Source organism: Idiomarina aminovorans (assembly GCF_023155095.1).
In the GTDB taxonomy this organism is placed as follows: Bacteria; Pseudomonadota; Gammaproteobacteria; order Enterobacterales; family Alteromonadaceae; genus Idiomarina; species Idiomarina aminovorans.
This window is the reverse complement of the sequence record NZ_JAKNDA010000005.1, coordinates 1-230,686: the sequence shown is the minus strand read 5'-3', so window position 1 is coordinate 230,686 and position 230,686 is coordinate 1. Positions and strand designations below refer to the sequence as shown.

Below are 230,686 nucleotides of genomic sequence, written 5' to 3'. Positions count from 1 at the left end.
ACACCAAGACCAAACATCAGCCATAACACCGCTACGGCTAACACGAAGTTGGCCACCGGGCCAGCTGACACTGTCGCAAAACGTTTATAAACAGATTGTGCATTAAAGCTAACATCACGCTCAGCTTCACTGACATCATCAATACGTTCATCCAGCATCCTTACGTAGCCGCCCAGAGGAATAACACCCAGTTGATAAACCGTGCCGTCTTTACCTCTTCGCTTCCATATTGCCCGACCAAAACCAACTGAAAAAGTTAACACTTTTACGCCGCAACGACGTGCAACCCAGAAATGTCCGAACTCGTGAAAAGCGACTAAAATACCCAGAGTTACAACGAAGGAAAAGAAATACCAAATTGCCTCTATCACTTTGCGTACTCCTGCAGCCATTTACTGGCCGTTAAACGCGCTTGTTTGTCTATGGCGATTAGCGTTTCAATGCTATCAGCCTCATTTGCTTGTATTGACTGCAATACCGAATCACACACTTTTGCGATATCAGTAAAACCAACTTGTTCTTTTAAAAATGCAGCAACAGCCACCTCGTTCGCTGCGTTTAATGAGGTTGTTGCCCACTGCCCTTCCCAACAGGCATCTATCGCCAACTGCAAACAGGGGTAACGTGGTGCCTCCGGCTGTTTGAAAGTCAATGGCGCTATTTGCGTGAAATCTAAACCCGCAACACCACTGTCCAGACGCTCCGGATAGCCCAATGTATGCGCAATAGGTGTGCGCATATCCGGTTCTCCCATCTGCGCCAGCACTGAACCATCGGTGTATTGCACCATTGAATGAATAACACTTTGTGGATGAATCACGACTTTCAGTTGGTCGCGTGAACAATTAAATAACCAGCGAGCTTCGATGTATTCCAGCCCTTTATTTAACATGGTTGCTGAATCCACGGAGATTTTTCGACCCATGGACCAGTTTGGATGCTTACATGCAGCGTTCGGTGTTTGTTCAACTAACTGATTAATGGGCAAGTCCCGGAACGGTCCACCCGAGCCCGTTAACAATAAATACTGGATGCCATGTTCACTTAACGCCATAGTGCCTACCTGCTGCTGCGCAGCCTGAGGCAAACACTGGAAAATCGCATTGTGTTCACTGTCTACCGGTATAATTTTGGCACCGGAGCGTTGGGCATGGTCGATAAACAACTGTCCACTCATAACCAGAGCTTCTTTATTTGCCAACAATACGTCTTTACCGGCATTAATAGCGGCGAGTGTTGGTGCTAATCCGGCAGCACCAACTATAGCCGCCATCACCACATTTACCTCGCTTGCGGAACTCACTTCGGCTAACGCCTGCTCCCCATAAATAACCTGAGTTGAAATACGTTGACCGACAAGTTCTTTAAGCTCTGCTGCGGCACTTTGTGACCCCATAACCGCGTATTGCGGGTTATGCTTCAAACAAAGTTGCGCCATGGCATTAACCTGGCTATGGGCAGTTAAAGCAAAAACCTGAAAGTCATCCGGGTGCCGTGAAACAACATCCAGGGTGTTTTGACCAATGGAGCCCGTTGCTCCCAAAACCGTAATTCGACGCATAGGTTTAATGCAAAAACTCCAGGTAAGCTAAAGTAAAAATAGGTATTGCCGCTGTCAAACTGTCAATACGGTCAAGAATTCCGCCGTGCCCCGGTAAAATGGAACCACTGTCCTTAACACCGGCGCTACGCTTAAACATGCTTTCGTTTAAATCACCAAATACAGACGCGACAACCGTAAATAACCCGGTTAAATAATAACCCGTGAACTGGTCAGCCGGCACTTTTGTCCAATGTGCAACTACCATCATCACCACAAAGGCTAAAGTCACACCACCACACAAGCCTTCCATGGTTTTCCCCGGGCTTACCGCCGGCATCATTTTATTGCGTCCATAACGCACACCGGCAAAATAAGCACCGACGTCAGCCGCCCACACCAGCAGTAAAATAAAAAGAACGACCCAGCCACCGAAAAAGCGCGATTCATCAATATCAATAGAGCGCACGGTGACTAACGCCGCCCAGGTGGGAATGAAAATCAACAAACCGAATACCCCGACAATAGCCCGGGTGCGGGACCACATACGCCGGCTGGAGGGATAATTGACTATCATTGCCAGCGCTATAACCCACCAGACACCGCCAGCAAGTATGGTGTAATAAATCAGTTTAGACAGTTCACCATCCTGCCATAAGTGCTCGTAAGGAGCCAACCACGACAGCACGCCAATAATGGCACCAACGAACAAGGTGTAAGCGATACGAGCCGCCTTACGACGTACGCCCATCAGAGGTGACCATTCCCAGGCCCCCAGCATTAATACGCCCTGGATAAAAAGAGCAAAGCCCCACAAAGGCAGCATAAAAACACCGTACAGTGCCACCGGAACCAGCAATAGTGCTGTAATAATACGTTGTTTTAGCAAGTGTTATTCCTCTATCCGAGTTTCAATGTCTTGCATTAGCACGGTTAATTGTTCGCTTGTTAAACCAAAACGGCGTTCCCGTTGCGCAAAATCAGTAATCGCCCGGGCAAAAACTGTGTCGTCAAAGTTGGGCCATAATACCGACGTGAAATACAGCTCTGCATACGCCAGCTGCCATAAAAGAAAGTTACTGATGCGATGTTCACCTCCGGTACGGATGAGCAAATCCGGCAATGGCTGATCCGCCATCATTAATTCGCCGGCTATTGCCTGTTCAGTAATTTCTGCTGGATCTATTTCATTCGCTTTCACTTTTTCAGCTAACTTACGACTGGCTTGCGTGATATCCCACTGTCCGCCGTAATTCGCAGCAATATTCAGATTGAGGCCACTGTTACTTCGCGTTTGCTGTTCTGCTTCATTCATTTGCCTTTGCAAACGCTTTGAGAAAGCGCCTTTATCACCAATAATGCGCAAACAAATATGGTTATCGTCTAATTTTTTTATTTCGCTTTTCAGTACCGACATAAATAATTCCATCAATACTGATATTTCTTTGGCAGGACGCTTCCAGTTCTCACTACTGAACGCGAACAAAGTCAGCGATTCTATACCGTTACGACGAGCAAACGCCACAGCTTTACGTACAGCTTCAGCGCCCGCTTTATGCCCGGAGGTTCTTATTTTACCGCGCTGTTTCGCCCAACGCCCGTTGCCATCCATTATAATGGCAACATGTTTGGGGACTAACTGCTCAATTGACGGTAATTCTTTCATTCAATCTGCCGTAAACATTAAAAAACGCCGTGCGAGTATACCTGACACGGCGTCATAGACCAACGTAGGTAAAGTTTGATGGTTAAATCTCCATCAAATCTTCTTCTTTTGCTTTCAATGCTTCGTCAATTTTCTTAACGAATATATCGGTCAGCTTTTGAATCTCATCTTCAGCGTTATGCTCTTCATCTTCAGTAATTTCTTTTTCTTTGAGCAAATCTTTGATATCACCATTGGCGTCACGACGAATATTACGCACCGCAATTCGTCCATTTTCAGCTTCTGCGCGCACAATTTTAACTAAATCGCGACGACGCTCTTCGGTCAGCGCAGGCAACGGGATACGGATAACGGCACCCGCTGACGTCGGATTTAATCCTAAGTCCGAATTCATAATGGCTTTTTCTACAGCCGTTGAAGCTGACTTATCAAATACAGTCAGAGCCAGAGTTCTTGAATCTTCGGTGGTAATATTGGCCAACTGATTCAGTGGCGTATCTGCACCGTAATAGTTCACCATAACACTATCCAGTATACTGGGATGAGCACGACCTGTGCGTACTTTTGACATTTGGCTCTGTAAAGATTCAACACTTTTTTTCATGCGATCTTTAGCGTCTTCTATAATTTCTCTTATCACTGTCTTATACCCTTTTATTCAGTAACGGCAATTACTCAGCATCTTTGCTAATGAGTGTACCCTCTTCTTCGCCCATAATCACGGCTCGTAACGCACCGGGTTTATTCATATTGAACACCCGAATTGGCAGAGCATGGTCGCGCGCCAGAGTAAATGCCGCTAAATCCATAACTTTTAGCTGTTTTTCCAGTATATCATCGTAGCTAATGTGCCTATATAAAGTCGCATCCGGATGATTATCGGGATCATCAGAATAGACACCGTCAACCTTCGTTCCCTTAAGTACAATCTCCGCTTCAATTTCAATACCACGCAAGCATGCCGCAGAATCTGTCGTAAAAAACGGGTTACCGGTACCGGCTGAAAATATCACAACCCGCCCTGATTTTAACAAACTGATGGCCTCTGCCCAGTTATAACTGTCACAGACACCGGTCAATTCAATGGCTGACATTAAACGTGCGTTAACAAAAGCACGGTGCAGAGCATCGCGCATAGCCAGTCCGTTCATTACGGTAGCTAACATGCCCATGTGGTCGCCCACAACGCGATTCATGCCGGCTTTTGCTAAGCCTTCTCCGCGAAATAAATTACCACCACCAATGACTAAGCCTACCTGAACCCCAAGTTCAACCAACTCTTTAATTTCCTGCGCCATACGGTCTAGTACTTTGGCGTCAATACCAAATGGCTCGTCCCCCATTAGGGCTTCACCACTGAGCTTTAACAATATGCGTCGATAACTGGGTTTCGGATGAGTGCTCATCATTGCCTCTACTCTTTTCTTTGGTTAAAAAAAACCGCGTCCTGAACGTTCAAGACACGGTTTATCGTTTTCTATTTCATGGGGCTGGTCTGAACCACGCTATTAGCCTTTGCTCGCCGCCGCCACTTGTGCCTGAACTTCAGAAGCAAAATCCTCTTCTTTACGCTCAATACCTTCACCCACTTCGAAGCGAACGAAAGTAACAACATCGGCACCCGCTTTTTTCAGCAACTCACCGACAGTCATTGATGGGTCTTTAACGAAAGGCTGACCCGTCAGGCTGATTTCGCCGGTAAACTTACGCATACGGCCTTCAACCATTTTCTCAGCGATCTCTTTTGGCTTACCGCTCTGCATTGCGATATCAACTTGGATTGCACGTTCTTTTTCTACAACTTCAGCTTCCACATCTTCAGGTTTAAGGAATTGTGGGTTGCTTGCTGCAACATGCATACACAAGTCACGCGCCAGATCTTCATCGCCGCCAGTAATTGCAACGGCAACACCGATGCGAGCACCGTGCGTGTAAGTTGCAACAACATCGCCGGCTTCAAGAGTTTGAACACGACGTACGTTCATGTTCTCACCAATTTTAGCGACTAAGTCTTCACGAGTTTTCTCAACCGTCTGACCATCGATTTCAGTTGCTTTTAACGCTTCACTGTCATTTTCTTTATTAGCAAACGCGGTGTTAATCACTTTATCGCCAAAAGCCAAAAAGCTATCATCACGAGCAACGAAGTCTGTTTCACAGTTCAGTTCAACCAAGGTTGCCTGGTTGCCTTGAGACTTAACCAGAATAACCCCTTCAGCCGCCACACGACCGGCCTTCTTAGCGGCTTTTGCCTGACCGCTTTTGCGCATCAGGTCAATTGCTGCTTCCATATCACCGTCAACTTCCTGCAATGCTTTTTTGCAGTCCATCATGCCAGCGCCTGTGCGCTCGCGCAGTTCTTTTACCAGAGCTGCTGTAATTGCCATGATTCTATTCCTCGATTATTCAGTTGCTTCGACGAAATCGTCAGAGTCTTTCGCTTCAACTTGCGCTGTGCGTGCTTCTTTTACCGCTTCAGCAGCAGTGTTTAAATACAATTGAACGGCACGGATTGCGTCATCGTTACCTGGGACAATGTAATCAACACCGTCAGGATCAGAGTTACTATCCACAACAGAAACAACTGGAATGCCCAGGTTATTTGCTTCCTTAATAGAGATGTGTTCGTGATCAGCGTCGATAACAAACAGAATATCCGGTAAGCCGCCCATGTTTTTAATACCGCCCAGGCCTTTTTCCAGTTTTTCCATTTCACGAGTGTTAACTAAGGCTTCTTTCTTAGTCAGTTTCTCGAAAGTACCGTCCTGGCTCATGGTTTCAAGGTCTTTCAAACGCTTGATTGATTGACGAACGGTTTTCCAGTTAGTCAACATACCACCTAACCAACGGTGATTCACGTAGTACTGGTCACAGTTGATAGCAGCTTCTTTAACCGCTTCAGCCGCTGCACGCTTAGTACCAACAAACAAAATTTTACCTTTGTTTGAAGCAATGTGCTGCATGTAGCTCAACGCGTCGTTGAACATAGGTACTGTTTTTTCGAGATTAATGATATGAATTTTGTTACGTGCTCCAAAAATGTAAGGTTTCATTTTTGGATTCCAGAAGCGAGTTTGGTGACCGAAATGGGCACCAGCTTTGAGCATGTCACGCATTGACACGTTAGCCATAATATTTTCCTTTTTAGGGGGTTAAGCCTCCATACATCCCATAAGCCGACTTGTTCTTAGACAAGCACCCCGCCCTATGTGTCGATGTATGTGTGGATTATAATTTACATATATAGTGTACTTAATTAGCCGTTTTGCTTCTCAGTATAGAATAGCAGTAAGGCCAAAAAAGCGTGCGTTTTATACCATAAAGCCAAGCCATATACAACAAAAAGCATCATTTAACTTGTCTCTTAGACACGGATAGCGCATTTTAATCCCAGAGCCCAAGAAGGCTAAACGATAGTCGTCATCCATAGCAGCCATTTTCTTCTTACGGTTAATGCTGCCCGACTTACCCATGTCTTGCTGGGAAAAGTTCGACAGTAACCCCCTTATCTGTGGGAATTATTCAGAGGAAGTATGCGGTAACATCAGCTCGACTCATGGACTGACTTTATGAATTTTATCCTGAATCCGGATGAGCTAATTAGAGGGGGGGTAGCGATATTGGCCGAAAATCACTCTAAATAGCCTTTAATGCTTAATTTAGAACATAAAAAAATCCATAGTGAGAGGGTCTGACTATGGATTTTCAAGGCTCTGCCGGATCGGTCAACCGAACGCTAAAAACTTTTTACTGAACGGCACTAGACAAAAAAAGTCGCAGTTAATTATGTAAATTTATCCACCTAGAATCAGAATACTCCATTACGCACCTTTTTGGATTATTTATCAGAATTGATAGTGCAGGCTGAGTTTAACGTTGCGCCCAACCTCTGCCGGATCACTGGCTTCGCTGGCAGGTGCGCGCAGGTAGCGCTCATCAGTGAGGTTATCCAACCCGGCCACCAAGGTCAGGCCTTCAATCAATAATGGCGTATAACTCATGTTGAGGTTGACCACTTGGTAATCCTCAGTGCCGTAGCCCGAGTTAAGGTATAGTTCCGGCAAACGCTTTTGGCTGGCGTACGAGAGCAGTTGAGCACCGAGGTTTAACTCATCGTGCACCTGATAGTTGAGGTTAACGGTGAGCTTGTCTGCCGGTGCTTCTGTATAGGGCTGCCACTGCTGTTCAACTTTGCCGAGGAAGAAGTTGGGTACGCCGAAAACATCCATATTAATGGCGGAATAGCCTATATAAGCATGAAGGTCGCCAAAACGGTAGTCGATCTCTGCTTCAAAGCCTTTGCTTTGCAGTATGCTGATATTCTTAGCACTGTAATCACGATGGGTTGCAACAGGAACACCATTTGCCGGAGCAGGCCCCGGAGAACCCGGTTGTTTAACACCATCGTTATCGATGTAATACATAAAAGGCACGTTATCGATATAATTTTCTATCTCGTTATCAAAGTAGATGACTTTGGTACTGAAATAATCCGCATAACTAAGATTTTCCCAATGGAGGCCGAAACCCAGCTCAATATTGTCCGAGGTTTCCGGTTTCAGATCGGGTTGTGGCTCCTGGTAACAGATTTTTCCGCCGATATGGCAGCGCCACTCGTCTTTTTTATAAAGTTCCTGAACCGATGGTGCACGAAAAGCTTCGGCTAGCTTTATATAGGTATTTAAGTAGTCAGTTAGTCTGAAAGTCAGCCCTAATTCACTTGAAAATTCACCGTCGTCGTTACCGCTGTAGTCAGCGAAATAATTGTTATTGCGTTTGTAGTTGTCATAACGACCGCCAAGGGTTACCAATAAACGATCATTGAACAGTTCAGCCTGGTCAATGACTGAAACCGACAGGTTGGTGGCATCGCTGTCGCCATAAAAGGTGCCCGCTTGAGGAGTATCACCGCTCAACTCTATCTTGTTCTGGATGAAATCTTCCCGCTCGTAATCAAACTCAATGGCCAGTTTATGGTCAATAACACCGGTAAAATAAGACAAATTGCCAATTCTAATGCCCTTACGTCGACTGTCCCAGTTGCTGTCTTCATCGAAACTCTTTCGGCCATCTCCTATGGGGATATAACCTCGGGTTTTCTTTTGGTTGGTTTTTTTTGCGTACATCGACTGTACATCCAGATCAATCCAGTTGTTGTCTGGCCGGAAACTATAATTTACGGATGCTTCCAGATAATCATTTTGATAATTCTCGCTCAGCGTAGGGTAAGCGAGCGCCAGATCCTGGCGTTGCCCGTAGGGCTGATCATTAGAGCGGGTATCGCTCCAGTCAATTTTACCTTTAACACGGTGATCCGTTGCAGCTTGCCAAGTGGACTTCAATGATAGGTTCTTGCGCGTTGAATCATTTTTCAGTTTGTTAATCCCCGCGACTGCATCAGAATCGGCATCGCGATCACCAACGATATCAACATCGGAGAACGAAACCTGACTGGCATGGAAAACGCTGTCCAGCGAATCGCTGAGCTGAAATGCGGAAATCCCCAGAACCAAGGCATCGGTAGCGGATTGGTAAGAGGATGAAAGTCTTGCGCCTGTGCCGGGTTGTTTGGAAAGATAATCTGCGGCATCTTTGGTGACTAGACGAATACTGCCACCCACTGCCCCGGAACCAACGGTAAGTGAATCAGCGCCTCGCAATACCTGAACAAATTTTAATTGGCCGGGGTCAATGCCAAGACTGTTGATGGTAGCAATGTTGTTGGTACCGTCGGATTCAGTTTTACGTTTTACGTTGTCGACTGATACATGGATCCTCTCACCATAAAGGCCTCTGATGGCGGGCTGTCCGGAAAGCGGACTCACGCTGCCATTCATTTCCACGCCCGGTAGCTCTTTAAGCAGGTTAGTTAACTCGGCTTCCTGATTGCGTTCGATTTCGGTGGCGCTAAGAACAGAAACAGAAGCGGCAATATCCTGATTAACCAGACTGAGTTTGTGCCCGATAACTTCGATTTTTTCCATTTCATCGGGTACTGGTTTGTGCTCTTGTGCGTGGCCGGAGAATGCGGTAATGATTGCAATACAAAGGGCAGAGGGCCGGGTTCCTGATGGCATAACTTATCCTTATTTATAGTAATGAGAATGATTTTTATTAACATTGAAAAAGAGACTAGCAATTTAAGAGGTGAAATGCAAAAATTTGTTATGCATTATTTTCTATGACAAAACCATGAAAATCATAAGGTTACGATTTTAACTTTTTTAAGGTAGATAATATGACACAGAAATTAACGGTTATTCTATTCATTGCACTGACATTGTTAAGCCTGTTTCTGACAGCAAGATCGGCTGTCGCTGCGCAGATGGTTTTTGGCTCAGGGGCAAAACAGCAAAATGTGATTGATGTCACTACACTGATGGAAAATCCACAACAGTATTTGAGCCAGAAGATAACGATTAGAGGAAAGATAGAAAAAGTGTGTAAAAAGCGGGGTTGCTGGATGGAACTGGTTACCGAGCCAACCAGCACGCCCTTAACGATAAAGGTTAAGGATGGCGAGATGGTCTTCCCAATGAGTAAACTTGGTCATGTAGCGCTGGCAACAGGAACGCTAAGTATTGTTAAGCTGGATATTGGGCAAAGCCGGGATTACCTCGCGCATCGGGCAGAAGAACAAGAGCATGATTTTAACCCCGAAGCGGTCACAGAAGCCTTACAGCTATACCGTTTCAGCCCCGAGGGAGTCACTATCTTAGACTGATGGCCGCTGTAGGCCAGCCGTATGAATGCTTGTTAATTAACCATTATTCAGAGCCCTACTGTTGGTCTGCCTCAAAGATAGCGAATTTTACGAGTCGCTGTTAAACTGTTGGCTTTCCCAGCAGTCATAGACAGGAAAAGAATGACTATCTCAATAAAGACACCCGAAGAAATCGAAAAAATGCGCGCGGCGGGTAAGCTTGCTGCCAGTGTGCTTGAAATGATCGGCGAACACGTAAAGCCAGGAGTAACGACTGAAGAACTGGACGACATTTGTTACAAATACATCACCGATCATAACGCTTACCCCGCACCGTTAAATTACCATGGTTTTCCAAAGTCAATTTGCACTTCAGTTAATCATTGTGTTTGTCACGGCATTCCTGGTCCAAAACCACTTAAAGATGGCGACATTATGAACATTGATGTCACCGTAAAACTGGACGGTTACCATGGTGACACCTCCAAAATGTTTGTGGTCGGTAAACCTTCAATTATGGCGGAGCGTTTAATCAAAGTGACTCAGGAATCACTTTATAAAGCGATTGAAATGGTCAAGCCGGGTATCAAACTGGGCGATTTTGCCGAAGTTATTCAAAAGCACGCCGAAGGCCATGGTTATTCCATTGTTCGCGAATATTGCGGTCACGGCATTGGTTCTGTATTCCATGAAGACCCTCAAATTGTTCATTATGGCGAGGCCGGCACCGGGGAAGAGCTTAAGGCTGGCATGTGCTTTACGATAGAACCTATGGTTAACGCGGGTAAACGTCATACCAAGTTAATGAAAGACGGTTGGACCGTATTAACCAAAGATCGTAGCTTAAGTGCTCAATGGGAACATACTCTGTTAGTGACTGATAATGGTGTTGAAGTAATGACACTGCGCAATGACGAGCCCGATTTAGCGCGAGTTATCGAGCACAATTAAAATACAGGTGGCGACACTATGGCTAACGTTCACAAAGATAAAGACTTTCACGGGCGTTGGCCTGATAGGAACCATGCCCCCTGCATAAAAGACTATAAAACGCTTTTAGAAAGCTATCAAAATTGGTCTGCTGCGCGTTTTGTTACAGCCGATATTGATGAGTTAGTTCACCATCGGTCTACATTTTTTGACCAACTTATCTGTCAGCTTTGGCTGCAATTCCAACTCGATATTGAACCCGCCGGCCTATTAGCTGTAGGCGGTTATGGCCGCGAAACATTGCACCCGGGTTCGGATATTGATTTGCTCATTTTGATAAGCCCCGGGAATGAGGGAGCTGAAGCGAAGTTATCAGATAAACTGAGTCAGTTCCTTACCTTTTTATGGGATCTTCATCTGGATATTGGTCACTCTGTGCGCACCATTACGGAATGCTTTAGTCAGTCTGAAAACGATATCACCATAGCCACAAATCTTATTGAAAGTCGCTATTTATCGGGTTCTGAAAGCCTTTATAATGAATTCCATCAGCAACTTTTAAATGACTTCCCCTGGTCGAGCCGCGACTTTTATCAGGCTAAGCTTGATGAGCAAACACAACGCCATCAGCAATACCACAGTACCTCCTACAATCTTGAGCCAAATATCAAGTCCAGCCCCGGTGGGCTACGCGATATTCAAACGATTGGCTGGATTGCTAAACGTCATTTCCGTACCCATTCTGATGAAAGCTTAGTAGAATACGGCTATATGACAGCCGATGAATTCGTTGAACTTCGTGACTGCATGAACTGGCTATGGCGTATTCGCTTTGCACTTCACCTGGAAGCTGGCAAACGAGAAGACCGTCTACTTTTTGATTTCCAGCCAGGCGTTGCGGTTCGACTGGGATACGGTAACGATGGTAAAGCTTCGGTCGAAACCATGATGAAGGATTACTTCAAAGTGGTTTTGCGGGTCAGTGAACTCAACCAGATGTTACTGCAGTTTTTTCACCAGGCCATACTGGGCACTCAGGACTTACAGCACGCCGAACACATCAGTAATGATTTTGCCGTTGCCAACAAACTATTGACAGCTCGTCACGACGAGGTATTCGACGATAACTGCAATATTATTCGCGCTTTTGTCTGCATTGCTGAGCACCCACAAATTATCGGGATTCACTCAAATACGATACGTTTGTTGAGAAATGCACGGTCGCAGTTAACCGAACCACTTAGCCATGATCCGGTATGTCGCGATTTATTTAATCAACTCATTCAACACTCCAGAGGTTGTGGATTAGCCTTTGCGCTTATGCACCACCACAGTGTGTTAGCCAGTTACTTGTCTCAATGGCAGCAAATTGTCGGACAAATGCAGTTCGATCTTTTTCATGCCTATACGGTAGATGAACATACCTTTCGCTTAGTCAGAAACTTATACCGCTTTAGCGATGAGGAATTTCAAGACCAATTTCCGTTATGCGAGAAACTGGTCGCACAAATGGAACGTCGCTATTGTCTGTATCTGGCGGGTATTTTCCACGACATAGCCAAAGGCCGTGGCGGTGACCATTCTGAACTGGGTGAAATGGATGCGCGCAACTTTTGCCATCAACATGGTTATGACAACGACGATGCGGAGCTTGTGGCCTGGCTGGTCAGGCACCATTTAACCATGTCTGTTACCGCACAAAAGCGCGACATCCACGACCCTGAAGTGATACAACATTTTGCCAATCAAGTCTCAACAATAGAACGGCTGGATTACCTTTACTGCCTGACTGTTGCTGATATTCGCGCAACCAATCAGTCGTTATGGAACAACTGGAAAGCCACTTTATTGGAAGAGTTGTACAACGCGACTTTATATCTCCTACAACAGGACAGTAATAAACCGACTCTGGATATCCGTCAAAAAATTCAAGAAAATAAAGCCAATGCCACCGCGTTATTACTCAGTGCAGGCTTTGAAAAAGCCGAGATTATGGCGTTGTGGGGGCGTTTTACCGCTGATTATTTCTTTCGACATACCGCGGAACAAATAAGCTGGCACTCCCAGCACATTTTAAATTTACCAACGGATCAGCTGCCTCTTATTCTCATCGGCGATGAAAACAACTATGGCACCACCGAGTTGTTTATTTATCACCACGAAGAGGGTCACTTATTTGCATCTGTTGCCGGTGTGCTGGATAGCCAGCAGTTGAACATTCTGGATGCACAAATTCTTGCAACCCGCGATGGCTTCGTCATGGATACCTTCGTGGTATTACAGCGAGACGGCAAGCCGTTAACAGAACCTCATCGTATTGAAGAAGTAAAACAGCAACTGCTGGATGTTCTGCATAAACGCATTCCGGTTCCCAGTACAAAACGTCCGTTGTCACGCCGCATGAAGAACTTTTCGGTAGCGACAGAAGTCACCTTTATACCCAGCAAACATCATGGCCGCACAACCTTTGAGCTAGTAACACTGGACAGACCCGGGCTTATTGCTAAACTTGCGGCTATTTTGCAACAACAAAACGTCACCTTACTTGCCGCAAAAATTACCACCATAGGCGAGCAGGCAGAAGACTTATTTATCGTTACAACCGAGCAACAAACCGCTCTTAACGACAAACAGAAAAAAACATTAAAAGCGCAAATTATCAAAGACCTGGAGTTTTAAATTCTTATCATGGATAACATTAAACAGCGCATCATCGATGCATTTGAACAACGTGATCAAATCAATGCCCGCACGGAAAACGATGATCTTCGGGAAGCGGTCCGATATGTCATCGACGGAATTGACCGTGGTGAATTACGCGTGGCTGAAAAAGTTTCCGGTGAATGGGTTGTTCATCAATGGTTGAAGAAAGCCGTTCTGCTGTCATTTCGTTTAAACGACAATGATCTTATCGAAGGCGGAGAAACTCGCTTCTGGGACAAAGTACCGGCCAAATTTGCCGACTACGATAGCGCCCGTTTTCGTGCAGAAGGCATGCGAGTTGTTCCACCAGCCATGGTACGTAAAGGCGCATTCATCGGCCGCAACGTGGTGGTTATGCCGTCATACGTTAATATCGGCGCTTACGTTGGCGAAGGCACTATGGTTGATACCTGGGCGACCGTTGGTTCCTGTGCGCAAATTGGCAAGAACGTGCACTTATCCGGCGGCGTTGGAATTGGTGGTGTATTAGAACCACTGCAGGCCAACCCAACTATTATAGAGGATGACTGCTTTATTGGAGCTCGCTCTGAAATTGTTGAAGGCGTAATCATTGAGGAAGGCGCCGTTATTTCAATGGGCGTTTATATTGGCCAGAGCACCCGTATTTATGATCGCGAGAATGATCGCATTCTTTACGGCCGCGTTCCTTCAGGCTCGGTTGTTGTTCCGGGGTCATTGCCTGCAGCAAATGGCACACATAGCCTGTACGCGGCTATTATTGTTAAACGGGTGGATGCAAAAACACGGGCCAAAGTTGGTATCAACGCCCTGCTGCGCAGCGCAGAGTAATCCTTATTCAATAAATACCCGGTGAAACTCATCCGGCAGTGGCACTTCCAGATTAATCAGCTCGCCACTGACCGGATGACTAAAGCTCAATCCGGTAGCCGCTAATAATAAACGATGAATGTCGAAGTGAGAGCGAAAGAAGTTGTTATGGCGACCATCGCCGTGGTTGGTATCACCAACAATCGGGTGTCGAATATGTGCCATGTGACGGCGTAACTGATGTTTTCGCCCAGTTTCAGGCTGCAACTGCACCAATGAGTATCGCGTGGTATCGTGCTTTTTACTCACTTGATAAGGCAACTCAACCTGCTTTAGGCACTTATAGTGGGTTAAAGCTGGCTGTTTATCTTTGTTGGTATCGGCATCCGCATCTGCCAGTTTATCCAATTCTTCTTTTAACGCATAATCGATAGTGCCGCTCTCTGACACATAGCCTCTTACTACCGAATGATAGGTTTTACGAACCTGACGTGCGCTCAGTTGCTCAGTCAGAGTGCGCGCAATATTGCTGTTAAGAGCAAAGATGAGTAACCCCGATGTTGGCCTATCCAGCCGATGTACCGGATAGACATGACGACCCATTTGATTACGCAGCATTTGCATCGCAAATTCGCGAGCGCCGCTAGCTATCCGGCTTCTGTGGACTAGTAAGCCGCTGGGCTTATTAATAACCGCAACAAACTCGTCCTGATAAACAATTTCTAACTCGTTCACCGTTAAACATCTTCCTGCAAAGGGTCGGTTCCGCTTAACAGGACATCAAACTCACGTATCAAGCTAATTAACTGCTCGTACTGCTCAAGCTCGTTGCGGTATGTGTGTGCTGCCATTGGGCTTACTGCAATACCTTCAGGTAAAGGCCGCTGACTATCCACTAAAGCCCACATTCGCGGCAACATTATAAACTGCAACCACTGGTGAAATTCCAACGTATCAACAGCAAAAGGCTGTTCGCTTTCCAGCGCCTGCACGGGCGGCTGGTGAGCCTGCCATAAGCCAAGACTGTTCAGTTCACGCTCTATTCTATCCAGCAATCGAGCGGCTTTCTGATACTGCTCCATATCAGACTCCGTTACCACATCATTGTATAAACCGATATAATGGCATCATACTGATTTAATACGCCTTAAAATTCAAGCAAAAAGGAAGCGCCTGTGTCAGCACCGACCATCACCACCTTGGGTGAATTTTTACAAGCCGGCCAAGCAGAATACAAAATTTTTGATATTGGCCGACGACTGACTGAACTGTCCCGGGAAGAGTTTTCAGCCATCGAGGAACAGCAACGCCCTTACCCCTATCCAATAGCTCGTCAGGCTCAACTGGCTATATTGTTTCAGCATAAACAACATGACCAACAACCTTTCATTTGGTTTTTGCAGTTTCCTCTGGACGAACGTGGTCTGTTAAATTCTGCTGCACGTAATCAATACCTGGAATACGTGGTCAGCGCTTTAGGGCATGAGATAACCGGAGAAATGACCGAGGAACAGGAAAAGCAACTGCAACAAAACCCTTATTTACTGACCCCGAATGAGCAACAGCGTGCCGCGTTACATGCTCGCGTTCAGCGCCAGCAAAAACTGTCACCCTCCATTCATTTTGAAACCGCAGAAGCTTATTTACGCCAACCCGAAAGTGGCATCGACTGGCAACAAGTTGGCTTACAGGGTCTACATGACTGTGCTGCCAGATTAGAACAATTACCAGAGCTGAGCAAAGCAATAGCAAAGCAGTTTGCCAATTACCCTACTGCAGTTCGGCAACCGCTGGCAATTGCGCTTGAACAGCAAAATATTACGCCGCCAGTTAGGGATGCTCTGCTTAAAAACCTTGAAAATGAGGATACGCTTTTATGCACTGACAGCCTCAGAGCGCTGGCATCAGCAACCAGCCATCCGCGCGTAAAAAAATCGATAAATGCTCTTGTACCAAAGGCTACAACTGATCAACTGGTTGTTATAGCCGCCCGGCTATGGCCGATACTTGACGAGGAACAAAGCCTACTGCAGTACTTAGACGCCATTGCAAAGCTCGATAATGTTCTTTTTGACGCACTGTTTCAGGATATTATTGCAATGCCGACAATTCGCCCGCTGCTTTTATCCATATTGGCGCAACAGAAACAATCCGAAGCCGTTGGCGAAGCTCTCAATCGATTAAAACAACAAACTCAGAGCTCCTGATGAACTTACTTGATGTAATCATTTTTCTGGTACTGGCAACCGCAATATGGGTTTTCTGGCAACATCGGCAACAATCAGAGAGCGCACAAAAACATGCGTTGTTTTATTGCAAACAGCAAGGCTTACAATTTTTAGATATTCGTCGTGAGGATACGCGGTGGTCTTTTAAAGGAAGCCAACCCGGCTGGCGAAGTACTTTTAAAATGGGCTTTAGCAGCGATGGGCAAACTCGATACGAAGGGGACTTAACCCTTCATAACCAGCGCTTAGTTGGTGTTGAGTTACCGCCATTTCGAATGCCCGGTGAGTAACTTGATCCGGGCATCTTTATAAAACTCTTTAAAACTGGAGTAACTCATTGTGCCTCGTCTTTTTCACGCGGATAGAAAAGCACTTCACCCGGCAGTTTTTCAACCTCAATCTGAGCCTGCAAACGATAGCCACGTTTCTTGAAGAAAGCCTGATAATCAGAACGCGTAACGTATACAGCAATTCCTTGTGACTCGGGATCTTCTTCAAAAACGGTTTTAGCAGCTTGCACTAATAAGTCCCCTACTCCCTGAGATTGATACTGCGGCGCAACCGCAATAAAAGCTAACATATGATAAGGCACATCCGGCATCGCCTGTTGAATGAGACGCTCTTTCTCAAGTACTTGCCGGGTACTCAAGAAACCCGCTGTTAACAACATACTTATCCGCCAGTGCCAAAAACGCCCGGGCCCGAAGCTTTTACCCGGACGGGTAAGACAGGCGACACCTAAGAGTGTGCCGCCGTCCCGCATACCAATAATGGGTTGCCCGCTTTCCCAGAACGCATTCAGATCTTCGCGGATGGCTGCACGTAAACGCTTTTCGTAATCCGGTTTATCGGCACGAAAAATCTTTTGCAGCAACTCATCATCATAGTATGTCTGAAACAAAAGCGAAGCCGCTAACCTAAGATCTTCCGCAACGAGGTAGACCAGTTCACCCTGAACATTCTCGCTACTGGTACTGCTTGCTTCAACAATTTCGCTTTCTGTTTTTTCTGTTAAGCCTTGCATAGCAACCACTGATTCGTTTTTTATAACACCAACTTAACCATTTTTCGGGATTCTGTCGAGAGCCATGTTCCTCGTTCCTGCAATAGCTTTATCAATTAATCGCTATTTTCACTAATTTTGGGTTCACATTGCCCGAGCCAGGTTGCCAGTGAGTCAGCCAGAACTTCATGTTGCTCCTTACCAACCCACTCAAGCCCTACTGCACCACTTTGGTTATCGATACTCAGCAGTAAATCGTCATTTTCGACCCCTAACCCAATGAACACCGTTTCGGGTTGCTTTAAACGTCGCTTCATTAAAATGTGGCCCGCAATATTAGCCAGTAAGCGCTCTCCGTCTTCTGCACTTTGAATTTGCAGTAAGGTAATTGGATGACCTTGATAATCAAGCACTAAGTCTCCTGCATACCAGCGTCCGAAAAAGGTTTTAATACTGTCATGAAAGGTGAGTTCAAGAGCGCCTTCTAAATCCTCAAACGTTAAAGGTTCTGGTTGCCGGCAAGGTGTCCACTCAACCGTGTCTTCATCAATAGCAGCACCATATATAGGACTAGCCCACTCTTCTACATACTCGGTATGACGCACGGGGATATTTTCTTCATAACTCGCCATCAATGTATCTATCGACTCTTCTAACGTCTTCATCTGGTACTTACACCTAAGAAAATTTACAATAAGCCCATTGTACTTACGGAGCGACATAAATGCCAAAGAAGGACGCACTAGACCATTTATCACTGGGTCAGCACACCAATTACCCAAGCAAATACGACCCTGAGCAATTGCAACCTGTGCCTCGCTCATTGAATCGTGAACCTATAGGCCTGGTCAGCAGGCTGCCGTTTGCTGGTGTCGATTTATGGACCGGCTATGAAATTTCCTGGCTTAATTTAAACGGATTGCCGCAGGTTGCCATTGGCTATTTTGAGGTACCGGCAGAGAGCCCTAACCTAATAGAATCAAAATCGTTTAAGCTTTACCTGAACAGCTTCAATGATTCTCGCTTTGATTCGTGGGAAAAAGTCAAGAATCTAATGGAAGACGATTTATCGTCATGTGCCGGAGCGGCAGTTAAAGTCACCCTGAAAACACTAACTGATTTAACCGGTGAATCCATTGCCAGCCTGCCGGGCGTTTGTATTGACAACCAGGATATCAAGATATCGCATTACGATTATCAGCCAGGGTTGTTAGCAACAGAAAACGGTGACACCGAAGAGCAGCTCCACAGTCACCTGCTAAAATCCAACTGCCTGATCACCAATCAGCCCGACTGGGGCTCAGTGTATATTCATTACCAGGGGCCTAAACTCGATCGTGCTGCGCTATTAGCCTATCTCGTATCATTCAGACGACATAATGAATTCCATGAGCAATGTGTTGAACGCATCTATCAAGATTTGAAAGCTTTAGGAATGCAGAAGCTGACTGTTTATGCTCGTTACACACGCCGTGGCGGCCTCGACATAAACCCTTTTCGTTCAGACTTTGAATCAGCGCTGCAAATGCAGCGCATGGCCCGACAATAAAACCTTAAGCGTTAGGATGAGGAATTTGTAGCCATTGCAAAAAGCGAGCCTGCTGCTTAGCCGTAGGCTCCTCCAAAGGTTCAATGGTTGCATCCGTTGCTGGTGTTGGTTGCACCGTTAAGGTTTTCTCGTGTAATTGATCGCGGCGAAAGAACGTCACTGTTATTGAATCGCCAGCCTCGTATTCTTCAAAGGCTTCACCAAAGCGACCGTCAACAGCTCGATGTCCGTCGTAGGCAACAATAACATCTCCGGGAGTAAAACCGGCTTCCCATGCAGGGCTGCCTTTACTGACACGAGTCAACTTCATGCCGCCGCTGGCCTCTTTAGCTTTCCATCCAGCCCAGGCTTTTGGCTCATCTTGCTTTTCATAAACTAACTCTAAACCAACTTGGCCAAGCATATTTTCAAAAGGTATGTCAGCCGGGCTCTCAACGTTATTTTGCCACCAGTCTTGCCACGAATGCCCTGTCAACTCTTTCAATATGGTCAATACATTGGCCGCGGTAAAACCTTGTTCATCCGCGTCAAAACGTTGGTACAACTCGTCATGAACATCACGATAACTGATTTCACCATCGGTGGTTTCCAGTAATTCACTATCCAGCATCCAGGAAACCAGCGCTCCTTCCGAATAGATATTGACTGAGTCGTTATGAGCCCGGTCGCCATACTGATCTATCCAAGCCTCAAATGAGGCTTCAGCCACCGACATAACATCTTTACCCGGTTTCGCTTTATGGCGATCAATACTTGTTGCAACGCGCTCAAAATACTCTGACGGTTCCATAATACCGGCCTGCACCAAGAGGTGATTTTGAAAATAACTGGTTGACCCTTCGGCTATCCAGAATAAGTCCGTATAGTTTTCTTTCTGATAGTCATAGGGTACTAAGCCATCAGGACGATAAGCTTTCACGTTCCAGGTGTGAACAAACTCGTGTGATGCGGTTGACATAAACGACAAATAATCCTCCCGGCTGGCAAATCTGTAACGCGGGCGTTGAATAATCGTTGAGTTTTTATGCTCAGTTGCACCGCCGGCACCGGTTGTTGCGTGAATCATAAACACATAATGTTCAAACGGATAATGACTCCATATTGAATGCCCCGTGCCCACAAGCTTTTTCAGGTCGGCAACCGTTTTTTCTGCGTCGTAGTTGCCTTCGCCCCAAAAAACCACCTCATAGCCCCGGCCATCCTGAGTAAATTCATAGTGTTTATTAATGCCGGTCTCTATTGGTGAATCAACCAATACATCCCAGTTTTCTGCCGAAAACTGATGTTCACCCCGGCGCGTCATTCCAGAGTAACTTTCCCACTTATTCGGCACCTTCAAGGAAACGGAAATAGGTTCATTACGCCAGGCATCTGCGTACATAAATACCGCTGACGCATCTAAATACGCATGGCTGTCATCAATATGACGACTGCGACGCCCAAGCTGGTTAGCGTAAATTTCATAATCAACGGTGACTTCACCACTGTTTTCCGGTAAATAGACACGCCAGGTGCTTTTATCGACTTTTTCCCAACGTAACATGTCGCCGTTGCTGGTAACTTCAAAGTCACGCACACCGTTTGCCAAATCTAAAATGCGATAATACCCGGTTCGCCAGGCTGGCATTTTAATATCCAGAAACTTAGCATCACTGGCAGGAAAAGTAATAGATACCTCCCCTTTGTGGTGCTCAGGTTGAGTCAAATCTATTTTATACTCGGTATTAGCTAGTGCAATTGACGGCGCTAACATAATCCCAATGGCTAATAAGCTTTTACGCACAGTTTATCTCCGTTACTTTCGATTTTTTTGTTAGTAAACTTGTGTGAAGACTACCACAATCTACCCATAGTAATTAAATCCAAATAGGTTAGACTTTATGCCGATAACTTACGTATTATTTATATTGCATTCAATACTGGGTAGGTGAGCATTGGCGATACCTGAAACACCACAAGAAAAAATTCAGCACCTTAGTAAAAAATTGCAGCAAAGCATTCAGTCACGCAAGCAGTTAGAAGACCATTACCTGCGTGATTCGCAACGCTACTCAGAATTTATGAACGAGCTTTGTCTGGCATTAAGCGGTGTCGATACGGAATTAGACAGATCGCTGCATAAATTGCGGGGGCACCTCCAGCAAAATGCATCGACAGCTGTGCTCGAACCTATTATGCAGCGTCTTAGCGATACCATTTCTCAGCACACTATTCGCTTACAGACTCAACTTAAACGAACCAATGAAAGCATTCGTCAGGCTCTGGTATCAATTAAGCCACAGCACAATGACAGCAAAAATAAATTAGAACAAATAGCCAACGAGTTTGAGCAACCTGCGATGACGGTTTCTCATTATCTCCCTTTAGTTAATCAATTATTGGCACTGTCTTATCAGCAACCGGCCGTTCAAACTGAAACCGACGTCAACCAGTATCAGGCCCAGTTACTTGATTTACTAAGCGAGGTTGAGTTTTCCGGCAGTGCTGCTGACATTCTTCAGCAAGTCAAGATGGCTTTGCAAAAACCTCAGACCAGTGACACTTTATTAGCTATTATTTTAAAAGTTATGCGGCTGGTTTTTAGTAATATTAACGACGAGCGTCGGTCAGCACAGACTTTTTTGCAGCAATTAAACGCATCGCTTGAGTCGGTGCACCACGCCCTGGGTAGAACCATAAACCATTCGGCCGACTTCGCTGACCAGCGCTTTAACCTGAACCAGCAGTTAAAAAATGATGTCTCAGAAATCAACGTATGTGTAACTGAAGCTTGTGAGTTGCATGATATAAAGGAATCGGTTGGTTTGCAGTTGCAAAAACTGAATGAAACTCTGAATCAACATCTCAAATTACACGAACAAGAACGCGAGAACTTTAACAGCAACATTCAAGCCATGGAGCAAAAGCTTCAGGAAACGGAAGCTCAGGTTACCCACTACCGACAAGAACTCGCTAAACAAAAATTCCGTAGCTTACAGGATAGCTTAACCAAACTGCCCAATCGTTCGGCTTTTGAAGAACGCCTCAACCTTGAGTTTCAACGTTGGACAGAAAATGAAACTGAGCTCACTATCGCTATCATTGACGTCGACCATTTTAAAAACATCAACGATAGCTTTGGTCATATCGCAGGTGATAAAACCTTACAGGTAATTTCCGGAACTCTCAGTAAAACACTGAAAGATCCCGCCTTTGTTTGTCGCTATGGTGGCGAAGAGTTTGCTATTATTTTTTGTTCAGATGAACAAACGGCTTATCAACACATCGACAACACAAGAGATAAAGTTGCAAGTATCCCGTTTAAATTTAAAAATGAAGACATCCGTATTACGGTTTCTGCAGGTATAGCAGAATTCAAATACAACGAAGATACGACATTTGCTGTTTTCGAAAGGGCTGACGAGGCTCTTTATGAGGCAAAAAATAGCGGGCGGAACCGGGTCATAACAGCGAAATAAGAGCAGAAAATTATAACCACCGCCGGCAAAGGATGACGCCGAGTCATCATTATTACAGGGGTATGAGAAAATAATGAGAGCAAGCATTTCTCCAAGAGGCACAATGTCTCTTTTGTCACAATTAGAAATAGAACGTTTAAAGCAATCGTCAAATAGCCAGCTTTATAAATTATTCCGTAATTGCTGCCTTGCCGTATTAAACGCCGGAAGTAATACCGATAGCAGTGCTGAAATCTACGACAAGTACACAGACTTCGCGGTTAACATTATTCGCAAAGAGCGCGGCATTAAAATTGAATTAATTGAACCACCGGCCGAGGCCTTTGTTGATGGCGAGCTAATTATCGGTATTCGTGAGCTGCTTGAATCTGTGTTACGCGATATTCTGTTTACCGGAGAGCGGTATTCTGAAGAAGAATTGAAAGATGCCAACAGTGCCACCCTGACCCACGTTGTTTTTGATATTTTACGAAACGCACGCACTATTCAGGCAATGCAAGAACCTGACATGGTCGTTTGCTGGGGCGGTCATTCCATCAATGAAAGCGAATACAAGTACACCAAAGAAGTTGGCTATCAACTCGGCTTACGTGGCCTTAACATTTGCACCGGATGCGGTCCGGGGGCAATGAAAGGCCCCATGAAAGGCGCCACTATCGGACACGCAAAACAGCGCATTAGTAGCGGCCGCTATTTAGGTCTGACCGAGCCGGGCATTATTGCTGCCGAGCCACCTAACCCTATCGTTAACGAGTTGGTTATTCTGCCGGATATTGAAAAACGCCTGGAAGCGTTTGTACGCTGCGCGCATGGTATTGTTATTTTCCCCGGAGGGGCAGGCACTGCAGAGGAATTTTTGTATCTTCTCGGTATTTTAATGCATCCAAAAAACCAACAACAAAGCGTGCCGGTTATCTTAACCGGACCTGAAGGTTCTAAAGATTACTTTGATGCGTTGGATACCTTTATTGTTGAAACTCTGGGTAATGATGCACGAAGCTTTTACCGCATTATTATTGGTAACCCGGCAGAGGTAGCCCAGCACATGCATGCCGGAATGGCGACAGTAAAACAGTATCGGCGGGACTCCGGTGACGCCTATTATTTTAACTGGACGTTGTTTATTGATGAAAACTTCCAACGCCCTTTTTATCCAACTCATGAGAATGTTGCGTCACTTAATTTGCACCCGGAACAACCCAAACAAGAGCTGGCAGCGGACTTGCGCCGGGCTTTTTCAGCCATAGTAGCCGGTAACGTAAAAGATGATGGTATCCGCCAGATTCGGGAAAAAGGTGTTTTCACCATTCACGGTGAACAGGGATTAATGAAACGGCTTGACGTATTGTTAAGAGCATTCGTCGAGCAAGGGCGTATGAAACTGCCAGGTTCGGTGTATCATCCTTGTTATAAGGTTGTCACCGACTGAAGGATTTATGAAGAATAAAGTCTTTGTCATACTTGCCATTGGTATTATTAGTTATCTGGCAATTGTCGGGGCAGTGTTGATGTTGTATCAGGCTGACCCGGCCGATTTACAGTGGCAGGAACGAGAAACTTACAACGCCAGACAAATTGGCCAGTTAGATCTCGGTATGTCCAAAGACAGCGTCATTCGTATTTTGGGTTCTCCGGATATCAACGAAGCAAAAGCATCACCGAACGGTGATATGCAAGTGTTGTTTTACCGCACCCACCACGTAACTTCTGACGGAATTACAACAAAGGACGAATGTACGCCTTTAGTTTTCCGGGACAATGAACTCATAGCCTGGGGCAATGATTCTTATCGCGACTATCAGGATAAGCAGAGGCGAGAATGAGAAAGCTAACTGAGTGTTGTGAAAAAACCGCAAGTTTACTGAAACAACACAACGTTCGTCAGCTTTATCGTTTGGTTCAGTTTATCGATGAAGAATACCAGCAAAACCGATGGCCTGAACTGCTTCCGGTTTATGCGCAGCAATACGCCCCTTCAGATAACGAATTAGTTAGTGAGCTGCTCGCCCTTTGTGTTAATGCTCTGAGTTGTGGCTATCAGTGGTCGTTGCATATTCATTATCGCCGTATTTTGGCCGCTGCCTGCGTCAGTGAAAAATTGAACCCGAGTCTCAGTTACTGGAAACAACATCAGTTAAGACAACCGTTATGGATTTCAGCTTTACAGACGTTGAAGTTAAACTCGCCGGATATTGTTATTTTCCGTTACTGGGTCAAAGCACTAACTCAGGTTCAACTGGAACGTAGTGAGCCCACACAGGCTTTTTTCCCGTTATTGAATAGTCACTTCAGATACCGCTTTTGGGGGCTATTAAATCAGCAGGATACATTGCCGGTTAGACTCACCGGTCAAAAGTTCTGCCACAAAAAAAATTCGCAGACTGCGGTGCTTTTAGGCTTTGAAGGAAAACATCAAATTCTGGCATTAACGCACAAATTAGACAGTCCGTTTTACCTGACCCTTGAAGAATCTTACAACTGGGAGCTTGCTGACAAACCTTTGACTGCGCAGCAGGTTAGCGCATTAGCACAACATCGATTATTAAAACATGAGCAAAAAAGTACAGCGCAACAAACTCCGCGACAGTTATTAAAAGCCATTAACCGTTACGCCAATGCCAACGGTTCTTTAAATGCAGTTATTCAACAAGTTAGCCAATTGCCGTTTTTAGCGAATAGCTTACATGCTGCGGTTCAACAAAGTGAACGTATTGGTTACAGTGAAGCTTCACGTATGGACTTAAAACAAGCGTATTTATGGCTCGGATCAAAGCGGGCATCAGTTATTCTCGCCACGGCTTTTCTTCAACACCAGTTTTCATTAAACACCATTCCGTTGCATACCAGCTTGATGCAGAAACTAGGCCTGCTGACGACTCTGATGCAGTATCTGTCGGACTCGACTGACACAAGCTTACCGACACCGGCCCCGTTACTTGCTTTGCTTGCAGGCTCCGATCTTTTTCGCCACCCCGAGTTGTTAAAATCAGCCAAATGGCCAAACCCGAGGCAGATAGAACATTGTTACAGTACCAGTTGGGTAGGCTCAGCTTTAGATGTTACTGATTTTCGTCGCAGCCGGCAGCTGGCTAAGCGTTGGCAGCTCCCTGCTGCCACTGAAAATTTATTAGATCCCGATAAAGCCGAAATCAATCCGTTAAGCGCGCTTTTCTTTCTGGCTCATTACTTGACGTTGAGCACCTATTACCCTGAAATATCATTAAGCAGTTCCGTTAAATCACTGCTAAAATCATCTTGTCAGCAATTACACATTGACGGTGAACAACTGACTAAAATCAAAAAAAATGCTGTTTTTGACAGCCACTGTTATTCACCGCTATAACACCTATTCACTAAGTGAATAATGCTTTTCTGGTCAGTATTAGCGCAGCAATGGTACAATTACTGCTGCTGTTTTTTTGTTGTAACACGGTTTAAAGGAATCAATTCATGAGCAGAACTATCACAGTTATTCCAGGTGACGGTATCGGTCCGGATATCGTCAAGTCGGCAACCGCAATTCTGGATAAAGCCGGTTGTGACTTTGAATATGAATACGTTGAAGCCGGTTTAACTGCTTTGGAAAAAACCGGAGAATTGTTACCCCAAAACACTCTTGATGCGATTGAACGTAACGGTGTTACTTTAAAAGGGCCTTTAACAACCCCGGTGGGCGAAGGCTTCACCTCGATTAACGTCAGTCTGCGTAAGCATTTTTCGTTGTATGCCAACGTACGCCCGGTTTTGTCTTTTACCGGCACTCAGGCGCGCTACGACGACATTGATATCATTACCATTCGTGAAAATACCGAAGGTATGTATTCCGGGTTAGGTCAAAAAGTGTCAGAAGACGGCAATGAGGCCGAAGCGGTAAGCAAAATTACCCGTGAAGGTGCTGAGCGTATCGTTCGCTTTGCTTATGAAACCGCACGTCGCGAGGGCCGTAAAAAAGTCACAGCGGTACATAAAGCCAATATCCTGAAATCTACTTCCGGTTTATTCCTGAAAGTTGCCCGCGAAATTGCTGAAGAGTACCCGGATATTGAATCGACTGAAATGATTGTTGATGCAGCCTGCATGCGTCTGGTTATGAATCCTGAAGAGTTCGACGTGATTGTTACCACGAACTTATTCGGCGATATTTTATCAGATCTTTGCGCTGGCTTAGTCGGTGGTTTGGGTATGGCACCCGGCGCTAACATTGGTAAAGACTGCGCTATTTTCGAAGCGGTACACGGCTCAGCCCCGGATATTGCTGGCAAGAACCTGGCAAACCCAACCTCAGTTATCTTAGCTTCGATTCAAATGCTTGAATACTTAGGCATGCAAGAGCAGGCCAATAACATAACTAAAGCATTAGAAGATGTGATTTCCAGCGGCGACCGTACCACCCGTGATTTAGGGGGGTCGCACGGCACAACAGACTTTACTCAGTCGATTATTGAGCGACTTTAAATCTTTCGGCATAGCCATGAGTTATGTGGCTATGCCGAAAAACGCTTATCCCGAAGCAACCAGCGCAAATGTACGGTGATTTCTTCGCGATCGTGGTAAAGGTGTTTAGCCTGAATTTCAAACGGTTTAGTGCCTTCCGTCTGCAACTGTTCTTTAATCTGCTCAAGGTATTCTTTTACCGCCGCATAACGCTGACGCATAGGCAGCTTTAAGTTAAAAATAGCCTCTTCACAATCACCATCCAGCAACCAGCTGGCCATGAGCTCACCGACACGCGCTGGCTTTTCAACCATGTCGCACACCAGCCAGTTAATGTTCTTCTTTTTTGGCCGAAACTTAAAGCCGTCTTCCTGTATGTGTTTAACCTGGCCGGTGTCCATTAATGACTCAGCCATGGGGCCGTTATCAACCGTCTGCACCATCATCCCCCTACGCACCAGTTGATAGGTCCAGCCGCCGGGCGCAGCACCCAGATCAACCGCTTTCATGCCCGAGTGAATCCGTTCTTCTTGTTCATTTTCCGGCACAAATACCTGAAACGCTTCATCCAGTTTCAGCGTTGAGCGGCTGGGAGCCTCTTTCGGCATGCGCAAGCGCAAAATTCCGCCATCGTATGGCGTTTGGTTATAACTGTAGGAGTAGCCAACTAAAGCATGCGCGGCGTTAACAAAAAGCACATGCAACAAGGGGCGTTTTGCCAAAGGTTTATTGCTCAACAGATCTTCTTTACGCAACGCCCGACGCAGCGGAACGCTGAACTTACGACAGAATTTTGATAACTGGTTGGCTTCGTTAGTATCCGGTGTTTCAACTCGTAAGTCCCCCGCCAGACCAAAAGTTTCCTGATGGGGTTTCAGTACGTTAATCACTTCGCTGGCACGGTCTTCAACGCCGGCTAATTTAACCGCAGACAGTACCGCAAACATTTCCCGGGCAAACACTAACTCTTTCAACACCAGTTTGCGGGCAATGTGCTCAGCTTCCTCGTGCTGACAATGATACGTCACATAAGCCTGCTCGGGCTGTGTCTGGCAATAGCCATAAACCCCCAGCTGTGCGGTTTTATCCTGAATTTCTGCCGCGCAGTCACTTTCAAAACCGGCCCGGCACAGCAATATAATGCCGCTACCTTTGCCGTTCACTATCTCATTCATCAACTACCCGCTCCTAACTTCACGGCGCCAACCAGCAAACTGATCCAGCCGGCAATAAATAACAAGCCACCCAGTGGGGTTATCGGCCCAAACCATTTAACCCCAGTCAGCGCTAATGCGTATAAACTGCCCGAGAACAACGCCACACCTGCCAGCCATAAATAGCCACTGGCAACAAACCAGACAGAATGTGACTGTTTTAACCAAAGCGCTAAGACTAATAAAGCGATAGCGTGATAAAACTGGTAGGTCACTCCGGTTTCAAACGCACTTAGCAGGTTTTCGCCCAACTTCGATTTAAGCCCATGAGCGGCAAACGCACCGAGCATTACACCTGTACCGCCTAAAATCGCTGCAATAATCAAAAACAGCTGACTCATTGAATAAACTCCTTGATAGCATTTGCCGCCTGTTGCCAAAATTTGCGGGTATCGGCTGCTTTAGCCTTTGTTGCCGCCAGGCCATGGTCCGCGCCTTCCAGCCACTTTAACTGCCAGTTAGCCTTCAATTGAAGGTTCTGACCCGTTTCCTGTTTTTTCCGTATCGGCTTACTGAACGGGTCCCGGGTGCCCTGCAAAATCAAGCCCGAAGCCTTGGTCAGTTGCAGTTCTTCAACACGCGATTTTTCCGGCTTTTGCGGTGGATGAAACGGAAACCCCAAAGCAATTATCGCTTTCGCCATATGCTTATCAGCCAACCGCAACATAACCCGGCTTCCTAGCGACTTGCCCATTAAAACTAAGGGCTTATCATCCTGTTGCAAGTCTGTCAGCAACGCATCAACCGCCTCGACCAATACCGGCATCTTATTCGGTGGCCTTGGTTTTCTGGTTTCACGTACTTTCTCCCAGTAAGGAAAGTCGGGGCGGACAACTTCTGCACCAAGCGCAATGCCCTGCTCAGCGAAAAAGTCCATAAAATCGGTATCGGGGCCACCGCCGGAACCGTGTAAGAAAACAATACGTAGCAGTCCTTGCGGGTTCTGTTGTTGATAGCGCATTATTGATTAAACTCTTGTTCTTCTTTCTGAACTAAATTTAACAGCCACCGGCGAAAGGTCGAGATTTTACCGATCTCGGCCTGATTGTCACGACAAACCAGATAAAACGCCTTATTCCGTTGTAGTGTCTGCGGAAAAATACGCACCAGATGACCACTGTCAATTTCAGACTTAACCAGCACATTGTTGGCTAAGGCAATGCCCTGCCCGTGAACCGCTGCCTGTAAGGCTAAACTGGAATGACTGAATACCGGGCCATTATCGCCTTTGTAATTTGGCAAACCAACTAATTGAAACCAATCTTTCCAGGCATTCCGAGTTTCATCATGCAACAGTGTTTGCTTAAATAAATCTGCGGGCACTTTGATATTGGCTTTATCGACTAACAGGGGCGAACACACCGGCCATAAGTATTCTTTGTGCAGCTGATAAGCTTTAACACCCGGCCAGCGCCCATCCCCATAGTAAATAGCAACGTCTACGTCGTCAGTCAAAGAACCAGTAATTTCATCCACAGCTTTGATGCGAATATCCATATCCGGGTGTTCTTCACGAAAACTACTGAGCCGTGGAACAAACCACAAAATGGCAAAACTGGGCGGAACCGATACCGTCAAAGCACCGCGTTCTGACACTAACCGAAGTTTATCGGTCGCCTGTGCCAGCTGCTCAAAAACATCTCGTAACTCTAAATAGTATTGCTGACCTTCTTCGGTCAGCAATAGCGAGCGATTACGACGTATAAAAAGCTTAAGCTGAAGAAAGTCTTCTAACGCTTTTACCTGATGACTAACAGCCGCTTGTGTGACGAATAGCTCTTCGGACGCTTTAGTAAAACTTAAGTGCCGCGCCGCCACTTCAAAAGATTTTAATGCATTTAAGGGGGGTAATTTCCGCATGCCATTAACTAAAAAGCGTCTCTGTATAGTAGATTATTACCACTATAACAGAGACGCCCTTCGTTCGGCTATTTACATGACTTTATCTAATGTGACTTACAGCCGAACGCCGCCATCAATTTCCACTACGCGGCCACTGAAAAAGTCGTTCTCAATGATATAACGAGCACTGTGAGCAATTTCGTTAGGTTGTCCCCAGCGCTTCAGTGGCACCATAGACAAAGCACGGTCAACCGCTTCTGGTTTCATCTGCGCGGTCATTGGTGTTTCGATAAAGCCCGGTGCAATAGCGCCACAACGAATACCGTAACGACCCAATTCACGTGCCCAGGTCACGGTCATTGCAACAACGCCGGCTTTGGTGGCTGAATAGTTGGTCTGACCCATATTCCCTGCACGGGCAACGCTGGAAATGTTAATAATAACGCCTTTTTTACCCGCTTTTACCATTTGCGCTGCCGCTTCACGGCCACATAAGAAAGTACCGCTCAGGTTCACATCCAGCACCGACTGGAACTGTTGCAAGGGCATTTTGCTCTTCAGCTCGCCGTCTTTGAACTTGATCAACAAACCGTCGCGCAACAAGCCAGCATTGTTGACCAACACATCAATACCATCAAACTCTTGCTGTATTTGCTCAAAAACGGTTTCTACTGACTCTTCGTCGGTAATATCCAACTCATAACCAACAACTTTCGCAGCACCCAGTTTTTGGCATTGCTCCTGAGCGTCGCCTAATACGTCGCCGTTAATATCGATAAGTGCCAGTTTTGCGCCCTGTTGAGCAAAGTCTTCAGCCATAGCTAAGCCCAGACCCTGAGCACCCCCGGTAATAACAATCACACTGTCTTTAATTTGCATGTGTTTCCTCAATTCTTAGGTTACTTTTGTGACTTTGGTGCCACATAGTTAAAAATACTGGAAAAGTCCTGACGGCCGTGGCCCTGCTCTGACCAGCTATGATAAAGATTGCGTGTCAGTGACCCCATAGGGGTTGCGGCCCCGCTCTCTAGTGCGGTTTGCTGTGCCAAAACCAAGTCTTTAGCCATCAAATCAACTAAGAAGCCACCCTGGTAATCATTGCTTGAAGGTACATTTTCCATCACCCCCGGGCACGGGTTATAAACCTGCAAGGTCCAGTTACTGCCTGAGCTGGCCGCCATAATTTCTGACAAAACTCGCGGGTCTAGCCCGTTGGCTTTACCCAGCTGCAGCGCCTCAGAAGTTCCTACCATAAGCACAGACAACAACATGTTATTACAGATTTTAGCAATCTGCCCCGCACCGACATCGCCTGCGCGCAAAACATTTTTACCCATATCGTTGAGCACCGTGCGAGCACGCTCAACATTGGTTTCAGTACCGCCACAAATGAAGGTGAGCGTGCCGGCTTTCGCGCCGCCAACACCACCGGAAACGGGAGCGTCGATAAAAGCAATACCGGCTTTTTCAAGCTGCTCGCCGACATACATCGCAGTTTCTGATGAAATTGTACTAGAATCAATGACTAACTGGTCTTTGGTCAGTTTATTGATTAATCCATTGTCACCCAGATAAACCTCTTTAACATGACGGTCAGCCGGTAGCATCGATACCACAAACTCAACGCCGTCGATAGCCTCTTCAGCAGTTTTTGCCGCTTGCGCGCCTTCAGCAACAACAGCTTTCAAAGCGTCTTCAGATAAATCAAAAGCCTTAACAGTATGGCCGGCTTTTGCCAGGTTGCTGGCCATCGGCCCGCCCATATTACCCAGTCCAATAAATCCTACGGTTGCCATAGTGGCACTCCTTCTCATTCATTTGTTTTATTTATCAAGATCGGCTAGTGGATGCGTTCGCTCGCCCCAGGGCGGTAAAAAGAATGCATCAATCTCTTCCGCTGGTACTTCTGCTACCGAACTGTGCTGCCATTGTGGATTCTTATCTTTATCAATCAACAACGCGCGAATACCTTCGGCAAAGTCTCCGCGAACCGCACAATTGCAGGACAAAGTCAGTTCCAGCCTGAAGCAGTCCGCCAAAGATAAATCAGAGCCTTGCTGCAGCTGATTCCAGACCAGGTGCGACGTAAAAGGACACCCATTTGCCAGGTTTTTACGCGCGCGCGCCAGCCATTTGTCATCGGTTTGGTCATTTACGATACGCTCAACGATATCGCCAATGTCATTGCCGGCTGTCAGCTCGGTAATTAGCGACTGGTGCGGTTCAACCTGTGGTGCCGGTAAAACGGTTGCGTCACTGCTGGCAACCGAACTCAGTAGGTCTGTCACTTTCTGTTTGTTCAGCGCTTCAGTATTGCCCCATTCCATCTCTTTTAGTTGAGTCAAAATGGTGTCTTTACTCTCATGGCCAACGAAGTGATCGGCCAACTTCAGATAAAGCGCATCGTTAGCGTTCATGGTCGCACCGGTAATGCCCAGGAATAAACCACAACCTTCCGGCATACGATTAAGGAAGTAAGTGGCTCCGACATCCGGGTACAAGCCAATGGTCACTTCCGGCATAGCCAGCAACGAACGCTCAGTTACAATGCGGTGACTGGCACCGTTCATTAAGCCCATACCGCCGCCCATAACAATACCGTCCCCCCAACAAATAAGAGGTTTCGGAAACGTCTGGATACAGTAGTCCAGTTGATATTCCTGGGTAAAGAAGTTTTCAACTTCGCTCACCAGCTTGCCGGGTTCTGCCTGCATGGCTTTATACATTGCGACAATGTCGCCACCGGCACAAAAAGCTTTTTCACCCGCACCCTGCAACCAGACACAGGCGACGTTCTCGTCTTCGGCCCACTGTTTTAGTTGTGGCAACAGTTTTTCAGCCATAGCCAGGCTTAAAGCATTTAAAGATTTTTCGGCATTTAATGTAGCAACGCCGATGACTTTGTCACCGGCGTTCAGTTCTTCAAAAAGTACAACGTCTTGCATGGAGTCTCCTTACAAGATTTCGCGATCGTTATCGGCTAATATGCGCCGACCAATAATCATACGCATCACTTCATTCGTGCCTTCCAGAATTTGGTGAACACGAACATCGCGCACATGGCGCTCTAACGGATACTCTTTAATGTAACCATAACCACCGTGTAGCTGCAGCGCATCGTTACACACTTTAAAACCGACATCGGTTGCAAACTGTTTGGCCATAGCGCAATACGTGGTTTTATCGGCGTCGTTGTTATCGACTTTGCTGGCGGCTAAGCGCACCATTTGCCGGGCTGCAACCAGTTCGGTTGCCATATCAGCCAGCTTAAACTGCAGTGCCTGAAAGGCCGCCAATGGTTTGCCAAACTGAGTACGCTCCTGCATATAAGCTTTGGCGGTATTTAAAGCCGCCTGAGCGGTACCCACAGAACAAACCGCAATATTAATACGCCCGCCGTCTAAGCCCATCATAGCAAACTTAAAGCCTTCACCTTCTTTGCCCAGCAAGTTTTCAGCGGGAATACGAACATCCTCAAAAGTCACCAGGCGAGTGGGTTGAGCGTTCCAGCCCATTTTCTGTTCGGCTTTACCATAAATAACCCCTTTGGCGTCAGCCGGTACCGCAAAGGCTGAAATGCCTTTAGGGCCGTCTTCACCAGTACGGGCCATTACTACCAGAACGTCGGTTTCACCTGCGCCGGAGATAAACATTTTAGAGCCGTTCAGAACGTACTCCTCGCCGTCTTTCTTAGCGCTGGTGCGCAAGCTGGCAGCATCAGAGCCGGACCCCGGTTCAGTCAAACAATAAGAGCCCAGCTTCTCACCAGTCACTAACTCTGGCACCCATTGGTCAATCACCGACTGCTGACCGAACGAGCCAATCATCCAGGTCACCATATTGTGAATGGTCATCATAGCCGTTGTAGTAGTACAACCTCCGGCCAGCTGCTCAAAAATTAGCGCCGAATCTAAGCGGTTCATTCCGAAACCACCCGCTTCTTCCGGTGTATACATGCCCATAAAGCCCATTTCACCGGCTTTGCGAAACACTTCAATGGGAAAATGATGTTCTTCATCCCACTTAGCCGCGTGAGGTGCTAACTCTTTATCGGCAAATGCCTTCGCTGTATCAACAAAGGCTTGCTGGTCTTCTGTCAATTCAAAATTCATTGTTAGTCCTTACTACCTTAGGTTAATTGACATGTTCGGACCCGAAGCTTCTTCCAGGTCGCTGTCAAACCAACGCGCTGTGACTGTCTTAGTCTCACTGTAAAAGCGCACACCCTGCTTACCATAAGCATGAAGGTCACCAAAGAATGACCGTTTCCAGCCTGTAAAGGAGAAGAACGGCAGTGGTACCGGAATTGGAATGTTAATTCCCACCTGACCCACTTCAACTTCATGCTGGTATTTACGAGCAGCGGCACCACTGGCGGTAAAGATAGAAGTACCATTACCGTATGGGTTGTTGTTCACCAGCTCTAATGCATCTTCTAAGCTGTCCACTTCGGTGGCGCACAATACCGGGCCAAAAATTTCGGTTTTATAAATTTCCATATCCGGCGTAACCTTAGAGAACACCGTTGGGCCTACCCAGTTGCCATTTGGCAGACCGTCAACTTTGCAGCCGCGACCATCAACCAGGAGTTTGGCGCCTTCTTTCTCGCCTTGAGTAATCAGGGCTTCGACGCGTTCTTTCGCCTGCGGGCTAATAACAGGGCCATAAGCGGCGCCCTCGTCATTCCATGCGCCCGGACGAACCTTTGCAATGGCTTCGGCTATTTCAGGGATCCACTCTTTTGCTGCCCCCACAAATACTGCGACAGAAATGGCCATACAGCGTTGCCCTGCAGCACCCACAGAAGAACCGACCATGTTATTGATCACTTGCTGTTTATTCGCATCCGGCATAATAACGCAATGGTTTTTCGCACCGGCAAACGCCTGTACGCGCTTACCATTTTCAGTACCGCGACGGTAGATGTATTCAGCAACCGGTACTGAACCGACAAACGACAAGGCACGAACCTCAGGATGGTCTAACAAGAAGTCGACCTGTTCTTTGTTACCGTGCAAAACCTGCAACACACCTTTTGGCGCGCCAGCTTCTTCAAACAGTTCGGTCAGACGCGTCGGCGTTAATGGATCCTGCTCAGAAGGTTTAAGGATAAAGGTGTTACCACAAGCAATGGCCAGCGGGAACATCCACAGTGGAATCATTGCCGGGAAATTGAACGGTGTAATACCGGCACAAACACCCAATGGCTGGGTATAGCTGTACGAATCAATTTTACGTGCCACGTTTTCAACGGTCTCACCCATTAATAGCGATGGAATATTGGCGGCGTGTTCAACCACTTCAATACCGCGCCAGACATCGCCTTTAGCATCTTCAAAGGTTTTCCCGGTTTCCTGCGCCAGAGTTTCAGCAATTTCTTCCTGATGTTCTTTCAACAACGCCTGGTAACGCATCATCACCCGAGCGCGCTCAGAAACAGGCACTTCTTTCCAGGTTTTAAAGGCTTCACGTGCACTGTTAACTGCGGCTTCCATTTCACTTTGCGTGGCAACCGGAGCTTCAGCGATAACTTCCTGGGTGGCCGGGTTGGTCACAGGGATCCACTGTTCTGACTTCGAGGCGACAAATTCACCATCTATATACAGAGGCACTTTCTTAGACATAATTCACCTTCTTATTGTGTTATTTTGTCATCTATTGATGAGCTAAATTTAGTTAAGTGAGCCTTTAACGTGACCCTCTTAATTCTGATTACTTTACTCTGGGCTGCCAGTTTTTCGCTTATTGGCGTATATCTGGCCGGCCAAGTTGACGGTTATCTGGTTGTCTTTATTCGCATGATTTTAGCATTGATAACGGTTTTACCATTATTTCGCTGGCGTCATCTGTCGCCGCATAATGGGCAGTTACCTCAACTGGTTAAGCTTGCCGTTATTGGCGCCGTGCAAATTGGTGCCATGTATCTGTTCCTTTACCATGCGTTTTTGTATTTGAGCGTTGCCGAAGTGCTTTTGTTCACTATTTTTACACCGCTCTACATAACCCTGATTGACGAGCTGATACTCAACCGCAAGCATTTACCACTTTTATGGTGGGTTGCTGCTGCGGTATCCGTCTGCGGTGCAGCCATAATTCGCTATCAACCACTTTCCGATGACTTTATCATTGGCTTCTTTTTAATTCAGGCTGCCAATGCCTGTTTTGCCACAGGTCAGGTTGCTTACAAACGCTTACCTACCGGAAAAGCCCTGGCACAAACTCAACAGTTTGCCGCCTTTTTCTTCGGCGCCAGCGTCATTGCAGGCTTAGGTGTTATTCTGTTTGCTGATTTAAGCATGATACCAACCACTAACCTGCAGTGGGGTATTTTAGTATGGCTCGGTATTGTTGCCTCAGGGCTTGGTTACCTCGGCTGGAACCTTGCCAGTAAATGGGTCAATACCGGACAACTCGCCACTATGAACAACGCGCTAATTCCCGCCGGAATTTTGGTTAATGTCTTATTCTGGCAACAGTCTTTCGACTATACCCGTTTAAGCATCGGTGCTGTTATCATTATCCTTGCCGTGTGGCTGGCAGGACGGGCTCAAAAATTAAAACCCGTCCGTTAAGCTCGGCGGCTACAGCATTTCAACTGCCAGAGCCACGGCTTCACCACCGCCAATACACAACGAGGTAATACCGCGCTTCTGGCCTTTTTGCTTCAATGCATGCAGCAAAGTTACCAATAAGCGAGCGCCACTGGCGCCAATAGGATGTCCTAAAGCACAAGCACCACCATGCACATTTACCTTAGCCGGGTCTAACTTCATTTGTTGAATAGCTAACATAGTCACCATGGCAAAGGCTTCATTAATTTCCCATAAATCAACGTCGTCTTTGCTCCAGTCCAGTTTACTCAACAATGAGTTCATCGCACCAATTGGCGCCACAGTAAATTCAGACGGCGCCTGAGAATGGGTTGTATGGCCCGCAACCCGAGCCAGTGGCTGCAAGCCTTTAGCTTTTGCTTCGCTCTCGCGCATTAAAATAAGCGCCGCCGCACCATCAGATATAGAGCTGGAGTTTGCCGCCGTAATAGTGCCGTCTTTTTTAAACGCGGCACGTAACTGTGGAATTTTATCCATCCGCGCTTTACCCGGTTGCTCGTCCGTATCAACGGTGACATCACCTTTGCGAGTTGAGTAGGTTACCGGAACAATTTCACCTTCAAACAGGCCGTCTTTAATAGCAGTTTGAGCCTTAGTCAGTGAATGAATAGCAAAGTCATCCATAGCTGCACGATCCAAACCATACTCGTCTGCGGTATCCTGCGCATAGCAACCCATAGCTTTTTGCTCGTAAGCATCTTCAAGGCCGTCCAGCATCATGTGATCCAGTACTTGCCCATGCCCCATACGGTAGCCACTGCGACCTTTAGGAAGCATGTAAGGCGCGTTAGACATACTTTCCATGCCCCCCGCAAATACCACGTCAGCAGAGCCTGCTTTAATCAGATCATGCGCCAGCATCGCCGCTTTTAAACCCGAACCACACACTTTATTAATGGTGGTTGCTTCGGTTGATTTGGGCAGGCCCGCATAAAGCATAGCTTGACGCGCCGGTGCCTGACCTAAGCCTGCCGGCAACACATTACCCATAATAATTTCCGAAATATCATCGGCTTTCAAACCGCTATTATTCAGCGCGGCCTTAATAGCTGTTGCGCCCAAATTCGGCGCAGACACTTCACTCAAACTCCCCTGAAAACCACCCATTGGCGTACGGTTGGCCGCCACAATCACGATCGAATCGCTTGACATCTTTCCTCCAAATGCACTTTACGTTAACGTAAACTTCCTCTAAGCTTAGATCCCAGAGCAACCAAAAAGCAAGTACCGATGGGCAATAAAATAACTTACAGTATTGGTGAACTGGCAAAACAATTTGACATTACCACCCGCAGCATTCGTTTTTACGAAGACGAAGGCTTGCTCTCTCCCAGACGCCAGGGTCAACAGCGCATTTACACCAATAAAGACAGCGTGCGCTTAAAACTTATTTTGCGCGGCAAACGACTGGGCTTTTCTCTTGCAGAAACGCGTCGTTTGTTCGAACTGTACGATGCTGACAACAGTAGTGCTGCACAGCTACAAAAGGTACTTGAGCTCATTAGTGAGAAGAAGCTCTCGCTCAAACAACAGATGGAAGATATTAATGTGTTACTGACCGAGTTAAGTGGTCTCGAGCAACGTTGTCAGGACGAACTCGAAATCATCAACTCGTCAGTTTCAGAAGTTCATTCTCAGGAGTCGTTATGATCAGTCAATACACCACTTTTAATTTTGGGCTCGGCGAAACCGCCGACATGATGCGTGAGCAAGTTAATGCCTTTGCCCGCGATGAAATTGCGCCGCGTGCCGCTGAAATTGATGAAAAAAATGAGTTTCCAAGTGATTTATGGCGCAAGCTTGGCGACATGGGTCTGCTCGGTCTAACCGTTGCCGAAGAGTATGGTGGTTCTGGCATGGGCTATCTTGAACACGTTATCGCCATGGAAGAAATTTCACGGGCATCTGCCTCTGTTGGTTTAAGCTTCGGTGCGCACTCCAACTTATGTGTTAACCAAATTCATCGCAACGGTAACGAAGAACAAAAGAAAAAATATTTGCCCAAGTTATGCAGCGGTGAACACGTCGGCGCCCTGGCAATGAGTGAACCCAATGCCGGCTCTGATGTTGTCAGTATGAAACTCCGCGCTGAGAAGAAGGGTGATAAATACGTCCTGAACGGCAATAAAATGTGGATCACTAATGGTCCTGAAGCCAATGTCTACGTTATTTACGCAAAAACCGAACCCCAGAAAAACTCACGTGGTATTACCGCCTTTATCGTCGAAAAAGACACGCCGGGATTCAGTCAGGCGCAAAAGCTCGACAAACTCGGTATGCGCGGCTCAAATACTTGTGAGTTAGTCTTTGAAGATGCCGAGGTTCCCGCCGAAAATATTCTGGGTGAACTGAACGAGGGCGTAGCCGTACTGATGAGCGGTCTGGATTACGAACGCGCAGTACTTGCCGCGGGTCCACTGGGTATTATGCAAACCTGTCTTGATACTTGCGTACCCTATATTCACGATCGTAAACAGTTCGGTAAAGAGATTGGAGAGTTTCAGCTAATTCAGGGTAAAATCGCGGATATGTACACTCGCACTAATGCTGCGCGTGCTTATGTTTACGCCGTAGCACAGTCTTGCGACCGCGGTGAAACCACTCGTAAAGACGCCGCTGGTGCAATTCTTTATGCTGCCGAACTGGCAACGCAGCTTGCGCTCGATGCTATTCAGTTACTGGGTGGTAATGGTTATATTAACGAATATCCGACCGGTCGCCTATTACGTGATGCCAAGCTGTATGAAATTGGCGCGGGTACGTCGGAAATCCGCCGTATGCTAATTGGCCGCGAGCTGTTTACTGAATCAAAATAATAAGGAGCCAACGCCGTGGCGATTTTATCCAGTAAAATCAACACCCGCGATGCACAATTTGCGGCAAATAGTGAATCGATGCAGGCCGTAATTGACGACCTGCACGAAAAAGCCGCAAAGATTCATCAAGGCGGCGGTCCTAAATATCAGGAGCGCCATTTATCCCGTGGTAAGTTATTGCCTCGCGACCGTATTAACAAGTTGCTCGACGCAGGCTCTCCCTTTTTAGAAGTGGGTCAGTTTGCAGCCTGGGAATGCTACGAAGATTACGTTCCAGCAGCCGGTGTGGTTGCTGGCATTGGTCAGGTAGAAGGCACCGAGTGCATGATCGTCGCTAACGACGCGACGGTTAAAGGGGGTACCTATTACCCGCTGACGGTGAAAAAGCACCTGCGCGCTCAGGAAATTGCCGAGCGTTGTCACTTACCCTGCATTTACCTGGTCGATTCTGGTGGCGCCAACCTGCCCCGTCAGGACGAAGTTTTTCCCGACAAAGACCACTTTGGTCGCATCTTCTTTAATCAGGCGAATATGTCGGCCAAGGGCATTCCACAAATTGCCGTGGTTATGGGGCTGTGTACCGCAGGTGGTGCGTATGTACCGGCCATGGCCGATGAAAGCGTCATTGTCAAAGAGCAAGGCACTATTTTCCTCGCTGGCCCACCGTTGGTGAAAGCTGCAACCGGTGAAGAAGTTTCCGCCGAAGAGCTGGGTGGTGCCGATGTGCACACCCGTATTTCAGGTGTCGCCGACCATTTTGCGCACAACGATGAACACGCCTTAGCACTGGCTCGTCGTTCAGTTGCCCGTCTTAATCGCGGTGAACCGACCAAGCTAGACCGGCAACCGGCTAAGCCACCGCGTTTTGACGCAAAAGAACTCTACGGCATTGTCGGTACCGACCTGCGTAAACCGTACGACGTACACGAAGTCATTGCGCGTATTGTCGATGACTCTGACTTTGACGAGTTTAAAGCCAACTACGGCAACACGCTGGTTACCGGCTTTGCGCGCATTGATGGTTACCCGGTGGGCATTGTCGCAAACAACGGTATTTTATTTTCGGAGTCTGCGCAAAAAGGCGCTCACTTTATTGAGCTTTGTGCGCAACGCAAAATTCCATTGGTATTCTTGCAAAACATTACCGGCTTTATGGTCGGTAAAAAGTATGAGGCCGAGGGTATTGCCAAGCACGGAGCGAAAATGGTGATGGCCGTTTCCTGTGCCAAAGTCCCTAAGTTTACCGTATTAATTGGTGGCAGCTACGGTGCTGGTAACTACGGCATGTGCGGCCGCGCGTACGACCCTACCATGATGTTCATGTGGCCCAATGCCCGCATCTCAGTTATGGGTGGTGAACAGGCCGCGGGTGTAATGGCTCAGGTGACTAAAGACAACCTGGAACGCAAAGGTGAAAGCTTAAGCGAAGAAAAAGAACAAGAGCTGAAAAAGCCCATTGTTGAACAATATGATAAACAAGGTCACCCCTATTATGCATCAGCCCGCCTATGGGATGACGGTATTATTGACCCGGCGCAAACCCGCGAAGTTCTTGCACTAAGCCTTGCCGCTTCATTAAATGCACCGATTGAAGACAGCCGTTTCGGCGTCTTCCGTATGTAATCGGAGGTTATTGACCATGGCAAAATACACGGAACTGACTATTGATGACCAGGGCGTTGCAACCCTGATGTTAAACCGTCCGGATGTACATAACGCATTTGACGACGTGATGATTGCAGAGCTGCTGCAGGCTTTGAAAGACGTTGAGCAAAGCAAAACAGCCAAAGTATTGGTGCTTCGTTCCGAAGGCAAAAACTTCTCAGCGGGCGCTGACCTTAACTGGATGCGCTCCATGGCTGACAAAAATTATCAGCAGAATGTGGATGATGCCGGTGAACTTGGTCTATTAATGGAACGGCTGGACTTGCTCAGCAAGCCTAGTATTGCCTTAGTGCAAGGCGCCGCTTTTGGCGGTGCCGTCGGTCTTGCCGCCTGCTGTGACATCGTATTAGCACAACCACGCAGCAGCTTTTGCTTAAGTGAAGTGAAAATTGGCCTTATTCCTGCAGTGATCAGCCCTTATGTGGTGCGTACTATCGGCGAACGCCAGTCACGTCGCTATATGCTGACAGCAGAACGTTTCTTTGCCGACAAAGCACAAGAGTTGGGCTTGGTGAACGACGTTGTGGAAGATTTCGAAGAACCTTTGAATAAACTATTAGACGCGCTTTTAGCCAATAGCCCACAGGCGGTTAATGCCTGCAAGCAACTTATTCGCAATGTCGGTTCACGCCCTGTCGATACAGACGTACGTGAGCATACCATTGAGGCTATTGCGAAAATTCGCGTGTCGGACGAAGGCCAGGAAGGACTCAGTGCGTTTCTTGAAAAACGCCCCGCCGCCTGGCTTCAACAGAATTAACAACAGGTCTCATTATGATCAACACATTATTGATTGCGAACCGTGGTGAAATTGCCTGTCGTATCATTGCCACAGCCCAGAAAATGGGCATTCGCACCGTGGCGGTATTTTCTGATGCGGACCGCGACTCACGCCACGTTAAACTGGCGGATCAAGCGGTTCACATTGGCCCGGCAGCCAGTACTGAAAGTTACCTGCGCAGCGATAAAATTATTGCGGCCGCCAAACAAACCGGTGCTGAAGCCATTCACCCCGGCTATGGCTTCCTTTCGGAAAACGAAGACTTTGCCGACCAATGCCAGTTGAATGGCATTATCTTTGTTGGTCCGCCGGTTTCGTCTATTGCCGCTATGGGCTCAAAAAGTGCGGCTAAGTCTATTATGCAAGACGCCGGTGTACCGCTGGTTCCCGGCTACCACGGCAGCGAACAAGATATTGAAACGTTAAAAGCCGAAGCCGAAAAAGTGGGTTTCCCGTTACTGCTTAAAGCTGCATACGGTGGCGGTGGTAAAGGCATGCGCGTGGTTGAAAACATGGGCGAGTTCGATGAAGCTCTAAATTCAGCTAAACGCGAGGCCAACTCCTCTTTCGGCAACGATAAAATGCTAATGGAGCGTTTTATTCGCAACCCTCGCCACGTTGAAATTCAGGTGTTTACTGACGAGCATGGCAACGCGGTGTATCTGGCGGAGCGCGATTGTTCCGTTCAACGTCGTCACCAGAAAGTGCTTGAAGAGGCACCAGCACCGGCATTAACTGAAAAAACCCGAACTGAAATGGGCGATGCGGCCATTCGTGCTGCACAGGCTATTGACTACGTCGGCGCTGGTACCGTTGAGTTTCTGTTTGACCAAAGTGGCGAGTTTTATTTCATGGAAATGAACACCCGCTTACAGGTTGAGCATCCGGTCACTGAAATGATCACCGGGCAGGACTTAGTCGAATGGCAATTACTGGTCGCTTCCGGTCAGCCACTTCCGCTAGCGCAAAATGACATTCAGGTTAACGGCCATGCGTTTGAAGCGCGAATTTATGCTGAAGACCCGGACAACGATTTCTTACCCTGTACCGGCACCATCAAGCATTTACGCACACCAGTCGAAGAAAATGGCGTGCGCATTGATACCGGGATTGAACAAGGCGATGAGATTTCAGCTTTCTACGACCCCATGATAGCAAAGCTGATAGTCTGGGATACCGACCGTACCCGTGCCCTGCTACGCCTGCAAAGAGCCCTGCGGGAATACCGTTTAACCGGTCTCACCACCAATGTCGACTTTTTGCACCGTCTGGCATCACACCCCGAGTTTGTGAAGACTAACCTGACCACGGAATTTATTCAGCAGCATGAAGCTAATTTAGCACCAGATGACTCCGTCAGTTATCAGCAAATTGCTACTGAAGCCGCTTTATTTGATATTTGTCAGCGCCAGCAGCAGCGCGGCAGTTCACCCTGGCAAAGCGGTAATGCGTTTAGAATGAACTCTGCAGCTACGCATACGGTTCCCCTGCAATTTGACGAAGAGACCTACGCCATTTCATTAGCCGAAACTGGCACCGGTGAATTTCTGCAGGAAGTTGATAATGAAAGCATCCGTTGGCAGGCGTCTTTAACCGATGACAAACTGACATTAACGGCGGGCAGTATGCGTTATCACCGCTATGTCAGCGCCGATGACCAGCAAATTACCGTTTTTACTGACAATGGCCCTATGACTTTCCATCGTCACCGCGTGACTGATACGCTGTCAGACGAAACCGCCCACGGTGGCCACGTTGCTCCCATGAACGGTACCATCATGGAAGTACTGGTCGAAAAAGGCGATACGATCGAGAAGGATCAGCCATTAGTCATTATGGAAGCGATGAAGATGGAGTACACCATTCGTGCAGGCCACGAAGGTGAAGTAACAGACGTCTTCTTTATCGCCGGTGACCTGGTCAGTGACGGTAATGAGCTTATTGCAGTGAGTGAAGCGGAGTAGTTATGGCAATAGCGGAAAAGATCAAAATTGTTGAAGTTGGCCCCCGCGACGGCCTGCAAAATGAAACCGCCGTTTCTGTTGACGCAAAAGTTGCGTTAATTGAAGCGCTGGCAGATGCCGGCGTTTCCTACATTGAAAGTGCCAGCTTTGTCAGCCCTAAGTGGGTGCCACAAATGGCCGACAGCACGGCGGTTATGGAGCAGATAACGCGTCTTACCGGTGTCACCTACGCAGGCTTAACACCTAACCTAAAAGGCTTTGAAACTGCAGTTGCCGCCAATATGGACGAGGTTGCCGTATTTGGCGCTGCGTCAGAAGCGTTTACGCAAAAAAACATTAACTGCAGTATTAATGAATCACTGGAGCGTTTTCAGCCAGTTATTGCCGCCGCTAAAGAGAAAAACATTCCGGTCAGAGGCTATGTTTCCTGTGTTTTAGGTTGCCCTTACCAGGGAGACGTGCCTTTAGAAAATGTTGTTAAAGTTGCGAAAGCGCTTTATGACATGGGCTGCTATGAAGTCTCACTGGGCGATACCATCGGTGTTGGAACACCATTAAAAGCACAGGAAATGTTGGCCGCCGTTGCTGAAGAAGTGCCAATGGACAAGCTGGCATTGCATTTTCATAATACCTACGGGCAAGCGTTGGCGAATATAATGGCCTGCCTGCCACTGGGCATTGCCACTATTGATACGGCAGTTGCCGGTTTGGGCGGATGCCCATACGCGAAAGGTGCCAGTGGCAACGTTGCCACTGAAGATGTGGTTTATATGCTCAACGGCATGGGCATTAAAACCGGTATCGACCTGAATAAGTTAATCACAACCGGGGCCAGTATTTGTCAGCATTTAGCGCATGGGCCCCGTTCGCAAGTCGCTATAGCAGAATTGGCAAAAGCTGAATTAGCAAAATAAGGGGATTAAACATGACTTCAGAAGCTTTGTGGCAACCGTCAGCAGAGACCATTGCCAATGCCCGTATGACGGATTTCCTGCAACAAGTAAATACCGAAAAAGGTGTCGCACTGGCCAACTATCATGACCTTTACCAGTGGTCGGTGGATAACGACGAAAGCTTCTGGTCTATGGTATGGGATTACTTTGATGTTATTGGCGAAAAAGGTAAAACCGTTGTTGCCGATAAAGAAAAAATGCCGGGCGCCAAATGGTTTCCTGACGCCCGACTAAACTTTGCCGAAAATCTGCTACGTCATAAAGATGATCATATCGCTCTTATTTTTCGGGGTGAAAATGGCGCCAGACAACAGCTGACTTACGCGGAGTTAAACCACGAAGTTGCCGCGTTTGCAGCGGGTTTACGCCAACGCGGTATCGAAGCTGGCGACCGCGTAGCGGCAATGATGCCCAACTGCATCGAAACCATTATTGGAATGCTCGCCACCACCAGTATTGGAGCCATCTGGTCGTCCTGCTCGCCGGACTTTGGCGTGCAAGGCGTGCTTGACCGTTTCGGTCAAATTGAACCCAAAATACTGATTACCGTTGACGGTTATTTTTATAACGGCAAAAACCTCAATATTAAAAACAAAACAGCCGATATCATCAAACAGATACCCAGCATTGAAGCCACTGTGGTGGTTAATTTCAGTGAGCAAAAAGATTGCCTTCAAGGCGACAAGGTTTTTGCCTGGAATGACTTTGGCGATGCTGAACAAACACACATAGACTTTGTTCCGCGAAACTTTAATGATCCCCTTTATATTATGTTTTCGTCGGGCACCACCGGCGTTCCTAAGTGTATAGTTCATGGTACGGGCGGTACGCTATTACAGCATTTAAAAGAGCACGGCCTGCACACAGACCTGGATCGTGACGATAACCTGTTTTATTTCACTACCTGCGGCTGGATGATGTGGAACTGGTTAGTCAGTGGCCTGGCTGTTGGTGCTACTTTGACTTTATTCGACGGTTCGCCTTTTGCACCAAAGCCCGAATTTTTATGGGATGTTGCCGACCAGGAAGGCATTACCGTTTTTGGCACCAGTGCTAAATACTTAGCGGCCCTCGAGAAGGCGGACGTGAAGCCCAAACAAAGCCACAAACTGGACAAGTTACGCAGTATCTTAACCACCGGGTCGGTGTTACCGCCTGAAAGCTTTGACTACGTTTACCGCGATATTAAAAAGGACTTGTGTTTGTCGTCCATTTCAGGTGGCACCGACATTGTCTCCTGTTTTGCCCTTGGCTGTTCTATTTTGCCGGTCTACCGAGGTGAGTTACAGTGCCGAGGTCTGGGTTTAGCCGTCAATGTGTATGACGATAACGGACAGCCAGTTCGTGGTGAAAAAGGTGAGTTAGTCTGCGAAAGTTCATTCCCTTGCATGCCGGTTGGCTTTTGGGGCGATGATAACAATGAGCGCTACCACAATGCCTATTTTACCCGCTTTGAAAATACCTGGGCACACGGAGACTTTGCCGAATTGACCGAACACGAGGGTGTGATTATTTATGGCCGTTCTGACGCTGTCCTTAACCCCGGTGGCGTGCGTATTGGCACCGCTGAAATTTATCGTCAGGTTGAAAAAGTGGACGAAGTGCTGGAAAGCATCGCCATAGGCCAGCAATACCAGGATGACGAACGCGTTGTTCTTTTCGTAAAACTAAGAGATAGCATTCAACTTAATGACGAACTCAGACAAACCATTGCTAAGACCATTCGCGCGAACGCCACTCCGCGCCACGTTCCAGCAGTTATTTTGCAGGTTGACGACATACCCCGTACTATAAGCGGTAAGATAGTCGAATTAGCGGTACGTAATGTTGTTCACGGTGAGCCCGTGAAAAACACGGATGCTCTGGCAAACCCAGAAACCTTAGATTACTTCCGTGATAGAGAGGAGTTGCGTTAATCCATGATGTTCCTGCACGGGTCACGGCAGGCGGTCGTAGCAGCCATTGTTGGCTTACTTATTACGGTTACCGCCTTTAGTTATTTGCGTTATCAAGAAAATCAAGTTGTCCATGATGCGCTGGAAGCGGAAACGTACAACTTGCAACGTGATATTCGGCAAAGCTTAGTGTCACATTTGTTTGTCGCTGAGTTATTAGCTCGTGAATGGGAGCGCAGTGACCTGACAATAAAGGAACGCTGGAAGGAGAATACAGATATCGTTACCTTGTACTACCAGAATGTGCAAGGTATTACCTGGCTAAATGAAGATCTCAATATAGAGTTAATCTATCCCCAAACTGGCCAGCCTGAGCTTTTAGGCACTCCTTTTGCCAAAACACCTTTGGTGAATAAACTCGAAATCTCCGAAGGTAACCGTCATGCCATGATGGGACCGGCCGGAAATTTAGGCCGTATTAGCAGCGACATTGCTATTTTTGTTCGCGTAGAGCGGGAACAGAACCCTGGCTTTTTAGGGTTTGTGATAAGCCTGCAAAGCCTCTTCACTAATGTTGTTCGCAGCAATATCAGTGAGGGCTTTCAGCTCAGTGTGCACAACAATAATAATCTCCTCTATCAATTTGCCGGCGACGCCTCATTACGCGATGAATGGTCTCATTTCCATAATTTGCAGTTAGTCGGAAACAGTTGGGAGCTCTCAGTCTGGCCAACCAGCGATCATTTAGAACAGTTACGAGGCGGTATCTCACTCGCCGCTTTAATTGCCGGTCTGCTGGTTACCAGTATGTTAACTTTTGTGCTATATGTTTTGGCGCAAAGCCGTTTTAAAGCGCAGCAGTTAGCCGATTCAAATATTGAACTTTACAGTGAAATTGATGAGCGTGAATGTATAGAAAAGCAAATGGCTTATCTTGCCGAACACGATTCCCTTACAGGCCTGGTCAACCGTAACGCTTTAAAACGTATTCTTAGTGAGTGGATGGAAACCGAGTCTCCGCGGAAAAAAGCCGCACTGTTATTTATAGACCTGGACCGGTTTAAGGAAGTTAACGACGCACTCGGTCATACCGTTGGTGATGAACTCTTACGCAGAGTGGCACGCCGCATTATGAAATTAACACCTAAGTCGAGCGTATTGGCACGCGCCGGTGGTGATGAATTCTTGCTGGCTATTGCAGAAGCAGACAACCGGGAGAGCGTTATTAAGCTGTCCGAGCAGTTGCTTAAGGCTCTTGATACCCATTTCTTTGTTGACGTTTATGAGCTCTTTATCAGCGCTTCTATTGGCATCACTTATGCCGATGATTCAGATTTCAACGCTGAATACTTTATTCGCAATGCCGACACGGCACTTTATCAAGCTAAAGAGCATGGCCGTAACACCTACAAAGTTTACGATAAGGCCATTCATTACGACCTGACCAAAAAACTGGAATTAGTAAAACGACTCCGTCACGCTATTTCTAAGCAACAGCTAACGGTTTATTATCAACCCAAGGTTGAGCTCCGTAGTCGTCGAATAAGCGGTTTAGAGGCTTTAGTACGCTGGGTTGATGACGACGGCACCATTATTCCTCCTGACGAGTTTATTCCGTTGGCTGAAGACACCGGTCTGATTATTCCGATCTCGGAATATGTTATGGAAGAAGCCTTCTTACAATTGAAGCAATGGCATGACATTGGTTTTGAAGAACTGAGTATTGCCATCAATATTTCAGGAAAACAACTACACTTGGCCGACTTGGTTGAAGATATTATGGAACAGGTCAACGAAGCCCGAATACCTTCAAATAAAGTAGAGCTTGAGCTTACCGAGCAAGTCTTCATAGAGAACATTCAGTCGCATACTCGGTTTATGCATTCGGTGCGTAAGCACGGAATGTCACTGGCTATTGACGACTTTGGTGTGGGCTACTCGTCGCTGTCTTATTTGAAGAACTTCCCGGTTACATCATTAAAGATAGATCGCTCTTTTGTTAAAGACTTACCACACGATGAAGATGACGCAACCATTACTCAGGCCATTATCAGTCTGGCACGTAACTTAAATATCCAACTGGTTGCTGAAGGTATTGAAACAGAAAAACAAGTCGAATTTTTATTACAACGTGAATGCAGTACCGGGCAAGGTTTTCTTTTCAGCAAACCCGTACCGGCACGGCAAATTACAGAGTTATTACAGCAGTATAAAGGGCTTATCCCTATCCAGATTGCCTGAATATAGTGGAGGTTAACGTGGAACGCGAAAGTATGGAGTTTGATGTCGTAATTGTTGGTGCTGGCCCATCGGGGCTTGCAACGGCCTGTCGACTCGGCCAGCTCGCACAAGAAAATGAGCAAGAGCTCATGATATGCGTGGTTGAAAAAGGCGCTGATATTGGTGCTCATATTTTGTCCGGCGCGGTTTTTGAAACACGCGCCCTGAACGAGCTGTTCCCCGACTGGCAAGAACGCGGAGCGCCACTCAATACTGAAGTGACCGGCGATGATGTTCTGCTGTTAAAAGACGAGAATAATCATACTCGTCTGCCGGATTTTACCGTGCCAAAAACTTTCCATAATAAAGGTAATTATATTGCCAGTATGGGTAACCTTTGCCGCTGGATGGCAGAACAGGCAGAGCAACTGGGCATTGAAATTTTCCCGGGCTTTGCCGCCTCAGAAATACTCTATAACGAAGATGGCAGCGTAGCCGGCATTCAAACCGGTGACATGGGCGTGGCAAAAGACGGTAGTGAAAAAGACGGCTATATGCCCGGCATGGAACTCCGCGCCAAGTACACCTTCTTTGCGGAAGGCTGTCGTGGACACTTAGGCAAAGAGCTTATTAGAAAGTTTGAACTCGATAAAGACAGCACACCGCAGCACTACGGTTTAGGCTTTAAAGAAATCTGGGATATTCCTGAGGAACTGCACGAACCGGGTAAAGTTGTTCACACCGCAGGCTGGCCCCTGACTGATAGTAACGCCAGTGGTGGCGGCTACCTTTATCATGCGGAAGACGGACAAGTGTATTTAGGTCTGATCGTTGATCTTAACTACGCTAACCCTTATTTGAACCCGTTTCAGGAATTTCAGCGTTTTAAAACACACCCGGCTATAAAGCAGATAATAGAGAACGGTAAACGCGTATCTTATGGTGCCCGTGCCATTGCTAAAGGTGGTTATTATTCTCTACCGAAGATGACATTCCCCGGCGGACTGCTGGTTGGTTGTAATGCCGGTACCTTAAACTTTGCTAAAATAAAAGGTAATCATACCGCAATGAAGTCTGGCATGGTGGCTGCTGAGTGCGTATTTGAGCAACTGAAAAACGGTAAAGCCAACGATGATATGACTCAATTTAAAGACGCCTTTGAAAAATCATGGGTATTTGATGAATTGTATCGTTCGCGTAACTTTGGCGGTGCCGTTCATAAGTTGGGTACAGTACTTGGTGGCGCTTATAACATGGTCGACCAAAATTGGTTTGGTGGTAAATTGCCGTTTAAGTTTAAAGAGTGGACACCAGATCACAAAGCCACCGGCAAAGCAGAAGACTTTCAATCAATTAATTACCCGAAAGCGGACAATAAACTCAGTTTTGACCGTTTGTCTTCCGTCTTTTTATCGAATACTAACCATGCAGAAGATCAACCCTGTCACTTAAAGCTGAGTGACGCGGATATTCCGCTAGAGGTTAATCTACCTAAATACGCTGAGCCAGCACAAAGATACTGCCCGGCAGGCGTTTATGAAGTAGTAGAAGAGGACGGTAAACAAGTTTTTCAAATTAATGCTCAGAACTGCATACATTGTAAAACTTGTGATATTAAAGACCCCAGCCAAAATATTACCTGGGTTGTTCCTGAAGGTGGCGGGGGACCTACCTACCCTAATATGTAAGCACTCTGTAAAATTCATAACAATAAACACCAAGGCATGCTAAATGTCTTGGTGTTTTTCTTTTTAAAATAGGTAAACTTTTAAAAATAGAAACACCCGCAATACTAAAAGTTTAATTTCAGCTATTATTTTATCTACAATAAATATCGGTATCAGTCTCAATAAACGAAACAAGGTAAGCAACAATGAGTGACTTTATTAAAATTCTTCGTCATGAGCGTCGTTTAAAAGCAGCGTTTAAAGAACTGGATTTAAGTGAACTGGAAACGATTAAAGAAAAATTTGATTCAGTTATTGCTCAACGTCGTCAAGAAGAAGTTGAAAAGCAGCGTCAGCAAGAAGCCAAACAGAAAAAAATTGACAAATTCAAAAGCGCAATGGCAGAAGCCGGTATTGAGCTTTCAGATATTCTGGAGCAAGAACTGGGTGGTGAACCTATTGTTAAAACGACTCGTAAAAAGAGAGCCCCTAAGCCACCTAAATATCAATACACAGACGAAAACGGTGAAGAGCAGACCTGGACGGGTCAGGGCCGCATGCCAAAAGCCATCAAAACAGCCATTGATAATGGTAAATCTTTAGAAGCTTTTTTAATTAAATAACACCAATAATGCGTAGTCGAACACCAATAAATGATTGAGACTACGCTTTTTGTTGAACAATAGCCTCAGCTTGATTAGGCTATAGAAAATTCAAGTTGGCAAGGATCGACATTGCGCTATCGCTTAATTGCACTCGTATTAACGCCATTACTCGGCCTTTCTGCCTGTAGTATTTTACCTCAGATGGCGGGACAGTCGTATCAAATTGATTCTGGTGATATCAGCGTTTATCGTACTGATAACCCTCCCGGCCAGGCATACGAGCTTATTAGTGTTGTAAATGGTGAAAGCTGCCAAAGACAATTTAATGGCTCTAAAGCTTCAAATGAAGATGCTATTCGGGCATTGCGCGCAGATGCGGTGCAGTTTAAAGCTCATGCCGTTATTGACACTCAATGCTTTTCATTAAAGCCAGCAGCTGACTCCATCTGTTACAGTGAAGTCAGCTGTGTGGGTCGTGCTATCCAATGGCGTGATTAATTGTTTTGACTCAATGTTACGTCACCAACGCCGACTTCAACCTGAACACTCACTGATCCATTACCCCGGTAACTTGACTCCGATGTAACAATCATTCTGTTTTCCTGCGTATTTCCAAAGTTCCGCAAGCTTGTGTCACCAACACCAACCGACGCTTCAACCCGTCCGTAGTCACCGTTGGCTAAGTTGAGTGAAATATCCCCCACACCCAGGTCAATGCTCAAATCATTAAATGGAACGTCTCCGGAAACTTCGCCAACGCCTAAATCAACTTCTAACCGTTGTGTTTTAGGCACTGAAATTTTCCAGTGTTGCGACATATCATCGTCTGGCGTTGCTGAAATTTTCAATTGATTGCCATTTCGTTCGCCTTTTATCAACACTTTATCCAAGTCACCACCGTCAGCAAACCAGCCATCATCATCCGACTCAACCCGCAACTCTATTTCTACAGCATCACTGTCCGATACACTTAACTCAACGGCACCGACGCTTGCATCGATATGAATTTCGCTATCGCTGCTCACCATATAGCTGCTGTTTAAAGTGCGCTCATTTCCTGCTGAGAAAGCGGCACTACTAACGGTGACCAGAGCAATAAAACCTAAAGTTAACGGCCAAATTTTGTGTTTCATCATTTTTCTTTTCCTGTTGTTATTAAAACGATTCATGCCAAACCCTAAAGCTCGCCCAATAATTTCAGAATAACTTTTGCAACGCTTATGCCAAATATAAAATTCATATTTATCAATAATTTAAATTTATAGTGGTTTATAGAGTTAGCGAATTAACAAACTATATGGTCAAATTGGCTATCATAATTTCAGATATGCGCTAAAGGAGATCGAATGAAAAGCCAGCAGCAACTGACACCTATTGCTTTCATTCGTACGCCTTTTCCTGAAAAATTTAGTGTTCCCCGGCAACCCGGCCTGGTTCCGGCGGCAATTGCCACCATAGAACTGGTTGGCGACTATGAACACGCTCAGGCTATTCAGGGCATTGAGCAGTTCTCGCATCTCTGGTTAACCTTTGAGTTCCATCAGCACAACTCATGGCAAGAGCGCGTGCGGCCTCCCCGACTTGGCGGAAATGAACAGCTGGGAGTATTTGCCACTCGTTCACCGTTTAGGCCAAACCAACTGGGGTTATCAGTCGTTGAATTACTTTCGGTACAAACCGAACCTAAAGTTGTATTAACGGTTCGCGGGGCAGATTTAGTGGATAACACGCCTGTGGTCGATATAAAGCCGTATATTCCTTATGTTGATGCCATTCCTGACGCTTATGCGGGGTTTGCTCAGGAAAAGCCAGAGCAGAACCTCGATGTCAAGTTTTCACAGGCCGCAGCGACCACTCTTAATTCGGAAATTTCACAATATCCTGAACTTAAAACATTGATTACTGAAGTTCTGCGTCAGGACCCAAGACCCGCCTATCACAAGGCGCAACCAGAGCCGAGACGTTACGGTACTGCGCTCTTAAGCTATAATATTCGCTGGTATGTAAGACAAAACACCGTTTTTGTTGAAGAAATCTCATTAAAACAACCGTAAAAGGCTTTTGGGCTGAGTCAGACACTGCTAAACTTCGCTCTAGTTTTTGACCACTATAATTTGCAGAGATGCCGGACTATGCGCAGCAGCCAATATTTATTATCAACGCTTAAAGAAATACCGTCTGACGCTGAGATCGTGAGTCATCAGTTAATGCTGCGGGCAGGCATGGTCCGTAAGGTCGCTGCCGGCCTTTATACCTGGACTCCCACCGGCTTACGTGTACTGCGTAAAGTTGAAAACATTGTCCGTGAGGAAATGGAAGCCATTAATGCATTGGAAATTGTAATGCCTATGGTGCAGCCGGCTGATCTTTGGCAGGAATCCGGACGCTGGGATGACTACGGTCCTGAATTATTGCGCATAAAAGATCGCAATCAACGTGACTTTTTACTGGGTCCGACCCATGAAGAAATTATCAGTCAGTTGGTACGCAAAGAAGTCAGTAGCTATAAGCAATTGCCGTTAACCTTGTTCCAAATTCAGACCAAGTTCCGTGATGAAATCCGCCCTCGTTTCGGCGTTATGCGTGCGCGTGAATTTATGATGAAAGACGCCTACTCGTTTCATCTGACGGATGAATCTCTGCAAAAAACATACGATGATATGTATAAAGCGTATAGCCGTATTTTTGAACGACTGGGCTTAGACTACCGGCCGGTTATTGCTGATACAGGCTCTATTGGCGGAAGTCATTCGCACGAGTTTCATGTACTGGCGAGTTCTGGTGAGGACGCTATCGCGTTTTCCGACTCCTCCGATTATGCCGCCAACGTTGAGATGGCCGAAGCACTGGCTCCTCCCGGCGAGCGCGCTGGAGCCAGTCAAAAGATCGAACAGCATCAGGTTCATGGCGACGAGTTAGCCGCCGTATTGCAACCTTTGTCAGTTGAAAGCCAACAGGCAATCAAATCGATTATTGTGAAAGCATCCAACGAAATTGAAGCGGAATATGTTCAGCTTGTTCTTCGAGCTGACCACGAATTGAATACGGTCAAAGCTGAAAAGCTTACTCAAGTTGCAGCGCCGCTGGAAGTACTGACACAGACTGAGAAAGCGACTGGTATTGAAGCCCCCTACCTTGGCGTAGTAAAAGCTAAATTGCCGTTGTTGGTTGATCACAGCGCCGCTCACCTTGCCGACTTTGCCTGTGGGGCCAATGAAAACGGTCAGTGGTTAACAGGCGTAAACTGGCAACGCGATACCAATGCCTTTAGCGCCGTCGACATTCGCAATGTCGTCGAGGGTGATCCAAGCCCTTGCGGCCAGGGCAAAGTGAAAATTGCCCGGGGCATTGAAGTCGGCCACATTTTCCAGTTGGGTAAAAAATACAGTGAAGCCATGAAGGTTGGCGTGCTGTCTGAAACCGGTAAACACGAAACCTTAACCATGGGTTGCTACGGTATTGGCGTTTCGCGAATTGTCGCAGCGGCTATTGAGCAGAATAACGACGAACGCGGTATTTGCTGGCCAGAAGCCCTGGCGCCTTTCCAGGTAGCCATTGTGCCTATGAATATGCACAAGTCAGCGCGCGTTCAGGAAGCCGCTGAAAAGCTTTATAACAATTTAAAAGCTGAAGGTATTGATGTGCTTTTTGATGACCGTAAAGAGCGTCCGGGAGTCATGTTTACCGACATGGAGTTAATCGGCATTCCACATCAGGTGGTTATTGGGGAACGCAACTTAGACCAAAACCAGGTTGAATATCAAAGTCGAAGAGGCGGAGCAAAGCAAAAAATTGGTCTCGATGAGTGTGTCAGCTTTGTGCAACAACAACTTTGATCAGTCACAAGTAAAAAAGGGCCTGATAGACTTTCTATCAGGCCCTTTTTTTATCGCCTCAGCTTATCGCCTTAATAACAGTTTAAGATTCCTGTCCCGCTAAAGGCTCAATGTAATGTAAATGCATATCCCAGGGGAAATGAATCCAGGTATCCTGAGCTAAATCAGCCACAAAATCATCAACCAATTCCATTCCGGCGGGTTTTGCATAAACCGTAACGAATTTCGCTTTTGGCAGGCGGTCACGTAGAAACTTCAAGGTGTTGCCCGTATCAACCAAGTCATCTACCACCAAAAAGCCGTCGCCATCGGTTGTTGCAGACACATCTTTCATTACCTGCAAGTCGTCACGCTGCTCCGTATGATCATATGAACTCACGGCAATACAGTCGACAACACGAACATTCAGTTCGCGAGCTATAATAGCGGCCGGTACCAACCCCCCGCGGCTAACAGCAATAATGCCTTTATACTGCTCAGCGGGTAATTGTCGGCGTGCTAATTCGCGTGTCGCGCGGTGCAACTCTTCCCATGATACAAAAAACTCGCGGTTTGAATGCCATCCCATAATTTCTTTACCCTAACCAAATAAATTTTGCGACAAAAAGTGCGCCTAAAAAAATCACGCTGGGTGTTAAATCCTGATAGCGCCCGCCAAGGAACTTCACCACAACGTAACTAATAAAACCTAACGCGATACCATCTGCGATTGAGAATGTCAGTGGTGTCATCAGTAAAACAACGGCAACCGGTGCTGCTTCGGTAATATCGTCCCACTTCACGTCTTTCAGCGTAAACAACATTAGCACCGCAACATAGATAATCGCCCCAGCTGTTGCGTAAGCCGGGATCATACCAGCCAACGGCGCAAAGAACATCGCCAATAAAAATAAAAGACCAACAACCACCGCTGCCAGCCCAGTTTTACCTCCCGACGCCACACCTGCCGCAGACTCAATGTAACTGGTTGTCGTCGAAGTGCCCAGCATAGAGCCAGCAACTGTTGCCGTGCTGTCCGCCATTAACGCTCTATTCAGACGCGGCATTTCGCCATTAGCTTTTGCCAGGCCAGCCTTTTGCGCAACGGCCAGCAAAGTACCCGAAGTATCAAACAAATCGACAAACAAAAACGCAAAAATAACCGATAACATGCCAACATCGAATGCCGCGGACAAGTCCATCTGCATAAAGGTCGGTGCCAGACTTGGCGGTGCTGACACAATACCCTTGTATTCCACTAAGCCGGTCGCCCAGGCAATTAGCGTTACCAGCAAAATACTGATTAGCGCCGCGCCCTGAACCTGACGGGCAACCAAACCAATAATCAGAAAAAAGCCTGCTGCCGCAAGCAACACTGAAGGCTCTGAAAGCGAACCTAAGGTCACCATGGTGGCGTCATTGGCAACAATAATATTGGCGTTTTGCAAACCAATAAGAGCTAGAAAGGCACCAATACCAGCAGCAATAGCCAAGCGCAATGTGGTCGGAATAGACTTTATTATCCACTCACGAATACGAAACGCTGACAATAAAAAGAATAAGCAGCCGGAGAAAAACACAGCGCCTAAAGCGGTCTGCCAAGTGTAGCCCATGCTAAAAACGACGGTGTAAGTGAAAAACGCGTTCAATCCCATTCCCGGCGCCAGCGCCACCGGGTAGTTCGCCCACAGCCCCATAATCAAGCAGCCAATAGCCGCTGCCAAGCAGGTAGCGACGAATACGGCGCCATAATCCATACCTGTCTCACTTAAAATAGACGGGTTAACGAAGATAATATAAGCCATGGTGAGAAAGGTTGTTAGCCCTCCGATAACCTCAGACTTAACCGAACTACCGTTTGCTTTAATCGAAAACAGCTTTTCCAGCATGAGAAACCTTTAAAGTTTGGCATTGTGGTTACGAGGCAGGTATTTTATCCTAATTACTTTAAAATTTATTGCTCACTTTTTATTTTTTAACAGGATACAGAATTTATCATGCCAACCGTTAACTTCATCGATGCCGATGGCAACCAGTTTGAAGCCACCGTCGACTCAGGAACCAACGTTATGGAAGCCGCTGTTGAGAATTTTATAGACGGTATTATTGGAGAGTGTGGTGGGGTCATGTCATGTGCCACCTGTCATTGTTACATTCCTAAGGAATGGCAGGAAAAGCTTCCTGCTCCGTCAGAGCAAGAAGAAGACATGATAGACATGGTATTAGAGCCGCAGGACAACAGCCGTTTAAGCTGTCAGATAGAAGTAACTGACGAGCTCGATGGATTGGTTGTGCATATGCCGAAAACTCAGTTTTAAGCGACACTTTAGTTATTTTACGGCTGCCACCGGCATAAGAACTTCGTCGTGGTAGCCGGTAATGACACGAATAGTACCTGACAGTTCACTGTCCAGCTCAGAATCTCCCGTATCGACCCTCAGCGGCTTATGATTCAATGACTGCAGCTTGGTTTTTGTCGCAACCACCCAAATATTATCTTTACCAATATGTCGAATTATTCGTGGGCTTAACTGCTGGTTACCGCGACCCAATAAATGCCCCTGGCCGCCAATGAGCGTTATTACCAGTTTTACGCTTCCGGTTTCATGCTGACTAACGGCTTTGTAGAGATCGTTCTCGGTTAGATCACTGGCTAATAAGTTGTATTGTTGAACTAAGTCAACACCCAGCAAGGTATTGTCATGCCCCATGGCCTGCATAACGGCCTCTGCTGTAGAACCGGACCCCATTACCAGTAGTTCACTATCGCTTCGCTCAATCACTTCCGCGGCTATGTCATCCAGAACCATTTCATCGCTTTCTTTACCGCCCATTTTAACCGCCTGAACATATTCCAGTTCGGCCGGCACTGACATTTCACCGAAGCGTCTGGCTTTCACCGTTCCTTTCCTAAAAGCTTTTTCATCAATATCCATCACGTCAGCATTACGGATACTGGACAGTTCGCCCTGAAGAATTTTCTCAATCACTCTTCCGGCGGCAGTTGGACTAATAGCGTACACACCCGAATGAATTTTCACCCCGGCCGGTATACCCAATACCAATTGCTGTTCAGGTACAACCTGATAAATATCACGAGCAGTACCGTCACCACCGGCAAATAACAGAATATCCACTTTATGAGTGACAATTGCGGCGACTGCTTTTTTAGTGTCTTCCGGTGAAGATGGCTGTTTTGGGGCGGTATACACCGAATCGAATGAGAACCCCATGAGGTTTAGGCTATCGGCTCCCATTTCATCGGCAGCAGTAATAAAGTGCAATTGGTCTTTATACGATTCAAGCAGCTTTAACGTGGTTTCTGCCCTTTTACCCGCTTTCTTCTCAGCTCCGGCAGATAATGCTTTTTCACGAATATCGGCACCATCGCTTCCTTTTAACGCTAAGGCGCCGCCAATACCCGCATACGGGTTAATAACAAAACCAACGGTCAGTTTACTGCTTACATCCATTATTCGTCGTTACCCTCATGCTGAATAGCTTACAAATTTATGGCTTGGCGGTCAGGCCAGCTGCAATTAAACTCGTGACAAAGCGCTTTGGCAAACCTTACTGCACGCGTTGGTAACGAATTATTTTCCAATAGTTGAAATAACTGCTCTGCGACCTTAGCCGCAAAAGCATGGCGATCAACTTCTACCCCATTCAAATTATCCACGCTAACCTGAAACGGAAATCCACAACACAATGAGAACAGCCACTCCAATGCCTGAGGTTTTCGCTCTACTTGCTCAAAGAATTTTTGCTGCTCATGGTTCCGCCCATCGGGTTCGTACCAATAACCATAGTCAAATTGTTCTCGGCGGGCTTCTCCGGCGATGCACCAATGCGCCGTTTCGTGCAATGCCGAGGCAAAAAATCCATGAGCAAAAACTATCTGATTCAGCTCATTCAGCTGGTTCGCCGGCTGATAATACGGTTCATCCTCGCCCGGAACCAGCACCGTGTTGTAATCTTCTTTAAAGCAGCGCTCAAACACCTCAATTAAACGCTGATAATGGTGTTCTGACGTCTGATGCATACCCGTTAACGACTGATATCCGGTGTTTCAGTTTGGGCTGATACATTGTGTGCCCGCTGACGTAACCAGTGGTCCGCTAAAACTAAACGGGTCATGGCTTCCACTATAGGAACCGCCCTAATACCAACACAGGGGTCATGGCGCCCTTTTGTAACAATGGCCTGCTCTTTGCCCCACCGGTCAATAGTGCGTCCAGTGGTGGCTATGCTGGAGGTTGGCTTTAAGGCTATATCCGCAACAACAGGCTGACCACTACTAATGCCGCCTAACACACCACCAGCATGGTTCGATAAAAAACCCTCGGGTGTCATTTCATCACGGTGCTCACTGCCCCGCTGGCTAACCACGTCAAAACCATCACCAATACTGACCGCTTTTACCGCATTAATGCTCATTAACGCTTTGGCTAAATCAGCATCCAGCCGGTCAAATACCGGTTCACCCCAGCCCGGCGGTACGCCTGTGGCCTGCACCCGAATTTTAGCGCCAACCGAGTCGCCTTCTTTTTTCAACTGACGAATGAGGTTCTGCATAGCTTCCACCGCATTAGCATCGCCACAGAAAAGTTCGTTTTCGCGTACCTGCTGCCAATCAATGTTATTAGCGAGAACCGAGCCCATTTGTGTCAACGCAGCCTGAACGACGATGCCCTGTTGTTGTAGTAATTTATTTGCGATGGCACCGGCAGCTACTCGCATAGCAGTCTCCCGCGCCGACGAACGACCACCACCACGATAATCACGCACGCCATACTTGTGCTGGTAGGTGTAATCGGCGTGGCCCGGTCGGAAAGTGTCTTTGATAGACGAGTAGTCCTGGCTGCGTTGATCGGTATTTTCAATCAACAAACCAATGGGGGTTCCGGTTGTCACGCCTTCAAAAACACCTGAAAGGATCTTAACCTGATCAGCCTCACGGCGCGCCGTGGTATAACGGTTTTGCCCAGGTTTGCGGCGGTCCAGCGCTTCTTGCAAATCGGTTTCGCTAAGTTCCAGCCCTGCCGGGCAGCCATCCACAACAGCGCCCAGTGACGGCCCGTGACTTTCACCAAAAGTGGTTACCTTAAATAACTGCCCAAAACTGTTTCCCGGCATTAGCCCGCCTTAGTTTCACGTTGTTTATGTTCAATAAGCTGTTCTTGTGTCAGCAGGAAGACCCCGTCACCACCGTTTGCAAATTCAAGCCAGGTGAACGGCGTACGCGGGTATTTTTCAGCGAGTGCCGGCATGGAATTACCGACTTCACACACCAATAAACCGCCTTCATTTAACAAGTCAGCGGCCTGCAGCAACATTTTATCCACTAAAATCAGGCCATCCTCGCCGGCGGCTAAACCCAATTCTGGTTCATGGTGATATTCCGACGGTAAATCGATCATATCTTCCGCGTCAACATAAGGCGGATTGCTGACAATTAAGTCGTACTTCTGTGCTTTTACCGCATCGAATAAATCAGACTGAATTGGCGTTACCTGATGCGTTAACCCATGTTGCTCAATATTAAACTCAGCGACTTCCAGTGCTTCGGTCGAAATATCCAGCGCATCCACTTCGGCCTCAGGGAACGCGTAAGCACAAGCAATAGCAATACAGCCGCCGCCGGTGCATAAGTCCAGCACACGATGAGGTTGCTGCGTCAACCACGGCTGAAAACCGTTTTCAACCAACTCAGCAATTGGCGAACGCGGCACCAGCACTCGTCCATCAACATAAAATGGCAGGCCGGCAAACCAAGCCTGGTGGGTCAGGTAAGCAGCGGGTATCCGCTGCTCGACACGTTGCTTTAATAACTCAATAAACTCATGCTTTTCAGTACTCAGCAATCGGCAATGTCCCATATCAGCTAATTGTGCGGTACTAAGCTGCAAAACGTAACTTAACAACGCCCGCGCTTCATCAATCGGATTATCGGTGCCATGGCCGTAGTAGACATCGGACTGGTTCAGCTGAGTCACGCTCCAGCGGATAATATCGTCAATGTTCACGAGTTCCTGAATAGCTTGTTCATGATTACGCATTTGCAAAGGCTGTCTCCCGACCACTGAATGTTCTATACTGCATAAACTTAATGCCTTAAAGATACCTTAATTCAGCGCGGTTTTCATCAATCATGGTTGTAAAGAAACATCAGTCCTGCTCACTTTCTGAAGACGATATCGAGCTTTTCCGTGAAGCTGCGAAAGGCGCTGCGCGTATTAAACAGGATAAACGACCGCCAGAGCCACCGAAAATTGCTGAACTGCGCAAACGCCGGCAACTGTCGCAACACCCCAGCGCGCAGCAAATAGCCGATGCCAGCCGTTCGGCCAGTCATTATTTTTCCGATGATTTTGAAGCGCATTTTGGTGAAGGCCCGGTACGTTTTGCTGCCGACGGTGAGTCTGCTTACGTAGTGAAGCAACTGCGTCGCGGGGACTACACCCCTGAACTGCTACTGGATTTGCACGGCATGACCTTAGCCACGGCACGTCAGGAACTGGCCGCCTTATTACTGGCGTGTGAACGCGAACACATTGACTGCTGTTGCATTATGCACGGGCATGGCAGTGGTAAGCTAAAGCGGCAATTACCGCACTGGCTGGTGCAACACCCGCATATTCGGGCGTTTCATCAGGCGCCGCTGGAATGGGGTGGCGGCGCCTCGCTACTGGTTCTGCTGAAAGTGGCAAGCTAATTGGTTAACCCGCACAAAGCTCGGCTATCAGTAACTGCTTAAACTTTCCACTCAAGGTGTCCGGCGAAAAATCAATAACCGCAATACCGGCAGTGGGGAAAATCGGTGGTTGTACACTGGCATCCAGCTCGTGCACTAAGTAACTGACCAGCGGCATGTGCGACACTAACACCACACTTTCAAAATTATGTTCCTGAATTTCTGCGGCAAGCCAGCTGACAACCGAAGCCGCATGACCGTCGGGCGTAATATCATCACAGTCCTGACGTTTCTTGGTTTTCAGGTGCGATAACAAAATAGATGCTGTTTGTTGAGCGCGCAAATACGGGCTCACGTAAACGCAATCAACCTTCGGCTGTTTGTCTGTCAGCCAATTCGCTGTGGTCATTATTTCACGCTCACCATTGGTCGTTAAACGGCGCTCGCGATCAGAATAACTGCCCTGTGGGTAGCTTGCTTCACCATGACGCATAATGTACAACTTCATTCTGGCTTAGACTCCTCAGCCTGCGGTCTGCTATTTGCGCCCGGCCGGCCACCGGTTACCCGATTTGCCCGACCCGACTGCTTAGCTGCCTCCGCACGGCGTTTACGTACGGCTTTAGGATCAGCAATTAACGGACGATAAATTTCAATACGGTCGCCGTCTCTTGGTTGCGCATTTAATTTCACCGTCTTATTCCAGATACCCACTTTTTGCTGCTCAAGATCAATTTCCGGAAAGAGCTCGAACACAGCCGATAGTTTGATGCATTCTTCTACTGTTGCGCCCTCTTGCGGATGCACTGATAACAACACTTGTTTTTCGGGCGTAGCATAGGCTATCTCAACCGTTAACTTATTACCCATGCTGGTCGCCATATACCTGCTCAGCCCGTTTAACAAAGGCATCGACCATACGCGAAGTGACTTCGCTAAATATTTTGCCAAATGCCATGCCTAAAAAACGGCTCGAAAATTCAAAGTCCAGCTTGAGTTCTACTTTACAGGCATCTTCCCCCAATGGGGTAAATACCCAGCCTCCGGTTAACTTTTTAAAGGGGCCGTCGACTAAATCCATATCAATACGTTCGGGTTCATGCAGCGTATTGCGAGTCGTAAATGTTTTGCTGATACCGGCCTTACTAATATCTAATGCCGCTACTTTTTGCTGACCGGATGACTCCAGCACGCGCGACGCTGCGCATCCGGGGACAAAATCCGGGTAAGTTTCAACATGGTTAACGAGATCAAACATTTGTTTGGCGCTGTACGAAACTAAGGCACTTTTTTGGATACTGGGCATTTTTTTCCCTACAACTAAAATCAACCGCGCAATAATAACGCAACCAGAAACGCTTTGAAGCCCTTAAAGCAATTTTCTTTTCAGTGCGCATAGGTATAATGGCAGCTATGAGTAAAAAGAAACCACAACAATCGTCCAATACCATCGCTCGTAATAAAAAAGCGCGGCATGAATACTTCCTTGAAGACAAGTTTGAGGCAGGTGTCAGTTTGCAGGGCTGGGAAATTAAGAGCATACGCGCTGGCAAGGTCAACCTGAGCGACAGCTACGTCATTATTAAAAACGGCGAAGCTTACCTGCTGGGTGCCGAAATTCAGTCACTGAACCAGGCCTCTTCCCACGTTTATTGCGAGCCAGACCGCAGCCGTAAGCTGCTGCTGAAGCGCCGCGAGCTGGATAAGCTCATTGGCGCCTCAGAGCGTGAAGGTTATTCCATTGTCGCCACCGCCATGTACTGGAAAGGCCCGTGGGCAAAACTGGAAATTTATTTGGCCCGGGGTAAAAAGTCACACGATAAACGCGACACCATTAAAGAGCGCGACTGGCAACGCCAGAAGGCTCGGATAATGAAGCATTCGGTGCGTTAACAGGCCTCGCCAGAGGCCGTTGGCACTTCACTTGCGCTTCTGGTTAACACACCAGTCAAAGCAATGTGGCCACCTATGGTAACTGCGTTTATCCACTAAGGAACTATTCTCTGTTAATCGTGATAACCGCTGTCGGTGTCAACTTTTCCGCGGAACACCCAGTAGGTGTAACCGGTGTAAGCGAAGATCATCGGTAGCAGGAACACTGCGCCAACCAGCAGGAATTTCAGGCTGTTGTCCGGAGCGGCCGCTTCCCACAAGGTAATGCTGCGCGGAACCAGGTACGGGAAAATACTGACCGAAAAGCCGGTGTACGCCAGCAGGAACATTCCCAGCCCCCACAGGTAGGGGCGTCCTTCCTGTTTTTTGTGCAGTGAGCGCAACAGGCCAATGGTCATCACCACCAGCAGTACCGGCAGCACCCACAGGCCGACGGAAGCCGGATACGTAAACCAGCGCTCGGCAATAAATTTATCCACATAAGGCAAATACAGGCTCACAAAGGCAATGCAGGCCACCAGCAGGATGGTGGTGTACCAGCCCGCCCGGTAGCTTTGCCGTTGTAAGTCCCCATTGGTTTTCATCACCAGCCAGGTGGCGCCCAGCATCATGTAACCGATAACCACCGCCACGCCGCAGAAAATGGTGAAAGGTGTCAGCCAGTCGAACCAACCGCCGGAGTATGCCCGCTCAGTCACCTGAATGCCCTGCAGCATGGCACCCAGCATAATGCCCTGACTCATGGCCGCTATCAGCGAGCCGGTAATAAAAGACACGTCCCAGATGCCTTTGGCGCGTTTGGTTTTAAAGCGGTATTCAAAGGCGACACCGCGAAAGATGAGCCCCAGCAGCATGGCAATAACCGGCATATACAACGCCGGTAATAAGACTGAGTACGCCAGCGGAAAGACCGCCAGCAAACCACCGCCGCCCAGCACTAACCAGGTTTCGTTACCGTCCCAGACCGGTGCCACGGTATTCATCATCACATCGCGGTCTTCTTCTTTTTTAAACCAGGGAAACAGCAGTGCGATGCCTAAGTCAAAGCCATCCAGTGCAACGTAAGCAAAAACCGCAACGGAAATCAGTATCGCCCAAATCAGTGCGTAATCCATAGCTTAGGCCTCCTCGTCGTAGATGCGCTCAGCGGCCATGGTCGGCTGATGCTTCGCGTGCTCCGGAATGTGAACCTGCTCCGGGTTTCCTGCCATTTTGCGCAGAATGTAGAAGGTACCAGCACCGAATACTAAGAAATACACCACAATAAAGGCAATTAAGCTGCCGGCCACACCGGCCCGGTCTATGGGCGATGCCGCATCGGCGGTGCGCAGCAGGCCATACACCACCCACGGCTGCCGCCCAACTTCGGTCACTATCCAGCCGGCGATAACCGCCACAAAGCCCATCGGCCCCATGAACAGGCTGAAGCGCAATAACAAGCTGTTGTCGTACAGTTTACCGCGCAGGCGCTGGAGTCCGGACCACAGCCCGGCCAGTACCATTAAAAAGCCAACTCCAACCATGATGCGGAAGGACCAGAATACCGTTGCCACCGGCGGCCAGTCCTCTTTAGGGAACTGGTCAAGCCCGGTTACCTCGGCGTTGATGTCATGCTTCAGAATAATACTGGCAAGACCGGGAACCTTCAGCGCGTAATCCACTTCAGCGGTTTCCTGATTGGGCAGGCCGAATAAATACAGCGGTGCCCGTGACTCTGTATGGAAATGCCCTTCCATGGCAGCCACTTTGGTGGGCTGGTGCTCCTGCGTATTCAGGCCGTGAAAATCCCCCACCAACACCTGCAGCGGCGCAACAATGAGCGCCATCCACATAGCCATGGAGAACATTTTACGGGCTGCTGCATTGGTTTTATCTTTCAGCAAATGCCAGGCGCCCACGGCACCGACCACAAAGGCCACCGTTAAATAAGCCGCCAGCAGCATGTGCGCCAGCCGATACGGGAAGGAAGGGTTAAACACCACTTCAAACCAGTCAGTCACCACAAATTGACCCACGTCGTTCATAGCGTAACCCGCGGGGGTCTGCATCCAGCTGTTGACTGACAATATCCAGAAAGCAGAAATGGCAGTACCCACAGCCACCATTAAGGTGGCGAAAAAGTGCAGTTTTTCGCCTACTTTGTTCATCCCAAACAGCATCACGCCAAGGAACCCGGCCTCCAGGAAGAACGCGGTTAATACTTCGTAACCCATTAAAGGCCCAATAACCGGGCCGGCTTTGTCTGAAAACACCGACCAGTTGGTGCCAAACTGATAGCTCATAACAATGCCGGAGACCACGCCCATACCAAAGGCTACCGCGAAAATCTTAACCCAGTAACGGAACAGCTTTTGATAAACGGGATTTCGAGTCTTTAAGTAGAGACCTTCCAGAACCGCCAAATAACTGGCCACACCGATAGTAAAGGCAGGAAAAATAATGTGAAACGCAATAGTAAATGCGAACTGAAAGCGCGCCAGAAACAATGCGTCAAAACTTTCGAACATGGTGACCTCTCTTAACTACTGTTTGTTCTAACTTTTGTATTTAAAAACAAAAATAAGAGGAAAAGCGAATAGTTATTACCCTGAATAGAACATCGTTTCGTGGACCTCTGTTTCTTCAGACTCCCGGGACTCAATGACGAAATCGAAGTGTGAAATGGTGGCCTCAGGCTCGTCTTCTGTGGTTAATGTCAGTACAAAACTTCTTTTCTCGCCGGGACCGACAGTAAAAGGACCGTTTTCTGAGAGTTGCGCGCTTTTCAGCCCGGAAGCGGTTACATCAAAGTTTTTTACATAGCTGGATTTATTCAGCAGTGTTACTGTGTAAGTGTTTTCAAGCAGCCCCTGGTTATTAATACGATACAGAGCCTGTCGGTCCCTTATCACACCCACCTCAAAACTTTGCCATGTCAGCATCCAGACAATAATTCCGGTAATGATAAATGCAGACACCACTCCGTATATCCACTGCCCACCGCCATTGCCGGCAGTTTCCTTTTCACTGCGAAAACTAATGAGTTCGCGGGCGTAGCCAAAGTTATCCATCACTTTATTGCAAGCATCCACACACAAGCCGCAGTTAATACACTCGTACTGCAGGCCATTTCGAATATCGATACCCGCCGGGCAAACTTGTACACAGAGTTTACAATCCACACAATCGCCAAGTTCAGAAGGCGAGCTGCCCCGTTTTCTGGGTCCACGATCTTCTCCCCGGGCGGCGTCATAGGTCACAAGCTTTGTACCGGAATCAAACATTGCCGACTGAAAGCGCGCGTAAGGGCACATATGCTGACACATTTTTTCACGCAGCCAGCCCGCGTTTCCGTAGGTGCAAGCCGCCAGAACAAGCACCCAGCCGTAAATCACACCTGTTGTTGAGAGGGTGAAAAAACCAGAATAAAGTTCTTTGACAGGAGTAAAATAGGACATAAACGTTAGCGCAGTCAGTAAAGCAACCGCCGCCCAGATGAAGTGCTTGAATCCTTTTTTAGCGACTTTTTCAACGCCCAGAGGCGCTTTATCTAGTGCTCTACTCTGGTTCGCTGTACCTTCAATGCGGCGCTCAATCCAGTTGAACATCAGCATCCATACTGTTTGCGGGCAAGTAAAACCACACCAGACCCGACCATAACGAACTGTTACAAAGAACAACGCAAACGCTGAGAGAATAAATATCAGGCTGAATATGATCAGATCTTGCGGAAACAGTTTAATGGAGAAGAAACGAAGCGTTTGCTGTGCAACATCGAACAAAATAGCCTGTTGTCCGTTGTATTGAATAAAGGGAATACAAACAAAAAGAAGCATTAAGAACACGTTCAGGTACCGGCGATTACGCTGATACTTGCCTTTTTCTTCTTTTACGTAGATTTTCCCATCTGGCACACCCGTCTGAAAAATCACATCCTTTTTTGAAACCTGCTTAACAGTCACCGTTATCACTCCGCACAAAACAACACAGCGCGATTCTAATGACTCTCGTTTTGTGAGGTAGATACAGAACGGTATTAAAAAGCTAGATCAGTCTGCAAAGGTTTGCATCACCCGCTCTCGCAGCTGCTGGCAGAAACTTTTTAATAGCAGCTGGTTAGCATCCGTTAATTCAAACGAGGCATTGATGCGTAAACAGTGATTAAACTCGTCACTTAAGGCAAACAGTTTTCCCGGAGCTAAGGTAATATTTTGTTCTAACGCCTGCCGATATAAGCTGGTTGTATCAACGTTGCCAGGGAATTCCAGCCATAAAAAATAGCCTCCGCTGTGATGATAAATTCTGGCAACATCCTGCAATTGTTGCTGCAAAAATTCATGCATTTTACGTTTACGGACAGCCAGTATTTTGCGTAATTCTTTCAGGTGTTTTTCGTAATTTTTCGTCGATAAATATTCAGCTAAAGACAACTGAACAGGAGCACTGGTTGCCAAAGTACTCATTAGCTGAATTTTCTGTACCTCAAGCGCTCGCTTGCCAGCGGCTACCCAACCAATGCGAAACCCCGCCACCAAAGACTTTGAAAAAGACGAACACAGCATAACCTTGTCGTCGTTATCAAATTGTTTAACCGCCAGCGGTGCCGCATCACCTTCATACAATTCGCTGTAGACATCATCCTCTATTAAAGCAACGTCATACTGTGTCAATAATTGAGACAACTGATACTTTTTACTGTCACTCAGCGAATAACCGACCGGATTTTGAAAATTCGACATCAGCCAGCAGGCTTTAACATCATAACTTTGAAACGCACGCTCAACAGATAACAAGTCCAGGCCATGCTCAGGATCAACCTCAACAGAAATAGCCTTCAGACCCAGCCTTTCTAAAGTCTGCATGGCACCATAAAACGCAGGCGCTTCAATGACGACCCAATCACCGGGTTTTGTCGTTACCTGTAAACTCAAACTCAGTGCTTCTAATGCCCCTGCGGTTATGACAATTTCATCGGGGGAAACGTTTATACCTCTGGCAGCATAACGCTTTGCAATAAGGTGACGTAACTCTGCATTTCCCGGTGGCAAATTATCCAGAGCTGTCATTAATGCGTTCTTTTTTGCGGCAGAGGCAACCGATTTATTGAGCTGATATCGAGGAGATAATGCCGGATCAGGATACGCAAACCCCAGACTTAACGTATGAACATCACGCGAAGCCTGAAGTACTTCAAAAACAAAGTCGTTCACACTAACGGCTTCAGTTGAACGAATAGAATTTAATTGCCTGCCGGACGGTTTTACTGATGCGGAAACGCTGTATCCCGAGCGCTCGCGCCCCACCAGAACCCCTTGAGACTCAAGCATTTGATAGGCGTGCAGCACTGTCATCAAGCTATAACCGGACTGTTCTGCTTGCTTTCTTAGTGAAGGCAGTTTTTCACCGGGTAACCAGATCCCTTTCTCAATTTGAGACCTGAGTTGCTCCGCTAACAATTCATACTTTCTCATGAAAAGCACCTTGATTTGTCACAGCTTACAATCATAACAGATTGCTTTTTTAACTGTTATGTAAAAGCAGCAAAAAAGCTCCTGACTTTAATTAAGCGATGTGACCGGCAATAGCAACCGCATTGATAGACTGAGGCCAAATGCCGGGAGTTGAGCGAACTGGCAAAAGGTCAGCCAAAACACGATTGAGGAGGCAAGGGCTTTGAATAGTGGCAATCCCTTTATGGTCAAACGTCTGTTACACTAACTGTTACTCGCAGTTATCGAAAGCCATATTCAAAGAGTTGGCAACGGAATCTGATCGTAACGCCGAGTACCTAAACCGGTTTACGATATTAAAACGAGCGTGAGTTAGCTCAGCTTAATTTTAATACAAGGGTTGAACTTTAAGCATGCAGCAAAACGGCTATATTCATTTTAATAAGGCTGAAGGTCGCGACTACTTAACCTTGGGCGGAGACTGGACAGTTGCCCATTACATGGACCTAAAAGAACAGCTGGCTAACCTGGGTGACATACCGGAGTCAGTAACTTGCAATGTTGAGTTAATGAAAAAACTCGATACTGCGGGCGTGCAGTTATTGTATCGCGCCTTAGGGGAGCAAAGATTAAGCCAATTGCCCTTAACTGAGCAACAGCGCAATCTGGTTGATACAGTTATCAATGCCTGCAGTAATCACGAGCCGCCGTTGCCACCCAAAAGTAACGGCTTTGTGCAAATACTCGAACGGATAGGTATATTCAGCTCAGACCTTTATCTCAAGCAGCGCGACTTACTCGGATTTATGGGCGCCACCCTGCAAAGTGCCGCTCACGTGATAGGTCGTCCATCACGTTGGCGCGTAACAGCTTTTGTGGCGCAGCTAGAAGAAACAGGCTTAAACGCGTTGCCTATCGTAGCGCTATTAACCTTTTTGGTCGGTGCGGTAGTTGCCTTTTTAGGCGCAACGATACTCAGCAACTTTGGCGCCAGTATATATACCATCAACCTCGTTGGTTTTTCCTTTTTACGCGAGTTTGCTGTACTGCTTACCGCAATTATGCTTGCCGGGAGGACAGCCAGTGCTTTTACCGCTCAGCTTGGTTCAATGAAGGCCAACGAGGAAATTGATGCCCTGCGCGCACAGGGTCTGAACCCCCTTGAACTCCTTGTGTTGCCGCGAGTGCTTGCTATGCTGGTGAGCTTACCGGCTTTGACTCTTGTCGCAATGGCATCGGGTATTGGCGGAGGGATGGTCATTTCCGCTCTGACATTGGATATTTCGCCAGCGCTTTTTCTCCATATATTTGAGCGCGATACCGGAATCAATCACTTCTGGGTAGGAATGATAAAAGCCCCGGTGTTTGCCTTTGTGATTGCTATTATCGGCTGTAACGAAGGCTTTAAAGTCAGCGGCAGTGCACAATCTGTTGGGGAGCACACAACGTCCAGTGTCGTACAGTCAATCTTTATGGTCATTTTATTCGACGCCTTGTTTGCGCTTTTATTTATGGAGATTAACTGGTGAGTGACAGAGCTATAGCCGTGCGCAACCTACGCAATCAGTTTGGCCAGCATGTGGTACACGAGGGGCTTGATCTGGATGTCTACCGTGGCGAGGTGCTGACCGTGGTCGGCGGCTCTGGCTCGGGAAAATCAGTATTAATGCGAAGCATTCTGGGGCTAACCCAACCGGCTGCTGGCAGCATTGAAATCAATGGCAAGGATGTATTGAAGCTCTCGACTGCCGAGCGTCAACGGGTCGATAGAAACACAGGCGTACTTTTCCAAAAAGGCGCGCTTTTCTCGTCATTAAATGTGCGTGAAAATATCGCACTGCCCTTGCGTGAACACCTGGGTATGAATACCAATGACGCCAGCGATATCGCCTCTCTGAAACTAGCCCTGGTGGGACTTGATGCGCAAACAGCGGAAACCATGCCGCAATCACTCTCCGGTGGTATGATAAAGCGAGTAGCTTTAGCCCGCGCCCTCGCCCTGGACCCGGACATTTTATTTTTAGACGAGCCTACAGCCGGACTTGACCCTATTGGAGCCGGTGAATTTGATTCGCTGTTACAGACCCTGCAACAAGCGCTGGGCTTGACGGTATTTTTGGTCACTCACGATTTAGATAGTATTTATCAGGTGAGTGATCGAGTGGCAGTATTATCACAAAAAAAAGTACTGGTAGTGGATACCCTCGATAAGGTCGCCGCTCATCAGGATAGCTGGGTACAGGCTTATTTTCACGGTCCGCGAGGCAGAGCTGTGAGTAATCAACAAATGAGGCCAGAATATGGAAACTAAAGCACATCATGTGTTAATCGGCAGCTTTGTGCTGATTATAAGCGCCGCTTTTATCAGTGTTGTTTTCTGGCTGGGTAAAACCAGTATCGATAGTGATTATACCTACTATGAAGTCATTTTTAACGACGAAGTTAGCGGCTTGAACCCCGGTAGCGCGGTGGAATACAGCGGTATTAAAGTCGGCGACGTGGTTAATTTGCGCCTGGACCCTAACGATCCAAGAGTGGTACGTGTACGCATTCGGGTAAGCACGGATACACCCATTAAAGATGACACAGGCGCGCGCCTGGGACTGGCCAATATCACCGGTAATGCACTTATTCGCCTATACGGCGGCTCACCAGAGAGCCCTCCGTTAAATGGCTCGGAAAACGCTCCTGCGGTAATTGTGGCTGAACGCTCTGCACTTAATCAATTGTTTGCTAACAGCGAGAGCCTGCTCCAGAATGTGAATTTGTTTGTCCAGAACATCAATAGCATGTTTTCTGATGAAAATACTCAGCGCGTCGCAAAAACATTACGTAATGTAGAGTCACTCACCTCCGCAATGGCCGCTCGAGAAGATGATTTACAAGGCATTGTTGAAGGCTTGCACCAAACCATTGATGAGTCGCGCAAGAGCATGGTCGCATTAACACGTTTTTCTGAACAAGGCCAGAAATTGCTTAACAGGCACGGCGACGAAACCTTTACAGAACTGCAGCACACGCTTCGTGCAATGAGAAAAGGAAGCAAAGACCTGACCCGTATTATGAATGAAAATGAGGAGTCGTTAGAAGCCAGTGTTCGTGGATTGAGAGAAGTAGGTCCAGCGGCGCAAGAGTTGCAACGAACCTTACGTGTTATTAATCGCATTGCGGAGCGACTAGAAGAAGAGCCTGGGTCATTTCTGCTGAAGCGTGAACAAGTCGAGGAGGTTGAGAAATGAAATTGTACCTGAGGCAAGTCATGCTAAGCCTTATAATTACCTCATTAGCAGCATGTTCGGTGCTACCCGAAGCCGAGAAAATTCAAATTTATCATTTACCAGTTGGTGGTTCTCTAAAAACGATATCAGAACCAAGACTCAGCACAACGTTAAGTGTCGTGGAACCCAATACGCTGCGTTCGCTCAATACCTCGCGCATTAGTGAATTCAGTAATGGCCAAATCCAACGCTACTACGCCGGAGCTCGCTGGGCCGATCGGGCACCGACCCTGGTACAGCAGAGTATGATTCAAACCTTGCAAAGTACCGACTTGTTTTCGCAGGTAGTAAATAAGGAAATGAACTTGTCTGCTGATTATATTATTCACAGCAATCTGCGTGCTTTTCAAATAGAAAACTCCGAGTCCGGTGAGACAGCTCATGTCATCTTGCATGTCACTCTGGTTAACCAATCTGATCAAGAAGTGTTAGGAAGTACACGACTAACAGAGCAAGCTTCAGTAACCGGCTCGTCAATGCCAGACGCCACCGCCGCTCTGGGCAAAGCTATGGATAACATTAACACCGCACTGTCGGAGTGGGTCTATATTTCTCTTAAACCGAAAACGGATTAGGTTCGCGGCTCTGCGCTTCGGAACGGTAGCATAATTGAATTAACGGCTGAGAATATTAGCAATTTATAACACACCGCTATTTCACACAAACGCAGTTCCGACCGGCACTTTTCGCTTTGTATAATTGCTGGTCTGCCCGTCGAATTGCATCACCCGCCGCTTCATTAGCTTTAACAGGCGCAGCCCCCATACTTAACGTCAATACGGGCTGCTCCGCTTGCTTATATTCATGCGTAACCGCCAGCTCGACTATGGCCTCACGCAATTCATTCAACTTCTGTTCAATGGGTTCAGCTGCCGGGATGATTATTGCAAACTCTTCGCCTCCGTAGCGATATACTTTCAGCGGTGTTTTATCTCTTAGTTGATCTGCAATTATTTTCAGAGCACGGTCACCCGCCTCATGCCCGTAGTTGTCGTTGTATGACTTAAATTCGTCAATGTCGGCCATCATTAAATAGTAGGACTTCCCTGACTCGATAGCGGCATTCAAATCCTTGTCAAAAGCTCGACGATTAAACAGCCCTGTCAAACCATCCATATGCGCTAGCGCGTTTAGTTGCTTATTCGCCTCAGCCAGCTCTGCTGTGCGTGATTCCACTTGTCGCTCCAGTTCCGTTTGAGCCGAAATAAACCGAGACGCCATAGTTTTAAATGCATCCAGCGCTTGTTTAACTTCACCCCGGGCTTTTATAGATGCCGTTCTATGAGATAAAGCTTTCTGGTAATCACGCTGCCCCATTAATGACGCTACCGTTGCTACTTCTTGCAAAGGTTTACTGATTTCTCTTTGAATAACCCAGTAGGTCATCAACAGAATAAGTATGACTAAGCCAACACCTCCCGCGACCAGCTGAGCCGGAAGTTGAATAGCCTGTTTGCGAATGTCATTCAGTGGGTAGCCAGTAATGTGCCACCAATTCGGACCCGCTACTTTTTCGATAATAAGCAATTGTCCCTCTACCTCGTTTTCTAAAACAAAGGACTGGCTCGTCCAGTTTTCCCTTGTGACCAGATGGCTTAACTGCTGATATAAAGGCTCCGCATAAGTTTCAGACGTTAGCGTTGAGCGCTTGACAATAGCCTCTTGCGCCAGATTTGAAGCAGCAATTAAATCGCCTTTCGTATTTAAAACGATGTGTTCTGATTCAGGTCGCTTTTTCTCCGTTAAGTCACTTAATAAACTGCTTAATGTGACATCAAAGCTGGCGGTTGCTAAGTGCTGCCCGTCTAAATCAATGGGCTTTTGATAGGTAATTGTCCATACATCAGCCGAAATATCATAATAAAGCCCCGTCCAGTTAGGAGCCCGATCTGGGTTTTCGCTTTGCAGCGTTGATTTAACCACCGAAAAGTCAGTGATCACCAAATCTTTGTCGGCCAAAAGTCCCCATGGAGAATCAACTGAATAAATTAACAAGGCATTCTCAGGCATAGAGAAGTGGGTATTAGCTACGCTTTTTTGCCACGCCGGTCCGAGTTCATTTAAAGTATACTGAGCCGCCAACACACGCATTTTCAACTCATCGTCTATTGGCTTTTTGCGGGGCCCTAGAAAGGCACTAAGGTTTTCAAAGTATCGAGAGTGAGTTGTAATGCCACGGTAAAATTCAGGTTTTAATCTTACGACTCCGGGCGAGGTTTCTTCGTACCACTCATCAAATTGGTGAGTCACACTTTCAGTAGTTCGTGCTATCTCGTATTGATTAAGAAACTCGTCCGTTAAAATATCGGCGTTACTCTCAATACGGTTAAATAAGGCTTGGTTGCGTTCAAGGGTAGGTGCTAAATCTCGTTTTAAAGCGGTTATAACCCGCTCTCTGGCGTTGCTATAGGTGGTCAGGAAAGTAATAGCCGAAGCAATAATAATAATAGAAATAGCCCAAATACTGATTTTTACCAGCAGAGCTGTTGTTAGTTTCTCCCGCCGGTGCAGTCGGCGATTATCTTGTCGTCTTTCCAAAACGCTAGACCATTGTTTTTTTGTAAATCTAACAAGCATTTTGAACAAATGCTATTATCAAAACAAGCTAAACAACAATAATCAGTTATCCAGTTTCCCTCTATTGCCTGTAGCCCGCACGAACATAGCATTTTTATATTGTGTACGGGCATCAGCGCCGTCATATGAGACATTGGTTATGGGACTGTGCTTGGTGTACAAAAGCTTACCCACCTCAAGCCTCAGCAAATTAAACACTGTTCATAAGGTGGCCTCGTCAATCCTTACCTTCAGTCGTTTCTTGATCCTCTGCTTTGAGTGGCGAATAAATACACGAGACACCACCTTTTGTAAGGGCAATGTTGAAGCGGTGATCACAATTAACTGCCGCAAAAATAACGGGTAATTGCTCATTTCCGAACGAATCAGGAAGGAATACAACCTTTTGACCTGCTTTACATGACGCGGCAGTAACGTCTTTTTGCCAATCCCTCACTTCACATAAACTTTCTTGATCAATCGGAACACCTTGATGGTCACAGCCTGACAAGACCGCAATAAATGCCGACAATATAAGTCCTCTTTTAATCATATTATGCTCCTGCTCTATCAGCTCTAAATTCGAATTAAGCTCTTAAGTTGACTGGCTGAGGTCTAAAACTTCTGTATCCTGCACGCGCATTTTGAACCTAATTCAATTGCGAGATTTCCAACCTTTTATTTAAGCTATACAGCTGATTTTATCCGTTTGGAATGAAAATTGGAATACTAAAGACTCGGGCTAACACCAGTTTTCTTGGGCAGGAACGGAAAATAAAAAGATATCTTAAAGCCTTACTATCCTTTTATAACTTCGTTAATAAATGTAAGCTCTTCTTGCTCTAGAACCCTATGGCTCGACGACTGCACCCTTGCATTTAATAACTTGGATTGTCTGATGAGATGGTGACACAAGTCCAATTTTTCTGTCTTCGTTCTCGGTAATTTTGTTTTACTATTGAATTTTTTTGCATGCAAAATAATTTGTTTTTCATCGACTGTTAACTCAGACCCTTTATTTTCTGAGACAATAAAATCAGCTAAAGCTAGAATAACATTATCAATTTCACACATACTCAATTCTACTTTCTGCACTTGATTTAATGAAATGCCCTTGCATTAATACCTTGGATTGACAGCAGAATTTATAGCGATCAACTCTATCGACCCCTTCAACTACAACCGTTCCCCGTGCTTTTAGAAAGCAGATAAGCTCTCTTAAAAAAACTCGGTTGTTTTCATAAAGATGCCAAAATAACTCCTTAGAGAGTTTAACGCCGTCTAAACCTTCCATTGAAAGAAAATCAAAATTTGAATTTTTTGTACCAAAGTCATCCAGAAAAAAATGAATTTCAGACTTAGACTTCAATTGTCTAACTCTTTCTTCTATATCAATAAAGAGTATACTCCCCGTTTCTTCGGGTAATTCAAAGCATAGGAAAACGTGATTATTGTTTTTGATAAGATCAATTATGCAATCGGAGAATAGAAAATTATAAGGTGTGTTAACAAAGACTGTCGACACATGCTCGCCATCTATTTGACTGATCATTTTGTCATAGATAAAAAATATATCTGAGGATGAAAGCTTTGCATAAAAATCTTTTGGGTTAATCATCATCTGACCACGTTTAACAGAAGATAAAAGCTCAAGCTGAACTCGACTATCATCAGTTTTTTCTATACGCTCAAATTTCGCTTTAATGTAATAATTTAAGCCTGAGAGCGGTAATTTTACGAAGATATTTTTCATTTAAGGTTCCTTCTTAAGCACAAGAAAGTAGCCAATTTTTCTTTCCGTTATAATTTCTATGTCAGTTCCTTTTAAAATTAACCGCAACTCAGAAATAGCAACGTTTACATTGTTAGGAACTGCTTTTTCCGAATTACCCCATGCGTACTCCAATAATTTTTCCCTGGATAATATAGAACCATTTGCAAAAAGTAATGCACACAATACTCTATAACTCGCTGTTGGCAATTTAATTGGCGTACCTTTAACTGTTACCCATGGATAGTTCATTTCAAGCTTCTTATTTATTTTTCTACTTTCCCCTGAAAACAGAGGGCATACCGCACAAAATTCACGACAAATAAATTCTGAAGGGATTTTTTTAATTGGTATTTTATTTTTAGTTATAAACATATTTCGCTCTAAATTTATCAATTTAAAGTTCAACCTCAAAATGAAGTAATGCAGTCTTTAATTCAATAATTATAAAAATTATAAAAATTATAAAAAATTGTTTAAGCTCCCGATTTTACTGTCGGTCGATTCTGGTATAGCCATTTTTACGCCGTGCATATTGAGTTCCCTTCGTTCTAATATTCCAATATGTAAACGTGCGGAAACCTAAGCTTCCTTTCTGGACTGAATATATGCGCCAGGCACTAGGGAAAGGTAGCAATGCTACCTAACAAATTAAGTAATTACGTGGCATTAAGAGTTGATTATCCGCATAATTCGTTAAGTAATTACTTAATTTATTGGGTGGCATTGCCTCCCCCTGCACAAAAAGATCCGACAATTAATGAAAGCATCTCGCAAAGCCTGCGTAACCAGCGACCTGATGAAGTCCCTCACTCACTTATCTTTTGTCGCACAAATACTGTTCTCGGTAGGGATGGACGTTAGGGCACCGTAGAGACACCCGAAAAGTTCTGGGCTGCCTGACAAGAAGTGGTAAGGGGGAATTTCCCCTCAGTAATGATTTGATCAACACATTGAGCCTCTTACCTTGAATAGTGCTGGCAACATTAATGGCAGATGAAGCAGCCTGTATTTCTGATGGACAACAGACTGACCGTTCACGCGAACAGAAGGTTCGTTTTACCTATTGACCCTGGGGAGGCTCATATGTGCTAGGTAAAGCAATCTGGAACCTGAACAAACTGCTGATCCTTTGCAAGTGGGGATAACATCCACTCTAGACTCCGAAGTGGGTATGTCCGCGCCCAAATAGTTGTGGCTAGAAAATGGTGCGCTGCAGGCTCCGACAGGACGGATTTAACATTCTGTAAAGCAGCTGCGTATCTTCCACTTGATGGATGATAGACCCATAGAATATTGCACGGATCATCTCTACAGTATCCAAACCATGCCACTTTTTTCCGGCTTTTGCTCGCTGCCACTGCTGCTTGTTATGTTTGAGAGCCGCCTTGACTGCATTCGATTTATGACAGTGCTTTCCAATCAGCCCCTGAATCGTGAAGAAATGAGAGGGTTCCTCGTTATCCCAAAAGAAGCGAAAATAAATATACAGCCCTTTTAGGCGGTGAACACTTATTGGAATGCCATTAGTATTGAATTTCCCTTCGGAAACATGCCCTACCCACCCTGAAAAAGTGAATCCTTCGCTTTCAAGCGAAATCCAGTTCCGCTCAAGCTCCGCGAGGCGGTCGCGGAGAAATTGGATAGTCCTTAAGCCTCGTCATCCATTGGTTCAGTCAGTTCGATTACATTCAAAGCTTTCCCTCTTTTGCCTAACGCCACAATCACGCGCTTGTCGCGTGCATGGCCTTGTTAAGTTTGAACTCCATAGGCTGATAAACCAAACCTGCCGATTCGCCCACTTCGCCACTGCACTCAAATCCATACTTTTCATAAGCTGTGACTGAAGATAGCGACGCGCTGACGGTAACAGTTTCAACCTTCGCGTGACTCAAGACGGATAAAAGCAGTTTTCTTCCAATACCACTTTTCTGGCGTTCAGGACGAATAAAAAGCATCGCCACATGGCGACCTTCCTCTAACTCGATGACGCCTTCGACATTTTCGTCGATCTCGGCAACAAGCATCAGGTTATCACCCTGCATTCGCTCACAAAATGAATCTGCTGCAGCAATTTTTGAAAAGGTTGAAACGCCCTCTTCAGACAAAATCGCAGCTACAGATTGAATAAACGACGCCAGACAAATTGCGCTTACGGCTTCAAGATCCTTCTCTTCCATTTTCCTGACAATCACCAAGAACTCCTAATAATTTAATATCTATGCCAAGCTAGTAGAAACCCGATGCCTTCCAAAAACGCATAACTGCTTTAACCAAGCTATCCCATTTACTTATTTTATATCAACCAGCAAAACGGGTCGGCTCAGCGTTTGGTGATTATTCTGAATACATTTTACAAAACTAGCGGCGCAAGTGTACACTGTACACTTACATTAAAAGCCAAGGAGTGGCGAATTGACTCATGCGATCGACTTTATAGAAACCTCAATATTTACGGCTCAAATAGAAAAACTAGCTACTAATGAAGAACTTATGGAGCTTCAAAACGAGTTAATTGCTCAGCCAGAGAAAGGCTCTATTATCACTGGAACCGGTGGGCTACGTAAGGTACGAATGGCAGTAGGTGACCAAGGAAAAAGCGGAGGACTGAGAGTAATTTACTACCTCGCCCATGCTGAAAAGATTTATTTAGTATTGGCGTATCCGAAATCTGAAAAAGACAACTTAACGGCCAGTGAAAAATCCGAATTGAAAGAACTGTCGAAGCAGTTGAAAGGAGAATTCAAGTGAGCATATTTAAAGACTTAAAAGCGTCGTTGACCGAAGCCGTAGAAATTGAAAAAGGCCGCAAAGAACCTAGCAAAATATGCCGATTTGAAGTTGCGGATGTAAAAGCTATTCGTGCGAAACTTAATGTTTCACAAGTCGAATTTGCGGACGCTTTAGGGACAAGCCTGGACACAGTAAAAAGTTGGGAAAGCAAACGAAGAAACCCAACAGGTATCTCAGCAAAAGTACTGAATGCGATTAAAGACAATCCTCAGGTATACTACGAGATCGCATCGCACTAACAGTATAACGCCCGAGCTCGCTTTGGATATGCTTTAGGTGCTTTACATTGATAACGTGGCTTCGGTGAACCTGTATCACGTATTGAAATAACGTTAGGGTTCTTGATAACCGTTATTTTGCCAGGCTCAGTCTTAACCGCTAGCAGTCCATGCTCGCTAATCATCGCTAGTACCTCGAAAATAACTGTTGAAGCTTTGGGTATACAAATGACTGTGCACCGTTGCTCTCCTTATTCGGTAGCAATGCACAGCAGTGATATAGGTTTGATATTTATCCGAACGCGACCGTCTTGTGTCAAAAGCCGCGAACGCGTCAGTTTGCGTGATGAGGGGGTAATCTGCGGTGTCGAGTGACTAAAAGCCTCAGGCATAGGGTTCAAAAGTTGGACGATAAAGGTAAGCAATACCAGGGAATATTGTTCCAAACATCTGCATCACAAACTTACGCCCCCCTAAATTTGAACCCGTGACATCAATGTCATCCGTGGCATAATGAAGCCACTTATGGAAGACCAATCAGGTTGTACGGGGACGTTAATAACAATGACAACGATTAGCCAGGACAGCATCAATAAAGCACTTTGGAACGCTTGTGACACCTTTCGCGGTACAGTCAGTGCCGACACCTATAAAGACTTTATTCTGACCACCCTCTTCCTCAAATACATTTCGGATGTCTGGCAGGACCATTACGACCAATACGCAGCAGAGCATGGTGACGAGCCTGAGCTCATCGAAGAGATGATGAAGAACGAGCGCTTCGTATTGCCGCGTGACGCCAGCTTTTATGCACTCTATGACCGTCGCTATGAGCCGGGTAATGGCGAGCGTATTGACCAGGCGCTGCATGCCATTGAAGAAGCCAACGGCACCAAGCTTAAAGACGCTGGCAAAAGCGTGTTTCAGGACATCAGTTTTAACACCGACAAGCTGGGTGAAGAAAAGCAAAAGAATGACATTCTGCGTCACCTGCTGGAAGACTTTGCCAAACCCGAGCTTAACTTAAAGCCAAGTCGCGTGGGCTCGCTGGATGTTATCGGTAACGCCTACGAATATCTGATCAAACATTTTGCCGCCAGCGGTGGCCAAAAAGCCGGTGAGTTTTATACACCACCTGAGATATCAGACCTGATTGCCGAGCTGCTCGACCCTCGCCCCGGCGATAGTATTTGTGACCCGGCCTGTGGCTCTGGCTCATTATTGATGAAGTGTGGCCGTAAAGTCGTTGGAAATCATAACAGCAAGGAATACGCTCTGTTCGGTCAGGAAGCTATTGGCTCCACCTGGTCACTCGCCAAAATGAACATGTTCCTGCATGGCGAGGATAACCATAAAATTGAATGGGGTGACACTATCCGTAACCCGAAGTTGCTGGATAAAAACGGCGACCTTAAGTTATTTGATATTGTCACCGCTAACCCACCGTTCAGTTTGGATAAATGGGGCCATGATGACGCAGAGAGCGACAAATTCGGACGTTTCCGTCGTGGCGTACCACCCAAAACCAAAGGCGATTACGCGTTTATTCTGCACATGATAGAAACGCTGAAGCCCGGCAGCGGACGCATGGGTGTTGTGGTGCCACATGGCGTACTGTTCCGAGGCTCAAAAGAAGGCAAAATTCGTCAGCAACTGATTGATGAAAACCTGTTAGATGCTGTTATCGGTCTACCGGAAAAACTTTTCTACGGCACCGGCATTCCTGCTGCTATTTTGGTGTTCAAAAAATCTAAGACAGACGAGAGCGTTTTATTCATCGACGCTTCCCGCGAATTCAAATCAGGTAAAAACCAAAACCAGCTAAGCGAAGACAACATTCAGACAATCGTCGACACCTATCACAACCGCGAAGCCGTCGACAAATACTCGTACTTAGCAACACTCGAAGAAATTCAAGAAAACGACTACAACCTGAACATCCCCCGCTACGTCGATACCTTTGAGGAAGAGGAAGAAATCGACTTGATGGTGGTGCGTAAAGAGCGCATAAACCTAAAGGCTGAACTTGATGAGCTAGAATGTCAGATGGAAACCTATCTTAAAGAGCTAGGGTACGAAGATGCCACTGTAAAAGGGAAGTAGCTATGGAACAGCAACAAGTACAAACACTGACAACCACATTCGAAGGTCACGCACAACAAACTGAAACCGGCGTTGAGTTTTGGCTAGCCAGAGATCTTCAACACCTGCTCGGCTATGGAAAGTGGGACAACTTCCAAAGCGTTATTTCTAAGGCAAAAACTGCCTGTGAAGTCAGTGGCCACGATATTGCAGACCATTTTGCCGACGTCGGGAAAATGGTCGAACTTGGCTCAGGAAGTCAGCGACAAATAGATGACATCATGCTCACTCGCTACGCCTGTTATTTAATTGCTCAAAATGGTGACTCACGAAAACAAGAAATAGCCTTTGCACAAACATATTTTGCAATGCAAACGCGTAAAGCAGAGCTCATAGAACAGCGGCTTTTAGAAACAGAGCGAGTTCAGGCACGGCAAAAACTGTCTGCAACTGAAAAAGAGCTTTCTAGCGTGATATACGAACAAACTGGAGGCAATCATAACTTTGCCTTAATTCGCAGCAAAGGTGATACCGCCTTGTTTGGGCGTAATACTAAATCGATGAAAGCGCAATGGCAGGTGCCAGCTAACCGCCCGCTCGCTGATTTTGCCCCAACGATTATTCTTAAGGCTAAAGACTTCGCCGCCGAAATTACCATCCACAACGCACGTACCAATAACATGAATCAAGAGAGCGAGATATCGGGCGAGCACGTTACCAACAACACCGCTGTACGTAAAACTCTGTTAGACCGAGGCATTCGACCGGAAAGCCTGCCCCCCGCTGAGGATGTAAAAAAGGTAGAACGCCGACTGACCTCCTCAGAAAAGAGGTCGGTAAAAAATCCGGATAAATTAGATTTTGAGGGTGATGGTAATGAGTAACTTTACTGAGGTTATGATGTTTCCTGAGTGCTTTATGTCACGCTGCTATTCTCAACATTTCCGTGGGGAGTTGAGTTATGGTGCCTAAAGGGTGGTCTATAAAACCGGTTGGCGACTTGTTCAATGTGCAACTGGGGAAGATGCTCAATAAAACAGCAAAAGAGAAAACTCCACAGTTCCCTTATTTAGGAAACTCAAACGTTCAATGGGGTCGTTTTGAACTTTCAGATTTGAAAGCAATGCACTTCACGGAACGGGAAACAGTCAAGTTTTCTTTAGAACCCAATGACATAATCATGTGTGAAGGTGGGGAAGTTGGGCGCTGCGCGATATGGCATGATGTTGGAAGGGTTATTTTTTACCAAAAAGCTTTGCACCGTCTGCGAACCAAAGGTGAAGTAATTCCTGAATTCTTTAAGACTTATATGGAAAGCATTTCAGGTACAAAATTGCTAGATGATTATACTACTCGAACAAGTATTGCCCATTTAACAAGAGAAAAACTTTTATTATTGCCGGTAAGGCTACCCACACTTAAAGAGCAAAAGAAAATAGCCCAAATTCTCTCAACCTGGGACAAAGCCATCACCACCACCGAGCAACTGCTCGCCAAAAGCCAACAGCAAAAAAAAGCACTCATGCAGCAACTGCTCACCGGCAAAAAACGCCTGCTGGATGAGAATGGTGTGCGGTTTAGTGGAGAGTGGGGGAAAAGCAAGCTAGAAAACTTGTGCGCTATAAAAACTGGGAAAAAAGACGTCAATGAGGGAAACAAGAGTGGCATGTACCCATTTTTCACATGCGCTAATGAGCCAACATGGAGCGATTCCTATTCTTACGATTGCGAGGCACTATTGATAGCTGGAAATGGCATGTTAGGAAAAACACATTATTACAATGGCAAGTTTGAGGCTTACCAACGAACGTATATCCTTTCAAACTTTAATCATCAAGTTGATGTATCATACCTTCATCAGTTTATTTTGTATTGGCTAGCTAGGGACATAGATAGAGAGAAGCAACACGGAGCAATGCCATACATAAAGTTAGGTCTCCTTCGAAATTTTAAAGTATTTATTCCTCAAATAGAGGAACAAAAGAAAATATCAAACTTCTTGGTTACTGCTGAAAAAGAAGTCAATACATATCAGAAAAACCTTGAGCGCTTGAAGCTCATGAAAAAAGCCCTAATGCAACAACTCCTCACCGGCAAGCGCCGAGTCAAAGTCGACGAGGAAGCGGCATGAACGCTCCAAACTTACCTGAGTCTCCTGCTGGCGAATTCATCATATTCTCTTCTGACGATGGTTCAGTGCGTATCGACTGCCGCTTTGAAGGCGAAACGCTATGGCTGTCTCAAGCAATGATTTGCGAGCTTTATGGCAAAGCAAAATCAACGATCAGCGAGCACATCAAAGCTATTTTTCACGAAGGTGAACTTGATGAAGATTCAGTTGTTCGGTATTACCGAACAACTGCCTCCGACGGTAAGAGTTACAACGTGCAGCACTTCTCTTTGCCACTAGTATTAGCTGTGGGTTACCGCGTCCGTTCTGCCCAAGGCACCCAATTTCGCAAATGGGCAACGCGTACTTTAGAAGAGTTCGTCGTTAAAGGCTTCGTAATGGATGACGAACGGCTTAAAAACCCACCCGTCGCCCATTCCGTTGTACCCGATTACTTTGACGAAATGCTCGAACGCATTCGCGACATTCGCGCCAGCGAACGCCGGGTGTACTTGCGTGTTAGGGAAACATTCGCACTCGCGGCGGATTACGAGCCAAGCCTTAAAGAAACTTCAGAGTTTTTCAAAGTCATCCAGAATAAACTGCACTTTGCCAGTACCGGGCTGACCGCCGCAGAGCTTATAAATAAACGTGCAGATGCAAATAAGCCGAATATGGGCTTGACCACTTTCAAAGGCAGTGAAGTTCGTAAAGGCGACGTAACGACGGCAAAGAACTATCTCTCTGAAGGTGAGATTCAAAGCCTGAATCGAATTGTTAGCATGTGGCTAGACTTCGCCGAAGATCAAGCTGCTCGCCGCAAGCAGGTTTTTCTACAAGACTGGGTAACAAAACTTGATGAGTTCCTTAAATTTAATGACCGCCAAGTACTGGCTAACGCAGGTGGTGTTACCAAAAAAGCCGCAGATAATAGCGCACTGGATGAGTTCGACAAGTTTGCCGAGCAACGTCGCCGATTAAAAGAGGCTGAAGGTAAGGACTCCCTTAGCGAGCTGTTAAACGCTCGCGACACAATAAAGCAACACAACGATTGAAATATGCAGGAGGAGAAAATGTCTGAGTTTGTAGAGCATCCGCAGAAAATGGCTGACCATGATGCCTGGTTTCAACAACAAGTTCAGGCGGGTATCGAGTCTGCTAAAGCCGACAACCTTATCTCAGCAGTTGAGGTTGAGGCAAAGTTTGCAGCTCGGCGAGCTACTACGCAACGCAAGCTTGATCAACCGGAGTGATGAGCGTTGTCCAGATGATTACAATGGTTAGCAGTTGGTTGCGGCATTAGAACTCAAGGGGTAAAGTAACCTTACCTTGTAAGGAATTAAATAGTCATGGAAATCAAAAAGTTTCGCTTAACGAGTCTTGGTCAGTTTAAAGATCTCGAACTGGAATTAGCACCGACAAACAGTTTAAAAAGTAATGTAACTGTTTTCGTAGGCAATAACGGTGCGGGAAAAACTTCTATACTTCGCGCTTTATCGACAACCTTGAGTTGGTTCGTGAGTCGAACCCGAAGCTCCAAAAGCAATGGAAACCCGCTACCTGAACAAGTTATTTCCACAAACGCTGCTTTTGCCGAAGTCGCCGTTGAAATTTTTGATGATGAACACTGCAGCAAAAGTGAGCATGCAAATGAAGCTGAATGTCTGTATCAATGGGTTCTCACAAAAACAGCTAAGCAGCGGAAGTCCAAGCAATCATCGATGTTGTCTGACGCTACACGTCTAGCCGAGAAATATCGTGATGCTTTGGAAAACAATCAGAAAAGTAGTCTGCCATTAATTGCGTTTTACCCAGTGGAAAGAGTCGTGTTAGATATTCCACTTAAAATAAAACAAAAACATACCTTTAATCAAATTGATGGCTACGATAACTCTCTCAATCAAGGGGTCGATTTCAGACGTTTTTTCGAGTGGTTCAGAGAACGAGAGGATACCGAAAACGAAGCTGGTATCCCTCAGGATGTGTTTGAAGAACTCATGAGAAAAGTTGGTGAGGATAACGAAGTTTGGCAGCAGCTTAAAAAATTTATGGCATCATCTCGCGATAGGCAACTGACTGCCGTAAGAACAGCTATTAAAAGCTTTATGCCAGGATTCGATAATCTCCGTGTTCGTCGCCGACCTCGTCTACATATGTCAATTGACAAGAATGGAGAGCGATTTGACGTATTGCAATTGTCGCAGGGAGAAAAATCTCTTATGGCGCTAGTCGGCGATATCGCTCGGCGAATGGCTATGATGAATCCTGATTTACAAAACCCTCTTGACGGTGACGGTATTGTGCTTATCGACGAAGTTGATATGCATCTACACCCTTCATGGCAACGGAAAATTATAAAACAGTTGACTACTACTTTCCCGAATTGCCAATTCATCCTGACGACTCACTCGCCTCTGGTGATTAGTGATCCAAAAGATATTCTCACTTACTCTTTGAATGATGGCGAAGCACATAAGTTAGAATCGCAATATGGTCAGGATGCAAACAGTGTGTTACTTGACGTGATGGATACTCAAATCAGAAATATTGATATTGAAGAACAGCTCAACGACTTACTGGACTCGATATACAATAATGAACTTAACCAAGCCAAAAAGCTTCTAAGTTCCCTAGAAGTACAATTACCCAATGACCATATTGAGCTAAATAAAGCAAGGATTTTATTGCGTAAGAAGGAACTAAAAAGTGCGCAAAATAGAGAAAACTGATGCTCCCGAGAGTCTAATACGTTTCAAACAAAATAATAGAAATGCGAGATACACAGATTTAACGGAAGTTGAACGACAAGACATACGTAAAAAGTGTGCTGAAGAGCAATTTTATTTGTGTGGGTACTGTTGTAAAAGAATTTCAGGTTCATCAAATGACACGGTCAATGAACACATAGAGCCCAGAAATCACGCGCCTGAAAAAGATTTAGACTTTTCCAATATTATCGCGAGTTGCAAAACAAAGCAGCAGTGTGACAATGCTCACGGCTCGGCTGCACTGCAATTAACCCCTCTAATGTCAGAATGTGAAACGGAATTGAGCTTTTCCATTAGTGGTCGTGTTCGAGGAAAAACGCAAAGGGCAAAAACTCTAATTCAAACTGTCAATCTTGGTGATCATGAAAAAAATAATAAATCATTAGTTCAGCAGCGCAAACAATTATCTGATGCATTACTTTATGCAAATGGTGTTGATCCGGGGGAAGGGCTCGATGATGATGAAGAGTTGCTTAAGTTGGTTATTGAAGACATTAAGGCGCCTAAAAGCGGAAAATTAGAACCATTCGCACCGGTTGTGGTAAATATCTTAAACGGGTGGTTAGCGAATTAGCATTAATAAAAATGTTGATTTCATAAGGATAGAGAATGAACCTAAACGCCCCAAAATTTCAGGAAGAATACGCCGCTAAAATACCGGCAATGACGCTATTAGCAGGTTTGGGGTGGACATTCTTATCGCCACAGGAAGCACTGGCGCTTCGAGGTGGTAAGCAAGACCGTGTGGTGCTGCGAGAGGTATTACGTGATGTGCTGACTAACCGTACGTTTAGCTATGCGGGGAAAAGCTATCCACTGTCCGATAATTCCATTGATAACATCATATCGCATCTGTGCAGTCCTGCCCTGAATGAAGGTCTCCAGCATGCCAACGAAGCGATTTATAACCATTTAATGTACGGCATTCCGGTCACCGAGTTTGTTGAGGGTAAAAAGGTCACGCCGACTGTTTCCATCATCGACTGGCAAAATACCGACAATAACGATTTTCACTTTACCGAAGAGTACACGGTGACCCGTGCCGGTGGCTTTGATAGCCGTCGCCCTGACTTGATTTGCTTTGTAAATGGCTTGCCGCTGGTCGTTATTGAAGCCAAACGCCCGGATGGTAATGCACAAAAAGGCCCGACCATTAACGAAGGCATTTCCCAGAGCTTGCGTAATCAACGTCCTGACGAAGTCCCTCACCTATTCGCCTACTCACAACTGCTGCTATCGGTTAATGGCATTGATGGGCGCTATGGCACTGTTGAGACCCCGGAAAAGTTTTGGGCTGCCTGGAAAGAAGAAAATATCAGCGATACTGAAATGCTGGCGTTAAAAAATAAACCACTGGATGATACCACCCTGCAACATTTATTCGACCACCGTGATAACCGCGACCTGAGCTGGTATCAAAACCTGCTTGCCGGTGGTGAGTTGATGGTTACCGGGCAGGACAAACTACTGATCAGCCTGCTATCTAAACAGCGTCTGTTCGATATGGTTCGCTACTTCACTATCTTCGACAAAAAGATTGGTAAGATCGTTGGTCGTTATCAGCAAGTGTTTGCCATCAAACGTCTGCTTGAGCGTATTCAGAAACGCAATAGCAAAGGCGGTCGTGAAGGTGGCGTTATCTGGCACACCACCGGCTCCGGAAAATCCTTCACTATGGTGTTTTTATCCAAAGCACTTATTCTTCAAGAAGAGCTGAAACAATGCCGGGTCATTGTTGTCACCGACCGCGTCGATTTAGAAAACCAGCTCTCCAAAACCTTTGCCTCGGGTGGCGAATTGTCCGGCAAAAAAGACAAAGAGGCGGCCATGGCCACCTCTGGTAAACGCCTGGCGCAGCAAATTGGCAAAGGCAACGAGCGCATTATCTTTACGCTGATTCAAAAGTTTAATTCGGCCACCAAACTGCCCGAGTGTCATAACGACAGTCCCAACATTATTGTACTGATTGACGAAGGCCACCGTAGTCAGGGTGGTGAAAACAACATTCGCATGAATCAGGCATTGCCGAATGCGTCTTTTGTGGCCTTTACCGGCACACCACTGTTAAAAGACGACAAAACCACGAACAAGTTCGGCCCTATTGTGCACGCGTACACCATGCAGCGTGCGGTCGAAGATAAAACAGTCACCCCCCTGCTCTACGAAGAGCGCATACCCGACCTGGATGTCAACGAACGAGCCATCGACGCCTGGTTTGAGCGCATGACCGACGGTTTAAGTGACGAGCAAAAGGGTGACTTAAAGAAGAAGTTCAGCCGCCGGGGCCAAGTCTACGGCACTGACGAGCGTATACAGCTGATTGCCTATGACATCGCTCATCACTTCGACAACAACATCGATGAAGGCTTAAAAGGCCAGTTGTGCTGCGATAGCAAAGCCTCGGCCATTAAGTACAAAAAATACCTGGACGAAGTTGGCCTGTTTGAATCCGCCGTGGTGATGAGCTCACCCGATACGCGCGAAGGCAATACTTCCGTTGATGAAAAAACCATGCCGGAAGTCAGCAAGTGGTGGAAGGAGCATATTGGCTCTGCTGATGAACAGAACTACACCAAGGAGCTGGTTGAGCGGTTTGATAAAGACCCCAAGCTGAAGCTGTTGATTGTCGTTGATAAGCTCCTAACCGGCTTTGATGAGCCGAAAAACGCGGTGCTCTATATCGACAAGCCGCTGAAAGGTCATAATTTAATCCAAGCGATTGCCCGCGTGAACCGACTGCACCCAGACAAGAAGTTTGGCCTGCTGATTGATTATCGAGGCATTCTGTCTGAGCTTGATACCACCATCCAGGACTATCAGGACCTGGCGTCACGTACTCAGGGCGGCTATGACATCGATGATATCGACGGCCTGTACCAGCAAATGAGTACCGAATACAAACGCCTACCGCAGCTCTATAAAGACCTGTGGGCGATATTTGACGGCGTTAAGAACAAATCAGACACCGAAGCGCTGCGTCATGCCCTATTGCCCCGCATGGAAGAAATTAACGGTGAGATGGTCGATAAAAACCAAAAACGCCGCGAAGATTTTTACGAGGCACTAACGGCTTTTGCCACCTGCCTTAAAGTCGCATTGCAGTCGGCAACCTTCTTTGACGATAAGAGCTTTACCGATAACGACCGTCGAAAATACAAAGAAACGGTCAAACAATTATCCAGCCTTCGCCAAACCGTGCAGCAAGACTCCGGCGAGCGAATCAGTTACGACGAATACGCTCATGAAGTGAAAAAGCTGCTGAACAAACACGTCGTTGGTGTCGAAGTGCGTGACTCCGAGGGCGTATACGAAGTCGGTAAAATGGGTCAGAAGCAAGCACCGGAAGATTGGAATGAGGACAAGACCCGCAACGAAACCGACATCATCAAAACCCGTGTGACCAAGATGATTGAACAAGAGCTGGGTGACGACCCTTACGCTCAAGAAGCCTTTTCTAAGCTGCTCCGTGAAGCCATTGAGGAAGCGGAAAAGCTGTTTGACCACCCGCTTAAACAGTACATGTTGTTCCGTGAATTTGAAGAGCAGGTGCAAGAGCGTCGCTTGGATGATATCCCTGAACGGTTAACCGGAAACCATCATGCTCAAGCCTATTACGGTGTGTTTAAAAAACATCTGCCCGAGGCCTTTACCGTGATGGACGAGCAGTCACAGGATAAATGGGTAGGGATTGCCTTTGACGTTGATAATATTGTCAGTCAATCCGTTGCAGAAAACTCGATTAACCCGAATAACATTGAAGCCGACATTCGCAAGAAGCTACTGCCGAAACTATTCGCGGAGTGCAAAGCGGTCGGCGGTGGTATAGACCAGGCCAAGAAGATTGTTGAAGCCGTCGTCCAGGTCGTTCGTGTTGGGCAATTGGGTCATTAAGCCATGAATGTTGCGATACGTTTTTCTGATCAGGTGAGTGAAGAACGTCAGCCGTATGGAGAAAAACCTGGCTTTTATTACGCCGACGAGCTGATTGAGTTTGAACGCGTTGCCGCTAAAAGCCCTCAGCGAAAAATTAAAATCAAGGTGTTACCTGATTGCTCTGTGAAAATCGCAGCGCCGATTGATAGCAGCGATGAAGAAGTTCTGCGTGCGGCCAAAAAGCGGGCTCGCTGGATTCACCAGCAACTGCGGGAGTTTCGCAAGCAACTAACGCACATTACCCCTCGACGTTATGTCAGTGGTGAGAGCCATTATTACCTGGGCAAGCAATATGTGCTAAAAGTGCTGATTAAACCCGACCAGGCTGCCGGTGTTAAGCTGTTACGAGGGCAACTCGAAGTTAACGTTCGTGAATACACGCCAGAACGCGTAAAAGCCGCAATGGAAGCATGGTATAAGGTCAGGGCCAAAGAGGTCTTCCACAAGCGTTTAGACGCCGTTTTAGAGCAAGCATTATGGGTTGATAAGCGCCCTCCTCTTCGAACACTGACCATGCAAACCCAATGGGGCAGCTGCTCACCGAACGGACGAATTACCCTAAATCCACTTCTGGTAAAAGCACCTCGCGAGTGCATCGACTACGTGATACTGCACGAGCTGTGTCACATAGCCGAGCACAACCACAGTGAGCGATTTTACCGTTTAATGGGACAGGTTATGCCGAATTGGGAGGTCGTTAAAGGTCGGTTGGATCAGATGGCTGGGCGGATTTTTAATGGGTAAGGAAAATCAACTTTATCAAGGTGTAAGGTAGTGAAAAAAATAGGTCGCAACGATCCCTGCCCGTGCGGCAGTGGCAAAAAATACAAGCGTTGCTGCATGAACAGTGTCGGTAAGCAACACTCTGAGCTCGTTGATAGCATTGAGCAGATGTTAACGATGAATCCTGATCTCTCGGTAGACGAGCTCAATGTTATTGCCGCACACCAATCCGATAAGATTAATAACGCCCCGCAAAAAGACTTTTGTGGTCTCACGCCAGCACAAATGAATAATTGGCTTTATGCGCCATTTTCAGATTTACAAGGCGTTAAGATAAACATCCCATCCGATTTAAGTACCAGCCCAGTCATGCGTTATTTAGAACTGATGTTGGAGACAGCACTAGCTAACGGTGGGCAGATTAAAGCAACCGCCAAGGGCAATCTCCCTGCAGCACTGGTTAAAGAAGCCAGCACCTTTTTACCCGAGTTTGCGGTTGCGCCGTTCGAACGGGCCATCAGTATCAGTGAATTTTCGGGCATTAACGAGGACAAATTCAACGCACTGCATTACTGCCGTATTCTTACTGAAATAGCGGGTATCTTTAAGCTAAAAAATAAGAAGTTTCACGTTTCTGCCTGGGCTAAACGCCAATATCAACAAACCGGCCTGGAATCATTTTTCCCACTCATGTTAGAAACCGCCATTTACAAATATAACTGGGGTTACATGGACGGATGGGAAGACGATATTCCACTACAGCAATTTTGGCTGTTTATGTTGTGGCGACTTCAGCATCACGAATCACTCGTTCCGCTTGTTGACGAAACGATCCAGGCATTCCCTGATTTGCTCAATGCGCTCGATGGGGAAGAATTTTTCTCTGAGAAAGACAAGTTTGCGAGCCTCATCGAATCACGGTTTATTAAGCGCTTTCTGCAATTTTTTGGTTTTGTCATGGTTGACCTCAGGCGATTTGTTGATGGTAAACGAGTTGCGCCCCAAGTGACCTGCTTACGGTTAATGCATGAGACGTTTGAATTCAGGATTGGATAAGGTAACGCTCCCGTTAACAGGAGAGTAAAATCTAACAGATGATTTTATGGAACAGATTCGGTTAACATTAAGACTAATATACGAAGATAACTTCTGGGAGCGGATATAATGAATACGTTATGCATGTATGCCACTGTGCGCTTTATGCCGTTCGCTGAAACCCAAGAATTTGGTAACGTTGGAGTAGTCGTTTGTGCTCCAGATACCGGCAAAATTAATTTCAAACTTGCACGTAAGCATTTTGGTCGTGTTAATCAATTCTTTGAAGACCTAGATGGCAAGCTGTTCGGCAGCGCATTACAGCTTTTAGAGGCCGAACTTAACCGCCTAAAAGAATTCGCTATAGACAAGCCAGGAAAAGCTACCGCTGCGTTATTTCAGGAACTGACCCGGCACAGAGAAGGCGTGATCTTTTTTGGGGGAGTTAGCACTGCAGTAGTTAATAACATTGACGATAAGCTCATCGACTTGTACGAGCATTATGTCGAAAGAAGCTTCCTTAGCGAAAAGTATCGCGAAAGCATAATAGAGCAAAACATTCGCCAACTGTTGAAACGTGAAAATGTAAAAGACTTTAAGGCTCAAGTACTCGAAACAAAGCTCGGTGAGTTCAAGCTGCCATTCGTTAAGAAAAGTGCTAACAGTACAAGAGTAATACGGCCTCTTGCTTTTGAGCGAAAAACGCCATTAGCAGCCTATGAACATGCCGCTCAGTGGATAGATAGACTCACTCGCTTACAACATGAGCAGATAGTGTTGCCTCACAACATGATGCTGGCAGTAGAAAAACCAACAGACAAGGGGTTTGAAGAGGCGTATTTTGAAGCCGTTAACATCGCTTCTCAGAGAGAAATAATTGTCGCCAACGCCAATAATTCTTCAAAAATTTTGAATTTTGCTAATAACGCATAATTCAAAGCCCGGATCAAAAAATAGGGGCTACAAGCCCCTATAGCTCGAGTTCAGCAAAGTCCCGGTAACACCGGGGGGAACACTCAGTGATTACGTTCCGTTTTATTTAACACCCTTCTCACCAATGCTCTACAACACAAAAAAAGGGCCGTAGCGGCGTGATTAAACGCAATAACGAAGAAATTGTAATACTCGTTTCTAGCTTACACGACGTTCATCAGGCTGGATTAAGCGATGTTTATACTGACTGTCATGCATACTCGGCCTTAGCTAATATTTACAATCAAGTAGGTAAACATTATTGCACTTAAATAAGTAGCGTTTGCTTTAGAAAACTTTGACGAAGCGATTTGCGCTTAACAGCGACATGAGATGTCGCAACCAGAACCTATTCTTACCTTACTAGTAATTCAACAACGTAAGGTAACTATGAAACAACGAACTAACATCCAATTAACTGCCAGTAGCCCTGATTTACCGAAACTACCGCTTAAGCTTGAAAAAAGCAACGTTGAACTATTTGAGGTTAAATGGCTTCCTCTTACATTTTTTTGGCTGGCTCGCAGTCTTACCTTAATCACCACACACGACAATCGGAGAGACCTTGCAGCTCGCTTAAGTCAGATAGCTAAGCTGTATGAACTGCCCGATAATTTATTAGAAAATATCGTTGCGTTTAGTCATGACAATACCGATTGGCGCACCCGAACCCCAGAGGTATTAGGAGTGCGTGCATTGCAGCATCGGCTTAACTTGTCGGAGGACGAATATCGCTGTGTTGCCTTTTCCTATTTGTGCTGCAACTCGCGGCTACTTGAGGTTATGCTTAATTCTGTCTACCGTTATTTCGAAGAATTCGACGATATCTTGTTACTGGGTAAAATCATTGGTGTAGATGTAGTGACCATCGAACGAGTCATAAAGGAAAACCCTCGCTTGGGTAAAATGAAAATCACTCAGTCGCCAGAGCAATATGATGACCAAATGTTTCGGATGAGCAAAGAGATATCCGAACGGATCCACCAGTGCCAGTCTTTAAACGATAACATTTTAGCCGGGGTGCTTCATTTCGTAGACCCTGCCAAGGTCAGACTCGATCAGTTCAGTTACCTAAAAGATGAATTGACCTTACTAAAACACTGTGTAGAACAGACATCCAGCGGCGCATGCCCTCCAACACAAGTCTTATTCATAGGACGACCAGGAACCGGTAAGACGGAACTGGTAAAGGCTTTGGCAGAATACGCAGACATTGGACTAGTCGAGGTTCCGGTGACTAAGCCTGACCATAACCGCGATACGAGTACCTACCGCTTAACTGAGTTTGAACGGATAAGTTTAATGTTACAAGGTGCCGACAACTACCAAATACTCTTTGATGAAGTTGAGGATGTTCTCAGACACGGCTTATTAGACGAGGTTCGCAAGGCTTGGATAAATCAACTACTAGAGCAGCGGCACGTTACTTCTTATTGGATCTGTAACAGTACAAGAGACTTTGAACCTTCATTTCTGCGTCGGTTTGACTACGTCATAAACATGCCCGAGCCAGATTATTACTCCCGTATTGCGCTGTTAGAAGAAGCTCTGCCAAACATGGGGGGCAAACATGAGGTTATAAAATCATTAGCTTATGCCGATGATCTTACGCCCGCTATGATCTCACAACTTAGCCTTTTAACAGAGCGCTTTTCTTGCCCACAAATACCGGCTGAAAAAATCATTAAAATGACGCAGCCGCAATTGCCTAAGGTAAACAGCCCGGAGCTAGGAGACTTTAACCTAACAAATACACCGGTTGAATCACCGATATCTAAAGTAAAGCTCGAACAGCTGTGCTCAGATGGGGAGGATGTGAAGCTACTAATCAATGGTGTAAGCGGCAGCGGAAAAACCGCTTTAGCTCGCTATCTATGCCACCAATGCAACGGTAGTATTCTGTTTTACTCAGCCTCCACAATCATTGATCATTGGGCTGATGCATTCGAATATAAATTACTGGACATGTTCACTCGTTCAGTCGAGACAAAGCAATTGTTAGTCATCGATAATATCGACTATGTACTAACAGCGATATCTCGTATTATGCCGTCACCGCACAATACCCTTCAGATGCTCGCAGATTGCATTAAATCATCTGACGCCCCCGTTATTTTAACGCTGGGTTCAGCACCCAATTTAGCGGAATACCCCATGATCGAGAATGCCGTCGACTACTCAGTTGAAATGAAACTTTGGGACGCACTGAAAATCAGAAAACATGTTGATGAGTGGGCGAAAGCTAATGGATTCAATACTCCCCTCATTGAGGATCATTGCACGGCAACTGCACAACAGGTCATCCAAGCCATACGCAAGTGCAAATTTGAGGAGAATATTGACTGTTTTCAAATTTCTTACAGCACAATTCACACTAAACAGCTATTAAAACACGTGTGCTAAGAACGAAGCGAGTTTGAGATGGAAATTATCGGGATTTTTTAGGGGGGGGCGGTAAGGGGTATTTGATGAGCGGGTCGTTTCAAGCGATCCTATTCAGTCCGTGGATGGGATGCGTCGTAAAGTGCTCTGCATTACACGACGCATCCCGAGCATCTAGCTCGATTATTAGACAATTAATAATATTCTTAAGCTAGTGGGTTTTGCTCTTCGAACATCTGTCGAAGAGTCTTACCTTCATACGTAAAAAACTCGAAAAGATCTTCATCGTCCCGTAATTCTCTGCCGAGATGTCGTTTGACAACAATACTTAGCCCGAACAGCTCTGTCCTCGGTCCCCTCTCCCTGTCAATAAGCTGAACGATCAGTGAGTCTCCTGTGGAAGAAATCTGTACTTGCTCACCTGTCTCGGTGAAAATAATGATGTCTCCCATTTTTAATCCCACATCCGGGAAATAAACCTCAGGCTTTAATAATGCGAGCATCATTCCTCCATTTTCTAGGTGCTTGAATGGTAATGCGATGATCTTTTATAAAAAGAAGGCTGGGAGGTAACTCAATATCACGGTAGCTATCAATAATCTGATGCAGGTAGTATCCCACTTCGTGTTGAAAGTTCTCTATTTGCCGCGCGCTATAGCCTGAGAGTCGGTATTCTTCACACAACACGTCCGGTTGCGAGTAGTCATAGCAAATGATCCCCTCTAAACCGTCTATAACATCGTAAAATTGGTGAGCTAACGCATCGAGCTGTGACTGTAACCATAATCGAGCGGGATTCGGAAATTGGCAGACGAATGTTGGAGCAACAGCGTTGCTAAGGCGTGTTGATCTTTCGCGATTAGTTTTTGAGCGGCATGGTAAAGAGTTATAATTTGTTTCGCCAAAAATAAACTAACAACTCAATACCATGCCGAGACTAATGCTAACTGATAAGCGGTGGAAAAAGCTACTTCAAGTAATGAAGAGCACAGGCCGCATTTACAATAAAACAGAACACAGAATGACGTTTGAAGGGATATTATTCCGGCTGAGAACCGGAATTCCGTGGCGTGACTTGCCATCGGAATTTGGTGATTGGAGCGCGGTTTATCGCCGGTTCAATTTGTGGTCGAAGAAAGGTTTATTAAATATGTTATTCAATGAGTTAGCAAAACTATCTGATTACGATTGGGTCTTTGCTGACGGCTCTATTGTTAAAGCTCATCAGCATAGTACCGGAGCGGCTACCGTGGATAATGAGTGCATTGGAAAGAGCCGAGGTGGTAACTCTACAAAAATTCATTTAGTCGTGGATAGTGGCGGCCTTCCTATTTATTTTGAACTATCAGAAGGCCAGAGAAATGACATAGCTCGGGCTCAAAGTCTGGTAGACCATTTGAGGGAAGTAAACATTTTCGTAGGCGACAAAGGATACGATAGTGACGCATTGAGGAAATATGTTGAAGTCAAAGGAGGGACTTCAGTCATACCCAAACGTAATTATGGCCAGGATATAGACAAATGCAGTGTCGATTGGTGCCTGTATAAATATAGGCATTTAGTTGAAAATGCGTTCGCACGAATAAAACATTATCGTTCAATATCAACCAGGTATGAAAAGTTAGCGAGAAATTATGCCAGTATGGTGTCACTGGCATTTTCATTGATGTGGCTACCGATGTATTGCTGAACAAAATATGTACAGGAAAGATCAACACGCCCTAGTATTTTTCGCTATACCAGGTTGATTCATATAACACCTGTACTTTGTGAAATGGCTTAGTACAGACGCTTTAGTATGATTTAGAAGCCTCTTCTGTCAAAGTAGACTACGTGATACTGCACGAGCTTTGCCACATAGCCGAGCACAACCACAGCGAGCGGTTTTATCGGCTGATGGGACAGGTTATGCCGAATTGGGAGCGTGTTACGGATCAGCTGGCTGGGCGGATTTTTATTGGGTGAATAAGAACTAGTGGCGATTCACTATATTCTATTTACCTTAGCAACAATGAGGCTTCTAAACTCATATAACACGTCTGTATTGAGCTAACTCTTATAGTTTTCAGCATTAGCTGTAGGCTCAACTTAGTCTTAACACAGGTGTTTTATGATACAAAAGAAAGTAAGTGACAGTAGCCAAAATCAAATGGATAGTTGTAATCCAACCAAAAAATTATCCAATCCAGGATGGGACTGGCTAGAATATCGTCTTCATCTCTTATCCAGGCAATTTTCTGACAAGCTCGACGGGCTTGAAGGGATTATCGAATATAGCTTTGCTAACAGCTCATCACTTTATGCTGAGTATCGGTTGACGGGTTATTACCATGACCATGTAGAGACGTTTCAGCGCGACGTAGCTTATTACCTTCATCAGCTCATCGATAGTTATAGGGCCATCGAATCACCGCCTGAAATTTTATATATCAAGCATCGTCGTATTTCAATTCACTCGCCAGAGGTAAAAAGCAGTCCTGACACGTTACTTAACTCGCGAGCTACAAGATAACGAGGATTTATTTGAGTTTTTTACTTATCAGGGTAAAACCTTACGGGAACTGTATGAAGAAAATACCCCTGATATATGAGTAATTATTTAATCGTCTAATAGTTTACTCAGTGCCGTAGAGTCGGTCGTATAATGCAAATCGCTTTTCCAGTCAGCCTGCTTTGCAACAAAGCCAAAGTAGTCTGCAATGGCTACTTTTATCGATTTTGTCATTAACGTTCTATCTAAATAAACTAAAACACGCTGCTTGTTAACTTGGTATAAAACCCGACCTCGCGGCACTTCCTGATAATCATATTGGCCGAGTATCGGATCAACTACTCTGAATTGATTGTGCTCATCCCATACTTCCACATGAGTCGCTATAGAATCTAATAAACCACTGACGGCTTGTGATGCTTCATCTAAGCTAGTTGGTTCGCCAAATACTTGTCCCTGAAAACACCAGAACACTCCAATATTCGTCATTTATTGCCCTCTTGTTAACAGACCCGCTTAATGCGAGATGCGAGGCTTGCTCGTTCTTCTTCGCCGGTAACTAAGCTCATGAGATAATGGTAGTGAATTGGTGCGACACTATATGTCGCACCAATTTTCATACTATGTTTAATGAAACTTGCTTACTCTATCGAAAAATATGACGTATATTTGCCAGCAGGAAAATACCGTAATAAATAATTTAAGGAAGATTTCATGACATTGCAACAACTTGCACAATTCTGCCGAGAGCAATTGGGAAGCCACGCTAATAAAAACGGCGGGATTTTTTACAGTAAATCTGATGCTTTTAAAAAGGGGGATATCTACCTGTTAGGTTACAACCCAGGTGGGGACAGCGGGCAACCAATAATTGAAGAGCTTGATCGTTGCTTTGAGCGAGAGCAGAGCTTTTATAAAGATGTTTGGCAGCACCGGGCAGGTACAAGTAATAATGGTAGCCTTGTAAACCGGGATGTTGAAAAGCAGACTCGCTATCAACGGGGCGTAATCAGCTTTATTGATTTATTAGGCTTTAAGCTTGAACAGGTATGTGCTTCGAACCTTATTTTTTTCCAAAGTCACAGTGCTAAAACGGTAAATCATCGACAGGCAGCAGACTTATGCTGGCCTATACATGAAGTTGCATTGTCTGTGGTTCGCCCCCGGCTTATTGTTGCCATTGGTAACGGTAATAGTGGCTCTGCCTATTCAGAGGTGCTGCGACGAAAGCGCCATAATTTAACCTGGCAACTTACCCCAACCTGGAAGTCAAACTACTCGAACTGGCGTTTAAAAGCCTTTAAATATCAAGAGGAAGGACAACAGGTGGTCGTTCTGGGCTTACCGCACCTTAGTTTTTATAGCGTTCATTCTAACCAACAGTTGTTACGCAACTACCTAAATGCTGTTGGTGTTCAGGTATAGAAAATAGCAAACTGGTAGCCACTCTTAATTGAATGCTATCGACTAGCGCGTTGATAGTTTTTCAATGCGTTTTGCAAGCTTGCCTGGATCTCTGTTCGCAGTTCGGTAGGTTTAATAACCTCAATTTTATCACCCTGAGATAAAATCCACCAACGCAACTGCCATGAGTCAACCACGGTTGCTGTCAGTAGATTACTTGATGCTTTTCGAGCCACTTCTTGATCAAGACTAATAGGAGTTTCCTCTAAATGCCCGGCCAGATCATTATTAATATAGGCTTGTAAATTAAATACGTTACCGTCAGAAAACTGCAATGCTCCTTGATTCAGGTACCTAGAGAGCTTAAAGCCGTTTGGTGCTGTTGCTATTTTCTCTTCAAGTAGCTTAGCCGTGGTCATTCTGTGAATCACAAACAGCAACACGTCATTATAGGGATCGACTCGGGCAACCAGATAGATACTAACACCGCGTTGTACCAACGCGAGCGGGTGTAAAATGTAATGCTTCTGCTTTGGGTGTGCGACCGGTTTATAGGTAACCGTAAGACAACGATTGCGCAGTAATGCTATCTGAACTGAATCTAATATATCTTGATTTATCTCTGGCGCATGCTGCTGCAATGTCGCGGGCACATAGGCCACCTTTTCTTGCCAGCTGGCCAGATTGGTCTGTTGTTGCAGTTTGAATAGCTTATCTTTCGCTTGATTTAGCCGGGGCGCGATCGATTTAAGCACGGTTGTCGGCACCAGGGGCTTCAGTCAGGGCAAGATCGTGAACGTTTCTTAACCACTTAAGTGGTTAGTAAACGATCCATTTGACGATCCGGCTTAGTCGTGATCTTATACTCTCTTTTACGGAGAGTGAAACCATGTATATCGAAGCCTTCACCACGCACTTTGGCGATTTAGCCGATACACGTCAGTCAGCAAAAGTAACCTATCCTCTTGAGGATATTCTGTTTATTACTTTATGTGGTGTTGTCGCCGGAGCCGAGGGCTGGAGCGAGATCCGCGATTATGCCGATGGCCACATTGACTGGTTTCAACAGCATGGTTACTTACGCGAAGGCGTGCCAGTCGATGATACCATTGCCCGTACCATTTCGCGGATTGACCCGGAACAGTTCAGAGCCTGCTTTATCAACTGGATGCAGGCGGTCCATGAAAGCACCGAAGGACAAATGATTGCGATTGACGGTAAAACACTGCGAAGCTCATACCAGCGGGGCGACCGCCAATCAACGATACACATGGTCAATGCGTTTGCGTGTGCCAATCAAGTCGTGCTTGGTCAGATAAAGACCTCAGAAAAATCAAACGAAATCACGGCGATCCCTGAGCTTATTCAGTTACTTGATATCCAGGATACCTTGGTATCGATTGACGCCATGGGCTGCCAGACTCGTATCGCAGAGGAAATTGTGGAGCAAGGTGGTGATTATCTGTTTACGCTCAAAAGAAACCACGGCAAACTCTTCAAGGCGGTGGAACATGCCTTTTCTGAAGCACGCAAAGCGCCACTTGGCGGCTTAAGCTTCGAACAAAAGCATGGCCGCATAGACGCTCGTATCTACCATGTGCTGAGCGCAGAAGTCGTCAGTAAAGCGTTTCCTGGATGGCCAGAATTAAAAACCCTAGGAATGAGCATGAGCTTTCGTCAGCAGAGAGGGAAAGCACCTAAACTGACATAACGTTACCACATCAGCTCAGCAACACTGACTGAGCAGCAACTGGCCGAAGCGGTACGTTCACACTGGGCTGTAGAAAACAGTCTGCACTGGGTACTGGACGTGAGCATGGGTGAAGACGATTGCCAGATACACCAGAACCACGGAGCTGAAAACTGGTCGATGCTGCGCCACTTAGCATTGAATATGCTGCGTGCTGAGTCATCAAAAGGCAGCATCCCGGCTAAGCAAAAACGGGCCTGGATGAAAGCCAGCTACCTGGAGGCTGTTTTAACAGCAGGGTTTAGCAGGATGGTCAATTAATAAGCATTCATGCGGTTGCCCTAGGGCTTCAGTACCTTTTCGACCATTGCCAGCGACAGTGCTTCGGCGGCAGAGACTGCCGGAATGTCGATACTGACACCCTCCATCCAATGCCAGCCATAAGGCTTTCCCTTGTCATTGCAGACAATCGCAAACGATTGCGACAACAAGTCTAAATCGCGTTCGACCTGGCGCTTTGAAACATCAAAATCTTCGTCATTCAACTGTTGAGTGATTTGCCGTGCAGTAATGCCAGGTTGACGTGTCGGCAGTAACTTTAGCATTTCCCACTGCCTGACCAATGTTTGTCGCGATCCTTTTGATGCCATTGCCTACGTCCTATTTATGTTTGATGGGATAACCTACGCGTCATCTAATGACGCACTTTAGCGTTAATCTGTTACGAGTCAAATAGATGAATGAGATACTATGACAATATGCCGAAAGCCTCTTAAAATTTCATGCCAACAATGCCAGTGGTCTCGTGTGTTACAGCCACCCAGTGATGGCCTAATGTCAAAGAATCGAATTGAACGCTGCCCCTTTTGCGGCAGTAAAAAGGTCACCATCAAAAAACCAAACTGGTTTGAACGGCTATTTACTTAATCCCGGACTCATCGAAATAAGCAGCGCTGCCTCAAACCTCAGCATCAGTCTATTAAGCGACAATTACGGTGCCCGGCCGGTTTGGATATCGGAAGTCGTGCCGCCAACAAATGCCCCTGCAATCGGAATAAAAGATTCACCTTCGGATGTTATTCCTGCCTATGTCGGCGTATTCTGCCCAAATCTGAACACCAATTCTGATTTTAAATGAACAGCCATTCCGGCCTAAAGTGAACACTTTTGAGGTCATTTCCGGAATCGGTGTTCACATAATTCCAGAATGACTTTCCCGCGTTGATAATAACCACTGATAACCTGTCAGCTTCCTCCCAAAGAAGCGGACTCGGTTATGTCTAGAAAGAGAATATCAATGCGTAAACTTCGTGAAATTTTACGGTTGCGTCTACAGGCCGGGTTATCTATCCGGCAAGTTCGGAGCAGCTTAAGAATAAGTGTCGGAGCTATTCAGAAAATCAGCACCCAGGCTGAACAAACCGGCGTCAACTGGGAGCAGATCTGCCAGATGAATGATACGGAATTGGCCCGGCATTTTTACCCCAAAGCAGATACCCGTTCGTCTGCGCGTCTGGAGCTGCCGGACTGGTTAAACAGTCATGCCCGGGCACTGAGCTTCTTCGGGGGCGTTCCCAGGCTTATCGTACCCGATAATTTAAAAAGCGGTGTCACCAGCCCGTGTCGGTACGATCCCGATCTCAATCCCTCTTACCAACAGCTGGGCAGTCATTACGGCTGTGCCATCATGCCGGCAAGGCCCCGTAAACCGCAGGACAAATCCAAAGCGGAAGTGGGCGTTCAGGTTATCGAGCGTTGGATCTTAGCCCGCCTGCGGCATCACAGCTTCTTCTCACTGGCTGAGCTGAACCAGTGCATCAAAGCCCTCCTGGAAAGCGTCAATAACCGCCCGTTCAAACAGTTTAAAGGTTGTCGCCGGGAGTGGTTCGAGTCCATCGATAAGCCCGCACTGATGGCACTGCCGCGGGAGGCGTATTGCTATACCGATGTTAAACCGGTGAAGCTGAACATCGATTATCACGTGCAATACGGCGAGTATCTTTACTCGGCACCGCACCACCTGGTGGGAGAGCGACTGGAGTTACACGCCACTGATAACCTCATTACACTCTACTTCCACAATCAGCGTGTTGCCTCTCATGTCAGAAAACATGCACGGAGAATGACGACCGTGCCGGAGCATATGCCGGTTCAGCACGAAAAACACCAAAAGTGGTCGCGGGCACGACTACTGAACTGGGCGAAAGATATTGGTGAGCATACGTCACAATGGGTGGCCTGTCTGCTCGATAGTAAAGCTCATGAGCAACAGGCGTACCGGGCCTGTCTGGGGTTACTGAACCTGACCCGTGACTATCCGGCCACCCGAGTCAACGGCGCCTGCGCTGTTGCTAACCAGCACAGCCTCTATCGCCTGAAGCAGGTTAAAGCCATCCTCAAAAGCAATCAGGACAAACTGCTTAATGACGACGGGCCGACCCCGGCTCTGCCACAAACCCACGAAAACATCCGTGGCCCTAAAAGATTCCACTAAAAGGACAAAACCATGAGCCAACATACCGTAACCCAACTCAGAGAAATGAAACTGCAGGGCATGGCGCAGGCCGTTGCTCCCCAACAGGAGCAGCCCGGCACCTATCAGGGATTGTCGTTCGATGAACGACTGCAGTTGCTGGTTGACAGTGAGCAGCAGGCAAGAGAGCAGCGAAAGCAGACACGACTGCTTAAAGCCGCCATGTTGAAAATTGCCGCGAACGCTCAGGATATTAACTACGAACACCCCAGAGGTCTGAATAAATCCATGATAGCGGGCTTATTGAGCTGCGACTGGGTAATGAAACATCAGAATCTGTTAGTAACAGGCCCCTGCGGAAGCGGCAAAACTTACATCGCCTGTGCCTTAGCACATACCGCTATCCTGAAAGGCTATAGCGTGAAGTATTACCGGCTGTCACGACTGATGCTGGTCTCCCTTCGTTGTATTCCAAAGATTGTATGCCAAATTGCTTGGAATACAAACAGGAATACTAAAAACTCAGGCTGCTGGCAATTTTCTTAGGAAAAGCTGGGATCATAAAGTCGGCTGAAAGCCTTGTTACCCCTGGAATGGAAAGAAAAAAGGGGATGTCGTGAGACATCCCTTTTTTAAGGAATTGGTGGAGCTGGCGGGAGTTGAACCCGCGTCCGCAATACCTACATCCTCGGTCCTACATGCTTAGTCAGTCATTTAGTTAATCAGTGTGACGCCGACTGACAGGCTTCACAACTGACGAGTCCGATTGGTTTTAACGCTTCAGCTCCGGACAAAGCCTCCACGCGAGTCTACATTAGGTTGAGCCATCCTGGTCCGGTCTCGCAGACAAAGCGCCGGGGGATGGGCTTAGCGGGTTATTAAGCCGCTAGAGCGTAGTTGTCGTCGTTTGCAACTATTAGGTTGAGGCTTTTTACGAGGCCTGCCTCACCTCGGCATGCACCTTGGGTTTCGTGTATCCCGTCGAATCCAGATCAGCCCCAAAGGTTATTACTTACGTAATGCTTTATATTATAACTCAGACACCGCTTAAGTGCTATAAGTCCCGCACTCAAGCGGTTATTTATTCGGCTTTACGTTAAATGTTACGCCGCCATATACAAAACTTTTTCAACTAATTTGCGAATGCCTTGTTCCGCATCCGGTAAATTTTCAGCCAACATATAAGCAGGCGTGGTGACTAACTTATGTTTATCATCAACCACAATGTCACGTACACCGCAGTTTACGTGCTCACCACCCATTTTGTTAATGGCACCGGCCACTTCACCGTCGGTACCAATAGTCACTTTAACGCCTTCGCCGTAAATATGCGGCAATAATACCGGGGAGATACACAGGTAGCCAGCCGGTTTCTTAGCGTCGACAAAAGCTTTACCTACTTTCAATACCTGCTCGTTGACCGTCATATTGGCGCCTTTGACAGCAAAGTCACAGAAGTTTTTAGCCACGCCAAAGCCACCCGGCAGAATCAGTGCGTCAAACTCTGCAGCATCCAGGTCGGTTAAAGGTTTTACATCACCGCGGGTAATACGAGCCGCTTCTTCCAGCACATTGCGCTTGTCACCACTTTCCTCACCTTTCAAGTGATTTATAGTGTGCATTTGTTCTATATCCGGCGCAAAGCACTCATAACTAACGCCTTGTTTTGCCAGATGTAACAGCGTTAATACTGTTTCGTTAACTTCGGCTCCGTCAAAAACACCAGAGCCGGATAATACAACCGCTACTTTTTTCATAGCAGAAACCTCCTGCTTGCTACGCTTATCTAAACTTACTCAATTTCAATATGGGCATCATGCTCATCGCGCCACTTCCACTCGTTCTCAAGTGTCGCCACGGGTTGCAGCATAGAAAAGTCCAGCTGGCGGATTTCATCAAATGACTTGATACGAACCGGGAAGTCAGGATTTGCCAATGCCGTTTTCGCCATTGCCAGTAAAGCATTCGGGTAATGCCCGGCTACGTGTTCGTAATTCTGTTCGTTAATACTACCATTCACAATCAACGGAACATCTGTGAATTCTTGTACAATATCCCCCAGTGTTTTATTGCTGCCGCCTTTAAATGGTTTACGCATTACGTCGGTGTCGGTTGTGTGAATGTAGTCCACACCCGCTTTTTTCATCGCCTTAACCAGTTTTATCATGGCGTCTTCACCCTCCGGCCACTGATAATCAGGGTCAGTTACCGTAATTTGGCTTAAACGAACGCCAACAATAAAGTCCTTACCGGCAGCCGATTTCGCAGCTTTAACCACCAGTTCCAGAAAATGCATGCGTTTTGCCATACCGCCGCCCCACTCGTCAGGACGTTGGTTAAAGTAGTCACTTAAGAATTCATTCAGTAAATAACCGTTCGCGGCGTGCAGTTCTACGCCGTCAAAACCAGCTTCTTTCGCACGGTTCACAGCACCAACAAAACCGTTCATAACCGCATCAAAGTCGGTTTCATCCATAGCCTTTACTTCAGCCCAACCGTCGGTTTTACCGTACAAATCTAGCGGCTTTCCCTTGGGCTTAATTTCGCTGGGACCAATTGGTATTTCAGTGTATTCATTATGCTGAAACTGAGCCCCCGCGTGCATCAACTGCGCAATAAACTTACAGTCATGCTTGTGTACTCGCTCAACAATTTCTTTCCAGGCATCGGTTTGCGGCGCATCGACTATACCGGGCTGATTTTCATAACCCTGGCTTGCCTGCCCGTCGGTATAAACCCCTTCGCTGATGATCATGCTCCAGCCACCTTTCGCAAAACGTTCGTAATACTCACCCATTAACTCGGTTGGCTTGCCTTTTTTATCGGCGCTGGTTCGCGTCATTGGGGCAACAGCAAAACGGTTTTTCAGTTTATGGCCTTTTAATTCAAAATCATCAAATGCTGAACTCATACGGAATTCCTTTGTCACTTGGTATTGTTATACGACCTTGAGCATTTTTACGCAGAATTCAAGGGCAATTGTTCACTTTTTCGCTAAATGAAATGCACCTCCTGAGGGAATAACCTCTGGCTGCAGTCTACCTTTTGTACCACGAACCGTGTTAAACTTGCGCGCAAATTTTGCCAGTCGGGAATATTCTGTGAGCGATAAAAAACCTTCTTTAAGCTACAAAGACGCGGGCGTCGATATTGACGCTGGTAATGCATTGGTTGAACGTATTAAAGGTGTTACCAAACGCACGCACCGCCCCGAAGTCATGGGTAACATTGGTGGCTTTGGTGCTCTGTGTGAAATTCCGGCGGGTTATAAACAACCGGTTCTGGTATCCGGTACTGACGGTGTTGGCACTAAGCTGCGCTTAGCCATCGACCTTAAACGCCATCGCGGTGTGGGTATCGACTTGGTAGCTATGTGCGTTAACGACCTTATTGTGCAAGGCGCTGAACCTCTGTTCTTCCTAGACTATTACGCCACAGGCAAACTGGACATTGACGTAGCGGCCGATGTTGTCGCCGGTATCGGTGACGGCTGTGAGCAATCCGGTTGTGCACTTATTGGTGGTGAAACCGCAGAAATGCCGGGCATGTACGAAGCTGGCGATTACGACTTAGCCGGTTTTTGTACCGGTGTTGTTGAGAAGTCTGAAATTATTGACGGCACCAAAGTCGCCGACGGCGATGCTCTGATTGCTCTGGCTTCCAGCGGCCCTCACTCAAACGGTTACTCGCTTATCCGTAAAATTATTGAAGTGAGCGGTGCCGACTTAGAGTCTCATCTTCAAGGTAAAACCTTAGCTGATCACTTATTAGAGCCTACCCGCATTTATGTGAAGTCAGTGCTTGAGCTGATTAAACACGTTCCTGTGCATGCGCTGTCGCATATTACCGGTGGTGGCTTCTGGGAAAACATTCCACGCGTTCTGCCCAAAGGCAGCAAAGCGGTTATCGACGGCAATAGCTGGGACTGGCCGGTAATTTTTGACTGGTTAAAAGAAAACGGTAACGTCAGCATGAAAGAAATGTACCGAACCTTTAACTGCGGCGTGGGTATGGTGCTTGCTGTCCCTAACGAGCAAGCGGATAAAGTCATTAAAATTCTGACAGACACCGGTGAAAACGCCTGGAAAATTGGCCGCATAGCTAACGCCGCTGAAGGTGAAGAGCAAGTCGACATTCTGGCCGACGAGACTCACTAATGAAACGTATTGTTGTACTAATTTCAGGCACCGGCAGTAATATGCAGGCCATTCAACAGGCCTGCGAAGATGGTAAAGTAGCCGGTAAAGTAGTTGCGGTCATTTCTAACAAGGCTTCGGCTAAAGGCTTAGAGAAAGCAGCCGCTAAAGGCATTGATACCGAAGTGCTGAGTCACAAAGAGTTTGACTCGCGTGAAGCTTACGACACCAAGTTGAAGTCGCTGATTGACAGTTATCAGCCTGACTTAGTGGTTCTGGCCGGCTTTATGCGCATTCTGACCGGCGAGCTTACACGCCACTATGAAGGCCGTATGTTTAATATTCACCCGTCTTTGCTGCCAAAGTATAAAGGTGTGAATACACATCAGCGCGCACTCGACGCAGGTGACACAGAACATGGCGTCAGCGTACATTTTGTGACGGAAGAATTGGATGGCGGCCCTGTCGCATTGCAGGCCAAAGTGCCTATTTTTGACGGCGACACCGTAGAAGATGTGCAGGCCCGCGTGCACGAACAAGAGCATCGTATTTACCCTATGGTGATTAACTGGTTCTGTCAGGAGCGCCTTAAATTGCAAGGCGCCCGGGTTACTCTGGATGGTGAGGTGTTAGGCTCACAGGGCTACGCCAACGATTGACGACGTAGATGGTATCTACATAAACCCATTACATCGACAATTTTTTCAGCGACATGGTTGCTTGCTCGTCGCCTTCTTTAAATTGCTGCATTTGAACCATCACGTAGTTGATCTCCGGCGCGAACCAGAAAAAGGTCTGGCGTCGGTTATTATCGCGAATACGCCCTACTTTAATGGCTTCAACGTCACCATAAGGCAAAGACAGCTGCTGTTCTTTAGCTAAAACTTTAAAGCGGTACTCGTCTTCCTCGCCTTTTTCATTAACAACGCGATACTCGAAACTCTCAGCACCTTTCGCCAAATCAATACGCAGTTGCTCTGTCACATTGGCTTCGTCAAACAAGGCCGCTTTCCAGTTAACATCCAGCATACGGCCCGTATCTATATTGCGAACTTTTTTCGAGTCCGCTATGAACTCACCATGAAACGACTTATCTGATCCGGTGCCGGTTCTCATGTAAGTAAATTCGCGTGGCTCCAACCGGCTATTTTCTTTATCAACAATAAAGACCGAACGCGCTTCACGGGTGTCAGACAAAATAAACCAGGAAATATCGGATTTAGTACGCAATTGCCACGCGTCTTCAGGCGATTTTTCCAGAATGCGATACCCTTTCCCATAATCACTATCATCGCGAGTGATCACATAGTTAGCCCGATAAGGTTTCATTGACTGTTCGATTGTTTGTTCGGCGTTGGGGTGACCATCAGCGCTAGCGGAACTCATTATCATGCTGCAAACCACAACGCTTAATGACAAGCAATGAGCTATCCTTTTCACTGTTACTTCTCCACTGTTATTGACTACTGGACGTTTATATTGACAACAAAATTCAAACGCCCGTTCAATTTTTGCTTGAAAATAATCGCTTGTTGATCTAACTTACGTGGTATCACTGGTCAGACCTCCAAATCGGAGTATTAAATTATGAGTATTGCACTTTGGATTGTAGCTACTATTTTAGTTGCGACTGCATTAATCTACAAACGATCCAGCCTGGCCATGTTCAGCGCTGGCCTGGTTATTATGTTCGCTATTGGCAGCGCCATTGACATTGTTGGCCCGGTACTCTGGGTGATTCTAGCAATTGTGCTTGTGCCGCTAAACTTAGCGCCTGTCCGTTTGAATCTGCTGACTAAGCCTATTCTTAGCGCATATCGCAAGGTAATGCCAGAAATGTCGGACACCGAGCGTGACGCACTGGAAGCCGGCACTGTCTGGTGGGATGGTGACTTGTTCAGCGGTGACCCGGACTGGAAAAAACTTCACGATGTACCCAAAGCAGAATTAACGGCTGAAGAAAAAGCTTTCCTGGAAGGCCCTTGTGAAGAAGTCTGCAAAATGCTGGATGACTGGGAAGTTACTCACGAACTGACGGATATGCCGGAGCACGTATGGCAGTATCTGAAAGACGAGAAGTTCTTCGCCATGATCATTAAGAAAAAATACGGCGGCCTGGAATTCTCTGCTTATGCGCAATCACGCGTTCTGCAGAAATTAGCCGGCGCCAGTACTGTACTGGCATCAACCGTTGGGGTACCTAACTCGTTAGGCCCGGGCGAATTGTTGCAACATTATGGTACTAAAGAGCAACAAGACCATTATTTGCCGCGCCTGGCCAATGGCGATGAAATTCCATGCTTTGCTCTAACAGGCCCTGAAGCCGGCTCTGATGCAGGCTCTATTCCTGATTCAGGAGTTGTTTGTAAAGGTGAATGGAACGGCGAAGAAATTGTTGGTATCAAACTGAACTTCAGTAAGCGTTACATCACCTTAGCGCCGGTCGCTTCCGTATTAGGCTTAGCCTTTAAAATGTACGACCCTGACAACCTTATTGGCGAACAAAAAGAGCTGGGCATTACCTGTGCACTCATTCCCCGGGAGACGAAAAATGTTGAAATTGGTCGTCGTCACTTCCCGCTGAACGTGCCGTTCCAGAACGGCCCTATCCGCGGTAACGATGTCTTCGTACCCTTGGATTACATTATTGGTGGTCAGAAAAATGCGGGTAAAGGCTGGCGTATGCTGGTTGAGTGCCTGTCAGTCGGTCGTTCAATTACCTTGCCTTCAAACAGTGCCGGCGGCATCAAGCAAATGGCTCTGGCCACAGGCGCCTACTCGCGCATTCGTCGCCAGTTCAAATTGCCGGTTGGCAAAATGGAAGGGGTTGAAGAGCCAATGGCACGCATTGCTGGTAACGCCTACCTGATGGATGCGGTTACCATGTTGTCAACCAAAGGTATTGATTTAGGTGAAAAACCTTCTGTTATCAGTGCCATTGCCAAATACCACATGACCGAAAAGTTGCGCTCTTGTATGGACGACGCCATGGATGTTCATGGCGGTAAAGGTATCTGCTTAGGCCCAAACAACTACCTGGGCCGTGGTTACCAGGGCGTTCCGGTTGCTATAACGGTTGAAGGTGCCAACATTCTGACCCGTACCATGATGATCTACGGTCAGGGCGCTATCCGCTGTCATCCATTTGTATTAAAAGAAATGGAAGCTTCGGCTGAGAAAGGTCCGGACGCACTGAAAAAATTTGATAAAGCAGTATTTGGTCATATTGGTTTTGCCATGAGTAACTTCGTTCGTTCATTGTTCTACGGCTTTGGCGGTCATCGTCTGAGCTCCGTTCCGGCCAGTGACTCGACCCGTAAGTACTACCAGCAAATGAACCGCTTTAGCGCAAATATGGCGCTGTTGTCTGACATTGCTATGGGGAAACTGGGTGGCAGCCTTAAACGCAAAGAGCGTGTCTCTGCGCGCTTAGGTGACATGCTGAGCTACTTGTATATCGGTTCATGCATACTAAAACGCTACCATGACCAGGGCCGCATTGAAGAGGACTTGCCACTGGTTCACTGGGCAATGCAGGATACGCTGCACAAACTGCAGGAAGCACAGTTGTCGATGCTGGAAAACTTTGGTGGTATTGGTTCCGTTATGCGCGCCATCATGTTTCCGCTAGGCCGTGTTGCTAAGCGTCCTACTGACAAAAACGATCACACTATTGCGCGTATGCTGATGTCACCCAATGACGTACGTACTCGCTTAGGCGAAGGTCAGTACCTGAGTCCTGAAGGTCACTTTGGTTTCCTTGAGCAAACTCTGCAAGACGTAATTGCCGCCGAGCCATTGTATGACAAGGTCTGCAAAGCGGCGGGTAAGCGCTTCAGCTTTACTCAGTTAGACCAGCTTGGCGCTAAAGGTAAAGAATCGGGTGTATTAAGCGATGACGAAGTTGCTTTGCTTGAGCGCACAGAAGTCGGTCGCCTGCGTACCATTAACGTCGACGACTTTGCTCCGGAAGACTTGTTAGCCGGTAAAGCGGCGTTTGATTATGCTCTGAAAAATCTTAAGAAAGACGAAGCTGCATAACCGCTGAACTCAGATGTAAAAACGGCGCCCCTGATTTCAGCGGTGCCGTTTTTTTATGCTAGAATCTTGCGCTGATTTAAAAACTTATAATAAAGGCGTGAGTTATGCAGTCTCCCAATGACAACTATAACGCGACCAGCAAGCGCGGCTGGTTTACTCGTTTTCTTGATACGGTTGAGTGGCTAGGCAATCTGCTTCCTCACCCTATTACTTTATTTGCGCTGTTCTGCCTGTTCATCATTTTTATTAGTGGTATTGCCGCTTATTTCAACGTCAGCGCAATAGACCCCAGAGACGGCGAAACCGTCATTAAAGCCGTCAGTCTGCTCAATGCTGAGGGTATACAACGCATTGTGACTAACCTGGTTACTAACTTTACCGGGTTCACGCCTTTAGGGACGGTTTTAGTGGCTCTTTTAGGTGTGGGTGTTGCGGAACGCTCAGGCTTAATTTCAGCCGCCATGCGCGGATTAGTTATGAAAGCGCCGCCACGTCTTATTACCGTTACCGTGGTATTTGCCGGTGTGGTTTCCAATACCGCCGCAGAGCTTGGCTATGTCGTTTTAGTACCTCTTGCTGCAATGATTTTCTACGGCTTGGGTCGTCACCCGCTGGCAGGTCTTGCTGCCGCTTTTTCCGGGGTTTCTGCCGGCTACAGTGCTAACTTGTTAATTGGCACGGTTGATCCTTTACTGTCGGGTATCACTGAAGAGGCAGCAAAAATTATCGACCCGGGCTATACCGTGGGTGCTGAAGCTAACTGGTTCTTTATGATGATCAGTACCTTCTTAATTGCCATTATGGGTGCCTTAATCACCGATAAAATTGTTGAACCCAAACTCGGTAAATACAACAAAGACGAAGCCTCTATCGATTTATCCGATCAATCTTCAATGGACCCATTAACCAAACAGGAAAAACGCGGGTTACTTAATGCCGGGTTAAGTGTGCTGATCCTCGCGGGTATTCTGGCGTTAACGATTGTGCCTGAGTGGGGTATTTTACGCCATCCGGAAACCGGAGATTTCCAAGGTTCTCCATTCTTAAAAGGCGTGGTTGTTTACATCTTCTTCTTTTTCGCCATTCCAGGCTTTGTCTATGGCCGTACGGTTGAGACCATGCAAAACGACCGTGATGTTATTGATGCCATGTCACACAGCATGAGTACCATGGGCATGTACATTGTGTTGGTATTTTTTGCGGCACAATTCGTCAACTTCTTTAAATGGACCAATTTCGGAACCATTTTTGCCATTAACGGCGCCGAATTCCTGACCAATATTGGTATGACCGGACCGTTAATTTTCCTGTTCTTTATTATGGTTTGTGGCTTCGTCAACCTGATGCTTGGCTCGGCTTCTGCACAATGGGCTATTACCGCTCCCATCTTTGTACCGATGCTGATGCTTATTGGTTATTCACCAGAAGTGATTCAGGCCGCGTACCGTATTGGTGATTCTGTAACAAACATTATTACACCGATGATGAGTTACTTTGGTTTGATACTGGCGGTTGCGGCTCGTTACAAGAAAGACCTGGGTATCGGAACATTGATTGCTATGATGCTCCCGTATTCAATGTTCTTTTTTGTCGGCTGGTCGATACTTTTCTTCCTTTGGGTGTTCGTATTTGGTTTCCCGGTTGGGCCTGCCGCACCGACATATTATAACTAAAACTATTTACTCTGGCCGGCGCATTATGCGGTATGTCATTACCGCGAGTAAGCCGGCCACGCCTATTACCCAGGCCATCGCATAATCAGTGAACGAACCCGCCTGACTGACTCCGGCAGACACTAAACCGGCAATTAGAAATTGTAAGCTACCAGTAACTGCTGAGGCTGAACCTGCACGCTCCTGCTGTTCCGCTAAAGCGCCTGCCATCGCGTTCGGGAAAACCAGACCCAGTGTCGAAATATAAGCAAATAGTGGCAGCAAAACACCCCAAAAGCCTACGTTAAAGTAAGCCATGATACACATGACCATGGAGACTACAGCTAATATCGGCAACGATATGTTAAGGATCTTGCGCGACGAATGGTACTTCAGTAACCAGCCATTAAGCTGAGAAAAACCAATAATACCAATAGCGTTTAAGCCAAAAAGCCAACTGTAGTGCATGGGCTCAAGGCCAAAAACCTCAATAAACATTTTCGGTGAACCGGTGATATAAGCGAATAATCCTGACTGAGCAATAGCCCCCGTTAATGAATAACGCAGAAAAGAAGGATCGCGAAGAACAGCCCAATACGTACTGCCTGTATTGCGCATACGTACATCATAGCGACGACCTCGTGTTTCCGGCAAAACAAAGTGAATGGTAACAGCAGAAGCGACGCCCAGTCCGGCAACAATCAGGAATAAAGCGCGCCAGCCCATCCATTCAGTCACATAAGCACCAAACAGAGGTGCCAGAATTGGAGCTACGCCCATCACCAGAATTAAAAAGGAAAAAACCCGAGCCGAGGCCTGTGGTGTGTATAAGTCGCGAACAACCGCACGGGCTATAACAATACCGGCGCAAGCTCCTATAGCCTGAAAAAAACGCAGTACAATAAGCCACTGAATGTCCGGGGCAAAAGCACAACCGACGGAAGTCACGACATAGATTGCCAGCCCAATATACAATGGGTTCTTACGTCCAAACTTATCGGTTGCCGTGCCGTAAAGCAGTTGCCCTATGAACAGGCCAAAGAAAAAAGCGGTAAGGGATAATTCAACATGGTGTGTATCGGTCGCATAATCTGATGCAATAGCGCTGAATGCAGGCAGATACATATCGATAGAAAGCGGCGCAAAGGCTGTTAATAACGCCAGAATGACAACAATAAAATCAAATCTGGCGTTATCTGAAACAGGTGCAGGCTCGAACTGTCGAGCCATTAATTACCTCCGGCAGGAACGTACGACTGGGTTGCAAAGTCTTCTGGTCGTTTTAATACTTCCTGAGCTTTTGCGTAGTTAACCAAAGACTCCGCATAGTCGATACCCGTGTTACGGGCACGACCACGTTCACTGATTCGATAGAAGGTATCGTATCCGTCCTGACCACCGGCAATGAAGCTGTTGGTGACCATGATATAAGTGGCCCGGGCTGTCATGGGTTGCCAGCTATTACTGCCTTTATCCCACACTTGCAAGTCAGATACACGGCTACCCTTCTCCTTAGTTAAATCAACCGAATAACGAATACCAGCACCGTAAGGGTAAGCTCGTGTTGAACCTCCATCGGAGACAGAATAGGCTAAAGCCTCTTCCATGGACTGCTTAAACTCAGAGCCACTTAGTTCTAATTTCACTAAAGTATTCGCAAAAGGAAGAACCGTAAAAGCATCACCTACTGTGAAATCTCCCCGGCTAATATCAGAACGGACACCACCGCCATTCTGTATGGCAAAATCCGCCTCAGGCACTGAATGTAAAAAGGCTTCAGCGACCAGTCGGTGCGCGCTTGAGCTCATTATATTGGCACAACCATCGCGTCGCGGTAAGTCAATTTCCTGACTGCAAATTTGCTCTGGTACTTGTGCTAATACTTCAGCAGAGAAATCTTCGACTTTGCCCTGATAATCTTCCAGCATGCTTTGCAATTCAGAGTCTGGCTCAATAAAACTAAACACACCGCTTTCCTGCAGCGCCGTTCTAATGGGGGCATAAGTAGTCACTATGCCATCACTGACTTGAATATTGTCGCTCAAAAGGTAATGAGGCCGGCCGCCGCAAGTTTGAACTTTATCGCCGTCAAACACCGCCTGCAGCTCACCAACAACTAATGAATACTGGTAAGCATGACCAATACACACTTTATCGCCATCCGCATTGGTTAACTCGGTTGGGTAAGAGCCGCTGGCTTTCATTCCGAATTGGCTAAAGTCACCCAATAATGTATGTGAATCGCCGCCAATAACGACATCAACGCCTGACAACTGCTGCACCAGTTCTTTATCGCGGTCGTACTGGATATGAGTTAACAGCACAATTTTTTCGATACCCTGCTGCTGCACTTCGGCCACATAGCGTCGTGCCGTTTCCAGCTCATCTAAAAACTCGGTGGTTTCATCTGGCTGTGAAGACTTTTTCGTTTTACTGGCAATGTCCAGACCGATAATAGCAATTTCCTCACCGCTGCGTTCAACAATGGTATAAGGCTGGAACATTTGCCACTCGCGCTCCGGCGTTAACGGCGACTTGCCAACCTCCGGTTTAATATTGGCTCCCAGCTTGGCTGTCGGGCAGCTTGCTGTACCTAACTGTCGCAGAAACTCAGCCAACCCGGCGTCACCGGTATCAAACTCATGATTACCAATAGTAAAAGCGTCAAAACAGACATTGTTCATCATACGTGCGTCAGCTTCACTGCCAAACAACGTGAAGTACAAACTGCCGGTAAGAGCATCGCCGGCGTGCAGAGTCAGCACATTTTCATTCGCCGCCCGCAATGCTTTAATTTGCGCCCCGACCCGCGGAAAACCACCGGCCTCAACCTGCCATTCCTGTTCGCCCCAAACCAATGTTTGCTGCTTCGGCGCCAGAGTCGAATGATGGTCATCGATATGCAGCAGCGTCAATCGAAACTCATTGCTTTCAGGCTCCTGCGGAGCGGATGCGCAACTCAGCAACAACGAGGACACCGTAACAGCAGCCACGGCTCGAATTGTGTTTTTTATACTAAACTCACCTGTTTTCACCAGCTGTTCCTTTTAGTCTTTTATTAGCCCTATTTCACGCAAGCGTTGCATTAGATAGTCATCGGCCGTAATCGGTTCATCTTGTTGCGGATTCTCTTCAGAAATACAGCTTTCCAACGGCGTAATCATTACATCCGGATTAAAATGCAAAAAGAACGGAATAGAATAACGTGATTTAGCATTAAACGGCGCCGGCGGATTAACCACCCGATGTGTCGTCGATGGCAGCACATGATTCGTTAGCCGCTGCAGCATATCACCGACATTACAGATTATAGCACCCTCGATAATGGTTACCGGTACCCAGGTACCGTCTTTTGCCAGCACTTCCAGTCCGGGCTCCCGTGAGCCAACCAAAAGCGTTAAAACGTTAATGTCTTCGTGTGCTCCGGCGCGAACCGACGGGGTATCTTCATCAATAATAGGTGGATAATGCAAAGGCCGCAGAATTGAGTTGCCGTTATCGACTTTGCTACGAAAAAAATCCTGCGGCTGGCCTAAATAAACGGCAAGAGCGTCCAGCACCTGGTTCCCCAGTTTATCCAGAGCAGCATAGATAGCCAGCATGTCATCTTTGAACTTAGGCAGCTCCTGCGGCCAGACGTTAGGTAATAACTGCGGGTAAAGTGGTTCACCATCAATTTCACGACCCACATGCCAGAACTCTTTTAAGTCAACATGCGTAGCGTCTTTAGCGACTTCGGTGCCAAAAGGAGTGTACCCTCTTGCTCCGCCCTCACCCGGACGATGATATTGTTTTTTAACCGCTTCGGGTAAAGCAAAAAGCTCGCGGCAGGTATCCAGTGCCCGTTCGATAAGAGCGATATCGACACCATGCTGGGTTAAAGCGATAAACCCAAACTTCTCGTAACCATTACCGACATCTTGAGTAAAGGCATTAAAGTCGTCATGGTAACGACGCATATCAACGTGCGGGATAGACTGCATGGTAGCTTCCAACTTCCTAAAAGAACGTAATGAATAGCGTTTTATTGTATGAATTTTCAACCTGAATCACAAGTTTGCAAGCACCCTCTTAACCGGGTTGAAGCCCTTTCTATGTATAGGACAAGGGCCATGTTTCTCTAGCAACTCCAAATGTTTTTTCGTGCCATAAGCTTTGTGCTTATTAAATTCGTAGTCAGGGTAACGTTCGTGCCACTCCAGCATTTGCCGGTCCCGCTCCACTTTCGCCAGAATAGAGGCTGCCGCAATACATTGCTCACTGGCATCACCACCAACAATAGCCTTTGCCGGTACAGTTAGCTCAGGCACTCGGTCTCCATCCACCAATACCATATCGGGTTGCACCGGAAGCGCCTCTACGGCTCTTTGCATTGCCTTCATAGAGGCCCAGAGAATATTAATAGCTTCAATTTCATCCGGGTCAGACTGAGCTATTGCCCAGTAAAGAGCCTTCTCTTTTATTTCCACGCTAAGCTTCTCGCGCTTTTTCTCACTGAGCTTTTTCGAGTCATTCATTCCTTCAATGGGATTGTCCGGATCCAATATCACCGCAGCAGCCACCACAGGCCCCGCAATGGGTCCCCGACCCGCTTCATCGGTACCACAAATCATTGACACTTTTTCACCCTGTTTGCTTTGTTCCGCTTCATAATAATGGTTATGATACCTGCGCATAATAATTAGACCAATAAAATAACCATCAGGGGTTTCACCATGACTCAATCTCCACAACCTGACCGTTCGCAAAAGGAAAAACCGGACAGTCTGCTGAATCGTCTTTTAGACGGCGTTGAAAAGGTCGGTAATAAACTGCCCGACCCCGCCGTTATGTTTTTTGGCTTGCTCGTTATTGTCTGGGTCATGTCCTGGCTGCTGTCAGGCGTCAGCTTTGACGAAAAGCATCCGCTAACCGGCAGCGCCATTAACGTTACAAACTTATTAAGTGGCACGGAAATGGCGGCATTTCTCGCTAATATGGTTGATACCTTTATGGGCTTTGCGCCTCTTGGCGTAGTTTTGGTAGCCATGTTGGGTGTCGGTGTGGCCGAACGCTCAGGCTTTATTAATGTCGCCATCAAGCTCATGCTGAACGTAACCCCGAAAATGTTGCTGACACCGGTGCTGATTCTGGTTGCTATTGTCAGTCATACAGCTGTCGATGCGGGCTACGTATTAGTTATCCCACTAGGCGGGGTAATTTTCTACGCAGCCGGCAGACATCCGCTGGCCGGTATTGCTGCAGCATTTGCCGGTGTCTCCGGTGGTTTCAGTGCTAACTTTGTTCCTTCGGCTGTCGACCCGTTACTGCAAGGTTTTACAGAAAGTGCAGCGCAGATTATTGATGCCGACATGCGATTAAATCCGCTGAATAACTATTACTTTACCGCTGCTTCTTCAATTGTTGTCGTCGCGATTGGCTGGTTCCTGACCGACAAAGTAGTTGAACCGCGTTTACGCGGCGCAGAAGTTGATGGTGATGCAGAAGATATGCCTGCAATGGATGATGTCTCTCCGCGCGACCGTAAAGCTTTTTATGCCGGCGTATTAACCATGGTAGTTGGGTTAGCCCTGTTGTACTTTTCCGCAACGGCTGAAAATACACCGCTTGCGGATCCGGCAACCGGCAAGCTTGCATCCTACTCAGCCCCGCTAATGGGCATGATAGTTCCACTTATTTTCCTGCTGTTTATTGTTCCCGGCATTGTTCATGGTTATGTGTCCGGTAACTTTACTAACTCGCAGGACGTCATTGGAGCAATGACTAAGTCTATGGAAGGCATGGCTTACTACATGGTCATGGCGTTCTTCTGTGCGTTATTTATTAAAGCCTTTGGTGATTCGCAGCTAGGCACTTTAATTTCTGTTAAAGGGGCTAACTTCCTCGCCAGCCTGGAGCTTTCTGGTGGCGTTACCATGGTGGGTATCGTTTTCTTAGTCGCTTTTATTAACTTATTTGTGGGTTCAGCATCGGCAAAATGGGCACTGATATCCCCCATTTTTGTGCCAATGCTGATGCAATTAGGTTATTCGCCAGACTTAACCCAGGCAGCGTACCGTGTGGGTGATTCATCCAGTAATATTATTACGCCGCTGCTGCCCTATTTCCCATTGGTTGTTCTTTACTGCCAGCGTTACGTAAAAGGCACCGGTATCGGTACCCTGGTTGCTATGATGCTACCCTATACCGTTGCGCTTCTAATTTTATGGTCAGCGTTCCTGATTCTTTACTGGACACTTGGTTTCCCTCTGGGTATTCAGGCTAACTACGTTTACCCGGCCGGTTAATATAACTTCCGTTCCCCATAAAACGGGCAGGCTAGCCGGTGAGTTCGCTCACCGGCTTTTTAATTCCGGGCAGGGTTCCAGGTAATTTCCCAGATATGCCCATCCGGGTCTGTAAAAAAACCACCGTAACCACCCCAGACTAAATCTTTTGCTGGCTTAAGAATTTCAGCACCCGCTTGTTTTGCTTCTGCCATAACGTCATCAACGGCTTTTCGGGACTTCACATTATGGCTCAGCAAAACTTCGTTCGCCGCACCAGCCACTTCAACACCCATCTCTGCAGCAATGCTTTTACGTGGCCATAAAGCCAGTCTGAGACCACTGGGTAACTTAAAAAACACAACGGCACCGTTATCAAACTCTTCACCGATAATGCCATCGGTTTCCCACCCCAGCCCGTCCTGATAAAACGTCAACGAACGTTTCAGGTCATCAACGCCTAAGGTGATCACACTAATATCAGGATTCATAGAACCTCTTCACGATTAACGCTAAACTTTTATAATTCACTCTAATCAACATTGATACTGCGGTCAAAGCATGGATAAAGAGCTACTGACTCATTATAAAAATACCGACTACTGGTTCATGGTTGATCAGAAGAAAATTACCCTGTGTATCGGTCAAAAGAATAACCACTTTGACCGTTTATGTGAGCATCTCAGTTGCACTACCGGTGCTTTTATCACAGCCTGTAATCCACAAAGCGAACTGCTGACAAGAAAAGAAAATAAAAGCAGAAACGCACAGTTAGCGACTCGTTTAGAGCAATTAGATAGAATTTACTGTTTTTTAGGTGAAGGTCAGGACCGTGCAAAGCAATGGCCGGCAGAACAAAGCTACATGGTTTTTGGGCTTAAACAGCAAACAGCCATTGACCTTGCACGTGAGTATCAACAAAATGCGCTAGTCTGGATTGAATACCAACAAGTTGCAGCGCTCATTGAAGTATGAGTTAAGGGGTCACCATGCCATCACACCATAGCCGCTGATAAACAAGCTTTTGTTTATGCGATTATTGCGGTACTTCTATGGTCAACGGTGGCTACTGCATTCAAAATAACCCTGCAGTACATGACACCACTGCAGATCGTTACGGCTGCCAGTAGCGTTTCTTTTGTTATTTAAGGACTGGTTTGCCTTGTTCAGAACAAAACCAGTGAGTTAATACTTGAGCTACGCAAAATGCCCTTGTATTACCTGCTCATGGGGCTCATCAATCCGTTGATTTACTATCTGGTTTTGTTTCAGGCCTATAAACTGCTGCCAGCCTCAGAAGCTCAATATCCATAAGCCTATATCCAAAAGAGCCTTGGCTACCGGCAAAAGCGGATAGTCAAAAATAAAAAAGAGTCAGTCTGGTTAAGAAACTGTGTGACGCCAAGGATGGCGTCACCCAAGCCCCCATGGATGGGTTCACGGCGTGTTTCTTAACCAGACTGACTCTTTGTTTCTGGCTAGCAGCCTTCTTAGACCATGTTGACCAGCATGCTGGTTGGGTCTTCCAGGAATTCCTGCCAGCGTTTGTTGAAACGGGCAATAGTACCGCCGTCGATAATACGGTGGTCGCCTGACCAGCTGACCGTCATTATCTTACGGGCAACCACATTACCGTTGGCATCAAAGCGCGGCAGTTCCTGCACCTTGCCTAATGCAACTATAGCGGCTTCCGGTTTATTGATAATAGGTGTTGCCACCGTACCGCCAATAACACCAATATTAGAAATGCTGATATTACCGCCTTTCATGTCAGCCTGTGGCAGTTTACCTTCGCGTGACGCCTGAGTTAAACGAGTCACTTCATTAGCGACATCGATGATGCTCTTGTTTTGTACCTGTTTCACATTAGGCACTAATAAGCCAATTTTGGTATCTACTGCCATACCAATGTTATGGTCATCAAAGTAGGTAATTTCGGTGCAGTCGTCATTCACCTGCGCGTTCATCACCGGGAACTCTTTCATCGCCAGCGACAGAGCTTTAATAAAGAATGGCATAACCGTTAAGCGGATGCCTTTCTCTTTGTATTGCTCTTTCAGCTTCTCACGCAGCGCAATTAAGTCGGTCACATCGAACTCATCGGCGTAAGTGAAATGCGGAATGGTGCTGACCGATTTCATCATTTGCTTCGCCATCGCCGCTTTCACACCGCGAATAGCTTCGGTACGAGTACCGCCGCTGGTAGCAACGGCTTTCTGTGGTTGCTGGCTGTCAGCTGTTGTCTGTGACGTCTGGTCACCCGATTTAAAGGCTTCAATATCTTGCTTCAGTACCCGGCCTTTTTTACCCGAACCGGCTACTTCAGCAATATTGATATCACTTTCACGTGCCAGACGACGCACTGCCGGGCTGGCAATGGCTTTGCCCTGACGGGCTTTAGCCGGTGGCTCAGCTTCGGCTTTAGCATTAGATGACTCAGCCTGAGGCTTACTGTCAGAACGGCTCTGCGAATCATCAGAATCGGAGGTACTTACACCACCTGCCGGCTGCAAGGCAAACAAGGGTTTGTGTACTTCGGCAATATCGCCTTTCTTGTGATACAGCTTCACCACCGTGCCGTCGTCTTTAGCCGGAATTTCGACCGTTGCTTTGTCCGTCATAACTTCAACAACCGGCTGATCTTCCTTCACTTCATCGCCTTCAGACACCAGCCATTCAACAATTTCGCATTCAACAATGCCTTCGCCAATATCCGGCAAAATGAAATCGGTTGTATCGCCACCAGCAGACGCTTTTTTCTCTTCTTTAGGTACTTCTTCTGTAGGCGCTTCTTTTGCTGCAGGCGCGCTGTCCTTAGCTGAAGCATCATCCGAAGAACCGTCAGCGGGTTTAATCGCAAACAAGGGTTCGTGCACTTTAGCAATATCACCTTTTTGGTAATACAGCTTTTCCACAACGCCGTCGTCTTTAGCCGGTATTTCAACCATGGCTTTGTCGGTCATAACCTCAACCACCGGTTGGTCTTCTTTGACCTTGTCGCCTTCGGCAACCAGCCACTCAACGATTTCACACTCTACGATCCCTTCGCCGATATCAGGCAGAATAAAATCTTTACTCATGTCGATGGGTCCTTAGTAGTTCATTGAGCGTTTGATCGCTTCATAAATTTTCAAGTGATCAGCCATGTATTCTTTCTCATGACACAGTGGGTACGGCACGTCGATACCGCTCACTCGCGCAATCGGTGATTCCAGGTACAGGAAGCATTTGTCCTGAACGGTTGCCGCGATTTCACTGGCAAAGCCACCGGTAATTGGTGCTTCCTGGCTAATCACTAAGCGACCAGTTTTCAACACTGATTGAGTCACGGTTTCAACATCCCACGGAGAGATGGTACGCAAGTCAATAACTTCGCAGGATACGCCATCTTCCTCGGCTTTTTCGACTGCTTTTTCAGTTACTTCCATCTGCGCACCCCAGCCAAGAACGGTAATATCGTTACCTTCTTTGACCACGTCAGCTTTACCTAATGGAATGGTGTATTCTTCTTCCGGCACCTCACCTGTTGAAGCACGATACAAACGCTTCGGCTCCATAAACAAGACCGGGTTTTTCTCAAAAATAGCGCTCAGTAACAACCCTTTCGCTTCATAAGGGTTACGCGGCGTGACAATTTTAATGCCCGGTGTGTGCGCAAAATAGGCTTCTGGTGACTGCGAGTGATAATGACCACCGGCGATACCACCACCGTATGGTGTACGAATGGTTAAGCCGCCGACGTTAAATTCGTTACCTGAACGATACCGGAACTTCGCCGTTTCATTCACAATTTGGTCGAATGCCGGGAAAATGTAGTCACCGAACTGAATTTCAGCAACAGCATAACTGCCCTGCGAGGCAAGACCATTGGCAAAACCAATAATGCCCTGCTCAACCAACGGCGTATTGAAGTTACGATGCTTGCCGTACTTTTCTGTTAAACCAGAAGTTGCACGGAATACTCCGCCAAAACCACCGGTGTCTTCACCAAAACTGTATACATTGTCGTGTTTGGCCATCGCCAGGTCTAGTGCGCTGTTGATGGCTTGTAATAAATTCATTTTAGCCATTAGTCCAGTCTCCCCGACGTTTTGCTGTAAGTATCCGGATACTTCCGCATGTGATCTTTTAACTCATCTAACTGCTCTTTCAGCATGTCAGTGGGTTCGTCATAAACGTCGTTGATCAGTTCGTCGATGTGAGGGACGGGTACTTTTTCTGACTCTTTCAACGCCGCCAGAACTTTAGCTTTAACTTCTGCATGATGCTCTTCAACGTGGTCTTTATCCAACCAGCCTTCGTTCATCATCCATTTTTGCAGGCGATCAAGCGGATCTTTAGCCTGCCACTCAGCCTCTTCTTCACGCGTACGATAACCCGTTGGGTCATCTGACGTTGAGTGGCCGGACATACGGTATGACATTGCTTCAATTAACACCGGTTCGTTTTCTTCAACGGCCAGACGACGTGCTTCCTGAGTAGCTTTAAGTACCGCGAAAGCATCATTACCGTCAATACGTATGGTTTTCATACCATAGCCAATGCCGCGTGGTGCAATACCATCACCGCCATATTGTTCGCCCTGCGCGGGAGTCGATATGGCGTAACCATTGTTACGACAGAAAAAGATAACCGGAACCTTATAGACGGATGCCATGTTCAGAGCAGCATGGAAATCACCTTCTGATGCAGCACCTTCACCAAAGTAACAGATAGTGCAGTTTTCAGTTTTATCCATTTTTTGACCAAATGCATAACCCGTTGCCTGAGGAATTTGCGTTCCCAATGGCGAAGAAATGGTCATAAAGTTTAGGTCAGCACAACCGTAGTGAACCGGCATCTGACGACCTTTACCTAAATCTTTCTCGTTAGAAAACAGCTGATTCATAAACTGCTCAACAGTAAAACCGCGATAAGCCAATGCACCCTGTTCGCGATACTGCCCCATGATCATGTCGCCAAAATCCAGTGCTGCGGCGGAAGCCACACTTGCAGCCTCCTCACCACGAGAGGCAAGATAGAAGCTGATACGCCCCTGACGTTGCGCGGCAATCATGCGCTCATCAAGAATACGGATAAACTGCATGGTATCGTGAATTTTCACGATCAGCTCTTTATCGTATGCCGGCATGTCGGCATCTTTATGAAAACTGCCATCTTCTTTCAAGATTTGCAGCATTGGAATTGTGACAGAATCTTTATCAAACCATTTCGGCTTGGTCACAATTTCTGTGTTGTGTTTTTTATCCTTGGCCATAACCTTCTCTTTCGGTTTTAAGCGGAGTGGAAATTTGTCGTTACTTTACCTTTACGTAAAGTGACATGCAAACCACCCACCAGTGAAAACTGAGTGTGCTAAGTGTAAATAGAAACGAACAGTAATAACAACAAAGCCTGACTGCTTAGACCAGTTAGTCTCAGACCAGGTCAAGCGATTCTGTCGGTACCCGTACCACCGTTAATAACGCCCGATGACCCAAAGCCACTTTCGCATTGGGAAAAATAATATGTTCACCATCATGCAGTGCGTAATGCTTTTTATCACCATCTTGAGCCAGCAAATCGCCTTTATTAAAAGCGGTAAAATTCGCCACATCGTCCGCAAAGTTTAGTTCAAAGTCCTGCTCAGTGCGGTTAATGGTCTGTGCCTCTTTGAACACGTAGAGTTGCTCTGGTTCAAATAAACCAAAATCTAACTGCACTTCCGCTATTAGTTTGCGCAGTGTATTTTCAGCTGCCGCAAATTTTGTGCGATCATTCTCACCAAATGGACGGACTTTTCCTAATTCAACGGTAAATGCCTGAGCATTAAATTGCTTGGCACTGAAATAGGAAAAGGTTGTAGTCGGCGCCTGATTCAGTAATACCGTATCCACCCCGCAGGCTAATAAAAACTGGAGTTGATGACGGCTATAAGGCGCCCCATGGGTAAACGGATACACCGCAAATTTTTCACGTTTAGAGTCGCGAATAGCGGTGTGCAAATCATAATGCAGGCGTTCGCGGGTGCCCTCAGGAGCCGATTGATAAAACCGCTCTACATAACTCTCAATTTTAGCTGCCCGTTCACGCTCTTTATTTTTTGTCTCACCCTGGCTATGAGCCCCACTAAACAAACGATTCATATTTTCTTCAACGAACCGTTCACCTTCATTAATAGAAGCAGGGTTTGCAATTAAGAATAATGTGCGATGAGTGACTTGCTGTTTCTCATTCACAATATCATTAATGATATCCCGGCAAATTTCGATAGGCGCCGTTTCGTTGCCATGCACAGCACAGGATAAAATAATGTCTTTGTGACCCGGGTTTTGAGGTGTGACTTCCAGTACGCCACTGTCCCAAACCGACAGCTTTGTACCGTCGCTTAATGTTAAATCATGACTCTCATTGCAGCCCCACTCATGTTCACGAGTCCAGCTCAGAAAATCAGAAAATACCTTATTCACAGCTTTCTCCTATTGTTTTTTTCCGGGCTCATAGCCTTTTGTGGCCAACAACTCACGTAAGACCCTTGAGCGATATTCACGACGATACAGTACCGCCACAACAACAGCGCTTGAAATAATCAACATGGCAGGATGCAAAAACCAGGATAAATACGCTAACGCAAAATAGTAGGTTCGCAGTCCCTTATTATATTCATGGCCGGACTGATCCAGTACTTTGGCCGCATGTATCGCAAAACGCTTCCGTTCTTCTTCGGGTTTATCATTCTGATGGCAATCTAGCGAAGCACCTAACAGCACTGAGACAAAACCAAACTGGCGAATAGACCAGGTGAATTTAAAGAAGGCATAAATAAATATCAGTGCTAATACCGACAGCTTAAACTGCACCAGAATAGTAACAGTATCTGCACTTAGCGGAATTTCATTCAACACCACAACCACTTCATCGGCATGGGCTAAAACAGTAATAACACCCGCTAAGACCAAAATCGTAGACGAGGCAAAAAAAGTGACCGTACGTTCCACGTTGCCGATTAGTGATGCGTCAGCAACCTGGTTCTCTTTATGCATCACTGTATTGAACCAGTCAATTCTTAACGTACACAAAATGCTCGATAGACAGTGAGTCGTTCTGGCTCGTTTGCGTGCAAACAATGAATAGCCTATCCAGCAGAAAAAGAAGAATAGCAAGGCACTAATATCCAGCAGTGACAGCAACATGTCCGCGTTTCCTATGGAATGATTTAATTATCGATAATTTAACAGTTTACTATCGCTAGTTTACCAGTTTATGAACGCCCATACGATAAAGCCGGAGACTCAGCCCCGGCTTTATTTAACGTTGTTCGGCACTTAGTAGTTTTCCAGAGCCTTTTCGGTACTCATATCCTTAGGTTCCGGCGGCTTCGCAAGCCCATACCAGGACAGCATAGTACGCATACCACGCTTAGCATCAGCTAAGATTAAATACAGGCATGGAATTAACAACAAGGTAATCACAGTGGCAAAGATAATACCGAACGCCAGTGATATTGCCATTGGAATCACTATTTTAGCCTGCAGACTTTTTTCCAGCACAATGGGTAACAGCCCGAAGAAGGTGGTCAGCGAGGTTAGCGTAATCGCCCGGAAACGGCGGCAACCAGCATCCAGCACCGCTTTACGCAAATCGGTGCCGACATCACGGGCCCGGTTAACATAGTCAACCATAACCAGGCTGTCGTTTACCACGACCCCGGCTAATGCAATGATACCGAACAGACTTAAAATGCTGACCGGCATACCTATCACCCAGTGACCAATGACGGCACCGATAACCCCAAACGGTATGACTGACATAATAATCAACGGCTGAGTGTAAGATTTTAACGGAATTGCCATTAACGCGTAGACGGCGAACATTGCCAACAATCCGCCTATAGCCAGTGAATCTGTCGCTTCAGCTTCATCCTGAGTTGCGCCCTGTAGCTGAAATTCAACACTGGGGTATTTATCAAGAATCGGTTGAATTTTTTTCTCTCGTACTTCGTTGACCACCCGGAAAGGCTCAACTCTTTCTTTATCTGTACGGGCACGAACATTAACCGAACGCTGGCGATCAATGCGGGTAATAGTGCTGTAACCTTCAGCAAACTCAATATCGGCTAATTCGGTAAATGGAATTTCAGAGCCATCCGGAGCGCGTAACTTCATATTCTGCAAATTACCAACAGATTCACGCTGATCACGAGGATACCGCACCATAACTTTAATTTCTTCGTCACCGCGCTGTATTCGCTGCGCCTCAGCGCCATAAAATGCGTAGCGAACCTGGGTTGCTAATTCAGCCAGGTTGATACCCATAGCCGTTGCCAGCGGTTTCGTTTGTAAAAGAATCTCCTCTTTACCGTCACCAAAGGTATCTTCGATATCGAAGACCCCATCGTAATCAGCAAGCGCCAGTTTCAACTCCTCGGCTGCCGCTTTCAGTTCGTCAAGATTTTCACCGACTAACTGAAATTCAATATCAAAACCACTGCCGCCGTCAATACTGCCCTGGAAGTTCAACGCCTTAACTCCGGCCAGTTCGGGAACTGCTTCACGCCATTGGTTCACAATTTCAAACCCGTCTATCTGGCGATCTTCGCCTTTTTTCAGTTCAACGAAAACGGTCCCTGCGGTGGTTCCATTCATCCAGATACTGCTATGGCGCACAGCACCTTCGCCTTCATCCACTTTAATTTTATTATCAACCTGCGTTAACGATTGCTGAACACTGTTCAGAACCTCAATAGTACGAGTCTCCGACGTTCCCGGCTGCATCTCTACATTGGCCTGAACAAAGTCACTGGGAATATCTGGGAAGAAAACCCAACGCACGATACCGCCGCTCATAAGGCCTATCATTAGAATCAGCAAACCCAGGAAACTTGCTAGCGTTGTGTACCTATAGTGCAGACATTTTTTCAGGAAAGGACGGTAGTAGTTTGTTACGAACGCCTTAATAGCACCCGCAAACTTATTTCTGAAGCGCTGAAAAGCATTGGCTTTTTCGCCCTTTTGCTTGGAAAACTTCATATTATTGATGTGTGCAGGCAATATCAGTTTCGATTCCACCAAAGAAAATGCCAGGCAGAGAATAACCACCCAGGCAATAGACTCCCAAATTGCGCCCATGCCGCCTTCAACCGTCAACATTGGCACGAAAGCAACCATGGTGGTTAAGACACCAAAGGTGGCCGGCATCGCTACACGTTTAGCACCAGCAATGACATTGTCGGCGCTTTTGCCGTTTTCTTCTATTTCGGTGTAGGCACTTTCTCCCATGACTATGGCGTCATCCACCACTATTCCCAGCACCAATATAAAACCAAACAGCGATATCATATTGATAGAGACATCAAACATCGGCAGAGGCATCAGTGCAATGGTACCCAAAAAGCTCACCGGAATACCTATCATGACCCAAAAGGCTAAGCGCAGCTGTAAAAACAATGACAACATGAGGAAAACTAACAAGCCGCCCATCCACATGTTATCTAACATAAGGTCTAAACGACCTTGCAAGTAATAGGAAGAATCTCCCCACTGCGCCAGTTGAATTCCATCGGGTAATTCTTTATTTTTTCTTTCGACATAGCCGCGGACGTACTCCGCTATTTTAAGATCGTTTTGATCACCAACGGACTGAACCTCTACAAAAGTTGCGGGCTTACCATCAAAGCGACTGTAAGATTGCTCCTCAATAAAGTCGTCTTCCACTTTGGCGATATCGCCCAGAGTTAAACTCGTACCGTCAGAACGGCTTAATAAAACAATTTTTTCAAATTCCTCGCCGACATAAGCCTGATTATTTACCCGCAACAGAATATCGCCGTTGGGCGTTTTTATTGAGCCGCCGGCAACATCAATTGAGGTACCTCGAACAGCTTCCACTATTTGTGAGAATGTCAGACCATATCGCTCAAGGTCTTGCTGAGAAATCTCAACCGAAATTTCGTAATCGCGGTCACCGACAACATTAACTTTGGTAATGCCGCCCACCGTTTTAAGCTCATCTCTCACTTCTTTCGCGAGTTCTTTCTGACCACGCTCATTTAGGTCACCATAAACGGACACCCAGATAACTTCTCGTTGCGGTCGAACCCGATAAATATTTGGCTTTTCAATCTGTTGAGGGAAGTTGGGAATTGCATCCACCAGCATTTTCACTTCATCCATGACCACCTGCACGTCATAATCAGGCTCGACTTCAAGGGTGACACTACCGCCGCTCTCGCGGGACCGAGAGGTCATTTGTTCAATGCCATTGACATCTTCAATAGCATCTTCAATGAGAATGATAACGCCTTGTTCTACTTCTTGTGGTGCGGCACCGGGAAACGGCACCTGGATACTAATAATGTTCAGTTCTATTTCGGGAAACATTTGCTTGCGTACGGTGAATACTGATAACGCACCAGCAACCAGGATAATGATCATCAATAAATTTGCGGCTACAGAATTACGGACAAACCACGCAATCAGGCCAGTTTGTTTTTCGGTCGTCATAGTGCTTACCCGCCTATGTTTTTAGAATCACCGGCTTCTTTTTCGCCGCTATCATCTTGTTTAGCTGCTGTTTCTATCTGCTCAGGTAATGGGTCTCCCTCCAGGCGCACTTTCATACCAGGCAGTGGATTTTTCAGCTGAGTCAGCACCACTTTTTCACCACTTTCCAGACCGGAACTGATTAGGCTTGTATTGCCCTGTGTACGCACCACTTCAACCTCGCGTTTTTCCAGCTCTCTACTGTCTGGAACTATCCACACAGAACCATCGGGGTTCATCGCGTAAGTCGGAATTTCCATAATGTCTTGTGCTTCAGTACCTTCTATTTTTGCCTGTACAAACCGCCCATAGCGCAAAGATATCGGATGCGTATTGCCGTTAAGGTTATAAGGGTCTGACACCTCGACAACCCCATAAATAACCCGGCTATTTTCATCTAAAACACCTTCGGTGCGAACTAAGCGACCTTGCCAGGTTGCTGACTGGCCTGAAACCAAAGACTCTAATTGCACGCGCGGTTTTTTCTCAACCAGCGCAGGATCCTGAATGTAAGTCATATCGAGATCACTCAGCGGCAAGCGAATTTCGGCAGTACGAGTATCAAATACTAAGGCAATTTGGCTACCGGTTGATACGAACTGACCCAAGTTTGCTTCTTTACTTCTTAATACACTGTCAAACGGGGCCTTGATGGTGGTGCGTTCTAAGTCACGCTCAGTTTTAGCCAGGTTAGCTTCTGCCGAGTCAACGGCGGCAACCGCACTGGCCAACTGTGGTTTGCGTAATCCTAATTCCGGCGCTTTGCCTTCCTCAAATGCGGCCCATTCTTCTTCAGCAACGCGCGCTCTTGCTTTTTCCTGTTCAAGCTCTGACTGAGCCTGCAACAATGCTGCACGGGCCTGTTGCACGGCTACTTTGTAGTCAGAAGGGTCAACCTGAATCAGCATCTCACCCTGTTTGAAGAAACCACCGGCATTATAGTTGTCGGCAACATCGACTATCTGGCCGGTAACTTCCGCCACTAACATCGTGGAATGTTTAGGTTTTACTGTCCCCTGGGAATCAACAATAAAAGTCATATCACGCGGAGTGACCTCCACAACTTCAACCATTGCCGCCGGTTTACTTTGCTCTCGTTGCTTCGGCGGCTCAGCTGTCATACTTGCTAATACCGATAAAACGACAGCACCGACAATAATTAAAGGTGGAATAAAGGCGCGTTTTGGAAATTTCATTTTATTATTCTACTCATAATTGATTAACTCACAGCCTTATTATCGCCGCTAATAATGTAAAATGTTAGGCGTTAACTGTTGCCAGTTGTGTGTATAAGCCGGAAAGTTGTAACTGACTGTTTCAGCCTTCCAGTAACCAGCGCTCAGCAGATTCCACATAACGCGGTTTTCCGACTAACAAAACCACGTCTTGTGATTGCAGTTCGATATCCTTATCAGGCTCCGGAAACTCTTCATCATCACGCCGCAAGGCTTTCAGCTGAACCTGATGCTTGTCCCAATCCAGTTCATCAATACGCTTGCCATTAGCCCACGCGCCTTCGGGTAACGTTAGCGCCCGCAAAAATTCCAGCTTATCGGACAGTTCTGGAGCCATATCGGTTTCAGAGCCCTGGAAGAAACCATGCATTTCGCCGTAATGGTTACGCCGCTCTTTATCCATCCTTGCCAGAATGCGGCGTATAGGAATTCCGCTTCGGTTTAACACATGGGAAATCAGCATTAAACTGGCTTCGAGTGTATCCGGTACCACTTGAGAGGCACCGGCTTCCTGTAACTGATTCAGTTTTTTATCATCCTTACTGCGTACAATAATGTAAGCATCCGGGTTCAGCTGACGCAGCTGTTTTAATACCTCAATCGCGCGTAAGTTATCGGCAAAGCTGATAATAATCAGATCAACTTTTTCGGCGCCTACGGCCCGCAAAATATCTTTCCGGGCACTGTCTCCGAAATAAACCCGAGCACCACCCGCAACAGCTTCCTGCACCCGCATTGGATCATTGTCTACAGCAATATGGGTAATTCCTTCAGCGCCAAGAAAGCGGCTCACGGTCTGACCCACCCGACCAAAACCACAAATCAACACCTGATTTTCAAGCCCTGCGCTGCCTGTTGTGCGTTGTTGCTCAATATCAATTAAGGGATCGGGATGACGCACCAGCACATTAACCAGAGGTTTAAGGCGATGGATTATTATGGGTGTTATTGCCATACTGAGCACGCCAATACCTATCATGCTGGTGACAATTTCTTTGCTTAATAAACCATGACTGCTGGCTAACGCCACAATGACAAAACCAAATTCCCCCATTTGAAACAACGAAATACCGCTGCCCCAGGCATCCTCATCTCGCTCGCCCATCAAGCGGGCTACCGAACTTATTAAGACAATTTTTATGACCGCCATGATAACCAGTGCTAATAGTATCCAGTGAAAATTCTGAATAAACCCCGCAAGCTGAAGCTGCATTCCAATGGTGGTAAAAAACAGCCCCATCAAAACATCGCGAAACGGACGAATATCGGCCTCTAACTGATGTTTGTACTGGCTTTCGCCCAGCATCATTCCGGCCAGAAAGGCGCCCAGTGCCATGGAAAGTCCAAAAATCTGCGTCATGCCACCGGCAACAAGAGCAACCAGTAATGTTGCGAGCACAAACAGCTCGTCAGTTCGCTGCTTGGCAATCTCTTTAAACAGATAAGGTAATATCCATTTACCAACGGCCATCAGCACAGCGATAACCGCCACACCTTTAGCTAAAGCAAGCAGTAAAGTGTAACCAATATTACCGTCATCTGATGCCAGCAATGGAATGATAATCAGTAAGGGGACAACCGCGATATCCTGAAATAATAAGATAGCAACTGTCATCTGGCCGCGCCGGCTCGACGTTTGTGCGCTTTCTTTCAGCTGTTTGATAACAACCGCGGTAGATGACAGTGCCAATGCCCCTGCTATGGCTAATGAAGCAGCCCATTCTTCCAGCCACATAAAACCTATTAGCAAAAATATTAACAATGAACCGAGCACCTGGGCTGCCCCGAGCCCAAACACCCAACGTCGCATCGCAATCATCTTCGGCAGCGAGAACTCTAATCCGAGCGAAAACAAAAGCAGAACAATTCCCAGCTCTGCAACTAAGTGATAATCATCAGGATCGTCTATCCAACCCATAACATCAGGCCCGGCAACAATTCCCGCAACTAAGTAAGCCAAAATTGCCGGCAATTTAATTCTTCGGAACAGCCAGACGAGGATAACGGCAACCGCTAATAAAAGCAGAAGGCTGGAAAAAGTACCATTCATGCAGGAGCTCCCGGGTCGTTTTGTTTTTATCGTGTCAAAATAATAACACTCTTTTGTTTCAGAAAAACTAGATCATATAAAACTTTGTAAAATATAGACTTTTTATTTTTGGCTTGAATTTTGCAAAGTAACTTTTAATTATTAAATTCAGGCACAAAGGTTTGTTATGTTAAACAGAGCAGTCGCAAATTCTGAGAGTAAAACAACTGAGGGCAAAACTCAGGCGATTATCAGTCAATTGACATCCTCCACTGATCTGCAAAGCAAATCGACTCCGTTGAGCGAACGCTTACAGACATCGCTAGACCTGAATCAAGTACTTTCCATTTATACAGAGTACATGCTGCAACGTCTGCCCGTCAGAGCATTACAATTTATCTCCGAAGACCAAATTATCAATTTAGTCGGTGACTTTGAAAGTCGTGCCAGCGAATTTTCCGTCATGCTTTACGCAGATAAGGAGTACCTGGGTCAGATGGTTTATCAATTCAAACGTCCGCCCTCACAGGTTAACAAGGTTCGTCTGGAGCAAATGCATCGCCAGTTGACTTTTCCTTTGCGAAACGCAATCCAGTTTTCGCGTTTAAGAACAGTGGCGGTCAGGGATCACTTAACCGGTTTGGGCAACAGAGCCTTACTTGATGAAACATTAGAGCATCTTAGTGCACGTTTAAAGCGCGACAACAGGCAGTCTCATATTATTATGTTGTTGGATATGGATGGCTTCAAAACGGTCAATGATCGTCATGGTCACCAGCAGGGTGACGAAGTACTCAAACAGTTTGCACGTTTACTACAGCAAGAGTTACGCGAAACCGACCGAATATTCCGTTATGGTGGTGATGAGTTTGTGCTGATACTGGAGAACACTCATCCTCAGCAAGCTGAAAACGTTTTTGCACGCATTCGTTACGCGCTCAGTAATGATATTAATCTTGCTACCTTTAATCTTGGTGTCAGCGCCGGCAGTCTGGTCATGGAAAGTTTTCACAGTCCTCAAGATGTTATTGATGGCGCAGACCGACGCCTCTATGCCGCTAAGGTAGCCGGTAAAGACCAACACTTGAGCTAACCCAGACCGGTTCTGGTAAATCAATAGTGTCGATAACCTGGTAACTAAACCAACCAAATTTAGCAACCCAAAGGTATTGGTCATTTAGCTCAAGGGTCGGATATCGTTGCCTCAACCAAGGAGGCACTCCCGCTTGCTTTAGCCAGTCTCTGAGCTTTTTCCGCCCCTGCCGTCCGGGCTTCCCCAATTTTGCTGTTGACGGTGAAAAAGTCAGCTTGAGTTGATTATTACCCATTATTAAATCCGGTGGAATACTGAGCTTACCCCAGGCACCTAAGTCAACCTCGGTATCATCAATCCAGCAGTCTTCCGGCAACGCCCCCGGGTTCGCATCACACCATAATGCGAATTGGAAATAACGCACGCTGTACCCATCGCATTGAATCTGTAATTGACTCTCATTACTTGCCGACCTGGCCTGCAATCGGATTTGCTCTAATTGTTCATAACTGGGTAATGAACGATTCAGTGTCTGCAACCAGGTTCGCAGCAAAGCTCTCTGCATTGCAACAGACTGCTGCTCTAATAGGCAAAGCGGGAAATGATTATTGTGTGTCTGCTCTTTGCGTAACCGTTGCTGCAACAGCTCGTCCATAACCTGCTGTTGCTCGGCACAGAGCTTTGCGGCCCTTAAAACGCTCTGACCGAATTGCGGCCAGCGCGCCTCTATAAGTGGAACCACATTATGACGCAGAAAATTTCGTTCAATACGAGTATCATAGTTGGTATCGTCTTCAATCCAGGTCAAATCCTGTTGCTGCGCGTAATCAAGAATATCCTCTTTACTCACACTGAGTAACGGTCTGCATAATCGGCGGTTTCCTTTCCATGGATGAATAGGGGCCATAGACGATAACCCTTTCGGGCCACTACCCCGCTTTAACTGCAGCAAAAATGTTTCAATCTGGTCGTTCCTGTGTTGGCCCAGTAACAACACCGCGTCATTTTCCGTTAACTCAGCCATTCGCTGATAGCGCCCCTCACGCCCGGCGGCTTCTTTGCTTTGCCGACTTGAGACAGGCACATCCAGTGGCTCAAAAATGGTTTCAATACCATAAGCTTTAGCAGCTTGCTCAATCGTCAATGACCAGTCAGCCGAACTTGGGTGAAAACTGTGATCTAAATGAATGGCTAAATACTGATACTGAGGATGTTGCTGACGATAGCGCATCAGCAAATCAAGGATAGTTTGCGAGTCGGCCCCGCCTCCGAGCGCAGCAACTAATTGCTGCCCCGGTTGTAAAGCGAGGGGCTCTAGGCTTTGACAAAACAGGTCGTAAAGACCATCAACCGTCATTGGAAATTAACAGTAACCGAGAGACATCAGCTTACGGTAGCGCTGGTCCAGTAATTCATCGTGACTCAAGCCCTGTAGGCTTCCCAAGTCAGTAATCAACTGACGCTTAAGACGTACCGCCATTTCTTCCTGCTGGCGGTGTGCTCCGCCCAGAGGCTCAGGTATCACAGAGTCAACCAGCCCCAACTCTTTACTCCGATCTGCAGTTACGCCCATTGCTTCCGCCGCTAATGGTGCTTTACTGGCGCTCTTCCACAAAATAGAGGCACAACCCTCAGGAGAAATAACCGAGTATGTGCTGTATTGCAGCATGTTAACACGATCGCCCACCCCTATTGCTAAAGCGCCGCCGGAGCCACCTTCACCGATGACAGTACAGATAATAGGAACGGTTAGACGTGCCATAACTTTTAAGTTATGCGCAATGGCTTCACTTTGCCCGCGTTCCTCCGCACCAATCCCCGGATAAGCCCCGGGGGTATCAATGAAGGTCACAATGGGCATATTAAAGCGTTCAGCCGTTTGCATAAGACGCAACGCCTTACGGTAACCTTCAGGCTTCGGCATACCAAAGTTACGACGGATTTTTTCTTTAGTTTCACGCCCTTTTTGCTGACCAATAACCATAACCGGGTTACCGTCTAAACGCGCAATACCGCCAACAATAGCTTTGTCATTAGCGAAAGAGCGATCCCCGGCCATTTCGTCAAATTCGGTAAATATCATGCGAATATAGTCAAGCGTGTAGGGCCGCAACGGGTGGCGTGCCAGTTGTGCGACTTGCCACGCACCTAAATCAGAAAAGATTTTTTCTGTCAGTTCCTGACTCTTAGTGGTCAATCGCTGGACTTCCTCCTCCAGGTTAAGATCCAGTTGTCCGCGATTACCGACAGATTTCAGCTCTTCGATTTGCGCTTCAAGTTCCGCAATAGGTTGTTCAAAATCCAGAAAATTAAGGCTCATTCGCTGTCATTTCCTTTAAAATTCAAGTGAAACTTGCTGAATTCCCAGCAAGTTCTGTAATTCGTATATTAACTCATCAGACGGACTCACATACCATTGTGGGCCAACATTCAAAGTGGCCTCAACACGTTCCGACTGATATCGCACTTTTATCGGACAAGTCCCTTTAGCAAAGGGCTGTAATAGCTTTTCCAATTTTCCGGCCAGGCCGTTAGCAAGTTGTTCATCTGTTACTGTAATTGCTAAATGCCGGAGATAAGTTTCCCGCGCCTGTTCAATTGCCATCACTTCTCTGGCAGTCATTGTATTGCTATTACTGAAGTTATCAAATCTGACCTCACCTTTTATCCACAAAATTCGGTCTTTTTCGAGCAATTCTTGATAACTTTCGTATTCATTGCTGAACAATCGTACATCCATGCGCGCCGTTTTGTCATCTAAAGTAACAATAGCAAAACGTTGCCCACGCTTATTGGCCAGCACCCGTATATCAATGACCAGCCCCGCAATAGCGATACTTTCATCTTTGCGGGTTGGGGTGACATTCGACAAGGTGCTATTAATGTAATGCTTCAACTCTTTGCGAAAACGATTAATTGGATGTCCGGTTAAATACAGCCCTAAGGTATCGCGTTCACCCTCTAACCAAACCGCTTCCGACCACTTCCGCACGCTGACAAACTCTTGCTCAACGGCTTCTGGCTCTGTCGTCAGCACCCCGAACATATCTGACTGACCAATTTTTTCAGCGTTTAAATGTTGCTCTGCCTGGCGAATCGCTTTTTCTAGCGTAGCCATCAGTGCCGCACGGTGCGGTCCCAGGTTATCCATTGCACCGGCACGAATTAGCCGCTGGAGAATACGTTTGTTCATCCGCTTTAAATCGACCCGGCAGCAAAAATCAAATAAGTCGCGAAATGCACCACCTTCTTCCCGCGCTTTTATTATGGATTCAATGGGGCCTTCGCCTACGCCTTTAATAGCGCCAATGCCGTAAACCACTCGCTGCTGTTCATCCACAATAAACTTGTATTCGCCTTTATTGACGTCCGGCGGCAGTAAGTCCAGTCCCATGCGGTCGCACTCATCCGCCAGAGTAACAATCTTATCGGTGTTATCCATATCCGCAGACATTACCGCAGCCATGAATTCCGCAGGATAATGTGTTTTCATCCACAAGGTTTGATAGGACACTAACGCATAAGCGGCAGAGTGTGACTTATTGAAGCCATAACCCGCAAACTTCTCAACCAAATCGAAGATTTTCGTCGCCAGTTCAGGATCAATGTTATTTTGAGCGGCACCTTCACGGAAAATTTCACGCTGCTTCGCCATTTCTTCAAGCTTTTTCTTACCCATTGCACGGCGTAATAAGTCGGCTCCACCCAGCGTATAGCCCGCTAACACCTGAGCAATTTGCATGACCTGCTCTTGATACAGAATAACGCCGTAAGTCGGTTCCAGTATGGGTTTCAAACTGTCGTGCTGATACTCCACGTCAGGATAAGAAATTTCTTCCCGACCATGTTTTCGATCAATAAAGTTATCAACCATGCCCGATTGCAAAGGTCCGGGGCGGAATAAGGCAACCAATGCAATGATATCCTCAAACGAGTCGGGTAAGAGCTTTTTAATCAGCTCTTTCATACCACGGGATTCGAGCTGAAAAACCGCGGTTGTTTCGGCTTTTTTCAGTAACCGAAAACACTTGGGGTCGGTTAAATCAATTGAGGTGATATCAATCGGATCTTTACCACTTTGGGCATGGCGACGATTTACCATATCCACAGCCCATTGAATGATGGTTAAAGTTCGTAATCCCAGAAAGTCAAACTTCACCAAGCCCGCTGATTCAACATCGTCTTTATCAAATTGAGTAACAGGATTGTGACCTTCGTCATCGCAATACAAAGGCGCAAAGTCGGTAATTTTGGTTGGAGAAATAACGACCCCACCGGCGTGTTTACCGGCATTACGAGTCGCGCCTTCCAAAATTCTGGCCATATCAATAATGGCCTTAACTTCTTCATCTTCTTCGTACGCGGCGCCCAGTTGAGGTTCTACTTCAAAAGCTTTCGCCAGGGTCATACCAGGGTCGCCCGGCACTAATTTTGAGATTCTGTCGACAAAACCGTAAGGGTGACCCAATACCCGGCCTACATCCCGGATTGCGGCTTTAGCCGCCATGGTGCCGAACGTAATAATCTGCGAGACCGCTTCACGACCATAAAGGTCCGCAACGTGATCAATAACTTCATCGCGGCGATCCATGCAAAAATCGACATCAAAGTCAGGCATCGAAACCCGTTCCGGGTTCAGGAATCGTTCGAACAGCAAGTCAAACTCAAGCGGATCAAGATCGGTAATTTTAAGGGCATAGGCCACCAGCGAGCCTGCACCAGAGCCCCGCCCCGGGCCTACCGGAATGCCGTTATCTTTACTCCACTGAATAAACTCCATAACGATAAGGAAGTATCCGGGAAAGCCCATGTCGTTAATAACGCCCAATTCTCGTTTGAGTCGCTTATCGTACTCCGATCGTTTCTGCTGTCGCTCCTGCGCATCAGCAAACAAAAACTCTAAACGTTCTTCCAGCCCTTCCTCCGAAGCTTTAATTAAAAACTCTTCGGTGGTTAAATCTCCCGTTGGGAACTTGGGTAGAAAATATTCGCCCAGGCGCACAGTGACGTTACAGCGTTTAGCTATCTCAACGGTGTTCTCAATTGCTTCAGGAATATCAGAGAACAGCTCAATCATCTCTTCGCTGGAACGCAAATACTGTTGTGGAGAGTATTTTTTAGGCCGACGTTTGTCTTCTAACTGATACCCGTCGTGAATAGCGACCCGAATTTCATGTGCGTCAAAGTTTTCTTCTTTAAGAAAAACCACTTCGTTGGTCGCTACAACCGGCAACTCTGTTTTCCCTGCAAGAGCGACTGCTTTATGCAGGTACTCTTCTTCCTGGGGGCGTCCGGTGCGGACCAGCTCAAGGTAATATCGATTCGGAAAATACTGTTGATAGAAATCCAGCGCCGCATCAAGTTGGTCGTTATGGTCTCTGATTAACGCTTGTCCGACATCACCCTGTCGGCTCCCGGAGAGCAGAATAATGCCCTGGTTATGCTCTTTCAGCCAATCTTTATCGATGACCGGCTTGCCTTTGATATTACCGCGTAAATAAGCCTTAGAGATAAGCTGGGTGATTTGCTGATAGCCGTCGTTATCCATGGCCAGCGCGGTTAATCGAAAAAGCTCTGCTTCAGGATAGTCCGCCTGCACCCAAAAATCGCAGCCAATTAAAGGTTTGAGCCCTAACTTATGAGCGGCGCCGTAATAACGAACCAGACCACAAAAGTTCATTTGATCGGTAATGGCTAATGCAGGCATGCCGGCATCAGCCACCGCCTCACAAATAGGCCCAACTTTCGCGAGGCCATCTATCATGGAAAAGTCACTATGAATTCTTAGGTGGACAAAATTTGGTGGAGTCATTTTACGAATACAGTCTGGCTTTTTTCGTTATCATTTTATGGCCTTTATTGTGCCTTATGCGGCTTCTGAAGTATATCGTCAGTGTAACTTCAACCGCGGTTTTACCACCTGATTAAGTCTGTCGACCATCAATAACAGCAACATTTTCCACCCGCCATGTAAGGCATCTTTGATGCATACGATATAAACTGGCGTACGCCCAGCGTGTCAAAGTACCTTGCAATGACATTAATAAGCTCTTGCTTTGCATCAAATTACCCACCGCAGAAAACCGGCTCAATGAGACTAACGAGCCCCTGTCCTTATACTTACACGCGTTTGCTGGCTTACCCCGGTATTCACGTACAATATTCTGATACAAACATTCTGCCATTTGGTGCGCTGACTCGGTTCTGGGTGGTACCCAACGCTCGTCATCAATGCGACAGCCAGCGCAGTCACCAATGGCATAAATGCTCTTGTCAGACACCGACTGTAGATATTCGTTAACAATAACCTGATTGTTTTTCTGAAGCTCAAGCCCCCACTCTTTAACAAAGTCAGGAGCACGAACGCCGGCTGCCCAGACCATAAACAGAAAGCAACGAAACCGAGTGAATGAGTTCTGCTGCCAGTTCAACGCCGGTAGCACCGCCGCCAACAATAACAATCTGTTTTTGCATTTGTGCTTCACTTATCAAGCAGATAATAAAAAAGCCACTGACGATAATAACGCCAGTGGCTTTATATAACGACTGTTCAGTCGTAATTATTTCAGCACAATTTAATCAATGCTTGGATCGGTAAGGCCTCGACGTTCCAGCAGAGCTTCAACGGTCGGCTCCTGACCGCGCCAGTCAATGTATTGCTGCATTGGGTCTTTACTGCTGCCTTTTGACAGAATTTCCTTGCGGAAAGCCTGACCATTTTCAAGGCTCAAACCACCGTTGTTACCCATGTATTTGAACGCATCGGCTGCAAGAACTTCACTCCACATATAAGCGTAATAACCCGCAGAGTAGCCACCGGCAAATACGTGCGCAAAGTAGGTTGAACGATAACGTGGTGGTACCGCTTCAACGGCAACCCCATTTTTCTCCAGCGCATCTTGCTCAAAGACCTGAACATCTTTGATTTCAGTTCCTGGTTCTACCGTGTGATATTCAAGATCTAATAATGCGGCAGAGAGATACTCTAAAGTATCAAAGCCTTGGTTAAAGTTACGTGCATCCAGTACTTTCTGCAGAAGCTCATCCGGGATCTGTTCTCCGGTTTCGTAATGCTTGGCGTATTTTGCGATAACTTTTTTGTTCAGTGTCCAGTCTTCCTGAAAGGTTGATGGAAATTCAACGTAATCGCGTGGTACCGAAGTGCCCGCCTGAGACGGGTATTTCACGTCAGAAAACATGCCATGCAACGCGTGTCCCATTTCATGGAACATGGTAGAGACTTCACCAAAGCTTAGCAGAGTCGGTTCGCCTTCTGGTGCTTTGCTGATGTTCATGTTGTTTACAATAACCGGCTTCTGATTCATCAGTTCAGATTGCGTACGGAATGAGCTCATCCAGGCACCGCCACGCTTACTATCACGGGTAAAGTAGTCGGCATAGAACAAACCAAGGCTTGAGCCGTCAACGTCTTTCACTTCGTAAACGGCCACTTCATCATGGTAAACCGGAATGTCATTGCGCTCTTCAAAAGTAATGCCAAACAATTGGTTCATTGCGTAGAATACGCCATCTTCCAAGACACGGTTAAACTCGAAGTATTGTTTTACTTCGTCAGCATCAATAGCGTATTTTTCTTCACGCACTTTTTCTGCATAGTAGAACCAGTCCCAGGGTTTCAGTTCAAAATCTTCGCCTTCGGCTTCAATCATGGCCTGAATTTCTTCAGATTCTTTTTCAACGTTACTGACAACCGCCGGAACTAAGTCACGCAGCATAGACTGAGCTGCCTCTGGGGTGCCTGCCATGTTGTCTGCCAGTACATAACCGCCCCAGCTGTCATAGCCAAGCAATTTTGCTTTCTCGGCACGCAATTTGGTTAAGCTCTGAACCATAGGACGGGTATCAGTCTCGGTGTTACCGGTGCCACGATTCGCCGAGGTTTCCCATATTTTTTGACGCAGTTCACGGTTTTCTAGATCAGTCAGAATGGACTGGCGAGTGGTATTGGTAAGCGTAATTGCGTATTTACCTTCCATGTCGCGGCTTTCAGCCGCTTTGGCCAATGACTCAATTTGGCTGTCACTTAAACCGGCTAGCTCTTCTTTATTATCAACAACGATGACATTTTCCTGAGTCAACGCCATCAGGCTTTTCTGGAACTCAGTGGTTAAACTGGACAGTTCTTTGTTAATTTCACGAATCTGCTGTTTTTGCTCTTGGTTCAGTTCTGCACCGGCGCGGACAAAGCCTTTGTAGGTGTCTTCCAATAAGCGCTCAGACTCAGAATCCAGATCGAGAGAATCGCGGTTATCAAATAAACGCTTAACCCGTGCAAACAGATCCGCATTTAGCATGATATTGTCACGGTGAGACGCGATTTTAGGGGCTAACTTACCTTGTAACTCTCGAATTTCATCACTGCTGTTAGAGGATGAAAGATTATAGAAAACGGAACTAACACGTCCCAGAACTTCGCCGGCTTTTTCCATTTCAACAATGGTGTTTTCAAAAGTTGGTTCTGCTGAGTTCGTTGCAATGGCTTCAATTTCAGCCATATGCTCTTCCATGCCGCGCTCAAATGCTGGTTCAAAATGTTTGAACTCAATAGCATCAAAGTTTGGCGCCTGATAAAGCAAAGAACTTGCTTCAAAAAATGGATTTGTTGCTGTTGCTTGCTGATCGCTGTCAGCAGAAGCGGCTTGGTTTTCTGTTGTTGATGAGTTATTTGCATCACTGCAAGCTCCCAACGATACTGCTGCGCCCACAGCTACAGCCAGTAATGTTTTACGCATGGGTATCTCCCGTTGTCTTTGTTTTATCATTGCGATTTTGGTAACAATACTCTAGCCCTGTGAAGGCTCAGGCTCAATAGCTAAACGCTAAAAAGTATGATCTTTGAGATAGAATTTTCAGCAAACGACTATTACGAGGAACGACAAGAAAGATTAAACAGAACAAGCGAATCAGAAATAATTTAGATGAGGAACTGAAGAAGTCATAAAGAATAATGGCGGAGTGGACGGGACTCGAACCCGCGACCTCCGGCGTGACAGGCCGGCATTCTAACCAACTGAACTACCACTCCGCAAAATTCTTTGGGGTGTACTAAATGGCGGAGTGGACGGGACTCGAACCCGCGACCTCCGGCGTGACAGGCCGGCATTCTAACCAACTGAACTACCACTCCGCACTAAGTACAACGTTGAAGTATCTCTCCCTCAACGCGGCGTGCATATTACGAGTGGGGGGCAAATGAGTCAACACTTTTTTTAAAGATTTTAACCGACTGTCTGATTTATATTCAGATCTACGCTTTTTTGACCACAAAGGTCACTTTTTACCACTTTTCTCTGATTTTTCAGATTCAGAATGATCGACATTGACCGGTACTTTCTTTTTGCGAAATTTAAACCACCACAGAGCAAATAAAGCCAAGCCAATTAAAACAATATTTACCACCACAATAATGATCAGGTTCATCATTGCTTGTTTTTGCTTTGCTTCACGCTCTTGCTTAGCTAATTCCCGCTCACGTTCGAGTTCCATCTGTTGCTGTTGTGCCCGTTCAGCTGCCGTGGGTTCAGGAGGCGGCGGCTCCTTCGCAATAAAACTAAAGTCATTAATACGCGCTTCAAATTCTCGGCCACTGACACTGGTTGCAAAAATATCTAAATCGACTAAATGCTTGCCAAAGGCAAGATTGGCAATTTCGACGTTGTGCGGAAAGCTTTCTATTTGACTGACAGTAAACTTACGCACTTCTCCATTAGGAAAACTGGTTTCGCCGTTGATAACCAAACTTTCTGGGTCAATCCAGTTTTCATCAACCCCGATGCTCAGCTGGTGGTTTTCATCCACAGCCTCAGACTGGATGATGTTAAATTCAACCGGTAAAGGCTCAACTTCTACCGGGCCAAACTCAAATACGCGTTGATACAGCGGGGTTGTCATTTCATAAGTCGCTAACCATTCACCGGGCTCAACGTCAAGATTAAAAAAGCCGGTGAATACACCGTCGCCGGCTCGTTCATCATGTCCTCTGCCATTATCCTCAAATTGCGCTACCCGCGAGGGATTAGCCCCAAAGTTATCGAAGTCCGGGTTATTGGTGCTAACAAACAGAACGTCAAGGAGGACCGTTTGACGAAAACGTGCCGTTTCCACCACTTTGTCGCCGTTATAAAGTTTACCTTCAACTTTTAGCTCTTCGTATTGAAATAATGGATTCGGTAAAGGATTAGCTTCAAAACGAATATCAGAGACTATTAAGGCTTTATTTTCTTGATCTATGCGCCCGGCAGCTTGCCAGGGGCCGGGTTGAGGTTTTTTGATGCGGATAATGTCGAAATTTGGATCGGTATACCAGGTAACCTGTTCTTCAGGATAACGGGCATCATACCATTTACTGCCATCCGGCTTTATCAAAACTACGGGCTTACTGCCCGGCTCGCGAAAAAATAACAGCGTAATTTCTTCGACATTTTCGTCAATCCGGAAGCTTTGGCCTTTAATTGGTAGCTTATTCGTCATATCGCCCTCTACCAGGCTCATAGCTCTCTTTTCCGCCTGCTCCTTCGAGTCAGTGTCATCCATAAAGTTTTGCACAGCATAAGCTGCTGAACTACTTACCAAAGCCATTAATAGAGCTATGAGTCTTGCCACAGACAATGTCCACCTTCTTCTTTCACTCGCGCCAGACGTTCTTGATGTAATGCTTCTTCATCGGCTGTTGCACGCAAAACCTTTAATGCCGGAGCGTTAGTCACCTGCTGATGCTCAACCTTTTGCGAGCCATCCTGGTTATTTTTTCCATGACTGGCAAGGTTCAAAGCCGTTTGCCCGCCGGTCATCATTAGATAAACATCCGCTAAAATTTCGGCATCAAGTAAGGCGCCATGCAGTTCGCGTGATGAGTTATCGACGCCAAAGGCACGACACAAAGCGTCCAGGTTATTCTTTTGTCCCGGGCGCATTTCACGGGCGAGTTTCAAGGTATCAAGCACTGAACAAAAGTCATTGGTTAACCCAACCGCAGGTCTTAAACGGCTAAATTCCGCATCCATAAACCCGACATCAAAGGGGGCATTATGAATAACTAACTGTGCCCCTTTAATAAACTCAATGAAATCTTGGGCCACCTGTGCAAACACCGGTTTATCCGTTAAAAAGTCATTGGTTATGCCATGAACCTCAATGGCTTCCTGCTCAACCACTCGCTCAGGATTAATATAAACATGGAAATGGTTGCCGGTTAACTTGCGATTAATAAGCTCTACGCAGCCTATTTCGATAACTCTATGCCCTTTTTCCGGGCCAATTCCGGTAGTTTCTGTATCTAATACGACCTGACGCATGTTTAAATCCTGATATACTGGCTGGAAACAAAGGATATAGTAGCAAGTAACATGTCGAACTCAAAAACTGTTCATTTATACACTGATGGCTCTTGTCTTGGCAACCCGGGGCCGGGCGGGTACGGAGCCGTACTGGAATATGAAAAACACCATAAAGAATTAAGTCAGGGGTATCGCCTTACGACAAATAACCGTATGGAAATGCTGGCAGCCATTGCTGGATTAAAAGCATTAAGGCACTCCTGTCAGGTCATCCTCACAACCGACAGCCAGTATGTCAAACAAGGTATTGAACAATGGATGCCCCGCTGGAAAAAAAATGGCTGGCGCACTTCCGCGCGTAAGGCTGTAAAAAATAAAGATTTATGGCAGCAGCTGGATGAAGAAGTTAATCGCCATAAGGTTGAGTGGAAATGGATAAAAGGTCACTCAGGACATAAACAAAACGAGCGCTGCGATGAGCTGGCCCGCGACGCCGCAACGTGCGAGCCTCTGCAGGAAGATAAAGGGTTTGACGGCGAGTAAGTTACTCGCCGGCAACCACTGGCAGCTTTTTCTCCTGCCAGGAGCTCATGCCACCATCAACGCTGTAGACGTTATCAAAGCCCATGCGCTGCAAGCTTTCAGCGGCTAAAGCTGAACGACCGCCGGTTCGACAAATAAGATATAACGGTTTGTCGGCAATGCGTTCCAGCGCATTATCATAACCGGCAACATCAGGGTGTTGATTAAGCTGCATTTCCAGAACGCCGCGGGGCATGTTTACCGCTTCGCGAATATGTCCCTGACCGTACTCGGCCGGTTCACGTACATCAATAACGCGTGCACCCTGCTCCATCGCTTTTTGCAGCTCTTCAGTATTCACTTCGTTGACATTAGATTTCGCTTTGCCACATAACTCTTGTGCTGTAATCATAACTTACCTCTTAAGTTGGTATTGGATTTTGAAACCGGTTTTGTTGTCATTGCCGCTGCGGGTTGTTGTCCATTAACAGCGAGTTGCCTGCGCTGAACCAATGGTTTTAATTTATCGACCAAAGTTTGCTTCCGGGCCACGATAAAGTAAGCAGCGCGCAACCCCGGTATTTTTTCACTTAACTTTGTTGACCAGTCGCTTCCCTGGTACTCACCCTTATGTAAAAAATGAGAAACATAAAATTCAGACTCCAGTACTTCGAACCCCAGCAGTTCCAGCCAATCTTTTATTCTTATTGACGAAAAGTACCGCCCACACCAGGGAAAGCTTTTTTTGTGTCGTATAAAAAAACCACTTGCCACTGCAGGGCTGTAAGGATTAAATCCGGTTAATATTAAAACACCGTCATCGTCGAGTACCCGGGTAACCTCTCTTAGTAATTGGTGTGGGTTCTGGCAAAATTCAAGCACAAAGGGAGCAATTAGGTTATCAACGCTGTTTTCTTTCACCGCCAGTTCAGTCAATTTACTGCGTACGGCAACTTGCTTCCCCGCTCCAATAGTCAGCCAGTCTGCACGGTTTTGAAAACTATGGTTAAGCCCGGGTGCCAGTGAACCAATAGCCACGGTTCTTCCCGGTTTTAGGCGTCGTTGGTAGCACCGAATCAATTCAGCCGTTTGCTCCATAACGTATTGCCCACAAGCCATTTGTGACCAATTCAGCGGAGCCGCTAAATCAATTTTCGAATATGCTGGTTTAATTAACACGACGAATTCCTGTATTATCAACTTATCTTCAAATTGCTCGCTGGGTTTCTCATCCTAGCGCTATAGGGGCTAATATGCGAGTTCACGCTATTAAGGCTTTCGATGACAATTATATCTGGGCGATAGAAACAAATAATAATGACACCGTTATTATTGTAGACCCCGGAGAAGCAAAACCCGTTCAACAATGGCTGGAACAAAATAACAAGCGTATTGATACTATTTTGGTTACTCACCACCATTACGACCATACTGGCGGAATAGCAGAGTTAGTAGCGCAGTCTCCATGCCCTGTCATAGGACCGGATAACCCCGACATTCAGACACTGACTCAAACCGTAACCGAGGGTGATGAACTGACCCTTGGCGGAGTCCAATGGCAGATAGTTACCACACCGGGACACACGCTGGATCACATCAGCTTTTACACGCCGGGCTTTCTATTTTGTGGTGATACTTTATTTTCAGGCGGTTGTGGCCGGATGTTCGAAGGCACTCCCGGACAATTTACTCATTCACTTTTAAAACTGCGTCAGCTGCCGGGAGAGACTCGGGTATTTTGTGCGCATGAGTACACTCAGGCAAATGTAAACTTTGCCCTGAAAGTTGAACCCGACAATGCTGTCTTACAAGGTTATGCCGAAAAGGTCAGAATGTTACGCGAACAAGACCAAATTACTCTGCCAAGCACGCTGCAGCTAGAGCTAGCGATTAATCCGTTTCTTCGTTTTGATCAAAAAAGTGTTATAAAAGCGGCTGTAGAACATGCCGGAAGTGTAAAAAACACCCCTGAGGATGTTTTTTACACAATCAGGCAGTGGAAAGATAACGCCTGATTCTTTAAACTCTTCATAATTTTAACAATTATCGGAAGTAAATTGCGCATGACAAATAGCAAGCGAAAGAACGCATGGTTTAAATGTTGTATGGTAGCCAGTGGCCTGGCATTAAGCGGCTGCCAAAACACAATGCTGTTTAGCGACAATGACCCGATAAAAACCAACCAGCCATCTGAGCTAAAACTAACGCCGATTCCTGAACAGATAATAAGTCAGCCCGCTGAAGAACAAGTCGCTGCCGCTGAACCGGTCAAGCTGACTCCGCAACAGCAGGATGACCTTTGGGTCAGAATTCGGCAGCAACTTCGCTTTGAAGTCCCCGATGTACCCAGAGTTCAAAGCCAGCGCAACTGGTATGTCAGCCACCCTGAATACTTGGACCGCGTAGCTAAACGAGCGGAGCCTTATCTTCATATCATTGTTGAAGAACTTGAAAAGCGTGAGATGCCAATTGACTTGGCATTACTACCCATAGTAGAGAGCGCATTTGACCCATTTGCGTATTCGCATGGCAGTGCTTCCGGTGTGTGGCAGTTTATTCCGGGCACCGCACGCCGGTATGGGCTGGATATCAACTGGTGGTATGACGGCCGCCGCGATGTATTTGCGGCCACCCACGCAGCACTCGATTATTTACAAGCGTTACACCGCTATTTTGACGGCAACTGGATGCATGCTCTTGCGGCATACAATTCCGGTGAAGGCCGGGTTGCAGCGGCTATTAGAAAAAATGAACGTTTGAATAAACCAACTGACTTCTGGAATTTGTCTCTGCCACGCGAAACAAGAGCTTACGTACCTAAGTTACTCGCCTTATCGGAAATACTCGCCAATAGCGAAGAATATGGTATCGCGTGGTACCCAATAGAGAATCAACCCAAGCTTGACGTTGTTGAAACGCCGGCGCAAATTGACTTAGCATTAGCCGCAGATATGGCTGATATGCCACTGGATTTATTGCATCAATACAACTCAGGTTATAACCGCTGGGCAACGGCACCTAATGGTCCTCATCGTTTACTTCTGCCTAATCAAAATGCGGAAAAGTTTAAGCAGGCATTAAGTGAAACCGAACCCAAAGACTGGCTCAGCTGGACGCGCCACAAGGTTAAATCCGGCGAGAGCTTGTTGACCATTTCCAACAAATACAATACGTCGGTTGATGTGATTCAACAGGTTAACGACATTAGCAGTCATATTATCCGGGCGGGTGATCACCTGTTAATCCCTGTCGCCACACTGAATATCGAAAATTACAAATTATCGAAAGACCAACGACGCGAGGATCGACAGGATCAAAAACGCTCAGGTAAGCGTTTAGAACATGTCGTTCAGTCGGGTGACACACTTTGGGATCTTAGTCGTGCTTACAGTGTCAATTTACGAGACCTGGCACGTTGGAATTCTATGGCTCCTGGTGATTATTTAAGACCGGGGCAAGAATTAGTGGTTTGGACGGAAGCTAAACCTTCGTCGGCCGTACAAAGCAGTATCAACAGCATTATGCGTAATATAAGATATCGTGTACGCAGCGGTGACTCATTAGCCCGAATTGCTGATAAATTTAATGTCACCATTCGGCAAATTGAGCAATGGAATAACATTCAACGCAATCGTTATCTACAACCGGGGCAAATGCTTAAGTTAAAAGTAGATGTCACTGAGGTTAGTAGTTGAGGCGCCCATGAAAAATTTAAAATACTGTTTTATTGTTATGGCATTACTCTTTAGCGGACAAACTTTAGCGGACTGGGAGGCAGAAGGCAGCGGTAAAGTCATTTATCCGTCTGGCCGCACGGAACCTCTGGACTTTGGCTTTGAGTATAAAAAAGTCTACGACACTATTATATTTACTGCCGGCAAGTCGCAAATGCGTACATCCGAAATGCCACCCAACTATATTCTCAACGTGTTTGTTAATGAGCAGGGGCAAATTTATGTTGCGGAATTTGCCAGTGGCTTTTTCAAAGGTTTTGAATTAACCATTGGTGACCATCAAGTCAGTATCAATCACCGCAAGGAATTTGATGAAGACCGGCCGCTCAAGCATTTGCGCGTGCAAATCAATGATCGCAGCTTCCTGGTGGATACTACGCATCCCACTATCAGGTTTGAGTTTGACCAGGAAAAAGGGATTGTCGATGTTAATGGCTCAGGCCTGTTAAAAGACCTGAGCTCTCGTGGACGTTAATCTTGCAGCAACTGATGCAGGGCATCTTCGTCTAATATATTAAGCCCAAGGGATTGGGCTTTGGTCAGTTTTGAGCCTGAGTTTTCTCCTGCAACCAATGCCGTTGTCTTTTTCGACACACTGGAAGCAACCTTTGCACCTAAACCTTCAAGCGCTGCTTTAGCCTCGTCACGAGTCATGGTCGATAACGTGCCAGTGATAACATAGGTATTGCCTGATAAACGATCACCTTGGGCAGAACTTATTTCCTCTCCTTCCGGCCAGGAAATAACCTCCCGTAACTCAGTGACGACCTGCTGGTTATGAGGTTCATGAAAGAAAGACACAATGTGTTGCGCTACCACAGCACCAACGTCAGGCACTTCCTGTAGCGGCTCGCTCTCAGCGGCAATTAACGCATCCAAGTTTTTAAAATGACTGGCCAGCGCATTGGCTGTGGCTTCGCCCACCTCGCGAATACCCAATGCATAAATGAAGCGTGCTAAAGTGGTCTTTTCCGTGGTTTTAATAGAATTTCGAAGATTTTCAGCAGATTTACTGCCCATTCGGGGTAATGTTGCTAATTCAGCTTTTGATAAACGGTAAAGATCCGCCGGTGACTTTATCCAGTTTCTTTCCACCAGTTGTTCGACAATTTTATCGCCTAAACCATCAATATCCATAGCTTTACGGGAAGCAAAATGTTTAATCGCTTCTTTACGCTGAGCCGCGCAGTACAAACCCCCGGTGCAACGCGCAACCGCTTCACCTTCTACCCGTTCAATCTCCGACTGGCAAATCGGACAGTGTTCGGGAAATACAATCGCCTGCGTTTGCTCAGAGCGCTTACCGGTTTGCACACTAACAACTTGCGGAATAACATCCCCGGCACGACGAATGCTGACACAATCGCCAATACGAACCCCTAAACGCTCAATTTCATCGGCGTTGTGCAAAGTTGCATTAGATACAGTAACGCCCCCCACATTAACCGGTTCTAACCGTGCCACCGGTGTTATTGCTCCCGTGCGGCCAACCTGAAAGTCGACTCCGGTAACGGTGGTAAGCTGTTCCTGAGCCGGAAACTTACGGGCAATTGCCCAACGCGGCGCGCGGGCTACAAACCCCAGATCCTGTTGCAGCCGAATGGAATCAACCTTAAAAACCACACCATCGATGTCATAATTTAACCCATCCCTTCGAGCTAAAATGGCTTCATAGTAATCATCACAGCCCTCAATTGAGTTAACCGTCTTTATTTCAAGGTTAACCGGCAACCCCCACTCTTTCAGTTGCTGCAGACGCTGGTAGTGACTGTCTGACAGTTCAGTGGTTTCTGAAATTAACCCCAGACTGTAAGCATAGAAGTGCAAAGGTCGTTTTGCGGTAATTTTGGAGTCCAACTGCCGCAAGCTGCCCGCAGCTGCATTGCGGGGGTTGGCAAAGACTTTCTCACCACGCTGGCGGGCCTGGTCATTAAATCGCTCAAAAGCTCCTAATGGCATTACCACCTCACCGCGCACTTCCAGTCGCTCAGGTACCTGACCAGAGAGTTCTAACGGCACGTTGCGTATAGTTTTTACGTTCTCGGTAATATTCTCGCCGCTTTGTCCATCCCCCCGGGTTGCTCCTCTGGTTAACCGCCCATTTTCATAAAGCAGACTGACCGCAGCACCATCGAGCTTGGGTTCACAACAAAAAGTCAGGGCCTGGCTGGTATCCAGGCGCTGTTCCACCCTTTTACTGAATGCCTCAAACTCTGCAACCGAAAAAGCGTTGTCCAGCGATAACATTGGCACTTCATGCTGAACCGTATTGAACTGCCCCAGAGGTTTGCCACCCACTTTCATCGTCGGAGAGGATGTATTTTTTAAGTCCGGGTGTTCTGTTTCTAAGGTTTTAAGCTCCCGAAACAGGCGATCATACTCAGCATCAGGTACGCTTGGTTCATCGTTTTCGTAATACTCTTTATTGTAGCGATTAAGTAACTCTTCCAGCTCTTGCATACGCTGGTGAACAGACTGATTCATAGTAACCTGTAATTAAGCTGAATGTTTACGTTCAAACTCACGAATACGGTGGCGAGCTTCGTGAATCGACTGACGGGTCAATAACTGGCGTTGACCATCCAGAACCTGCCCTTGCGGAATTTCCGTGGCGAGTTTCTTAGCGGCATTAAGCATCATATTAAAAGCTTGCTGACCATCAAACTTCATGGGTAATGCCATAAAAAAGGCAACCCCCTCAGTTTCAAAGTTTTCCATGTTATCCAGGTCAAAGGTGCCGGGGTTAAACATATTGGCTACACTGAAAATCATCGGGCCGGTGCCGGCCGTATTTTCATAGCGGTGAAAGATACCCAGTTCGCCAAACTTACAGCCCAGTTCTGTCATCATTTGCAATAATACAGCACCCTGTACGGGTCCTTTAACGTGAAGGGCAATAACTTCTTCCGGAGCCGCTTCAAAGTCATCGGTTACTTTTTCAGTGACGTCTTCTTCAGTTTGCTCTTCGTGAAGATTTACCGGTTCGCTTCGTGGAGCAGGCTCATTATCTTCAGCGAATTTCAGTTCAGCCTGCTCTACTTCTACTGGTTCATCGTTATTCACCCGCATAGAGGGTAATGAATCGGACAGGGTTTCATCACTGCCAAGATCCATCGACATCTGCTCAATAGTTTCGTCATCTTCATGGTTTTCCCGCGCATCATTTGTCGCTGACGATACACGAGTGTCACTTTTAAACGGTTTCTCAGTCTGGGGCTCCGTTGAAGGCTCAGCTTGTCGAACAACCCGAACTTCACCAACACCATCAGAGTCAAAACTTGTCGACTGTTGCTCGCGGTTTTCAGCGACACGTTGCTCGCGCTGACGCTGTTGTTGGTTACCTTTACGTATTTTCCATAATCCATGCGCAACAATACCGGCAATTGCCAGGATCCCAAGAATACTAAGGGTAATTTGTAAACTGCCCATTTTTGCTCCATCAAGCCTAATTTGTCAGCCAGCGTCTGTCATCGCTACAGCCTGTTCAACATCAACCGCTACCAATCTGGAAACGCCTGCTTCCTGCATAGTGACTCCGGCCAAATGTGTTGCCATTTCCATTGCCACTTTATTATGACTGATATAAATAAATTGTACCGACTCAGACATTTCGCTGACCAGACGGCAAAAACGACCCACATTGGCGTCATCTAAAGGTGCATCAACCTCATCTAACAAGCAGAACGGTGCCGGATTCAAGCGAAATATCGCGAACACCAATGATAATGCGGTTAGTGCCTTTTCTCCACCGCTAAGCAGATGAATTGTGCTGTTTTTCTTACCCGGAGGCCTTGCCATAATGGTAACGCCTGTCTCTAGTAAGTCATCATCGGTTAGCTCCAGACTTGCATTGCCACCCCCAAAAACTTTAGGGAACAGAGTTTGTAAATCATGGTTTATCGCATCAAAGGTTGTTTTAAAACGCTGACGCGTTTCTTTATCTATCTTTCTAATAGCAGCTTCCAGAGTCTCTAACGCCGATGATAAATCATCCACTTGTTGGTCGAGATACTGTTTACGTTCTCTTTGCGCTTCGGCCTCGTCAATGGCAGCCAGGTTAATCGCGCCTAACCGCTTTATTTTATTCTGTAACGCTTCAAGCTCTTGCTGCCATTGCTTTTCCTCAGCCGCAGAAGAAAGCTCTTCCAACACACGTTTTAAACTAAGACCGGTTTCGGCTAAGGTTTCCAGCACGGCCTGACTGCGTTCCTGCAGCTTAACCTGCTCAATCTCTGTCGTTTGCAAAGCCTCATTGACCTGGCTTATTTTCGTCTGAATTACCGACTGCCCCTGAGTCAGCTGTTGTAAGTCATGCTCAAAGCGCGACAACAGCTGGCGTTGCTTCTGCAGTTGTTCTGCAACCTCGCCGCGTCTATCCAGTAACTCAATCAGCTGCTCATCTAACGCACTCTGGCTCTCGTCTGTATCGACAGTTTGGTGTTCATCCCGCTCTTGCACAAGCTGCTGGTAACGTTGCTCGCTGCGTTGCTGTAGTTTCTGTAACTGTGCTGACTGAGCCTGCAAGTTTTGCTGCTGCATCGTCATTTGCTGCTGTTGGCTGCGCAGTTGCTGTAACTGTTCATCTTCAGTACGAGCCTGAGATTCCAGTTGCTCGCCGTGACTTTCATCAACCTGCTCAGCTTGCTCCAGCATCAAGTCAAACTCTTCCAGTTGCATTTCAATTTGTTGTTGCTGTTCAGCGGCTTTTTCAGCATGCAGCCGTTGTTCTTGCTGCTTGTCTTGCAGGCTTATTAGCTGCTGCTCTATTTGTTCCGCCTGCTGTGCATTCCACTGCAACCGTTGTTCCGCTTTACCTCGTTCATTCTGAGTCTGCTGCACCTGCTGCTGAGCCTGCTCCAGTTTTTCTTGCGCCTGCTCAACCTGCCGCTGGGTCTGTTGCATCTGGTTATCACTTTCCGACAACTTAACAGCCAGCGTTTCAAGTTGCTCTAATAAGGTTTCGCGTTGAGAGTGAAGGTGCAGCACACTGTTGTCTTCGTCAATACGAGCCGCTATAAAACCGTCTTGCCAGTACCAGTTACCGGCTTTAGATACCGCAAAACTGGCTTCACTTTGTCGCAGTTGCTGCACGGCGTTCACATCTTCTTCAAGCGCCAGGGACTGCTGTAATGGCGCCCAATAACGCAATGATCCTTTCACTTTACTGGCCAGAGACCAGCTTTCAGGTTCTTTTTGCTTAATTGGCCAAATTAACTTCACACCGCTGACAGCTTCTAATTGTTCCGGAGCCTGCTCCAGTATCACGGCATCCAGCCAGTCGTAAGCCAGTTGTTCAACCGCCATTTCCCAGCCGTTTTCGGCCTGAAGCAATTCCCGAACCCGCCTGCTGTCAGGATAGTTTTCCTGTAACCACTGTTCACTGCGGCTGTCGTTGTTGTGCTTTCCTTTCAGCAACTGTTCAATTGCGCTTAACTGAGCCCGGGCTTTATCTTGTTGCTGCTCAATATGCCGGTGGTGATGCTGCTGCTCTTTATAAGCTTGCTGAAATTTCTGCAACTGCTGTTTACTTTGCTGATAACCGAGCTCTTCTTGCTCAAACTGATGCTTTAATTCAGCCAGCAATTGCTCATTATCATCAACCGATAACGCTTTTTTCTGTTGCTCCAGTTGGTGTTGCTGATTTTGAAACTGTTCAACCTGTTGTAGCGCGTAATGCTGACCTTGTTTGACCTCTTGCAGTTTAAGTTGCGATTGCTGGTGCTGTTTTTCTATGTCGCGTTGCTGTTGTTGCTGGTGTCTTTGCTGCTGCTGCCATTGCCGCCATTGCTCATTGGCTTGTTGAGACCGCTCCGAAACACTGTCGAATTGCTCTTCTATGTGCTCCAGCTGTGGCTCCAGCATCAGTTGCTGCTCTTCCAGTTGCTCTCTTTGCAGACGGTCATCTGCCAGCTGTTCATCCAACTGCTGTATTTCTTCGGTTAACTGCTGTCGGCGCTGGTTACGTTGCTCTTTTAACTCTTTTTGGTGCTTCAGTGTCTGCTCTATACGAGTTATTTCGTTGCCAACGGAGAACATTTTCTCCTGAGACTGCTCTACCTGATGGCGCGCTTCCTCCGCCTGCTCTCTCAGCTCAATAGCGCCCCGTTCGTCGCCACTTTGCTGAGCCTGCCAGCGTTCAAGCTCAGTTTGCTGTTCGGAATACTGTGCCTGCAATTGCTGCCGCTGGTTATCGAGCTTTAACCAACGAAGCGCCTGAAGTTCCCCTTTAAACTTACGCTCTGCGGCTTTTAGCTCTTTGTAACGAATTGCGGCCGCCGCCTGACGCTCTAACTTTTCCAGTTGCTGCCCCAGTTCCTCACGCACGTCATTGAGGCGCTCCAGGTTCTCGCGTGTGTGCAGCATGCGGTTTTCAGTTTCTTTGCGCCGCTCTTTATATTTCGAAATACCCGCGGCTTCTTCAATAAAAACACGCAGCTCCTGCGGGCGTGATTCAATCAGGCGGGAAATCATACCTTGTTCAATAATGGCGTAGCTGCGGGGCCCCAGCCCGGTTCCTAAAAATAAATCGGTAATATCACGGCGGCGGCAACGGCTGCTATTTAGAAAATAATTTGACTGACCATCGCGGGTCACAAGACGTTTCACAGAAATTTCGTTAAATGCTGCGTACTCGCCCTGAATGCGACCGGAGCTATTATCAAACACCAGTTCAACACTGGCCTGGGAAACCGGTTTTCGCGCGGTAGAACCGTTAAATATAACGTCACTCATGGCATCGCCACGTAGGTTTTTTGCTGAACTTTCGCCCAGCACCCAACGCACCGCATCAATCACATTGGATTTGCCACAGCCGTTCGGACCCACAACGCAGGTCATTTGCTCAGGAAAAGGAACTTTGGTTGGATCCACAAAAGATTTGAAGCCAACGAGTTTGATATGTTTTAGGCGCATTCAGTTGTTTTAATTATCTATTAGCACGACAGTTTATCATCACAAGGCTTTTTCTTATCCCGGACTCTAGCAGATCCAGTCGCTATTTGTAACAATTTAGGCCTTACATTGCCATGGTATTGCCTTATTCTATAAAGCAATTAAAAACCTTTGGAGTATTCATGCATAAAGCTGCCTACAGCAATTCTGGATTCGCTTATATAGGGCGCGGATTAGAACTTATCCGAACCAAAGGTCTGCGTCGTTATGTGGTGGTGCCTATTCTGACCAACCTTATCCTGTTTGGCCTTGCCTTCTTCTGGTTGTATGGCGAAGTGGATTATTGGCTGAACCGTTTTATGGGCTGGTTACCCGAGTTTTTTCAGTGGCTGGAATTTATCTTGTGGCCGCTGGCTATAATTACCATTATTGCGCTATTTTCATTCATTTTCAGCACCATAATGAACGTAATTGCGGCACCCTTTAATGGGCTTCTGGCGGAAAAAGTCGAACGTTATGAAAGTGGTGAAAGTTTGGGCGACGAGGGTTTCTTAAGTTTGTTTAAAGATATTCCACGTACCCTGAAACGGGAAATGCAGAAACTCATGTACTACATTCCGCGGGCACTCGGCTTCTTTTTATTGTCGCTGATTATCCCGGTTATTGGGCAGGTACTTTGGTATGTGTTTGTCTGCTGGATGATGTCGATACAGTACTTAGACTATCCGTTCGACAACCATAAAGTGTCGTTTCCGCGTATGCGTTCAGCGTTAAACGGACAACGCGGCAAAACCCTGGGTTTTGGCTTCGGCGTTACCGTGCTGACAATGATCCCGCTGATTAATCTGATTATTATGCCGCTAGCGGTTTGTGGGGCAACCTCATTATGGGTTGATCATTACCGTCGCAGCGCATTAAATTAAAACAGTGTACGACTGAGCAAGGGCTCAGTCGTTTTTCTTATTTGTACCACCAGACTCAATGCCTTGCTGCGTATCGTCAGAATCAAGGTAATCAGAATTTAACCGTTTATTGGTTTGCACCCCCATCTGGCGGAATTTATCCACCCGGCCAATTAGGTTCCCGCGTCCTGTGCTCAGTTTTTTCATGGCTTCCTGATAACGGTTATCAAGGCTCTGCAAACCATTACCTATTTTTTCCAGGTCTTCAACAAAACCGACAAACTTATCGTATAAACGCGCCGCATCTGTGGCTATTTTTTCAGCATTCTGGTTTTGATATTCATACTGCCAGACATTATGCACGGTACGTAGCGCCACCAGTAAATTGGTCGGGCTGACCAGCATAATTTGGTTATCCAGCGCCAGCCGGATAAGCTCAGGGTCGCGATCAACCGCCAGTAAAAACGCGGGTTCTATCGGAATAAACATCAACACATAATCCAGCGTGCGCAAGCCTTCCAGTTGATGGTAGCTTTTTTTGCCCAGTTGTTTGATGTGCTGTTTCAGTGACTGAACGTGTTCGTTTAAAGCGCGTTCCCGCTCGGCGTCATCGTCAGAATTAAAATACCGTTCGTAGGCCGATAAACTCACTTTCGAATCAATAACCACATCTTTTTTGTTCGGCAAATGCACAATTACGTCGGGCTTAAATGACTTACCGTCTTCATCGCGGTGATGTGCCTGTGTCTGATACTCATGCCCTTCGCGCAGACCGGACTGTTCCAGAATACGTTCAAGTACCACTTCGCCCCAGTTACCCTGTTGCTTGGTATCACCTTTTAATGCGCGGGTTAATGCTTCAGCCTCAGACGCCATTTGACGATTCAAGTCTTTAAGCGACATCACTTCATTTTTTAAAGCGGAGCGCTCTTTAGTTTCATCTGTATACTGCTGGGTGATTTGCTTTTTAAAAGCATCAATTTGCTGTTTAAACGGTTCTAACGTTGCTTGCAAAGACTGCTGATGATGCTGCTGCAGCCCTTTCGACTTCTCATCAAAAATACGATTAGCCAGGTTTTCAAACTGCTGTGTCAGTCGTTCTTCACTCACTTTCAATAAGCTCAGCTTTTCCTCGGCCGTTTTTTGTTCATGCTCAGCCCGAGCTAAAGTTTCACGTAAGCGACTGTCTTTCTCATACACCTCGTGCTGCAGCTCGTCGACTCGCTCACGCAAAATTTCTGCGTCTTGTTCCAGTGCCGTGCTTTGTTGCTCTGCTTTAAGACGCAAACGCCGTTGTTGCTGCCAAAGCAACAACAACGCCGCAACCACAGTTACAACCGGCACACCAATTATTGCCATCCATTGCCAGAGTGCCAGGGTCATCATTAGGCTCCTAATTTTTCATTCAGGTCGGCAATTTTGGCTTTCCAGATAGCAGGGCCTTGAGTATGCGCATTCTGACCATCGCTATCCACCGCAACGGTAACCGGCATGTCTTCCACTTCAAATTCGTAAATGGCTTCCATACCTAAGTCTTCAAAAGCCACCACACGGGATTTTTTAATGGCTTTAGCGACTAAGTAAGCTGCGCCGCCTACGGCCATCAGGTACACCGCTTTATGCTTACGAATGCTTTCCACGGCTTCGGGCCCGCGTTCAGCTTTACCGACCATGCCAATAATACCGGCTTCTTCCAGCATTTTTTCGGTGAACTTATCCATCCGGGTTGAGGTTGTCGGTCCGGCAGGGCCGACCACTTCATCACCCACGGGGTCGACCGGTCCAACGTAGTAAATAAAGCGGTTGTTAAAGTCCACCGGTAGTTTTTCACCGTTATCCAGCATGCTTTTAATACGCTTATGCGCCGCATCTCGGCCCGTCAGTAATTTACCGGATAAAAGCACGGTTTCGCCCATCTTCCAGTCCTGAATAGCTTCTTTCGTCACTTCGTCCAGATTTACGCGACGCGCGTCATCACCCAGCTCAAAAGTGACGTCAGGCCAGTCTTCCAGTTTTGGTGGGGTTAAATCAGCCACACCGCTACCGTCCAGTGTAAAGTGCGCATGGCGTGTCGCCGCACAGTTCGGAATTAAGGTTACCGGTTTAGATGCCGCATGGGTCGGCAAGGATTTTATTTTTACATCCAGCACCGTCGTTAAACCACCCAAACCCTGCGCGCCAATGCCTAACGCATTCACCCGGTTAAATATTTCTAAGCGCAGCTCTTCTTCGGCAGTTTGCGGGCCACGTTCCATTAACTCATGGATATCCACAGATTCCATCAGCGATTCCTTAGCCAGTACCCCTGATTTTTCTGCCGTACCACCAATACCAATGCCCAGCATTCCCGGCGGGCACCAGCCAGCACCCAGCTTAGGCAAGGTTTCCACCACCCAGTCCGCAATAGAGTCACTGGGGTTCAACATCACCATTTTCGATTTATTTTCAGAACCGCCGCCTTTTGCGGCAATCATTACTTCAATTTCATTGCCCGGCACCATATCAATGTGCACCACGGCCGGCGTGTTATCGCCGGTATTTTTACGCGCACCGGCAGGGTCTGCCACAATAGAGGCCCGTAGTGGGTTATCCGAGTTGTTGTAGGCACGGCGAGTGCCTTCGTCCACCATTTGCTGAACGGTCAGGTCTGTTTTATCCCACTGCACCCCCATGCCCACTTTCACAAAGCAGGTCACAATACCCGTGTCCTGACAAATTGGACGATGTCCTTGTGCAGACATACGCGAGTTGGTCAACACCTGCGCAATGGCGTTTTTCGCCGCTTCGCTCTCTTCCCGCTGGTAGGCTTCATCCAATGCTTTTATAAAGTCCAGTGGGTGATAATAGGAAATGTACTGTAACGAATCGGCGATACTGTCAATAAAATCGGCCTGACGAATGGTGGTCATGGAACTGCCTCTTGGTTAACTTTTGCGTGGCGCTATAATAGCGTTTTCACTGACAACTGACCAGTGCCGCTGACTGGTGAATATTTGCTGTGATACTATGTCTGTTATGAACAACCAGCCTTAACTGCGAGCATGATGTGAGTGTCTTCCCCGATCTCTGTGCGATAAAACTTAACTGTCAGGCCTCAGCTGTTGAACTCTTTCAACGTTGCCAGCATGAAAGCTATGCTTTGCTACTGGATTCTGCCGCGCAGAGCCATGAGAACTGTGCCTACGATATCATTTTCAGGCAGCCGCAACTGGTCTTAAGCTGCAAGGCGGGGAAATTAAATGTATCGTCAGACGAGAATCTGGAATTGCCTCCCGCCCCAGAGTCTGCGGCTGATCTTTGCCGTTATGCAGAGCAACTGAATGAGTTATCAGGTCACTATAAAGGTCCTTCAGACCTGCCTTTTCAAGGGGGCTTTGCCGGTGCTTTTGGTTACGACCATGGCCGCTCTCTGGAGGTTATTCCTGAGTTTAATGCCGACCACTACCGATCTCCCGATGCGGTGTTAGCCTATTACAGTCAGGCACTCATTATTGACCGAAAAACCAATACGACCTGGTTAGTTGCGCCAGCAGAACAATTAGAAGCATTAACCCGGTTCTGGTGCCAGACAACCTCGGCAGAAAGTACTGAACCCTTTCAGCTAGTCAGTGACTGGCAAAGCAACATGAACCAGCAGCAGTACACCGATAAATTCGAGGCAGTACAAAACTATTTGCTGGCCGGTGATGCCTACCAGATTAATTTAGCGCAACGGTATTCGGCAAACTACCAGGGCAGCGAATGGCAGGCCTATCTAAAATTGCGACAGGCGAATTCGGCACCATTTTCAGCTTTTATGCGCCTGACCGACAGTGCTATTTTAAGTCTTTCTCCCGAGCGTTTTTTATTAACCGATGCGCACGGCCTGGTGGAAACCAAACCGATTAAAGGCACCCGCCCGCGCTTCGGCGACGAACATCGCGATCAAGAGAGCCAGGAAGCTTTACTAAATGCGGACAAAGACCGGGCAGAAAACTTAATGATTGTCGACTTGTTACGTAATGATCTCAGTAAAAACTGCCAACCTAACAGCATCAAAACGCCGCGTTTGTTTGCCATAGAGAGCTTTCCCGCGGTTCATCACCTGGTATCAACAATTATTGGTCAATTACCACCTGACCGCACAGCACTGAGCTTGTTTAACGGTGCTTTTCCGGGCGGTTCTATTACCGGCGCCCCCAAAATTCGCGCTATGCAAATTATTGAGGAACTGGAACCTCACCGCCGTAATATTTACTGCGGCAGTATGGGGTACTTTTCTCAACATGGCCGCAGCGACACCAGTATTACTATTCGTACTCTGCTTGCGGAAAATGGGCAGCTATACTGCTGGGCCGGCGGAGGCCTGGTGGCAGACTCAACGGCGGCGGAAGAGTATCAGGAAACCAAAGACAAAGTGTCGCGCATATTGCCAGTACTAGCCTCATGAGTATTAGTACTCGCGCAGACTTCATTCGTCGCTTTAGTCTTTACCCGTCACCGCCTGTCGAGCGCCGAATTGATGAGCCACTGCGAAAGCGCCTGCGTCCCGCGGCGGTGTTAATTCCAATTATTGAACGCCCGCAGGGACTGTCATTGATACTTACCCGGCGTTCCAGCACATTGCGCAAGCACGCCGGTCAAATCAGTTTTCCCGGCGGCCGCTTTGACGATACCGATACCGATTTACTGGATACCGCACTGCGCGAAACAGAAGAAGAAATTGGCCTGCCGCGCAGTCAGGTGGAAGTTGTCGGGCGTTTACAGGACTACCCGGTCTTATCTTATTTTATGATTCGTCCTTACGTGGCTTTTGCATCACCGCAACAACCTTTGGTCGCTGAGGAAAGCGAAGTGGCTGAAATTTTTGAAGTACCGCTGGCTGATATTTTAGACCACGGTAACCACTACGTTTACCGTATTCGTAAGTTCATCTATGACCGCGTTTACTTCATTCCCTGGCAGCATCGAAACATTTGGGGCGCCACCGCCGGTATCTTGCGTGAATTATCAGAGCAGCTACAACCCGACAGCAAAAACAACTTCAGACCGCTGAACTGAGCACTTATTTTCGCTTAAAACTTGCTTCCCCCCACATGAATCATGCGACAATACTATAATGAACAGAACAAGCATGCGCGACAGGTAAGGATAAGTATGATCAGCGTTTTTGATATCTATAAAATTGGTATTGGCCCTTCCAGTTCTCACACTGTAGGGCCGATGAAAGCCGCTTATGATTTTTTGCATATCGCAAAACAGTCAGGACATCTAGATAACGCAGATGGAATAAAAGTCGAACTGTTCGGTTCACTTGGACAAACGGGTAAAGGTCACGGTACCGGTAAAGCGGTTATTCTGGGGCTCGTCGGCGAGACTCCTGAAACGATAGACACTGACACTGTTGAAGATTTTCTGGAGCAAACCCGTAAGACTGAAAAGCTGAATTTGCTGGGTGAGAAAGACGTTTCTTTTCCCAATGAAGGCGCTATTACTTTTCACCGCCGAAAAACCATGCCCAAGCACGCCAACGCCATGGAGCTCAAGCTGCTGAAAGATGGGGAGATCATTTATAGCGATCTCTATTATTCCATTGGCGGCGGCTTTATTGTGCGCGATCAAGATTTTGACGAGACTCTGGAAGAAGCCATAGAGCAATCGGCAAAACCGATTCCATACCCATTTAACAGTGCCGCGGACCTTCTTGCTCATTGCAAAGAACATGGTATGCGCATGAGTTCGTTAATGATGGCGAACGAAAAAGTCTTTCGTAGTGAAGACGATATTCGCACTGGTCTGATGAAAATTTGGCGTACCATGCAGGAAAGCATCAACAATGGCATTACCACCGAAGGTATTCTTCCGGGAGGCCTAAAAGTGCGCCGCCGGGCTTCATCCTTTTATCAGCGCCTGAAAAAAGAAAAGTCTGGTGATGCCATGCAGGTAATGGACTGGGTCGACCTTTATGCTCTGGCCGTTAATGAGGAAAATGCTGCTGGTGGGCGTATCGTAACCGCACCGACCAATGGAGCGGCAGGTATTATACCGGCGGTAATGAGCTATGCTGACCGGTTTATCGAGACTTTCGACGAAGACTCTGTTGTGCGTTTTCTGCTGACATCGGCTGCTATCGGTATTCTTTATAAGAAAAATGCTTCTATTTCCGGTGCCGAAGTTGGTTGTCAGGGCGAAGTCGGCGTTGCCTGTTCAATGGCAGCCGGAGCCTTAGCCGAATTTATGGGGGCGGACCCTTCTACGGTGGAAAATGCCGCGGAAATTGGCATGGAGCATAATTTAGGCTTAACCTGTGACCCTGTCGGTGGTTTAGTCCAGGTGCCTTGTATTGAACGCAACGCTATGGGCTCTGTCAAAGCCATTAATGCTGCTCGTTTAGCGATGCGCGGCGACGGTGACCAAAAAGTGTCATTGGATAAAGTGATTAAAACGATGTGGGACACCGGTAACGACATGAAGACCAAATACAAAGAAACCGCGCGAGGCGGTTTGGCTGTCAATATTACTGAGTGCTAATTAATAAGTCTACTGCCGGTGTTTAGCGCATCGGCAGCGAACAATTCACAAATAATTTATCAATTTCATCCTGAGTTTTCATTTCCGTAGCTTTTTGTACCTGTTCCCGCGTTAAGTGCGATGCAAAATTTTCTATAAAATCATACATGTAAGTTCGTAAGAATGTTCCTCTGCGAAAACCAATTTTGGTTGTGCTATGTGCAAAAAGATGCTCAGCCGGTATCGCAACAAGATCGGTATCCACTTTAGGGTCATAAGCCATACTTGCCAAAACACCAATACCAAGCCCCATCCTGACGTAGGTTTTTATGACATCAGCATCGGTTGCCGTAAACACAATTTTAGGTTCATGCCCAGCTTCGGCAAAGGCTTTATCAAGCTCGGAACGCCCCGTAAAACCATGCACATAAGTGACCAACGGAAACTCAGCAATCTCATCAACAGATATTTTGCTCAGTTGTGTCAGTGGGTGAGATTTAGGCACTACAATCGATCGATTCCAGTGATAACACGGCAGCATGATCAGATCGTGGTACAAGTGCAATGCTTCGGTGGCAATAGCAAAGTCTGCCCGCCCTTTTGCCGCCGCCTCACTAATTTGCTCCGGTGAGCCCTGATGCATATGCAGTGAAACTTTTGGATACCGCTGAATAAATCGTTCAATAACGGAAGGCAGGGCATAACGCGCCTGAGTATGAGTGGTCGCAATGTTGAGCTTCCCCTGATCCGGCAAGGTATATTCTGCCGCAACCGTTTTTATTGACTGAACGTTATCCAGAACGTGTTGTGCAACGCTAATAATATCTTTACCGGCAGTTGTAACATGAGTTAAATGCTTTCCGGTGCGCCCAAATATTTGCACGCCCAGTTCATCTTCCAGCATTCTTATCTGCTTGCTGATGCCGGGCTGAGACGTAAATAAGCTTTCAGCCGTAGCAGAAACATTCAGATTGTGATTCATGACTTCAACAATGTAACGTAATTGCTGTAATTTCATTGGCGAACGTGCCACTCTGTTTGCGAAATGTGATATAAGAAAATACTATAATAACTTCAGTAACTATGACAAATATAAAAACGATAGCAACTGTATTTGTCGAAACTTTTATCGGTACGACAGGAATTGGCTTCTATGGCTCAGCGCACATTCGATTTTTCAACCGTACTGGCTTCTTCTGTACATGATATGAAAAACTCATTGTGCTTACTCATTCAGATGATAGAAGAAGTGTCTGAACAGGTCACAGATAGCAGTGCAACAGAAAAAATGGCGAAAGTCCATTACGAAGCCCAACGGATCAATTCCAGCTTAATGCAAATGCTGACGCTTTACCGTGAAAATAATGATGCGTTGCCGTTAAATATGGATCAGCACCACCTTGATGAAGTCATTGAAGAGTTACTGCTTAATAATGAAATTTATCTGGAACAGCGGAACATAGCAGTCAGTACAGAGATAGCTGAAACAGCTACCAGCTGGTTTGACAGAGATCTCATCTTTAATTTACTGAATGACGCCATCATTAATGCAATGCGCTATACCGCCGATAAACTCTTTATTAAAGTTGAACCAGACGATAACGGTGGTTGCCAAATTACGGTTCATGATAATGGTGAGGGTTTCCCTATTGAGATGCTGGAAAATGCTACCATGCCAATGCAACAATTAAATGTTCAGCAGGCGCGAACGGGACTTGGGCTCTACTTCGCTCATTTGATTGCAAATGCGCATGAGCGAAACCATAAAAAAGGTTTTATCGAACTCAAAAATAATGGACACTTAGGTGGTGGTGTTTTCTCTTTAACATTACCCTGAAAACAATAATAACCTAATGAGCGTAATATGATTTACACCATTGTTATCGCACTGATTGTATTACTGATAATACTGGCAGTTATTGTCGGTGCGGTGCAACAACATAAACAGCGTTTAGAGTTAGATCGTCGCAAAAAAATGGCGCGCTTTCGCAACTCTCTCGAGCAGATTGAAGACCTTATTCATATGTCGAGCTTCTTTCCGGTCGGAAAATCCATGCTGGTTGTGCTGAATAGTCGAGCACTGGAAGTCCTTAAAAGCATGAACAGCACCTCTTCGTCAAAAGACTATCAGGCGCGAATACAAGATTATGAGGAACGCATACAAAGTGTTGATCGCAATGATACCTCTTTGATCAGTGAAGACTTTGAGATTCCGCAGAACGACAAGCAAATTATAGCCATGATCAATGGACTGAAACGTTTACGAGGAACATTGCGAAGCGAGCATTCACGTGGCAGAGTCGACAGCAATGTTTTTAGTGTTGAAGACCAACGCTTAACTAAACTCCAGCTAAAAATTAGCATTGAGACTTTAATACGTCGCGGCCGTCATGCTTATGAGAGCCAAATGCTGGGCTCCGCAAGGCAATATTATGAGAAAGCTCTGCGTACCATTGAGGATCAAAACTTTAGTGATGATTACACGACTTCTCGCCAGCAATCTATACAGCAGGCACTGGAGCAAATTGCGCAAGAATTGAAAGATGCTCACGCCAGAGATAAAGAAAAACATAAAAAAGAAGACGACTTAGAAGAATTATTTCAACCGAAGAAAAAGTGGTAAATACAATGTCAGACTGGAAAGACCAACTGAGCCAGATGGTTTATTCAACAAATTCAGGCCGGGTTGAGCCAGATCCTGAGCCCGAACATGTTCCGCAAGGGGATGGCATAGTGCGCCTGCGCCGGGAAACAAAAGGCCGAAAAGGTAAAGGGGTCACCATCATCACTGGCTTAGATAAGCCGCAAGCAGAGTTAAAAGCCATCGCTAAAAAGCTAAAACAACACTGTGGTGTTGGTGGCTCGCTAAAAGACTATGACATTGAGCTGCAAGGTGATCAACGGGAAAGCATTGAAAGCTGGCTAAAAAAAGAAGGTTACAACGTTAAGCGGGCGGGAGGCTAAGGTCATATTCAATATACAGACGACGACCATGATCACGCCAGTCAACGTAACTTGAGAAGTTTTTTATCAACTGCAGACCTCGTCCAAAGGCGAGTACCTCATCGCCCTCAACATTTTCCTGACACTCGATAAAGCCATTTTCACTATTCGATGCAATGCTGAAAGACAGTAAACTACTGTCTGGTTGATATTGAATATCAATTTCTATTTCAACGTCTTTTAATTCAGCCAAGCGTTGTTCCCGGGTTCGGTAATATTCATCAAATCCTTGTCCGGTTTGCTTTATTCCTGAGTCGAGCTGCAGCACGCTATGTTCAAGCATATTATTAAAAGCTTCTGCCAGTAACAAATATAAAGCGGTTTTGTGAGCCCGGATCCCTTCCAGATGGATAAGTGAGTCCACCAGCTTAATAATCGGGTCTTGACCCTTAATCTCGTCTTCTTTTAAATAAACAACTAACCGAAAAGGCAAGTGAGTCACGTTATTTTCAGGCTTACTCACGGGTAAATTAGTCACACCACCACAGTCCAGGCAAACCAATGAGATATCATCCAGCTGTTCCTGATTCTCTTTAAACGTCTGCAATGCATTAACTAACCCTTCAAAGTCCCGTTCACAGGCATAGCGTAGCAGCAAGATTTCAAAGCCTCGTTCAGATAACCTTTCATCAGCTTTGTTTGTCATTTCGACAACACCATCAGTATAAGTTATCAGGCGGGTATTCTCTTCGACGAAACAATGGCTGACCTGGCTACTGAACTCATCCGGTGACAGGATCCCCAACGCCATATGCTCGGGTACTAATCTTTTTTCTACTTGACCGGCTCCATTAATCAAAAGCGCATCGGGAATACCGCCATTCCAATAGGTTAAACGCTCGCCGTTGGCTGATAACTCGGCTACAAAAGCCGCACAAAACATATCATCAGGTAACAGCCTAACCAGCTTACGATTAAACTCTTCTACCATATTAGCCACAGAAAGCCCTTTTTCAGCTAAATCAAAAAAGGTCTGAGAAACCGGTAAAGCGCCGGTTGCAGGCGCCAGCCCGTGCCCGGTAAAGTCACCAACAAACAAATAAAAGTTACCTAACGGCCCACCTTTAGTCAGAACTAAATCGCCATTAAACTCATTGGCAGGTGCGAGATAGGTTTTTAAGAAGGAGTGCTCAGTTTCATTTTCCTGCAATGCATTCGCCAGCATATGACTCACAATATTCTGCTCACGTTCCATACGATTAGAATGATAAGCCAACGCTTCATTTTTATCTTTCAGGGAGTGACTCAACTCACGAACGCGAGCATGCGCATTTAATTTAGCCTGCAATACAACCGGTTCAAATGGGACACTAATGAAGTCGTCTCCCCCCGCCTCCAGACATCTCAACAGGGTTTCCTGATCATCCAGCGCAGTGATAAATAAGATAGGTAAATGAACATCACCACTCAAAGCTTTTAGACAAGGAGCCGTCTTAAACCCGTCCATAATTGGCATCATCACATCCAACAGAACAACGTCCGGTGCTAAGCTGGTAAAGATATCAATGGCTTCTACACCATTTGAAGCACAAGAGACTTGATGACCAAAACGCTTAATTAACCCCGTCAACATTACCTGATTTGCAGGTTGGTCATCGACAATCAATACTTTCATCAGGCAATGACAAACATCTTATCAAAGCGTGAGATATCGAGAATGCGACGCACGTCCGGCTTAGCATTCACTAACTGAATAGCTTTTACGCTACTACCCAAAGATTTACGCATGTTCAGCAACATACCCAGCGCGGAACTGTCCAGGTAGTCGGTTTCCCTGAGATCGATAATGACAGTGGGTTGTGAATCACCAATGTGGCTGTAAGCCTGACGAAATTCCTGCACCAGACTAAAATCAAACTTGCCTTTTATGGCGATAACTAATTGCTTACCATCATTTGAAAAGTCACGACTAACGCTCATACTGACTCCTTTTTTTAATGAGCTTAACACAGATTTTCTGATTGAGTTTATCTGCTGAATACCCTACTCTTTCCGTCACAATAAATCCTAGTTATTTAATGTTGGCCTAATTATGGCAATAGCTTTCGACGAACTTCGTATTTTACTTATCGAGCCATCCGATGTGCAACGAAAAGTCATTACGCAACACCTGAATCAGGCAGGTATTCAGCATACCCGCGGCGCTTCTACCATTGCAGAAGCTAAACAAGAAATACTTCGTTGGCAACCGGATATTGTCACCAGCGCTATGTATTTTTCTGACGGCACTGCCCATGAACTGATTCAGTTTATTAACGCCAAAGATTTAAAAGATACCTTACATTTTATGCTGGTGTCATCAGAACACCGGGCGGATCAACTGGAGCAATTCAAACAAGCCGGTATTATTGCTATTCTGCCAAAACCTTTTACTCCGGATCAGCTGCAACGGGCAATTACTGCCACTATGGATATGATGGAACCAGAGCTGCTTCATCTTGAGCTTTATGATATCGAAGATTTGAGAGTACTGATTGTCGATGACAGCATGACCTCCCGGCATGTATTAAGACGGGTTTTCGAGAATTTAGGGGTTGAAAGTTTTGTCGAAGCTGAAGACGGACAGCAAGCTATAGAAATTCTGGCAGAGCATCAGTTTGACTTGATTGTTACCGACTTTCATATGCCACAAATGAACGGCAGTGAACTCACACAGTATATCCGAAACAGTTCAACGCATGCCCACACACCAGTATTAATGGTGACAGCCCGCGCCGATGAGCCTCAACTTGCCAATGTGAAGCAAAGTGGTGTTGATGCACTAACGGACAAACCTTTCGAGCCAGCAACGCTGAGAACGCTCATAGCGCGTTTATTAAACAGCTAAAGTGTGGAGTCGTTTCAATAAAAAGCCCCTGCCAACTCAATTGACAGGGGCTTACTTCTTGTAGCTTTTGCTAAAAATTCTATTCAGAAGGTTTCTGACGATACTTTTCGTACAGCTCGGTATGACGGCTGCTTAAACTGACTTTACGGCCATCAATATAAAGGTGCGTTAATTTTTGCCCAATGGGGTCCAGTAAGTCACCTTCCGACACGCTAAGAGATGCACTCTTTCCAACTTCAAGTGACCCCAGCTTATCCGCAACACCAAGAATTTCAGCCGGTTTCAATGTAATGGCTGTCAAAGCCTGTTGTTGATCCAGTCCAAAAGCAACCGCGTTGCCCGCTGCAAACGGCAAGTTCCGCACGTCCCAGTATCCTGGATACGAGATAGCAAAGTTAACGCCTGCCTCTGCCAAACGAGCCGGTGATGAGAAATCTTGATCATAACCTTCGTCATCGCGACCCGGCAGCCCGTAAGGGGAACCGAAAACAACCGGTATATTCAACTCTGCTAATTTATCAGCAATGCGCCAGGCGTCTCTTGCTCCCATCAGTACCAGTTCAAAACCGAATTCCTGACTGGTATCAATAGCCTGTTCCAACTGACGTTTGTCGTTAGCATGCACATACAGCTTCTTGCTGCCATCGAATAAACCAAGCATGGCTTCCCAACGCTGATCAACGTTAATGGCGAGGTCAGCCTGCTTAGCATCGTAATAAGCTTTCGCATCAGCAAAAACTTTCATCAGCTGCTGACGTGCTTCTTTATTAGCTTTGCGCTGCTGCTCTGCAGAACGACGTTCCCACCACGTATTGATAACATAGGTACGAGGCCATGAAACATGTACCCCTAATTCTGCGGAAACCAGGGCGTCCTGAGTATTCCAGCCATCTAAGTGCATTAACGACGACTGGCCTGCAACTAAGGACCCTTCAGGGGCCACCTGCGCATGAGTAATACCATGGTTTCGCACCGTCGGTATAATCTCCGAGTCGGCATTAAAAGCAATGTGTCCCGCAACTTCCGGATGAACATCACCGACTTCACGCGCATCTCGCGTAGCACGTACCGCTTCAATTTCATTCAGGCCAATAGTGGTATCCATGGCAATAACTCCCGGGTACACATGCTGACCTGAAATATCTATCACTTCAGCCCCGTCGGGAATACTGACCTCACGACCAATAGCCGTTATTTTTCCATGTTCAAAAACTAAGTCAGAGTCAGTTAAAACACCATTAGCAACAGTGTGCAAAATCCCCCCCTGAAGTACGATGGGGCTGTCTTGTTTATCGCCCGGAACCTGGTCGTGTGCTACTGCACTGTTGAGTGCCAATGCACTCACTAAAGCAGCACTAACGGTTGTCAGTAGTTTATTCATTAGTGTTGTCCTCCGTGCTGATGCCCTTTACCGGTAAAGTGATCCAACCAAAAATCATGCTCAGTATCACAATGCCAGGTAGGTTGAGCCGGTTTATAACCGTCTTTAGCCCCCTCTTTCGCATCATCACCTGCCGCTAAAACTTTCTGGATAAGTGCGTTTTTCTCTTTCTTAACCGTCTGTTGGTGCTGCTTATCCAGCTCACGGTCAAAGAATTTGCGACCATTGATCCAAGTCTGCTCTGCACGCGCATAAGCGCTTAATGGGTAATGGCTCCATAGAACGAAGTCGGCATGTTTGCCTTTTTCAACAGAGCCAACATAACGGTCTACTTTCAACTGCTTCGCTGGATTAATCGTGATCATTTTCAACGCTTCATGCGGGTCCATATCACAATAAAGCACCGATTTAGCAGCTTCGGTATTTAAGCGACGCTGTAAGTCATTGCTGTCCGAGTTAATACTGGTTAATACGCCGCGTTCCTTCATTAAACAGGCGTTATGCGGAATGGCGTCATACACTTCAAACTTATATGCCCACCAATCGGCAAACGTGGAACCGCTGGCGCCGTGCGCTGCCATTTCATCCGCTACCTTATAGCCTTCCAGAATGTGAGTAAAAGTATCCAGCGTAAAGCCAAAATCTTCTGCTACCTCCATTAACATCAAAATTTCTGATGCGACATAAGAGTGAGCATGGACAAAACGTTCACTGTTTAAAATCTCAATTAACGTTTCCAGACGGTAATCAGGACGCGGGGCTGCAACTTTACTGCGCTCTAAACGACTCATACGCTCATAAGCCTGTTTTCGTTGCTGATATTCAAGAGCCGTCTGAAAACCATCGCGCATAATCGTTTCAACACCTAAGCGAGTTTGCGGGTAACGAACCGTCATGTTGTCGCCCCAATTGCTCTGCTTAACGTTTTCTCCCAGGGCAAATTTAATCGACTCGGGTGCTGCATCAAACTTCATAATATTTGCATCAGTTCCCCAACGCAGTTTGATGACTTGCGCCTGCCCGCCAATAGGGTTAGCTGAACCATGAAGCAATTGCGCCATCGTCGTACCGCCAGCCAGAGAACGATAAATATGAATATCATCCGGGTTGACCACGTCACCAATTCTGACCTCTGAAGTAACAGCTTCAGAGCCCTCGTTAACACCGCCTTCAATGGCAATGTGCGAATGCTCATCAATGATACCCGGAGTCAAATGCATACCGGCACCATCAATTTCAGTAACACCGGAAGGCGCCGATAAATTCTCGCCAATAGCCGAGAACTGACCATTTCGAACCAATACATCGGTTTCTTCCAGAATACCTTCTTCACTTGCCGTCCACACAGTCACATTACGAATCAGGACATCTTGTCTCTCCGGCAGGCCGTTAAGACCATACGCAACATTGGGGAAGGTCAATTCACTAGCGTACTCAACCGAACCAGTCTCGTTTGTTGTTTCTGCTTTACTTTCAGGCACATCCATCTGTGCCTGCAAAGTAATTTCATCGCCTTCCGGAGAAACGGCTGTTACCGCAAATGCATCTTGTGCTTCAGGCTCTAGCTTAAAACGCCAGCTGCCTGCAGGTGCCAGCTCCAGGTCCGTGACAAAAGACAGAGACTCGGTATCAGACTCTACATGGCGCAATGCACTCGTTTTATCGCCAACTTTAACTTCGCCCGCTAGCCCGGCTCCGGGCTTAATTTCAACCGCAACTTCCTGCCCATTCCAGTCAATACGATAAGTACCAACGAAGTCGACTTCATCACGGGATACCAATTCATTTTCTTCACCCTGTAACCAGACTGACTGAATGGTTCCATCCGCAAAGACGTCACCTTTTACCATGACAAAGTCAGCCATATAGCCTTGCGCGAGCTTTCCGGCCTTGTCTTCAATGCCGGCAATTTTTGCCGGCGTTGTTGTCAGTGCGGCAAGGGCTTGCTCTTCACTCAAACCATGCTTGACCGCTTTACGCAAATTCGGCCAAAACCTTTCTGACTTTTCTAAATCGTGAAGGGTCAGTGCAAAATTAACACCCGCGTTCGCTAACATAGCCGGGTTAGATGGCGCACGCTCCCAATGACGCAAATCCGCTAAGTCGACATCAAGATGCCCGTCAACACCTTCAACCTCGGGTGCTGCCGGGAAGTTCAGTGGAAGAATCAAATCACTTTCAGCATTCTTAACCGCATCTAAACGAGCGTATTCATAGCCTGATGCGACATAGACTGAAGGTACGTTAAATTGATCAAAAACGTCATCGGCCCGCAATAGTGATTTCTCATCACTGACCTTGAAAACGATTCCCTGCTCCCCGATAGTCGTCAATGAATCAAGCGCGGCGTTGAACTCGACCGGTTGATTATGCGCCTGTTTACCGTACGAGCTCTTATACCAGTTAGCATCAGACAACGTCTGCCTGACAAGCGCTATACTTCCCATCAAAGAGGAAGGGTATTGTTGTTGCGATGAACCTTTATCAAAAGAACCAAAATGCTTGGCTGTGCTTTGATAAATCACATCGTTTGGTATTTTATCAGCTAATGAAACCGTCACTGCCCGGCCTTGAAAAATACCGTCTAAGTTCGCTGACTGAACGCTGGTAAATCCCTGAGATACCCACTTGTTAGCATCTTCTGAGTTGGTTTTAAATTCACTAAACCAATTTTTTTGCGAATGAATAGCGTCGTTTGCCGCATTGCCACCCTCGCGCTCATTATTATAAATTGGCGTTTCCGATCGCTCTTGCTCCGCACTGGCCTGAATCCCGTAACTACTGTAAGGGTCAATAAACCCCGGATAAATGGTATAGCCCGTACCATCAATAACTCGGGCCCCTGCCGGAGCTCGATTATTACGTTCAACAGACTGAACGGTGCCATTTTCAATAACCAATGTGGCATTGCTCACCGACTTTCCCGGTTCTGTAATAATTGTTGCGTTTTGAATCGCTGTCAGACTCGGCGTGTTGTCTCTCATCCCATTGGTACGAGAAGTCTGATCAGCAACAACCGAAGCGGTCAGTACCGACGTTACGGCTAACGTCAATGCACTAAGCTGATGCACTTTTTTCATGAATTGTTCCCCATTTTGACTTCTTTTTTATTCTGGTTATGCTCTAACACAACTTACTTTGTTTTCTATAAGAGTGACAAGCATTAACCGACAGATCGTGTATTATTAACGATTAGTGCATTCAATAAACGGAGTCTTTCCAATGAAAAAACAACTGATAACAACCGCCCTGGCTGGCTTGATGGCGCTTTCCTTTAGCGCCACTGCCGACGAAAACGCCTTTAATGATGCCGACAAAGCTGTGGAGTACCGTCAAAAAGCTTTGTCAGTTATGAAAGAGAACTTTTCCGCTATGGCAGCTATGATCAAAGGCGAAGTTGAGTATAACGCTGACTTTTTCCAGCGTCGCGCTGACGATTTCGAGAAAATGTCAGGTATTCCATGGTCTGGCTTTGCCGTTGAAGGTGCAATGCCCGGCAATAACTCTGACGCATTGACCGCCATTTGGGACAACTGGGAAGATTTTCAGCAGCGCGCTAATGATTTACAAGAGTACGCTGCAAAACTGTCAGAAATCAGTCAGCAAGGCTCTCTTGATTCGATAAAGCCTGTTTTTATGGACACAGCGAACACTTGTAAAGGCTGTCACGACGAATATAAAGACTGATTAAAGCAATAACATTAAAATTAACCAGACAGCGATCGTCAAAATCATACCTTGCCAACCAGGTTTTAAATTTGGCGCTTGCTGGCTGTTTTTTCGGTAGCCGTGCACCATCGAGGCAATAAGTGGTGTTCCTCTTAAACGATAAAAAAACACAGCCAGTATATGTACTGCAATAACCATTAATATCACATCAAACTGGCTTTTATGCCAGCTGGTTACTGCTTTCTGACCGTCAGACGACAACCAATTGGATAACGGCCCCGAAAATAGAATACCATCGGTTGAAAATAACCCCGTTAATACCTGACTTAACAATAAACCAAGCATAACAATAACGGCCCAGCCACCGGCGGTGCTGTGGGTATTCTCTGCCTCGTATTTTCCCTTAAAAACCGTACAAAGGTGCTTCGCAATGGCGGCAGGCGACCTTAAAAACGTGCGAAACCTCGCACTTTCACTACCAAAGATACCCCAGGCTATTCTCACAATGAGTAAGGCTAACAGCGCAATTCCAATATCTTTGTGAAGTTCCATACGCCCGTTTTCTACAGTCCACCAAAGACCGCCCAGAAAGATGATCAGCAAACCGTGAAACAAACGAATGAAACTGTCCCAAACTTTTATATAATTTCCTTTTTGATTCATATTGTTAGCTCCAAGTTACTGGGAATAGAAAAAGCTAAGTGCTAGGGTATAATTAATTCTCTTTAATGGGTAGTGACTATGCATAAAGTACTTATTGCGGACGACGATTTTATCAGTCTTGAAGTGTTAAAAGCGATGTTTGCTAACTTTGACGTCGAGATATTAACAGCTATGACCGGACAGGAGGCTTTGTCTCTGGCGGAGCAAAAGCTGGAGCTTATCTTTCTGGACTATGAAATGCCCGACATGTCCGGGGCCGACGTTTGTCGCCAGCTAAGGCAAACCGAAATGCATCAGAGAACACCGATTATTGCTATTACCAGCCACCAGAGTGCCAGCGAAATGAGCGCTTGCCGCGAAGCCGGAATGGACGCCACGCTGCATAAACCGGTTTCACCAGAGGCACTCAGTGAATTAATGTCGGGCTATTTATAAGCCTTTCTCTTTGCGCTCAGCTACTGATGTCTGAATCTTTGGTCATCTGCCAGTTGTACCAAAGATTCGCTCTCTTTCAGAAACTGGCCCGAAAACTCACCAAAATATTCGCTAACTTCATTAAAAAGTCGGACAAAATCCGTTTTTTTGCCAGCTTCTACATCATCAATAATAGAAGAAAATCGCTGCAGATAGCGTCTAATTGATGAAAATTGAGATTTATTAGCAGCGATAATATCCGCGTAAAGCTCTGCATTCTGCGCAAACAAACGACCAATCATCATCAACTCCATTCGATAAATAGGAGAGCTGAGCTCTAATAACTCTTTTATATCGACCTGTTCCCTGGCCAGATGAACGCCATAAGCAAAAGTACTTAAGTGACGCATGGCCTGGATCCAGCCCATAGCATCATCATGCTTATTAGCATCAACCTTGTGCAAGTGCGCGCCCCAATTAATAAACTGGTTCAACACCCACTGATATTGCTCCTGATTACGACCATGAGTGACCACCACCAACTGTTTTGCCAGGTTTTGTACTGATGGTCCAAACATTGGGTGTAAACCAACAACCGGACCTCTATGCTGCTGCAGCATTGCCTTTAAAGGAGCGTCTTTAATACTGGTGACATCTGCCAGCACGCAGTCTGTTGGTAAAGGGGGCAACTGCTTGATTAATTCTACCGTTTTATTGACCGGCACACTCATGAGTACTAATTGTGCCTGAGCTAATTCATTTTGCGTTGGCCAGTCATCGTCTTTATCTATCGTTATAACCGAATACCCGGTTTGTTCTAACTGACTCACTAAACGCGTACCCAGTGCCCCTTTTCCTCCAAAGACAAAGACAGGTCGTTTAAGCTGCAACGAGGTAGCGGCGGCTTGAGAGGTCTGGGTCCGGTACGATTCACGAATAATACGGCGCACAACATCTTCAATTAACTCTTCCGATAAACCGGCAGCTTTTGCTTTTTTTCGACGTTCTTTTATTAAATCGCGCTCTCTCTCAGGCACATATAGAGGTTGCTTCAACGAACGTTTCACCTCACCCACCTCGGCCGTTAACTTAGCGCGCCTGGCAATTATCTCAATTAATTCGTTATCAGTAGCATCAATGGCATTGCGCAGTTCTGACAACTGTTGGTCGGGGTCATGACTCATGAGCTGTTATTTATTCCTCTTTTATCACTTCAAGAACACGATGGTAAGCTTTCTGAACTTGCTGCATTTTAGCGACACTGCCACCCTTGTCAGGATGGTATTTATGCACCAGTTTACGATACTGCTTTTTGATAAAAGCACGGGTAACCGGCGGCCCCACTTCCATCAGTAGCCACGCGTCTTCAACCGGCATATCGGTTCCGACTTTAGCAGAAGAATGTCCCATGCGCTGCCAAAAATCATCCAACATGGACTCGACATCAGCTTCCGATGTTCTAGCCAGTTGATTTAAATCTAAATAATAGTCTGCCAGCGGATCATTCTCAGCCAAAGCTGACTCACCGCCGCGCCAGGGCTGGCACTCTATATTCAACGTATGAATAAAAAGCTCGTACCTTTGTTGCTCTCGCCAGCGTTCCCGTAACTTGTACAAACAATGAAACAACAAAAAATGAGTCTGAAACAGCGTTAAAGGATCACGCAGAGCTTCTTTATCAAAAAACTCATAAGGGGGTGACTGCAACGACTCTATCAATTGAAGCTCCGTCCAGTGAGGCTTTGCTTCCAGGCTTTCAGCCAAAATTTGGGTTAGTATTTCAATGTCTTCTTTCATTTTTAAAACACTATCGCTATTATGTAGTACTTGCACTAATTAATTGCTTGTAATGATTGGACTTCCCAGTTTTCACTAGACAGTTTGTAGCTTATCACAGTACGCCTTTTCAAAGTTGGCAAGCCATACACCATCTATGTGAGAATCATGCTTTTTGGGATTGTAAACACCCCGATAAAATCAAATATCTCAGTCTTCGCCTCGTTGCGACTCGGATATCCCCTCTTCCAGATAACCCGTTTATTTATTAAATATGGCAAAAAGCTCTGAGCAACAACGTTATCGTGGCAGCTTCCACTTCGGCTCATTGAACTTCCAATACTTTGGGCCAGACCGGTTAGGTATACAAAATAGCATACCAATTTAGCCTAAAGCTAAGTAACACGAGCAACTCCGACACTTCAGGCTTTCATGTTTGTTTAGTCAAACGTATACTTGGCTTATAGAAGCATCGTTAATTCGGTATATAAGACGATTTTCGGTAACTAAAGGTATATAGGAGTCCTAAGTGACTAGCTCTCAAGTAGAATTGAACAAAGTTACGGCGATTGAACCTGAACTATTAAAGCTTGACACGGAGAACCCGAGGTTATTCGGTTACTTAGACTCCTCAAGTGAAGCCCCAAAAGAAACACTTATAAAAGAACTAATTAGCTTTGGAGATCTTGGTGAACTGATACAGTCAATAGCAGAGAATGGTTATCTATCTATTGAACCTTTAGTAATTTTTAAACGAGATAATAAAGACGACCTTTATACGGTTCTTGAGGGAAATAGAAGACTTGCAGCAATTTTTCTTCTAAAAGATAAAGATTTAGCGAGGAAACTAAAAATTTCGGTTCCCAAAAGTCTTAATGAGTCGGTATTAGACTCAATGAAGTCTATTTCCGTGTATCGAGTTAAAGATGAAAATGAAGCTAGAGCATTTATAGGATTTAAACACGTTAATGGCCCTCACAAATGGGATTCATACGCTAAGGCACAATATGCTTATAAATGGTACAAGGAAGGGAATGGAATCACTATTGAGGATATTGCCAATAAGTTAGGTGATAAAAATAATACTGTCCGTTCATTACTATCTGGTGTTTTTGTTCTTGAGCAAGCTAAACGTAATGATATCTATGATATAAATAAGGATAGGACAAGTAAAAAGTTTTCTTTTTCACACTTATATACTGCTCTTAATCGTACTGAATATAGAAACTATTTAGCTCTCAAGCCAGACTGGAATAATGAGCTACATGACGATCCTATTCCTAGTGCAAGCCTCAGTAATCTTAAAGATATACTTATTGGTATCTACGGTTATAAACCAGATAACAGACCCGCTGTTGTAACCTCTCAAAACCCAGACTTAAAAAAATTTGGGCAAGTACTTAGCGATGAAAATGCGATAGATTCATTCAGAAACGGTGGAGATCTTACAATAGAAGATTTATATAGAAAGTCACGGGATCCTCTTGACTTAGTGAAAGAAAGTATTGTCAATCTAAATGACCGATTAGATAAACTTTCTTCAACTCTCGACCGTGTTTCTGGTACTGATTCATCTTTTTTAGTTTATTCAAATGAATTTAAAAAGAAAGTACAAAAAGTGCTAATACAACTTGATATTACGAGTAAATGAAATGACTCTAAATACCTATCCTCTTGATAAAAGTTATGAAGACAAATTGGACTGGTTGGAGTTATCTTGCTTAAAAGATGAATATTTTATATATAGAATTTCTGAGCTTGAAGGGATTATTGAAAACTCAGAGGCTTTAGATAGTCAAGATATTCAATCCGAGGACGCGGATAAGGAATCAGAGATTAGTGTCTTATTAGATTTAATGGGTCAAAGGGTACGTGCCCTAGATGGGGCATATCCATTCACACTCTCAGAAGATGGTCATGAAATAAGTTTAGTCCATGAAGAGTTGCATCAGTTAAAAGTAAGTCAACACGTGTATTTGTATTGTCTTCTGGTTTCACACGCTGTCCGTGATGATGTCCTCGGTAGTAAGATGCAATTGACAAATGATGACCGTGATTTGATGCAAGTTTGTTCTACCATTGCATTAGCCGGATACTCGGGAGGAAACAGTTATTCCTTTGGATTTCCTCGTCCTGATAAAACAGGCTTTTACGATGCCTTAGTTGATGTGTGTGAGCGAGTTAAAGAATGGGAGCTCAAGCCACATAAGAATATCAATGCTCATGTCCGAGAAAATTTATGGTCAGTAAAAGACCATGGCATAGATATTATATCTTGGACTGAAGACGATGTTGATGATCAACCTGGAATAAGGTCTGTTATTTATGGACAAGTTGCTACGGGTGATAAATGGCAAGAGAAATCCGTTAAGGAATACCGGGAAATGCTTCATAAATATTTTTTCGATGCTCCACCCGCACAGTATTCGGATGCTATATTTATTCCATTTGATATTGATTACCACCGACGCAGTAGCGGTCAAGATAAGTTCATTTACTTTACAGAGAAATTGGGGTTTATAATGCACAGAATGCGTATTCCTCGTTTCTTTGAAAAGGGTTTAAAATTAAATTCTGAGAGACCTAATTTATTAATACAGCGAGTTAATGACATAAAAAAACTGAGTGCATTTAATAACGTTAAACTAGAGCAGTTGAAAATGGCTTGATCTAAGTTTAAATTAAGCAGGAGAAAGTGAACAACTCTCAGATATATCATTAATTTCCATATTAGTAATAAGAAGTTCTTTTCCTACTCTTTTTTCTGCTGCTGTGTAATTTAGATTGAAAGTGAACTGATTAAATTGTTCATATAGATGACTGATTTCTTTACAGTTATCATAAGTTAATAACCAGCTTGAGGTTAAACGATTAATAACTTCAGATATCTTAAAATGATCTGAATGCTCGTAAAAGTTTGTATAAAGCGTAGCTCCTTTATGGTAGTAAGGAGGATCAATACAAAACACTTTATTTTCTGGCAACTCACGTTCTGACTTTTGAATAAAATCAATTGCGTCTTCGTTATATAAATTAATTCTGTGTGAATACTTCCTTATTCTCTCAATTCTTTCAATCAAACCAGTCTTGCCAAAGCGACAATCTAACTTGTATGCTCCGTTCTGCTTTAAACCGCCAATTACACCGGCTTTCTGAATTATTCCTGATCTATTAGTCCTATTCAAAAAAAAGGTTGAAAAACCGAGATCGAATACGTCAGCACTTTCTTTATTTGTTTGTACTTCTCTCTGAGTTTTCCACTCATCTAGAGTCACTTCGACATCTCGTATTGCACTAATAAATCGTTCAGGTTGATTCAAGATGGAGTACCAAAAAGACCAGATTGAACGATCTAAATCATTCAAGTGTATTTCGTGCACATGACCACCAAACAACAACGACAAAGCGAGGCCTGCACCACCTGCGTAAGGCTCAATATAGTGCCCTCTATCTAACTCTTGCTGGTTTATAATCGTTGAAATCATGTTCCGTATCCCGAACTTACCTCCAGGATAGCGCAAGGGCGAAGGAGCCATGGCCATAATATTCTTTCCTATTTCAATACTGAGTCTAGAAGCTATTCTAACTCTTCGTAGTCAAGTATTCGAATATTCTTACAAAAATTGTTAACTGATTTCTTCGAGCAAAAATACGACAATATTTTCGATGTTATCCCAAGCAATTGTAACTGGCTTATGTTCGGGATAAATACCGGCATGAGCGTTAGCGCCAAGAGACTTAGGTGATAATGTCTTGTCTGAATCACTTTGGATTTGCTTCAAAGCCGCTAGAGAATTTTTTTGGCCCTTCGTCAGTGACTTTCCTGATGACTCAATCTGCTTTATTACGTCACCAAGAATCATGTGTGTTTTACTTCCGGCGCTGGGTGCAATTCCAGTTGCTTTCTCAACATATAAGATATAAATATTCTCTAGAAAAGCTCTTACTAAGAGAGTTACAGCCAGAGGGTGTTCATCAATACGTAGCTTTTTTATATCATTATAAACGCGGGCAAGAATCGTATTTTTGATAGACACGCCTAAACCATTTTTAAAGAGGTATGGACGGTTACTAGGATCCATTGTTCTTTTTTTGGAAGATTTAAGGGGCTTTCCTTTCTGCTCAATCTCAGTAAGCTTTTTCGGTTTAATCTTGGTTCTTGGTGCTATGCCATTACTTACCAACTGCTTAGAGTAATTCTCCCAGTCTTCTTTATTCGTTCTAGAATGTACAGGGCCTCCTTCAGCTACTAAATCACTTATAAAACGTTCTATCACTTGTTCAAATTCATTCTCCGGAACTTCAAGCACTATATCAGATTCCGAGCGTTTACTCGCAATACCCAAAGTTTTTCTAAAGTATGGGTTTCCTAAGTAACGTGAAGCTGTCGTAAGAACTCGTTCATTATCGGATTTATCTATAAACCCATGTGAAACAGCATAATCGAGTACACTTAGAGCTAGAGCATTACTATCTGCTTTATTTCTTCGTGTGTTATGACGCGTCTTTTGATTTGCGTCCCATTGTTGGGTTCCTTTTCCTTCTTGACTTCCTTCATGTCGGCGCTCTACCCAAATGTCTGCTTCTTGCCTATCGTCAAACAAAACCACATCGACTTCTGAAGGGGCATTACTGTTGTGAACCAGTCGATCAAAATATTTCTTGTAACCTGAAGGAGACCGAGCCGGATCATTTAGTAAAATTGTGGCGCATACTCTTCGATTCCCTTCTACGACAACGTATCTACCTTTATCATCCTTTATCACACCGATCCGGTCGAGTGGACTTTGCCCATTTTCAGCGATGTCACGAGCCAGAGTAGTAATTTTCTCGTTCTTTATCAGATGTTCGATTATTTGTTCTTGATCTCTAATGATCTCATGACGTGGATTCTCGGTATCTAAGTATAAATCCAATACATTTAGTCTTGTTTGAACGCTCATGATTCATCCGTGATGGTTAACCGTTACGTTAACCTATCGTACCAGCGTAGTATCATCCTGCAAGAAATTTGTAGTCGGTTGTATCCCTGACTCTGCAAGGTATTTTAAACGGTTATTTAACGAACAAAAATTGGTCATGTACAGCCTATCCTGTTAAGGACTCTTTTATGACTAGCCAAAAGGGTGTCGTAGACATATGCGATACTGGCTGCAACATTCTCTTCATGTGGATATAAAGAGTTATTTCTGAATAATTTAAAACTAGAATTCTTACTTTTCATTAATTTATAAAATACAGATGCCAAACTGCTACCTTTACTACCATAATAATGTATAGCACTATAATTCCACTCATTTCTTACAGTGCTGGGCAACTTCCAATTTTTATTTTGAGAATCAATAATATCCTTAAGCCTTTCCAAGCTTATTTGATTATCAGTGAAACTTAGTCCATTTATAATACTGTAAAGGTTGCTCCAAGCTACCTTGTGAGGCTTAGCACCTGTTTTTCTTATTTGCAGGGTGACCTCATTTTGATATGTGCCGGTCGATACATTAACAGAAAAGCTTTCATTTTTGCTTGATTGAAATAAGCTAGGTCTACCCTCTGTTGTTTGCTGTAAAAGTTGAAATATTCCTTCTTGAGATATATTTGTAATAAAACTTCCACATAGCTTAGATAGATCACAAGCTAAAAAATAAGCTGCGTAATATGTTGATACTAAAACCCAAGCTGCTTGCTGAGAATTATCGACCAAACATTCAATATTCGCTGATTGATTCTCAATCCTTTTGGCTCCAAACAAAATATCAGTTAACAGAGCAGTGAGATAAGTAGATTTATGCATCGTGACCTCAACAAGCTGTTTACCGATGACTTTAACTTCTTTATCTGAGTGGGTATTTGATAATATTTCTTTTAGCGTACCTGAGAATGCAAGCGTTTTAGGAATATCTGACTTCGAATACCCAAGTTCACCAAGGTTTTTCAGTACTTTGTCACTTAAAATTTCGTCTATCATTTATAATAGGTCTTTCGGTTCGCCCAATTTCTGACCGTGAATATCTAATAGGTCAGAAAACTCTCTAGCCATATCAGCTATAGCTGCCTGGTTAGAGCCTGAATGTTTTGAAAAGTCAATGTTTTTAATCCCCGATAAAATATCTTTCAGCGACGAAGTCGCATAGTTTTTGTGATGAATTAGTGCCATTCTGCATGCTTTATCGAAAACTTTGAAAATAGCTTGAAAGAAAGCTGATGTTGTCAGGCGGTTATCATTACCTTCAACCTCTTCTAACACCCCTTGTACAGCTGATAAATAATTCACTATCAACTTTCTTTTATCATCAAAAGAAAACTGTGATAAAACGTCACCCTCCAACAAAGGATCTATAGCTTCTTTGAACGGAACTAAAGTAACTTTTCCTCTTGCCGATGCTGTTGCGCTAGTTCGGTCAAATAACGGTGAGTCAGGTGATTCGCCTAATTCTTTAAAGAGTTTACTTCTCATCGCATCAATAGAGGTTTCATCTTCAGTTAGAAACTTCATTAGTTCAATTCTTAGGGTTTTAGGAACTCCTTTTTGCGTTGAGTTAATATCAATAAAATACTGAACTTCTGCTTTTTGATCTAGCCCAGTAAATATACACACAGGCAGTAACGCTTCTGATTCTGCTTTCTTTGACCCATATAATCGATGTTGACCATCAATAACAAACAAAGAGTTTGGAGATAAACTAAGCTTTAGCTCTTCATTCAAAAATTCAACTTCACTACCTTCTTGAGCACTTAATATTATAGCTCCAGGAATTACGTTTCCTGAATCTAGATACTCGGCTATTGAGTTTGCTCTATTTTCATTTAAATGCCTCTGGTAGCCAGTTTCTGGGTCTTCATCAACGCGAGACACTTTTGAAAACTCGAATATCTCTTTTGCAGTCATAGCTGTCAGGTAAACATTTATGTACTCATTACCAATATCAAAAGCTTTCTTTCTAATTGTTCTCATTTTCTCTCCTAGCTGACTGACCAGTTACAGACGTTTAAATATAATGTCAAAGTTCTTAGGCCACAAAATTTTGGCCTGGAAACAGGAAATGATGTTTTCTTATTAAAAGTTATCCTTAGATTACCAGCTTCTACTGTCATTTACCGGGGGATCAAGCTTTATACTGCGACTATTATCCCGTAATAACCATTATCGATCACACCCTAAAAGTCATTTAACCATAAACTGAAACGCAGGAACACTTCTGGTTCCTGCGTTTCAGTTTTCTATGCTTTCCAAAGCATTTCATCGTCCCTTTTAATTCCTTGCCAGTAACCACACCACCAACGTGACAATCCACTGGAAAGAACTTTATCCGCTAGACAACGTAACTTTTCAAGCTGCGTATACCGTCTAGTGTTCTCTCTCCAGGCAAATTCATTGGCATAGTCTTGCATGTATTTAGCTTCCATGCGATGACTCACGCCATACTCCCACCGCCGAATTCGGCTAAAGAAAGATTCGGCTTGATTGTTGTTCACACCATCAATTGTGCTGTATTCGGTAGAGTGTTGGACTGTTTCGTGTTTATAACCGAGAGAGCACTGCAAATAAGCGGAGCTTTCATCCGTTTCAATATAAGTGCCAGGCTCTACAAACCGTCGAATTAGTGACATCACATGTTTTTCATCTTCTGCCATCGCAACCCGACAGATGGTTCTCACAGCCCCGGTTCCTTTAGGGCCTAATTGACGAAGATTGATAATAATTCGCCGGTTACGCTTCTTTCTTTCAAGGTTAGCTCTGGAAATACGACTTCGTTTTGCACCCTGCGACTTCCCGAGCTTAATTTTTGCAACGATATCTTCTGGTCTCCCAATTCGCCGAAACTGACCGCTTCTCGGCTTCCCTCCGAAGTGACCACCATCAATTTGAACATGTCCTTTCAAAGGTGTTAAATCTTCGGTCTGAGTGATGGCTTCCTTGAACTTATGTAAAAGTGTGAAGGCTGTCTTATAGGATACATCAATATCCCGAGACAATTGAGACATTGAAATTCCCTTTGTTTCGGATGAATACAAGTACATAGCTAAGACAATTTTTCTTAGGGTAAGCTTTGAGTTAGCCAGTACTGTCCCAGAGAAAAGGCTAAAAGAACGGTCACAATCGCGGCATCGCCATTGTTTTCGGGTTTTAAGAAAGCGAGGTGGCTTGATAGCGCCACACTCAGGGCAAACAGTTGACTCTTCTCCCTTAAATTTTATGTGTTTTAGAAAGTTAAAATAGTCATCGTCGCTCCAGTTAAGAAGCTTAATAAGCGAAAAATCCCGGACTTTCTTTGATAGTAAAAAATGCTGTGACATAAAAACCTCTTTATAAACAGTTAACTAAAAATTGGGTATAAAGAGGCCCTGCCTCACTTGACATTAGTGAGGCTATTACACATACTGAGGATACAGGTTGGGAAAACTTGTATCCTACGAAGCCGAAGCGTTTACCAGACGTTTCGGCTTTGTGCTTTTAGGGCCATTTCGTTAGAAAGTAATGTTCGTTTTCATATTCCTCCTTTATCCCTTTGTTCGACTAACCAATCCGCTACATCAACAGTCAACGCGAAAGATGTTCGCCTTTTAACTGGTGTGAACAGCGGAATACTAATTGCCCCTCTTAGTCTCGCTTTTCTTAGCGCAACTACACTGTTGTAACCTAAGACTTTTGCTAGTTCTGAGCCGCCTATCATTTGCCCATGCTGAGCAACTAAATCACGTTTTAGCTCCTCATATAGCTCGTCTCTTCTTTTCATGATTCCGCCTGAGTCTCTATCTGTTCCGAAGAAAAACCTTATCGTTGATGCCAAAGTTCAGTACAGTAGATTTTCAGGTACTGAGAATCTACTTGCTTTTTACTAAGATGTTGAAAAATAAAGAATGGAAATGTATACGTGGCCCGGACATTTGATATGTCCGCATTGCATAAAAGAAAATAGGCAATTAAGGAAAGATGCCAGGGTAGGAATGTGGTTAGACTCCTTGTACTTTTTCACCGGAAGTAGTTCGATTACCGAGCTTGAGAGAAAAATTTGGGGAAATAGAGGATATGCCTCGGGAAATAGCAGAGTAAAAAAACTCGACAAATATAAAAAAAGGAATCCAGCTAAACCTTCCGCTCGACGTATTAATGAAGTTGGTCGCCTCATACCTAATAGTATCCAAGTATTCAACAGTCCTTTATGGAGCGCTTTAGATATAGAAAAAACAGAAGACACTCTGTTAGACGAATTCAGAAGTGTCTCAGAAGGTACTTTAAAGCCGGACGGCTCTGTAATCGGAAGCAGGAAAGAACAATTATTTAATGTAATTGAACTGAGCTGGTCTGCGACACAGCTCAAAGAGTTTGCTATATGCGTACTTGCATTTCAATTAGCGTGTCGGGGTAAAGGAATAAAACGACTAGATAAGAGAAAACTTTTGGCTGTAAATATATGTGCGGCATTATCGGCAAATTTAATATTTCAACATCAGGACTTTGTAACGAGCTACCCAAGTTTCAACAAGATAGTTTTTTTAATAATCGACATGATGCAGGTCACTTGCTCAGGCTGGTATCCGGACGCTACCTTCTTACTGAATGACTACCGAGATTTGGAGCGGCCCATTCATAATATTGAACGGCTCAAAAAAGAGATACTTTCACGCTATTCACCAAAGCATCTTAAGTCCAGGTTCAGGCAGTGCATTATTTTCTTGAACGAGTATGACCTAATGTATTACGTCTATCATAAGGAACTTGACGACATTAGTCTCTTACTAGACGCTTTTGAGAAAAGTGGCTTCGAGAAAGGTATGGGTTTAAAGGTTTACTTATAAGCTCTCGATAAGAGCATCGTTAGCAACACTGTAGTGGCAAACTAAATTTCACATTGCTCCAACCTTTAAATATAAGGTGGTATCGTATTGTCAACAACGGTTGAAAACTGATCCACACCCTCATTGAATCAATTTTGCTCCGTTAATAACAGTATCACGGCATTTTTATTGGTTATTGTCTCAAACAGGTGATTTTATAGTGCTCTATGAGTTTTGCTGTTGTTCAAAGGAGTGAGGACGAAAGGTATAGCTAACGAAGTTCTAATGACAGGTATCAATACACAAGGCCATCATGACCTTTTCTATGTCTATAGATGAATACCTTTGGTTCACAAATTACATGCTTGCATCAGATAGCCAGAAAGTTCTTTCTATATTATTGCAACCATGGCATTTAATAGTGTCGTCAAAGGTAACTCCATCTGCTTTTATCCAAAACGTCCATTCATATATCGGCTCCGAGTGATAAATTGCAGGAATGTCGACTTCCTCTCCCGGATTCATCATTGGCCAATTAAAAGTTAGTAACCCTGTATTATCCTCCCACCTAAAGTAGGGCTCTATCCAAGGAGTTGGCTTAAAGTATGGTGGACTTCCATTATAAGAGTGAGTGGTGTGAATCTCACCTCGCAAGTTCTTCAGAGGTAAGTCTCCTGCATTTCTAATGACTATAGTTGAAGTAAGGTCATCGCCATTGCTTGCTACTTGAAAGCCAATATCAACTTCAACCGCATACTCATCTTTAGTAAAAAAATAAACAAAAACACCCGCTGCAACAGCGATAGACAAACTAGCTATGGCACCTTTAATTTTCGTTAGGCTAGCTTTCACTTCTTCGAAGTTTTGAACCATAGAAAATTTCCATTATTGTTACAATTTTGTTTAAAATATATACTATCCATCGTTTGCTGAAAAAACAATGCCCTTTCGTTAACCTGTAAATTCCGATACAAAATAGTTCTTCTCCATTTTGAACTGTCACTATTGCGTGACGAGAACTAAAATTGCCAAACAATGCGCTCATATTAAGCTGGAATACGAAGGTAATTCAGTACGTATTTATGCACTAGGGAATACGGGGGAAGGGAGGTACCTCTTTAAATAGAAACAAACTGCTCTATAAATTTCTAGTTAGCTAGCGGTGATAGGCTCCGCACTTGGAGCCTTTGAAGAGTTTATTCTACGGTTAGTTCTTTACCTTCTAATAGTCCGCTACTAGAGAGCGTTACCGAGAATCGTTTGAACAACCCAAAAAATTGTTGCAAGGACATATCTAGCCTTAACTCACGCACTCGAACTGTGTTTGTTTGGTTTAGCTCTTCTTTAATATTACCGAAGTCACCACGTGATTTAGCGACATAAAATGTAACGTGTACGTCACTATTTTGCTCAAGTTGATGAACTTCTCCGGAGAAAAAGTCTACCGCTACTACAACTTCATTTTCATCTGCCAGCTTTTGTTCCCTAAGAAAATTAGTGGGATCATTCTTATCATGGTTGTCGGCAACAGCAGATCCTTTGTTATCACCATATTGAGTACCAGCTTTAAGTATCATTTAAACCCCTTACCTATAATCAAGTATTTGAATATTATATTTTTTACATACTCCGACGATTTAAGCAACAGAACGCATTTATTAAACTTGCCCTATTTAACTAATAATTTTAAATTTTTGGGTTAGCTGTGTTTTAAAACCAAACGGAGTGTGACTCATTAATTATTTTTCAAAGATAAAACTGTTACCTACTAAAGTAGCCCTTCAGTTGCCACAGCCGGTTATTAGGTTGGTTAACTTTATACTCGTCTTCTGGAGCCTTTACCGACTCTAAAATGCCCTTCCTGACTAAATCTTTCAAACGATATCGAATGCTAGTCCTAAACTGCGCATAGTCATCTACATCCTTAAAATATATACCTAAGAGAGGGGTGGTTCTGATGACAACATCATCTGTCGTCAGGGCTTTGTCTGAACTGTGCATAACGGTGTAGATGGCCTTAGTCAATGAACCGTATTTAAAGCGATTTTTAGTTTTTGGGTGAATGTCAGGGACATCTCTGGGGTCTAGTGGTATTTCGTGTAGCCGAATAACATCGTCGACACTTTTAAGCTTTGCCTCGATTAGTTTAAGATCCAGACTTAAATCTTGGAGTTGGGATTTCAGCTTCTCGCGCTTACCATTTAGGCGAGCACGTTTACTGACGAGCCATTTTAATGAAGAAGGGATACGTGTAGTCATGAAAAGAAGTTTAACTTTCCATATGACTATTTTTTAGTGCAAGTACTACATAATAGCGAACACTATCAAAAAACCCAGCACAAGGCTGGGTTTTTCTTTGCTATTTCGTTTGTTTGCTAAAAGCTTAAGACAGCTTCTCGCGGATACGTGCAGACTTACCAGAACGCTCACGCAAGTAGTACAGTTTCGCGCGACGAACCGCACCACGACGTTTGACTTTAATGCTGTCAACTAATGGGCTGTGCGTTTGGAAAGTACGTTCTACACCTTCACTGTTTGATACTTTACGTACGGTGAACGCTGAATGCAGACCGCGGTTACGAATACCGATAACCACACCTTCAAACGCCTGAAGACGCTCGCGGTTACCTTCTTTTACTTTTACATTTACAACAACAGTGTCACCTGGTGCAAACTCAGGTAAATTTTGTTTCATCTGCTCTTCTTCAAGAGCCTTAATGATGTTTTGGCTAACTTTTGCCATTTTCGTATCTCCTATCCTAGGTAAACTGTCCGCTATTCGCCGGATGACTGTTGCTCGATAAACGCTTGCAACAATGTTTCCTGCTCGTCAGTCAGAGCTAGGCTATGAATTAATTCTGGTCGTTGCAGCCAGGTTTTACCCAAAGACTGCTGTAAACGCCAGCGACGTATCTTTTCATGGTCACCGCTTAATAACACCGGCGGTACCTGCTGCTCATTATAAATTTCCGGTCGAGTATAGTGCGGGCAATCCAGTACACCGCTGGCAAAAGAATCTTCTGCCGCAGAGTCCTGATGTCCTAACACTCCGGGAATTAAACGTGAAACCGCGTCAATAAGCACCATTGCCGGTAACTCACCACCGCTTAATACGTAATCCCCTATCGACCATTCAGCATCAACGTATTGTTTAATAACACGTTCATCAATGCCTTCGTAACGGCCAGCAATCAAAATCATTTGCTCATTGTTGGAGAGCTGTTGCACTCCGCTATGATCAAGTTTTCGCCCTTGTGGTGACAAATAAATAACAGGAGTATCCTCTCCCAGGCTTTGTTTTGCTGCGTTGATAGCATCCACAAGTGGCTGCACCATCATCAACATACCCGGACCACCGCCATAAGGTCTGTCATCAACAGTCCGGTGACGGTCATGAGTGAAATCACGAGGATTCCAGACACTCACTGTCAGCAAACCATCCTTTATTGCTCTGCCGGTAACACCGTAATTGGTGACTGCCGCGAACATTTCAGGAAACAAACTAATGATACCGACCTGCAAAGGTTTGCTCATCAAAAGTCCGACGGCCATTCAACCTGAATCCGCTTTTCTTCCTTGTTAATCTCAGTGATATTTTCACTTTGGATAAAAGGAATTAACCGTTCAGATTTTCCGAATCCGTCATTGCTGTTTGCCTTTACAACCAACACATCGTTTGATGCGGTGGGCATAATTTGTTCAACCACACCCATATCATAGCCATTGGTGTTTACTACACGCATACCAATAAGGTCACGCCAGTAAAATTCATCATCAGCTAATGCCGGTAACTCATCTGCAGTAATACAAATATCCGCTCCGGTAAGGCGCGCAGCCTCATCACGATCGGATATGCCTTCTAAGCGGACGATTAGTCCGTTGTTGTGGTGTCGCCACTCAACAACTTCCAGTTCGCGCTCAGTTTTCTGGCTGAGTAACCAAGGGCTGTATTCAAATATCGATTCCGGATCATCAGTAAATGACTGCACTTTCAACCAGCCTTTGACGCCATACACCGCACCAATGCGGCCAACGACGATCTTTTCTGACTGCTGCATCACTCACCTACCTGAATCAATTAATGCTTACGCCGCAGCGCTTGCATCTTTAACTAATTTAGCAACACGATCAGATAACTGAGCGCCTTTGCTTACCCAATGCTCAATACGGTCAACATCAACACGAAGTTTTTCTTCCTGACCACGAGCTACAGGGTTAAAGAATCCTACTTTCTCGATGAAACGACCGTCGCGTGCATTGCGACTGTCAGCAACTACCATTTGGTAGAAGGGGCGTTTTTTCGCGCCGCCACGTTGTAAACGAATGGTTACCATTGCGTTCCTCAATATAACTGTTTTGTAAATGTAAAAAATAGCAAAGCCCTCCGACAGAGTCGGAAGGCTCGGCAATTCTACTGATTTTTACTGCAAATGCAAGCTTGACGCGCTTTTTCCTAACGTCCGGGGAACATTCCTGGTGGCATCTTCCCGCCCATGCCGCGCATCATTTTTTGCATGCCGCCACCTTTCATTTTCTTCATCATTTTTTGCATCTGGGTAAATTGCTTAAGCAGCTTGTTCACATCCTGAACCTGCGTGCCCGAACCCGTTGCAATGCGGCGTTTGCGAGAACCCTTGATGACATCCGGGCGTAAACGCTCTTTCGGTGTCATTGAGTTAATAATGGCTTCCATACGCAAGGTCATTTTATCGTCCATCTGACCTTTCATTTGCTCAGTCATTTTACCCATGCCCGGCATTTTGGTCATTAACCCCATCATGCCGCCCATTTCGCGCATTTGCACCAACTGGTCACGAAAATCTTCCAGTGAAAACTGGCCCTTTTTCATGACTTTTCTGGCAACTTTCTCTGCTTTCTCTTTATCGACTTTCTGTTCAACGTCCTCAATCAGAGAGAGCATATCGCCCATGCCGAGAATTCGCGATGCGACACGGTCAGGATGGAAAGGCTCCAGAGCGTCGTTTTTCTCACCAACACCCAAAAATTTGATAGGCTTACCGGTAATATGACGAATCGATAAAGCCGCACCACCACGGGCGTCACCATCGGTTTTAGTCAGAATAACACCGGTTAAGGGTAATGCTTCACTGAACGCTTTGGCGGTATTTGCCGCATCCTGACCAGTCATAGCATCAACCACAAACAGCGTTTCAACAGGGGTGATGGCCGAGTGCAGTTGCTGAATTTCCTGCATCATGTCTTCGTCAATCGCCAAACGACCCGCGGTATCCACTAACACCACATCAATAAACTGCTTACGTGCCTGTGCAATAGCGGCATTGGCTATATCAACCGGCTTCTGCTCAGTCGAAGAAGAGAAAAACGCTACACCAACCTGCTCAGCAAGAGTTTCCAGCTGTCTAATAGCCGCCGGACGATAAACATCGGTACTGACCACCATCACTTTTTTCTTTTGTTGCTCAGTCAGGTATTTGGCCAACTTACCCACGCTGGTAGTTTTACCCGCACCCTGCAAGCCCGCCATTAGAATAACAGCTGGGGGTTGAGTGTTTAGCTGTAATGGTGTGTTGCCCTCACCCATCGCAACTTCCAGCTCAGACTGAACAATTTTTACGAAGACCTGCCCCGGAGTCAGGCTTTTATTAACCTCGGTGCCCACGGCCCGCTCTTTAACTTTAGCAATAAAGTCTTTCACCACAGGCAAGGCAACATCGGCCTCAAGCAGCGCCATGCGAACTTCGCGCAGAGTTTCTTTAATATTGTCTTCGGTCAGCCGGCCTCGACTGCCAATAGAATGTAGCGTTTGCGACAAACGTTCCGATAAATTCTCAAACATGTCGATCGTCTCTTATATTGCAATTTCTGACGGATGGTTATGAAGGCAGTATATCTGATTTGCAAGAAAGTTTCGCCCCGTAAGTATTGGGTTTGGGCGACTGACATCGTATACTCAATTCACGAACTACAAGAACCAGGGAAGTCGAGCGCGTGATGCTCTCTTTATTGTTGCTAATCAGCTTATTGGGTTATAGCGCCAGCGCTTTTGTTATTCTACAAAATATATTAAAAAACAAAGCGTTTCATCCAGCTTATCAAATCATACCTGCCGCATTGGCGGTCGTTGCGCATGGCTGGCTTATCCTGCTGCAACTTTCCAAAGACGATTTTGATCACATTAATATCTCCTCAAGTTTGGCCATTGTGGCTTTTTTAATAGCAACCTTAACCTTATTAAAAAATAATCAAGCCAGTAATCTGTTTCTGAAGCCGGTTATTTATTTGTTCTCCGCGCTGACAACACTGCTGCTGGTATTTACTCCGGCTGACTGGGGTGCGGACATAAGTACCGGACACGGATTAGTTTTTCATATTACTTTGTCATTGGTTGCTTACGGTATTCTCGCCCTCGCGACTCTCTACGCATTACAGACAAGTTATTTAAATAGAGTCTTAAAAAATCGAAAAGGCCATATGCTGTTAAGCAAACTGCCACCATTAATGACCGTGGAGAAATATTTTTTTAACTTACTGGCTCTTGGTACTTTCGTTTTATTTCTTGCACTTGGTTCCGGTTATCTTTTCCTGGACGACATGTTTGTTCAACAGCAGGCTCATAAAACCATTTTAACCAGCGTAGCGGCTCTGTTGTATTTACTCGCCGTTGTTCTGCACCGGACATCAGGTTTACGCGGACGCATTATTGTAGTGATTACCGTGCTTGCCACCACCTTATTAACATTAGGTTATTTTGGCAGTCGGTTCGTCAAAGACTTTCTCTTATCCTGAATGACACTTGACTTCATAACTGAGAACTCTACATTGTCACATTCACAGATTAATTAAGGAACAACACGTTGGACGAGATATCGACGAGCCTGTTGCTCGTGATTTTAGCTGTACTGTTATTTTTATCCGCCTACTTTTCAGGTTCCGAAACAGGCATGATGTCTATCAACCGGTACCGGCTACGCCACTTAGTGCAAAATAATCACCCAGGTGCCAAACGTGTCCAGTATTTGCTTGATCGTCCCGATCGCTTAATAGGTTTAATTCTTATCGGTAATAACCTGGTCAATATTGGGGCGTCTGCTATCGCGACAATTTTATGTCTGCGCTGGTTTGGTGACGCCGGGATCCTTATCGCCACTTTAGGTTTGACCTTAATTATTCTGATTTTTTCTGAGGTCACGCCGAAAACCATTGCAGCACTGCACCCTGAGCGTATTTCTTTTCCCAGCTCTTTAATTTTACTGCCTCTGTTGAAAATCATGTATCCCATTGTTATTGGAATGAATTTCATCACAAATTCTTTTATGCGCACGCTGGGCGTAAACCCTAAACAATCACAGATGGCTGATGCTTTAAGTTCAGATGAGTTACGCACCGTAGTTAATGAGGCCGGGAATTTAATTCCGACCTCGCACCAGGAAATGCTGGTCAGTATTCTCGATCTTGAAAAAGTTACGGTTGAAGACGTTATGATCCCCCGTAACGACATTGTGGGCATTGATATTAGCGACGACTGGAAATCTATTGTTAAACAACTATCAAACGGTCAGCACACCCGAGTACTGCTTTATCGTAACGAAATAGATGACGCGATCGGCTTTCTGCACGCACGCGATGTCATGCGCTTAATGAGTAAAAATCAATTCACCGCTGACAAATCCATATTAGTCCGTGCTGCGCGCGACAGCTACTTTATTCCGGAAGGCACGCCGCTCAACGTTCAACTATTGAAATTCCAGCGTCGCAAAGAACGAATTGGTCTGGTTGTCGACGAATACGGCGACATTCAAGGTCTGGTTACCCTGGAAGATATTCTGGAAGAGATTGTCGGCGACTTCACTACGTCTATGGCTCCGGCTCCGAGTGACGCTGTTACTCCGGAAAGCGACGGAAGCTTTTTAGTGGACGGGTCAGCCAACTTGCGTGAGCTTAATAAGGAAATGGATTGGGAGTTTCCGATTGATGGCCCCAAAACACTCAGTGGTCTTATTATAGAGCAGTTTGGTGATATTCCGGATGCACGCCTGTCGCTTCGTTTAGGCGGTTACCCGGTAGAGCTTGTGGAAATTGGCGACACCATGATCAAGCAAGTCAGGGTCGTACCTAAGCTTTACCGGGAAGCCAAAAATCACTCTAATGACTAGCCAAAGAATAAGCGCCACAGCCAACCATGTTTTAAGTCCTCTTCACACTTATTAAGCTGCGCAGCATAAGTCATAGAGCGGCTTTTAACGACTCGGGAAACCTTTACCAGCCAGGGCTTTTTTAAATAAGACTTACGCTGGTAGCCTCCCCAACCCTCATGATAATTAAGATATTGGCCGTAGGCATCCCACTTCGATACCCCATTAATTTTATACGTTTTTGCAATAAACCAACCCATAAAGTCTATTGCGTCTTCAAAATCATCGCGACTTGCCCAGCCATTACCCGTTTCTCGTTGATAATCTTCCCAGGTCATGGTCTTAGCCTGAGAATAACCGTAGGCAGAACTTACCCTCCCCCAGGGAATAAAGCCTAATAGATAGTCTCGTGGTGGCAGGGCATTATGTTTGAATGAGCTTTCCTGATACATCATTGCCATGGGCACATGAATAGGCACCCCCCAGCGTTCACGAACATCGATAGCAGCATGATACCAGTCGCGGTGCTCTGCAAAAATATGACAGACGTTCTCAGGATTAGCCGGTGGTGGCGTAGCACAACCGGTTAAGGTCACTAATAATACAGCGCTGGCCAATACTTTAGGTTGGATTGGGAGAAAAAGTTTTATTGCCATTGAACTTTATTCACTCATTTAACTCTCAGTAATTGAACACAAGTTGTTGCTGAAAAATGCATTCATGTTCATCCCCTGAACGTTTTATTTAACGCAGTCCTGACGGGCTGCGTTTTTTTATGTGTATCAGTCAGACTGTTGACCCGTTAGTGCGGCCTGCTTAAAATAATTTGTCAGGAAGGTATCAAAATCAACTTTATTATCCTGCAAATAACGATCTTCGAACGCTTGCTCTGATTCCACAGCCCATTTGGCAAAATCTTGCGGTTTGTAGTAGCTGAGCGGCTGGTTGTTCAGCTGGTCGTGGTATTGCTTCGCAAGTTGCATACCTAAACTGCTGTTATCCCGATTTTCTTCTTTAAGCAAGCCTAGAATTTGGCCCGACAAGGTTCTTTCAGGGTTCAATACCCACTCATATAAGTCAGCTAAATGATTTTGATAACGCTTATTACCCGCACTGTCATCTAAAGCTTTCGCCAACGGAGCGAAATCAGCAAATAGCTCTTCCAGCCAGTCGGCCATTAAACGCTCATTACCATTTTGCTGCAAATTTAAGCGCGGGTCACGACCCTCCATGACCACTTTAGTAAAGTTTTTATCGGCCTGTTGCTGTTGTTCCCAGCTCATCTCATTACTTGGTTGCAACAAACAATACAACAGCATCAAATCAAGAAAGTGCATCTGCTGCGCCGTAATACCAACATCGCTGAATGGGTTTACATCCAGAGCCCGAATTTCAACATACTCGACCCCGCCCCGCTCTAACGCCTGACTCGGTGTTTCTCCGTCACGTGCGGTCTGTTTTGGTCGAATAGGTGAGTAAAACTCGTTTTCTATCTGCAGAATATTATCGTTAAGCTGGCGGTAATCGTCGCCTACTTTCACACCAATTTTCGAAAACTGCTGAGACCGGGTAGTAATCGCCCGTCGCAATCCGGACACATATTCCTGTAAGGAATTGTAGGTTATCTTAAGCGTTGCCTGCTCTTTGTTGGTATAACCCAGATCACTCATTCGTAATGAGGTGCCATAAGGTAAATACACCGTGCCTTTTCCTACCGTATCAAAATTCCATTTTTGCAGAATTTTTTCGTTATTGGTCTGGCAAAAAAACGATTTACACAAAGCCGGTGAAGCGCCGAATAAATAAGGAATGACCCAGGCAATGCGCTTAAAGTTACGAATCAGAGCAAAATAACGTTCGGTGCGGAAATCCTGGCTATCGCTAACGCCCTCAATTTCAGACAGCTCTTGCCACATATCTTCAGATACCGAAAAATTATAGTGAACTCCGGCAATGACTTGCATAGTAGCGCCATAACGATAAGTCAGCCCCCGGCGATAAAGGCTTTTCATTCGCCCGGAATGTGAGTCGCCATATTTCGCAATACGGATGTCATCATCGGAGCCGATATAACACGGCATGCTCATTGGCCACAGTAATTCATCACCAATGGCCTTATACGTTACCCGGTGAATATCACGAAGCTGTTCCAGCGTTGTTTCAATATCGGTTGCAACTGGTGTGATAAACTCCAGCAGGTTCTCCGAATAATCGGTCGTAATAGTTGGATGAGTTAAAGTTTTTCCCAGCTCCTGCGGGTGATCACCAAGAGCCAGCGTTCCATTTTCTTTTATGCGCAAAGCTTCACGCTCAATGCCACGTTGAATACCCTGCCAAACTGCTGATTTTCCCGATTGCTTAAGCTTTTCGATGACTGCTTGAAATGTTGCTTGCAAAAGACAACTCCATTCACTTATACGGATGTTTTTCTGGCGATTAGCTTACTGGTAATTCGCTCAAAGGTCTATGTTTGTCGCTGTTAATTTACGCACATAACTTGGCGATTCAGGCTCAACGTGGCAGACTACATGCCGTTTATATAACCACTCGGTTACGGATTAACCATGAATTCATTCTGGACATTTTTACAGCTTATTTTTGTCATTCTTCAGGTCACCAGTCTGGCATTATATGCACTGCTGCCTGCTCCCTGGAGCGACACAGCTCTAGTCGCAATGATCCTGTTCAGTTTGATCATTGGTATTGTCATTTGGTGGTGGTCCCGTCGCAATGCGTTAACCGCCCCTTTTCGCCAGCCCTTTTTATCATCCGACTCTCTGCAGTTGTTCGAGCAAGTATTTAATGACCTGCCGACACGGGTATATTGGCGCGACCCGCAACTTAAGCTACTCGGCGGAAACCAGGCTTTTGCTGACGATTTTGGTATTGCCCCTGAGGCTTTAGCAGGCAAATCAGATGCTGAAATCGAGTCGCTTGCCAGCAATGACGTTTTACTGGAAAGAGATAAAGAAACCTTTAGCCAAAAAGCACCTTCTGTCAATGCAGAGCTAGAGCTGAAAGTGGGTAGCAAAATCCAGTGGGTAGAGCATTCCAGTGTTCCGCTTTACGACGATGACCATAACATTATCGGTATTCTTGGTAGCTACTACGATATTTCCGGCATAAAGTCGGTTGCTGAAGAAATGGAAAAAGCAAAAGAAACGGCTGAGCGCGCCAATCAGTCTAAAGGTGAATTCCTGGCCAATATGAGTCATGAAATTCGAACCCCGATTAACGCCATAGTTGGCATGGCAAACCTATGCCTTAAAACCGAGCTGACCCAAAAACAAAAGCGCTATATCAAAGTTATCGATTCGTCATCACAAGCTTTGCTGGGTGTTATTAACGACATTCTCGATTTTTCAAAAATTGATGCGGGTAAACTGACCGTTGAGCGTATTCCTTTTGACTTGCAGGATGTCTTAACTTCACTCGCTGATATGTTTGCTTACCGTGCTTACGATAAAGATCTGGAATTCATCATTAACTTGCCGGCGAATATACCCACGCGTTTAATTGGTGACTCGCTGCGGTTAAACCAGGTTCTGGTCAACTTAATTAGCAATGCGATAAAATTCACTGAAGATGGTGAAATCAATGTCGCCGTTAACTTGCTCGACAGCTCCCAAGACAGTGTTCTTCTGCGCATCGCCGTAACCGATACGGGCATTGGTATGGACGAAGAACAACGGGCTAACTTGTTTAAAGCCTTTACTCAGGCAGACACTTCTACAACCCGAAAATATGGCGGGACCGGCCTTGGCTTAGCTATTTCCCGCCGGCTCATTTTACTCATGGGCGGCGATATTGGTGTTACCAGTGCCGAGGGTCAGGGCTCAACGTTTTACATCGAAGTAGAACTGCCACTGCAAAAGCAACAGGACAACAGCCATCATCAATACCTTCTGCAGAAGCTCAGCGGTGTCCGCATTCTCGCAATTGACGATAATTTAAGTACCCGCGAAATGCTTTATGAAATGCTGCGCAGTTATCAGGTCGACGTTAAGGTTTGCCGTACAGGCGAGCAAGCGCTTCAGGTCTTTCAGCAGTCTGTTGAGGAAGATACTCCTTATCAATTGGTTTTGGTGGACTGGCGTCTACCGGGTATGGACGGTCTGGAATTTTGTCAAAAAATTACTGAACACTACTCCGATGATGTTCGCCCTAAACTCACTTTGGCTACCGGGTATTATGCCGAGGAGTTATCGGAAAAAGCCAGGCAGGCAGGCGTCAACGATATCATTCCGAAACCTTTTACCGCCTCAACCTTAGGGCGAAGCCTGACCTCAACCTTATTTCAGCGTGAACTGCCCGATGAGAACGATATTAACAGTAGTGACAGCATTCCGGAAAGTATTCTGCGGGCGCCAATTTTGGTCGTAGAAGATAATGAAATTAACCAGCAAGTTGCTCACGAGATTCTCTCCAGTCATAAATTTACAGTGGATATAGTGGAAAATGGTCAATTAGCTGTCGAGGCGGTTCACAACAAGAATTACTCGGTGGTGTTAATGGACATTCAGATGCCGGTCATGGATGGTCTTAAAGCAGCTCAGACAATACGTGCCGACTTTAATTATCAACAACTGCCTATTCTGGCAATGACGGCCAATGCAATGAGTGGCGATGAAGAGCGCTCGCTCGCCGCAGGCATGCAAGGCCATATTGCGAAACCGATTGATGAAAAACAACTCATTAAAGCGATTATAAAATGGGCGGTTCCGGGTGATTACACCAATAATCAGCCACCAGAAACCCCCGCTGAGCCAAAACAAGATGAGGCGACGAAACCTCCGGTTCGTATCCCGCAAGTGAAGGGCATTGAATTTGAAACAGCACTTAAGCGCTTACAGTATAATGTTGAGCTTTACCTCAAGTTAGCAGAGCAATTGCATGAAACCTACCAGGGTAGTGCGACTAAAGTTTCTGACTTTATTACCCGCGGGCAGCATGAGAGTGCCCGGCGCTATTTCCACTCCCTGAAAGGAGCGGCCGCAAACCTCGGTTTTACTCAGTTGCAAAGCAAAGCGGCTGATCTTGAGCAATTTATGGCAGATGGAAATATTGATAAAGTGGCCGATCAAATTACTGAATTGGAAAAACGTTTACGTTATGCTCATCAGGCGGCTGTCGACTTAGAAGCTATTCAGCAACATCAGTCTTAAGGAATTGCAATGACCCGGTACTTTTTTATTATTCCGTTACTACTCAGTCTGATTTGGTTGCTGTACTTGCGCGCTAACGGCTGGAGTATCAAACAAGGTTACAAAGGTTTTGTGTATATTGCGGTAATAAGCGCTGTCATCGCCGCTTTTTACACGGCGATGATGTTCCTGACCGGACGTTAAACTAAAGCCAGTAAAACGCCCGCGGCGACTGCTGAGCCCAGTACTCCGGCGACATTAGGTCCCATAGCATGCATCAGCAAAAAGTTCTGCTGGTTAGCCTGTAGTCCAACTTTATTAACCACCCGCGCTGCCATAGGTACAGCTGATACTCCGGCAGCACCAATCAGCGGATTAATCGGATCTTTACTCAACTTACCCATCAATTTCGCCATTAAAATACCACTGGCAGTGCCGATAGAGAAGGCCAAAGCACCTAATACCAGAATACCTAATGTCTGAAAGCTGAGAAACTGATCCGCCTGTAATTTAGAGCCAACCGCCAAACCAAGAAAGATAGTCACAATATTGATCAGCTCGTTCTGAGTCGTTTTAGTTAAACGCTCAACGACACCGGACTCCCGCATCAAATTACCTAAACAGAACATACCAATCAGCGGCGTCGCTGACGGTAAAAACAGCAAGGTTAATCCTACGGCGAGCAATGGGAAAAAAAGTTTCTCCCGCCGCGCAACCGGCCGCAATTGCTCCATCTTTATTTCACGTTCAGCCTGAGTCGTAAAAAGCTTCATGATGGGCGGCTGAATGATGGGCACCAGCGCCATATAAGAATAGGCTGCTACCGCAACAGCACCCAGTAGATCAGGCGCCATTTTAGATGCAATGAATATCGCCGTAGGCCCGTCGGCGCCCCCAATAATCGAAATAGCGGCGGCATCTGACATGGTAAACTCTATTCCGGGTATTGCATTTAAACCGACAGCGCCGAATAACGTTGCAAAAATACCAAACTGAGCGGCGGCTCCCAGAAACAACATTTTCGGATTCGCCAGTAAAGGTCCAAAATCGGTTAGTGCCCCCACTCCCATGAAAATGAGCAAGGGAAACATGCCGGTATCAATACCGACATTATACACGTAGTAAAGAACCCCACCCGGTTCAGTAAAGCCACCGAGAGGAATATTGGCAAGTATTGCCCCAAAGCCAATAGGTAACAGTAATAAAGGTTCAAATTTCTTTGAAATTGCCAGATACAATAACAGCCCGCCAACAATAATCATGCTGAGCTGGCCGAACGTCATTGCGGCAATGCCAGTGGTTTCCCATAAAGTTTGTAACTTATCCATATTATCCTACCGTCACCAAAGCATCGCCAACGGTAACTGCATCACCTTCTTTCACATGAAGGGACTGAACCTTTCCGTCTTTCTCCGCTTTAATATCGGTTTCCATTTTCATCGCTTCCAACACTAATACAACATCGCCGACTTTAACCGTCGTACCTTCTTTGGCAACAACCTTAAATATATTACCGGCAAGTGGGGCTTTAATCGTTTCGCCGCCTGGGGTTGACTCATCAGCATCATCTGACGGTTCGTCAGATGATGCTGGCTTCACAGAGTCTAACTTACCGGTTGGTCCAACTTTGACATTATATCGTTTACCATCGACCTCAACGTCGTATTGTTCAACGCCGCCAGTCGTTGCCGGAGCTTCTTTTTCTTGAGTTTCAGCTTTCTGTTCTGCTTCTTCACCCGGTACAGGCTCAAAAGCCTCCGCATTATCACGATTTTTCAGGAATTTAAGCCCAATTTGCGGGAATAAAGCGTAAGTTAAAACATCATCAATCACATCATCGGCTAAGCGAATATCTTCATCTGTCGCTTTGTCTTTAAGCTCTTTCGTTAGCGCATCCAGCTCGTTATCCAACAAATCAGCGGGTCGGCAGGTAATGGCCTCTTCACCATCCAGAACCCTTTTCTGTAAGTCTTTATTCACTTCGGCTGCAGTCGCTCCATACTCACCTTTTAGAACCGCCGCTGTTTCTTTAGAAATATTGGAATAACGTTCACCGCTCAATACGTTCATAACGGCTTGCGTTCCAACTATCTGCGAGGTTGGCGTAACCAGAGGTATAAAACCAAGGTCTTCACGTACTTTCGGAATTTCCTCCAACACCTCGTCAAACTTATCCAGAGCGCCCTGCTCTTTTAACTGGCCTTCCATATTCGTCAGCATCCCGCCCGGAACCTGAGCAAGAAGGATACGCGCATCGACACCTTTAAGAGAACCTTCGAACTTCGCGTATTTTTTACGAACCTCACGGAAGTAAGTGGCAACCTCAGCCAGATCCGGCAGTGACAAACCGGTATCCCGATCGGTACCTTCTGTCATTGCTACTAAGGTTTCTGTTGGCGAGTGACCATAGGTCATGCTCATTGATGAAATTGCTGTATCCAGCATATCAATGCCGGCATCTATCGATTTTTGATAGGTAGCCACACTCAGCCCGGTTGTTGCATGGCACTGCATAGCAATGGGTAAATCCGTTTTTTCTTTCAGTGCGCTCACTAACTCATAAGCGTCGTTGGGTCTTAACAAACCCGCCATGTCTTTAATAAAAAGAGAGTCGCAGCCTAAATCTTCTAATTCTTGTGCCATAGCCACCCATTTATCCAGGGTGTGCACTGGGCTGACCGTGTAAGCCAGCGTCCCCTGGGCGTGGCCATCCACATCTTTTGCTGCTTTTATTGCCGTTTTTAGGTTACGAACGTCATTCATGGCGTCAAAGATACGAAAAACATCCACACCATTTTCTTTGGCGCGTTCAATAAAACGCTTTACAACGTCATCCGCATAATGGCGATAGCCTAGCAGGTTTTGACCTCTTAGCAGCATTTGCTGACGGGTATTTGGCATCGCCTTTTTCAGTTCGCGAATGCGCTCCCAGGGGTCTTCACCCAAGTAGCGAATACAAGAATCAAAGGTCGCTCCCCCCCAGGATTCCATTGACCAATAGCCGATTTTATCGAGCTTTTCAGCAATAGGTAACATGTCTTCCAGGCGCATACGCGTTGCCAGTAGTGACTGATGAGCGTCACGAAGGACTAACTCTGTCAGTAGCAGGGGTTTACTCATTGTGATTTCTCCTTGTTATTCGCTGCTTTTTTATCCTTGCGGTAATGATGAATAGCAGCTGAAATTGCGGCCAGTACCGCAGGAGGTGCGGTATCAGAGCTTTTATCTTCAGGTGTCGCTTGAGTGTTAGTGACAGCTTCGGGTGCCGGGATAAAGCGCTTCATAACGCTCATAGCGACGATCAATAAGAAAAGAAAGGTAATGACTGCGCCCATACCAACCAGCATGAGTTGCGCAGCTTGACTGAGCAATTCCGACACGAAGCACTCCTAATTGATTGCTAAGGTATTGTTATAAAATTATTAAATACTATGGTAGCAAGTCACGCAAGGAGATACAGCAGTAAATAGTGGGTATTCAATGATTGAATGCGGTTAAAAATTAAAGGGGGGTATTAAGAATGGCGCGCTCGGGAGGACTCGAACCTCCAACCGCCTGGTTCGTAGCCAGGTACTCTATCCAGTTGAGCTACGAGCGCGTATTCAGGTTGGTAACAATATGGCGCGCTCGGGAGGACTCGAACCTCCAACCGCCTGGTTCGTAGCCAGGTACTCTATCCAGTTGAGCTACGAGCGCGTACTGTTACTTCAAACGACTGGCGGAGAGGGAGGGATTCGAACCCTCGATAGGGCTACAAACCCTATACTCCCTTAGCAGGGGAGCGCCTTCAGCCACTCGGCCACCTCTCCAAATCGTTGTGGCGTGAATTCTAGCGATGTTGGCAATAATGTCAATCGCTTTTTTAAAAACTCACGTCTAAGTGTGGGATAATTAACCATCTCGCATGATTTTTCTGCAAAACGGTCGAAAACATAAAAAAAGACCGGCTTCCGCCGGTCTTATCTAATCATTTACTCTGGTTCTTGCTCATCGTCTTTTTCAGACTGAATACGCATATAAATTTCTTCGCGATGAACGGAAACGTCTTTCGGGGCATTAACACCAATACGTACTTGGTTTCCCTTAACGCCGAGAACGGTGACCGAAACATCATCACCTATCATTAATGTTTCACCTACACGGCGAGTTAAAATTAGCATAAATTGCTCCTTCAATACTGTTCCGATTATTACCGCGAATATCGAACTTTTCCCTGAATTGTGACACGCAGTCTACCAATACTGAGAGCGATTACACTATAACGAAGCTCATAATTACTCGTTACTTTTTCAACCAATGCAGCAATAACTACAGTTGTTGCTGCAACCAAGTCGTAGCCGTTGCCAAAGCCTCATTCAACTGTTCAGGGAGTGAACCACCAGCCTGAGCCATGTCCGGACGCCCTCCGCCCTTTCCACCAACTACATTCGCAGCCTGATTCACAATATCTCCTGCCTTAACTTTAGACGTTAAATCGGTAGTCACGCCAGCTATTAAACTGACCTTATCACCATTTGCAGTTCCTAATAATACGATACCTGAACCAATTTGGTTCTTCAGATCATCAACTAATCCACGTAAAGATTTAGGATCGGCCTGATCCAGCTCAGCAATTATTGCTTTGACACCATTAATATCAACGGCCTGAGCCATTAACCCACCACCAGCTTGTTGCGCTAACTTATGTTGCAGCTGTTCATTTTTACGTTCTAACTCCCGGAACTTCTGCTGCAGTTGCTGCACTTTATCTGCCACAGAAGTTGGTTCCGTTTTTAATTCGCCGGCAATTCGCTGCAATACGGCTTGCTGTTGCTGAGTATGACGTATCGCCGCCTGCCCGGTTACCACTTCAATACGACGCACACCTGAAGCAATACCACCTTCTGAGGTTATTCTGCATAAGCCGATATCACCAGTAGCTTTCACATGCGTACCACCACAAAGCTCCATGGAGAAATCGCCCATCCGCACAACCCGTACTTGCTCATCATACTTTTCACCAAACAACGCCATAGCGCCAGCTTCTTTTGCTTCGTCAATAGCCATAAGCTGTGTTTGCAGCGGCAAGTTTGCACAAATTTGCGCGTTCACTTCGCGCTCTAACTGAGCCAGTTGTTCATTCGTTACCGGTTCAAAATGCGAGAAGTCAAAACGCATTTTATCGGCCTCAACTAACGACCCTTTCTGCGTAACATGCTCACCTAACAAGTTTCTGAGAGCAGCATGCAGTAAGTGAGTCGCTGAATGATTCCGTTTAATATTTTCCCGACGCTCTGAATCAATTTCAGCTTTTACACTGTCGTTCAGCTTAACGTCAGCTTTAGCGACACCGTGATGGGCTATTGCCTTACCAATATACTGGGTGTCTGTCACTTCAAATGCCGGGCCATTAGAAACCAAAACACCTTTATCGCCAATTTGACCACCGCTTTCTGCATAAAAAGGGGTTTCCGATAAAACCACAAGGCCTGTTTCTCCGGCCTCTAATTGCTCTACCGGCTGACCTTCTTTGAATAATTCAACCACTTTGGCCTGCCCGGCAACGTTATCGTAACCGGTAAATTCGGTTTTATTTTCAGATTTAAGCTGTTGATTATAGTCCATTCCGAACTGCGAAGCCTGTTGCGCACGCTGACGCTGCTCTGACATAGCCTGTTCAAAACCTTGCTCATCAACTGTCAACTCATGCTCGCGGGCAATGTCCGCAGTTAAGTCGACCGGAAAACCATAAGTATCATAAAGTTTGAACACAACGTCGCCCGGTATCACCTGGCCGCTTAGCTGCGTTATTTCATCGGACAAAATAGCCAAACCACGTTCAAGCGTTCGCGCAAATTGATGTTCTTCACGCTCAAGAGCATCTTTAATTATTTGCTGTTTCTGCTTTAATTCCGGATACGCATCGCCCATCTGGCGCGCAAGTTCGTCAACTAATCGGAAAAAGAAGGTATCTTTAGCACCCAACAGGTGCCCATGCCGCACGGCTCTGCGTATTATCCGACGCAAAACATAACCACGACCTTCATTTGACGGCATCACACCATCGGTAATCAAAAATGAGCAAGAACGAATATGATCAGCAATAACCCGCAAAGATTTATTATTAAGGTCATCAGTGCCAATGATATCCGCTGCCGCTTTAATCAGAGCCTGGAATAAATCAATTTCATAATTGCTGTGCACGTTCTGCATAATGGCGGAAATACGCTCGAGCCCCATACCGGTATCGATAGAAGGATCCGGCAATGGCTCCAGGGTCCCGTCAGCCTGACGGTTATATTGCATAAAGACCAGATTCCAAATCTCAATATAACGGTCGCCGTCTTCTTCTGGTGTACCCGGAGGTCCACCCCAAACTTCCGGACCATGGTCATAAAAAACTTCAGAGGATGGACCACAGGGACCGGTGTCCCCCATAGACCAAAAATTGTCTTTTTCACCAATCCGGGAAATACGATCTTCCGGTACGCCGATATCTTTCGCCCAAATGTCATAGGCTTCATCATCTTCGGTAAAAACCGTAATCCAGAGCTTATCAGCCGACAACTTCAACTCTTTAGTTAGAAAATCCCACGCATACTCAATAGCCTGCTTTTTGAAGTAATCACCAAAGCTAAAGTTCCCCATCATTTCGAAGAACGTGTGGTGACGAGCAGTATAGCCAACATTTTCTAAATCGTTATGCTTACCACCGGCGCGCAAACAACGCTGCGCTGCAGTCGCTTTATCATAACGGCGCTTGTCAGTACCCAGAAAAACGTCTTTAAAGGGAACCATCCCCGCATTCGTAAACAACAGGGTGGGATCGTTACCGGGAATCATTGATGCTGAAGGCACTTTTTCATGACCCCGTTCAGCAAAGTAATTTAAAAATGCATCACGAATTTGGGCACTATTCATGCTCATGTTGAGTCCTACTTATCTTAACTGGGTGACTTTAGGTCAATATTTTAATGCTTTAAGACTATCACGAAGTAGCCGTCTAGCCTAGCGTCGTGGTCGATTGACACAAGCGAAAATTTGCTCAGGAGTAAAACCGCGTTGTTGTAAAAAGCGCACTTGTCGGTTCCACGCTTTTTCATCTGCCGGGTCGTCATCTCCAAATTTTTTCTGCTTAAGCTGAGCACACAATTCAAACCAGTCAATTTCCATGGATTCGAATATATCTTCAACAGTTTCGGTTGAAATGCCTTTTTGTTGAGTCGCCTGCGCCAGAATTTTCAGCTTCCCTTGCTTTTGCCCTACTTTCTCGCGAATAAAACTGCCTGCAAAACGTTCATCACTTTGCCAGCCTTCCTGGGTTAGCTCATCGACTACACGCTTAACCATATCTGCCGGCCATTGCTTCTGTATGAGTTTACGCTTTAATTCAGTACGGCTTTGCTCACGCATCGCTAACAGCCTGAAAGCGCTGTCGCGCAGCTCTCCTTCGTCATATTCTGAACTTTCGTCCATGGTCTATACTCCAACAGCTCACTATTCAATTTAGTCTAAGGATGCTTAATATGACTTACAGCCACTCAAAATCAAGGTTTCTCTTAATCAGCCTTGCTTTCCTTGCCACATTATTTGCAACTGTCGCTCAAGCCAGTGAGCGGATAGTATCGACATCCGGTACCGGTAGTGTATCGGCTATTCCCGATCAGATGTCACTGACATTCTGGATTGAGCAACGCGGTAATAAACTCAGCTCTCAAAAAACTGTAGTCGACGAAACAACAAAACGTCTGATAAACGATTTAAACCGCAAAGGTGTAGAAGATAAAGACATCCGTTCCTACCAGCTACAGATTTCCCCCCGCTACCAGCGAAACGACGACGGTAAGACCGAGCAAAATGGGTTTGTTGTTCAACGGGAAGTACAAGTGACTTTGTCAGAGCCGGAAAACTACGACAGCATTATCGATCTTGCTTTGACGCGCGGAGTCACTCGTGTTGGTCGGGTAAAATTTGAAATTAGTCACCAGCAAGACCTATATGAACAAGCACTTATTAATGCTTACCAGCAGGCAAAGGCGAAAGCAGAGCGCCTGGCCGCCTCTGCCGGGCTTAAGCTCAGCGACACATTAAGCATCACCGAACAATCAATGTCACGACCGGTCATGATGCAAATGGCTGAAGTGAGTAGCCGCTCAGACAAGGTATCTTTACCGGGTCAGCAAACGATTGAAGCACGTGTTGACGTCTCGTTCTCAATTCAGAATACGGCAAATGATGACAATTAAACCATTGCTATGCTGCTCACTATGGGTAAAATGAAGAAAACTTCAACATTTTCTTAACAGTTAGGTTCATTTTGTCCCAAAAAACTCGTCATATTTTATTTGTCATTATGCTGGTCTTCACCCCGTTGGTAGCCGCTCAGGATTGGCAACAACAACGCGTTGAAGCCAGCAGTAACCCGGGTGCATGGATCAAGAAGACCGCTGAATTAATAGAAAAATACGACAATCAACGTCAGTTCGAAAAACTGGCTATGACCTACGCATTGCAAGCTGAAGCTTATCGTTACTCGGGTAACGAAGGTGAAGCAAACAAAGCCATTCAGGAAGGTTTGCGTTTTGCCGAGTTAGCTGAATCAAAAATTGCAAAAACGTTACTGAAAATGAGCCAGACCTGGTATTTGCTGCAACGAGGCCAACTTAAACAAGCAAATACCAGCAGTATCGACGCAATAGAGCATGCCAAAGAATCCGGCAATAAAGAGTTGCAAATTGAAGCTGACATGTTGCACGCACAGGTGATGCAAAATACCGGAAATATCGCGCAAGCCTTAAAAATACTGGAGCAACTTGACCGCGACGAATATTCGGCACGACCGCGTTTACAGGCGGAGTTTCATGGGCTCATAGGCTCTATTTATATGGGTATTGGCGCTAACGATATTGCTTTAACGCATATAGAAGAAGCCCTGAAAACCAGTCGTGAACACCTCGGTGAGTGGGATAGTTCAGTAACAGAGTATAACCTTGCAAGGGCTTATCAGGCCGCAGGAAACCGCCAGGCCGCTGAGCAGCATTATACTGCCGCTTTAGAAATCAGCAAAGCTATTGACGATGAGCTGGGTATTGCTTACGCACTGTTCCAGATAGCCGCTATGGATGTCGCCGATAAACATTACCAGCAAGCTTTAACCCGCCTTAATACAGCATTGCCTCAGTTTAAATCGGCCGGAGCACACCCGATGGAAGCGCGAAGCCGACTGGCTATCGTGTCAGTTTATTTAGGCACTGAACAACTCGATAATGCACTAAGTCAGTTAGAAGCCGCAACTTCTATCATCAATACACTTACTGACGACGAGTTACACCAAAATCTACACCAACGCTGGTCTGATTATTATCAAAAACTAGGAGACCACAAAGCCGCTCTTGGGCATTACAAAACCTCTGTAGAGTACATGCAAAAATTCCAACAGCAGAATAGGGACAAACAAGTGCAGGAAATTATGGTGCGTCTGGAAATCAAAGAACAAGAGACCACCAATGAACTGTTGCAAAAAGAAAACGAGCTGCAACAACTGGAACTTCAGGAACAACAAACGTCATATTATCTGCTGATATGGGTTATTATTTCGGGCTTCTTAGTGGTCGTTATTGTTTCAGCCTTTTTATACCAACAGTGGCGTGCCCGTAAAAAATTTGCAGAGCTGGCGCTAAAAGACGATTTAACCAATGCCCCTAATAGACGGGCTATTGTCCGTATTTGTAAAAAAGGGCTGGAACAAGCCCGTGAACAACAGCGTCAGCTGGCATTAGCTGTTGTAGACTTTGACCATTTCAAAACAATAAATGATCAATTTGGCCACGATGTTGGTGACCATGTGTTACAGCGTTTTGCCGAAATTGCTAAACAAAACTTGCGTGAGCAGGATAGTTTTGGTCGCCTGGGCGGTGAAGAATGGTTGCTGGTCTTTTTTGATGTCAGCAAAGAAGATGCCAGGAATATTTTTAAACGCATTACCAATGAACTGAATAACAAGCCTATTGAAGGTTTGCCGGAAGATTACCGGGTTACCTTTAGCATGGGCTTTACCAACGCTCATCCAGAAGATGATTTTGACTCATTATATAAACGTGCGGATAACGTCTTGTTTGACGCTAAAGATGAAGGTCGTGAACGCCTTATCATTACTGATTAAGCCAAGCTCAAATTAGGGCGTGTTGACGGTAAATTATGGCTGATACAATGCAAGCCGCCGCCACCTAAAATAAATTCCCGGACATCAAAAGCAATAACTTGTCGCTCGGGCAGGGCTTTGCAAACCGCTTGCAACGCTTGACTGTCTGTTGCTAAACCAAATTGCGGCACTATAACCAGCTCAGTCGTTTGTAAAACATTCACATAACTGCACAGTAAAGGCAGTTGAACCGTTCGTTCTAAACTCAACTGAGTTGACTCTATACCCAGCCTTTCTTCATCAGTTGCTAATTGTGGAAAGGGTAAAGGTAACGGAACCTTTTTGATAAACGCCGGCAATTCATTCACTTTTTCTTGTAGCGACTGGCAGGTTTCATAGTCAGGGTGTGTTTTATTATCAGTGGCTGCGTACAACAAGGTATCAGACTCAACGAACAGCGCCAGGTTATCGATATGCCCACCGGTTTCGTCCGCTTGCAAAGAACCGTCAAAAAAGTACAAACATTGCTCGGGCAACAACTGGCCTAATGCCCATTTAAGCTCTTTATCCGTGAGTCCCGGGTTTCGTCGCTTAAGACACCCCAAACCAATTAACCAACAACCATCACCGTTGTGCGTAAAAGCACCACCCTCAGCAATAAGAGTGCTTTGATACACCGGTCGCTTTAACTGAGAACAGAGGTTTTGAGAAAAATACTGATCCTTAGCAATGACTTGTTGGACACCACCCCAGCCATCAAAACTAAACGACAAAGCTTTTAATCCCGCTTCTGTGGCTTGCCACAGCGGTGCAATATCACGCAGCCAGATATCGTCATAGTCAATTTCGATACAATGAACAGGCTTTAGCGAGCTGGGTAAGTTGCCGCGCAATTCAGAGGAAACAACAAGCGAAAACGGCGTGTTTTCCGGTAACTGAGTTATTAATCTCAGCAGCGCCTTACGAGCCGGTTCGGCATTCTTGCGCCAGACATCGCGTCGATAAGGCCAGGCCAGAAGAAGACGCTGGCTTGCCGAAAAGTCAGATACCCAAAGCTGAGACGTTGCCACTTATTTACCCCGGCGTTTACTCTGCTTTTTATTCTGACGATGCTGGGCTGTGGCTTTACGGATTTTCGCAAAGCGCCGTTGTTTAGACTCTTCATGACGAGGATCCAGAAAAGAATGCTGCTCCGCCGGCAAATTCACCTGCGTTCTTAACGCGTTAACCTGAGTCAGAGACATTTCTGCCCATCCACCCTGTGGAAGACCTGCTTCCAGAGGAATGTCGCCATAGCGAACGCGAATAAGACGACTGACCTGAACCTCCTGAGACTCCCATAAACGGCGAACCTCGCGATTACGACCTTCACTGATAGTGACATGGAACCAACGGTTCATGCCGTCACCACCAGCGGGCTTTATGCTATTGAATTTTGCCACGCCGTCTTCCAGCTGAACGCCTTTACGCAGGCGCTGCATCATGGCTTCATTCACTTCGCCAAAAACACGTACCGCGTATTCCCTCTCTACCTGTTGGCTGGGGTGCATCAGGCGGTTAGCAAGCTCTCCGTCAGTGGTAAATAACAGCAGGCCCGATGTATTCACATCCAGACGACCCACGGCAACCCATCGCGCCCCTGTCATTCTTGGTAAGCGGTCATAAACTGTGGGCCGGCCCTCTGGGTCCTTACGGGTACAGAGCTCACCTTCCGGTTTGTGATACATTAAAACCCGGCAAATGACCTCTTCTTCAGGTTTAATCTGAACCTCATGACCATCAATACGCACCTTGGCGTCAGCGTCAATACGCTCACCTAGCTGAGCTACTTTGTTGTCTACCCGAATGCGGCCAGCCGAAATTTTTGCTTCAATTTCACGGCGTGAGCCATGTCCAGATCGGGCTAAAACCTTTTGTAATTTCTCGGTCATTACGAATCATCTCTCTCGTTAGTCGCTGTCTCAGCGGTAGCTTCATCATCTTCATTAAGTGTGTCTATATTCGGTAATTCAGATAAGTCACTCAAATTAAAATCATCTAAAAAATCGTCAGTGCTGGCATAAAGTTGCGGCCGTCCCGGAACTTCTTTGTGCCCGACAACTTTTACCCAACCTCTTTCCTGCAGTGTTTTCATTATTTGACTACTAACACTGACACCCCGTATCTGTTCTATTTCACCACGCGTTATAGGTTGTCGATAAACAATCAAAGCCAACGTTTCCAGTAACGCATTGGAGTAGCGTGCCGGTTTTTCCTGCCAAAGGCCGGCTAATCGTTGTCCCAGTTCAGCCCGCGTTTGAAAACGGTATCCAGACGCCACTTTCACCAACTCAATACCTCGTTCCCGGTAATCGGACTGCAGCTCTTTAAGCTGCTGCCTGATTGCCGTTAGTGACGCTTCCCCTTTATTCAGTAAAAGCTGGTAAAGCTGTTCGGCTGATAACGGTTGTGGGTGCGCAAACAAAGCGGCTTCAATAAGTTGTTTAAGCTGTAACGGATTCATCTTGATTGTGCTGTCTCAAACTCAGGCGAATATCACTCATGGGTTCAACTTGTGACAATTCTACCATTGATTCCTTCACAAGTTCTAAAATTGCTAAAAAGCTGACTACTGCACCGGCACGACCCTCTTTTCGAGTGAAAAGCTGACTAAAAGAAACGTATTTTTTCTGGCTTAGCAGCTCCAGTACCTGACTCATTCTCGCCCGCGTTGACAGCTGCTCGCGTTTAATCTGATGATGCGCTTTCAGTTCAGTCTGTTGAAGAACACGACTGAAAGCTAAAGTCAGATCCTCTAAAGTCACTTCTGGCGGTACCGATGTTACCCATTCACGGGCGTTGTTATCCACTTCACTGAGCAATATATCGCGCCCAATTTGTGGCCGCTGTTCGATATACTCTGCCCCCTCGCGTATGGCTTCATACTCTTGTAAGCGCCTGATTAGCTCGGCTCTGGGGTCCTCTTCTTCTTCGTCTTCCTGAGGCGGCTTGGGTAACAATAACCGACTTTTAATTTCTGCCAAAATTGCCGCCATAACCAAATAGTCGGCAGCTAACTCCAGCTTCAGCTCCTGCATCATGTCCACATACTCAACGTATTGTCGGGTTATCGCTAAAATTGGCATATCGACAATATCAAGTTTCTGCTTACGAATTAAATACAACAACAAATCCATCGGACCGCTGAACGTATCCAAAATCACTTCCAGCGCGTCCGGTGGTATGTAGAGGTCTTCGGGCTTTTCTATGACCGGTTCGCCGCGGACAAACCCTAACGGCAGTGATTGTTGTTCAGCCATAATTAACCCGACGACTGATCATGTGTTTAAAACTCAAAAGGTTTTGTGTCTCCGGAGCCTTCCCGACGGATGGTCGGTGCACCTTCAGATAAGTCAACAACGGTGGTTGGCTCTTCACCTTTATGACGGCCATCAATAATTAAATCCACCCGTTTTTCCAGCTTATCGCGAATTTCTTCGGGGTCAGATTCCGCCGCTATCCCTTCGCCAAGAATCAAACTGGTCGACATTAAAGGTTCGTTGAGTTCCTCCAGCAGTGCCATCGCAATACGGTTGGTCGGAACCCGGATGCCAATGGTTTTACGCTTAGGGTTCAGCAGTCGTTTAGGAACCTCTTTAGTGCCTTTTAGAATAAACGTATAAGGACCGGGTGTATTGTTTTTCAGCAAACGAAAAGCATTGTTATCCACTCGGGCATACGTTGACAACTCAGATAAATCGCGGCACACCAGGGTAAAGTTGTGTTCTTTATTAATATCGCGAATGCCGCAAATACGCTCCGCTGCGGCTTTGTCCCCAATTTGACAGCCAATGGCATAACCCGAGTCTGTCGGATAAACCACAACGCCGCCGCTTCGGATAATTTGAACTGACTGCTGGATTAAACGCGCTTGAGGATTTTCCGGATGGATTTCAAAAAATTGACTCATAATCTACCCCAGTTCTGTTACTGTGACCAATGCTCCCATATTGGCACACAGTCCGCTGGCAGACAAAGGTTTTTGCCCAGTTCACGCCAGTTGCCCGGGTAGTGAAAATCCGAGCCCTGAGAAGCCAGTAAGCCATATTCCCGGCTCATTTTAGCCAACGCATCGCGGTGACCCGGAGACTGCTGAGATAAACTGACTTCCATTGCGTCCAGTCCCCACTCCTTAGCTTCCGTCAGCAATTTCCGCAGCCACTTATTGGATATTTTATAGCCATGCGGGTGCGCCAGAACGGCCTTGCCTCCGGCACTATGAATAGCCATTATTGCCGCGGGAATGTCACACCACTCAGGGTTGACGTAGGCACTGCTGCCCTTGCCAATATAACGGTCAAAAGCCTGCTGCGGCTTGCTGACAATACCTTTGCGGACCATGGCATCAGCAATGTGCTTTCGGGTCGGCATTCCGTCAGCTTCACACTCTTTTGACGATAAGTTCACACCGCGCTGATACAGCTTTTCCAACATGGCATCAAAACGTTGGTAACGACGCTGCTGTTGTTGACTCAATAACGCTTTCAACTGCTCTTCATTGGGATCAATATTGAGCCCGACAATATGAATTTCAAAGCTGTGCCAGCGACAACTTATTTCAACGCCATTGATAAATTGAATGGGTAGCTGCTCTTTTTCGACCAAAGCTCTCGCCTGAGCTAAGCCATCCACACAATCATGGTCAGTTAGCGCCAGCACATCAACATTTTGCTCGCATGCCCGTAACAGCAGCTCGGAGACTGACAACGAGCCATCCGAATGTGTGCTGTGGCAATGTAAATCATAAACAGGCATTAAATTTCCGCTGCCAATTCTGTTCCCTGGCGAATGGCGCGCTTGGCATCAAGCTCTGCGGCAACATCTGCACCGCCAATTAAGTGCACCGTCTGTCCCGCAGACTGCAGCGCATCATGCAATGAACGCTGCGGAACCTGCCCGGCACAGATAATAACATTGTCAACTTGCAGCAACTGTTTCTCGCCTTCACGCTCTATTTCGATACCTTCCGGCACAATGCGGTGGTAAGTCACCGCATTCCACATGTTCACCGACTTACTTTTTAATTCTTTACGATGCACCCAGCCAGAGGTTTTACCCAAACCTTTACCCACTTTGCTTTCTTTACGCTGCAGCAACCACACCTCACGCGAGCTCGACTCCGGTTGTTGCGGTTTCAAACCGCCACGGTCACTGTAGCTTTTATCGATACCCCAGCGCTCAGACCATTCGGGCTCATCCAGCGTCAGCGATTTTTCTGTCGTCAGGTATTCAGACACATCAAAACCAATACCGCCGGCACCAATCACCGCCACTTTGTTACCAACGTTTTTATGGTCGCGCAACACATCCAGATAACTCAGCACATGCGGTAAATCAACCCCCGGAATATCCACCTGACGAGGGCTGACTCCGGTAGCCAGAACCACATCATCGTACTTTTCGGCCAACAGCCCTTCGCAGGTCTGCTCTGTTCCAAGCTTCAGGTTAACGCCGGTATCTTCAAGACGATACTTAAAGTAGCGCAGGGTTTCGTAAAACTCTTCTTTACCCGGAATCTGTTTGGCGTAATTGAACTGCCCGCCAATCTCTTCAGATTTATCGTATAAATCAACCTGATGCCCGCGTTCTGCCACGTTACACGCAAAGGCTAAGCCGGCAGGGCCTGAACCAATCACCGCGATGCGCTTTTTCTGCTCCACCGGCTTCATTACCAGTTCCTGCTCAAAACAGGCTCTGGGGTTAACCAGACAGGAGGCTCTTTTATTCTCAAATACGTGATCCAGACACGCCTGATTACAAGCAATACAGGTATTAATGCGCTCAGACTGACCTTTCTCTGCTTTATTCACAAACTCAGGGTCAGCCAGTAATGGCCGCGCCATAGAAACCATATCCGCCTGGTTGCTGTCTAATATATGCTCGGCAATTTCCGGGGTGTTAATGCGGTTCACCGCAACCACAGGCACCGATAATTCCCGCCGCACACGCTCAGTTATCCAGCTAAAGGCACCACGCGGTACAGAGGTCACTATGGTAGGCACACGCGCTTCATGCCAGCCGATGCCGGTGTTAATGATGGTCACGCCGGCTTGCTCCAGCAGTTTGCCAAGTTGTAAAACTTCATCCAGCTGATGACCGTCTTCAACCAAATCGAGCATCGATAAACGGAAAATAATAATCGACTTTTCGCCCAGTGCGGCACGCACCGCTTTGACAATTTCCAGCGGAAAACGCATACGGTTTTCGAAACTGCCACCCCAGCTGTCATTACGCTGGTTGGTTCTGAGGCACAAAAATTGGTTAATCAGGTAACCCTCGGAGCCCATAATTTCAACACCGTCATACCCCGCTTTCTGCGCCAGCTTAGCGCCCCGGGCATAGTGTTTAATAGTGGTTAAAATTTGCCGTTCCGACATGGCTTTGGGTTTAAATGGATTTATCGGCGCTTTTATTGCGCTGGGTGCCAGCGAAAAAGGATGGTAGCTGTAACGGCCCGCGTGCAGCAGTTGCAAACAAATTTTACTGCCGTATTTGTGTACGGCGTCAGTGACCTGTCGATGTTTGCCCGCATGCCAGGGTTTTGACATTTCGCTACCAAAAGGCGCCAGCCGGCCACGGAAATTCGGACTGATTCCACCGGTGACAATTAGCCCTACGCCACCTTTGGCTCGCTCTTCATAAAAGCTGGCTAATTTACTAAAGCCATTTTTCGCTTCTTCCAGGCCAGTATGCATTGAGCCCATCAGCACTCGGTTTTTTAATGTGGTAAAACCAAGATCCAGGGGTTTCAGTAAATTGGGGTATGAATTTTCCACGCCAACCTCTTATTTTAAACGGGTGTTTAACTTTTGCTAACTGTACTGCTTAAACCCGTTTAACTCAAGCTCAGAACGCCATAGCTTCACGTAACAAAAAGCGGGAAAGCGCCATACTATCGACTTGTAAATTGGGGTTACCATTGCTTACCTGCTCTGCCGCCTGCTCAAGAATTGGCCACAACAGTTCCTTTACCCGGCCATTCGCATTTTGCATTGACTGCAAGTCCTGCAAAGCAAGCTCGCTGACATGGACACTTAAAATTGGCTCGCCCCTGTCAAATAGGTTAATCGTCACATCTTCCATCAGCCATTCATCAATCCGCCAGTTTAACGGTACTGAGTTGATCTTCTGTACTTTAACCGAATTCATCTGCTGCAAAAACTCATGCAGGTTTGAACGCCCCGTATCGTAGTAAGCAACGGTTAACTGCGCTCCGGAAACCGCAATTTTGGAAATATCCACGCGGCTACTGCCAAGCGCCTGCCAGTCACCGGTTAGTACCAGTTGTTTAGCCAGAAGAAGTTGATTTTCCGGCTCAGACAAAGCATCCAGCCGGGTGGCAAAACGCACATTATTCGCTGTCAGACCATCGGTCAGTGAGTTCACCTCAAGCTCGCCCACTTCGAGATCCGCATTAAGCTGCTCCGACGCCATTGTCTGTAAGCCTGCTTTCATTGCGTCGGACAGATTCTGAGCATTTGCCGGCAGGCCGAACAAAGGAAGTAACAGCCAACAAGCCGCCCGCGTTAAGTGTGTTATTTTCATCAAAGACCTCATTCAAATAGGATCCAGTCGCAGGAATAAACCCAATAGTCGCATAACCTTTGACTCTTTAGAGTAATTATTTGTTAATCTTAGGCAACCTTAAAAGACGGAGAATAATCTTATGCGAAAAAGTCTCGCTTTAATTGCCTCTTTATCACTAATGGGTTGCTCAGTATCATCAACACCCGTTATTGCCCAAGATGCACCAACTGATCATAAACGCATGCTGCCAGTCGACACTGAGGTCGTTACGGAACACAGTGTCGAAATTAATGGCGAAACAGTGGATTACACAGCAACCGCCGGCACTCAGCCAGTGTGGGACGATGAAGGAAACCCAACCGCGTCCTTGTTCTATACCTACTACGAACGTCAGGACGTTGATAACCGCGAATCACGCCCGGTTGTTTATTCGTTTAACGGCGGTCCGGGTTCAGCATCAGTCTGGATGCACATTGCTTACACTGGGCCAAAAGTTTTAAACCTGAGCGAAGAAGGTTATCCAATTCAACCATACGGCGTACAGGACAACCCCCACTCCATTCTGGATGTGGCTGATATTGTTTTCATTAACCCCGTCAACACCGGCTATTCACGCGTACTGCCAAACGAAGACGGTGAAATGCCGTCGCGCGCAGAACAAAAAGAGACGTTCTTTGGTGTTAATGCCGATGTAAAATATCTGGCCGAATGGATGAACACGTTCACCACACGCATGAACCGTTGGCAGTCGCCGAAATATCTCATTGGTGAAAGCTACGGTACTACTCGCGTATCGGGTCTTGCGCTGGAGCTTCAGAACAGCCAGTGGATGTACTTAAACGGCGTTATTCTGGTGTCTCCAACCGATATTGGTCTTGACCGTGACGGCCCGGTCAAACAAGCGAACCAGCTGCCTTATTTCGCGGCAGCGGCCTGGTATCACGATGCACTGCCGGAAGCTCTGCAAAGCAAAGATCTGGATGAGTTATTACCGGAAGTTGAACGCTTCGCGCTGGACCAATATTTACCAGCACTGGCAAAAGGCGCCATGCTGACCGGTGAGGCACGTGAACAAATGGCTGAGCGTGTTGCTTACTATTCGGGGCTTTCGCAACAAGCCGTAATGGATAATAACCTGGCACCCAGCACTTGGTACTTCTGGAAAGAATTACTACGTGACCGTGACCGTACTATTGGTCGTCTTGATTCCCGCTACCTGGGGCTTGATGAGAAACGCGCTGGCGACCGTCCTGATTTTAATGCCGAGCTAACCTCATGGTTGCACTCGTTTACGCCGGCAATTAACTATTACCTGCGTGAAGAATTGAATTTTGAAACCGATATTAAGTACAACATGTTTGGCCCGGTACACCCGTGGGATCGCACCAATAACAACACCGGCAAGCAACTGCGTCAGGCCATGGCTCAAAACCCATACCTGAATGTACTGGTTCAATCCGGCTACTTTGACGGCGCTACCAACTACTTTGATGCCAAATACACAATGTGGCATTTGGACCCGAGCACTCACATGAGCGATCGCATTCAGTTCAAAGGGTATCGCAGTGGTCACATGATGTATCTTCGTCGCCCTGATCTGCAAAAAGCGAACGATGATTTACGCGAATTTATTCGTAAGTCAGATTCAAAAGGCAAGCCGGCAGAATATAAGTAGAGAATATAGGTAGAGATTATCAGTAAAAAGAAAACAACTATTGACAGACTTTCGCGTAAGCGTTAATTTGTCAGCATTACATTGAATGAAAAGAGCTATACAACTTATGTTTTTACGTACAACAACCCAACATTGGTGGTGGCACTTCCCAAATAAGCGGGTGGTGTAGTTGTGCGTACAACGTAATTAGCTTCACTTTGAGAAACCCGCTCCTTTGAGCGGGTTTTTTATTGCCGTTTCACCGGAGCAGGTTTGAATAAAACAACCAAGCATACGAGGCATAAGGTGAAAAACCAAAACCTGACAACAGAGCAAAACGGTAACTTAGAGTCACTCAGAGTATCGCTGCCTTACCAGGCCGAGCCACTGCAAGTGTTTCAAAATACCTGCACTACACAAGGCGAGCACTTGCTGCTGGACTCTGCCGACATTGGCACCAAGCAGCAAGTAAAAAGCTTGTTACTGATTGACGCAGCATTGCGAATTACCTGCAATAACCAACAGGTAACTATTGACGCCCTGACCGATAACGGCGCGGTTCTTCTGCCCTGGATTGAGCAACAACTGACCGACAGCGTGACAGTCACAAAAGCGCCTGAACAGCTGACATTAAAATTCAGCCCGGCAGATGCGCCGCTGGATGAAGACTCACGGTTACGACAAATCAGCAACATGGAACCACTGCGCCTGCTTCAGCAGAAATTGAATAAAGCGAACGACACAGCAAAGCAGCATCCGTTTTCTGTTTTTCTCGGTGGTGCTTTTGCTTATGATTTCGTTGCCAGCTACGAGCAGTTACCCCAGGTTGAAGAAGGCGAAAACAACTGCCCGGATTATGTTTTTTACCTTGCCGAAACCTTACTCATTATTGATCATCAACAACAAACCACAGAGCTGCTCGGCAGTGTGTTTAGTGGTGAGCGTCACGATCAACGCTATCAGACCATGACCCAGCGTATTGGTGAATTGGCCGCCCGTTGTCAGTTACCGGTAATAGAGCCTCAGCCCCAATCCGTTGACATAAAAGTAACGGCAACACCGTCATCAGAAGAGTTTGCCAATATTGTCACGCAGCTGAAACAAAACATCGTGGCGGGAGATATTTTTCAGGTGGTGCCATCGCGGCGTTTCAGAATGCCCTGCCCCAATCCGTTAGCGGCGTATCAGCAGTTGAAAAAGAACAATCCCTCGCCCTATATGTTTTTTATGAGTCATCCGGATTTCTGTCTATTCGGCGCCTCGCCTGAATCTGCCTTGAAATACCAGCAAGCAACCAATCAAGTCGAACTTTACCCAATAGCGGGCACGCGTCCGCGCGGTAAAAATACTGACGGCAGCATTAACCCGGACTTAGACAGCCGGATGGAGTTAGAGCTTCGGCTTGATCAAAAAGAGCTGGCAGAACATCTCATGCTGGTTGATTTAGCCCGTAACGACCTGGCTCGCATTAGCGAAACCGGCACGCGTTATGTTGCCGACTTACTGCAGGTTGATCGCTATTCTCATGTCATGCATCTGGTCTCCCGGGTGGTTGCAAAACTGCGTAATAATTGCGATGCCCTGCACGCTTACCGCGCCTGCATGAATATGGGAACTTTGGTTGGCGCGCCGAAAGTCAGCGCCGCAACTCTTGTTCGCCAGGTCGAGCAGCAACGCCGCGGCAGCTACGGCGGAGCTGTGGGTTATCTGGCCGGTAATGGTGACATGGATACCTGCATTGTTATTCGTTCTGCGTTCGTTAAAAACAACGAAGCTATAGTGCAGGCTGGCGCCGGCGTAGTGCATGACTCCGACCCGGCCAGCGAAGTTGAAGAAACCGAGAACAAAGCGAAAGCCGTTATCCTGGCAATTAAGCAGGCGCACGTTCAGCCCCCTCAGGAGGCGTTATAAATGACTCAAGCAACACGTATTGTACTGATAGATAACGTCGACTCATTCTCATACAACCTGGTGGATGAGTTGCGTCAGTTAGGTTACCCACTGGTGGTATACCGTAACCAGTTAGCCGCCGCCGATGTTATTGCTCAATTAGAAAGTTACAGCGGTTCTCAACTGGTTTGTTTGTCGCCGGGGCCGGGGCACCCAGCCAACGCCGGAAACTTAATGGAAGTGATCCGATACTGCAGTGGACGCATACCCATGCTGGGTATTTGTCTGGGCTTTCAGGCGCTGATTGAGCATGCCGGTGGCCGCGTTGATACCTGTGGTGAAATCGTGCATGGCAAAACCGCGAAGGTAGAAACATTGACCCACCCGGTATTTACCGCAGCCACAGATAACAACCAGTGTGTTGTCGCCCGTTATCACTCTTTAAGCGGTTACGACCTGCCCAAAGCAGTGACGGTTATCGCCAGCTTAAATGGACCGGACGGCAGCATTCCCATGGCAGCAGAATTTACAGACAGCCAGGCCATCGGTTTTCAGTTTCATCCCGAGTCGCTTTTGACGCCAAAGGGAAAACAATTACTCAGTAACAGCATTCAGCATTTACTAACAGGAGCACAGCCATGAAAGCCGTACAAACTCTGATGTCTGGTGAGGCGCTGACACAAGATCAAACCCGTGAATTCTTTCAGCGTCTGATTAAAGGCGAGCTGAACGATATCCAGGTAACGGCCGCACTTGTTGCCATGAAAATGCGGGGCGAAACCCCGGCTGAATTAGCCGGTGCGGCGGAGGCGATATTGTCTGCCGCGAAACCGTTTTTGCGCCCCGACACCGCTGTCATAGACAGTTGCGGTACCGGCGGCGATGGCAGCGACACCATCAACATTTCCACGGCAGCGGCGTTGATAGCCGCCAGTATGGGGCTGACAGTAGCCAAACACGGTAACCGCAGTGTGTCATCACGGTCGGGCTCGGCCGATGTGCTCGAAGCTCTCAAACTGCGGGTTAACCTGGACCCGGCAGATGCTTCTGCCCAGTTAGCCGATAACGGCTTTTGCTTTTTGTTTGCGCCGCATTACCACCCGGGCATTAAGCACGCCATGCCGGTAAGACAAACACTTAAAACCCGAACCCTATTTAACCTGATTGGGCCATTAGTTAACCCCGCGCGCCCTGATGCGCAACTGCTCGGCGTTTACAGCGAGCAATGGCTGCGCCCAATGGCTGAAACTCTGCAGAGGCTTGGGGTTAAGCGCGCCATGGTGGTTCATGGTAGTGGTCTGGACGAGTTAGCTTTACACGGCCCGACCCAGGTTATTGAACTGCGCAATGGCGAACTCAATGAGTATCAGGTTGAACCGAATGATTTTGGCGTTCCCACAGCACCACTGAGTGAACTCAAAGGTGGCGACGCCGACTTTAACGCCCGGATTATGGAAGATATTCTTGCCGGAGGCGGCAGCCCGGCGCAACGTCACTCGGTTGCGATGAACGTTGCCGCGCTGCTGTATTTAAGTGGAATATATACCAATATGAAATCAGCAACGGCCGCTACTCTGGAACATTTAGATACCGGTCAGGCACTGCTGCATTTGCGCCGCGTGCAAGATGCTCAGGAGACTTACCATGTCTGACACCATTAGTTTAGAAAAGAACGTGCTAAAAACCATTGTCGAGCGCAAAGTTGAGCAAAACAAAGCTCAGGCTAAACTCATGCCAATAGCTGACATTAAAGCTCAGCTTGAACCCAGTGACAGAAGTTTATACCAGGCGCTAAGTGGTGAGCAGGCCGGTTTTATTCTGGAGTGCAAGAAAGCCTCTCCCTCAAAAGGTTTGATTAGGGCTGACTTTGACGCACCCCGGCTGGCGAAAAGCTACCAGCCTTATGCGGCAGCAATTTCTGTACTGACAGAACCTGAGTTCTTTCAGGGGCGGTTAGATTACCTGACAGCCGTGCGGCGGCAAGTGACTCAACCGGTTTTGTGTAAAGACTTCTTCATCGACCAAGAGCAGGTTTACCGCGCCCGTTACTTTGGCGCAGACGCTATCTTATTGATGCTGTCCGTGCTGGATGATGAGCAATATGTTGCGCTGCGCGATATCGCTGATTCGCTGGCCATGGACGTACTGACCGAAGTTTCCAACGAGGCCGAAATGGAGCGTGCGGTGAACCTTAACGCGAATATCATTGGCATTAACCACCGCGACTTAACCGACCTCAGTATTGACCCGAACCGCAGTGCACAATTAGTGCCGTTAGCGCCGCAAAACGCCTTATTGATAGCCGAATCAGGCTTTTCCGAACACAGCGATATTCGCCGGGTGGCGCCTTACGTGAACGGCTTTCTCATTGGCAGCGCCTTAAGCGCTCAGCCCGACGTTGATTTAGCCTGCCGTAAGCTGCTGTTCGGACAAAATAAAGTGTGCGGGTTAACCCGCGCAGAAGACGCTATAAACGCCCGTTCTCAGGGAGCTGTTTATGGCGGCTTTATATTTGTTGAGCATTCTCCACGTTGTGTCACTACGGAACAGGCACAACAACTAGCCGAGGAAGCCAAAGGACTGGATTACGTTGGCGTGTTTGCTGATCAGCCGTTACAAAGGGTGGTTGAGACCACTCAAAACATTGGTCTGGCGGCCATTCAGCTGCATGGCCACGAAGACATTGACTACGTTGTTCAGCTGCGTCAGCAATTACGCCGGACAAACCAAGAAGGAGTTAAGATTTGGAAGGCGCTGGCTATTGAAAAACCAGCACAATTACCTGACTTGCCGGTTGATGGTTTTGTTCTGGATAACCGCGGTGGGGGCAGTGGTCAGGCGTTTAACTGGGAGCTTATTGAACCTCTGAGTGCGGCTGAGCGCCAACGCTGTCTATTAGCCGGAGGCATCGGCCCTGAGAGTATTGCCAGTGCTATACAGCTGGGTTTTGCCGGGGTAGATATTAATTCCCGTACAGAATGGCAGCCAGGTGTCAAGAATAGTGCTAAAATAACTCAAATGTTCACTAAAATTCGTCATTATGGTCGATTTCCAAAAAATCGACTGTCAGAAATATCAACCCAACAGGAGGCTGTATGAATCAGTCATTACCCGCATATTTTGGCGATTTCGGCGGCCAGTTCGTTCCTGAAATCCTATTACCCGCTCTTGAGCAGTTAGAAAAAGCCTTTGTCGATGCGCAACACGATGAAGAGTTTCAGGCTGAATTTCGCGGCTTGTTGAAAAACTACCTGGGTAGGCCAACGCCGCTCAGTTTGTGCCGCAACCTGCCGCTGAGCAGTCCGAATAAAACCAAAATTTACCTAAAGCGTGAGGACTTACTGCACGGCGGAGCCCACAAAACCAACCAGGTTCTGGGTCAGGCGCTGCTGGCCAAGCGCATGGGGAAAACCCGCATTATTGCCGAAACCGGCGCCGGACAGCACGGCACAGCAACTGCGTTAGCCTGTGCCCTGCTCAACTTAGAATGCATTGTGTATATGGGCAAGAAAGATGTAGAACGTCAGCAACCCAACGTATTCCGGATGGAGCTGATGGGCGCGAAAGTAGTGCCCGTGGATACCGGCAGCGGCACTCTTAAAGATGCGGTCAATGAAGCTTTACGTGACTGGACCTCCAGTTACCCCGATACTCATTACTTATTGGGAACTGCCGCAGGCGCCCACCCCTTCCCAACTATCGTGCGGGAATTTCACCGTATGATTGGTGAAGAATCAAAAGCACAAATTAAAGAGCAAGCCGGACGCTTACCAGATGAAGTCATTGCCTGCGTAGGCGGAGGCTCTAATGCCATCGGCATGTTCGCCGACTTTATCGAAGAAGAAGGCGTTGAGCTGGTTGGCGTAGAACCTGCCGGTAAGGGTGTAGAAACCAAGCACCATGGGGCTACCTTAACCGCTGGTAAACCCGGTATTTTGCACGGCTGCTTGTCCTTTTTAATGCAAAACCCTGAAGGGCAAATTGAAGAGTCATATTCGGTTTCAGCCGGCCTGGATTACCCCGGCGTTGGGCCTCAGCATGCTCACCTTAAAGCCATTGGTCGCGCGCGCTATGAATCAGTCACCGATGACGAAGCACTGGAAGCGTTTAAGTTATTGTCACGCCACGAGGGTATTATTCCGGCACTAGAAACGGCACACGCTCTGGCCTACGCTCTTAAACGCGCTGCAGAGCCGGACGCTCCGGAAATTCTGCTCATTAATTTATCGGGCCGTGGCGACAAAGATATTGACCACGTACGCCGTATTTTCAATGCTCAGGAAAATGCTGAAGTTAGCGCGGAAGGAGAACAACAATGAGCCGCTATAAACACTGTTTCGCGAACTTGAAAGCCAATAATCAGGGTGCCTTTGTGCCCTTTGTTACTATTGGCGACCCCACTCCGGGGCAAAGCGTTGAAGTGATTAAAGCACTGATAGATGGGGGTGCCGATGCCCTGGAGCTCGGACTGCCATTCTCAGATCCGGTTGCCGATGGCCCGGTCATTCAGCGGGCAAATCTGCGAGCCTTAGATTCGGGCACAACTTTTAAGGACATTTTAAAGATCTTAAAAAAGATTCGTGACTATTCATCGCAAATACCGATAGGTTTATTGGTTTACGCCAACCTAATCTACGCAAAAGGCGCTCGTGAATTTTACCAGCAAATGAAAGACGTTGGTGTTGATTCGGTGCTCATTGCTGATGTTCCAACCAAAGAAGCCAAACGTTTTGCCGGGATAGCCAAAGAAATTGGCATTGAAGCCGTGTTTATTGCGCCACCCGACGCCAGTGATACGCTGTTAACTGACATTGCAAAACAATGTGCTGGTTATGTTTACCTGCTGAGCCGTTCAGGGGTTACCGGCGCCGACACACAAATGCAGGCGCCAGCATCAGAGCTCATCAATAAACTGAAAGAAGCCGGAGCACCACCCACATTACTGGGCTTTGGTATCTCTCAGCCAGAGCATGTGCAGCGTGCCTTAGCGGCAGGCGCAGATGGTGCTATCAGCGGGTCTGCTGTGGTTGCGCTTATTGAGAAAAACCTCGACAATAATGCGCAACAAGTTGCGGACTTAAAAGCTTTTGTAAAAAGCATGAAAGCCGCCACCCAATTGTCGTAACGGAGTAGTTAATGGCCCTGTTGTTAGAATATTTACCCATCATCGCCTTTTTTGTGTTTTACAAAATGGTCGATATTTATGTGGCTACCGGCGTGTTGATGGTGGGTACGGTGGTGCAGTTACTGGGGCTAAAACTGCTCAAGCAACCTTTAACGACTCGCCATTGGGTCATACTCGCAGTGGTCATGGTATTTGGTGCAGTAACGCTGTTACTGCATGACGACTGGTTCATTAAAATGAAAGTTTCGGTGGTTTACCTGGCCATTGCACTGATGCTTTTCGGTGGTTTAGTGTGGAAAAAACGCAGTCCAATTCAGTCAATGATGGGCAAAGACATTAAACTTCCCAACGCGGCCTGGTCACGACTGACTTACGCATGGATCGTCTTCTGTTTGTTCTTAGCGGCTTTGAATCTCTACATTGCTGAGTTCTGGAGCCAGGAAGCCTGGGTCAATTTTAAAGTCTTCGGTATTTTGGGCATTACGCTGATATTCACTATTGGCACCGGTTTCTATATGTACCGTCACGCCATTGACGAGGAGAACAGCAACTAATGTGGTTTGTTATTTTCGCAGAAGACCATGAAGATTCACTGGAAGGTCGTAAACAGGCAAGGCCGGCCCATGTAGAACGGTTAAAAGCCCTGCAAAACGACGGTCGCCTGCTGGTTGCCGGCCCCTGCCCCGTTATCGCCGAACTTGAGCCGGGTGTGCTGGGCTATACCGGCTCGGTCGTCATTGCTGAGTTTGATACTCAGGCAGAGGCCGAACAGTGGGCAAACGATGACCCTTATTGGCAAGCGGGTGTTTATAGAAAAGCGACAGTGAAACCATTTAACGCCGTCTTACCTAACTAAACGTGTCAACTGAACAGTGACTATGCGCAGCATCGAGCTAACCGCCAACCACCGTTATCTGCATTGCGTTAATTTTGAACCGGAATCAGCCGCTAAAGCGACTATTGTTGTTGCTTCTGCCCTCGGCGTTAAACAGCGTTTTTATCAGCCAGTTGCCAAATGGTTAAGCAAACAAGGTTATCGCGTCATTACCTTTGATTATTACGGTATTGGTCAGTCGGTTGATAAGCCACTTAAGCAGATAAACTCCAGTATTACTGACTGGGCTGAACTCGATATCACTACCGTAATTGACTATGCGCAGTCCTGTCAGAACGGTGAACCGCTGATTTGGCTGGCTCATAGTCTGGGAGGTCAGATTGTTGCTATGGCACATAACAGCGACAAAATTGACAAAATGGTCACTATTGCCAGCGGTACCGGATACTGGTTAAAAGCCAGCCAACAAGTTCGCCGTACCGCTTGGTTATTGTGGTATTTTGCGGTCCCCATAGCTACGCCCCTTGCCGGTTACTTTCCCGGTAAGCGTTTGAATATGGTCGGTGATATGCCCGCCGCAGCCATGAAAGAATGGAGCCGCTGGTGCCGCAGTAAAGACTACCTCTTTGATAACATAACCGCAGAGCAACAGGCTTGTTATGACACTTTCAAAGCGCCCATTCACGCCTTTAATGTTACTGATGACGAATTGCTGCAACGCTCTAATATTGAAAATCTGCTAAGCCATTACCCCAATGCCGACAAAGTCCTCGAGGATTTAAGCCCGAATATGACCCAAAATAACCGAATTGGGCATTTCAGCTTCTTCCGCAGTCAATTTAAAGACTCTCTCTGGCAGGAACACTTGCTGAGTGCACTACAGCTTAGTTAGACTCGACACAAAAATCGGACGAGCATCATGAAAACCGTTCCCGACTGGATAACACAACTGGACACGCCTTATTTGCTGATTGATGAGGCCAAACTAAAGAATAACATTAGCTACCTGAAGCAGCGGGTGGAATTACTAGGTAGCCATTTACGTCCGCATTTAAAAACGTTGCGTACAATAGAAGCCGCTGAGTATTTACTCGATAGCTCCGACGCGCCGGCAACCGTTTCAACTCTGGCCGAAGCCGAAGCTTATGCAAAAGCCGGTTATACCAATTTACTTTACGCCGTAGGTATTGCACCCGCAAAACTCAAGCGGGTTGCTGCACTGCGGCGGCAAGGCATTAGGTTACACATTCTGCTGGATAATCTGACGCAGGCCCAGGCCGTTACCGATTTTGCCAACCAATTCAGGCAGGACTTTTCCGTTTTTATCGAAATTGACAGCGACGACCACCGCGGAGGCATTAAACCGAAGGATCCTCAATTAGTCGCTATTGCTAAAACCCTGGGCAGTCATTTTACCGGTTTAATGACTCATGCCGGCGGTTCATATGTCTGCAGTAACGATGAGGCTTTGCGCGCTTTTGCAAAACAAGAATGCCAGGCCGTGCTTGATGCAAAAAACCAACTGAACGAAGTCGGTATTCATTGCTCGGTCACCAGCGTTGGCTCTACCCCTACCGCCCATTTTGGCGAGGACTTTAGTGACATCAGCGAAGTTCGTGCCGGCGTTTACATGACGTTTGATTTAGTGATGAAAAACATTGGTGTGTGCGATTTTTCAGACATTGCAATGTCCGTTGTCACCACGGTCATCGGCCACAACAAAGAGAAAAACTGGCTGCTGACCGACAGCGGCTGGATGGCATTGTCACGTGACCGGGGCACAACAGGTCAGAAGCAGGACTTTGGCTATGGTCAGGTGTGTAAAACAGACGATTCTTTGTTGGAGGGTTTGTGCGTTAACAGCACCTCGCAAGAGCACGGCATTATTGAATTAAGCGACGCTTACCAACTAGAAAACTTTCCCGTTGGTCATCAGCTACGCATTTTACCGAACCACGCCTGTGCAACAGCCGCTATGCATCCGGTTTACCATGTGCTGATGAGTGATGGCTCACATAACACCTGGCAACGTATTACGGGCTGGTAGTTTCCCCACGACAGCGACGATCTTATAGGTGACCTAAAAGCCGCTATTCAGCAGGTCATGGGTAAGCGTAACTGCAATCACACCTACTCAGCCATAGTTTAAAGCCATAAGCTACCACGAAGTTTAATCAACAAGGTGATAGCATCATGAGCCGGGCATACCGAACTCGTGAGCAATGGCGAGAGCTC

General features: G+C 46.2%; 212 protein-coding genes, 5 tRNA genes, 1 other RNA gene, 3 pseudogenes and 1 other annotated feature (1 of these 222 cut by a window edge). Of the genes and pseudogenes, 98 read left to right on the top strand and 123 right to left on the bottom strand.

All coding sequences use genetic code 11. The features are described 5' to 3' along the window. From rseP to L8G48_RS10885, 9 genes are all read right to left on the bottom strand, one after another. Window positions 1-371, bottom strand: partial view of a sigma E protease regulator RseP gene (gene rseP / locus L8G48_RS10925; protein WP_248264639.1) — the 5' portion only. The gene continues 985 nt to the left of window position 1, outside the view; the window shows 371 of its 1,356 coding nt (coding positions 1-371); its start codon is at window positions 369-371; its stop codon lies beyond the left edge, outside the window. Then, window positions 368-1,561: a 1-deoxy-D-xylulose-5-phosphate reductoisomerase gene (gene ispC, locus L8G48_RS10920; RefSeq protein WP_248264638.1), complete on the bottom strand. Its 1,194-nt coding sequence runs from the start codon at window positions 1,559-1,561 to the stop codon at window positions 368-370. Before ispC ends, rseP begins: the two co-directional genes overlap by 4 nt. 4 nt (window positions 1,562-1,565) lie before the next feature. After that, on the bottom strand, window positions 1,566-2,429 hold the full coding sequence (locus L8G48_RS10915; RefSeq protein WP_248264637.1) for a phosphatidate cytidylyltransferase: 864 nt from the start codon (window positions 2,427-2,429) through the stop codon (window positions 1,566-1,568). A 3-nt stretch (window positions 2,430-2,432) separates the two neighbouring features. Further along, a complete protein-coding gene (gene uppS, locus L8G48_RS10910) occupies window positions 2,433-3,206 on the bottom strand; it encodes a polyprenyl diphosphate synthase (RefSeq protein ID WP_248264636.1) in 774 nt (257 codons plus the stop codon). A gap of 82 nt (window positions 3,207-3,288) precedes the next feature. Next, the gene (frr, locus tag L8G48_RS10905; RefSeq protein ID WP_248264635.1) at window positions 3,289-3,846 is read right to left on the bottom strand and encodes a ribosome recycling factor; all 558 of its coding nucleotides are present in this window, start codon (window positions 3,844-3,846) and stop codon (window positions 3,289-3,291) included. Between the two features lie 31 nt (window positions 3,847-3,877). Further along, the gene (pyrH, locus tag L8G48_RS10900) at window positions 3,878-4,612 is read right to left on the bottom strand and encodes a UMP kinase (RefSeq protein ID WP_248264685.1); all 735 of its coding nucleotides are present in this window, start codon (window positions 4,610-4,612) and stop codon (window positions 3,878-3,880) included. A 102-nt stretch (window positions 4,613-4,714) separates the two neighbouring features. Further along, the gene (gene tsf / locus L8G48_RS10895) at window positions 4,715-5,593 is read right to left on the bottom strand and encodes a translation elongation factor Ts (RefSeq protein WP_248264634.1); all 879 of its coding nucleotides are present in this window, start codon (window positions 5,591-5,593) and stop codon (window positions 4,715-4,717) included. A 15-nt stretch (window positions 5,594-5,608) separates the two neighbouring features. Beyond that, a complete protein-coding gene (gene rpsB, locus L8G48_RS10890) occupies window positions 5,609-6,337 on the bottom strand; it encodes a 30S ribosomal protein S2 (RefSeq protein WP_248264633.1) in 729 nt (242 codons plus the stop codon). Window positions 6,338-7,051: 714 nt separating this feature from the next. After that, the gene (locus L8G48_RS10885; RefSeq protein WP_248264632.1) at window positions 7,052-9,283 is read right to left on the bottom strand and encodes a TonB-dependent receptor domain-containing protein; all 2,232 of its coding nucleotides are present in this window, start codon (window positions 9,281-9,283) and stop codon (window positions 7,052-7,054) included. A gap of 161 nt (window positions 9,284-9,444) precedes the next feature. Between L8G48_RS10885 and L8G48_RS10880 the strand changes: the two genes are divergently transcribed. The 4 genes from L8G48_RS10880 (at window position 9,445) to dapD (ending at window position 14,352) form a co-directional block, all read left to right on the top strand. Continuing rightward, window positions 9,445-9,930, top strand: a complete 486-nt coding sequence (locus L8G48_RS10880; protein WP_248264631.1) for a DUF4920 domain-containing protein — start codon at window positions 9,445-9,447, stop codon at window positions 9,928-9,930. A 141-nt stretch (window positions 9,931-10,071) separates the two neighbouring features. Continuing rightward, window positions 10,072-10,860, top strand: coding sequence for a type I methionyl aminopeptidase (map, locus tag L8G48_RS10875; protein ID WP_248264630.1), 789 nt, complete (start codon window positions 10,072-10,074; stop codon window positions 10,858-10,860). Between the two features lie 18 nt (window positions 10,861-10,878). Beyond that, the gene (gene glnD, locus L8G48_RS10870; protein ID WP_248264629.1) at window positions 10,879-13,518 is read left to right on the top strand and encodes a [protein-PII] uridylyltransferase; all 2,640 of its coding nucleotides are present in this window, start codon (window positions 10,879-10,881) and stop codon (window positions 13,516-13,518) included. Between the two features lie 9 nt (window positions 13,519-13,527). Further along, window positions 13,528-14,352, top strand: a complete 825-nt coding sequence (gene dapD / locus L8G48_RS10865) for a 2,3,4,5-tetrahydropyridine-2,6-dicarboxylate N-succinyltransferase (RefSeq protein ID WP_248264628.1) — start codon at window positions 13,528-13,530, stop codon at window positions 14,350-14,352. Window positions 14,353-14,355: 3 nt separating this feature from the next. On the opposite strand, the gene truC is transcribed toward dapD, so the two are convergent. Both truC and L8G48_RS10855 read right to left on the bottom strand, forming a co-directional pair. After that, a complete protein-coding gene (truC, locus tag L8G48_RS10860; protein WP_248264627.1) occupies window positions 14,356-15,066 on the bottom strand; it encodes a tRNA pseudouridine(65) synthase TruC in 711 nt (236 codons plus the stop codon). 2 nt (window positions 15,067-15,068) lie between these two features. Beyond that, the gene (locus tag L8G48_RS10855; protein ID WP_248264626.1) at window positions 15,069-15,413 is read right to left on the bottom strand and encodes a YqcC family protein; all 345 of its coding nucleotides are present in this window, start codon (window positions 15,411-15,413) and stop codon (window positions 15,069-15,071) included. 93 nt (window positions 15,414-15,506) lie between these two features. Here L8G48_RS10855 and L8G48_RS10850 point away from each other — a divergent pair, with 93 nt between their 5' ends. Together L8G48_RS10850 and L8G48_RS10845 are read left to right on the top strand one after the other, a co-directional pair. Next, the gene (locus L8G48_RS10850; RefSeq protein ID WP_248264625.1) at window positions 15,507-16,538 is read left to right on the top strand and encodes a DUF3549 family protein; all 1,032 of its coding nucleotides are present in this window, start codon (window positions 15,507-15,509) and stop codon (window positions 16,536-16,538) included. Beyond that, a complete protein-coding gene (locus L8G48_RS10845; RefSeq protein ID WP_248264624.1) occupies window positions 16,538-16,849 on the top strand; it encodes a DUF3301 domain-containing protein in 312 nt (103 codons plus the stop codon). The genes L8G48_RS10850 and L8G48_RS10845 overlap by 1 nt, the downstream gene beginning before the upstream one ends. Before the next feature lie 44 nt (window positions 16,850-16,893). On the opposite strand, the gene L8G48_RS10840 is transcribed toward L8G48_RS10845, so the two are convergent. Both L8G48_RS10840 and syd read right to left on the bottom strand, forming a co-directional pair. Further along, on the bottom strand, window positions 16,894-17,583 hold the full coding sequence (locus L8G48_RS10840; protein ID WP_248264623.1) for a GNAT family N-acetyltransferase: 690 nt from the start codon (window positions 17,581-17,583) through the stop codon (window positions 16,894-16,896). Window positions 17,584-17,678: 95 nt separating this feature from the next. Next, window positions 17,679-18,227: a SecY-interacting protein gene (gene syd / locus L8G48_RS10835; RefSeq protein WP_248264622.1), complete on the bottom strand. Its 549-nt coding sequence runs from the start codon at window positions 18,225-18,227 to the stop codon at window positions 17,679-17,681. Between the two features lie 59 nt (window positions 18,228-18,286). On the opposite strand from syd, the gene queF reads away from it, so the two are divergent. After that, entirely contained in the window at window positions 18,287-19,111 is an 825-nt protein-coding gene (gene queF / locus L8G48_RS10830; RefSeq protein ID WP_248264621.1) for an NADPH-dependent 7-cyano-7-deazaguanine reductase QueF, read from the top strand. A 4-nt stretch (window positions 19,112-19,115) separates the two neighbouring features. On the opposite strand, the gene L8G48_RS10825 is transcribed toward queF, so the two are convergent. Next, complete coding sequence (locus L8G48_RS10825) at window positions 19,116-20,894, bottom strand: M61 family metallopeptidase (RefSeq protein WP_248264620.1); 1,779 nt, start codon at window positions 20,892-20,894, stop codon at window positions 19,116-19,118. 151 nt (window positions 20,895-21,045) lie between these two features. On the opposite strand from L8G48_RS10825, the gene L8G48_RS10820 reads away from it, so the two are divergent. The 5 genes from L8G48_RS10820 (at window position 21,046) to L8G48_RS10800 (ending at window position 27,024) form a co-directional block, all read left to right on the top strand. Beyond that, window positions 21,046-22,569, top strand: coding sequence for a GGDEF domain-containing protein (locus L8G48_RS10820; protein ID WP_248264619.1), 1,524 nt, complete (start codon window positions 21,046-21,048; stop codon window positions 22,567-22,569). A gap of 73 nt (window positions 22,570-22,642) precedes the next feature. After that, window positions 22,643-23,998: a nucleotide 5'-monophosphate nucleosidase PpnN gene (ppnN, locus tag L8G48_RS10815; protein ID WP_248264618.1), complete on the top strand. Its 1,356-nt coding sequence runs from the start codon at window positions 22,643-22,645 to the stop codon at window positions 23,996-23,998. A gap of 7 nt (window positions 23,999-24,005) precedes the next feature. Then, window positions 24,006-24,392 carry a DUF3192 domain-containing protein gene (locus L8G48_RS10810; RefSeq protein WP_248264617.1) on the top strand — a complete coding sequence of 129 codons (387 nt, stop codon included), beginning with the start codon at window positions 24,006-24,008 and terminating at the stop codon, window positions 24,390-24,392. Beyond that, complete coding sequence (locus L8G48_RS10805) at window positions 24,389-25,912, top strand: hypothetical protein (protein ID WP_248264616.1); 1,524 nt, start codon at window positions 24,389-24,391, stop codon at window positions 25,910-25,912. Before L8G48_RS10810 ends, L8G48_RS10805 begins: the two co-directional genes overlap by 4 nt. Before the next feature lie 107 nt (window positions 25,913-26,019). Then, entirely contained in the window at window positions 26,020-27,024 is a 1,005-nt protein-coding gene (locus L8G48_RS10800) for an isocitrate dehydrogenase (protein WP_248264615.1), read from the top strand. A gap of 29 nt (window positions 27,025-27,053) precedes the next feature. Here the strand turns inward: L8G48_RS10800 and rlmM are convergent, their stop codons facing one another. The 9 genes from rlmM to L8G48_RS10755 form a co-directional block, all read right to left on the bottom strand. Further along, window positions 27,054-28,178: a 23S rRNA (cytidine(2498)-2'-O)-methyltransferase RlmM gene (rlmM, locus tag L8G48_RS10795; RefSeq protein WP_248264614.1), complete on the bottom strand. Its 1,125-nt coding sequence runs from the start codon at window positions 28,176-28,178 to the stop codon at window positions 27,054-27,056. Next, window positions 28,178-28,558, bottom strand: a complete 381-nt coding sequence (locus tag L8G48_RS10790; protein ID WP_248264613.1) for a DUF423 domain-containing protein — start codon at window positions 28,556-28,558, stop codon at window positions 28,178-28,180. The genes rlmM and L8G48_RS10790 overlap by 1 nt, the downstream gene beginning before the upstream one ends. Then, window positions 28,555-29,178: an alpha/beta fold hydrolase gene (locus L8G48_RS10785; RefSeq protein ID WP_248264612.1), complete on the bottom strand. Its 624-nt coding sequence runs from the start codon at window positions 29,176-29,178 to the stop codon at window positions 28,555-28,557. The genes L8G48_RS10790 and L8G48_RS10785 overlap by 4 nt, the downstream gene beginning before the upstream one ends. After that, window positions 29,178-30,077: a transcriptional regulator GcvA gene (locus L8G48_RS10780; protein ID WP_248264611.1), complete on the bottom strand. Its 900-nt coding sequence runs from the start codon at window positions 30,075-30,077 to the stop codon at window positions 29,178-29,180. The genes L8G48_RS10785 and L8G48_RS10780 overlap by 1 nt, the downstream gene beginning before the upstream one ends. 96 nt (window positions 30,078-30,173) lie before the next feature. Next, on the bottom strand, window positions 30,174-30,938 hold the full coding sequence (locus tag L8G48_RS10775; protein WP_248264610.1) for an SDR family oxidoreductase: 765 nt from the start codon (window positions 30,936-30,938) through the stop codon (window positions 30,174-30,176). Between the two features lie 20 nt (window positions 30,939-30,958). Next, window positions 30,959-31,855, bottom strand: coding sequence for a 3-hydroxyisobutyrate dehydrogenase (gene mmsB, locus L8G48_RS10770; protein ID WP_248264609.1), 897 nt, complete (start codon window positions 31,853-31,855; stop codon window positions 30,959-30,961). Between the two features lie 27 nt (window positions 31,856-31,882). Further along, the gene (locus L8G48_RS10765) at window positions 31,883-33,004 is read right to left on the bottom strand and encodes an enoyl-CoA hydratase/isomerase family protein (protein ID WP_248264608.1); all 1,122 of its coding nucleotides are present in this window, start codon (window positions 33,002-33,004) and stop codon (window positions 31,883-31,885) included. Window positions 33,005-33,013: 9 nt separating this feature from the next. Beyond that, entirely contained in the window at window positions 33,014-34,171 is a 1,158-nt protein-coding gene (locus tag L8G48_RS10760; RefSeq protein ID WP_248264607.1) for an acyl-CoA dehydrogenase family protein, read from the bottom strand. Between the two features lie 12 nt (window positions 34,172-34,183). Further along, a complete protein-coding gene (locus L8G48_RS10755) occupies window positions 34,184-35,683 on the bottom strand; it encodes a CoA-acylating methylmalonate-semialdehyde dehydrogenase (protein WP_248264606.1) in 1,500 nt (499 codons plus the stop codon). 69 nt (window positions 35,684-35,752) lie between these two features. Here L8G48_RS10755 and L8G48_RS10750 point away from each other — a divergent pair, with 69 nt between their 5' ends. Next, window positions 35,753-36,631: an EamA family transporter gene (locus L8G48_RS10750; RefSeq protein WP_248264605.1), complete on the top strand. Its 879-nt coding sequence runs from the start codon at window positions 35,753-35,755 to the stop codon at window positions 36,629-36,631. A gap of 9 nt (window positions 36,632-36,640) precedes the next feature. Here the strand turns inward: L8G48_RS10750 and L8G48_RS10745 are convergent, their stop codons facing one another. Further along, on the bottom strand, window positions 36,641-37,822 hold the full coding sequence (locus L8G48_RS10745) for an acetyl-CoA C-acyltransferase (protein WP_248264604.1): 1,182 nt from the start codon (window positions 37,820-37,822) through the stop codon (window positions 36,641-36,643). 78 nt (window positions 37,823-37,900) lie between these two features. Here L8G48_RS10745 and L8G48_RS10740 point away from each other — a divergent pair, with 78 nt between their 5' ends. From L8G48_RS10740 to rcsF, 11 genes are all read left to right on the top strand, one after another. Further along, window positions 37,901-38,320 (top strand): MerR family transcriptional regulator, encoded by a 420-nt coding sequence (locus tag L8G48_RS10740; protein ID WP_248264603.1) that lies wholly within the window; start codon window positions 37,901-37,903, stop codon window positions 38,318-38,320. After that, window positions 38,317-39,486: an isovaleryl-CoA dehydrogenase gene (locus L8G48_RS10735; RefSeq protein ID WP_248264602.1), complete on the top strand. Its 1,170-nt coding sequence runs from the start codon at window positions 38,317-38,319 to the stop codon at window positions 39,484-39,486. Before L8G48_RS10740 ends, L8G48_RS10735 begins: the two co-directional genes overlap by 4 nt. A 15-nt stretch (window positions 39,487-39,501) precedes the next feature. Beyond that, window positions 39,502-41,109, top strand: coding sequence for a carboxyl transferase domain-containing protein (locus L8G48_RS10730; RefSeq protein ID WP_248264601.1), 1,608 nt, complete (start codon window positions 39,502-39,504; stop codon window positions 41,107-41,109). A gap of 16 nt (window positions 41,110-41,125) precedes the next feature. After that, complete coding sequence (locus tag L8G48_RS10725; RefSeq protein WP_248264600.1) at window positions 41,126-41,911, top strand: enoyl-CoA hydratase-related protein; 786 nt, start codon at window positions 41,126-41,128, stop codon at window positions 41,909-41,911. 14 nt (window positions 41,912-41,925) lie between these two features. Next, window positions 41,926-43,896, top strand: coding sequence for an acetyl-CoA carboxylase biotin carboxylase subunit (locus L8G48_RS10720; RefSeq protein WP_248264599.1), 1,971 nt, complete (start codon window positions 41,926-41,928; stop codon window positions 43,894-43,896). A gap of 2 nt (window positions 43,897-43,898) precedes the next feature. Beyond that, window positions 43,899-44,810, top strand: coding sequence for a hydroxymethylglutaryl-CoA lyase (locus tag L8G48_RS10715; RefSeq protein ID WP_248264598.1), 912 nt, complete (start codon window positions 43,899-43,901; stop codon window positions 44,808-44,810). An 11-nt stretch (window positions 44,811-44,821) separates the two neighbouring features. Next, window positions 44,822-46,765, top strand: a complete 1,944-nt coding sequence (locus L8G48_RS10710) for an acetoacetate--CoA ligase (RefSeq protein WP_248264597.1) — start codon at window positions 44,822-44,824, stop codon at window positions 46,763-46,765. Between the two features lie 3 nt (window positions 46,766-46,768). Next, complete coding sequence (locus tag L8G48_RS10705) at window positions 46,769-48,985, top strand: bifunctional diguanylate cyclase/phosphodiesterase (protein WP_248264596.1); 2,217 nt, start codon at window positions 46,769-46,771, stop codon at window positions 48,983-48,985. Window positions 48,986-49,002: 17 nt separating this feature from the next. Next, on the top strand, window positions 49,003-50,652 hold the full coding sequence (locus L8G48_RS10700; RefSeq protein WP_248264595.1) for an electron transfer flavoprotein-ubiquinone oxidoreductase: 1,650 nt from the start codon (window positions 49,003-49,005) through the stop codon (window positions 50,650-50,652). A 185-nt stretch (window positions 50,653-50,837) separates the two neighbouring features. Further along, a complete protein-coding gene (locus tag L8G48_RS10695; RefSeq protein ID WP_248264594.1) occupies window positions 50,838-51,254 on the top strand; it encodes an H-NS family histone-like protein in 417 nt (138 codons plus the stop codon). 111 nt (window positions 51,255-51,365) lie between these two features. Then, complete coding sequence (gene rcsF, locus L8G48_RS10690) at window positions 51,366-51,734, top strand: Rcs stress response system protein RcsF (protein WP_248264593.1); 369 nt, start codon at window positions 51,366-51,368, stop codon at window positions 51,732-51,734. On the opposite strand, the gene L8G48_RS10685 is transcribed toward rcsF, so the two are convergent. Then, complete coding sequence (locus tag L8G48_RS10685; RefSeq protein ID WP_248264592.1) at window positions 51,731-52,372, bottom strand: hypothetical protein; 642 nt, start codon at window positions 52,370-52,372, stop codon at window positions 51,731-51,733. The genes rcsF and L8G48_RS10685 overlap by 4 nt on opposite strands. Window positions 52,373-52,582: 210 nt before the next feature. Between L8G48_RS10685 and tsaA the strand changes: the two genes are divergently transcribed. Then, window positions 52,583-53,290 (top strand): tRNA (N6-threonylcarbamoyladenosine(37)-N6)-methyltransferase TrmO, encoded by a 708-nt coding sequence (gene tsaA, locus L8G48_RS10680; protein ID WP_248264591.1) that lies wholly within the window; start codon window positions 52,583-52,585, stop codon window positions 53,288-53,290. 78 nt (window positions 53,291-53,368) lie between these two features. After that, a complete protein-coding gene (locus L8G48_RS10675) occupies window positions 53,369-55,072 on the top strand; it encodes a proline--tRNA ligase (protein ID WP_248264590.1) in 1,704 nt (567 codons plus the stop codon). 82 nt (window positions 55,073-55,154) lie between these two features. Here L8G48_RS10675 and gpt read toward each other — a convergent pair whose 3' ends face one another. Continuing rightward, window positions 55,155-55,640: a xanthine phosphoribosyltransferase gene (gene gpt / locus L8G48_RS10670; protein ID WP_248264589.1), complete on the bottom strand. Its 486-nt coding sequence runs from the start codon at window positions 55,638-55,640 to the stop codon at window positions 55,155-55,157. Between the two features lie 7 nt (window positions 55,641-55,647). Further along, the gene (locus L8G48_RS10665; protein ID WP_248264588.1) at window positions 55,648-56,940 is read right to left on the bottom strand and encodes an NCS2 family permease; all 1,293 of its coding nucleotides are present in this window, start codon (window positions 56,938-56,940) and stop codon (window positions 55,648-55,650) included. 108 nt (window positions 56,941-57,048) lie between these two features. Between L8G48_RS10665 and L8G48_RS10660 the strand changes: the two genes are divergently transcribed. Beyond that, window positions 57,049-57,369, top strand: a complete 321-nt coding sequence (locus tag L8G48_RS10660) for a 2Fe-2S iron-sulfur cluster-binding protein (protein ID WP_248264587.1) — start codon at window positions 57,049-57,051, stop codon at window positions 57,367-57,369. Between the two features lie 12 nt (window positions 57,370-57,381). Here L8G48_RS10660 and L8G48_RS10655 read toward each other — a convergent pair whose 3' ends face one another. From L8G48_RS10655 to prmB, 4 genes are read right to left on the bottom strand one after another with little or no spacing between them, the layout of a single operon-like run. Continuing rightward, on the bottom strand, window positions 57,382-58,524 hold the full coding sequence (locus tag L8G48_RS10655) for an ATP-NAD kinase family protein (protein ID WP_248264586.1): 1,143 nt from the start codon (window positions 58,522-58,524) through the stop codon (window positions 57,382-57,384). A gap of 29 nt (window positions 58,525-58,553) precedes the next feature. After that, the gene (locus L8G48_RS10650) at window positions 58,554-59,093 is read right to left on the bottom strand and encodes an elongation factor P hydroxylase (protein WP_248264585.1); all 540 of its coding nucleotides are present in this window, start codon (window positions 59,091-59,093) and stop codon (window positions 58,554-58,556) included. Between the two features lie 5 nt (window positions 59,094-59,098). Further along, window positions 59,099-60,187, bottom strand: a complete 1,089-nt coding sequence (gene aroC, locus L8G48_RS10645; protein WP_248264584.1) for a chorismate synthase — start codon at window positions 60,185-60,187, stop codon at window positions 59,099-59,101. Continuing rightward, window positions 60,187-61,110 carry a 50S ribosomal protein L3 N(5)-glutamine methyltransferase gene (prmB, locus tag L8G48_RS10640; RefSeq protein WP_248264583.1) on the bottom strand — a complete coding sequence of 308 codons (924 nt, stop codon included), beginning with the start codon at window positions 61,108-61,110 and terminating at the stop codon, window positions 60,187-60,189. The genes aroC and prmB overlap by 1 nt, the downstream gene beginning before the upstream one ends. A gap of 92 nt (window positions 61,111-61,202) precedes the next feature. On the opposite strand from prmB, the gene smrB reads away from it, so the two are divergent. Then, window positions 61,203-61,766 (top strand): endonuclease SmrB, encoded by a 564-nt coding sequence (smrB, locus tag L8G48_RS10635; protein ID WP_248264582.1) that lies wholly within the window; start codon window positions 61,203-61,205, stop codon window positions 61,764-61,766. A gap of 4 nt (window positions 61,767-61,770) precedes the next feature. On the opposite strand, the gene sixA is transcribed toward smrB, so the two are convergent. From sixA to L8G48_RS10620, 3 genes are read right to left on the bottom strand one after another with little or no spacing between them, the layout of a single operon-like run. Next, window positions 61,771-62,253, bottom strand: coding sequence for a phosphohistidine phosphatase SixA (gene sixA, locus L8G48_RS10630; protein ID WP_248264581.1), 483 nt, complete (start codon window positions 62,251-62,253; stop codon window positions 61,771-61,773). Then, window positions 62,250-62,615 carry an RnfH family protein gene (locus tag L8G48_RS10625; protein WP_248264580.1) on the bottom strand — a complete coding sequence of 122 codons (366 nt, stop codon included), beginning with the start codon at window positions 62,613-62,615 and terminating at the stop codon, window positions 62,250-62,252. Before L8G48_RS10625 ends, sixA begins: the two co-directional genes overlap by 4 nt. Beyond that, complete coding sequence (locus L8G48_RS10620) at window positions 62,608-63,051, bottom strand: type II toxin-antitoxin system RatA family toxin (protein WP_248264579.1); 444 nt, start codon at window positions 63,049-63,051, stop codon at window positions 62,608-62,610. The genes L8G48_RS10625 and L8G48_RS10620 overlap by 8 nt, the downstream gene beginning before the upstream one ends. A gap of 107 nt (window positions 63,052-63,158) precedes the next feature. On the opposite strand from L8G48_RS10620, the gene smpB reads away from it, so the two are divergent. Continuing rightward, entirely contained in the window at window positions 63,159-63,638 is a 480-nt protein-coding gene (smpB, locus tag L8G48_RS10615) for an SsrA-binding protein SmpB (RefSeq protein WP_248264578.1), read from the top strand. A gap of 113 nt (window positions 63,639-63,751) precedes the next feature. On the opposite strand, the gene cydB is transcribed toward smpB, so the two are convergent. The 4 genes from cydB to L8G48_RS10595 all read right to left on the bottom strand — a co-directional run bounded on the left by cydB (window position 63,752) and on the right by L8G48_RS10595 (window position 69,088). Continuing rightward, a complete protein-coding gene (gene cydB, locus L8G48_RS10610) occupies window positions 63,752-64,753 on the bottom strand; it encodes a cytochrome d ubiquinol oxidase subunit II (RefSeq protein WP_248264577.1) in 1,002 nt (333 codons plus the stop codon). Window positions 64,754-64,756: 3 nt separating this feature from the next. Next, window positions 64,757-66,145 (bottom strand): cytochrome ubiquinol oxidase subunit I, encoded by a 1,389-nt coding sequence (locus tag L8G48_RS10605; RefSeq protein ID WP_248264576.1) that lies wholly within the window; start codon window positions 66,143-66,145, stop codon window positions 64,757-64,759. 75 nt (window positions 66,146-66,220) lie between these two features. Beyond that, window positions 66,221-67,579, bottom strand: coding sequence for a cytochrome c oxidase accessory protein CcoG (gene ccoG, locus L8G48_RS10600; RefSeq protein WP_248264575.1), 1,359 nt, complete (start codon window positions 67,577-67,579; stop codon window positions 66,221-66,223). Window positions 67,580-67,666: 87 nt separating this feature from the next. Beyond that, window positions 67,667-69,088: an aminotransferase-like domain-containing protein gene (locus tag L8G48_RS10595; RefSeq protein WP_248264574.1), complete on the bottom strand. Its 1,422-nt coding sequence runs from the start codon at window positions 69,086-69,088 to the stop codon at window positions 67,667-67,669. A gap of 392 nt (window positions 69,089-69,480) precedes the next feature. On the opposite strand from L8G48_RS10595, the gene L8G48_RS10590 reads away from it, so the two are divergent. From L8G48_RS10590 to L8G48_RS10575, 4 genes are read left to right on the top strand one after another with little or no spacing between them, the layout of a single operon-like run. Further along, window positions 69,481-70,596 carry an MlaE family ABC transporter permease gene (locus tag L8G48_RS10590; RefSeq protein ID WP_248264573.1) on the top strand — a complete coding sequence of 372 codons (1,116 nt, stop codon included), beginning with the start codon at window positions 69,481-69,483 and terminating at the stop codon, window positions 70,594-70,596. Beyond that, window positions 70,593-71,378: an ABC transporter ATP-binding protein gene (locus L8G48_RS10585; protein WP_248264572.1), complete on the top strand. Its 786-nt coding sequence runs from the start codon at window positions 70,593-70,595 to the stop codon at window positions 71,376-71,378. Before L8G48_RS10590 ends, L8G48_RS10585 begins: the two co-directional genes overlap by 4 nt. Then, complete coding sequence (locus L8G48_RS10580; protein WP_248264571.1) at window positions 71,368-72,306, top strand: MlaD family protein; 939 nt, start codon at window positions 71,368-71,370, stop codon at window positions 72,304-72,306. The genes L8G48_RS10585 and L8G48_RS10580 overlap by 11 nt, the downstream gene beginning before the upstream one ends. Beyond that, complete coding sequence (locus L8G48_RS10575) at window positions 72,303-72,920, top strand: ABC-type transport auxiliary lipoprotein family protein (RefSeq protein WP_248264570.1); 618 nt, start codon at window positions 72,303-72,305, stop codon at window positions 72,918-72,920. The genes L8G48_RS10580 and L8G48_RS10575 overlap by 4 nt, the downstream gene beginning before the upstream one ends. A gap of 76 nt (window positions 72,921-72,996) precedes the next feature. Here L8G48_RS10575 and L8G48_RS10570 read toward each other — a convergent pair whose 3' ends face one another. From L8G48_RS10570 to L8G48_RS10545, 6 genes are all read right to left on the bottom strand, one after another. After that, window positions 72,997-74,883, bottom strand: a complete 1,887-nt coding sequence (locus L8G48_RS10570; protein ID WP_248264569.1) for a GGDEF domain-containing protein — start codon at window positions 74,881-74,883, stop codon at window positions 72,997-72,999. Window positions 74,884-75,139: 256 nt separating this feature from the next. Continuing rightward, window positions 75,140-75,454: a hypothetical protein gene (locus L8G48_RS10565; protein ID WP_248264568.1), complete on the bottom strand. Its 315-nt coding sequence runs from the start codon at window positions 75,452-75,454 to the stop codon at window positions 75,140-75,142. 245 nt (window positions 75,455-75,699) lie between these two features. Next, window positions 75,700-75,975, bottom strand: a complete 276-nt coding sequence (locus tag L8G48_RS10560; protein WP_248264567.1) for a hypothetical protein — start codon at window positions 75,973-75,975, stop codon at window positions 75,700-75,702. After that, entirely contained in the window at window positions 75,968-76,654 is a 687-nt protein-coding gene (locus tag L8G48_RS10555) for an EAL domain-containing protein (RefSeq protein WP_248264566.1), read from the bottom strand. The genes L8G48_RS10560 and L8G48_RS10555 overlap by 8 nt, the downstream gene beginning before the upstream one ends. Beyond that, a complete protein-coding gene (locus L8G48_RS10550; protein ID WP_248264565.1) occupies window positions 76,655-77,047 on the bottom strand; it encodes a winged helix-turn-helix domain-containing protein in 393 nt (130 codons plus the stop codon). A gap of 1,349 nt (window positions 77,048-78,396) precedes the next feature. Further along, window positions 78,397-78,867, bottom strand: coding sequence for a GNAT family N-acetyltransferase (locus tag L8G48_RS10545; RefSeq protein WP_248264564.1), 471 nt, complete (start codon window positions 78,865-78,867; stop codon window positions 78,397-78,399). A 220-nt stretch (window positions 78,868-79,087) separates the two neighbouring features. On the opposite strand from L8G48_RS10545, the gene L8G48_RS10540 reads away from it, so the two are divergent. The 15 genes and pseudogenes from L8G48_RS10540 (at window position 79,088) to L8G48_RS10475 (ending at window position 95,709) form a co-directional block, all read left to right on the top strand. Continuing rightward, the gene (locus L8G48_RS10540) at window positions 79,088-79,423 is read left to right on the top strand and encodes a type II toxin-antitoxin system RelE/ParE family toxin (RefSeq protein WP_282444836.1); all 336 of its coding nucleotides are present in this window, start codon (window positions 79,088-79,090) and stop codon (window positions 79,421-79,423) included. After that, window positions 79,420-79,704 (top strand): NadS family protein, encoded by a 285-nt coding sequence (nadS, locus tag L8G48_RS10535; protein ID WP_248264563.1) that lies wholly within the window; start codon window positions 79,420-79,422, stop codon window positions 79,702-79,704. Before L8G48_RS10540 ends, nadS begins: the two co-directional genes overlap by 4 nt. A gap of 543 nt (window positions 79,705-80,247) precedes the next feature. Then, a complete protein-coding gene (locus L8G48_RS10530; RefSeq protein WP_248264562.1) occupies window positions 80,248-81,786 on the top strand; it encodes a type I restriction-modification system subunit M in 1,539 nt (512 codons plus the stop codon). Between the two features lie 2 nt (window positions 81,787-81,788). Continuing rightward, the gene (gene dinD / locus L8G48_RS10525) at window positions 81,789-82,649 is read left to right on the top strand and encodes a DNA damage-inducible protein D (RefSeq protein ID WP_248264561.1); all 861 of its coding nucleotides are present in this window, start codon (window positions 81,789-81,791) and stop codon (window positions 82,647-82,649) included. A gap of 77 nt (window positions 82,650-82,726) precedes the next feature. Continuing rightward, window positions 82,727-83,896 carry a restriction endonuclease subunit S gene (locus L8G48_RS10520; RefSeq protein WP_248264560.1) on the top strand — a complete coding sequence of 390 codons (1,170 nt, stop codon included), beginning with the start codon at window positions 82,727-82,729 and terminating at the stop codon, window positions 83,894-83,896. Further along, window positions 83,893-84,930: a virulence RhuM family protein gene (locus L8G48_RS10515; RefSeq protein WP_248264559.1), complete on the top strand. Its 1,038-nt coding sequence runs from the start codon at window positions 83,893-83,895 to the stop codon at window positions 84,928-84,930. The genes L8G48_RS10520 and L8G48_RS10515 overlap by 4 nt, the downstream gene beginning before the upstream one ends. An 18-nt stretch (window positions 84,931-84,948) precedes the next feature. Further along, entirely contained in the window at window positions 84,949-85,128 is a 180-nt protein-coding gene (locus L8G48_RS10510) for a hypothetical protein (protein WP_248264558.1), read from the top strand. A gap of 96 nt (window positions 85,129-85,224) precedes the next feature. Next, on the top strand, window positions 85,225-86,604 hold the full coding sequence (locus tag L8G48_RS10505; protein WP_248264557.1) for an AAA family ATPase: 1,380 nt from the start codon (window positions 85,225-85,227) through the stop codon (window positions 86,602-86,604). Continuing rightward, complete coding sequence (locus L8G48_RS10500; RefSeq protein WP_248264556.1) at window positions 86,582-87,217, top strand: HNH endonuclease family protein; 636 nt, start codon at window positions 86,582-86,584, stop codon at window positions 87,215-87,217. Before L8G48_RS10505 ends, L8G48_RS10500 begins: the two co-directional genes overlap by 23 nt. A gap of 35 nt (window positions 87,218-87,252) precedes the next feature. After that, window positions 87,253-90,534, top strand: a complete 3,282-nt coding sequence (locus L8G48_RS10495; RefSeq protein ID WP_248264555.1) for a type I restriction endonuclease subunit R — start codon at window positions 87,253-87,255, stop codon at window positions 90,532-90,534. A gap of 3 nt (window positions 90,535-90,537) precedes the next feature. Further along, on the top strand, window positions 90,538-91,320 hold the full coding sequence (locus tag L8G48_RS10490) for a M48 family metallopeptidase (protein WP_248264554.1): 783 nt from the start codon (window positions 90,538-90,540) through the stop codon (window positions 91,318-91,320). A gap of 30 nt (window positions 91,321-91,350) precedes the next feature. Next, on the top strand, window positions 91,351-92,355 hold the full coding sequence (locus L8G48_RS10485; RefSeq protein WP_248264553.1) for a YecA family protein: 1,005 nt from the start codon (window positions 91,351-91,353) through the stop codon (window positions 92,353-92,355). Window positions 92,356-92,490: 135 nt separating this feature from the next. Beyond that, entirely contained in the window at window positions 92,491-93,267 is a 777-nt protein-coding gene (locus tag L8G48_RS10480) for a DUF3037 domain-containing protein (protein ID WP_348983655.1), read from the top strand. Window positions 93,268-93,334: 67 nt separating this feature from the next. Continuing rightward, a pseudogene (locus tag L8G48_RS13640) lies at window positions 93,335-93,421 on the top strand (DarT ssDNA thymidine ADP-ribosyltransferase family protein); the annotation flags it as partial. Between the two features lie 275 nt (window positions 93,422-93,696). After that, complete coding sequence (locus tag L8G48_RS10475; RefSeq protein ID WP_248264552.1) at window positions 93,697-95,709, top strand: AAA family ATPase; 2,013 nt, start codon at window positions 93,697-93,699, stop codon at window positions 95,707-95,709. 185 nt (window positions 95,710-95,894) lie between these two features. On the opposite strand, the gene L8G48_RS10470 is transcribed toward L8G48_RS10475, so the two are convergent. Next, window positions 95,895-96,194: a hypothetical protein gene (locus L8G48_RS10470; RefSeq protein WP_248264551.1), complete on the bottom strand. Its 300-nt coding sequence runs from the start codon at window positions 96,192-96,194 to the stop codon at window positions 95,895-95,897. A 422-nt stretch (window positions 96,195-96,616) separates the two neighbouring features. On the opposite strand from L8G48_RS10470, the gene L8G48_RS10465 reads away from it, so the two are divergent. The 3 genes from L8G48_RS10465 to L8G48_RS10455 all read left to right on the top strand — a co-directional run bounded on the left by L8G48_RS10465 (window position 96,617) and on the right by L8G48_RS10455 (window position 98,200). Then, window positions 96,617-97,378: an IS5 family transposase gene (locus L8G48_RS10465; protein ID WP_248263312.1), complete on the top strand. Its 762-nt coding sequence runs from the start codon at window positions 96,617-96,619 to the stop codon at window positions 97,376-97,378. A gap of 143 nt (window positions 97,379-97,521) precedes the next feature. Beyond that, window positions 97,522-97,653: a M48 metallopeptidase family protein gene (locus L8G48_RS10460; protein ID WP_248264550.1), complete on the top strand. Its 132-nt coding sequence runs from the start codon at window positions 97,522-97,524 to the stop codon at window positions 97,651-97,653. 145 nt (window positions 97,654-97,798) lie between these two features. Continuing rightward, on the top strand, window positions 97,799-98,200 hold the full coding sequence (locus L8G48_RS10455) for a hypothetical protein (protein WP_248264549.1): 402 nt from the start codon (window positions 97,799-97,801) through the stop codon (window positions 98,198-98,200). 87 nt (window positions 98,201-98,287) lie between these two features. Here the strand turns inward: L8G48_RS10455 and L8G48_RS10450 are convergent, their stop codons facing one another. Next, window positions 98,288-98,668: a hypothetical protein gene (locus L8G48_RS10450; RefSeq protein ID WP_248264548.1), complete on the bottom strand. Its 381-nt coding sequence runs from the start codon at window positions 98,666-98,668 to the stop codon at window positions 98,288-98,290. A 225-nt stretch (window positions 98,669-98,893) separates the two neighbouring features. Here L8G48_RS10450 and L8G48_RS10445 point away from each other — a divergent pair, with 225 nt between their 5' ends. Then, on the top strand, window positions 98,894-99,604 hold the full coding sequence (locus L8G48_RS10445) for a hypothetical protein (RefSeq protein WP_248264547.1): 711 nt from the start codon (window positions 98,894-98,896) through the stop codon (window positions 99,602-99,604). Between the two features lie 35 nt (window positions 99,605-99,639). Here L8G48_RS10445 and L8G48_RS10440 read toward each other — a convergent pair whose 3' ends face one another. Then, entirely contained in the window at window positions 99,640-100,338 is a 699-nt protein-coding gene (locus tag L8G48_RS10440) for a helix-turn-helix transcriptional regulator (RefSeq protein ID WP_248264546.1), read from the bottom strand. A 134-nt stretch (window positions 100,339-100,472) separates the two neighbouring features. Here L8G48_RS10440 and L8G48_RS10435 point away from each other — a divergent pair. Continuing rightward, window positions 100,473-101,594: pseudogene (locus tag L8G48_RS10435) on the top strand (ISAs1 family transposase). Between the two features lie 20 nt (window positions 101,595-101,614). Here the strand turns inward: L8G48_RS10435 and L8G48_RS10430 are convergent. Continuing rightward, window positions 101,615-101,923: a helix-turn-helix transcriptional regulator gene (locus L8G48_RS10430; RefSeq protein WP_248264545.1), complete on the bottom strand. Its 309-nt coding sequence runs from the start codon at window positions 101,921-101,923 to the stop codon at window positions 101,615-101,617. 200 nt (window positions 101,924-102,123) lie between these two features. Here L8G48_RS10430 and L8G48_RS10425 point away from each other — a divergent pair, with 200 nt between their 5' ends. From L8G48_RS10425 to L8G48_RS10415, 3 genes are all read left to right on the top strand, one after another. After that, window positions 102,124-102,411, top strand: coding sequence for a hypothetical protein (locus tag L8G48_RS10425; protein ID WP_248264544.1), 288 nt, complete (start codon window positions 102,124-102,126; stop codon window positions 102,409-102,411). A gap of 138 nt (window positions 102,412-102,549) precedes the next feature. Next, complete coding sequence (istA, locus tag L8G48_RS10420; RefSeq protein WP_248264543.1) at window positions 102,550-103,767, top strand: IS21 family transposase; 1,218 nt, start codon at window positions 102,550-102,552, stop codon at window positions 103,765-103,767. Between the two features lie 12 nt (window positions 103,768-103,779). After that, window positions 103,780-104,292: an ATP-binding protein gene (locus L8G48_RS10415; RefSeq protein WP_248264542.1), complete on the top strand. Its 513-nt coding sequence runs from the start codon at window positions 103,780-103,782 to the stop codon at window positions 104,290-104,292. A 95-nt stretch (window positions 104,293-104,387) separates the two neighbouring features. Here the strand turns inward: L8G48_RS10415 and ssrA are convergent. From ssrA to L8G48_RS10400, 3 genes are all read right to left on the bottom strand, one after another. Further along, window positions 104,388-104,746, bottom strand: a transfer-messenger RNA (tmRNA) gene (gene ssrA, locus L8G48_RS10410). Between the two features lie 103 nt (window positions 104,747-104,849). Continuing rightward, complete coding sequence (elbB, locus tag L8G48_RS10405; protein WP_248264541.1) at window positions 104,850-105,503, bottom strand: isoprenoid biosynthesis glyoxalase ElbB; 654 nt, start codon at window positions 105,501-105,503, stop codon at window positions 104,850-104,852. Window positions 105,504-105,538: 35 nt separating this feature from the next. Next, window positions 105,539-106,657, bottom strand: a complete 1,119-nt coding sequence (locus L8G48_RS10400; protein WP_248264540.1) for an NADH:flavin oxidoreductase — start codon at window positions 106,655-106,657, stop codon at window positions 105,539-105,541. A 190-nt stretch (window positions 106,658-106,847) separates the two neighbouring features. Here L8G48_RS10400 and purM point away from each other — a divergent pair, with 190 nt between their 5' ends. Continuing rightward, window positions 106,848-107,903: a phosphoribosylformylglycinamidine cyclo-ligase gene (purM, locus tag L8G48_RS10395; protein WP_248264539.1), complete on the top strand. Its 1,056-nt coding sequence runs from the start codon at window positions 106,848-106,850 to the stop codon at window positions 107,901-107,903. Continuing rightward, complete coding sequence (gene purN, locus L8G48_RS10390; protein ID WP_248264538.1) at window positions 107,903-108,541, top strand: phosphoribosylglycinamide formyltransferase; 639 nt, start codon at window positions 107,903-107,905, stop codon at window positions 108,539-108,541. Before purM ends, purN begins: the two co-directional genes overlap by 1 nt. A gap of 28 nt (window positions 108,542-108,569) precedes the next feature. Here purN and L8G48_RS10385 read toward each other — a convergent pair whose 3' ends face one another. After that, window positions 108,570-109,268, bottom strand: coding sequence for a DUF3108 domain-containing protein (locus tag L8G48_RS10385; RefSeq protein ID WP_248264537.1), 699 nt, complete (start codon window positions 109,266-109,268; stop codon window positions 108,570-108,572). Between the two features lie 201 nt (window positions 109,269-109,469). Between L8G48_RS10385 and fadE the strand changes: the two genes are divergently transcribed. Then, the gene (gene fadE / locus L8G48_RS10380; protein ID WP_248264536.1) at window positions 109,470-111,923 is read left to right on the top strand and encodes an acyl-CoA dehydrogenase FadE; all 2,454 of its coding nucleotides are present in this window, start codon (window positions 109,470-109,472) and stop codon (window positions 111,921-111,923) included. A 104-nt stretch (window positions 111,924-112,027) separates the two neighbouring features. Next, window positions 112,028-113,596, top strand: a complete 1,569-nt coding sequence (locus tag L8G48_RS10375) for an AbgT family transporter (RefSeq protein ID WP_248264535.1) — start codon at window positions 112,028-112,030, stop codon at window positions 113,594-113,596. Window positions 113,597-113,602: 6 nt separating this feature from the next. Here the strand turns inward: L8G48_RS10375 and L8G48_RS10370 are convergent, their stop codons facing one another. The 4 genes from L8G48_RS10370 to rnhB form a co-directional block, all read right to left on the bottom strand. Further along, a complete protein-coding gene (locus tag L8G48_RS10370; protein WP_248264534.1) occupies window positions 113,603-114,805 on the bottom strand; it encodes a multidrug effflux MFS transporter in 1,203 nt (400 codons plus the stop codon). Further along, on the bottom strand, window positions 114,805-116,610 hold the full coding sequence (locus tag L8G48_RS10365; protein WP_248264533.1) for a 5'-nucleotidase C-terminal domain-containing protein: 1,806 nt from the start codon (window positions 116,608-116,610) through the stop codon (window positions 114,805-114,807). The genes L8G48_RS10370 and L8G48_RS10365 overlap by 1 nt, the downstream gene beginning before the upstream one ends. A gap of 12 nt (window positions 116,611-116,622) precedes the next feature. Further along, the gene (locus L8G48_RS10360; protein ID WP_248264532.1) at window positions 116,623-117,558 is read right to left on the bottom strand and encodes an isopenicillin N synthase family dioxygenase; all 936 of its coding nucleotides are present in this window, start codon (window positions 117,556-117,558) and stop codon (window positions 116,623-116,625) included. Window positions 117,559-117,624: 66 nt separating this feature from the next. After that, window positions 117,625-118,299, bottom strand: coding sequence for a ribonuclease HII (rnhB, locus tag L8G48_RS10355; RefSeq protein ID WP_282444834.1), 675 nt, complete (start codon window positions 118,297-118,299; stop codon window positions 117,625-117,627). Between rnhB and L8G48_RS10350 the strand changes: the two genes are divergently transcribed. Then, window positions 118,291-119,862, top strand: coding sequence for an AbgT family transporter (locus L8G48_RS10350; protein ID WP_248264531.1), 1,572 nt, complete (start codon window positions 118,291-118,293; stop codon window positions 119,860-119,862). The genes rnhB and L8G48_RS10350 overlap by 9 nt on opposite strands. A 59-nt stretch (window positions 119,863-119,921) precedes the next feature. Here the strand turns inward: L8G48_RS10350 and L8G48_RS10345 are convergent, their stop codons facing one another. After that, window positions 119,922-120,332 carry a VOC family protein gene (locus tag L8G48_RS10345; RefSeq protein ID WP_248264530.1) on the bottom strand — a complete coding sequence of 137 codons (411 nt, stop codon included), beginning with the start codon at window positions 120,330-120,332 and terminating at the stop codon, window positions 119,922-119,924. A 70-nt stretch (window positions 120,333-120,402) separates the two neighbouring features. Here L8G48_RS10345 and L8G48_RS10340 point away from each other — a divergent pair, with 70 nt between their 5' ends. Both L8G48_RS10340 and L8G48_RS13635 read left to right on the top strand, forming a co-directional pair. After that, on the top strand, window positions 120,403-120,816 hold the full coding sequence (locus tag L8G48_RS10340) for a DUF3293 domain-containing protein (RefSeq protein WP_248264529.1): 414 nt from the start codon (window positions 120,403-120,405) through the stop codon (window positions 120,814-120,816). Window positions 120,817-120,843: 27 nt separating this feature from the next. Then, window positions 120,844-121,143 (top strand): annotated as a pseudogene (locus L8G48_RS13635) (EamA family transporter); the annotation flags it as partial. Window positions 121,144-121,331: 188 nt separating this feature from the next. Here L8G48_RS13635 and L8G48_RS10335 read toward each other — a convergent pair. From L8G48_RS10335 to L8G48_RS10300, 8 genes are all read right to left on the bottom strand, one after another. Then, complete coding sequence (locus tag L8G48_RS10335; protein ID WP_248264528.1) at window positions 121,332-122,921, bottom strand: dihydrolipoyllysine-residue acetyltransferase; 1,590 nt, start codon at window positions 122,919-122,921, stop codon at window positions 121,332-121,334. Between the two features lie 12 nt (window positions 122,922-122,933). Continuing rightward, window positions 122,934-123,911, bottom strand: a complete 978-nt coding sequence (locus L8G48_RS10330) for an alpha-ketoacid dehydrogenase subunit beta (protein WP_248264527.1) — start codon at window positions 123,909-123,911, stop codon at window positions 122,934-122,936. After that, complete coding sequence (locus L8G48_RS10325) at window positions 123,911-125,098, bottom strand: thiamine pyrophosphate-dependent dehydrogenase E1 component subunit alpha (RefSeq protein WP_248264526.1); 1,188 nt, start codon at window positions 125,096-125,098, stop codon at window positions 123,911-123,913. Before L8G48_RS10325 ends, L8G48_RS10330 begins: the two co-directional genes overlap by 1 nt. Before the next feature lie 160 nt (window positions 125,099-125,258). Beyond that, window positions 125,259-126,290, bottom strand: a complete 1,032-nt coding sequence (gene astE, locus L8G48_RS10320) for a succinylglutamate desuccinylase (protein WP_248264525.1) — start codon at window positions 126,288-126,290, stop codon at window positions 125,259-125,261. Between the two features lie 9 nt (window positions 126,291-126,299). Continuing rightward, the gene (locus tag L8G48_RS10315) at window positions 126,300-127,013 is read right to left on the bottom strand and encodes a DUF599 domain-containing protein (RefSeq protein WP_248264524.1); all 714 of its coding nucleotides are present in this window, start codon (window positions 127,011-127,013) and stop codon (window positions 126,300-126,302) included. 132 nt (window positions 127,014-127,145) lie between these two features. Then, entirely contained in the window at window positions 127,146-130,322 is a 3,177-nt protein-coding gene (locus tag L8G48_RS10310; RefSeq protein WP_248264523.1) for an efflux RND transporter permease subunit, read from the bottom strand. A gap of 5 nt (window positions 130,323-130,327) precedes the next feature. Further along, window positions 130,328-131,557 (bottom strand): efflux RND transporter periplasmic adaptor subunit, encoded by a 1,230-nt coding sequence (locus L8G48_RS10305; protein WP_248264522.1) that lies wholly within the window; start codon window positions 131,555-131,557, stop codon window positions 130,328-130,330. Window positions 131,558-131,678: 121 nt separating this feature from the next. Beyond that, complete coding sequence (locus tag L8G48_RS10300; protein WP_248264521.1) at window positions 131,679-133,646, bottom strand: monovalent cation:proton antiporter family protein; 1,968 nt, start codon at window positions 133,644-133,646, stop codon at window positions 131,679-131,681. 166 nt (window positions 133,647-133,812) lie between these two features. Here L8G48_RS10300 and L8G48_RS10295 point away from each other — a divergent pair, with 166 nt between their 5' ends. After that, window positions 133,813-134,718 (top strand): GGDEF domain-containing protein, encoded by a 906-nt coding sequence (locus L8G48_RS10295; protein WP_248264520.1) that lies wholly within the window; start codon window positions 133,813-133,815, stop codon window positions 134,716-134,718. Here L8G48_RS10295 and tilS read toward each other — a convergent pair. From tilS to dnaQ, 10 genes are all read right to left on the bottom strand, one after another. Beyond that, window positions 134,684-136,015, bottom strand: coding sequence for a tRNA lysidine(34) synthetase TilS (gene tilS, locus L8G48_RS10290; protein WP_248264519.1), 1,332 nt, complete (start codon window positions 136,013-136,015; stop codon window positions 134,684-134,686). The genes L8G48_RS10295 and tilS overlap by 35 nt on opposite strands. Before the next feature lie 6 nt (window positions 136,016-136,021). Continuing rightward, complete coding sequence (accA, locus tag L8G48_RS10285) at window positions 136,022-136,978, bottom strand: acetyl-CoA carboxylase carboxyl transferase subunit alpha (RefSeq protein ID WP_248264518.1); 957 nt, start codon at window positions 136,976-136,978, stop codon at window positions 136,022-136,024. Window positions 136,979-136,993: 15 nt separating this feature from the next. Then, entirely contained in the window at window positions 136,994-140,470 is a 3,477-nt protein-coding gene (gene dnaE, locus L8G48_RS10280; protein WP_248264517.1) for a DNA polymerase III subunit alpha, read from the bottom strand. A gap of 112 nt (window positions 140,471-140,582) precedes the next feature. Beyond that, window positions 140,583-141,041, bottom strand: a complete 459-nt coding sequence (locus tag L8G48_RS10275; RefSeq protein ID WP_248264516.1) for an NAD(P)/FAD-dependent oxidoreductase — start codon at window positions 141,039-141,041, stop codon at window positions 140,583-140,585. Further along, window positions 141,010-141,132, bottom strand: coding sequence for a hypothetical protein (locus L8G48_RS13485; RefSeq protein ID WP_282444833.1), 123 nt, complete (start codon window positions 141,130-141,132; stop codon window positions 141,010-141,012). Before L8G48_RS13485 ends, L8G48_RS10275 begins: the two co-directional genes overlap by 32 nt. Before the next feature lie 101 nt (window positions 141,133-141,233). Then, window positions 141,234-143,411: a M3 family metallopeptidase gene (locus L8G48_RS10270; protein WP_248264515.1), complete on the bottom strand. Its 2,178-nt coding sequence runs from the start codon at window positions 143,409-143,411 to the stop codon at window positions 141,234-141,236. A 216-nt stretch (window positions 143,412-143,627) separates the two neighbouring features. Next, window positions 143,628-143,704, bottom strand: a tRNA-Asp gene (locus tag L8G48_RS10265). Between the two features lie 25 nt (window positions 143,705-143,729). Continuing rightward, window positions 143,730-143,806 (bottom strand) — tRNA-Asp (locus tag L8G48_RS10260). A gap of 143 nt (window positions 143,807-143,949) precedes the next feature. Further along, a complete protein-coding gene (locus tag L8G48_RS10255) occupies window positions 143,950-145,281 on the bottom strand; it encodes a TIGR03503 family protein (RefSeq protein WP_248264514.1) in 1,332 nt (443 codons plus the stop codon). Further along, window positions 145,266-145,973 (bottom strand): DNA polymerase III subunit epsilon, encoded by a 708-nt coding sequence (gene dnaQ, locus L8G48_RS10250; protein WP_248264513.1) that lies wholly within the window; start codon window positions 145,971-145,973, stop codon window positions 145,266-145,268. The genes L8G48_RS10255 and dnaQ overlap by 16 nt, the downstream gene beginning before the upstream one ends. Window positions 145,974-146,024: 51 nt before the next feature. On the opposite strand from dnaQ, the gene rnhA reads away from it, so the two are divergent. Further along, window positions 146,025-146,498 carry a ribonuclease HI gene (rnhA, locus tag L8G48_RS10245; RefSeq protein WP_248264512.1) on the top strand — a complete coding sequence of 158 codons (474 nt, stop codon included), beginning with the start codon at window positions 146,025-146,027 and terminating at the stop codon, window positions 146,496-146,498. Between the two features lies 1 nt (window position 146,499). On the opposite strand, the gene L8G48_RS10240 is transcribed toward rnhA, so the two are convergent. Continuing rightward, window positions 146,500-146,889, bottom strand: coding sequence for a rhodanese-like domain-containing protein (locus L8G48_RS10240; protein ID WP_248264511.1), 390 nt, complete (start codon window positions 146,887-146,889; stop codon window positions 146,500-146,502). Continuing rightward, the gene (locus tag L8G48_RS10235; protein ID WP_248264510.1) at window positions 146,886-147,656 is read right to left on the bottom strand and encodes a methyltransferase domain-containing protein; all 771 of its coding nucleotides are present in this window, start codon (window positions 147,654-147,656) and stop codon (window positions 146,886-146,888) included. The genes L8G48_RS10240 and L8G48_RS10235 overlap by 4 nt, the downstream gene beginning before the upstream one ends. A 74-nt stretch (window positions 147,657-147,730) precedes the next feature. Here L8G48_RS10235 and gloB point away from each other — a divergent pair, with 74 nt between their 5' ends. Genes gloB through L8G48_RS10220 form a run of 3 tightly spaced genes read left to right on the top strand, consistent with a single transcriptional unit; the run spans window position 147,731 to window position 150,686 of the window. Further along, entirely contained in the window at window positions 147,731-148,492 is a 762-nt protein-coding gene (gene gloB, locus L8G48_RS10230) for a hydroxyacylglutathione hydrolase (protein WP_248264509.1), read from the top strand. A gap of 48 nt (window positions 148,493-148,540) precedes the next feature. Beyond that, window positions 148,541-150,172, top strand: a complete 1,632-nt coding sequence (locus L8G48_RS10225; RefSeq protein WP_248264508.1) for a lytic transglycosylase — start codon at window positions 148,541-148,543, stop codon at window positions 150,170-150,172. A 7-nt stretch (window positions 150,173-150,179) separates the two neighbouring features. After that, window positions 150,180-150,686, top strand: coding sequence for a hypothetical protein (locus L8G48_RS10220; protein WP_248264507.1), 507 nt, complete (start codon window positions 150,180-150,182; stop codon window positions 150,684-150,686). On the opposite strand, the gene ligA is transcribed toward L8G48_RS10220, so the two are convergent. The 3 genes from ligA to smc are packed head-to-tail and all read right to left on the bottom strand — an operon-like array spanning window position 150,683 to window position 157,123. Next, on the bottom strand, window positions 150,683-152,695 hold the full coding sequence (ligA, locus tag L8G48_RS10215) for an NAD-dependent DNA ligase LigA (protein ID WP_248264506.1): 2,013 nt from the start codon (window positions 152,693-152,695) through the stop codon (window positions 150,683-150,685). The two genes, L8G48_RS10220 and ligA, sit on opposite strands and share 4 nt — an antisense overlap. Window positions 152,696-152,707: 12 nt before the next feature. Beyond that, window positions 152,708-153,640: a cell division protein ZipA gene (gene zipA / locus L8G48_RS10210; protein ID WP_248264505.1), complete on the bottom strand. Its 933-nt coding sequence runs from the start codon at window positions 153,638-153,640 to the stop codon at window positions 152,708-152,710. A gap of 24 nt (window positions 153,641-153,664) precedes the next feature. After that, complete coding sequence (gene smc, locus L8G48_RS10205; RefSeq protein WP_248264504.1) at window positions 153,665-157,123, bottom strand: chromosome segregation protein SMC; 3,459 nt, start codon at window positions 157,121-157,123, stop codon at window positions 153,665-153,667. Window positions 157,124-157,284: 161 nt separating this feature from the next. Here smc and cysZ point away from each other — a divergent pair, with 161 nt between their 5' ends. After that, window positions 157,285-158,025 (top strand): sulfate transporter CysZ, encoded by a 741-nt coding sequence (gene cysZ, locus L8G48_RS10200; protein WP_248264503.1) that lies wholly within the window; start codon window positions 157,285-157,287, stop codon window positions 158,023-158,025. 24 nt (window positions 158,026-158,049) lie between these two features. Here the strand turns inward: cysZ and rmuC are convergent, their stop codons facing one another. Then, window positions 158,050-159,390: a DNA recombination protein RmuC gene (gene rmuC, locus L8G48_RS10195; protein WP_248264502.1), complete on the bottom strand. Its 1,341-nt coding sequence runs from the start codon at window positions 159,388-159,390 to the stop codon at window positions 158,050-158,052. Next, window positions 159,390-160,913, bottom strand: a complete 1,524-nt coding sequence (locus L8G48_RS10190) for a fumarate hydratase (RefSeq protein WP_248264501.1) — start codon at window positions 160,911-160,913, stop codon at window positions 159,390-159,392. Before L8G48_RS10190 ends, rmuC begins: the two co-directional genes overlap by 1 nt. 137 nt (window positions 160,914-161,050) lie before the next feature. Between L8G48_RS10190 and pabB the strand changes: the two genes are divergently transcribed. The 3 genes from pabB (at window position 161,051) to L8G48_RS10175 (ending at window position 164,514) form a co-directional block, all read left to right on the top strand. Continuing rightward, window positions 161,051-162,433, top strand: a complete 1,383-nt coding sequence (gene pabB, locus L8G48_RS10185) for an aminodeoxychorismate synthase component I (protein ID WP_248264500.1) — start codon at window positions 161,051-161,053, stop codon at window positions 162,431-162,433. Then, the gene (locus tag L8G48_RS10180; RefSeq protein WP_248264499.1) at window positions 162,430-163,044 is read left to right on the top strand and encodes a CoA pyrophosphatase; all 615 of its coding nucleotides are present in this window, start codon (window positions 162,430-162,432) and stop codon (window positions 163,042-163,044) included. Before pabB ends, L8G48_RS10180 begins: the two co-directional genes overlap by 4 nt. 96 nt (window positions 163,045-163,140) lie before the next feature. Further along, a complete protein-coding gene (locus L8G48_RS10175) occupies window positions 163,141-164,514 on the top strand; it encodes an L-serine ammonia-lyase (RefSeq protein WP_248264498.1) in 1,374 nt (457 codons plus the stop codon). Between the two features lie 22 nt (window positions 164,515-164,536). Here the strand turns inward: L8G48_RS10175 and cysB are convergent, their stop codons facing one another. Then, on the bottom strand, window positions 164,537-165,511 hold the full coding sequence (cysB, locus tag L8G48_RS10170) for an HTH-type transcriptional regulator CysB (RefSeq protein ID WP_248264497.1): 975 nt from the start codon (window positions 165,509-165,511) through the stop codon (window positions 164,537-164,539). Between the two features lie 135 nt (window positions 165,512-165,646). On the opposite strand from cysB, the gene L8G48_RS10165 reads away from it, so the two are divergent. From L8G48_RS10165 to yciH, 3 genes are read left to right on the top strand one after another with little or no spacing between them, the layout of a single operon-like run. Further along, window positions 165,647-166,330, top strand: coding sequence for a sensor histidine kinase (locus tag L8G48_RS10165; protein ID WP_248264496.1), 684 nt, complete (start codon window positions 165,647-165,649; stop codon window positions 166,328-166,330). A 27-nt stretch (window positions 166,331-166,357) separates the two neighbouring features. After that, complete coding sequence (locus tag L8G48_RS10160) at window positions 166,358-167,116, top strand: hypothetical protein (protein ID WP_248264495.1); 759 nt, start codon at window positions 166,358-166,360, stop codon at window positions 167,114-167,116. Between the two features lie 5 nt (window positions 167,117-167,121). Continuing rightward, complete coding sequence (gene yciH, locus L8G48_RS10155) at window positions 167,122-167,457, top strand: stress response translation initiation inhibitor YciH (RefSeq protein ID WP_248264494.1); 336 nt, start codon at window positions 167,122-167,124, stop codon at window positions 167,455-167,457. On the opposite strand, the gene L8G48_RS10150 is transcribed toward yciH, so the two are convergent. After that, the gene (locus tag L8G48_RS10150; RefSeq protein WP_248264493.1) at window positions 167,438-169,111 is read right to left on the bottom strand and encodes a PP2C family protein-serine/threonine phosphatase; all 1,674 of its coding nucleotides are present in this window, start codon (window positions 169,109-169,111) and stop codon (window positions 167,438-167,440) included. The two genes, yciH and L8G48_RS10150, sit on opposite strands and share 20 nt — an antisense overlap. Further along, a complete protein-coding gene (locus tag L8G48_RS10145; protein WP_248264492.1) occupies window positions 169,111-169,416 on the bottom strand; it encodes an STAS domain-containing protein in 306 nt (101 codons plus the stop codon). Before L8G48_RS10145 ends, L8G48_RS10150 begins: the two co-directional genes overlap by 1 nt. 112 nt (window positions 169,417-169,528) lie before the next feature. On the opposite strand from L8G48_RS10145, the gene L8G48_RS10140 reads away from it, so the two are divergent. Next, a complete protein-coding gene (locus L8G48_RS10140) occupies window positions 169,529-170,323 on the top strand; it encodes a response regulator (RefSeq protein ID WP_248264491.1) in 795 nt (264 codons plus the stop codon). A gap of 79 nt (window positions 170,324-170,402) precedes the next feature. Here L8G48_RS10140 and L8G48_RS10135 read toward each other — a convergent pair whose 3' ends face one another. Next, entirely contained in the window at window positions 170,403-171,704 is a 1,302-nt protein-coding gene (locus L8G48_RS10135) for an amidohydrolase family protein (protein ID WP_248264490.1), read from the bottom strand. Next, entirely contained in the window at window positions 171,704-174,784 is a 3,081-nt protein-coding gene (locus L8G48_RS10130) for an amidohydrolase family protein (protein WP_248264489.1), read from the bottom strand. The genes L8G48_RS10135 and L8G48_RS10130 overlap by 1 nt, the downstream gene beginning before the upstream one ends. 142 nt (window positions 174,785-174,926) lie before the next feature. On the opposite strand from L8G48_RS10130, the gene L8G48_RS10125 reads away from it, so the two are divergent. After that, window positions 174,927-175,391 carry a c-type cytochrome gene (locus tag L8G48_RS10125; protein WP_248264488.1) on the top strand — a complete coding sequence of 155 codons (465 nt, stop codon included), beginning with the start codon at window positions 174,927-174,929 and terminating at the stop codon, window positions 175,389-175,391. Here the strand turns inward: L8G48_RS10125 and L8G48_RS10120 are convergent, their stop codons facing one another. Continuing rightward, entirely contained in the window at window positions 175,392-176,036 is a 645-nt protein-coding gene (locus L8G48_RS10120; protein ID WP_248264487.1) for a cytochrome b/b6 domain-containing protein, read from the bottom strand. Window positions 176,037-176,114: 78 nt separating this feature from the next. Here L8G48_RS10120 and L8G48_RS10115 point away from each other — a divergent pair, with 78 nt between their 5' ends. After that, the gene (locus tag L8G48_RS10115; protein WP_248264486.1) at window positions 176,115-176,471 is read left to right on the top strand and encodes a response regulator; all 357 of its coding nucleotides are present in this window, start codon (window positions 176,115-176,117) and stop codon (window positions 176,469-176,471) included. 20 nt (window positions 176,472-176,491) lie between these two features. On the opposite strand, the gene tyrA is transcribed toward L8G48_RS10115, so the two are convergent. Both tyrA and L8G48_RS10105 read right to left on the bottom strand, forming a co-directional pair. After that, a complete protein-coding gene (gene tyrA / locus L8G48_RS10110; RefSeq protein WP_248264485.1) occupies window positions 176,492-177,634 on the bottom strand; it encodes a bifunctional chorismate mutase/prephenate dehydrogenase in 1,143 nt (380 codons plus the stop codon). 10 nt (window positions 177,635-177,644) lie between these two features. After that, window positions 177,645-178,283, bottom strand: a complete 639-nt coding sequence (locus L8G48_RS10105) for a DNA-J related domain-containing protein (protein WP_248264484.1) — start codon at window positions 178,281-178,283, stop codon at window positions 177,645-177,647. A gap of 472 nt (window positions 178,284-178,755) precedes the next feature. Between L8G48_RS10105 and L8G48_RS10100 the strand changes: the two genes are divergently transcribed. Further along, window positions 178,756-179,877 (top strand): ParB/RepB/Spo0J family partition protein, encoded by a 1,122-nt coding sequence (locus tag L8G48_RS10100; RefSeq protein WP_248264483.1) that lies wholly within the window; start codon window positions 178,756-178,758, stop codon window positions 179,875-179,877. 1 nt (window position 179,878) lies between these two features. Then, window positions 179,879-180,895: a hypothetical protein gene (locus L8G48_RS10095; protein ID WP_248264482.1), complete on the top strand. Its 1,017-nt coding sequence runs from the start codon at window positions 179,879-179,881 to the stop codon at window positions 180,893-180,895. 12 nt (window positions 180,896-180,907) lie between these two features. Here the strand turns inward: L8G48_RS10095 and L8G48_RS10090 are convergent, their stop codons facing one another. The 6 genes from L8G48_RS10090 to L8G48_RS10065 all read right to left on the bottom strand — a co-directional run bounded on the left by L8G48_RS10090 (window position 180,908) and on the right by L8G48_RS10065 (window position 186,961). Then, window positions 180,908-181,768, bottom strand: a complete 861-nt coding sequence (locus L8G48_RS10090) for a DNA adenine methylase (protein WP_248264481.1) — start codon at window positions 181,766-181,768, stop codon at window positions 180,908-180,910. Window positions 181,769-181,852: 84 nt separating this feature from the next. Next, window positions 181,853-183,169 (bottom strand): ParB/Srx family N-terminal domain-containing protein, encoded by a 1,317-nt coding sequence (locus tag L8G48_RS10085; protein WP_248264480.1) that lies wholly within the window; start codon window positions 183,167-183,169, stop codon window positions 181,853-181,855. Between the two features lie 134 nt (window positions 183,170-183,303). Beyond that, a complete protein-coding gene (locus L8G48_RS10080) occupies window positions 183,304-184,191 on the bottom strand; it encodes a hypothetical protein (protein ID WP_248264479.1) in 888 nt (295 codons plus the stop codon). After that, on the bottom strand, window positions 184,192-185,178 hold the full coding sequence (locus tag L8G48_RS10075; RefSeq protein ID WP_248264478.1) for a DGQHR domain-containing protein: 987 nt from the start codon (window positions 185,176-185,178) through the stop codon (window positions 184,192-184,194). 266 nt (window positions 185,179-185,444) lie between these two features. After that, window positions 185,445-186,521, bottom strand: coding sequence for an IS1595 family transposase (locus L8G48_RS10070; protein WP_248264477.1), 1,077 nt, complete (start codon window positions 186,519-186,521; stop codon window positions 185,445-185,447). Window positions 186,522-186,712: 191 nt separating this feature from the next. Continuing rightward, window positions 186,713-186,961 (bottom strand): hypothetical protein, encoded by a 249-nt coding sequence (locus tag L8G48_RS10065; RefSeq protein ID WP_248264476.1) that lies wholly within the window; start codon window positions 186,959-186,961, stop codon window positions 186,713-186,715. Between the two features lie 211 nt (window positions 186,962-187,172). Between L8G48_RS10065 and L8G48_RS10060 the strand changes: the two genes are divergently transcribed. Then, window positions 187,173-188,024: a hypothetical protein gene (locus tag L8G48_RS10060; RefSeq protein WP_248264475.1), complete on the top strand. Its 852-nt coding sequence runs from the start codon at window positions 187,173-187,175 to the stop codon at window positions 188,022-188,024. 336 nt (window positions 188,025-188,360) lie between these two features. Here the strand turns inward: L8G48_RS10060 and L8G48_RS10055 are convergent, their stop codons facing one another. From L8G48_RS10055 to ffh, 8 genes are all read right to left on the bottom strand, one after another. Beyond that, window positions 188,361-188,876, bottom strand: coding sequence for a hypothetical protein (locus L8G48_RS10055; RefSeq protein ID WP_248264474.1), 516 nt, complete (start codon window positions 188,874-188,876; stop codon window positions 188,361-188,363). Window positions 188,877-189,199: 323 nt separating this feature from the next. Next, window positions 189,200-189,580, bottom strand: a complete 381-nt coding sequence (locus L8G48_RS10050) for a hypothetical protein (RefSeq protein WP_248264473.1) — start codon at window positions 189,578-189,580, stop codon at window positions 189,200-189,202. Window positions 189,581-189,764: 184 nt separating this feature from the next. Beyond that, window positions 189,765-190,262: a hypothetical protein gene (locus L8G48_RS10045; RefSeq protein WP_248264472.1), complete on the bottom strand. Its 498-nt coding sequence runs from the start codon at window positions 190,260-190,262 to the stop codon at window positions 189,765-189,767. 124 nt (window positions 190,263-190,386) lie between these two features. Continuing rightward, a complete protein-coding gene (rplS, locus tag L8G48_RS10040; RefSeq protein ID WP_248264471.1) occupies window positions 190,387-190,746 on the bottom strand; it encodes a 50S ribosomal protein L19 in 360 nt (119 codons plus the stop codon). Window positions 190,747-190,778: 32 nt separating this feature from the next. Then, on the bottom strand, window positions 190,779-191,525 hold the full coding sequence (gene trmD / locus L8G48_RS10035) for a tRNA (guanosine(37)-N1)-methyltransferase TrmD (RefSeq protein WP_248264681.1): 747 nt from the start codon (window positions 191,523-191,525) through the stop codon (window positions 190,779-190,781). An 11-nt stretch (window positions 191,526-191,536) separates the two neighbouring features. After that, window positions 191,537-192,061, bottom strand: a complete 525-nt coding sequence (gene rimM / locus L8G48_RS10030; RefSeq protein ID WP_248264680.1) for a ribosome maturation factor RimM — start codon at window positions 192,059-192,061, stop codon at window positions 191,537-191,539. A gap of 27 nt (window positions 192,062-192,088) precedes the next feature. Beyond that, window positions 192,089-192,337, bottom strand: coding sequence for a 30S ribosomal protein S16 (gene rpsP, locus L8G48_RS10025; RefSeq protein ID WP_011234962.1), 249 nt, complete (start codon window positions 192,335-192,337; stop codon window positions 192,089-192,091). 119 nt (window positions 192,338-192,456) lie between these two features. Continuing rightward, on the bottom strand, window positions 192,457-193,821 hold the full coding sequence (gene ffh, locus L8G48_RS10020; protein WP_248264470.1) for a signal recognition particle protein: 1,365 nt from the start codon (window positions 193,819-193,821) through the stop codon (window positions 192,457-192,459). A 155-nt stretch (window positions 193,822-193,976) separates the two neighbouring features. Between ffh and L8G48_RS10015 the strand changes: the two genes are divergently transcribed. Continuing rightward, window positions 193,977-194,771: a cytochrome C assembly family protein gene (locus tag L8G48_RS10015; RefSeq protein WP_248264679.1), complete on the top strand. Its 795-nt coding sequence runs from the start codon at window positions 193,977-193,979 to the stop codon at window positions 194,769-194,771. Between the two features lie 68 nt (window positions 194,772-194,839). After that, window positions 194,840-196,138: an HlyC/CorC family transporter gene (locus L8G48_RS10010; RefSeq protein ID WP_248264469.1), complete on the top strand. Its 1,299-nt coding sequence runs from the start codon at window positions 194,840-194,842 to the stop codon at window positions 196,136-196,138. Here L8G48_RS10010 and L8G48_RS10005 read toward each other — a convergent pair. Beyond that, window positions 196,135-196,773 carry a transglycosylase SLT domain-containing protein gene (locus L8G48_RS10005; RefSeq protein WP_248264468.1) on the bottom strand — a complete coding sequence of 213 codons (639 nt, stop codon included), beginning with the start codon at window positions 196,771-196,773 and terminating at the stop codon, window positions 196,135-196,137. The genes L8G48_RS10010 and L8G48_RS10005 overlap by 4 nt on opposite strands. Before the next feature lie 126 nt (window positions 196,774-196,899). Continuing rightward, window positions 196,900-198,513, bottom strand: coding sequence for a glutamate--cysteine ligase (gene gshA / locus L8G48_RS10000; RefSeq protein WP_248264467.1), 1,614 nt, complete (start codon window positions 198,511-198,513; stop codon window positions 196,900-196,902). A gap of 168 nt (window positions 198,514-198,681) precedes the next feature. Between gshA and L8G48_RS09995 the strand changes: the two genes are divergently transcribed. After that, complete coding sequence (locus tag L8G48_RS09995; protein ID WP_248264466.1) at window positions 198,682-201,282, top strand: response regulator; 2,601 nt, start codon at window positions 198,682-198,684, stop codon at window positions 201,280-201,282. A 9-nt stretch (window positions 201,283-201,291) separates the two neighbouring features. Beyond that, window positions 201,292-201,465, top strand: a complete 174-nt coding sequence (locus tag L8G48_RS09990; RefSeq protein ID WP_167468592.1) for a hypothetical protein — start codon at window positions 201,292-201,294, stop codon at window positions 201,463-201,465. On the opposite strand, the gene L8G48_RS09985 is transcribed toward L8G48_RS09990, so the two are convergent. The 9 genes from L8G48_RS09985 to L8G48_RS09945 form a co-directional block, all read right to left on the bottom strand. Further along, entirely contained in the window at window positions 201,462-202,589 is a 1,128-nt protein-coding gene (locus L8G48_RS09985) for a sodium ion-translocating decarboxylase subunit beta (protein ID WP_248264465.1), read from the bottom strand. The two genes, L8G48_RS09990 and L8G48_RS09985, sit on opposite strands and share 4 nt — an antisense overlap. Before the next feature lies 1 nt (window position 202,590). Beyond that, complete coding sequence (gene oadA / locus L8G48_RS09980; RefSeq protein WP_248264464.1) at window positions 202,591-204,381, bottom strand: sodium-extruding oxaloacetate decarboxylase subunit alpha; 1,791 nt, start codon at window positions 204,379-204,381, stop codon at window positions 202,591-202,593. Further along, window positions 204,378-204,641 carry an oxaloacetate decarboxylase subunit gamma gene (locus tag L8G48_RS09975; RefSeq protein WP_248264463.1) on the bottom strand — a complete coding sequence of 88 codons (264 nt, stop codon included), beginning with the start codon at window positions 204,639-204,641 and terminating at the stop codon, window positions 204,378-204,380. The genes oadA and L8G48_RS09975 overlap by 4 nt, the downstream gene beginning before the upstream one ends. A 141-nt stretch (window positions 204,642-204,782) precedes the next feature. Then, window positions 204,783-204,859: transfer RNA gene (locus tag L8G48_RS09970), tRNA-Arg, on the bottom strand. 21 nt (window positions 204,860-204,880) lie between these two features. After that, window positions 204,881-204,957: transfer RNA gene (locus tag L8G48_RS09965), tRNA-Arg, on the bottom strand. Between the two features lie 20 nt (window positions 204,958-204,977). Continuing rightward, window positions 204,978-205,070, bottom strand: a tRNA-Ser gene (locus L8G48_RS09960). A gap of 162 nt (window positions 205,071-205,232) precedes the next feature. Continuing rightward, window positions 205,233-205,421, bottom strand: coding sequence for a carbon storage regulator CsrA (csrA, locus tag L8G48_RS09955; protein WP_248264462.1), 189 nt, complete (start codon window positions 205,419-205,421; stop codon window positions 205,233-205,235). A gap of 148 nt (window positions 205,422-205,569) precedes the next feature. After that, a complete protein-coding gene (gene alaS / locus L8G48_RS09950; protein ID WP_248264461.1) occupies window positions 205,570-208,167 on the bottom strand; it encodes an alanine--tRNA ligase in 2,598 nt (865 codons plus the stop codon). An 81-nt stretch (window positions 208,168-208,248) separates the two neighbouring features. After that, window positions 208,249-208,716: a regulatory protein RecX gene (locus L8G48_RS09945; protein ID WP_248264460.1), complete on the bottom strand. Its 468-nt coding sequence runs from the start codon at window positions 208,714-208,716 to the stop codon at window positions 208,249-208,251. 50 nt (window positions 208,717-208,766) lie between these two features. Here L8G48_RS09945 and L8G48_RS09940 point away from each other — a divergent pair, with 50 nt between their 5' ends. Together L8G48_RS09940 and L8G48_RS09935 are read left to right on the top strand one after the other, a co-directional pair. Beyond that, window positions 208,767-209,486, top strand: a complete 720-nt coding sequence (locus tag L8G48_RS09940) for an SIMPL domain-containing protein (protein ID WP_248264459.1) — start codon at window positions 208,767-208,769, stop codon at window positions 209,484-209,486. 71 nt (window positions 209,487-209,557) lie between these two features. Then, entirely contained in the window at window positions 209,558-211,402 is a 1,845-nt protein-coding gene (locus tag L8G48_RS09935) for a tetratricopeptide repeat-containing diguanylate cyclase (RefSeq protein ID WP_248264458.1), read from the top strand. Here the strand turns inward: L8G48_RS09935 and L8G48_RS09930 are convergent. The 8 genes from L8G48_RS09930 to L8G48_RS09895 form a co-directional block, all read right to left on the bottom strand. Beyond that, window positions 211,399-212,451, bottom strand: coding sequence for an agmatine deiminase family protein (locus L8G48_RS09930; RefSeq protein ID WP_248264457.1), 1,053 nt, complete (start codon window positions 212,449-212,451; stop codon window positions 211,399-211,401). The genes L8G48_RS09935 and L8G48_RS09930 overlap by 4 nt on opposite strands. Further along, window positions 212,452-213,312: a 23S rRNA pseudouridine(2605) synthase RluB gene (gene rluB / locus L8G48_RS09925; RefSeq protein ID WP_248264456.1), complete on the bottom strand. Its 861-nt coding sequence runs from the start codon at window positions 213,310-213,312 to the stop codon at window positions 212,452-212,454. Further along, window positions 213,312-213,884, bottom strand: coding sequence for an SMC-Scp complex subunit ScpB (gene scpB, locus L8G48_RS09920; RefSeq protein ID WP_248264455.1), 573 nt, complete (start codon window positions 213,882-213,884; stop codon window positions 213,312-213,314). The genes rluB and scpB overlap by 1 nt, the downstream gene beginning before the upstream one ends. Then, on the bottom strand, window positions 213,865-214,680 hold the full coding sequence (locus L8G48_RS09915; RefSeq protein ID WP_248264454.1) for a segregation and condensation protein A: 816 nt from the start codon (window positions 214,678-214,680) through the stop codon (window positions 213,865-213,867). The genes scpB and L8G48_RS09915 overlap by 20 nt, the downstream gene beginning before the upstream one ends. Window positions 214,681-214,706: 26 nt before the next feature. Then, on the bottom strand, window positions 214,707-215,330 hold the full coding sequence (locus L8G48_RS09910; RefSeq protein WP_248264453.1) for an L-threonylcarbamoyladenylate synthase: 624 nt from the start codon (window positions 215,328-215,330) through the stop codon (window positions 214,707-214,709). A gap of 17 nt (window positions 215,331-215,347) precedes the next feature. Further along, a complete protein-coding gene (locus L8G48_RS09905; RefSeq protein ID WP_248264452.1) occupies window positions 215,348-216,175 on the bottom strand; it encodes a PHP domain-containing protein in 828 nt (275 codons plus the stop codon). Further along, window positions 216,175-218,196 (bottom strand): oxidoreductase, encoded by a 2,022-nt coding sequence (locus tag L8G48_RS09900; protein ID WP_348983654.1) that lies wholly within the window; start codon window positions 218,194-218,196, stop codon window positions 216,175-216,177. The genes L8G48_RS09905 and L8G48_RS09900 overlap by 1 nt, the downstream gene beginning before the upstream one ends. A gap of 70 nt (window positions 218,197-218,266) precedes the next feature. After that, window positions 218,267-218,965, bottom strand: a complete 699-nt coding sequence (locus L8G48_RS09895; RefSeq protein WP_248264451.1) for an AsmA family protein — start codon at window positions 218,963-218,965, stop codon at window positions 218,267-218,269. Between the two features lie 121 nt (window positions 218,966-219,086). Between L8G48_RS09895 and L8G48_RS09890 the strand changes: the two genes are divergently transcribed. The 11 genes from L8G48_RS09890 (at window position 219,087) to L8G48_RS09840 (ending at window position 230,498) form a co-directional block, all read left to right on the top strand. Then, window positions 219,087-220,622, top strand: coding sequence for a S10 family peptidase (locus L8G48_RS09890; protein WP_248264450.1), 1,536 nt, complete (start codon window positions 219,087-219,089; stop codon window positions 220,620-220,622). 127 nt (window positions 220,623-220,749) lie between these two features. Beyond that, window positions 220,750-220,854: a sequence feature (Trp leader region), on the top strand. Between the two features lie 20 nt (window positions 220,855-220,874). Further along, window positions 220,875-222,512 carry an anthranilate synthase component 1 gene (locus tag L8G48_RS09885; protein WP_248264449.1) on the top strand — a complete coding sequence of 546 codons (1,638 nt, stop codon included), beginning with the start codon at window positions 220,875-220,877 and terminating at the stop codon, window positions 222,510-222,512. Beyond that, on the top strand, window positions 222,513-223,133 hold the full coding sequence (locus L8G48_RS09880) for an anthranilate synthase component II (protein ID WP_248264448.1): 621 nt from the start codon (window positions 222,513-222,515) through the stop codon (window positions 223,131-223,133). Then, window positions 223,130-224,143, top strand: a complete 1,014-nt coding sequence (gene trpD / locus L8G48_RS09875) for an anthranilate phosphoribosyltransferase (RefSeq protein ID WP_248264447.1) — start codon at window positions 223,130-223,132, stop codon at window positions 224,141-224,143. The genes L8G48_RS09880 and trpD overlap by 4 nt, the downstream gene beginning before the upstream one ends. Then, window positions 224,136-225,590: a bifunctional indole-3-glycerol-phosphate synthase TrpC/phosphoribosylanthranilate isomerase TrpF gene (gene trpCF, locus L8G48_RS09870; RefSeq protein WP_248264446.1), complete on the top strand. Its 1,455-nt coding sequence runs from the start codon at window positions 224,136-224,138 to the stop codon at window positions 225,588-225,590. Before trpD ends, trpCF begins: the two co-directional genes overlap by 8 nt. Beyond that, complete coding sequence (trpB, locus tag L8G48_RS09865) at window positions 225,587-226,810, top strand: tryptophan synthase subunit beta (RefSeq protein ID WP_248264445.1); 1,224 nt, start codon at window positions 225,587-225,589, stop codon at window positions 226,808-226,810. The genes trpCF and trpB overlap by 4 nt, the downstream gene beginning before the upstream one ends. Then, on the top strand, window positions 226,807-227,616 hold the full coding sequence (trpA, locus tag L8G48_RS09860; protein ID WP_248264444.1) for a tryptophan synthase subunit alpha: 810 nt from the start codon (window positions 226,807-226,809) through the stop codon (window positions 227,614-227,616). Before trpB ends, trpA begins: the two co-directional genes overlap by 4 nt. A gap of 11 nt (window positions 227,617-227,627) precedes the next feature. After that, window positions 227,628-228,170, top strand: coding sequence for a septation protein IspZ (ispZ, locus tag L8G48_RS09855; protein WP_248264443.1), 543 nt, complete (start codon window positions 227,628-227,630; stop codon window positions 228,168-228,170). Further along, window positions 228,170-228,472 (top strand): YciI family protein, encoded by a 303-nt coding sequence (locus L8G48_RS09850; protein ID WP_248264442.1) that lies wholly within the window; start codon window positions 228,170-228,172, stop codon window positions 228,470-228,472. The genes ispZ and L8G48_RS09850 overlap by 1 nt, the downstream gene beginning before the upstream one ends. 22 nt (window positions 228,473-228,494) lie before the next feature. Further along, a complete protein-coding gene (locus tag L8G48_RS09845; RefSeq protein ID WP_248264441.1) occupies window positions 228,495-229,343 on the top strand; it encodes an alpha/beta hydrolase family protein in 849 nt (282 codons plus the stop codon). 27 nt (window positions 229,344-229,370) lie between these two features. After that, entirely contained in the window at window positions 229,371-230,498 is a 1,128-nt protein-coding gene (locus L8G48_RS09840; protein ID WP_248264440.1) for a DSD1 family PLP-dependent enzyme, read from the top strand. Window positions 230,499-230,686: the final 188 nt, after the last annotated feature.

Coding starts and splice junctions, on each gene's coding strand:
- cysZ (WP_248264503.1), top strand. CDS start 157,285: ATGCATAAAGCTGCCTACAGCAATTCTGGATTCGCTTATATAGGGCGC.
- istA (WP_248264543.1), top strand. CDS start 102,550: ATGTCTAGAAAGAGAATATCAATGCGTAAACTTCGTGAAATTTTACGG.
- L8G48_RS10330 (WP_248264527.1), bottom strand. CDS start 123,911: ATGGCTAAAATGAATTTATTACAAGCCATCAACAGCGCACTAGACCTG.
- L8G48_RS13485 (WP_282444833.1), bottom strand. CDS start 141,132: ATGCAAAAACAGATTGTTATTGTTGGCGGCGGTGCTACCGGCGTTGAA.
- L8G48_RS10070 (WP_248264477.1), bottom strand. CDS start 186,521: ATGTCACAGCATTTTTTACTATCAAAGAAAGTCCGGGATTTTTCGCTT.
- L8G48_RS10220 (WP_248264507.1), top strand. CDS start 150,180: ATGAAAAATTTAAAATACTGTTTTATTGTTATGGCATTACTCTTTAGC.
- L8G48_RS09840 (WP_248264440.1), top strand. CDS start 229,371: ATGAAAACCGTTCCCGACTGGATAACACAACTGGACACGCCTTATTTG.
- L8G48_RS10665 (WP_248264588.1), bottom strand. CDS start 56,940: ATGCTGGAAAAGCTGTTTTCGATTAAAGCAAACGGTAGTTCGGTTAAG.
- oadA (WP_248264464.1), bottom strand. CDS start 204,381: ATGAGTAAACCCCTGCTACTGACAGAGTTAGTCCTTCGTGACGCTCAT.
- accA (WP_248264518.1), bottom strand. CDS start 136,978: ATGAGCCTTAATTTTCTGGATTTTGAACAACCTATTGCGGAACTTGAA.
- L8G48_RS10350 (WP_248264531.1), top strand. CDS start 118,291: ATGACTCAATCTCCACAACCTGACCGTTCGCAAAAGGAAAAACCGGAC.
- cysB (WP_248264497.1), bottom strand. CDS start 165,511: ATGAAATTACAGCAATTACGTTACATTGTTGAAGTCATGAATCACAAT.
- L8G48_RS10800 (WP_248264615.1), top strand. CDS start 26,020: ATGAGCAGAACTATCACAGTTATTCCAGGTGACGGTATCGGTCCGGAT.
- L8G48_RS10590 (WP_248264573.1), top strand. CDS start 69,481: ATGCAGCAAAACGGCTATATTCATTTTAATAAGGCTGAAGGTCGCGAC.
- gloB (WP_248264509.1), top strand. CDS start 147,731: ATGCGAGTTCACGCTATTAAGGCTTTCGATGACAATTATATCTGGGCG.
- L8G48_RS09895 (WP_248264451.1), bottom strand. CDS start 218,965: ATGAAAATAACACACTTAACGCGGGCGGCTTGTTGGCTGTTACTTCCT.
- L8G48_RS10400 (WP_248264540.1), bottom strand. CDS start 106,657: ATGAGTTCAGCATTTGATGATTTTGAATTAAAAGGCCATAAACTGAAA.
- L8G48_RS10495 (WP_248264555.1), top strand. CDS start 87,253: ATGAACCTAAACGCCCCAAAATTTCAGGAAGAATACGCCGCTAAAATA.
- L8G48_RS10370 (WP_248264534.1), bottom strand. CDS start 114,805: ATGGCTCGACAGTTCGAGCCTGCACCTGTTTCAGATAACGCCAGATTT.
- aroC (WP_248264584.1), bottom strand. CDS start 60,187: ATGCCGGGAAACAGTTTTGGGCAGTTATTTAAGGTAACCACTTTTGGT.
- tyrA (WP_248264485.1), bottom strand. CDS start 177,634: ATGAGTCATGACCCCGACCAACAGTTGTCAGAACTGCGCAATGCCATT.
- gpt (WP_248264589.1), bottom strand. CDS start 55,640: ATGGGATGGCATTCAAACCGCGAGTTTTTTGTATCATGGGAAGAGTTG.
- L8G48_RS10775 (WP_248264610.1), bottom strand. CDS start 30,938: ATGCAAATTAAAGACAGTGTGATTGTTATTACCGGGGGTGCTCAGGGT.
- L8G48_RS10060 (WP_248264475.1), top strand. CDS start 187,173: ATGTGGTTAGACTCCTTGTACTTTTTCACCGGAAGTAGTTCGATTACC.
- tsaA (WP_248264591.1), top strand. CDS start 52,583: ATGAAAAGCCAGCAGCAACTGACACCTATTGCTTTCATTCGTACGCCT.
- L8G48_RS10550 (WP_248264565.1), bottom strand. CDS start 77,047: ATGTTTATAACTAAAAATAAAATACCAATTAAAAAAATCCCTTCAGAA.
- L8G48_RS10780 (WP_248264611.1), bottom strand. CDS start 30,077: ATGCGGAAATTACCCCCCTTAAATGCATTAAAATCTTTTGAAGTGGCG.
- L8G48_RS10165 (WP_248264496.1), top strand. CDS start 165,647: ATGGCTCAGCGCACATTCGATTTTTCAACCGTACTGGCTTCTTCTGTA.
- L8G48_RS10765 (WP_248264608.1), bottom strand. CDS start 33,004: ATGCAAGACGTTGTACTTTTTGAAGAACTGAACGCCGGTGACAAAGTC.
- L8G48_RS10725 (WP_248264600.1), top strand. CDS start 41,126: ATGGCAAAATACACGGAACTGACTATTGATGACCAGGGCGTTGCAACC.
- L8G48_RS10625 (WP_248264580.1), bottom strand. CDS start 62,615: ATGGGTAATAAGTTAACGGTTGAGATAGCCTATGCTACGCCCGAAAAA.
- glnD (WP_248264629.1), top strand. CDS start 10,879: ATGGCTAACGTTCACAAAGATAAAGACTTTCACGGGCGTTGGCCTGAT.
- L8G48_RS10340 (WP_248264529.1), top strand. CDS start 120,403: ATGGATAAAGAGCTACTGACTCATTATAAAAATACCGACTACTGGTTC.
- L8G48_RS10735 (WP_248264602.1), top strand. CDS start 38,317: ATGATCAGTCAATACACCACTTTTAATTTTGGGCTCGGCGAAACCGCC.
- rluB (WP_248264456.1), bottom strand. CDS start 213,312: ATGACCGAGAAATTACAAAAGGTTTTAGCCCGATCTGGACATGGCTCA.
- L8G48_RS09990 (WP_167468592.1), top strand. CDS start 201,292: ATGACCCGGTACTTTTTTATTATTCCGTTACTACTCAGTCTGATTTGG.
- smrB (WP_248264582.1), top strand. CDS start 61,203: ATGGTTGTAAAGAAACATCAGTCCTGCTCACTTTCTGAAGACGATATC.
- L8G48_RS10310 (WP_248264523.1), bottom strand. CDS start 130,322: ATGACGACCGAAAAACAAACTGGCCTGATTGCGTGGTTTGTCCGTAAT.
- L8G48_RS10695 (WP_248264594.1), top strand. CDS start 50,838: ATGAGTGACTTTATTAAAATTCTTCGTCATGAGCGTCGTTTAAAAGCA.
- L8G48_RS09850 (WP_248264442.1), top strand. CDS start 228,170: ATGTGGTTTGTTATTTTCGCAGAAGACCATGAAGATTCACTGGAAGGT.
- L8G48_RS10190 (WP_248264501.1), bottom strand. CDS start 160,913: ATGACCACCATTCGTCAGGCCGATTTTATTGACAGTATCGCCGATTCG.
- L8G48_RS10740 (WP_248264603.1), top strand. CDS start 37,901: ATGGGCAATAAAATAACTTACAGTATTGGTGAACTGGCAAAACAATTT.
- L8G48_RS10115 (WP_248264486.1), top strand. CDS start 176,115: ATGCATAAAGTACTTATTGCGGACGACGATTTTATCAGTCTTGAAGTG.
- map (WP_248264630.1), top strand. CDS start 10,072: ATGACTATCTCAATAAAGACACCCGAAGAAATCGAAAAAATGCGCGCG.
- L8G48_RS10685 (WP_248264592.1), bottom strand. CDS start 52,372: ATGATGAAACACAAAATTTGGCCGTTAACTTTAGGTTTTATTGCTCTG.
- dapD (WP_248264628.1), top strand. CDS start 13,528: ATGGATAACATTAAACAGCGCATCATCGATGCATTTGAACAACGTGAT.
- ppnN (WP_248264618.1), top strand. CDS start 22,643: ATGAGAGCAAGCATTTCTCCAAGAGGCACAATGTCTCTTTTGTCACAA.
- dnaQ (WP_248264513.1), bottom strand. CDS start 145,973: ATGCGTCAGGTCGTATTAGATACAGAAACTACCGGAATTGGCCCGGAA.
- L8G48_RS10655 (WP_248264586.1), bottom strand. CDS start 58,524: ATGGATGTAAGCAGTAAACTGACCGTTGGTTTTGTTATTAACCCGTAT.
- L8G48_RS10150 (WP_248264493.1), bottom strand. CDS start 169,111: ATGAAAGTATTGATTGTCGATGACCAACCTGCAAATCAGGTAATGTTG.
- L8G48_RS10745 (WP_248264604.1), bottom strand. CDS start 37,822: ATGTCAAGCGATTCGATCGTGATTGTGGCGGCCAACCGTACGCCAATG.
- tsf (WP_248264634.1), bottom strand. CDS start 5,593: ATGGCAATTACAGCAGCTCTGGTAAAAGAACTGCGCGAGCGCACAGGC.
- L8G48_RS10085 (WP_248264480.1), bottom strand. CDS start 183,169: ATGAGCGTTCAAACAAGACTAAATGTATTGGATTTATACTTAGATACC.
- L8G48_RS10345 (WP_248264530.1), bottom strand. CDS start 120,332: ATGAATCCTGATATTAGTGTGATCACCTTAGGCGTTGATGACCTGAAA.
- L8G48_RS10845 (WP_248264624.1), top strand. CDS start 16,538: ATGAACTTACTTGATGTAATCATTTTTCTGGTACTGGCAACCGCAATA.
- smpB (WP_248264578.1), top strand. CDS start 63,159: ATGAGTAAAAAGAAACCACAACAATCGTCCAATACCATCGCTCGTAAT.
- L8G48_RS10015 (WP_248264679.1), top strand. CDS start 193,977: ATGCTCTCTTTATTGTTGCTAATCAGCTTATTGGGTTATAGCGCCAGC.
- L8G48_RS10785 (WP_248264612.1), bottom strand. CDS start 29,178: ATGCGCTATCAACAACAGAACCCGCAAGGACTGCTACGTATTGTTTTC.
- L8G48_RS10760 (WP_248264607.1), bottom strand. CDS start 34,171: ATGAATTTTGAATTGACAGAAGACCAGCAAGCCTTTGTTGATACAGCG.
- L8G48_RS10335 (WP_248264528.1), bottom strand. CDS start 122,921: ATGAGTAAAGATTTTATTCTGCCTGATATCGGCGAAGGGATCGTAGAG.
- L8G48_RS10180 (WP_248264499.1), top strand. CDS start 162,430: ATGAGTATTAGTACTCGCGCAGACTTCATTCGTCGCTTTAGTCTTTAC.
- ispZ (WP_248264443.1), top strand. CDS start 227,628: ATGGCCCTGTTGTTAGAATATTTACCCATCATCGCCTTTTTTGTGTTT.
- L8G48_RS09915 (WP_248264454.1), bottom strand. CDS start 214,680: ATGGCTGAACAACAATCACTGCCGTTAGGGTTTGTCCGCGGCGAACCG.
- zipA (WP_248264505.1), bottom strand. CDS start 153,640: ATGGGCAGTTTACAAATTACCCTTAGTATTCTTGGGATCCTGGCAATT.
- L8G48_RS10315 (WP_248264524.1), bottom strand. CDS start 127,013: ATGTTGCTGTCACTGCTGGATATTAGTGCCTTGCTATTCTTCTTTTTC.
- L8G48_RS10580 (WP_248264571.1), top strand. CDS start 71,368: ATGGAAACTAAAGCACATCATGTGTTAATCGGCAGCTTTGTGCTGATT.
- dinD (WP_248264561.1), top strand. CDS start 81,789: ATGGAACAGCAACAAGTACAAACACTGACAACCACATTCGAAGGTCAC.
- L8G48_RS10130 (WP_248264489.1), bottom strand. CDS start 174,784: ATGAAAAAAGTGCATCAGCTTAGTGCATTGACGTTAGCCGTAACGTCG.
- L8G48_RS10455 (WP_248264549.1), top strand. CDS start 97,799: ATGATACAAAAGAAAGTAAGTGACAGTAGCCAAAATCAAATGGATAGT.
- trpA (WP_248264444.1), top strand. CDS start 226,807: ATGAGCCGCTATAAACACTGTTTCGCGAACTTGAAAGCCAATAATCAG.
- L8G48_RS10595 (WP_248264574.1), bottom strand. CDS start 69,088: ATGAGAAAGTATGAATTGTTAGCGGAGCAACTCAGGTCTCAAATTGAG.
- L8G48_RS10560 (WP_248264567.1), bottom strand. CDS start 75,975: ATGTGTGAAATTGATAATGTTATTCTAGCTTTAGCTGATTTTATTGTC.
- L8G48_RS09890 (WP_248264450.1), top strand. CDS start 219,087: ATGCGAAAAAGTCTCGCTTTAATTGCCTCTTTATCACTAATGGGTTGC.
- trpB (WP_248264445.1), top strand. CDS start 225,587: ATGAATCAGTCATTACCCGCATATTTTGGCGATTTCGGCGGCCAGTTC.
- rimM (WP_248264680.1), bottom strand. CDS start 192,061: ATGCAGCAGTCAGAAAAGATCGTCGTTGGCCGCATTGGTGCGGTGTAT.
- L8G48_RS10075 (WP_248264478.1), bottom strand. CDS start 185,178: ATGAGAACAATTAGAAAGAAAGCTTTTGATATTGGTAATGAGTACATA.
- L8G48_RS10375 (WP_248264535.1), top strand. CDS start 112,028: ATGCAGTCTCCCAATGACAACTATAACGCGACCAGCAAGCGCGGCTGG.
- L8G48_RS10005 (WP_248264468.1), bottom strand. CDS start 196,773: ATGGCAATAAAACTTTTTCTCCCAATCCAACCTAAAGTATTGGCCAGC.
- L8G48_RS09845 (WP_248264441.1), top strand. CDS start 228,495: ATGCGCAGCATCGAGCTAACCGCCAACCACCGTTATCTGCATTGCGTT.
- L8G48_RS10660 (WP_248264587.1), top strand. CDS start 57,049: ATGCCAACCGTTAACTTCATCGATGCCGATGGCAACCAGTTTGAAGCC.
- L8G48_RS10505 (WP_248264557.1), top strand. CDS start 85,225: ATGGAAATCAAAAAGTTTCGCTTAACGAGTCTTGGTCAGTTTAAAGAT.
- elbB (WP_248264541.1), bottom strand. CDS start 105,503: ATGAAAAAAGTAGCGGTTGTATTATCCGGCTCTGGTGTTTTTGACGGA.
- tilS (WP_248264519.1), bottom strand. CDS start 136,015: ATGACGGTTGATGGTCTTTACGACCTGTTTTGTCAAAGCCTAGAGCCC.
- L8G48_RS10050 (WP_248264473.1), bottom strand. CDS start 189,580: ATGATACTTAAAGCTGGTACTCAATATGGTGATAACAAAGGATCTGCT.
- trpCF (WP_248264446.1), top strand. CDS start 224,136: ATGTCTGACACCATTAGTTTAGAAAAGAACGTGCTAAAAACCATTGTC.
- rpsP (WP_011234962.1), bottom strand. CDS start 192,337: ATGGTAACCATTCGTTTACAACGTGGCGGCGCGAAAAAACGCCCCTTC.
- L8G48_RS10270 (WP_248264515.1), bottom strand. CDS start 143,411: ATGCGTAAAACATTACTGGCTGTAGCTGTGGGCGCAGCAGTATCGTTG.
- L8G48_RS10790 (WP_248264613.1), bottom strand. CDS start 28,558: ATGAGTCAGCTGTTTTTGATTATTGCAGCGATTTTAGGCGGTACAGGT.
- fadE (WP_248264536.1), top strand. CDS start 109,470: ATGAGTATTGCACTTTGGATTGTAGCTACTATTTTAGTTGCGACTGCA.
- smc (WP_248264504.1), bottom strand. CDS start 157,123: ATGCGCCTAAAACATATCAAACTCGTTGGCTTCAAATCTTTTGTGGAT.
- L8G48_RS10675 (WP_248264590.1), top strand. CDS start 53,369: ATGCGCAGCAGCCAATATTTATTATCAACGCTTAAAGAAATACCGTCT.
- cydB (WP_248264577.1), bottom strand. CDS start 64,753: ATGGATTACGCACTGATTTGGGCGATACTGATTTCCGTTGCGGTTTTT.
- L8G48_RS09945 (WP_248264460.1), bottom strand. CDS start 208,716: ATGGACGAAAGTTCAGAATATGACGAAGGAGAGCTGCGCGACAGCGCT.
- L8G48_RS10530 (WP_248264562.1), top strand. CDS start 80,248: ATGACAACGATTAGCCAGGACAGCATCAATAAAGCACTTTGGAACGCT.
- L8G48_RS09995 (WP_248264466.1), top strand. CDS start 198,682: ATGAATTCATTCTGGACATTTTTACAGCTTATTTTTGTCATTCTTCAG.
- scpB (WP_248264455.1), bottom strand. CDS start 213,884: ATGAATCCGTTACAGCTTAAACAACTTATTGAAGCCGCTTTGTTTGCG.
- L8G48_RS10475 (WP_248264552.1), top strand. CDS start 93,697: ATGAAACAACGAACTAACATCCAATTAACTGCCAGTAGCCCTGATTTA.
- L8G48_RS10705 (WP_248264596.1), top strand. CDS start 46,769: ATGATGTTCCTGCACGGGTCACGGCAGGCGGTCGTAGCAGCCATTGTT.
- L8G48_RS10095 (WP_248264482.1), top strand. CDS start 179,879: ATGACTCTAAATACCTATCCTCTTGATAAAAGTTATGAAGACAAATTG.
- L8G48_RS10565 (WP_248264568.1), bottom strand. CDS start 75,454: ATGATTAAAAGAGGACTTATATTGTCGGCATTTATTGCGGTCTTGTCA.
- sixA (WP_248264581.1), bottom strand. CDS start 62,253: ATGAAGTTGTACATTATGCGTCATGGTGAAGCAAGCTACCCACAGGGC.
- L8G48_RS10810 (WP_248264617.1), top strand. CDS start 24,006: ATGAAGAATAAAGTCTTTGTCATACTTGCCATTGGTATTATTAGTTAT.
- purN (WP_248264538.1), top strand. CDS start 107,903: ATGAAACGTATTGTTGTACTAATTTCAGGCACCGGCAGTAATATGCAG.
- rnhA (WP_248264512.1), top strand. CDS start 146,025: ATGTCGAACTCAAAAACTGTTCATTTATACACTGATGGCTCTTGTCTT.
- L8G48_RS10470 (WP_248264551.1), bottom strand. CDS start 96,194: ATGATGCTCGCATTATTAAAGCCTGAGGTTTATTTCCCGGATGTGGGA.
- L8G48_RS10805 (WP_248264616.1), top strand. CDS start 24,389: ATGAGAAAGCTAACTGAGTGTTGTGAAAAAACCGCAAGTTTACTGAAA.
- L8G48_RS10575 (WP_248264570.1), top strand. CDS start 72,303: ATGAAATTGTACCTGAGGCAAGTCATGCTAAGCCTTATAATTACCTCA.
- trpD (WP_248264447.1), top strand. CDS start 223,130: ATGAAAGCCGTACAAACTCTGATGTCTGGTGAGGCGCTGACACAAGAT.
- L8G48_RS10885 (WP_248264632.1), bottom strand. CDS start 9,283: ATGCCATCAGGAACCCGGCCCTCTGCCCTTTGTATTGCAATCATTACC.
- L8G48_RS10515 (WP_248264559.1), top strand. CDS start 83,893: ATGAACGCTCCAAACTTACCTGAGTCTCCTGCTGGCGAATTCATCATA.
- ffh (WP_248264470.1), bottom strand. CDS start 193,821: ATGTTTGAGAATTTATCGGAACGTTTGTCGCAAACGCTACATTCTATT.
- L8G48_RS10240 (WP_248264511.1), bottom strand. CDS start 146,889: ATGATTACAGCACAAGAGTTATGTGGCAAAGCGAAATCTAATGTCAAC.
- L8G48_RS10325 (WP_248264526.1), bottom strand. CDS start 125,098: ATGGCCAAGGATAAAAAACACAACACAGAAATTGTGACCAAGCCGAAA.
- L8G48_RS10450 (WP_248264548.1), bottom strand. CDS start 98,668: ATGACGAATATTGGAGTGTTCTGGTGTTTTCAGGGACAAGTATTTGGC.
- rpsB (WP_248264633.1), bottom strand. CDS start 6,337: ATGGCTAACGTGTCAATGCGTGACATGCTCAAAGCTGGTGCCCATTTC.
- rmuC (WP_248264502.1), bottom strand. CDS start 159,390: ATGATGACCCTGGCACTCTGGCAATGGATGGCAATAATTGGTGTGCCG.
- L8G48_RS10385 (WP_248264537.1), bottom strand. CDS start 109,268: ATGAGTTCCGCTAGCGCTGATGGTCACCCCAACGCCGAACAAACAATC.
- pyrH (WP_248264685.1), bottom strand. CDS start 4,612: ATGAGCACTCATCCGAAACCCAGTTATCGACGCATATTGTTAAAGCTC.
- L8G48_RS10840 (WP_248264623.1), bottom strand. CDS start 17,583: ATGCAAGGCTTAACAGAAAAAACAGAAAGCGAAATTGTTGAAGCAAGC.
- L8G48_RS10045 (WP_248264472.1), bottom strand. CDS start 190,262: ATGACTACACGTATCCCTTCTTCATTAAAATGGCTCGTCAGTAAACGT.
- L8G48_RS10160 (WP_248264495.1), top strand. CDS start 166,358: ATGATTTACACCATTGTTATCGCACTGATTGTATTACTGATAATACTG.
- L8G48_RS10715 (WP_248264598.1), top strand. CDS start 43,899: ATGGCAATAGCGGAAAAGATCAAAATTGTTGAAGTTGGCCCCCGCGAC.
- uppS (WP_248264636.1), bottom strand. CDS start 3,206: ATGAAAGAATTACCGTCAATTGAGCAGTTAGTCCCCAAACATGTTGCC.
- L8G48_RS10855 (WP_248264626.1), bottom strand. CDS start 15,413: ATGGAGCAGTATCAGAAAGCCGCTCGATTGCTGGATAGAATAGAGCGT.
- L8G48_RS10430 (WP_248264545.1), bottom strand. CDS start 101,923: ATGGCATCAAAAGGATCGCGACAAACATTGGTCAGGCAGTGGGAAATG.
- alaS (WP_248264461.1), bottom strand. CDS start 208,167: ATGAGCATGAATAGTGCCCAAATTCGTGATGCATTTTTAAATTACTTT.
- L8G48_RS10490 (WP_248264554.1), top strand. CDS start 90,538: ATGAATGTTGCGATACGTTTTTCTGATCAGGTGAGTGAAGAACGTCAG.
- L8G48_RS10125 (WP_248264488.1), top strand. CDS start 174,927: ATGAAAAAACAACTGATAACAACCGCCCTGGCTGGCTTGATGGCGCTT.
- rplS (WP_248264471.1), bottom strand. CDS start 190,746: ATGGCAAAAGTTAGCCAAAACATCATTAAGGCTCTTGAAGAAGAGCAG.
- ligA (WP_248264506.1), bottom strand. CDS start 152,695: ATGAATCAGTCTGTTCACCAGCGTATGCAAGAGCTGGAAGAGTTACTT.
- L8G48_RS10295 (WP_248264520.1), top strand. CDS start 133,813: ATGTTAAACAGAGCAGTCGCAAATTCTGAGAGTAAAACAACTGAGGGC.
- L8G48_RS10720 (WP_248264599.1), top strand. CDS start 41,926: ATGATCAACACATTATTGATTGCGAACCGTGGTGAAATTGCCTGTCGT.
- L8G48_RS10090 (WP_248264481.1), bottom strand. CDS start 181,768: ATGGCCATGGCTCCTTCGCCCTTGCGCTATCCTGGAGGTAAGTTCGGG.
- prmB (WP_248264583.1), bottom strand. CDS start 61,110: ATGCGTAATCATGAACAAGCTATTCAGGAACTCGTGAACATTGACGAT.
- L8G48_RS09905 (WP_248264452.1), bottom strand. CDS start 216,175: ATGCCTGTTTATGATTTACATTGCCACAGCACACATTCGGATGGCTCG.
- L8G48_RS10510 (WP_248264558.1), top strand. CDS start 84,949: ATGTCTGAGTTTGTAGAGCATCCGCAGAAAATGGCTGACCATGATGCC.
- L8G48_RS10465 (WP_248263312.1), top strand. CDS start 96,617: ATGCCGAGACTAATGCTAACTGATAAGCGGTGGAAAAAGCTACTTCAA.
- L8G48_RS10055 (WP_248264474.1), bottom strand. CDS start 188,876: ATGGTTCAAAACTTCGAAGAAGTGAAAGCTAGCCTAACGAAAATTAAA.
- L8G48_RS10755 (WP_248264606.1), bottom strand. CDS start 35,683: ATGTCTAAGAAAGTGCCTCTGTATATAGATGGTGAATTTGTCGCCTCG.
- csrA (WP_248264462.1), bottom strand. CDS start 205,421: ATGCTAATTTTAACTCGCCGTGTAGGTGAAACATTAATGATAGGTGAT.
- L8G48_RS10650 (WP_248264585.1), bottom strand. CDS start 59,093: ATGCATCAGACGTCAGAACACCATTATCAGCGTTTAATTGAGGTGTTT.
- L8G48_RS09910 (WP_248264453.1), bottom strand. CDS start 215,330: ATGAGTCAATTTTTTGAAATCCATCCGGAAAATCCTCAAGCGCGTTTA.
- ispC (WP_248264638.1), bottom strand. CDS start 1,561: ATGCGTCGAATTACGGTTTTGGGAGCAACGGGCTCCATTGGTCAAAAC.
- L8G48_RS10445 (WP_248264547.1), top strand. CDS start 98,894: ATGACATTGCAACAACTTGCACAATTCTGCCGAGAGCAATTGGGAAGC.
- syd (WP_248264622.1), bottom strand. CDS start 18,227: ATGAAGACGTTAGAAGAGTCGATAGATACATTGATGGCGAGTTATGAA.
- L8G48_RS10415 (WP_248264542.1), top strand. CDS start 103,780: ATGAGCCAACATACCGTAACCCAACTCAGAGAAATGAAACTGCAGGGC.
- L8G48_RS10225 (WP_248264508.1), top strand. CDS start 148,541: ATGACAAATAGCAAGCGAAAGAACGCATGGTTTAAATGTTGTATGGTA.
- L8G48_RS10140 (WP_248264491.1), top strand. CDS start 169,529: ATGGCAATAGCTTTCGACGAACTTCGTATTTTACTTATCGAGCCATCC.
- L8G48_RS10080 (WP_248264479.1), bottom strand. CDS start 184,191: ATGATAGACGAAATTTTAAGTGACAAAGTACTGAAAAACCTTGGTGAA.
- rlmM (WP_248264614.1), bottom strand. CDS start 28,178: ATGAATGAGATAGTGAACGGCAAAGGTAGCGGCATTATATTGCTGTGC.
- L8G48_RS09985 (WP_248264465.1), bottom strand. CDS start 202,589: ATGGATAAGTTACAAACTTTATGGGAAACCACTGGCATTGCCGCAATG.
- L8G48_RS10145 (WP_248264492.1), bottom strand. CDS start 169,416: ATGAGCGTTAGTCGTGACTTTTCAAATGATGGTAAGCAATTAGTTATC.
- L8G48_RS10305 (WP_248264522.1), bottom strand. CDS start 131,557: ATGAAATTTCCAAAACGCGCCTTTATTCCACCTTTAATTATTGTCGGT.
- yciH (WP_248264494.1), top strand. CDS start 167,122: ATGTCAGACTGGAAAGACCAACTGAGCCAGATGGTTTATTCAACAAAT.
- L8G48_RS10300 (WP_248264521.1), bottom strand. CDS start 133,646: ATGAATGGTACTTTTTCCAGCCTTCTGCTTTTATTAGCGGTTGCCGTT.
- L8G48_RS10135 (WP_248264490.1), bottom strand. CDS start 171,704: ATGAATAAACTACTGACAACCGTTAGTGCTGCTTTAGTGAGTGCATTG.
- L8G48_RS10175 (WP_248264498.1), top strand. CDS start 163,141: ATGATCAGCGTTTTTGATATCTATAAAATTGGTATTGGCCCTTCCAGT.
- L8G48_RS10275 (WP_248264516.1), bottom strand. CDS start 141,041: ATGGTCTGGGCAGCCGGCGTTCGTGCTCCTGACTTTGTTAAAGAGTGG.
- L8G48_RS10065 (WP_248264476.1), bottom strand. CDS start 186,961: ATGAAAAGAAGAGACGAGCTATATGAGGAGCTAAAACGTGATTTAGTT.
- mmsB (WP_248264609.1), bottom strand. CDS start 31,855: ATGGCAACCGTAGGATTTATTGGACTGGGTAATATGGGCGGGCCGATG.
- L8G48_RS10520 (WP_248264560.1), top strand. CDS start 82,727: ATGGTGCCTAAAGGGTGGTCTATAAAACCGGTTGGCGACTTGTTCAAT.
- L8G48_RS10555 (WP_248264566.1), bottom strand. CDS start 76,654: ATGAAAAATATCTTCGTAAAATTACCGCTCTCAGGCTTAAATTATTAC.
- L8G48_RS10710 (WP_248264597.1), top strand. CDS start 44,822: ATGACTTCAGAAGCTTTGTGGCAACCGTCAGCAGAGACCATTGCCAAT.
- L8G48_RS09880 (WP_248264448.1), top strand. CDS start 222,513: ATGACTCAAGCAACACGTATTGTACTGATAGATAACGTCGACTCATTC.
- dnaE (WP_248264517.1), bottom strand. CDS start 140,470: ATGACTCCACCAAATTTTGTCCACCTAAGAATTCATAGTGACTTTTCC.
- L8G48_RS10605 (WP_248264576.1), bottom strand. CDS start 66,145: ATGTTCGAAAGTTTTGACGCATTGTTTCTGGCGCGCTTTCAGTTCGCA.
- L8G48_RS10120 (WP_248264487.1), bottom strand. CDS start 176,036: ATGAATCAAAAAGGAAATTATATAAAAGTTTGGGACAGTTTCATTCGT.
- L8G48_RS09940 (WP_248264459.1), top strand. CDS start 208,767: ATGACTTACAGCCACTCAAAATCAAGGTTTCTCTTAATCAGCCTTGCT.
- L8G48_RS10360 (WP_248264532.1), bottom strand. CDS start 117,558: ATGCAGTCTATCCCGCACGTTGATATGCGTCGTTACCATGACGACTTT.
- L8G48_RS10880 (WP_248264631.1), top strand. CDS start 9,445: ATGACACAGAAATTAACGGTTATTCTATTCATTGCACTGACATTGTTA.
- L8G48_RS10620 (WP_248264579.1), bottom strand. CDS start 63,051: ATGCCCAGTATCCAAAAAAGTGCCTTAGTTTCGTACAGCGCCAAACAA.
- queF (WP_248264621.1), top strand. CDS start 18,287: ATGCCAAAGAAGGACGCACTAGACCATTTATCACTGGGTCAGCACACC.